The organism is Bosea sp. BIWAKO-01 (genome assembly GCF_001748145.1).
Lineage (GTDB): Bacteria > Pseudomonadota > Alphaproteobacteria > Rhizobiales > Beijerinckiaceae > Allobosea.
Genome location: NZ_BCQA01000001.1, coordinates 2,438,047 through 2,660,459, shown reverse-complemented (window position 1 = coordinate 2,660,459; position 222,413 = coordinate 2,438,047). Strand labels below are relative to the sequence as shown.

Genomic DNA, 222,413 nt, shown 5'->3' with positions numbered 1-222,413 from the left:
GCAGCTGCTGGTCGATCGCATCGGCCCGGGTGACCATATCGATCACCCTGTCGACCTTGAGTGTCGGAATCTGCGCCCGCGCTGCCGCGCTCGCGAGCTGGCTGCGCGAGGACGAGCCGTCGTCGACGACCATCAGCCCGCGACCGGCAATCTCGCGCAGAACCGGCGACAGGGCGTTCTCGTCCGCCGTCAGCCGGCCACCGAGGAAATTGACGATGCCGACATAGCCGGTGAAGCGACCGAGCACCCAATGCAGCCGATCGAGATTCTCAGCGGCCTTTGGGCCGGAGAGCAGGGTGTGCGGCCCAGGATCGTTATCGGGATAGTCGAACGGCTCCATCGGCACCTGCAGGAAGACTTCATGGCCGTCGCCACGAGCCCGCTGCACGACGCGCTCCAGCTCGACCCCATAAGGTGCAAAGGCCAGAGAAACCGCGCCAGGCAGCTGCGTGATGGCATCTGCCGTACCATTCTGGCTGATGCCCAGCCCGCCGACGAGGAGCGCGATGCGACCGGCGGGCTTGGTCTCAGGTGCCGGACCTAGCGGCCGGGCATAGACCTGCATCGGCGTCGCGCCGTCCGACGCCACCTTCGGCAGAAGGCCGAACCGGCTACGTTCGACCAGCCGGTTGTCGGGCGCCGGCGCGAGCTTGACCTCGCCGCTATCGGGAATCGTGATGACGATCGCACCGGGAGCATCTGCCCCCGGGCGCACGACGGTCACCCCTGATTCGGTTTCGAGCTGGCGCGCTGTGGACTGGGAGCGCGGATCTCTGACGTTCGGTTCGACGGCAGGTGCAGCCGCGATTTCCCTTGAAGGCTGCCTGATCTCGATCGCGGCAGTCGCCATCGGCTCGCCACCATCGGGATCGCGCCGGAACAACAGGATGGCAATCACCGCAAGCGCCGCGCACCCCACCGCTCCGCTCAGGGCAAGCGACAGCCAGCGCGTCCACGGCTTGCCGTGGCGCACCGCGCGATCCTGCCCCAAAGGCCGATCAAGCTCGGGAAGCGACGTTCCGGCCAAGGGCAGCCGTCCTCAGCTGTTCGAAACGGACCCGAATCAGCGGCCCGCACGCCTAGTCTTGGCGCGTGCGGGGCCAGCAGTCGAGAGCGCCGGAGAATGGCGCCCCCTCGCTCTCGGATGGAGATCAGTTCGGCTTGGCGGGCTCTGGGGTCGGAACCGGCCCGGCGACGTCCTTCTTGACGCCGCGCAACAGGTTCAACGCGGCCAGCAACTGCGTATCCTTGGTCGGGTCATTCGGCACATAGGAAGCCGAGCCCGACTGCTCGTCCTTGCCGTCTCCCGACTTGAGATGCCCCTTCAGCGATGCCTCGCCCTTATTGTCCGTCAGCTTGTCCTTGAGTTCCGGCGGAATCTCCTGGACGACCTCGATATCCGGCGTGATGCCCTTGGCCTGGATCGAGTTGCCCGATGGCGTGTAGTAGCGCGCCGTGGTCAGGCGCAGGCCGCCATTCGAGCCGAGCGGGATCACGGTCTGGACCGAGCCCTTGCCGAAGGAACGCGTGCCCATCACGGTCGCGCGCTTGTGATCCTGCAGGGCGCCGGCAACGATCTCAGCCGCCGAGGCCGAGGAGCCGTTGATCAGAACCACGACCGGCTTGCCCTTGGTCAGGTCTCCGGACTTGGCGTTGAAGACCTGGGTCTCCTCGGCATTGCGACCGCGCGTCGAGACGATCTTGCCGCGCTCAAGGAACGCATCCGACACCAACACCGACTGGTCGAGCCTGCCGCCGCGGTTGTTGCGTAGATCGATTACATAGCCCTTGACCTTGTCGACGCCGATCTCGGCATTGACCTTGTCGATTGCCTTGCGCAGCCCCTCATAGGTCTGCTCGCTGAAGGTGCCGATGCGGATATAGCCGACATCGTTCTCGACCCGCTCCTCGACCGCCGGGACGACGATGGTGGAACGCGTCAGGGTGAACTCCAGTGGATCGGGCTTGCCCGGGCGTTCGATCTTGAGCTTGACCTGGGTGTTGATGATGCCGCGCATTTTCTCCACGGCCTGGGTCAAGCTCAGACCCTTGACCTGATCACCATCGATTTCCCTGATGATGTCGTTGGCGAGGATGCCGGCCTTGGAGGCGGGCGTGTCGCGAATCGGCTTGGCGACCTTGAGGACTCCGTCCTCCATGGTGACCTCGATGCCGAGTCCGCCGAACTGGCCGCGCATGTCCGTGTCCATGTCCCGGAAGCTCTTCGCATCGAGATAGGCCGAATGCGGATCGAGCGAGGAGACCATGCCGTTGATCGCGGCCTCGATCAGCTTCTGCTCGTCGGGCTTCTCGACATAGTCGGTGCGGATCTTCTCGAAGATGTCACCAAACAGGTTGAGGCTACGATAGACCTCCGCCGAAGCCGCGACCGCGCTGGTCGAGGACAGCAGGTGGGTCTGCGTCGCCAGACTGGTAAGGCCCGCGCCAACGATCGCGCCGGCGAGAACGAGGGAGACCTTGCGCATCATCCGCGAACCTTTTCGCTTTGCGATTTCGTCCACCACGGTGCCGGGTCGATCGAAACGCCGTCTTTTCTGAACTCAATATAGAGAACCGGTTCCCCAGTCCCCGAACCTACGATCGTCGCGGCAGCTTCCGACGTTTGACCCATCATCGCAACCGGTTCCCCGGCAAGGACGAATTGGTTCAGCGACACGTCGATCCGCTGCATGCCGGCCAAGAGCAAATAGTACCCCCCACCCGCGTTCAGGATCAAGAGTTGCCCGAAGGAGCGGAACGGCCCAGCATAAACAACCCAAGCGTCGGAAGGCGCCGAAACTAGGGCATTAGGGCGGGTTGTTAGCGAAATTCCGCGCGTCGTGCCGCCAACCCCGTCATTGTCACCAAAACCACGCAATTGTGATCCGGCAGCGGGCAGCGGCAGCATGCCGCGAGCTTCCGCGAAAGCGATCTTCGGCGCAAGCCGGGCCGGGTCCTTGAAGGCGAGCGCCGCCATGCGCTGCCGCTGCTCGCGGGTCTCGGCCTCCAGAGCCTGGCGCGCCGCTTCCGCGGCGCGATTCGCGACAGAGATTTCCTTTTCGATGCGCTCGACGAAATCGCGCAGGCCCTTCGCCTGCGCCGCAAGCTCTCCGCTCAGCCCGCGCTGCGCCTCGATATCCTTGGCGGCGCTGGCCTCGCGCTCGCGTCTGGCATCGATCAGCGAAGCAAGGCGCTGGCGCTCGCCCGCGAGCGTTTCCAGCTCGCCAGTCATCGCCTTGCGCTCTTCCGCGATCCCGCCGCGCAACCGCACCAGCTCGCCGAGATCGGTACTGAGGATCTCGATCTCCTGGCGCAGATCGGGCACCACCGCGCCCAGCAGCATCGAGGCGCGCACCGCCTCCAGGATATCCTCCGGCCGCACCAGAACGGCCGGCGGCGGCCGGCGGCCGATCCGCTGGAGCGCGGCCAGGACTTCGCCGATCAGGCCGCGGCGGCCGTCGAGGGAACGCCGGATCGCGGTTTCACTGGTCTGCAGAAGCGCCAGCCGCTCCTCGATCGCGCCAATACGACGTTCGACCCCCTGGGTACGGGTCGTCGTCTCGAGAAGCGCCTTGTTGAGACCGGCCCGATCGGCCCGGATCGTGGCGATCTCAGCCTCCAGCTTGGTTCGCCCCTCGGCATTGCCGGCCAGCCGTTCCTCGATCGCCTTCAACTCGGCTTCGCGGGCCTGCTTCTCCGCCAGTTTCTGCGCGATTTCGGGCGCCACGCGATCCGGATCGGGCGCCGGCTCCTGGGCGTTGGCTGACGGAAGGCCGAGACCGAGCGCGAGCCATAGCAAAGCAGCGCTGCCGAGGCGGCGCGAACTGGCTCGAATCACTGATGCGACGGACGTCATGCGCGATGATAGGGATGTCCGGCAATAATCGTCATGGCCCTGTAGAGCTGCTCCAACGCAAGCACGCGCACGAGCTGATGCGGCAATGTCAGGGCCCCGAAGGCCAGCGTCAGATCGGCACGATCCCGAATGGTCTCGTCCAACCCGTCCGCACCACCGATCACGAGGCTCGCGGTACCCGTACCTGCGTCCCGCGCGGCGGCGATCCTGCCGGCGAAGGCATCGCTTGTCAGGCTCCTCCCCCGCTCGTCGAGGGCGATCAGCAGCCCCGGCGAGAGCTTTGAAAGGATCGCGGCAGCCTCATCGCGCTTGCGCTCCTCAGCCCGCCGCGCCCGACTTTCAGGCAGCTCAGTGACATCCGGCCCAGTCAGGCCAAGGCTGCGTCCGAGAACATGGCTACGTTCGCGGTAGCGCTCGCAGAGGTCCCGTTCCGGCCCGTCCTTGAGCCGGCCGACGGTGATGATGGCGAGCCGCACCGGAAATCAGGATCAGCCGACAAGCCGCTCATTCGGGCGGTCGGCGCCCCACATCTTTTCCAGGTTGTAGAACTGACGCACTTCCGGGCGGAAGACATGGACGATGAGATCGCCCGTATCGATCAGCACCCAGTCGCAGGCAGGCATGCCCTCGACCTTCGGCGTCGGCAGTCCCGCCTTCTTGATGGCCTCGACGAGGCTGTCGGCGATCGAGGCGACATGACGGTTCACGCGCCCTGACGCAATGATCATCGCATCAGCCAGCGAGGTCTTGCCAACGAGGTCGATGACAGTGATGTCCTCGGCCTTCATATCTTCGAGAACATGGATTGCGAGGGCCACGCTGTCGGCGGACGGGTTTCCGGGGACAGCAGCCTGGGGAAGCGGCTTCGGCTCGGCTTCACCAAGGGTTTGACGGTTCAGTTCCGTATCCTCACATGACGACGCGCTCTCAGCGCGACGATCCCAAATTAAGCGATATGAGGTCGAAATTCAATCGCGACCAGCTAACCGGCGCAAATAGGTCGAGGACAGCTCCGAGCGCCGGCCATGCAGGAACACCCAGGCGGGGGGCTCCAGCAGCGGCAGGGCGGCAGCCGCATTCTCGGAAACCCGCCAGCGCGACAACCAGTTGGCGGCGGGCGAAGCCACCGCGCGATGCGTCGATCCCGGGCGGTCGATCACGGCGATTGGCATCATCCGGGCAATGGCTCGCCACTCGTTCCAGCGGTGGAAACCCGCAAGATTGTCGGCCCCCATGAGCCAGACGAAACGGACGCCAGGACAGCGCAATTTGAGGGCGCGCAGGGTATCGGCGGTGTAGCGGGTGCGCAGGCTCGCCTCGACCCCGGTGACATGGATGCGGGCGTGATCGGCAAGCTCTTGCGCCGTCGCAATGCGTTCGCCGAGCGATGGCAGGGCCGCATTGTCCTTGAGCGGATTGCCAGGAGTGACAAGCCACCAGATGCGGTCGAGCTGCAGCCGACGCAGCGCCGTCAGGCTCGCCATGCGGTGACCGTCATGGGCCGGGTTGAAGCTCCCACCGAACAAGCCGATCCGAAGGCCCGGCGCATGGGGCGGCAGGCGCAGATCCTCTGCCCTCACGGCCGGATCTGGCCGCTGCCATGAACCCGGTATTTGAAGGAGCAGAGCTGCTCGACACCGACCGGCCCGCGCGCATGCATACGCCCCGTCGCGATACCGATCTCGGCGCCAAAGCCGAACTCGCCGCCATCGGCAAACTGGGTCGAGGCATTATGGACGACGATGGCTGAATCGACTTCGGCCAGGAAGCGTTGCGCCGCCGCCTCGTCGGCGGTCACAATTGCATCTGTATGGTGCGAGCCGTAGCGCTCGATATGCGCAATTGCCGCGTCGAGCCCGTCGACCACCTTCACCGCAATGATCCGGTCCAGATATTCGGTTGCCCAGTCCGCCTCGGTTGCAGGCGTCACCTGCGGATTGGCGGCCTGTGCGGCGACATCGCCACGAACCGCGCAACCGGCCTCGACCAGCATCCTGAGGAGCGGCTGCAAATGGGTGGCAGCACAGGCGGCATCGACCAGAAGGCTCTCGGCCGCGCCGCAGACGCCGGTGCGGCGCAGCTTTGCGTTCAGCACGATCGCCTTGGCCATGTCGAGATCGGCGGCTCCATGGATATAGACATGGCAGTTGCCGTCGAGATGCGCGAAGACCGGCACACGCGCATCGCTCTGGACACGGGCGACCAGGCTCTTGCCGCCGCGCGGCACAACGACATCGACGGCGCCGCCGAGCCCCGCCAGAATCTCGCCGACGGCTGCGCGGTCACGTGTCGGCACCAGCTGGATCGCGTCGCCCGGCAACCCGGCAGCTTCCAGTCCCTGGCGCAGCGCTGCAGCAATCTCGGTCGAGGTACGGAAACTATCCGAGCCCGCGCGCAGGATCGCGGCATTGCCGCTCTTCAGGCAAAGTGCGCCGGCATCGGCGGTGACATTCGGGCGGCTTTCGAAGATCACCGCGATCACGCCAAGCGGTGTCGCCACGCGCTCGAAGGCAAGGCCATTGGGCTGGGTCCATTGGGCGAGCACGCGACCGACAGGATCGGGCAACAGGGCGATGCTCGCGACCGCCTCGGCAACCGCCGCCAACCGGGCCTCGTCCAGCATCAGACGGTCGATGAAGGCGGCGTTCTGGCCAGCACCGCGCGCCTCGTCCAGGTCTCGCGCATTGGCGGCGAGGATCGCCGGCGCCCGCTCGCGCAGGGCCTCGGCCATCGCTATCAGCGCCGCGTTGCGCTGCTCAGCCGACGCAAGCGCGACGAGCCGCGCAGCAGCGCGGGCCTGCCGGCCGAGCCCGTGCATGACCGTGCCGATATCCTCTTGACCATCGCTTGCAGAAACCACGCGCAGCGCGCCTTCGCCAGTCATCGTCAACTCACCCGTTTCCCTAGTCCGGCGACCTTAGCCGACACCGAGCGCCATGTCGTCACGGTGGATCATCTCGGCGCGCCCGGGATAGCCGAGGATCGCCTCGATATCGCGCGAGGCCTTGCCAAGCACGAGCCCCGCCTCCCCCGCATCATAAGCCACCAGCCCGCGGCCGAGCACCCGCCCATCCGGGTCACGAATGAGCACGGCATCGCCACGCGCGAATTCACCCTCGATCCGGCTGACGCCGACAGGCAGCAGGCTCGCTCCGCCGCGCAAGGCACGAGCGGCCCCTGCGTCGACATGCAGAGTGCCGCGCGGCTCGAGCGAGCCGGCAATCCAGGTCTTGCGCGCCGTCGCGGGGTTCGAAGCCGAAAGAAACCAGGTGCAGCGCCCGCCAGCCACGATCGCACTGAGCGGATTCTTCGTCCGCCCATCGGCGATCAGCATATGGGTGCCGCCCGCCGCCGCGATCTTGCCCGCCTCGATCTTGGTGCGCATGCCGCCGCGGGAGAGCTCGGACGCTGCTCCGCCCGCCATGGCCTCGATCTCCGGCGTGATCCGCTCGACCAGCGGGATATGGCGCGCAGCCGGGTCCCGCGCCGGAGGCGCCGTGTAGAGCCCATCGATATCCGAGAACAGCACCAGCAGGTCGGCGCCCGCCATGGTCGCGACACGTGCGGCGAGGCGGTCATTGTCGCCATAGCGGATTTCGGTCGTCGCGACCGTATCATTCTCGTTGATCACCGGAATCGCGCGCAGATCGAGCAGGCGGCCAAGCGTAGCGCGCGCGTTGAGATAGCGGCGGCGCTCCTCGGTATCGGCCAGCGTCAGCAGGATCTGGCCGGCGGTCAGCCCGTGATGCCCCAACGCCTCGGACCATGTCCGCGCCAGCGCGATCTGCCCGACGGCCGCGGCCGCCTGGCTTTCTTCCAGTCGCAGCGGGCCGCTTGGAAGCCTGAGCACGGTCCGGCCGAGCGCGATCGCCCCCGAAGAGACGACAAGCACATCGGCACCGCGCAGGTGCAGCTCGGCGAGGTCCTCGGCGAGCGCGGCGAGCCAGGCCTGGCGCAGCCGGCCACGCTCTCGGTCGACCAGCAGGGCCGAGCCGACCTTGACCACGATGCGGCGGAACTGACTCAGCGACGGCGTGTTCACGGAGAAGACCAGGATCGAGTAACGGAAGCGAGGATTGCCTGTTGGCGAAAACCCGCCACTTGTAAAGCGCGCGGCCGCTCGTGCGGCTATGCATGCCCCTGCAAAAGCATGCCTGAACCCCGGCAATTGCATTGACATTCATTGCTCGAGAGGCCATATGGCGGCCGTCGATATTCGGCCGAACGCCGTGGTCCCGCGCATGTCAATGTGCCCGCCGACGACCTTCCCCGCTCAGATCGAACAACCGGCGCGCGGCCTTCTGGTGCGCTTCAACATGACGCCGCGAAGATTTCGCTGGATCTCGGGCCCGGGTTCAGCGCGACGTTTTCGCATTTCGAATGAAGGAAACCAGGATGCAGGTTCTCGTCCGCGACAATAACGTCGATCAGGCGCTGCGAGTGCTTAAGAAGAAATTGCAGCGCGAAGGCGTTTTTCGCGAGATGAAGCGCCGCTCAGCTTATGAGAAGCCATCCGAGCAGCGCGCCCGCGAAAAGGCTGATGCCGTTCGCCGCGCCCGCAAGGCCGCTCGCAAGCAGGCTCAGCGCGAAGGCCTGATCGCCGCGCCGAAGCCCAAGGCGAAGCCGACCCGCGCCGCAGGCGCAGCGCCTGCTCGCTGATTACAATACACATCCGGCCAGTTCTGGATTATTGCCCCCGCGGGCTCGCGAGTAGAGCCCGCTCAACCCAAGAAGGTAGACCTTGAAGAACCCGAACGACCGCAGCTTCACTGATCGTCAGGCCAACTCCGCCAATGCCAAGAAGGCGCTGCTAGAGCGTTTCCAGGCGCGGCCGAAGGCCGATGACCCGATCATGCAGCAGCGCCGCGCGGAGCGCCAGGCCATCGCCGATGCGCGCACTGTCCGCGACGCCGAGAAGGCCGCTGCCCGTGCCGAGGCCGAGCGTCTCGCGGCGATCGAACGCGCCGCCCAGGAGGAAGCCGAGCGTCAGGCCGAACTGGTGCGTGAGGCCGCCCGCAAGGCCGAACAGGCCAAGCGCGATGCCGAACGCCCCCGCAAGGTTCTGCTCGAGGCCGTCCAGTACATGCAGATGCGCGCCGCCGGCAAAGGCCGCCGCTGAGCGACGCTCCGCCTCCCGGGGTCGAAAGACCTCGAGCTCAAGACGACGATACGGGAATGAGCCGCGCGTAACGCGCGCCTCATTCTTTCTGTTTTAGCAATGCTCCTCCTTCGCCGAGACGAGTAATTGCAAATCGCGCCACCGCGGCGCGGTACCCGCCTTGTCTCCAACGCCATTGATGACTCGGCGTTTCGACCTGGGCATCCCCCTGGAAAATTGGCGCTTATCGACGATTTTGTGCGCACGTCCACGGTGCCGCGCCCGGCTCCCCGGCAAAACCGCTCTTCGATCTACTGCTGAACAAAATGGCGACTTCAGCCCAAGACGTAAGACTTTAGTATTACGTCTTTCGCTTGCCATGGCAACTGAATACAGCAACTCTGGGTTATCGCGGCCAGCATACCGCAATAGCGACACGCCAGATACATGGCGGCGCACCCAGGGAGGGAATCCATGACTACGGAGACCGCTAAACCTCGCTCGAATCGTCGCAACTTCCTCAAGGTCGCCACGCTCGCGGGTGCCGGCGCCATTGCCATGCCCCAGGTCAGCCGCGCCCAAACGGTGACCTGGAAGTTCCAGTCCACCTGGCCGACCAAGGACATCTTCCATGAATTCGCTGGCGACTTCGCCAAGCGCGTCAACGACATGTCGGGGGGCCGGCTGAAGCTCGACGTACTCGCCGCGGGGGCAGTTGTCCCCGCCTTCCAGATGCAGGATGCGGTTGCGGCCGGCATTCTCGATGGCGGGCATGGTGTCTGCGCCTATTGGTACGGCAAGAACAAGGCCTTCTCGCTCTTCGGCACCCCCCCGTCACTCGGCTGGGACGCAACCAGCTTCCTGGGATGGATGAACCATGGCGGCGGCTATGAGCTCTATAACGAGCTGGTCGGCCAGACGCTGAAGCTCAATCTCGTCGGCTTCCTCAGCGGCCCGATGCCGTGCCAGCCGCTCGGCTGGTTCAAGAAGGAGCTCAAGACCCCTGACGACTTCAAGGGCCTGAAATACCGCACAGTCGGCCTCGCGGCCGATCTGATGAAGGAAATGGGGGCCGCAGTCACGATTCTGGCCGGCGGCGAGATCGTGCCGGCGCTCGAACGCGGCGTCATCGACGGCGCCGAGTTCAACAATCCCTCCTCCGACTCGATCCTTGGCTTCCAGGACGTCGCCAAGGTCTACATGCTGCAAAGTTACCATCAGGCAGCCGAGAGCTTCGAGCTCATCTTCAACAAGACGAAGTTCGATGCGCTCGCCCCCGAGCAGAAGGCGATCATCAAATATGCGGCGGAGGCAGCCTCCTCCGACATGATCTGGAAGGCGCTCGACCGGTATTCCAAGGATCTCGACATGTTGCGCTCCAAGGGCGTCAACGTCGTCCCGACCCCGGAGGTGATCCTCAAGGCTCAGCTCGTCGCCTGGGACAAGGTGCTCGACAAGCTTTCTGCCGAAAACGCCTTCTTCAAGAAGGTGGTCGAGTCGCAGAAGGCCTGGGTCAAGCGCACGGTCGCCTATGAACGCGTCAACACGCCTTCGCGCGAACTGGCCTTCACCCACTTCTTCAAGGCCTGAGTTCTGCCCGCATCCAGACGCCCGCCAGCCGCAGCCGGCCTGGCGGGCGTCTGCGCCGACGAGCTCTGCAACGTGCCGTGGAGACCCTGATGGGCATCGTGCTCGCGATCGACAAGTTCAATACCGCCATCGGGAAACTCGCCGGCTGGACGATTCTGATCCTGACTCTGGCGATCAGCTACGAGGTCTTCTCGCGCTACGTCCTGCGCGCGCCCACCGAATGGGCCTTCGACGTCAGCTACATTCTCTATGGCACTCTGTTCATGCTGGCCGGCCCTTACGCACTCGCACGCAATGCCCATGTGCGCGGCGATTTCCTCTATCGCCAATGGGCCCCGCGCACTCAGGCCCGGCTCGATCTGGCGCTGTACTTTCTGTTCTTCTTCCCCGGAGTCATCGCGCTGGCCTGGGCCGGATACAAGTTCGCCGCCTTCTCCTGGATGATCGGGGAGCATTCCTCGAACTCGCCCAACGGGCCGCCGCTTTATCACTTCAAGTCGCTGATCCCGATTGTCGGGGTCCTGATGTTCGTCCAGGGACTCGCCGAGGTCGCGCGCTGCGTCATCTGCCTGCGCACGGGCGAATGGCCCCCTCGCCTGCATGATGTCGAGGAGACCGAGAAGGTCATCCTCGAGGAAGCCGCAACCCGCGAGGGATCTATTTGATGTTCGGTCTGGGCAATCCCGAACTGGGCGTGGTCATGCTCGTCCTGTTCATCCTCTTCATCATGCTCGGCTTCCCCATCGCCTTCACGCTGATGGCTCTCGGCGTCGGCTTCGGTTACTGGGCGATGGGCGACAATGTCTTCGCGCTGGTCGTACAGCGAGCCTATTCGGTCATGGCCAGCGATGTGCTGGTCTCGATCCCACTCTTCATCTTCATGGGCTACATCATCGAGCGGGCGAACATCCTCGACAGGCTGTTCCACTCGATCCAGATCGCGCTCGGCAATGTTCCCGGCTCACTCGCCATCGCGACGCTCGCGACCTGCGCGATTTTCGCGACCGCAACCGGCATCGTCGGGGCGGTGGTGACGCTGATGGGGCTGCTCGCGTTTCCCGCCATGCTGCGTGCCGGCTACGATGTGAAGCTCTCGGCTGGCGTCGTCTGTGCCGGTGGCTGCCTCGGCATCCTGATTCCACCGAGCGTCATGCTGATCCTCTATGGGGCAACCGCGGGCGTCTCGGTTCCGAAACTCTATGCGGGCGCTCTCTTCCCCGGGCTGCTGCTGGCCGGACTCTACATGGTCTATGTCATCATCCGCTGCACCCTCAACCCGGCGCTGGCGCCAAGGCTGCCGAAGGAACAGACCGACGTTCCCTGGAGCAAGGTCATCTGGGCACTGATGACCAGCTTCTTCCCGCTGACCATCCTGATCATGTCCGTGCTCGGCGCGATCTTCTTCGGGCTCGCAACGCCGACCGAGGCCGCGGCCATCGGTTCGCTCGGCAGCCTGATCCTGGCCGCGGCCTATCGCTCGCTCTCATTCGGCAGGGTCAGAGAATCGGTCATCCTGACGGCTCGCACCTCGGCGATGGTCTGCTGGCTTTTCGTCGGCTCCTACATCTTCTCCTCGATCTTCGCGATTCTCGGCGGTCACGAACCGATCAAGGATCTGGTCACGGCGATGAACCTGTCGCCGACGATGTTCCTGATCGTCGCGCAGTTGATCATCTTCGTGCTCGGCTGGCCGCTGGAATGGACCGAGATCATCGTGATCTTCGTGCCGATCTTCCTGCCGTTGCTGCAGTTCTTCAATATCGACCCGCTGTTCTTCGGCATCCTGATCGCGCTCAATATCCAGACCTCGTTCCTCTCCCCGCCTGTGGCGATGGCGCCCTTCTATCTGAAGGGCATCGCGCCGCCGCATGTCACCATCAACCAGATATTCGCCGGCGTGATGCCCTATCTGCTGATCGTGCTGTTCGCGATGGTGCTGGTCTACATCTTCCCGGGGATTGCGCTCTGGCTGCCGAAATATCTCTACGGCTGAACACAGCTCGGGCGCCCTCGAGCAGTCGAGGAGCCTGCTAGCCATTGCGGCCCCGCTTGTTCGGGGCCGCAGCCTTGCCTACAGATCAGGGGCCCTGCGAGACGTGCTGGGACGGTGGGCGAGGTGCCGCCCGTGACCCGAGGCCTCATGACCACGACGCCGACGCCTGTTCCAGAGACCGGCAACCCTCAGCCCGGTCGCAAGGGGCGCCTGCATGGCGCGACGGTCGCGACGCTGCGCCGGATGATCATCACCGGCGAATTACCGGCGGGACAGAAGCTGCGGGAGCAGGAGATCTGCGAACAGCTCGGCGTCTCGCGTACCCCCTTGCGGGAGGCCCTGCGCACATTGGCAGCACAGGGATTGGTGAGGCTGACGCAAAATCGCGGCGCCGAAGTCGCCTCACTGACCCTGGACGATATCCTGGGGCTCTACGAAGTCGTCAGCACCTTGGAAGCGTTGGCGGCGCGGCTCGCCTGCAAGAGCATCTCGGACGAGACCGTCGCCGAGATCGGCATGCTGCATTACCGGATGATGCGGCACCAGGCGCGCGCCGAGCAGCTGGAGTATTTCGCGCTCAATCAGCAGATTCATCGCGCGCTTGTCGAGGCGGCGCGCAATGCGGCCCTGCTCGAAGCCTGGGAAGGATTGTCCGCACGCATCGAGCGCGCGAAATACCTCCCGAACCTTCAACCCACGCGCTGGAAAGCGGCGATGCAGGAGCACGATGCCATGCTCGCCGCCCTCGTCGCCCGCGATGGGGAGGGCCTGGCGCGGCTCATCGAGATCCATTTTGCCAACAGCCTCGCCGCGATCCTTGCCGCCGCGAACCCGGGGCTAGAGCATGCGGCCGAGACGCCAATGCCACAGGGCGACGACGAGCATGAGACGCCCTGACGGGGCAGCCCTATCGCCCTTGCCAGTTGGGCGCGCGCTTGGCCAGGAAGGCTTCCATGCCCTCACGGAAGTCGGCGCTCATATAGCACATCAGGACGAGGTCCTCGTCGTCGGCATGGCCGCGCGCAGCGGCGATCCGGCGCAAGCCTTCCTTTGTGGCGCGCATCGTCAGCGGCGCATGACCCGCAATGGTCTGCGCCAACTCTCCGACCCGCGTAAGCAGAGCCGCATGATCGGCCACCAGTTCGCCGTAGAGGCCGGCGCGGTGGCCTTCCTCTGCCTCGATCAACCGAGCCGTGAAGACCATGTCCTTGACCCGCGCGGGCCCAAGCAGCGAGGCGAGCCGGGCGAGGTTGTTCATCGACAGGCAGTTGCCGAGCGTGCGTGCGATCGGGAAGCCGAAGCGGGCCGAGCGCGTCGCGACCCTGAGATCGCAGGCGCAGGCGATGGCTGCTCCGCCGCCGGTCACCGCGCCCGAGATCGCGGCGATCGTCGGAATCGGGCAGCTTTCGATGGTGGTGATGATCTCCTCGATCCGCGTCTCGTAGTTGAGGGCGTCCTCTGGCTTGTCGAAGGCACGAAACTGCGAGATGTCGGTGCCTGCAGCGAAGGCTTTGTCGCCTGCCCCTGTCAGGATCAGCACCTTGGGCGAACCATGGCTCTCGATATCGCCGCAGATCGCGGCGATGCGGTCATACATCCCGAAGGTCAGCGCGTTGCGGGCCTGCGGACGGTTGAGGGTGATGGTGCCGACCCCGTCCTTCAGATCGTAGAGAATCTCGTCGTTCATCAACCCGCTGCTCCTTCAGATCGCCCCGGCCTCGCGCAACCGCGCGACCGCGCCTGGATCGTAGCCGAGCTCGGCCAGGATCTCGGCATTGTGCTCCCCTGCCTCCGGCGTCGGCGACACCACTCCGGCCGGCGTCCGCGATAGCCCGACCGGCTCGCCCACCACCCTGAAATCCCCAAGGATCGGATGACTCACCGGCTGCGCGATGCCGAGATGCTGCACCTGCGGGTCGTCGAACATCTCGTCGACGCCATAGATCGGTCCGGCCGGAACGGCATGTTCCTCGAAGGCGGCAAGCCAATGCGCCGAATCCCTCTGGGTCAGGATGCTCTCGATGATGACCCGCAGTTCCGGGCGCTTGTCGTAGCGCTTTTCCATGCTGTCATAGACCGGGTTGTCGCCGAGCTGGGGATGACCGATCGCCTTGCAGAAGGAGCGCCAATGGCCCTCGGCGCCGACACCGATATTGATATGGCCGTTCCTGGTCGCGTAGACGCCCATCGGCGTCGAATAGGGGTGATCGTTCCCCGCCTGCGGCGGCACCGTCCCCTCGACCAGGAAGCGCGCGGCCTGGAAATCCATCATCGCAATCTGGGCTTCGAGCAGGGAGGTCTGCACCCATTGGCCAAGCCCCGACGTCTCGCGCTCGGTGATCGCAACCAGCGCGCCAAGCGCGCCATAGAGGCCCGCGGCCGAATCTGCGACCGCAATTCCGGCGCGCACCGGCCCCTGCCCCGGCAGCCCGGTGACCGACATCATTCCACCCATCCCTTGGGCGATCTGGTCGAAGCCGGCGCGGGTCCGGTAGGGACCGCTCTGGCCGAACCCGGAAACAGAGACCAGGATCAGGCGCGGATTGAGCCTGTGCAGCGTGTCGAAATCGAGCCCGAGCCTGTCCTTCACGTCCGGGCGAAAATTCTCGATCAGCAGATCGGCACTCTCGATCAGCTTGAGCAGGATCGCTTTGCCCTCGGCAGTCTTCAGGTTCAGCGTCAGCGAGCGCTTGTTGCGGTGCAGGTTCTGCATGTCATAGCCATGCCGCGCGCCGCTCATGTTCTCGTTCGGGTCGAGCCCCGGCGGGCTTTCGACCTTGATCACATCGGCACCGAAATCCGCAAAGACGCGTGCGCAGGTCGGTCCGGCCCGCACCCGTGACAGATCGAGAACACGCAGTTTCGCAAGGGCGGTGGAAGGCGTCGGGCGGGGCATGGCTCGGCAGGCGTTGACGACAAGGGCGCCGACTATGGGTGCGCCCCGGCAGGGCGTCAACGCCTCCAGCATCTTGCATGCAAAACTATGCGAGCGTAGTCATTCTCGACCAGTGCACTCAGAGCGTTCGCGAATATTCTGGAAGAATGTATGCAAACGACCGCCGAAGCTTGAGCCGCGGAATCACGTCCGCTTCGCCGCTCCTGTACTCGTCGGGCTTTCCAATGCAACCGGATCGCTGGCCGGAAAGGTCGCCTGAAGAGCATCGTTCAAATCGGCGTCCTTGCCCTTCCCGCGTTGCGCCTTCCTTTGCTCCGCCTGCTCCTTGCGCAGGCTTTGCGTGGCCGGATTGGCCTTCTTGACCGCGCTCGCCATGACATCCCCCGCTTCGGATCACTGATTGCCGCGATGCACGCCGCGCCACGAAACGAAACGCGAATCCCGCCTCAGCGTTCCCTGAGCCGGGAGCTAGGCCCGCCTGTGGCCATAGGCATGGTGCACGATACGGCTGAATGAGCGGTAGAGTTGCTCGAGCCGATCGAAATTCCCGCCATCCTGCGTGATCGGCCCGGCGCTATTGGCGATGGCGACCAGTTGCAGCGCGATATCGCCGCGCGGGATGTCGTCGGAAAGCTCGCCGCGTGCCACGGCCTGATCAATTCCGGCGACCACGAGATTCTCGAGCGTCAGGCCGAACTGAGCCAGCGCCTCGCGCGCCTTTGGGCCGATCACATCCTGCTCCAGCCGCATCCGGCCGATCAGGCTCCAGGGATTGGCGGTCGTCGCCGTTGGATTGTAGCGGAGATAGCGCTGACGGTTCGACTCCATCATGCCATGAATCTTGTCTTCAAAGCTCTTGTCGCTGCGCCAGTTCGCCTCCCAGTTCGCCAGCGTCTGCTCGACGTAGTCGACAATCACCTCCTCGGCGAGGTTGAGCTTGTTGCCGTAGTAGTAGTGGATGTTCGCGCGCGTCGTGTTGAGGACGTCTGCGACATCCCGGAAGCGGAAGCCCTGGTAGCCATTGCGGATCAGGAGCTCTGCCGAGATTTGCTTGATCTCCTGCTTCATATCTCACTCCGCCGCATTGATTGCGCCCTTCTGGAGCCGTTTCGAGCCGCCGTCCAGTGCGCCGCGTCGCGGATGGATCCTCTCGCCAGAACGCCTCTGCATTAGCGTCATGCCAGATCGCGAGAGGGCTGGACGCAAGCCGGCTGCACTCCCATCTGCCACGGGCGCGGCATGATGAGCCGGGCGTCGATACGCAGGAGCGCTGCATGGTTGATTTCTCGGTCCTCGACCTCTCCCCGGTGATCGAGGGGCAGGAGCCCGGCGACGCTCTGCGCAATTCTCTCGAACTTGCCCGCCACGCCGAGGCGCTCGGCTATCGCCGCTACTGGGTCGCCGAGCATCACAACATGGTCGGCATCGCCAGCGCCGCAACGGCAGTGGTGATCGGCTATCTTGCCGCCGGAACCAAGACTATCCGCCTCGGCGCCGGCGGCATCATGCTGCCCAACCACGCGCCTCTCGTCATTGCCGAGCAGTTCGGAACGCTGGAATCGCTCTATCCGGGCCGGATCGATCTCGGCCTCGGCCGCGCTCCCGGCACCGACCAGCGCACGGTCCGCGCGCTGCGACGCGACCCGATGGCCTCGGACAGCTTTCCGCAGGATGTGCTCGAGGTGCAGGCTTTCCTCGCCCCCGTGCAGCCCGGGCAGGTGGTGCAGGCCGTGCCGGGGGGAGGCACCGAGGTGCCGCTCTGGATCCTGGGTTCCAGCCTGTTCGGCGCGCAGCTCGCTGCAGAACTTGGCCTGCCCTACGCCTTCGCCTCGCATTTCGCACCGGACGCACTGATTCAGGCGCTTGCGATCTACCGCGAGCGTTTCAAGCCGTCGGAGCAGCTGGATCGGCCCTATGCGATGCCGGGCATCAACGTCATTGCCGCCGATACTGATGAGGAGGCTCGCTATCTCTTCACCTCGGTCCAGCAGCGCTTCATCGACATGATTCGCGGCACGCGCGGCAAGCTGCAGCCACCGATCGACGATATCGAAAGCTACTGGTCCCCGGCCGAGAAGGCCCATGTCTCGCAGATGCTGCGCTACGCCTTCGTCGGCTCGCCGGAAAGCCTGAAGCGTCAGCTCGATGCGTTCCTCGACGCGACAGGGGCCGACGAGGTGATGGTCACGGCGCCGATCCACGATCGCAGCGCTCGCAAGCGCTCCTACGAGATCCTCTCCGGCCTCGTTCCGACCCTGGCGAGAAACCAGAGCAGGGCCGCGTAAGCATCATTGCACCGGTGAGACGCTGGCGCCGAGACTGGCGCGTCGCGATGCGCGCCAGAGATTGAGGGCAAGCGCCGCAAGGAAGAAGCCGGCCTGGACCACGACGATGCATGGGCCGGTCGCGGCATCGAGATGAAAGCTCAGGATCGTGCCGAGCACGCTCGAGACGGTCGCAACGCCGGCCGCCACCACGAGCATCCGGTCGAACTGGCGCGTCATCAGATAGCCGATGGCACCCGGCGCGATCAGCATGGCAACGACCAGGATGATACCGACTGCCTTGAGTGCAGCGACGATCGTCAGCGCCAGCAGTATCAGCAAGCCGAAGTTCAGCGCTGCGACCGGCAGGCCGATGGCCCGCGCATGAGCCGGATCGAAGGAGACCAGCAGAAAATCGCGCCGCTTCGCCAGCATGATCGCGATGGTCGGCACCGCGATCAGCGCCGTCTCCGCGATATCGGCCCAGCGCACGCCAAGCATATTGCCGAACAGGATGTGCATCAGGTGCTGGTCGCTATCGACCTTGACGAAGAGCACCAGCCCCAGCGCAAACATGCCGGAGAAGACGATGCCCATCACCGTGTCCTCCTTCACCCGGCTGTTCTGCTTGAGGTAGCCGATACCGACGGAGCAGCCGAGCCCGGCAGCGAAGGCGCCGATCGCCAGCGGCAAGCTCAGGATATGGGCGAGCACGATGCCGGGCAGCACCGCATGCGAGACCGCATCCCCCATCAGCGACCAGCCCTTGAGCACGAGGAAGCAGGAAAGCACCGCGCAGACGAGGCCGACCAGCACCGCGACGATCAGCCCCCGCTGCATGAACTCATGCGCGAACGGCGAAAGGAACCAGGTTTCGATCAGGCTCATGCGGCTTGCTCCGGAAGGGTCCGGGCCGCCCGACGCGCCGCAAGACGGCCGTGCTTCGGCGCGAAGATGAAGGCGAGCAGGAACAATACGGTCTGGAAGACGACGATCAGCCCGCCGGTCGAACCGTCGAGAAAGTAGCTGGCATAGGCGCCGATCGCGCTGGTCGTGACACCCATCGCAACCGCGATGATGATCAGGCGGCCGAAGCGGTCTGTCAGCAGGTAGGCGGTGGCACCGGGCGTCACCACCATGGCGATCACGAGGCAGGCTCCGACCGTCTGGAGGGCTGCAACCGTGCAGGCGCTGAGCAGCACGAAGAAGAGGATCTTCAGCCGCGTCGGCGAGAGCCCGACGCTGCGAGCCTGGTTCTCGTCGAAGAAGACCAGCATCAGGTCCTTCCAGCGCGCAATCAGGATCACCAGAGAGACGAAGGCGATGATCGCGACCTGGACGACATCCTCGTCCGAGATACCCAGGATGTTGCCGAGCACGATCGATTGGACGTTCACCGAAGTCGGGTTGATCGAGACGATCAGCAGCCCGACAGCAAAGAACGTGGTGAAGACGATGCCGATCACCGCATCCTCCCGCAATTGCGTGCGCACCCGGACCAGGGACATGGCGAGCGCCGCCAGCAGGCCGGAGAGGAAGGCACCTGCGGCATAGGGCAGCTTCAGCAGATAGGCGAGCGCGACGCCCGGCACGATCGCATGCGCCAGAGCATCGCCCATCAGCGACCAGCCCTTGAGCATCAGATAGCAGGACAGGAAGGCGCAGACGCCGCCGACCAGCGCCGAGACCCAGATGGCCTTGACCATGTACTGGTAGGCAAAGGGTTCGAGCAGGAGGTCGATCACCGGACCACATCCCTGCTGGCGTCGATAACCACCTCGTGATCGCGCTCGCCATAGAGCACGAGCGGGCGTTCGTCGTCGGTCAGGACGGTGACGCGCCGCTCGTCGGCATCGTCGTGGAGTTGCGCGCCCCCTAGCCGGAAATGCCGGAGCACGCCGCCGAAGGCCCGTTGCAGATTGGCCTCCGTGAAGGTGGACGCGGTCGGGCCGGCCGCCAGCACGGTCTTGTTGAAGATCACGACCTGGTCGCAGAAGTCCGGGATTGATCCGAGATTATGGGTCGAAACCAGCATCAGCCGGCCTTCGGAGCGCAATTCCCGCATCAGACCGACGATCGCATCCTCGCTCTTGACGTCGACACCGGTGAAAGGCTCGTCGAGCAGGATGACCTGCCCGCCCTGCGCCAACGCCCGCGCGAGAAAGACGCGCTTGCGCTGGCCACCGCTGAGCTCGCCGATCTGGCGGCGTCGGAAATCCAGCATATTGACGCGCGCGAGCGCCTCCTCGACCGCCTCCTTGTCGGCGCGTCGGGCCATGCGCATCAGGCCCATATGGCCGTAGCGTCCCATCATCACGACATCGTCGACGAGAACCGGAAAGCTCCAGTCGACCTCCTCGGACTGCGGCACATAGGCGACGAGCCCGCGCTTCAGCGCCTGCCGCACCTCCAGTCCCGCGATCGCGACGCGCCCCTGAGCCGGCTTAAGAAAACCCATGAGCGTCTTGAACAGGGTCGACTTGCCCGAGCCATTGATGCCGACCAGCGCGCAGATCGTTCCCGCGCCGAGGGCAAAGGAGGCATCGTTCACCGCTGTCACGCCATTGCTGTAGCGCACCGTCACACCCTCGACCGTGATCGAGGGTGCCAGAGCGAGCGCGCCCGGTCGGCCAGTCACATGAATGTTCACTGCCCGAACCCCTTCGCGATCGTGTCGACGGTGACTTCCAGCAGCTTCAGATAGGTCGGTACCGGCCCGTTCTCGGCAGAAAGCGAGTCGACATAGAGGACGCCGCCATAGGCCGCTCCGGTTTCGCGGGCGACCTGTCTGGCAGCCTTGTCGGAAATCGTGCTCTCGCTGAAGACAGCGGGAATCTTGTTCTTGCGCACGAGATCGATCAGGCGCCGCACCTGCTGCGGTGTGCCCTGTTCATCGGCATTGATCGGCCAGAGATAGGCCTCCCGCCAGCCGAAATCGCGCGTGAGATAGCTGAAGGCGCCTTCGCTGGAAACGAGCCAGCGGCGGCCTTCCGGCACCTTGTCGAGCCGGGCTCGCAACGGCGCGTCGATCGCCTTGATCTGCTCGGAATAGGATTTCGCGTTCCTGGAATAGGTCTCGGCATTCGCAGGGTCGGCGGCCGCCAGCGCCTTTCGAATGTTCTCGACATAGATCAGCGCGCTCGCCGTCGACATCCAGGCATGCGGGTTTGGCTTGCCCTCATAGGGCCCCTCCTTGATGCCCATCGGCACGATGCCTTCGGTCACGACCGCGCTCTTCACGTCCTTGACGTTCTCGAAGAAGCGCTCGAACCAGCGCTCGAGATTCAAGCCGTTCCAGAGCACGAGATCGGCCGATTGCGCCTTCACCACGTCGAGCGGCGTCGGCTGGTAGTCATGGATCTCGGCGCCGGGCTTGGTGATCGATTCCACGATCGCTGCAGTGCCAGCGACGTTCTGCGCGATGTCCTGGATCACCGTGAAGGTCGTGACGACGCGCAGCGGCTTGGCCTGCCCACCTTGAGCCAGCACCACCTGGCTCGTTGCTGCAAAACCGGCCGCGAAGGCGATGGCGGCGGCCAGAATCGTGAAGCGTCGACGCGAAGGCATGATCTCTCCTGCTACAGGCTCGATCCATTTACGCTAATGCAAATCACTTGCATCTGTCAACGCAATTGCGAACGATTTGCGATAAGCCTCGATTTTTGCGAATGCGTCTCAACATGCTATCCCGATGGCATGAAGGGAATCGACAAACGGGTAGCCCTCTTCGAGGAGGAGCTCAGGCGGGCAGGGCTGCGGATGACGCAGCAGCGCCGGCTGATTCTGCGCGTGCTGGCCGAGGCCGACGACCATCCCGACGCCAAGGGCATCTTCACGCGCGCCTTCGCGCACGACCCGACGCTGTCGCTGTCGACGGTCTATCGGACGATGAAGCTGCTCGAGACTCAAGGCGCGATCGAACGTCACGCGTTCGAGGACGGCGTCTCGCGTTACGAGCACGCAGACCAGCATCACCATGATCATCTGATCGATGTCGAGACCGGTCAGGTCGTCGAGTTCTCGTCGCCCGAGATCGAGGCACTACAGGCCAAGATCGCTGCCGAACTCGGCTATGAGATCGTCCGCCACAGGCTCGAATTGTACGGACGGAAGATGCCGGGCACCAGCAAGCGCAAGAGTGCAGGGAAGACTGACTGAGCCGCCATGGTCGGACAGAATCCCGACCATCACCGTCTCCCCGCAAAGGCATCCTCAGACATCATGCGCGCCACAAGGCCGGGCACGATGTCGGAGCGATCAGATCATCTGACCTTGTGTTTGCATCGGTGCGAAAACCGCTATCCGCATTTCGCACCGATGCTTTGGCCGGCCTCAGCCCGCCTTGCGCTTGTTCTGACGGTTAGAAATCAGATCGTCGACCACGGCGGGATCGGCCAGCGTCGACGTATCGCCTAGCGCGCCGAATTCGTCCTCGGCGATCTTGCGCAGGATGCGGCGCATGATCTTGCCGGACCGCGTCTTCGGCAGGCCGGGCGCGAACTGGATCAGATCGGGTGAGGCGATCGGGCCGATCTCCTTGCGCACATGGGCGACCAATTCCTTGCGCAGCGCCTCGCTCGACGCCTCTCCCTGCATCAGGGTGACATAGGCGTAGATGCCCTGCCCCTTGATGTCATGGGGATAGCCGACCACCGCGGCTTCCGAGACCTTCGGATGCGCCACCAATGCCGACTCGACCTCCGCCGTGCCCATGCGGTGGCCGGACACGTTGATCACGTCGTCGACGCGGCCGGTGATCCAGTAATAGCCGTCTGCGTCGCGCCGACAGCCGTCACCGGTAAAGTACTTGTTCGGATAGGTGGCGAAATAGGTTTCCTCGAAACGCTTGTGATCGCCGTAGACCGTGCGCATCTGGCCGGGCCAGCTCTCGGCAATCACCAGATTGCCTTCGGTCGCCCCCTCCAGAACCTTGCCTTCGGCATCGACGATCTCCGGCTTGACGCCAAAGAAGGGCCGCGTCGCCGAGCCGGGCTTGAGCTTGGTCGCACCAGGCAGCGGCGTGATCAGGATTCCGCCCGTCTCGGTCTGCCACCAGGTGTCGACGATCGGGCAGCGATCATCCCCGACGACGCGGTGATACCACTCCCAGGCCTCCGGATTGATCGGCTCGCCGACCGAGCCGAGCAGGCGCAGCGACTTGCGCTTGGTCTTCTTCACCGGCTCCTCGCCGGCGCCCATCAGCGAGCGGATGGCAGTCGGCGCGGTGTAGAAGATGTTGACCTTGTGCTTGTCGACGACCTCCCAGAAGCGCGAGATCGTCGGATAGGTCGGGATGCCCTCGAACATCAGCGTCGTCGCGCCATTCGCCAGCGGGCCGTACACGATATAGCTGTGCCCGGTGACCCAGCCGACATCGGCCGTGCACCAGTAGATGTCGCCGTCATGGTAATCGAAGACGTATTGATGCGTCATCGAGGCATAGACGAGATAGCCGGCGGTCGTGTGCAGGACGCCCTTGGGCTTACCCGTCGACCCCGAGGTGTAGAGGATGAAGAGCGGGTCTTCCGCCTTCATCTCGACCGGCGGGCAATGCCCGGAGACCTTCGCCGCCTCCTCGTGATACCAGACGTCGCGGCCCTCCTGCATCGCGACATCGCCGCCGGTCCGCTTGACCACGATCACGGTCTTGACCGGGGCCTTTTCGGCCGCCGCATCGACATTGACCTTGAGCGGCACCTTGCGCCCGCCGCGCAGGCCTTCATCGGCCGTGATCACCACGTCCGAGGTCGCATCGGCGATGCGCCCTGCCAGCGAATCCGGAGAGAAGCCGCCGAAGACGATCGAGTGCACCGCACCGAGCCGCGCGCAGGCGAGCATCGCATAGGTCGCCTCGGGGATCATCGGCATGTAGATCGTGACGCGGTCGCCCTTCTTGACGCCCTGCGCCTTCAGCACATTCGCGAACTTGCAGACCTCGGTATAGAGCTGGCCGTAGCTGATCTTCTTGGATTCCGACGGATCGTCGCCTTCCCAGATGATGGCCGTCTGCTTGGCGCGTGTCGCCAGATGCCGGTCGACGCAGTTGTACGAGACGTTGGTGGTGCCGTCTTCATACCATTTGATCGAGATCTTGCCCGGCTTGTAGCTGACGTTCCGCACCTTGCTGAACGGCTTGAACCAGTCGATCCGCTTGCCGTGCTCGGCCCAGAACTTGTCGGGGTCCTTGATCGAAGCCGCGTACATCTTCTTGTATTTGGCGTCGTTCAGGTAGGCCTTTTTGGCCCAGGCGGCCGGCACGTCATAGATCTTGTCGGACATAGAAGACTTCTCCCCGGACTTGGACCGCAATCAGCCCATCTTCGTCGCGGCTCCTGGCATGAGTGCCGGATTCGTCGGCAAATAACGACCGCTTCTTTCGAATTGCGCGCATCATAAAGCGCGAAAGAGCCGCGGCAAGCCACGCGCCCTCGCACTTTGGTTTCAAAGACTTTTGGCGAGGGTCGTATAGGTCCGCGATGCGCGGGATTGCCGGTTATCGGGCGATATTGGCCGTCATTGCCGCAAGCGACGCGGCCCTGCCATGCGCTCGACGAACCACTCGAACGGCCCCTTGCTGAATGTCCGCGACCATAGCGACGCCAGCGCCAGCAGAGACGCATAGATGACGGCCGCCGCAGCCATGCAGGCCGCGGGCCCGAGGCGCCCGTAAAGGCCAAGGCCGTAGCCGAGAAAGATCAGCACGCAGACGATCGACTCAGACATGTAGAGCGAAAGGGACAGCCGGCCATCCGCCTGAAAGATACGGCCAATGCGCATGCCGAGCGGCCGGTTGAAGAAGCTCAGGCCGGCGCCGATCATCACGAGGCTCATCAGCGGCGGGAAGACGCCGCGCAGGATGAGCTCGGCTGCGGCAAAGGCCGGTTTCGACGGGCCGGGAGGCGCCATCGCCACCGCGGCGTAGGCGAAATTGCCGACGAGGGCGGGCAGCCAGAGAAAGCGCGCCAACGCCGCGCCCGGTGTAGCGAGGCTGCTCAGCGAGGCGGTGCCGAGATGGCGGAATGCGGCCATCCCGAGGAAGAACATGCCTGCGACATGCGGCAAGGTGATCAAGGGCGCCAGCCCATAGAAGATCGCCCATTCGGTCAGCCGATAGCGCGCGATCGCCAGGAAATCGCCGGATCGATGCACCGCAACGACGGCTGCGTCCGCACCGGTGGCCGGACCGGGCTCGATGATGCCGATGATTGCAAGCAGGGCATGGGTCAGGATCGCCAGCAGCCACATCAGGGCAGCCGCCTTGAGCAGGCGCCGCAGCGACCAGCGGGCCGCGAGCGGCAGGATCATTCCGAGAAGCGCGTAGGCGAGCAGGATGTCTCCTGCGAAGAGCAGCAGCCCATGGGCGATGCCGAGCAAGCCGAGTGCGAGCAGGCGACGCCGATAGCGCCCCTCGCCGTTGGTTGCGATCTGCCGTGCCGCGCCGTAGCCGAACAGAAACGAGAAGATCAGAACGAACTTCGCCTCGAACAGGGCCTGGATCAGGAACACTGCGAGCCGATCCAGGGCGCCGGGAAAGGCAGTGCGCCACCAATCGCCACCGAAACCGAAGGGCATGGCGAAGAAGGGCAGGTTGACGACGAGGATGCCGAACAGGGCGATGCCCCTGATCGCATCGATGGCCGGGTCACGCCCCGGCACCGCGCCTGGCGCAGACGTCATGGCGCGGCCTCGGTCAGCTTCAGGAGCGCCGCGCGCGCAGCCGCCGCATCGGCGGGGTCGAGCTTGGTGACGAAGGCGCCGTCGACGGCAAGGCGGATGGCGATCGCCAGTCCGCGCGGCAGACCATCCGAACAGGCTGCTTCGAGCCAGCGACGATCGGCGCTGAGCAGGGGCGCCAGCGCCGGCGACTCCGGAGGCAATCCGGCCAGCAGGATCCCGAGCAGCCGGTCGACATCGCCACCGTCAGTGAAGGCAATGCGGATATAGGCGCGCAGCCAGCGGCCCGGTCCATCTGGTTCGGCAGCGCTCTCGAGCGCTTCGGCGATCGCAAGATCGACAAGGCTGACGATGCCCTCGACCAAAGCGATCAGAAGGCGCTCCTTGTCGGGGAAATGGTAGAGGATACCGCCCTTGCTCACGCCGGTTTCGGTCGCGAGCCGGTCGAAGGTCAGGGCGTCGATGCCCGCGCCGACGACGATCGCGCCCGCTGCCTCGAGCAATGCGGCCTTCTTGCTGCCACGCAAATCCAACCTCCATAACTATACCGTCTGGACGGTATAGTTATGGCATCAATCCCGCGACCGCAAGAGGCGCTCAGAGCCCGCCCATCTTGCAGACCAGTGCCCATTCATCATCGGTCACCGGTTGCACCGACAGGCGGAAGGACGTGACCAGCGCCATCTTGGCGAGTTCCGGCGTGGCCTTCACCTGAGCAAGGGTCACAGGCTTCGGCAGCGGCTTCACCGCCTTGAAGTCGACATAGACCCAGGGCTCGCCCGGATTGGCGATATAATGCTCCTTGATGACCTCGACGATGCCGACGACCTCGAGCCCCTCGTTCGAATGGTAGAAGAAGACCTGATCGCCCAGCTTCATCGCCATCAAATTGAGCTTGGCCGTATGATTCTTCACGCCATCCCAATGCGTGCCCTTGGCACCCGCCTTGACCTGGTCGTCCCAGGACCAGACGGATGGTTCGGATTTGACCAGCCAGTGAGCCATCAGACGTCATCCTCTTTCGTCGGAGCAGGCGGACGCAGCGCGGCCTCGCCCTGTTCGTTCCAGAAACGCACCATCTCGCGCGTCAGCGCAGCGTAGTCCTGCGGGCCGAGTTCGACCCTGACCTCGCCTTCCCCGAAGGGCAGAATCAGCACGAAGCGGTGGGTGTCGTCACCGCGCCGCCGTCGATGCTGGATCACTGGTCCGGCGGGCACACGCCCGGCCAGCGCCACCGGCATGCTCTCGGCAACCAGCTCCGAGCCGGTGGTCTTCCTCACTTCAGCGACGCCGCGCGCCACCCGCTTGCTCAGATCCGACCAGTCGCCTGCCATTTCTGCCTCTGCCACGTCACTGCGTTACGGCCGGATCTCGACCCGAGTCCCTTGCGCAACGCGCGCCCAGATCCCGCGAATCTCGGCATTGGTGACCGCAATGCAGCCATCCGTCCAGTCGCGGCTGAGGTGCAGCCGGCCCAGCCAGCCAAGTCCGTTGCGAATGCCGTGGATCATGATGTCGCCGCCGGGGGCGACACCAGCGCGCTTGGCGTCCTCGCGATCCAGACGATCAGGATAGGAGATGCGAAGCGCGAGGTGATAGCGGCTGCGCGGGTGCTTGAAATCGATGTCGTAGACGCCCTCCGGGGTCCGGCCGTCGCCCTCTTTCGCCTTATCGCCGACCGGATCCGAACCCAGCGCCACCGAATAGCGTGCCAGCACGCGACCGTCCCGTTCCAAGGTCAGCTGGCGTGCAGCCTTCTCGATGAGGACGCGGGTTGCCTGTTCATGGGGAGCCGCGAGCTCAGGAACCGTTCGGGTGACCTGCAGGAACTCCACCCCCAAGACAAACACGAGACCTGCGCTCAACAGCATGACCGCGCGTCGCAGGGGCCTTCGGGCCAACTCAGTTCTCCGCCCGGACCGGTCGCGCCAGCAATCCCGTGACCGCTTCGCGGACGCCGATGCGTTCGGCGATAATGGCCGCAACGGCCTCGGCGATGGGCGTCTCGATGCCGCGTGCCTGCGCCATCTCTGCCAGGACCGACGTCGTGAAGGCGCCCTCGGCCAGTTTGCCTCCAGCGGCTTCGGCCGGTGTCTTGCCCTGGCCGAGCGCCAACCCATAGGCGAAATTGCGTGACTGCGCCGAAGCGCAGGAGAGCACGACATCGCCCAGTCCCGAAAGCCCCATCAACGTTTCCGGCTGCGCACCAAAAGCCTCGCCGAAGCGCCTGAGTTCGGCAAAGCCGCGCGCCACCAGCGCGGCACGGGCGCTCTCGCCATAGCCAAGCCCGATTGTGATCCCCGCTGCGATAGCCAGGACGTTCTTCGCCGCTCCGCCGATCTCGACGCCACGGATGTCGACGCCGTGATAGATGCGAAAGGACGCGGAACTCAGCGCCTCAGCCAGATCCTGCGCCAGATCGGCCTCGCGCGCTGCCAGTGTCAGCGCCGTCGGCAACCCGCGCGCGATATCGGCGGCGAAGCTCGGACCGGACAGGATAGCCGGCACCGCACCGGGCCAAAGCTCGGCGATGATTTGCGTCGTGAACAAGCCGCTCTTCTGCTCGATGCCCTTGGCCGCCGAGATCGTCGGGACGCCATCCGGCAAGGCCTGCGCGAGCGCGGTGCAGACCTGTCGCAGCGCCTGGGTCGGAACAGCGAGGATCAGCGCCTGTGCATCGGCAAGCGCGGCAAGGTCGGTAACCGGCGATACGGCGGCGGGCAGTGTCGCGCCGGGCAGGCGCGGTACCTCACGGCGTTCGCGCATGGCCGCGATCGCGTCGGGATCGCGCGCCCAGAGCAGCACGTTTCGCCCGGCGCGTGCCGCGGCCAGAGCCAGTGCGGCACCGAAGGAGCCGCCGCCAACGACTCCGATCGTCTGGAAGGCCTTGCTCATCTTAGCGCGCTCACGTCGCTCACGGATCACGCTTTGGCCTTGAGTTCGTCCAGCGGCCAGCGTGGCCGGGCAACCGCGCTCATGTCGTCGACCAGCCCGAGCCTCAGCCTCTCAAGCCCGGCCCATGCGATCATCGCGCCATTATCGCCGCAAAGCGCGACCGGTGGCGCGACCATCGGCAGCCCGGCCTCGGTCGCAAACCGGGTCAGTCCGCGCCGGATCGGTTGGTTGGCGGCAACGCCACCGGCGACCACCAAGGCCGTGGGCATGATCCCGGCACCGCGGCAAGCGCGCAGACCAGCCCGCGTGCGGTCGACCAGCACGTCGACGACTGCGGCCTGGAAGGAGGCGCAGAGATCGGCGACATCGCGGTCCGAAAGCGGCGCAATCCGTTCGGCCACCAGCCTGACCGCAGTCTTGAGACCGGAAAGCGAAAAATCGGGATTGGGGCGCCCGGCCATGGGCCGCGGAAACTCGAAGCGTTCGGGATCGCCCTTCTCGGCTTCCCGCTCGACCGAGGGGCCGCCCGGATAGGCCAGGCCGAGCATCTTTGCGATCTTGTCGAAAGCCTCGCCGACAGCGTCGTCGATGGTGCCTCCGAGGCGCAGATAGTCGCCGACGCCGCGCACCGCCAGGAGCTGCGTATGGCCGCCCGAGACCAGCAGCAGCAGATAGGGAAAGGCAACGTCGTCGGTCAGCCGCGCCGTCAGCGCATGCGCTTCGAGATGATTCACCGCAATGAAGGGGCGGCCGGTCACCAGCGCGATCGCCTTTGCCGTGGTCAGCCCGACCATGACGCCGCCGACCAGCCCCGGCCCGGCCGCAGCGGCGACAGCGTCGATCTCCGAGGGCTTGAGTCCTGCATTCGCGAAGGCGCGAGCAACGATTCGATCGATGGCCTCGACATGCGCACGCGCCGCGATCTCCGGCACCACGCCACCATAAGCCGCATGTGCGGCGATCTGACTCAGGATCTCGTTGGACAGGATTTTGGCTTCGCCGGCGCGATCAACGCCAACGATTGCAGCCGCGGTCTCGTCACAAGTCGTCTCTATCCCCAGAACGCGCATGATCGATCGACAAATCTCGGACAGGTTTCGGCCGGAACAGGCCACAAGGAGAGGCGGGCGAAGCTCCGACGGTTTCGCGCCGGGGATTCCCTCGTATAGTGCGCCACGGAGCATAAGGCCAAGAGGCCGTGGAGTTCGCCGGCCAGCGGCCGGCATCAGGAAGACGCAAACAGAATGAACGAGATCCCAGCTTCGGTTCGCGGGCGCCAGGTCGGCCGCTTTGTCATCGGCACGCGCGGCAGCCCCCTGGCCTTGGCGCAGGCCAATGAGTTCGCGCGCCGCCTCGCCGAGGCTCACGGCTGGGCACAGGAAGAACTGCCGCTCGAAATCATCGTCACGACGGGGGACTCCATTCGCGATCGCCCGCTCTCGGGGGCCGGCGGAAAGGGTCTGTTCACCAAGGAGATCGACCAGGCTCAGATCGAGAGCCGGATCGACTACGCTGTCCACTCCGCCAAGGATCTTCCCACCAAATTGCCCGACGGCCTCACCATCGCTGGCTATCTCCCCCGCGAGGATGTGCGCGATGCGTTGATCGCACGTGGCATTTCCCGCGTTGCGGACCTGCCGCAGGGCGCGGTCGTCGGTTCGGCCTCGCTGCGCCGCCAGGCCATGCTAAGGCGCATCCGGCCCGATCTCGAGATCGTCCTGCTGCGCGGCAATGTCGCAAGGCGGCTGGAGAAGGTGGCGAGTGGCGAGATCGATGCCACCTTGCTCGCCATCGCCGGACTGAAACGGCTTGGGCTGGCCGACAAGGCGAGCGGCATCCTTTCCATCGAGGAATCGCTTCCGGCCGTCGGCCAGGGTGCAATCGCGGTTGCGGTTCGCGTCGGCGACACCGCAAGCGCGGAGGCCGTGCAGCCAATCCTTTGCCGCGACACCGGCATCGCACTCGCCGCCGAACGCGCCTTCCTGACCGAGCTCGATGGTTCCTGCCGGACACCGATCGCTGGTCATGCCACCGTCGAGGGCGACCGCTTCCATTTGCGCGGGCTGCTGCTCTCGCCCGACGGCACAGCGGTGGCCGAAGATAGCTGCAGCGGTCCCGTCGGCGAGGCCGCGGAACGTGGCGCCGAACTCGGACGCGCCTTGCGCGCCAGGGCTCCGGCGGGGATCTACTCATGAGGCCGGGCGTTCCATGAACGCCAACGACGCGACAGGAGGGCGCATGCGCGTATTCGTGTTCAGACCGCAGGCGGATGCCGAACGCAGCGCCCGCGCGCTCACCGCCCATGGCCATGAGCCGATCGTGGCGCCGCTCTTCGACGTGGTCCGCCTCTCCGAGCCGGTGCCCAAGGGCACGTTCGCGGCGTTGATCCTGACCAGTGGCAATGCCGTACCGGCACTCGCCGACGCGCCAGCCGCCTGGCGGGACCTGCCGGTTTTCACCGTCGGGGCGCGGACGGCCGCGAAGATGCGCGACGCCGGTTTCGAGGATGCCCGCAGTGCCGATGGCGACCGCAACGACCTGATCGCTCTGATCCAGCGCAACATCGCCACGCCAGCACGCCTGCTTCTGGTCGCTGGCCGGGACCGGCATGACGATATCGCGGAGCGCCTGGGCAAGGCCGGCTACGAGATTGCGAACTGGACGGCCTATGCGGCAGAAGCCAAGCCCAGCCTGCCTGAAGTGGCCGCAGCCAACCTGCGGGACGGGCGCGCCGAAGCCGCGCTTCACTATTCACCACGCGGCGCCCAGACCTTCCTCGCCCTGACACGCGCCTCCGCTCTCAGTCAACAGGCGCTGGAACTGACGCATGTCACGCTTTCGGCGGAGGTTGCGGCCCCCTTGATCGCAGCAGGCGCCAGCACGGTCCTGGTCGCCGAATACCCGGAAGAAGCGGCCCTGCTGGCCGCACTGGATCAAGTGACCGCTCGCAATCGTCGCGCTGGGGATGTTAGACAGGCCGTGACCGCGCCGGCCGGCGTCGAGACGGACAAGGATGCGATGAGCGAGCCGCAGACAGCCACGCCGCGCGGACGCCACCGGCGAACTCCCCCGACCATCGACGGCAAGGTCGAGGAGGCGGTGACCGCGGCATCGGAAACCGCTTCATCAGAGACTGACCAGGCTCCCCCCGCAGCCCCGCCAACCAGTGAATTCGCACCCGGGAGCACATCTCCGGCGCCCGAGCCCGTTGGCTTGGCTCCATCCGAGCCAGCGCCGCCCACTTCGGGTGAGCCATCTCCCCCTCCGCGGCTGCCATGGGCTGCTCTGGCCGCGACCGGCCTGATCGGCGGCATCCTTGGGGCGGGTCTCATGACACTGGTTGGTTCCCGCGCGACGCCCGATACCAGCGAACAGCAGATCGCCGAGCTGAAGGGGCGCATCGAGACCCTGCAGCGCACGACGACCAATCTGCAAAGTGCTGTCACAAGCCTGCCGCAGCGCGCAGCGCTGGAGGCGCTCGATCGCCGGGTGAGTGCGACATCGGAAGCCGCCGCCAATGCCGCCGCGGAGGCAAAGACCGTCGCGGCACGGCTGGCGGAACTCGCAAACGCTCCTGCCCCAGCCACGGCCGAGAACAGCTCGGCCATCGCCGGGCTGACGCAACGCCTCGGCACCGTCGAGACGCTGGCCAAGTCCGCGGCCTCGCCGAGCCCGCAGGCGTTTGCCGCCGCGCGCATCGTGCTCGCCGAACGCATCCAGGGCGCGCTTTCCGCGGGCCGGCCCTTCACGGCCGATATCGCGGCTCTCGGCAAGGGGGGCGGCTCGGCCGAACAACTGGCCGCCCTTTCCGCCGTCGCCACGACCGGCGCACCGACGCAGGATGCGCTGCTGGCGCAATTCCGGGTTCATCGCGCCATGTTCGATCGTGAAATGACGCCAGCCGCCAAGGATTGGCAGGATCGCCTGCTTGGGCTCGCCAGCAAGGTCGTCACCATTCGCCCGGTCGGAGATACCGGCGCAAACGACCCTGCAACGTTGGTGATCCGCCTGGAGAATGCGCTTGCGCATAGCGAATTCGGCAAGGCCGCCGGCCTCTGGGCTCAATTGCCCGAGCCGGCGCGGCGGGACACTGCCGAGTTCGGCACCAGTTTACAGAAGCGGGCTGCCGCTGACGCCGCGATCGGCAGGGTTGCACAGGATGCGGTTGCCGCGCTCGGCGCGGGTGGCTGACGGAGGATAGCGTTCAATGGTTCGCGTGCTGCTCTATCTCTTTGTCATTGCCTGCCTCGCGGTTGGTGCCGTCTGGCTGGCCGACCGCCCCGGCGAGGTCTCGGTCCTCTGGCAGGGCTACCGCATCGAGACGAGCGTCGCGATCGCGGCGATCGGCGTCATCATTCTGGCCTTCCTTGCCATGCTCGGATGGGCCGCGGTGCGCTTCATTCTCGGCCTGCCCTCGGCCTTCAGTTTCGCCTCGCGAGCACGGCGTCGGGCCCGCGGCTTCGAGGCCGTCTCCCGCGGCATGGTCGCGATCGGTGCGGGTGATCCGGTGGCAGCCGGCCGCTACGCCGTCGACGCCCGCAAGTTTTCCGGCAACGAGCCGCTGACCCTGCTGCTGGAAGCACAGACGGCCCAGCTCTCGGGCGACCGGGGCCGCGCGGAAGCCGCTTTCAAGGCCATGCTCGACAAGCCGGAAACACGCGTGCTCGGCCTGCGCGGTCTCTTCGTCGAGGCCCGCCGCCGTGGCGACATGACGGCTGCGCGCGCCTTCGCGGACGACGCCGTGCGGCGCTCCCCCTCGCTCGCCTGGGCCAATGACGCGCTGCTCGATTTCCACACCAGCGCCGGAGACTGGCAAGCAGCGCGCACAGCCGTCGAACGCCGCGCCGCCCTGCGCCTCGCCGAAAAGGCGGATGCCAAGCGCCAGCGCGCCGTGCTGCTGGCGGCGGAGGCCCTCGACGCGAAGGGCAGCGAACCGGAGAAGGCCTTGGCCGCCGCCCTGGAAGCGACAAAACTCGCCCCGGGCCTCACTCCGGCAGCTGCCCTTGCAGGGCGTATGCTCGCCGAGCGCGGCGATATCCGAAAGGCCGCCAAGCTGCTCGAAGCCGCCTGGCGCGAGGTGCCGCATCCCGACATCGCCGCCGCTTATCTCGACGTGCGCCCCGGCGACAGCGCGCAGGACCGGCTCGCACGGGCCGAAACGCTCGTAAGGTTCCGTCCGGCCGACCCGGAAGGCGTGCTGGCTCTGGCCGGCGCGGCGATCCATGCCCGTGATTTCGCCAAGGCCCGCCAGGCGCTGAAGCCGCTGCTGGCCGGCGGCGCGTCCGTCCGCGTCTGCCTGCTCATGGCCGAACTCGAAGAGGCCGAACATGGTTCGGCCGGCCGGGTTCGCGAATGGCTCTCGCGCGCCACACGCGCGCCGCGTGACGCGGCCTGGGTCGCGGACGGACTGGTGTCTGACCATTGGCTGCCCGTCTCGCCAATCTCCGGGCGCCTCGATGCCTTCGTCTGGACGGTTCCTCCGGCGACGCTCGGCAGCCAGGCACCGGCAATCGACGATGTGCTGGCCGATCTCGACGATTCCGCGCCGCTGCTGGAAGGGCGTGCCGAGACGATGGCAACCGTCGAGACCGCCGAACCAGTGATCGAGCAGGCAACGCTCGTCGCACCTGAGCCTGCGAAAACCGAGCCGGCGAAGCCTGCGGGGGACGAGAAGCCTGCGACCGAGCCTGTCGCCAAGGTTGAACCGGCCGTCGCGGCCAAGCTCCCAACTCCGGTCATCGAGGCGGCAGCGGCTCCTGCAACCTCAGCCTCGGTCCGCGATCATCGGCCGTCCCCGGTGATCTTCCCGGTATCGCACGCCCCGGACGATCCGGGCCCGGAGGACGTTCAACCCGCCGCGGCCGCCAAGGCAAAATTCCGCCTCTTCGGCTAATCGGCGAGCGCACCGGCCGGAGCGCACGCCGCGTCAGCACGGGCGAGCGCGCGAAAAGGGGTGCGGGTCTCCCTCCCGCCCCTTATAGCGGTCTGCATGAACACCGAACCAACTGCCCCACTATCGACCTCCCCGGACAACGCAGAGGGCGTCAGCCTGCATGTCGCTCCGGAGCAGGCAGGAATGCGCCTCGACAAGGCGCTCGCCATGCTTGCCGGCGAAATCTCACGCGCCCGCCTGCAGCAGGTCATCCGGGAGGGGGGTGTGAGCCTCAACGGCGCGGTCGCAGGCGATCCGAGCCGAAAGGTCGCCGCCGGCGACGTCCTGACCCTGGTCATGCCTGCGGCCAGGCCACCCGCGCCCGTGGGCCAATCGATTCCGCTCGAGGTCGTCTATGAGGACGATGCCCTGATCGTGATCAACAAGCCGGCCGGCCTCGTCGTCCATCCCGCGGGGGGACATGAGGACGGCACGTTGGTCAATGCGTTGATCGCTCATTGCGGAGACAGCCTCTCCGGCATTGGCGGCGTCAGACGGCCCGGCATCGTGCATCGGCTCGACAAGGATACCAGCGGGCTTCTTGTCGTGGCCAAGACCGACAAGGCCCATCAGGGACTTGCCAAGCAGTTTGCCGACCATGGCCGCACCGGGCCGCTGGAGCGCGCCTATCTCGCGCTGGTCTGGGGTACGCCGCGCCGGCCGCATGGCACGATCGAGGCCGCACTCGAACGTTCGCACCGCAACCGCGAGAAGATGGCGGTCGTTGCCGAAGGCCGCGGCCGCGAGGCAATCACCCACTTCACCGTCCTGGAGCGCTATCCGCCGCTGCTTCGTGGACAGGAGGAGACCGAAGCCCTGGCCAGCCTGATCGAGTGCAGGCTGGAAACCGGCCGCACGCATCAGATCCGCGTCCATATGAGCCATCTCGGCCATCCCTTGCTGGGCGACCAGCTCTACGGCTCAGGCTACATGACCAAGGCAAGCCGCCTTCCCGACCGCGCACGCGATGCGCTGGCCGCCCTCGGCCGGCAGGCACTCCATGCCACGGTACTCGGCTTTGCCCATCCTGTGACGGAAGAGGACATGTATTTCGAAGCGCCTCCGCCCGTCGATTTTGCAAATATGCAAGCGGAACTCGCGGCCCTGTGAGCTAATCTGGCCACTTCGCCCACTTTCCGCCAAGCTCCATTGGCATATAATGGGGCTTGGATGCGGATGGCTTAAGGGGCGCCGCATGGGGCCGGGTCCGACGAACCGTCACAGGGTTCGCGCGTTGGTTCAGGCACATCATCCAAAACCTGCGCGAGGGTCGTTCGCGCGGTTGGCTTGCCGCGAAGCGGGAGCCAGGAAAGGAGAACGAGCATGGCGATTGCATCGCTGCCCGTCATGTCCGCGGAGGGCGGACTTTCACGTTATCTCGAAGAAATTCGCAAGTTCCCGATGCTGGAGCCGAGCGAGGAATACATGCTCGCCAAGAGCTGGCGCGAGCATGGCGACCGCGATGCGGCGCATAAGCTCGTCACCTCGCATCTGCGGCTGGTGGCCAAGATCGCCATGGGCTATCGCGGCTACGGCCTGCCGATCGGCGAAGTCGTGTCCGAAGGCAATGTCGGCCTGATGCAGGCGGTCAAGCGCTTCGAGCCCGACAAGGGCTTCCGTCTTGCAACCTATGCCATGTGGTGGATCAAGGCCTCGATCCAGGAATACATCCTGCGCTCCTGGTCGCTGGTGAAGATGGGCACCACCGCCAACCAGAAGAAGCTGTTCTTCAACCTGCGCAAGGCGAAGAGCAAGATTTCGGCGCTTGGCGAGGGAGATCTCAAGCCGGATCAGGTCAAGACGATCGCGACCAAGCTCGGCGTCAACGAGCAGGACGTCATCGACATGAACCGCCGTCTCGGCGGCGATGCGTCGCTGAACACGCCGTTGCGCGAGGATGGCGAGGGCGAATGGCAGGACTGGCTCGTTGACGACAGCGAAAGCCAGGAACGTCGCCTGGCCGATTCCGAGGAAAGCGACAACCGCCACCAGGCGCTGCGCGAAGCACTGACCGTACTCAATCCGCGCGAACGCCGGATCTTCGAGGCTCGGCGCCTGGCCGATGACCCGATCACGCTCGAGCAACTCTCCGAGGAATTCGGGGTTTCGCGCGAACGCGTCCGGCAGATCGAAGTTCGCGCCTTTGAAAAGGTGCAGGAGGCGGTCAAGAAGGCCCTGACCAGGATCGAAGCACCGCGCGCCGCCCTGCCGGCGAACTGAGACCTGAATCCTTCGGCAGCACGATACAAAAAGGGGGGCGGTGACGCCCCCCTTTTCTGTTCAGTAGAGCGGCGCCAAGGGCTGCAGGGGCAGCCGGAACGGCCCGAGATAGACCCGGCCCTCGCGCAGGACGACCGGCGGCAGAGGCGTCAACCCGGGTGTGCCGCCGCTCGGCTTGCCTCCGAGCAGCCCGCCAAGACCGGCGGCAAGACCACCGACCTTCATGCCGCCAATCCGGTCGATGCCCGCGACACCGGCATCGATCTGACCGGACATGCGATGCGTCTGGTCGAGCAGCAGACGCCCGCTCGCCTCGAGCCGGGCAGCCCCCTTTATCATCAGCAGTCGCGTCAGTTCGATCTGCCCCCCGGTGGTGCGCCAGGTTTCGAGAGCATCGGGGTTGAACCCGGCCTTGAACGCCAGCGATTGCGTCAGGCTCGCCTGCATCTCGACATCACCAGGTTCAGTGGTTCCGAGCAGCGCATCGAGCGCGGGCAGCACCGAGCCTTTCGCTGTCAGCGCAAGATCCGCCACCTGCTCGGTCGCAAACCGCGCCGGGTTCCGGCGCAGATGCACGTCCAGCTGATTGGCGCGCCAGGTTTCATTGCTCGCGCCGGGCGTGGTCAAGGTCGCATTCGGCTCGACCAGCACCATGGAGAAACGCTCGGGCTCACGCTCCTTCAACGCCAGGCTGGCCTCGAACTGACTCCAGCCGAGATCAAGTTTGCGGCCTTCAGGCAGGGCAGCCTGCAGCGGCCCCTTCACCTCCAGGATGACGAGGCCGGGCGTATAGATCTGCCCGACCGCCACACTGGGGCCAGTCTCGACCTTGACCGTATCGCCCCAGCGCGACGAGGTCAGCGTCAACCCCGCGCAGCGGACCTCGATCCGAAAGGGAAAGCCTGCGACGGAACGATCGCTGCAGGTCCAGGTCCGCCCCATCTGGGCCTCGCGGGCAACAACGCGATCAAGCCCCTCGACCACCCGCCCTTTGACGACGAACCAGAAGCCGGACCAGGCCAAGGCCAGCAGCACGAGCAGGGCGAAGGGCGCATAAAGCCAGAAGCGGCCTCGGCGGCGCTCGGAAGGGATGTCGGTCATGCAGCAGCGATCCATTGCGCGAAAGCGGCCGGATTGTTAGCTCCCGGTCGCAGGAAGCGCCAGACCCGCCATTCTCTCGGCCGATTCGAACGCTTCCTTCGTCAAGCAGCTTCTGACGGCGAAACTGTGGGATAACGATGACAGCGAATGCAGCTTCTGACGATCTCTGGGTCTTCGGCTACGGTTCGTTGATCTGGCGCCCCGGCTTCACCTTCGAGGAAAGCGTAGCGGCCCGGCTCAACGGCTATCACCGCTCGCTCTGCGTCTTCTCGCATGTCCATCGCGGCACCCCCGAACGGCCGGGGCTCGTGCTTGGGCTCGATCGTGGCGGCATTTGCCGAGGGCTCGCCTTCAGGGTGGCGCCCGCCCATGCCGTCGAGACCATCGCCTATCTGCGCGAGCGCGAGCAGGCGACCTCCGTCTATCTCGAACGCCATCTGCCCGTCAGGCTCGAGGATGGCCGCCGTATCCGGGCGCTGGTCTATGTGGCCGACCGCAAACACCTGCAATATGCCGGCCGCCTGCCGGCCGAGGAATTGCTCAAACTGGTGCGCCAGGGCCGCGGAAGCTCCGGAGAGAACCCCGACTATGTCCTGCGGACGCATGATCACCTGCGCAAGATGGGCATCTTCGACCCGGTCCTGAGCCATCTCGCCCATGTGCTGGCGCCAGGTCTGCCCGAGCCGCGCCCGTCGCTCTGAGCCTCACACCTGCGGCATCAGGTCGAGCAATGCAGCCCGACGACTCAAGCCGTCCTCCGCGAGCAGATGGATATGGATCTCGCTCGCCCCGGCAAGCACGACCGACCGGCGCCAGCGCGTCAGCGCAGCCTCAATCCCGAAGGGACCGCTCTCGCGCGCCGCGATGATCTGCCGGTCCTCGGATACCGCGAGCAGCACGGCATCGCTGAAGCCGAGCGCGTGATCGTCGGTGACCGAAAAGACCGAGGCGACATAGCGCCGCCCTGATCGGCCACGCCAGGCCGTGAAGCGCCGTTCGCCCAATCCCGCGGCGCTGCGCAGCGGCATTTCGCGCGCGTCTGCACCGGGTTTGGCGCTCCATTCGTCCAGCTTAAGGGCGAGAACAGCCATTTGTTCCTCCTTTGTTCCGAACAAAAAGAGAACAGATTTGACCGCCTGTCAAGCATGACCCACCTTGCGGGCCGAATGCGTCGCCGGGGCTCGTCTAAGCGAGGGGGTCCTGCCCGATCCTGGCGAGTTCGCCGCGCCCCGTCGCAAGTAGCCTGTCGCTCGCAGTCTCGATGCGATCCTGCAGCTGTGCCTGGAAGGCTTCCTTCGACATGCCGGGCAGGATAGGCGGCAGGATCTCGACGCGAATCGTTCCGGGCCGGCGCAAGAATTTGCGGCGCGGCCAGTAGAGCCCCGAATTGAGCGCGACCGGCACACAGGGCACGCCGAGCTCGGCATAGAGATGCGCGACTCCGAACTTGTAAGCCGGCGGCGCCCCTGCCGGACGGCGCGTTCCTTCCGGGAAGATCAGGAGCTGGCGGCCGTTCTGGCCGAGCTCGACCTTGGCGCGGCGGGTCACATGCGAAAGCGCCCGTGCCCGCGCGCCACGATTGACCGGGATCATGCGCATCTTCCACAGGCACCAGCCGAAGAACGGGATCCAGGTCAATTCGCGTTTCAAGATGAAGACCGGGTCCTGGAAGATGGTGACGAGCGCGAACGTCTCCCAGAACGACTGGTGTTTCGCGGCCACCATCATGCCGCCCTGCGGAATATTCTCGAGACCGGTAATCTCGTAGCGGGTTCCAGCCGTGACCCGCATGAGCCACAACGCACTGCGCGCCCAGGACAGGGCGACCCACAGCATGTAGCGCCGCGGCAGGACAAGCGCGGGCAACGCCGCGAAGATCAGCCACAGGATCAGGTTCAGATAGAACAGGACGTTGAAAAGGAGCGAGCGCAGGACGAGCATGGCGCGCAAAGAGCGCGCCGGCTCGCCGACGTCAAGCGCCGCGCTCTTCCGCCCCCAGGCGCGTGCGCTTTTCGTTCTCGGGGCCGAGCACGCTGGCAGGCTTGGATGAGACCGGCTTTCGCCCGCCGATGATCACCGACAGGCGCGACGTTTCCGGATCGTCCTCCAGCATGCTGCGCAGCCGCGCCACCAGGTATTTCACATATTCCGGGACGAGCACCTTGGCGACGCGCCATTCGTTCCACCAGCTCGATGCATCGATATGCTCGGTCACCACCGGATGCGGCACGACGCGAACGCCTGGCATGGCATGGCTGAACTCGGCCAGCGCCCGCGGCATATGATAATTGGAGGTCACCAGCAGCAGCGACTTGAAGTCGTGACGGCGGACCCAGCGACGTGCCTCGATGGCATTGCCGATGGTGTTGCGGGCGCGATAGTCGAGATCGACGCAGCAGCCGAGCAGCTCGCGCGCGGAGGGGTTGAGCTTTGCAAGTTCCTCGCGGCCGGTGCGCTCGTTGACACCGCTGATCAGCAGGCGAGACCCACGCTCGGCCCCGAGCAGGCCGATGGCATCGCCGACGCGCTGGGCCCCTCCGGTCACGACGACGATCGCATCCGTACGCGGCGCGACCGTCGGCTCGCGCTGTTCGATCCTGGCAATGAAACCGGCATAACCGCAGGCGAGCGCGATCGCGAGCAGGGCAGCAACGGCCAGGGTCAGGCGCCATGCCCAGACTCCTGCGGAGCTCCTCCTGCTCGTCGCGGTCGGCGACATTGCGTTGCCCCCACCCCTCACCGGCAGCTGTCCGTGTCTGATTCCCATCATCACCATGTCTTGCCAGGCTAAACCGGCAATCGGGCATAAGGGCGACGTGAAAAGTCGTCCTCCGCCCCAGAGATTAAGACTTCACTACCCCAGCACCCGCAAATAATGGCGCACGGTAAACCGCGAAACGAGACCGGATATCGCCGCCACCACCATCGCCACCAGAAGCACAGCGGCATAACCCGACCAGCCGATCTCGAAAGCACCGAACATGGCCTGAATCTGCTCTGACCCCGGCGACGAGCTCCAGCTGGAAGCGAGCCAACCCAGAATGGCGATGGCCACGATTGCAGCAAGCCCTCCAGCCGCCCCCCCCTTGAGCCCGAGCCTGACGAACCGCGCCTGGAATTCCCGCGCGATGAAGTCATCATCAGCTCCGACAAGATGCAAGACCTCGACGCTGTCGCGGCTGCCGGCCATCGCTCCGCGAGTCGCAAAGGCCACGGCCAGCGCCGCGGCGGTCAGGACCAGCAGCACGACGACGACACCGGCAAGGATGATGGTGTTGGCCATGGTCGAGAGGCGGCGCAGCCAGAGGCGGTGATCGTCCAGGCTCGCTGTCGGGATGTCGCGCCGCAGCGTTTCCTTGAAAGCCGCGATTTCTGCCGAATTGCCGCTGCGCAGCTTCAACACGATCAGCCTCGGCACCGGCAGTTCGACGAGATCGAGCCCCGCGCCCAGCCAGGGCTCGAGCAGCTTGTCCGATTCCGCCTTCGGTACGGCGCGCACCTCGTCGACGCCGGCCACGGCACGTGCCATTTCGACCGCGCGCGCGACGTCGCTCTCGATGTTGCGACGCGTGTCCGGCCGGATCTGGATCGTCATCTCATTGGCGACGGCACCGCGCCACTGCTCCGAGGCGTGCGCGGCAAGTAGCGCCGCGCCGGCACTGAGGGCCGCGAGAAAGGTCAGGATCGCGATCACCGCGACCAGCGCCCGGCCGGCAGCCGAATCAACCGGGACCAGCGGCTGGTCCCGTCGGAGATTGAGCGGGAGCGCGCGTTCACGCGGTTCCCCATCCTGCTCGAAGTCAGCTGTCGACATGAAGATGCCCGTCGGCAATGACGAGGCGCGGAGCATCATAGAGCTCCATCAGCGCGAGATCGTGCGTTGCGATCACGACGGCGGTCCCGAGCGACTGCAATTCCATGAACAGACGCAGCAATCGTCGGCCGAGCGCCGGGTCGACATTCCCGGTGGGCTCGTCCGCCAGCAACAGCTCGGGCCGCCCGATCAAGGCGCGCGCGATCGCGGCGCGCTGCTTCTCGCCGCCCGAGAGAATGGTGGGTACGGCATGCATGCGCTCGCCGAGACCGACCCAGCGCAGCAGCTCGACGACCTCCGCGCGGTAGCTCGTCTCTTCCTTGCCGAGCACGCGCAGCGGCAGCGCGACGTTCTCGTAGACCGTGAGGTGATCGAGCAGGCGAAAATCCTGGAACACCACCCCCATGCGGCGGCGGAAGGCCGTGAGCGTCGTCGCATCCAGTCGCGACACATCCTGACCGAACAGGTTCACCAGCCCGCGCGTCGGCTTCAGAGCCATCAGCACGAGCCGGATCAGGGTCGTCTTGCCGGCGCCGGACGGGCCGGTCAGATACTGGAACGAGCGCGGCGCGATGCTGAAGTTGATGTCCTTCAACACCTCGGGGCCCATGCCGTAACGCAGACCGACATTCTCGAACCGAACCAAGCCCTCGTCCCTTCGGAGCAAGCCCGGCAGTCGCGGGCATCCCTTGCGAATCTCGACCGCGATCCTACACCGCAAGCCGGTGCCGGCGGAAAGCCGACCGATCTTCAAACCATGCAGTACAGGTTCTTCACGAGGCGTTAACCATAAATCCCTCCAATGGGGCGAGACCTCCACGAGCCGCACGCGAGAGCTTGAATCGCGCTGCGCCCGGGAAGAAATCTGCAGCGGCACCTGAGCCGCGCGTACCGGTGCCATTGCGAAAGAGTCATTCGCCCAGCCATGCTGATCGTCTGCCCGTCCTGCTCCAGCCAATATGAACTCGATGCGGCCAAACTTGGCCCGTCCGGGCGCAAGGTGCGTTGCGCCAAATGCGAGACGCGCTGGCATGTCGAGGCGGAGCCCCAGCCGGTCACATTTCCCGATGCGCCGAGCAGCGAGGAAACGACCGCGCTGCTCGACGAAGAGCTGCGCCGCGCAACCGAGATCGAGGAACAGGTGTCCGCACTCACAGCCGAGCGCGCAGCCCTGGCCGAAGGCGATGAGCCAAGCCGCCCTGGAGCAAGGCCGCGCGGTCGCCGTCCTGCGCGCACAGGTCGAAAGCCCGCCCCCGTACCGCTGGGCACCCGAATGCGAGCCATGGCTGCGCCGGCGCTCGCGATTGGCGGTCTCGCCGTGCTCGGGCTCCTTGTCTGGCAACGGGACGTGGCGGTCCGCGGCGCTCCCCAGCTCGCTGTCGTCTTCGAGAAGATCGGCCTGCCGGTGAACGTGCGTGGCCTCAGCCTGACGGGCATCGAGAGCGGGGTCGTGCAAGACGCACAAGGCCGCTTCCTGGTGGTCGAGGGCGATGTCACCAACATCACCAAGGCCGTCGCCAAAGTGCCGCAGATCGAGGTCGCCGTGCGCGATTCGGCCGGCCAGACCCTCTATACCTGGGCAACGGAGCCGCCGCGCCCGACCCTGGAACCCTCCGAGCTCATCCGCTTCCGAGCCCGGCTCGCGGCCCCCCCGGAGGCCGGGCAATCCGTGTTGGTGCGCTTTACCACCGCCAAATCGGCCGGGATCGCCAGCGCACACTGATCAGGCAACGGTCGAGGTTGCCCGCGCCTTCACCTCGCCGCACTATCCCGCTGCAAGCGATCGTATAAACCTGTGATTGGAACCAGACTGCGCAGCTTGCTGCGCCAAACGGGCGGCCGGCAGCCGGCGAGACCCGAAAGGACACTGACGACGATGACTCAGCCCCTACGCATCCGGGTGCTCTACGAAGAGGCCGCGATCGCCAAGCGGAACGAGGAAATGGCACGCGAGATCGCTGCCGCCTACCCGCCCGACCTGCTGGTCGTCGCAGTGCTCAAAGGCAGTTTCATGTTCGTCGCCGACCTCATCCGGGCGATGCATCGCGCCGGCATGACGCCGCAGGTCGAATTCGTCCATCTCTCGAGCTATCGCGCTGCGACCATTTCCTCCGGGCAGGTCGAAATCCTGCGCGACGTGCAGAGCGACGTTCGTGGCCGTCAGGTGCTGCTGGTCGACGACATCCTCGAATCCGGCCGAACGCTCGCCTTCGCCAAGGACCTGCTGGCCGCCCGTGGCGCATCGCGCGTCTCCACAGCAGTGCTTCTGGAAAAGCCGGCCAAGCGCGCCGTCAACATCCAGGCCGATTATGTCGGCTTCGACTGTCCCGACTACTTCGTTGTCGGGTACGGCATGGATGTCGCACATTCCTATCGGCAGCTGCCCTATGTCGGCGTCATCGAGACTGCCGATCAGGCCGGCCTTCCGGGTATCTGAACGATGTCACGTATTCTGGTCGTCGACGATGAGGAAAGCCTGCGCGCCCTGGTGGCGCGCGGTCTCACGCTTGACGGACATGTCTGCATGATGGCGGGCGACGGCGCCGAAGCGTTGGAGATTCTCATGGCCGAAAGGGGGCGTTTCGACCTCCTGCTCACCGATATCCGCATGCCGCTGATGGACGGGATCGCGCTCGCGCTCGCCGCCAAGCAGGAGTTTCCGGACCTGCCCATCATGCTGATGACCGGCTATGCCGAGCAGCGTGAGCGCGCCAAGAGCCTGGAAGCGATCGTCTCGGAAGTGATGACGAAACCGTTCACCATCGCTGAATTGCGCGCCACCGTCATGCGCGTGATCGAACGCTCGATCGGCTGAACATCGCGGTTATACCGGCATCACGCTCTCCGGACGATTCGTCAGGCCGGCGAATGCCGACCTTTGGCGACAGCTGCAGACTTTCGTCGCGGCATTTATTGCAACCGAGTTGCAGCTGCATTGACGGGTTTTGCTCGACCTGTCATCCTGCTCTTGCAAATGAATTGCAGGTCGAGGTCGAGCATGACGATCGATGTCGTGAGCACGTCGAAGAATGTCGCGGGCGCGTCGCGCCCCGCCGGATGGCAACGGCCGCGCGGAGATCCCTCGCTACTGGACGTCTTTCGATCGATCCCGGTTTCGGCGAAGGCCACTCCCTGGCGCAAGTTCCTGACATTCCTCGGGCCGGGTTATCTGGTGGCCGTCGGCTACATGGACCCTGGCAACTGGGCGACCTCGCTCGCGGGCGGCGCGCAATTCGGATACGCGCTGCTGGTTGTCGCACTTGTCTCCAACATCATGGCGATCATCCTGCAGTCGCTTTGCGCCCGGCTGGCGATCGCGACAGGCAGGGACCTTGCGCAGGCCTGCCGTGATGCCTATCCGCGCTGGGTCTCCTGGCCGCTCTGGATCTTTGCGGAACTGGCGATCTGCGCGACCGACCTCGCCGAGGTCATCGGCACGGCAATCGGCCTCAATCTGCTCTTCGGAATTCCCCTCGAAATCGGCGTACTGATCACCGCGCTCGATGTCTTCGTCATCCTCTGGCTGCAGACCAAGGGTTTTCGCTGGATCGAAGCCTTCATCATCACGCTGCTGGGCGTCATCGCCGTCTGTTTCGCAGTCCAGATCGCGCTCGCAGACCCGGATTGGGGGCAGGTCATTCGCGGCTTTGCGCCGACGACCGACATCGTCACCAATCCCAATATGCTCTACCTCGCGCTCGGCATCATCGGCGCGACGGTGATGCCGCATAACCTCTATCTGCATTCCGGCATCGTGCAGACCCGCGCCTATGGCGGCAGCCTGCCGGAGAAGCGCGATGCGCTGAAATACGCGACGCTGGATTCGACCGTCGCCTTGATGTTCGCACTGACCATCAACGCAGCGATCCTGATCCTCGCCGCCGCGACCTTCTACAAGACAGGTCAGAACACCGTCTCCGAACTCGGGCGCGCGCATGAACTGCTCGCCCCGCTGCTCGGCGCCTCGATCGCCCCATCGCTTTTCGCCATCGCGCTGCTCTGCTGCGGCCTGAACTCGACGGTGACCGCCACCATGGCGGGACAGATCGTCATGGAAGGCTTCATCGACATCAAGCTGCCGGCATGGCTGCGCCGCCTGGTCACGCGCCTGGTCGCCATCATCCCCGCCATCGTCGTGACGATCGTCTATGGCGAGGCGCAGACCGGCAAGCTGCTCATCCTCTCGCAGGTGATCCTGAGCTTTCAGCTGCCCTTCGCCATCGTGCCACTCGTCATGTTCACCGCGTCGCGCAAGAAGATGGGCGAACTGGTCTCGCCGCGCTGGCTGACGGCGAGCGCGTTCGTCATCGCAGCGATCATCATCGCCCTGAACATCAAGCTGATCTTCGACGTCGCCTTCGGCTGAACCGAGCGGAAACCTACCGATTCAGCCACCAGATCGAAACCGTCAGCACGGTCGCGAAGGACACCCAGGCGGCATAGGGCCAGAACAGGCTCGCCGCGAGACGATCGAGCGGCCGGAAGCGCTTGATCGTGACCAGGATCATCGCCAGCAGCGGCAGGATCACCAGGATCCCGGCGAGCGGGCTCTGCATTCCGAAGAATGCGAATGACCACAGCACGTTCAGCAGAAGCTGGACATGATAGACGATCAGCGCCCCGGTCTTGCCGGGCGTCTCTGCCGGCAGTCGGAGGATGCGGTAGGCACTCAACGCCATGATCGCAAACAGCGCCGTCCAGACCGGCGCGAACAGCCAGTTCGGCGGGTTGAATGGCGGCTTGGCAAGCGTCGCATACCAGCCTGGGATTTGCGGAACGGTTGCCGCGCTGCCCAGCAGCGAGGCGGCGACCACCGGGACGATCGCAATCAGAAAATCGACCCAGATCGGCCTCGGCGAATGTCCGGCCTTGCTCGACACAGTGCTCATGCCCCCAGCATGGGGTGCGTCTGCGGTATCGGCAAGCCGAGACCCTTGCGCCACCTCCCATGCCTGCGCCAGATGGACATTCCCGTTCCTCATGGAACCTTTCCGGAATCGCTCCATGACCAAGCGCCCGCTTCATCCCCGTTCGCTGGCCGCCCAGGCCATGGGCAAGATCGATCCGCTCACCAAGGGCGTCGTGACGCCGATCCATATCGCCACGACCTATATCCGCGACGAGGACAACGGCTACTCCTCCGGCTTCGTCTATGGGCGCCCGGATAACGAGACGGTGCGCGAGGCGGAAACCGTGCTCGCGATGCTGGAAGAGGCGAAGGCAGGGGCGCTGCTATTCAGCTCGGGCATGGCGGCGGCCACGGCTGTCTTCCAGGCGCTTTCACCCGGCGATCATGTCGTCGCTTCGAAGGTGATGTACTGGGCGCTTCGCTCCTGGCTGCTGACCGAGGCCACGCGTTGGGGCCTGAAGATCGAATTCGTCGAGACCGATGATCTCAACGCGCTGAAGGCCGCCGTGAAACCGGGCGTCACCAAGCTGGTCTGGGCCGAGACGCCCTCGAACCCGCTCTGGACCATCACCGACATCGCCGGCGCGGCCCAGATCGCCCATGCGGCCGGTGCGAAGCTCGCGGTCGATTCGACCTGCGCGTCCCCGGTCCATACCCGGCCGCTTGCGCTCGGTGCCGACATCGTCATGCACGCTGCCACCAAGGTGTTGAACGGCCATTCCGACGTCGTCGCCGGCGCCCTCTGCGCCCGCGAGGATGACGACTTCTGGAACCGCGTGAAAACCGTCCGCAAGATGCAGGGCGGCATTCTCGGCCCCTTCGAGGCCTATCTGCTGATGCGCGGCATGCGCACCCTTCACGTCCGCCAGGAACGCCAGACAGCCTCCGCCATGACGTTGGCCCAGAAGCTCTCCGCTCACCCGCTGGTGGCCCGTGTGCTCTATCCCGGCCTGCCACAGCATCCGGGCCATGACATCGCGGCGCGCCAGATGCAGAACGGCTTCGGCTATATGCTGTCGATCCAGGTCACAGGCGGCGAGAGGGCGGCGATCAAGGCAGCGGCCCATGTCGAACTCTACAAGCGCGCCACCTCGCTGGGTGGTGTCGAGAGCCTGATCGAGCATCGCGCCTCGATCGAGGGCGCAGGCTCGCCCTGCCCGGTCGATCTGCTGCGCCTCTCGACCGGCATCGAAGATGTTGAGGACCTCTACAACGATCTCGACCAGGCGCTGAAGACCGGACACGCCTAGCGCCGGGTCGCCTGGGCGATAGCCAGCAGTTTCAGGGCTGGAACAGGCCGCGGCCGTGGGAAGGCATGCCGTCGCCCTGAATGGTGTCGTGGCTGCGCTGGCTCATCGCGTGCGAACGGCACGGTCCGCCGCTTCCTCGGGCATCCTGAAGCCTTGGGAGCTCAATCTCCGGGCCGGCTCGGGCGCGACCGCAAAGCCTGTCGGCGCTGACCGCCAGACGCGGTCCTTCCGAGCGTGCCGGCGTACAAGTCTCACAATCGATCCGGTTGATCGTCACAGGCCTGCAACAGCCCGTCATTAGCTCTGCGCGGCATCAGCGAGGAGATGACGCTCATGACCGGTAAAGCCCTTGAAACGAACCGCCGCACGCTTCTGCTCGGCCTTGGCGCCGCAGCGTTGATACCGCAGGCGATGCCTGCCGCCGCGCGCAGCCTGCCGGCATTTCCGACCGTCAATCCCGGCACCGACACGAGCTACTGGAACACCGTGCGCGACCTCTACACGGTCACGCCCGACATGGTGAATCTCGAGAACGGCTATTGGGGCATCATGGCCGAGCCGGTGAAGGCCGAGTACAAGCGCCTGACCGACTTCGTGAACTTCGAGAACACGGTCTATGCCCGCAGCAGGATCGGCGCCGATCTCGATAATGTCCGCACCCCGCTTGCCGCATTCCTCGGCGTGGCGCGCGAGGAGATCGCGCTGACGCGCGGCGCAACCGAGGCGCTGCAGGCGCTGATCTCCGGCTACAACAAGCTCAAGCCCGGCGACACCGTGCTCTATGCGGATCTCGACTACGACTCGATGCAGTATGCGATGAACTGGCTGAAGGCTCGACGCGGTGTCGATGTCGTCAGGTTCGACATCCCGGAGCCCGCGACGCGCCAGGCCGTGCTCGACGCCTATGACGCGGCGCTGAAGGCCAATCCCAGGACGAAGCTTCTCCTGCTGACCCATATCAGCCATCGCACCGGGCTGATGATGCCGATCAAGGAACTGGCCGCGATGGCCAAGGCGCACGGCGCCGATGTCATCCTCGACGCGGCCCATAGCTGGGGCCAGGTCGCCTTTCAGGCCCGGGATCTCGGCGTCGATTTCATCGGCTTCAACCTGCACAAATGGATCGGCGCGCCGCTGGGTGTCGGCCTGCTCTACATTGCAAAGGACCGGCTCGGCGATATCGATCCCTATATGGCCGACGAGGATTTCAAGGCCGACGATGTCCGTTCGCGGATCCATACCGGCACGCCGAACTTCGCAGCGCAGCTCGCGGTCCCCGCCGCACTCGCCCTGCATCAGGAGATCGGCCCGGAGGCCAAGGAGGCGCGCTACCGTCACCTGCGCAATCACTGGGTCGCCAAGGCACGCGAACTCAAGGGCGTCGAAATCCAGACGCCGGACGATCCCGGCATGGTGGCCGGCATCACCTCGTTCGCCCTGACCGGCAAGCGCAGCCCTGCGGAGACCAATGCGATCGTTGCGGAGCTGCGCGACAAGCACAAGGTCATGACCGTTCGCCGCGGCGGCGTCGCCAAGGGCAACACGATCCGGATCTCGCCGGCCCCCTACATCATGGAGGCGGATCTCGATCGCTTCGTCGAGGCCTTGGCGATCGTCTCGGGCAATCGCGCGGGATAAGCCCGCTCATCGGCCCACGGGAGCGTAGAACTCGACCGCGCCGCATCCTCAAGGGGCGACAACGGGGATGAGGCGCGTCGCCGATCCCCGTTCTGGCTTCTCCCTCTCCGCGGAGAGGGAGAATCTCAGGCCTTCGCGACCTTCTGGTAGTCCTTGACGTCGGAGAAGGTGATGTCCGGGACGCGCTCCGCATCGTACTTCAGCGTGAACTGGGACGAGGCCATGAAGACCGGGTCGCCGTCGAGATCGTCCGCCATCGAGGATGGTTTCAGCGCGACGAATTTTGCGAGCGCCGCCTGATCGTCCGAGGAGACCCAGCGCGCGATCGCGAACTGGCATGGCTCGAAATCGACGGGCAGCGAATACTCGACATCCATGCGCTCCTTCAGCACGTCGAGCTGCAATGCGCCGACCACGCCGACGATCGCCGGCGCACCGTCATGCGGCAGGAAGAGCTGGACAACCCCCTCCTCCGCCATTTGCTGCAGGGCCTCGCGCAGCTTCTTCGCCTTCATCGCGTCCTTGAGCTTGACGCGGCGCAGGATTTCCGGCGCGAAGCTCGGCACGCCCTTGAAGACGATGTCCTCGCCCTCGGTGAGCGTATCGCCGATGCGCAAGGTACCGTGGTTCGGCAAGCCGACGATGTCGCCGGCAAAGGCCTCTTCGGCAATCGAGCGGTCTCGCGCAAAGAAGAACTGCGGCGCGTTCAGCGGCATCGGCTTGCCCGTGCGAACCAGCTTCGCCTTCATGCCGCGCGAAAGCTTGCCCGAGCAGACCCGCATGAAGGCGATGCGGTCGCGATGATTCGGATCCATGTTCGCCTGGATCTTGAAGACGAAGCCGGTCATTTTCGGCTCTTCCGCCTCGACTGCGCGTTTGTCCGCGACCTGGGCGCGTGGGCTCGGAGCGTGCCGGCCGAGCGCGTCGATCAGGTCGCGCACACCATAGTCACGCAGCGCCGCGCCGAAATAGACCGGCGTCAGATGGCCCTCGCGGAAGGACTCCAGATCGAACGGCTTCAGGCCCTCGCGCGCCAGGAAAACCTCCTCCCGCCAGGTCTCGGCAAGGCCGTTCGGCAGGAGCTCGTCGAAGAGCGGATCGTCCTCGCCCGCAACGGGGGTTCCCGCGTCGCTCTCGTCGCCCTTCTGGTTGCGACGGAAGGTATTCGAGGCGAAATCGAGTGTCCCGACGAAGTCGCGCCCGCGCCCGACCGGCCAGGTCATCGGCGCGACGTCGAGCGCCAGCGTCGTCTCGATCTCGTTGATCAGGTCGAAGGGATCGCGCGTCTCGCGATCGACCTTGTTGATGAAGGTCACGATCGGGATGTCGCGCAACCGGCAGACCTCGAACAGCTTCTTGGTCCGCGCCTCGATACCCTTGGCCGCGTCGATCACCATCACCGCGGAGTCCACCGCCGTCAGCGTGCGATAGGTGTCTTCCGAGAAGTCCTCGTGGCCCGGCGTGTCGAGCAGGTTGAAGACGTGCCCGCCATACTCGAAGGTCATCACCGAGGTGACGACCGAGATGCCGCGCTGACGCTCGATCTTCATCCAGTCGGATGATGTCTGGCGGCGGCCCGCCTTGGCGCGCACTTCGCCGGCGAGCTGAATCGCGCCGCCGAAATAGAGCAGCTTCTCGGTCAGCGTCGTCTTGCCGGCGTCCGGGTGCGAGATGATGGCGAAGGTACGCCGGCGCGCATGCGGCGCGACGGCGGTCGCCGGGGCATCAAGGGTGGAAATATCGGTCATGTCGGTGTGAAGACAGGAAGGGCGCCCGCTGTCAATCATCCGCAACGCGAGTCCGACGCCAGCCGCGCCGCCTGATGGGCCCGCAGATCACCATGGATTAACCATTCGCAGCCATCATCCGGCGCCGCGATCACATCTGCGCCATCTGCGGCCGGCGCTTCAACCCACGAGCGGATGGCGTCCCTGCGCAAGATTTCGAGCCAAATCTTCGGAGCCGTCCTGCTTCTCGCCGTCACTGCCGCCCTGGCAACCATCCTCGGGGTCCAGGCGCTTGGCCGCTACGCGGCGATGACGGACGAGATGCAGCTCGCATCGCGCCGCGTGTTGATGGCCGAACGGATCAACGGGCTGGTCAACGCCGTCGTGATGGAAACGCGCGGGCTCTATATGAGCCGCGATTCTGCCGATGCCGAGCGCTTCGCCGTGCCTCTGCTGGACGATCTTGCCGAGATTCAGGAGGTGATGGCCGATTGGCGCCCTCTCGTGCAGGCTGAGGACAGCGCGGCCTTCGCCGCAGTCTCCGACCAGATCGAGCAATTCATCCGGTTCCGGCGGGAGACGGTTCGTCTCGCGCGCATCGAGGGCCCCTCCGCAGCTGACAGGCACGGTAACAACGAGGTCAACCGGGCGAACCGCAAGGCACTGAACGAAGCGCTGAAACACATCGCGGTTCTCAACGACGTCAACAGCCGCATCATCGATTCGCGCCTCGACGCGCTGCAGGACAGCAGCGCGAGGCGGCAGACGCTGATCGGCGCTCTGATGATCGCGGCCGGTCTCGCTCTCGCGCTCTGGATCGTGCACCGGCGCGTTTCGCAGCCGCTCAGGCGGTTGGCGGCAACGATGCGCCGCTTGGCACAGTCGGAACCGGTCGCCGAAATTCCCCTGGCCGCACGCCCGGACGAGATCGGCGATATGGCCCGCTCGGTCGTCGTCTTTCGCGACAACGCCATGGCGCGCGCCGAACTCGAAGGCGCCGCCCGGGTGACCGAGACCGCCCGTACCGAACGCCAGATCAGGATTGACGAGCTCATCCGTGGCTTCGATGCCAGGATCGACGCCGTGCTGAAGACGGTGAGATCCGGTTCGAACCAGATGGAGAGCACGGCCCGGACGTTGAACGATGCGGCGACGGCCGCAACCTCGCAGGCCGAGGACGCTCGCGCTGCCTGCCTTGATGCCGCCGACAGTGTTCGCAATGTTGCCGCGGCCTCGGAACAGCTCTCCGGCTCGATCACCGAGATCACGGGGCGCGTCGCCAAGGCCAATGGCGTCGTCGGCAATGCTGCGCGCGATGCCACCAGCGCGAGCGCGAATGTCGCCAACCTAACCTCTGCCGCCGAAGAGATCGGCAAGATCGTCTCGATGATCCGCGACATCGCCGCCCAGACCAATCTTCTCGCCCTCAACGCCTCGATCGAGGCGGCACGTGCCGGCGAGGCCGGGCGCGGCTTCAGCATCGTCGCTGGCGAGGTGAAGACCCTGGCGAGCCGGACGTCCCAGGCGACGGACGAGATCGCCGCCCAGATCGCGGCCTTCGAAACCGAGACACGCGGCGCCGTCGCCGCAATCGAGGCCATTGCGTCGGTGATGGCCGAAGTGGCCCAGCACACCGTGGCGATTGCAGGGGCGACCGAGCAGCAGATGCAGGCAACGGCGCAGATCGCCCGCAATGCGCAGGCGACGTCGGATGGCACAATCCGCGTCTGGCGCAAGATGGAGGGGGTCACCGCCGCGTCCGAGGAGACCATGCTCTCGGCAAGTCAGGTTCTGAAGACGGCCGAAAGCCTGAGCCGTGAAGCGGAGACGCTGCGGGGTGCCGTCGAGACCTTCTTCTCAGACGTGAAGGCGGCCTGAGCCCGGCTCAGGTCTTCAGGCGATATCCGGTCCGGAAGATCCAGCCGACCGTCGCAATGCAGGCGGCGAGGAAGACCAGCGTCATTCCCAGGCTGACGACGATGCCGACCTCGGAAACGCCGAAGAAGCTCCAGCGGAAACCGCTGATCAGGTAGACGACGGGGTTGAACAGCGCCACCGTCCGCCAGAATCCCGGCAGCATGTCGATCGAGTAGAACGACCCGCCGAGGAAGGTCAGTGGCGTCACCACGAGCAGCGGGATCACCTGCAGCTTCTCGAAGCCATCGGCCCAGATGCCGATGATGAAACCGAACAGGCTGAAGGTCATCGCGGTCAGGAACAGGAAAAGCAGCATCCAGAGCGGATGCTCGACCCTGAGCGGCACGAAGGCCGTCGCCGTCAGCAGGATGATCAGGCCGAGAAAGATCGATTTCGTCGCTGCCGCGCCGACATAAGCGATGACCGCCTCCCACCACGCCACGGGCGCCGAGAGCAGTTCGTAGATCGTGCCGGTGAATTTCGGGAAATAGATCGCGAAGGAGGCGTTGGCGATGCTCTGCGTCAGCAGCGAGAGCATGATCAGGCCGGGCACGATGAAGGAGCCATACGCGACGCCGTCGATCGCCTGCATGCGCGAACCGATCGCGGCCCCGAAGACGATGAAATAGAGCGAGGTCGAGATCACCGGCGAGACGATGCTCTGCAGCGGTGTACGCCAGGTTCGCGCCATCTCGAAGCGATAGATCGCCCGCATCGCGTGGAGATTGATAGCCATGATCAGTGCCGCTCCCTCACCAGGCTCACGAAGATGTCTTCCAGCGAGCTCTGGCTGGTGCGCAGATCCCTGAAGCGGATGCCTGCGGTCGCGAGATCCTGCAGGAGCGCAGTGATGCCGGTCCGCTCCGCCTTGGTGTCATAGGTGTAGACCAGCTCCTCGCCCTCGGCCGCGAGCGCCAGATCATAGGCCGCAAGCCCTTCCGGCAAGGCAGCAAGCGGTTCCTGCAGGGAGAGCGAAAGCTGCTTCTTGCCGAGCTTGCGCATCAGCTCGGCCTTGTCCTCGACCAGGATGATCTCGCCCTTGCTGATCACGCCGATCCGGTCGGCCATCTCCTCGGCCTCCTCGATGTAATGCGTGGTCAGGATGATGGTGACCCCGTCGTCCCTGAGGCGCCGGACGAGTTTCCACATGTCCTGGCGAAGCTCGACATCGACGCCGGCCGTCGGCTCGTCGAGGAACAGGATCTGCGGTTCATGCGCCAGTGCCTTGGCGATCAGCACACGCCGCTTCATACCGCCCGAGAGCGTCATGATCCGGTTGTCGCGCTTGTCCCAGAGCGAGAGATCCTTGAGCACACGCTCGACATGGGCCGGGTTCCGCGGCAGGCCGAACAGCCCCCTGCTGAAGCTGACCGTCGCCCAGACGGTTTCGAAGGCGTCCGTGGTCAACTCCTGCGGCACCAGCCCGATGCGCGCGCGCGCGGCCCGATAGTCCTTGATGATGTCGTGACCATCGGCGAGCACGCTGCCGGAGGTCGGGTTCACCAACCCGCAGATGATGCTGATCAGCGTCGTCTTGCCGGCACCGTTGGGTCCGAGGAGGGCGAAAATCTCACCGCGGTGGATTTCCAGATCGACCGATTTCAGCGCGCTGAAGCCGGATGCGTAGGTCTTGGACAGGTTGGAAACGCGGATGATGGACATGGCCACGATATAGGGGAAGCGACGGGGAGATTCGACCGCGCCGCCATGCGCCGCGAGCACGTCAGCAGATCATATGATGACTGACTGATTTCGTCAGTAGTAAAATGCCAATGGCCGGGACAAGCCCGGCCATCCCCAATCCTCGCTGGCCCTTCGTCTCAGCGCATGAAGAACCAAAGCAGGATGATGACGGGAATCGGCACGCCAAGCAGCCAAAGTGCAATTGAACGCATTGGGACAGCCCCTTATGAATGATCGTGCTGGAGCAACGTCCTGAGGCTGCCCAAGGTTCCGGCCGCTCCTTCCTCGCCTCCTCGGGCGCAGTCTCACGAGAACAGCGTCGCGCTTCCATGCCAGAGCGGTCGATAGCCATTCGCGAGGGCCGCGATCGTCGCAGGCGGCGTCAGCACCAGGACGGCCCCGGGCGACCGCCGCCGTCGCTCGATATATCCGTTGGGAGACCAGAGCAGCGCAGCCTCACCGCGCAAGGCCAGCCACTCGCCGGCCCCGGCCTCGATCATGGTTCCGTCCGGCAGTCGATCGGCCTGAAGCCGATGCTTCTGCTTGGCTCGCCCGATCCGGCGCTCGCCATCCAGGATCCGGTCGATCTCGGGGAAAAGCGGCTCGGACATGAGGCCAAGGCCACGGACCAGCGCCGCGCGGTAGCCCAGCGCATCCGCCCGCCGGCACTCCATGCAGGGCCGGTGCCCGGCCGCAAGTGCCGTCACCTCGTCGCAAAAGAACAGCTCGGTGTAACCCTTGCCCCAGACCTGTCGCCGTCGCCCCTTGAAGGAGAGCACGCAACAGATCCACTGCCGCGTGGCATGCGACCGGAGCGGAACGGCCTGCGTCTGCGGATCGTGAAACCGGCCGCCGCGATTGCCGAATAGCAGGCCACGCGCAGGGTCGCGGGCGAGCGAGCCGTCGGGCCTGACACGGTTCGGCAGGGGCATGGCTGGCTCCGGATGGGTTCTCCAGTCAGAACCTGGCACATCATGCTGCCGGATCCTGTCGGCAGCATTCTCCCCTCCCTGCTTGCGGCACCATGCCCATCTGGCCGGTCACGCGACTTTGCGGCAGTCTTGCCTCTATCGGGAGCGGTCGGATGGGCGTCGGGGCGACATGATCGAGCACCAGAAGGGCGGCCTCGTACCGCACCCCGACCGCGAGGTCATTCTCGCCGAGGTCCACGCCCGCCCCTTCGCGCCGATCGAGACCCCGCGCCGCCTGCTGCATTTCGCCTTCCTGACCAATGCGGCTCAGGCGGCAGCTGACCGCGACGCCTTGGCTCGATTTTGTTCCGAGCGCGGTGTGACGCCCCCGGCGGAAGGAGCCAAGCATCACCGCGCCCGCCTCGCGGAGATTGGCCTGCGCTGGGAGCAGCATAGCGAGTTCACGACCTATAGCTGGGAATTGCCCTCGCCCGAACGCTCTGCCTTCGTTCCGACGGCGATCGATCTGCAGCATCCCATGCATGAGTTGCCGCAGCCCGGCCCGCATCTCGTCTCGATCGACCTCCATCTCCTGCCCGCGATCGGGGCCGGGGAGCTGGATGCGATCTTCGATCCTGCAAGCCTCGCCGCGTCGCTCGTCGATAATGCAAGCGCCATTGCGGCAACCGATTTCCGGGTCAACCCTGGCGGTTTCGTCCGCATCCTCCTGCTTGACCGCGAACTGACATCGTCACGTTCGGGGGCCTTGACCCAGAGGCTTCTGGAGATCGAAACCTATCGAACATTGGCTCTGCTCGGCCTGCCGGAGGCGCAGCGCATCGGCCCATCGGTGCGTGCCACGGAGGAAACTCTGGTGCGCATTGCCTCGACAATGACGGCGACGGAGGGCCTTGTCTCCGACAATGCGCTGCTCGACGAGATGACCGCGCTCGCCGCGCGTCTCGAATCCGAGGCGGCGTCCACGAACTATCGCTTCGGTGCGAGCCGCGCCTATGACAACATCGTCCAGCAGCGCCTGATCGCGATCGGCGAAACGCCGCATGCCGGCTGGCCGACGCTCGCAGCCTTCCTGTCCCGGCGGATGGCGCCGGCGATGCGCACCTGCCAGATGCTGCAGGAGCGCCAGACCGACCTGTCACGCAAGCTGGCGCGCGCCGCCAACCTGCTGCGCACCCGCGTCGATGTCGCGCTCGAGCAGCAGAATCGCGACCTGCTGGCGGCCATGAACGAGCGCACCCGCCTCCAGCTCCGGCTGCAGCAGACGGTCGAGGGCCTCTCGGTCGCGGCGATCGGCTATTACGTCGTCAGCCTCTTCGGTTATCTCGCCAAGGGCGCGAAGGATGCCGGTTTCCTGCCCATCGACGTCGGCGTGGCGACGGCGCTCTTCGTACCCGTCGCCCTCATCGGTGTCTGGTCGGCGGTCCGCCGCATCCGGCGCGGGCACAGCGAAGAGAGCTGACCACGTCCGGCACCGCTCCTGACATCTCCTGACATAGAGCGCCATCAAAACTCCGGCCGTCACTCTGACGACGTCCTCGCTCGGGAGCGCCGTCCTTACGATGGAGAGAGCCATGCTGACCTTCTACCACGCTCCGCAATCGCGTTCCTTCGGCGTTCTCTGGCTGCTGGAGGAACTCGGTCAGCCCTACCGGATGGAAACGATCGATATCCGCAGCAAGAGTGGTGTCGCCGAAGACTACCGCGCCATCCAGCCGCACAAGAAGGTACCCGCCGTCATCCATGACGGCATCATCGTCACCGAACGTGCCGCGATCTGCATCTACCTCGCCGACGCCTTCCCGCGGGCCGGTCTCGCGCCTGCGCTGAACGATCCCGCACGAGCCGCCTATCTGACGGCCCTCGTCTACACCGACGCCGTGCTCGACCCGATTATCGCAACCAAGGCGACCGGCATCGATTACGTCCCGCAGCATTTCTCCTTCGGTTCGCACAAGGACACCGTCGCCTATCTCGAGAAGCGGCTCGGCAATCATGACTTCGCGGCCGGCGACCGCTTCACCGCCGCCGATACCCAGCTCGGCAGCGGCATCCATTTCGGCATGAACATCATTGGCGCGCTGCCGCGCCTGCCTGTCTTCGAGGCCTATCTCGCTCGCGTGTTCTCGCGGCCGGCGTTGCAGCGCACCCTCGAGAAGGATGGTGTCCTTGACGAAGGGCAGGTCGCCTGAGCGCAGGTCTCGGGGACCGGCCGATCTTGCATGCCCCGGCTGCCGCCATCCCCGCCAGAACCGGCGGGGAACAGGCCATGCCCGATCCGCGAGAATTGTCCGCAAGGCCTCAGCATCTTCTTAAGGTTACGGTTAGGTAAGGTCGCTGACGTAAGGCATTTGAAGTATTTTTGGCCGCATTCAGGGCCCGCCAAGAACGCGGACAAATGCTGCCCCGATGAATTCCTACATACCCCTGATTCTGTTTACCGTGCTGACCAATGCAGCCGCGCAACTGATGCTGAAACGGGGCATGACCGGCATCGGGAATCTCGACATCGCGCACGACGGACTGATCTGGACCGTATTTCGGGTCGTCTTCAACCCCTTCGTCTTCGCTGGCCTCTGCACCTTCGTGGTCAGCATGGCCTCGCATCTGATCGTATTGTCCAAGGTACAGATCAGTTACGCCTACCCGTTCCTGAGCCTCGCTTACGTCGTGGTTGCGGTCTACGCCTACTTCGTCTTCCAGGAAGACCTGAGCCCTGCCCGCATCGTTGGCATTGGCTTCATCGTCCTTGGCACCATCTTCATCGCACAGAGCTGAGTCATGATGGACCTGATCGCACGTTTCATTCTCCGCCTCGGCATCCTGTTCGAAACGCCCGAGAACAGACCCGCCTTGCGTCCGGTGCCCGTGCCGGTCCGTGACCGGCGCCCTCGCCGTCCCGACACGTCGCGCTGACGCATCTCATCATCGAACCAGCGGCAAACTCAGCATGAAACACATCATTATCGGCGGAGACGGCTTCGTCGGCTCGCATCTCGCGGCGGATCTCGCCGCCATGGGCGAGGAGGTGCTGGTCGCGGATATCCAGAAGAGCGGTCACGCCCATTACGCGGCAGTCCCCTTCCAGACGATCGACGTAACCAGAGCCGAGAGCGTGGAGAGCATCCCGCTCGGCCAGGACGATCTCGTCTACAATCTCTCGGCCAAGATGCTCTCGCCGATCGTGACCCGTCGGGAACGCCACGATTTTTTCTGGCCGGTGAACTATCACGGCACCGCCAACATCCTGAACTGGATGGAGAAGCGCGGCGCCAACAAGCTCGTCCACTTCACCACGGACATGATCTACGGCCACTCCATCACCGTGCCGCAGGACGAGACCCATCCAGCAAAGCCCCTCGGCGAATATGGCGAGAGCAAGCTCGCCACCGAGACCCTGGCGCAGACCTATCGCGACAAGGGTTTTCGCATCCCGATTTTCCGGCCGCGCCTGATCATCGGCCCGGGCCGCCTCGGCATCCTCGTCAAGCTTTTTCGCCTGATCGACATGAACCTGCCGGTGCCGATGATCGGCGGCGGCGGCAACCCCTACCAGTTCATCTCGGTGTTCGATTGCGCCAGCGCCTGCACCGCAGCCTGGAAGGCCGACTTCCCCAACAGCGCCTATAATCTTGGCTCGGACGATCCGCCGCCGGTGAAGAAGCTGCTGGGCGACCTGATCAGGCATGCCGGTTCGAAATCGATCCTGCTGCCGACGCCTGCACCATTGGTCAAGTTCGCCTTGAACACGCTTGACGCGATCAACCTGCCGATCATGGACCCGGAGCAGTACATGATCGCCGACGAGATCTGCATTCTCGACACCAGCAAGGCCAAGCGCGAGCTCGGCTGGACCCCGAAGTATCGCGACGAGGACATGCTGCTCGCCGCCTATACCGAGTATCGCAAGAGCAAGAGCGAGCAGAGGAGCAAGGCCGCATGAGCATGCCCGCTTTCAGGAACGACGATTCCCCAGCCCGTCCGAAGCTGATCAGCGTCGAGGAGGCCAAACAGCTCGACGCCGCACAGGTGAAGGAGCTCTTTGCCAACCACATCAATCCCGGACAGCTGCATTTCCTCAAGCTGCTCGGCTTCGACAAGATCATCGTCGATCGTGCCGAGGGTATGCATTACATCACCCGGGACGGACGCAAGATCCTCGATTTCTTCGGCGGATTCTGCTCGGTCGCCTTCGGCCATAACCACCCACGCATCATCGCCGCCCGGCAGAAGTTCCAGGACGAGAACCGCCACGAGATCTGCATGGCGTTCATGTCGCAATATGCGGCCGCCCTGGCCAGGAATCTCGCCACGATCTCGCCCGGCGATCTCGACATGGTCTTCCTCGGCTCGACCGGCTCGGAGGCCATGGAAGCTGCGCTGAAGGTCGCCGAGCAGGTTCAGGGCCCCGGCAAGTCGAAGATCCTGCATGCCGCGAATTCGTTCCACGGCAAGACAAAGGGCGTGCTCTCGGTCACGGATTCGACGCTCTACCAGTCCCAGTTCCAGCTCGTCGAGAACCGGGTCAAGGTGCCGTTCGGCAATATCGAGGCCGTGCGCCTGGCGCTCGAATCCGACCCGGCAATCGGCATCGTCGTGATGGAGACGATCCAGGGCGGCGGCGGCATCGTCGAGGCCCCCGAAGGCTTCTGGCGTGACCTGCGCGCGCTCTGCGACAAGCACGGCGTGCTCTGGATCGCCGACGAGGTGCAGTGCGGGCTCGGCCGCACCGGCCAGTTCTTCGCCTTCGAGCGCGACGGCGTCGTACCTGACGTCACCGCACTCGCCAAGGCTCTCGGCGGCTCCAAGGCTGCGATGGGCGCGATGATCGCCCGGCGCGAACTCTACATGAAGGCCTATGGCAAGCCGAAAACCGCACTGATCCATGCCCAGGCCACCTTCGGCGGCATGGGCGAGGCCTGCGTCAGCGCGATCGAGGCCCTCAACGTGCTCTATGAGGAAGATCTCATGGGCAACGCCAAGCGCCAGGGCGACTACCTGATCGAGCGGCTGAACACCCTTCGCGCCAAGCACCCGACACTGCTCAAGGAGATTCGCGGCCGCGGCCTGATGATCGGCGTCGAGTTCCAGGATATCAGCGAGGCCATGCCCTTCGGCGTCAAGCACATGGTCGCTCTGCTCGACGACAAGCTGAAGGGTTCGCTCTGCGGCTTCGTCGGCGCGCTGCTGCTGAAGGATTACGACGTGCTCGTCGCCTTCACCGAATACAACCGCAACGTCATCCGCCTCGAACCGCCGCTGATCGTGACGCGCGAACAATGCGACCAGCTCATCGAGGCCCTCGACGACCTGCTCTCGCGCGGCATCACGCGGATCGTCACCGATTATCTGCGCAAGGTTGCGACCGCGAAGAACTGAGCTCCCTGCCCAGGCAGCTCCCAGGGCCGGCATGCGCCGGCCCTTTTTATGTCGCAGCACCTGCTGACAGAAATCCGTGGCCGCACGTGCAGACATTTCTCTCCCGCAACCTCAGTCCGGTGAGCCATGTTGAGCCATCTCTCCTTCGGTGTGTCTGATCTCCCCCGCGCGATCGCCTTCTATGATGCTGCTCTGGCGCCGCTCGGTCTCGTGCGGGTCTGGACGGTTTCCGATGGAGCAGGCTACGGGCCGCCGAACGGCGGCGACCTCCTGGCGCTGAAGCTGCAGGCTGGCCCGGTCACTCCGCCCGGGCCGGGTTTCCACCTCGCCTTCGCGGCAGCGTCGCGTCAGGCTGCCGACGAGTTCCGTCGGGCCGCGCTTGCCGCAGGCGGACGGGACAATGGCGCCCCCGGGTTGCGACCGCGCTATGCGCCTGACTACTACGCCGCCTTCGTGATCGATCCGGAAGGCTATCGGCTTGAAGCTGTCACCCGGGCAACCGCCTGACCGACGTTCAGCCCCCGGTCACGCGGCGCCAAAAGCCGGATGAGAAGCCTGGATCGACATGCCGGGCAAAGTCCCGCCACTGCGGGAAGGACGCCTCGAAGGTTGCAGGCGACATGCGGGCATCCTTGTAAGGGTTCACCCGGCCGCCCGCCGCGATGGCCACGCGATCGAGTTCGTCCAGCAGCGTGAGTGTCCGCTCGCCGCGATGCGGGAAATCGAGCGTCAGCGTCGCGCCGGCAACCGGAAACGACATCATGCCTGGCGACGGCACGTCCCCAAACAGCTTCAGCACCGTCAGAAAAGATGCCTCGCCAGCCGCGAGCGTCCGCCTCAGCATTTCCTCGACCGCCCTATGCGCCTGCGCCATCGGCACCGCGCATTGAAACTGGCGCAGGCCCCGCGGGCCATAGGCGCGGTTCCAGTTGCTCACCCGGTCGAGCGGGTAGAAGAACGGCCGATAGGGAATGCGCCTCGGCTCCGGGGAACGCGGCTGTGCGGCCCGGTAGAGCGTGTTGAAGGCGCGCAGCGTCAGGCGGTTGATCAGCGGAAAGGGAGGATTGATCGGGAACGGCAGCGGGCGTGCCGCGCGCAGCTGCGGCAGTTCCGACGCCGGTGCATGATTGGCGCGGAAAAAAACGCCGCGTCCGAAGCTGGTCCCGCCAGCAAGCGAGTCGATCCAGGCCACGGTGTAATCATGCGTTGCATCGGATTCCGCCGCGACCTCGAAGAAGCGCTCGAGGCTAGGGAAATGGATTGCCTCCTGACGCATCTCGGCGGATTGGATCGGCATCAGCTGCAATGTCACCTGGGTGATCAACCCGGTCAGCCCATAGCCGCCGATCGTGGCGGCGAAGAGCTTCCTGTTCATGTCGGGCGCGCAGGTGAGCCGGGCCCCATCCGAACGCGCCAGCTCGAAGGCACGCACATGCCGCCCGAACGTGCCGGCGCGATGGTGGTTCTTGCCGTGCACGTCGTTGGCGAGCGCCCCGCCAACCGTGACGAAGGCGGTGCCCGGTGTGACCGGCAGAAACCAGCCCAGCGGAACCACATGCTCCAGGATGGTGTCCAGCAACACTCCGGCTTCGCAGGTGATCAGTCCGCTTTCGCGATCGAAGGCGAGAATCTGATCGAGGCGGCGCGCCGCGATCAGCCCGCCGCCATCGTTGAGGCAGGAATCGCCGTAGGAACGGCCATTGCCGTAGGCGAGCACGGTCGAGGGATAGCGCCCAGGCTCGGCGCTCCAGGCGTCCGGCATAATGATCTGCGTATTCCGGGCGACAAGGCCGCCCCAGGACCGGTATTCGGGCGCTCGTCCGTTCACGGCAGGACCGTCGCGGCGACCATGATCAGCAGCACCAACCCACCCGTTACCTGGCTTCGCCAGTCGCGGATCATGAAGACCAGCGGGTCATCCGGCATCTGGCCACGACGGGCGAGAAACCAGATCCGCGCCATCTGATAGAGGATGACCGGGCAGACCAGCCAGATGATCTCGGGGTGACGATAGAGCTGCTTCACGGCGGCGCTGTCGACATAGAGCGCCATGATCAGCGCGCAGGTGCAGCCCGAGGCCATGCCGAGCTGCGACAGGGCCTCAAGATCCTCGGCCTGATAGCCGCGGCCGGCCTTCTTCAGCCCGGACTGGTCCTGCGTGATTCGCAGCTCCGCATAGCGCTTGACCAGCGCAAGGCTGAAGAACAGGAACATCGAGAAGGCGAGCAGCCAGGACGAGACCGGAATCGCCGCCGCAGCGTTGCCGGCCAGGATGCGCAGCGTATGCAGGGCTGCGAGCCCGAGCACGTCGACCAGCAGTTTGCGCTTGAGAACGAACAGATAGAGCAACGCCAGGACCAGATAGGCGGTCAGCGCCAGCAGGAACGTACCCGGCTCAGGCACGAACACCGACGAGGCGAAGGCCGCGATCATCAGCAGCGGCACCGCAGCATAAGCCTGCTTCGCGGTGATCTCGCCGGCAGCCAGAGGGCGCTTGCACTTGGTTGGGTGCCGCCGATCGGCCTCGACATCGACAATATCGTTGAGGAGATAGATCGCCGAGGCGAGCAGGCTGAACGCGACGAAGGCAACCGCCCCGTGGCCGAGCGCAGCGAGATCGAACACGTCGTGGTTCAGCAGAATGGGGACGAAAACGAGCCCGTTCTTGAGCCAATGATGCGGTCGCATCGCTCGGATCATCGCGCGAACAGACATGTCAAAGCCCTTGTCCACCGTTCAGGGCCGCCAGTCGATCGAACGGTGATCGTCACGGCGTCCCGTGCGAGGCGAACAGGAACGGCCTCTGCGCGTCCTGCTATGGCGGTCAAATCCCTAAACCGCGGTGGAAATCACCGCCGCCCCGCCGAGATTCAACCGCCATGCTTAATGACAGGCTGACGATAGGTCAGATTGCCGATGCGCCGCGCGGCCCCCGAATTCAGAGGACCTTCTTCGCGGCCACAGCGGTGATCTCGATCGCATATCCCGGCGAAGCGAGCTTCGCCTCCACGGTCGCGCGCGCCGGCGCGCTGCCGCGGGCGACCCATTTGTCCCAGACGGCGTTCATCTCGGCGATGCGCGCAATATCGGTCAGGAAGATCTGAACGCTCAGAATCCGGTCCTTCGCGCTGCCGGCAGCTTCGAGCGTTTCCTCGAGCAGGGCCAACACCTCCTCGGTCTGCCGCGTCAGCGTCTCCCCTTCGGTCTTCTCAGCGACATGGCCCGCAAGGAAGACAATGCCGTTGAAAATGGCCGCGTCGCACCACCGTTCCGTCAGGCCTATACGTTCGATCGACATGGCTCGGTATCTTCCTGTTTGGTTGAATCGTGACGGCATAGAGCGTCGCGCATGCCAAGCCCCGCCTCGGAGCGCAACTCCACGGCAGACGGGCCGGCATTCCGCATTGCGCTCCGCATCTTATGCGCGAACCGCCGCAAGACGGGTCATGGGCTGCAAAGGGTTAAGCAACGCCGGCGCATAATCGATGCGCCGGGCCAACCACGTGCAAGGCACTCTGGCGAGCTGCGATCAGGCCGAGAGGTCAGACCGGTCCAGTATCCGGCCTCAGGATGCGCGCAGCGCGCGACCGCCCGCTGCGGGATCGCGAGGTCTACTTCACTTCACCGAGATAGGCCGTCGCGTCGATCTCGACGAGACAGTCGGGCGAGCCGAGGCCATTGACGATGCAGGACACGCGATGCGGCGGGTCCTCGGCGAAATTGGCGAAATAGACCTCGTTCATCGGCTCCCAATAGGCACGGTCGGTAACATAGACTGTGCACTTGACGACATCCTTCAGGCTGCCGCCGGCCTCCTCGAGGAGCGCGCGAATGTTGTCGATGCATTGCTGCGTCTGACGCCGCGCGTCGCCGACGGCATATTTGCCCTCCCTGTCCATCCCGACGCAGCAGACGAACATGAAGTCCCCGGCGACCGTCGCCTGGGCGAAAGGCAGCCTTCCCTTGAAGACACGGTCGGAAGAGATCGTACGCTTGGGCATCGTGAACCTATGGGTGGGAGTTGCGCGGCAACCCGCCGATATCGGGCAACAGTCGCGAGACCTGCACAAGCCAGCAACTGCGCCGGAGCCAAACTTAACCTATGGTCATAAGCCCAGCCAGACGGGGCACCCCATCCAGTCTCAGATTGCTGTGGGAGAACTGGCGTCCCGGAAGGGATTCGAACCCCTGACCTACGGTTTAGGAAACCGTTGCTCTATCCTGCTGAGCTACCGGGACGCACGTGATTGCGTTTAGCATAAAGCGCATGCGGGTGAAGCCTCTTGTTGCAGTCATGCTGTGTCTCGTTGCGGCGTCGGGCAAGGCGCTGGCGAATGCCCCTTGTCCCGGCCCAGCCGCCGAGGCGCCGACGGTTCGTTTGGCTGGCGCCGATGCCGGGGGCGATCTACTGCTCGAGGATGGCCGGCGGATACGCCTCGTCGGACTGGCCCCTCGGCAGGACGACGCGGAGACCGCACGTTTCGTCGCGGCCCTGACAGCATGGCAAGGCCGCGATCTCCGGATCGTCATTCTGGCCGAGCCCGATCGCTGGGGCCGCATCCCGGCGCGCCTGCTCGCCGATCCGGCCCCCCAGGCCACTGCATCCGTGGACCTGTCGGTCGCCCTCATCCGAAGCGGCGCGGCCTGGCATCTGCCCGATTCCGTCAGCAGCCCCTGCGACGCGCTCTTGCGGGCATCTGCTCCGAATACCGCCCCATCTGCGCGACAAAATGGCCCAAAACCGGCCAATCTCGTCGATGGTCACGATATTGCCGCGTTGAAGGTGCACGCCGGTCGCGTCATCGTGCTGGAGGGGCGGATCGCATCGGTCGGCGAGCGACCCCAGCGTTCGTATCTGAATTTTTCGCGCCGGCGGGGAGCCGGTGCGTCGGTCGTCGTGTCGAGGAGGCTCTGGCGGGAGATGCGGGAGGTCGGCTGGACCGCCAGGACACTGACGGGTAAACGCGTGTGGGCGCGCGGCGTACTGAGCGGGCCGGATGGATTGTCGCTCGAACTCCCCTCCCGCGCAGCCCTGGAACTGATCGATTAGAACCATGCTGGCCTTTAGCCGACAGACTGTGTCACGCCCCATGGCGCGACTAGGCGCCCTGCTCTTGCCCGCCCTGCTGCTTTCCGGCTGCTTCGGCGACCAGAGCGTCCTGCCCCCACAGCCGGCCGATGGCGAGCTTGCCCCACGGCTGAGCACGTTCCAGCGCGCGTCGGACCGAGAGCATTTACGGCTGCTGGCCGCCTTCGGCGGCGAGTACCGAGCGCCGAACGCTCGGGCACAGCTCAATGACGTCGTCGCCCGGCTGGTCAAGGCTGGCGAGGGGCAGATCGGCAGCTACGAGATCACCATCCTGAACTCGCCGGCGGTGAATGCGTTTGCCCTGCCCAATGGCCGGCTCTACGTCACGCGCGGACTGCTGGCGCTCGCCAACGACACCAGCGAGATCGCTTCGGTGCTCGCACACGAGATCGCTCACGTAACCGCCCATCACGCTGTCGAACGGGCTGAGGCCGAAGCCGAATCCGCGCTTGTCACGCAAGTCGTGACCCAGGTCCTCAACGATCCGGCTGCCGGGGCCTCCGTTCAGGCCGGCTCCAAGATCTCGCTCGCCCGCTTTTCGCGGCAGCAGGAGCTGATTGCCGACCAGATCAGCGTCCGCAACATCGCGCGCGCCGGCTACGATCCCTATGGAGCGGGCCGCTTCCTGGCTGCGCTCGGCCGCAATACCAGCTTCCGCAACAGTGGCCAGGGCCAGAGCGGCAGCGAGAAGCGGCTGGACATTCTCTCCAGCCATCCCTCGACCCCGGAGCGCGTCGCCGCCGTCACGGCATCCGCCCGCCAGATCGGTGCACCGGGGCTTGGCGAGCGCGACGCGGCCCGCTGGCTCGCTGCGATCGACGGCATCGCCTATGGCGACGACCCGAGCGATGGCGTGGTGCGAGGCCGGCGCTATCTCAACAGCACGTTGCGCATCACCTTCGCTGCCCCCGACGGGTTCGACCTCGAGGCGGCGCGCGACATGGTCATCGGTGTCAGCGGCAACGGCGCTCAAGCGCTGCGTTTTGATTCGGTCACACTGAAGCCCGGCCAGACCCTCGAATCCTATGTTGCCTCCGGCTGGATCGACGGGGTCGAGACTGGCCCCGTCGAGAAGCTCGATGTTGACGGCCAGGCCGCTGTCCTGGCCAGCGGCAAGGGGACAGACTGGACCTTCAGGCTCGCCGCCATCCAGGCAGGCAATCGCGTCTATCGCTTCATCCTAGCGGCCCGCGGCAGCAGCGATCCGGAGCGCCCGATGCGCGCCGTGCTCAGCAGCTTCCGGGTCCTGGCTGCAGCGGAAGCACAGGCCACGAAGCCTCTGCAATTGCGGATCGTCAGCGCCTCCGAAGGCGACACGCCCGCGACGCTCGCCGCCCGCATGGCGACGCAGGATCGCGCGTTCGACCTCTTCCTGCTGCTGAACGGGCTCGATCGCAACAGCAAGCTGACGCCCGGCCAGCGCTACAAGATCGTCGCCGAATAGGGGCTGCCCCCGCGCGGGCAGCCCTGGCTTTCCTCGCCACGGCACCCGGGCGCCACCGGCAGAACCGGCGTGATCGACTTCTGCGGGGGCCGCCGCCCCGGCAACGACCTTGCCCGCGCCGCTTCCGAACTGCCGCCCGCGAAGTGCCCCACGGGCGCTCGCCCGATCTCGCCAGGTGCCGCAGATCGGGGTCACGCAGATCAAAGCCCTCCGGCTGATCCACCGGGCCGCGCACGATGGCGGGCTGGTCCAGCAGGCGCCGGATTACGAGAAAGACGCTCAGGGCCGCCAGAGCGATCCGTCGCCCTTCTCACGCGCAAATGCCGGAGCCATCTCGCCAAGAAAAAACCCGGCGGTTGCCCGCCGGGTCGATTGGCATCATGCCGGAAGAATCGCCTCAGGCGGCTTCTTCCTGCAGATCGTCATTATCGCTCTCGAGATCGGCATCAGCCGGGTCGACCTCGGTGCCCTTGGCCGCACGACGCGGCGACTTGGCGAGCTGGCCCTCGATCTTCTTCAGCGCTTCGGTCTCGGTCACGTCATCGACGACCGCGATCTCACGGGTCATGCGGTCAACCGCGGCCTCGTAGAGCTGACGCTCGGAATAGGACTGCTCGGGCTGCGCCTCGGAACGATAGAGATCGCGGACGACCTCGGCGATGGCGACGAGATCGCCGGAATTGATCTTCGCCTCATATTCCTGGGCGCGGCGCGACCACATGGTGCGCTTGATCCGGGCGCGGCCAGTCAACGTGGTCAGCGCCTTGCTGACGATATCGGTATCGGCAAGCTTGCGCAGGCCAACGCTGACAGCCTTGGCGGTGGGAACGCGCAGCGTCATCTTGTCCTTGGCAAAGCTGACGACGAAGAGTTCAAGCTTGAAGCCGGCAACCTCCTGCTCTTCGATCGCCGTGATCTGGCCGACGCCATGGGACGGGTAGACGACGAACTCGCCCGTCTTGAAACCCTGGCGCACAACAGCTTTCTTCGCAGTGGACATGCCGTTACGACTCCTGACGGGACCGCTTGAGACGGCCCACGATGACACGTCCCCGGCCGGAATGACCGGAGACACTCTGCCTGATGCGTTGCAATCCCGACCGAGCGGTCACGGACCCGCAGCCTCACGCTCCCTCAGCCGATTGCTACTTGACCACCGAACACGAAAATCACCACGCTCCGGCCCTCTGCCGGAAGCCCTGGTCATCCCGTATCTATGGGGGTGCCCCGTTTATGAATCCTCGCAGGGGCAGGCGGAACCAATTCGACTGCACGAAAAGGTGTATCACAAAAAACACGCCGAATCAAAGGTAAACGCCGATTAACACCGGAACTGCATGTCGCAGCGCCGGTGCGCTCATCGCTCAGCCTCTTCCCCTTGGGTGAAATTCAGTCGCCTTCGCCGGGGTTCGGCGAGAAATGTTCTTCGAGCTTTCCGGCCACGCCATCAAAGTCCTTGGCGTCGGCCGGCGGGTCTTTCTTCTGGGTCAGGTTCGGCCAGCTCGACGCATATTTCGAGTTGAGCTGCAACCAGCTCTCAAGGCCGGGCTCGGTATCGGGCTTGATCGCCTCGGCCGGACATTCGGGCTCGCAGACACCGCAATCGATGCACTCGTCGGGATGGATGACGAGCATGTTCTCGCCTTCATAGAAACAGTCGACGGGACAGACCTCGACGCAGTCCATGTACTTGCACTTGATGCAGTTTTCGGTGACCACATAGGTCATGTCGCCAGTCCTTCCCGGTCCATCCTGCCGGATCATAAAGACCCGGAAGGCGGGTGTTTCAAGGCCGATATCCGGGCTGCGGCAGAAAGAAAAATCTCTTCCGGCCAGATCCGGAAGGAAACTCCTCCCGAAGCACCCAAGCCTGCCCAGGCAGGCCTATCGAACCGCTCCCGCGCTCTATCCGCTCGGATCGTCCTCCGCAAGCGGCGCGTCGCCGCGCGTGCTCTCACCCAAGCGCTCATAGAGCAGTTGTGCCTCCTCATAGGGACCGCGCCTGCTGCCCAGGGCCAGCAGGCGCACCACTATGGTCTCATGCAACAGCGCCAGCGTCAGCACGTCGCCGAGCTTGAGCCCAAGCGCCGCATTCCCTGCACGCCGACCATTCACGCGGACATGGCCGTCATCCACCAGGCGCACAGCGACCGAGCGCGTCTTGGCGAAACGCGCGAACCAGAGCCACTTGTCGAGACGCTGGCGATCTTCCCGCAAGGACAGCCCTTCCGCTCAGCCCCAGATCAGTTGAGGCCCATGTCAGTTCTTGCGCCCGCCGCCCTCGAGCTGGGCCTTGAGAGCTGCAAGCTTGGCAAAGGGCGAATCCGGATCAGGCTCGCGCTCGGCCGGGCGCGGCTTTGACGTCTGCTGGAAACGCTCGTTGCCCCGCTCCTCGCGGCGTGGGCCACCTGGGCGCCCATCGCGCTTGAAGTCCGGCCGCGGGCCACGCCCCTGCTCGGGGCGGCCATTGCGCTGCGGCCGGGCGCCGCGCTTCTGATCACCCTCGCGCGGCTGCGCCTCCTGTCGGGGAGCATCACCTTGAGACGCATTGGCGGCAGCCGGACGGCCACGATCGCCCTGGCGGCGACGCTCGTCTGGCCGACCACCGTCACGGTTCGGACGTTCACCACGCCCTGCGCCAGGCTGACGCTCGCCCTGAGCGCCATCGCGGCGACCGCGACCGGCATGCTCCGGTCTGCGCCCACCCTGGTGACGATGCGGCCGCCAGACCTCGATTTCCTGCACCTCGGCCGCAGCAACGACATCAACCGCTGCCTCGGGGGCAGCAGGTTCCGCGGCAAGAGCTTCCGCAGCAAGAGCTTCCGCGGCAAGCGTCTCGGAGACAGGCGTCTCGTCGGCCGGTGCCGGCAGAGCAGACATGGCATCGGCTGGCACCGGATGCGCGGCTTGCTCGAGCTCGGTCTCAGTCGCGATCGGGGCGTCCGCGGTTTCGGGCGCAGCTGCCGCAGACGGGGCAACTTCGATGCTCTCGGCGTCAGCGCCAGCCGCCGGCTCGTCGACAGGACCGGCGCCCGCCTCATCGACCACGACCGCCGGATCAGCCTCGCGTCCAGCCGGAACGTCCGTTGCTTCCGCCGTCGGCGCGTCGGCAACCGGAGCGGCAGTAGCGACCGGTGGCTGCGCCAGCGGCACGGTGATCGCCGGTCCTGGACGCTTGGCCGAGACATAGCCGAGGGAGCGCAGGATCGAGGCGAAATCCTCGCCCGCACAACCGACCAGCGAGGTCATGGCACCGGTCACGACAAAACCGTCCTGATCGGCCGCGCCGGTGGGCGGCTGACCCTGGGTCAGGCCCGGGCGATAGGCGATGGCTGGCCGGATCAGGTCCGCAAGCCGCTCGAGGATATCGACACGCACGGCGCGCTCGCCGCAGACGCGATAGCCGGCAGCGCGGTAAAGGCCCTTCGGCACCGCCTTGTCGACGGCAAAGGATGTCCGGCCCGAAGCCGCGAGATGCGCAATATCGTCGAGGCCGGACGTATCGGGTCCGCCATGCTTCAGCGCCCAGAGCTGGGCAGCCAGCGCACGCGGCGCCGGCTTCAGCAGCGCGGGGACGTAAAGATGGAAGGCACCGAAGCGGATGCCGAGCTGACGGAGCGCCGCACGGCCCTCCTGATCCAGCGTCTTCATCTCCTCGCCGACCTTGGCGCGCTCCAGCACGCCCAGCGACTCCCCGGTCTGATAGGCGATGCCGCGCGCAATACCGGTGACATTCTCGGCATTCTCGAGCAGCTGCAGCGCACCAAGCAGGCGGGCGATGTGATTCTTGAGCCAGAGAGTGAGGCGCGCGTCGACCTGTTCGCGCGCCGGCCCGGTCAGGTGCTCCTCGACCAGCAGGCGCAGGCGCGGCTCCAGAACCTTGTCGCCAGCGACAAGCCGCGCGACTGGTTCACCGATCCAGCGCACCAACCCGTCATGCGAAAGCACGAAGGCATCATCAGCCGCGAGCACGACGCGCGCGGCGCGCGCCTCGATCTCGCTGGCAAGCGCCTTCATCGCGGCCATGTTCAAGGCCTTCGCCTCAGGCCCGCCGGCCTTGGGATCCGCCGTGAAGCGAAATCCCTGAAGCATCCCGACATGCTGTCCCTCGACGAGCACATCGCCCGTCGTGGTGACCTCAGCCTCCAACATTGCATTCTCCCGCAAACGACGCATCAGCACGCTCGTGCGCCGATCGACGAAACGGCTGGCTAGCCGCTCGTGCAAAGCGTCCGACAGTTTGTCCTCTACAAGACGCGCCACCCCCTGCCAATGCTCTGGATCAGGTAACCAGTCAGGACGGTTTGCGACATAGGTCCAAGTTCGGACCTGCGCAATGCGGGCAGACAGCGTGTCGATCTCGCCATCGGTCCGGTCAAGCGCATCGAGTTGGGCACGATACCAGTCCGGATCGAGCCGTCCGTGGCGCATCAGGCGCAGATACAGCGTGGTGGCGAGATCAGCATGCTGCATCGGCGCGATCTTGCGATAATCGGGCAGGCCACACACCTCCCAGAGCCGCTCGACTGCTGCACGGCCCTGCGCCAGCGGCCTGACATCGGCGTCGCGGGCCAGAACCTCCAGCGTCGTCATGTCCTCTGCGATCAGCGCACGGGTCAGCCCCTGCTCGGTTGGCTGGACGTTCAGGCTGGCGATCAGCCCGTCGACGGAGCGCAGATCGAGGTCGGAATTGCGCCATTGCAGCTGCCGCACCGATTCAAAACGATGATTCTCGATCGCCTCGACCAGTTCGGCGTCGAAGGGCGGGCAACGCCCGCTCGTGCCAAAGGTGCCGTCGCGTAGATGGCGGCCGGCGCGCCCGGCGACCTGGCCGAACTCCGCGGGATTCAGCTTGCGGAAATGATGGCCGTCGAATTTCCGGTCCGCCGCGAAGGCAATGTGATCGACATCGAGATTGAGCCCCATGCCGATGGCGTCCGTCGCGACGAGATAATCGACATCGCCCGACTGATAGATCTCGACCTGGGCATTGCGCGTGCGCGGCGAGAGCGCGCCGAGCACGACGGCGGCTCCCCCCTTCTGCCGACGGATCAGTTCGGCGATCGCATAAACCTCCTCGACGGAGAAGGCGACGATCGCGCTACGTCGTGGCAGGCGGGTAATCTTCTTGTCGCCGGCAAATGTGAGCTGCGACAGGCGGGGACGCGTCACGACGTTCACGCCGGGAATGAGCTGCTCGATCAGCGGCTTCATGGTGCCCGCGCCGATCAGCATCGTCTCGGCCCGACCGCGCCGGTTCAGCAGGCGGTCGGTGAAGACGTGACCGCGGTCGAGATCGGCGGCGAGTTGAATTTCGTCAATCGCGACGAAATCGACGGCGAGATCGCGCGGCATGGCCTCGACGGTGCAGACCCAGAAGCGGGGCCGCTGCGGCTTGATCTTTTCCTCGCCGGTGACCAGCGCCACCGCCTCGGGGCCGACCTTCTCGACCACGCGGCCATAGACCTCGCGCGCCAGCAGGCGCAGCGGCAGGCCGATCATTCCGGTCGGGTGCGCCACCATCCGCTCGATCGCCAGATGCGTCTTGCCGGTATTGGTGGGCCCGAGAACTGCTGTGACACCCTGCGCACGAACCGAGGGCGGAAGAGAGCGTGCTGAAATCAAGACGCGACCGATCGTTTCCTTTGGGCCCTTGCCGGCAGCAGACACTGAGGAAAGCGTCCTACCTTGGCACAAGCTGGAGCGCCGAAATTAAGCTGCGGAACGAGTCCTGAACGAAGCAAGCCCGAATCGCTGACTCCGGCAGAATCGGGATTCGTTCACGGCAAGATATCGCGGGGACAGCCGCACGCACCACCATATCTGGAATCGTGACACGAGCTTGATCCACTCATTTTCGCGATCAGCGTAAACGGCCGGGCGCCGACAGTCCTCCGCGCTATTTATGTCGTGCTCACGGCGAAACGAGGGGCGGCCGCATGATTTCTGCCGATGCAACAACGCGGGATCGGCGTAAACCACCGCCACGGCGGGGCGCCCAGGCAGGGCCGCCGGGCCAAGCCGGCGCGACCGAGCGGCTCAGTTCTGCCGCGCGGCCGTGGTGGTGGTCGGATCGACCCTGAAGCTCGAGGCCTCGATGACCGCAGTCCCGATCATGGTCTTCACCGAGATGCGGATCGGCACCATCACATTGGTGCCATTGACGGGGGCAAGCCAGGTGTTGATCTCGCGATTCTCGGTCATGAACTTGGTGCTCGGCCGGAGAGCCCGATGCCCTGCGATCGGCACATAACGCGCCTGGCAGATCGTGACCGGGCCGCTATAGCCCTCGAGCTTCACCTGGCGCGAACCGGAATAGCTCAGCTTGATGTCATAGCGCGCGGCGCCGTCGAAGATCGGCAGCGTCCGGTTGCAGGCGGCACCATTCCCGCCCTTGCCCTCCACGGGCATCAGGAAGGCGCTGATCGGATCAACCACATTGCGCTTGTGGCTCTCGTTGAGCGGCACGCGATCGGGCTTGTCGTCGATCGGCGGCGCAATATCCACGGCCTGCACCGTGCCGCCGTCGAGCGCCATGCGCACAGTGCGGCTCTCGCTTGAGTTCGCCGACGAAACCGCGAAGGTCGCAGGCGACAGGCGCCCACCATGAAGATTGCCGGTTGCCGCACCCGAGCCGCGTCCGCCCGTGAAGCTGCCGACCAGGCCGGTCATCTTGGCGACGATATCGAGCTTGTAGCTGCTACCGTCGATGCCGCCGCTGAGATGGGCGGTGCCGAGCGTCAGGCCGAGCAGAGAGACATCATATTTGGCCTCCAACGAGGCCGCCGCGACTGACGACGCTCCAAAGCCGGAGGCCAGGGCCAGCGCAGCGAGACCAAGTCCGGCCAGGGACGACGCGATGGCGGGCTTCATCCAACTCCTCCGGACGGGCATGCTTCAGACCGGCATGCACTGCGAATCGGTCCGAATCGTGACCCCTTTTACCGAATTTGGCGAGTGGCAATGCCGCCACGCTGCGGCCGCCCCGATCGTGCTATGGAATCAGTCCCGGTCCTTGACGCAGCAGCCGGGCTTGGCTATAGACCCGCGACTTCAATTTGACTTCCGGTGCTCGTGGGCCGGCACGTCGCGTGTCGGCATTTTTGTTTGAGACAACCGGTTCCAAGGGAACGATATCATGGCTCGCCGTTGCGAACTGACCGGGAAAGCCACCCTCACCGGGCACCTCGTCAGCCACTCGAACCGCAAGACGAAGACCGTCTTCCGGCCGAACCTCGTCAATGTCACGCTCCGTTCGGACGCGCTTGGCCGCTCCGTGCGCCTGCGGGTCTCGGCGAACGCCCTGCGTACGGTCGATCACCGTGGCGGACTTGACGCCTTCCTGGTCAAGGCGCCGGCTGGCGACCTCTCGACCAGCGCCCTCACGCTGAAGCGTGACATCGAGAAGAAGCTCGCGACCAACTGATCGCGCGTTTCCTTCGCGGAATGAACGAAGCGGCCGAAAGGCCGCTTTTTTCGTCTGCCTGGGACGCAGTGGCCAGCGCCGTATCATCCGTTCTCGGCGCTCGATCGCCGGCACATTCAGCGCTTGTGCTTGCCGCAAGGGCGAGCATGAGGTCACGCTCGTGGCCCTATCCCAACTCGAACTCCAGCAGCACGGTGCGCTGCAGGAAGGAGAAATTGTCGTCCGAGATCAGGGTCAGGATCGTCCTGCCTTGCTCCTGATGGACGCAAAGCCCTTCCATATTGTCGATTTCCTGGCCGAGATCGGCCTCGATAAGGGAGGGGCCATCGAGCATCGCGCCGGGCCGGAGGCTTGCGCCGGGAACACGGCGAATCCGCATGCCGACACCACGCAGAGGCTTGTACCAGCGCTCCAGCAGAAGCATGTCGCCGCCGGGCAGGAAGGCCAGATCGGTGATGTCGAAGCCGCCATGGCGCCGCACCTGAAAAAGGCCGGGCTGTCGCCCCCCGATGATCGCGCCGAGCGTCGGTTCGTCTTCCCCGCCTGAGCGCTCGGCAATGGCAACGAGCGCGCCAGCAAGCGGCTGCCCGGCCGGAACGACACCGATCGCCTCCAACCCGCGATTGCTCGGTAGGCGCTTCACCTCGCGCGGGACCGGGACGATGCGGGCACGCGCCTCGACACCGTCCCGCGCCCATTCGAAACGCAGGACGTCATGCGTCCGCTCGACGCCGATATAGGCGACGCCATCGGCGATCGTCAGGCTCTCCGTGTCGAAATAGCGCGAACGATGCAGCGGCCGGCCGGAGGCGCCGAGGATCGGTGCAAGTTCGGCCTGTTCGAAACGAACGATCCGCCCCTTTTCGGAGACAGTCTTCGCCGTCAACCAGAAGCCGTTATCGGTGATCGCCACCAGATCGACGCCGTTGCGCGAGCGCCAGAGGCCAGAAAACCCGCCAAAGCGCGGATGGTCGCCGCGCAACACCAGCCCACCCCGGAAGCTGAGCTGGCCGAAGCGAGTTTTGCCGGGAGTGCGCGGCTCGAAGGCATCGAAGCCGCGCACGCCGATGGTGAGCGGTATGCGGCCCGGCTCGATGCTCTGAGCCTGAGCGGCAGGCAAGCCCAAGCTGGCGGCGCCCAGCCCCAGGAGGACGCCGCGTCTGGTTGGCCTCATTGCATGCGACGAGAAACCGGGGCCTTGCCGGTGGGGCCATCCTCCTCGAAGAGCTCGGCCAGCTTCTCCGTCATCACCCCGCCGAGTTCCTCCGCATCGACGATGGTGACGGCGCGGCGATAGTAGCGCGTCACGTCATGGCCGATGCCGATGGCGATCAGTTCGACCGGCGAGCGTGTCTCGATCTCGGCGATGATATGGCGCAGGTGCCGCTCGAGGTAGTTGCCGGCATTCACCGACAGCGTCGAATCGTCGACCGGCGCTCCATCCGAGATCACCATGAGGATCTTGCGCTGCTCGGGCCGCGCGAGCAGCCGCTTATGCGCCCAGTCGAGCGCCTCGCCGTCGATATTCTCCTTGAGCAGGCCCTCGCGCATCATCAGCCCGAGATTCTTGCGAGCCCGGCGCCAGGGAGCGTCCGCCGCCTTGTAGATGATGTGCCTGAGATCGTTCAGCCGGCCCGGATTGGCCGGCTTGCCGGATTGCAGCCAGGCCTCGCGCGACAGCCCGCCCTTCCAGGCACGCGTGGTGAAACCGAGCAGCTCGACCTTGACGCCGCAGCGTTCCAGCGTCCGCGCCAGGATGTCCGCGCAGGTCGCGGCAACCGTGATCGGCCGACCGCGCATCGATCCGGAATTGTCGATCAGCAGCGTCACGACCGTATCGCGGAAATTCGTGTCCGATTCCTGCCGGAAAGAGAGCGGCTGGAACGGGTCGATGATGATCCGCGGCAGGCGCGAAGGATCGAGCGAGCCCTCTTCGAGATCGAACTGCCAGGACCGGTTCTGCTGCGCCATCAGGCGGCGCTGCAGCCGGTTGGCAAGCCGTGCCACCACGCCCTGGAGATGGGCGAGCTGCTTGTCGAGATAGGCCCGCAGCCGGGTCAACTCCTCGGCATCGCAGAGCTCCTCGGCCGTGACTGTCTCGTCGAACTTGACGGTGTAGGGCTTGTAGTCCGTTTGCGGCCGGTCGTTCTGGCGACCCTCGCGGGGGCGCGGCGCTTCGCCCGCCTCCTCGGATTCAGAGGAATCGTCCTCCTCGTCCCAGTCGCCGGCCGGAGCATCGGTCGCTTCCGATGCGCCCTCCTGCAACTCGTCGGTCGCATCCTCGCTGACCTCGACCTCCGAGCGCTCGCCGCCGCTTTCCTGCTCGGCCTCGCCATCCTGCTGCTGCTGATCCTCGGAGGACTGGTCCTGGTTGTCCTCGTCCTCTTCCTCGTCCTGGCCCTGCGAACTCTGCTCGGCCATGTCGAGTGAAGCCAGCATATCGCGGACCGTCCGCGAAAAGGCGCGCTGATCCTCGACCGACTGCGACAGCCGGTCCAGATCGGCACCGGCCTTCGTCTCGATCACGTCGCGCCAGAGATCGACGATCTTGGTCGCGGCCTGCGGCGGCTTCAGCCCCGTCAGGCGCTCACGCACCATCAATGCGAGTGCGTCTTCAAGCGGGGCATCGGCCCGATCGGAGATTTCCTCGTAGCGGCCGCCGCGGTGATAGCGATCTTCCAGCATGGCGGTGATGTTGCCGGCCATGCCGCTCATCCGGCGCGAGCCGACGCATTCGACCCGGGCCTGCTCGACAGCGTCGAAGACAGCACGCGCCGCATCGCCCTCCGGTGCGGCGCGACGGTGGATCGAGGCGTCATGGCAGGCGAGCCTGAGCGCCATCGAATCCGAGTGGCCGCGCAGGATCGCGACATCCTGGACCGTCAGCTTGCGCGGCGGTTCGGGCAGGCGGGCCCGTTCACCAACAAGCGACGGCTTGTCCGCCGCGAAGACGATTTCCATCTCGGGCTTGCGCGCGATCGCCTTCATCGCACCGGAAATGGCGCGTTTCAGCGGCTCGGCTGGTGCTTCCTTGGGCTGACCCGGCTTACGATTGGAGATGGACAAGGCGGAGCCGTCCTTTGACTTGATGCTAGCGCGAGCGCCCGTCGAACATCGTCGAATCGAGTTCGGCGGGCTCGACACCTTCGAGGCAGCGGACATTCACCGCGACCATCGGCGTGCCGTCCGGCATCGAGCCGCGAGCGAAAGATTCGATGCCGCAGGTCTCGCAGAACAGGTGCTGGATCTTCTGCGTGTGGAAACGGTATTCGGTCAGCGCATCCTCCCCCTTTTCAAGGGTGAAGGCCGTCGCCGGCGAAAAGGTCAGGATCGAGCCGCGACGCTGGCAATAGGAACAATTGCAGGTGATCGTCCGGTCGAGACTGGCCTCGACCGTGAACCCGACCCGCCCGCAATGGCAGCTCCCTTGATAGCGCGCGCTCGCCATGACCCGTTTCCCCTCAGCTCAGAACGACGTTGACCGCGCTCTCCGGCAATTCCTTGCCGAAGGAACGCTGGAAGAACTCCGCCACCAGCGTGCGCTCCATCTCGTCGCACTTGTTCAGGAACGTCACCCGGAAAGCGAAGCCGATATCGCCGAAGATCGCGGCATTCTCGGCCCAGGTGATGACCGTGCGCGGGCTCATGACGGTCGAGAGATCGCCGTTCATGAAGGCGTTGCGGGTCAGGTCGGCGACGCGGACCATCTTGTTGACGATGTCCTTGCCCTCGGGCGAGGCCTGATAATGCTTCGACTTGGCGAGCACGATCGCGACTTCGTTGTCGTGCGGCAGGTAGTTCAGCGTGGTCACGATCGACCAGCGGTCCATCTGGCCCTGGTTGATCTGTTGGGTGCCATGATAGAGGCCCGACGTGTCGCCGAGGCCGACCGTGTTCGCCGTGGCGAACATGCGGAAGGCAGGGTGAGGACGGATGACGCGCTTCTGATCGAGCAGCGTCAGCTTGCCGGACTGCTCGAGCACGCGCTGGATTACGAACATCACGTCCGGGCGACCGGCGTCGTACTCGTCGAAGACGAGCGCGATGTTGTTCTGCAGCGCCCAGGGCAGGATGCCGTCCTGGAACTCTGTGATCTGCTTGCCTTCCTTCAGCACGATCGCGTCCTTGCCGACGAGATCGAGGCGCGAGACGTGGCTGTCGAGGTTGACGCGCACGCAGGGCCAGTTCAGGCGGGCGGCGACCTGTTCGATATGGGTCGATTTGCCGGTGCCGTGATAGCCCGAGATCATGACGCGTCGATTATGCGCAAAGCCAGCGAGAATCGCGATCGTGGTGTCACGGTCGAATCGGTAGTCGACGTCGAGATCGGGCACATGGGCGTCGGCCTGCGAGTAGGCCGGCACTTCGAGATCGGAATCGATCCCAAAAGTCTGGCGCACCGACAGCTTCATATCGGGAAGGCCCTGGGCAATCGTCGTCGTCATTGTCTTGTCTCCGGGCGCAGAACAGTGCCGGGCGAACCACCGGTTGTCCCACTGCCGACCGAAAGGGGAGGCGTACGAAACCTAATTAGTGCGAAAGCGTCGGAGCGGCAATTCGCAAACCGCCGCAACGGCAATACGCAGGAGGCATGTCGCAAAAGACATGCCGAGCGTTCAGGCGCGCTCGGCCAGCAGCTTCGCAATGATCGCGACGGAGGTTTCGGCACCTGCCCTGTCGATCGTGAGCGGAGGGGTCGCGCCTGCCACCAGCATATCCGTCACTGCTTCCTCCAACCCGATCGACGTCAACGAATCAGGCCCGGACAGGCGCAGGCAGCGTGCGAGGCCTGCGCGCTCCATCGCCTCGGCGCGGACCGTCTGCTCGGTCTCGTTCCCGGCATCGAAGGGCACCACGATCGCCGGCCGCCCGGCGCGAACCAGATCGAGCACCGTGTTATAGCCGGCTTGGCTGATCGAAAGCGCACATCCGGCAAGCAGTCCGGGGAAATCCGGTCTCGCACGTTCGACGCGGACATGCGCTGGCGCCTTGCGCTCCAGCTCGGCGAATTCTGCTGCGCCGATGCCCTGACCGCCAAGGATACGCCAGCGCCTGCGATTGCCCATCCGGGTCGCGGTCGCGATGGCAAGCTCGAACAGCGGCAAGCCAGCAGCCGAACCGCCTCCGGACACCACGATCTCGCCCGGCTCCAAGGGTGTGGCGCATTCCTCGGGCCCGGTCAGGTAACCGGTATAGCGCAGCTTTCGCGCCAGCTCTGGCGCAACCGGCCAGGACCGTTCCAGCGGCAAGAAGGCTCTGTCGCCATGGACGAGGACCGCGTCGAAATGTGCCGCGATACGGTCTTCGGCCTCGCGGATGCGATCGGCGCGCGGCGTCACCAGGACATCGCGCACCGAGGACAGGACTAGTGCCCTTAGATTGGCCGCCGTCGCCACGCCGATCAGGCCGAGAAACTCATCGGCCAATTGCCGGCGTCCGAACGGAAAATGCTCGGTGACGACGACATCGGGCCGGTGCTGTGCCGTGAGATCGAAGAGCATCTTCCGGCGCAAGGCGCGATAATCCTGCGAAACCGGACGCCCCTCCGGGTCGAGCAGGTTCCGGAAGTCAACACCCTCGACCTTGATCGGCGGCAACTGGGCAAAGGTGAACGAACCGTCCGGGACGGATCGCGGCGCGGCCCCGCCACTGACCAGCATGGTTTCGAATCCGGCGGTCCCAAGGGCGCGCGCAAGATGAGTGGCCCTGACAAGATGGCCGCTGCCGAGCAGGTGCGTGACGACGATCAGGGCGCGGGGCGTCATGATCGCCGCCGGTTCGCCGCTTCCAACAGCATCGCCTGGACCCGATCGAGTCCCGCCGCTGCCGAAAACGCCTGCGCCAGTCTCTGGAAGGCGGCCTCTCCAAGGGCGCCGCGCCGTGTCGGGGATGACGCCAGATCGGCCAATTGCCGCGCCAGTGCCTCCCGATCGCCCGGCGCCACGAGCACACCTTCGACGCCTTCGCGTACGAATTCGGGAATGCCTGCGAAATCGGTCGCAACGATCGGCAGGGCTTGGCTGGCGGCCTCCATCACGACATTGGGCAGGCCATCGCGATCGCCATCGCCCGCCAGCTTCGAGGGCAATACGAAGAGATCCGCATCGCGGAGGGCCGCAATCACGTCCTGCTGCGCTTTCGGCCCTGCCCAGGTGACGCGCTCTGCCAGCCCGAGATCTGCGGACAGCGCCTTCAGCGCAGCGAGCTTTTCGCCACCGCCGATATGGGTCAGCCGCCAGTGAAGTGCGGCCGGCAGCGCCGCCAAAGCTGCGAGCAGATCGTCGAAGCCCTTCTTCTCCACCGCCCGTCCAATGGTGATGAAACGAACCGGATCGGCTGGGTCACGGCCATCGCGCATGCTCCGCGCGACCGGAGGCGCGGGAAACCGCGCCAGGTCAAGCCCATGATAGAGCAGAGCGACCTTGTCGGCGCGATCCGCCAGCCGCGTCAGCTCCGCATGTCCATCACGCGTGCAGGTGACGCCCCAGGCCGCATCGGCGATCTTTTCGCGCTTCTCCCAGTCCGGGGTCGTCCAGATATCCTTGGCATGGGCCGAAAAGGACCAGCTCAAGCCACGCAGCAGAGCTGTGTAACGGATCACCGAGGCCGGCGTGTGCAGATAATGAACGTGCAGATGATCGATACTCCCCGGGAGTTCCCGCGCCATGACGCAGGCCTGACCGAAGCGGCGCACCCTGTTGCGCGTCGGATCACGGGCAAGATCGCGCAGGAACACAGGCAGGAGCCGAAGGAATCCTGGCCGGAACAGGGCCCGCCCGATGCCGCGCAGCACGCGCCCCGGCTCGTCGTGCAGATATTCCGGCAGGTAGGTCACAGGCGCCGTGATCTGCTTGTGCATGAGATGGCGCGCGCCATCCGTCGGCTGACGCAGCGACCAGATCGAAAAGGGCAGTGCACGCTGCTGCAGGCCCAGCAACTCCTGCGCGATGAACGTCTCCGACAAACGCGGATACCCTTTCATCGCAATCGCGATCCGCGGCTCGTTCGCCTCGCTCATCGCCGGCCGATCAGCATGAAGCGCGTATAGTTCCTGCTGGGCAGCGCACCGGAGAAATTGACCTCCGACAGTCCCGCCTGCTCCTTGAAGGCCTCGAGACTGGCAACGCAGCTCTTGTGGTCCGGCTCGCGGTAATAATCGTTCGACTGCAACAGCACCGGCAGACCGGGCGGCAGCGATGCAACCCAGCCGGGCACATCGGCAAGATGCTCGCAGCTCGTGTTGATCACCAGGCCGGGCCGCTCCGGCTCCCTCGTGAAATCAAGCTGCATCATATCGGCAGTGACAGCGCCGAAGCGCTCTTCCGCGACATGGCGGCGGTTCAGACGTTCGGCGATCTCCGCACAGGCTGGATCGCGGTCGAGGCTGACCACCCTGCCGAGGTCGAGCCGCGGGTCATCCAGCAACAAAGCGCCGAGCACGCCATACCACGCCCCAAGCACCCAGACCGGCCCCTCGGGCCGTGGCAAAGTCTCGGCCAGCGCATCGACCAGCCAGCGCTTGGACGCGATCTGCTTGTGGTTGAAGGCGATCCAGAGTTCCGGCGGCATCCCCTGGCCGATCAGCCGCGCGAGATCGGCCACGACCCTGTTTCCAGTCAGGGCTGCGACACCGCGCAGAATGTCGTAGAAGGCGTCCGAAGGCGTGTCCGTGGTCATGCCATATCGCGAAGGGGTGGGATGAATTCGGCCGGACCATATGCAAGCCCGGATACAAAGGCCAGTCACGAGAATGACGGCGCAATGGCCCCTTCGGGGACCTTGTTGCCCCATCTCGCCGGCCCCGGCGCCTGCTTGAGACAGGTGCTCGCCGCGCACGCGGTGCGGCACTCCCCCCATATCGTGGAGATCGGGGGCGCCGGGTTGCCGATCACCGGCTTTCTCACCCATTCCCCGCAATCGGTCACGGTGATCGACCCGAAAATCCCGGCTTTCAAAGCAGGCATGCTGAACGGAAAGCCCTGTACGGTCCTGCATCAGGCCGCCAAGCTTCAGGCCATCACGCTTGCCCCGCCGAAGCCCTATGCATTGGTGCTGCTCGGCCTGTCACTCAAGCCCTTCGGGGGAGCCGCGGCAACACCGCCCGAATTGCTCGCCCTTGCGGAAGCAGCCGAGACCCTTGTGATCGACTACGCGCTCGATCTGGAACGCGCCTGCGGTCAGATCGGCGCGATCACGGCGACGCGACCGGCTCCGCCGCTTATCGATCTCGCCATGACGATCGACGATCCGGCATTGCGCAGCGCCGGATACGACCGCCGCCGCTTCCTGGTCTATGGCCCGCCCTGAGCTTCAGACGTCCTGATTTTCGGGCTTCTGGTCAGCCTGCGTCTTGCGGCGCCGTCCAGCCGGTTTCACGGGGGCAGACGTCTCCGTGGGAGCCCGCTCCTCCCCGTTGCCAGCATCCTGCGTGACGCCTTGCGCGGCCACTGCGCCGATATCCACCGCGTCAGTCTCATCCGCAACATCGATGCGTGGCGTCCTGGCGAAACCATAGGCCGCCATCGGCGCATCCCGGCCCTTGATCATCACCTTCAGCGGAACGGCTTCGGCAAAGCTCCGACCGGTCAACGCAACAGTCGTCTCCGAAACGACGATATCGGCGAGAACACGCCGTGTCGCTGCCTCGAACTGGCTCGCGATCGCCACCGTCTCGCCGACCGTGATCTCATGTCGGCCGAGGCTGTCATTCTCGACCGCGCCGACGACCGCCTGGCCGGTATGGATGCCGATGCCGATCCGCAGCGGCAGCGGCAGCGCCGCGCTGAACTCACGATTCAGGGCATCGACCGCCCGCACGATGTCGCCAGCAGCGGCGATCGAAGCGAGCGCCGCCTTGGCCGGGCTGGCTTCCAGGCCGAACACCGCCATGAAGCCATCGCCATAGAGAGCGTCGATGCGCCCGCCATGAGCGATGATCGCCTGGGCCATCTCGTCGAAGAAGCGATTGAGCAATCCGATCAGCTCATGCGGCAATTGCCGCTCCGACAGCGCAGAGAAGGCGCGCAAATCGGCCACCATCACGGTCAGGCCGCGACGGGCAATGGAACCATCCAGCTCGACGGCTCGAATAGCCGACCCCAGTTTGGATGCAAGCAGCAACTGCACCTGTAGGTCGTCGCGCGGTCGGATCTGGCAGGCGAGGCGGACACGCGGCGGCGCCGATATCCGCCGGAGCAGCTTTGCCTCGTTCGGCCCCGGCGCCGGAAGATCAGCCGCACCATCGAGGACCAGCACGCGGCAGGTGGCGCAGCGCGCCCGTCCACCGCAAAGCGCCGCATGCGGAATATTGAAGCGCCGGAACAGCTCCAGCACGGTCGGTCCGGGCACGACCTTGCGCACGCCATGGCCGACGAAGCGCACCGTGATCGCACGGGTCGTCCGCACTCGGAACTCACGGAACGCAACGAAGACCGCGAAGGCGCCGACAAGCCCGAAAAAACCGCTCTTCACCCACATTTCGTGCCAGTTGGACATGGCCGAACGGGCTTCGCTGCGAGCCTCCGGCGGCAGGGCCATTTGCACGGCCTCGCGCGCAGCGACCGAGAATCCGATCAGGGCAAGAACCGGAATCAGGACCGCAACCAGAAGAAAGGGATCGCGCCACCGCGCATAACTGTCCCGGCTGCGCAGGATGAAGTGCAGGCCGATCATGCCATGCGTCCAGACCAGGAGCAGGAGCAGCGACTGCGCCAAGGCGTGCGCCGGCCAAAGCCGCCGCAGCACCGCGTGATAGCTCTCGTCGATATGGAAATAATGCCCGATGATCCGGGTGCTGACGATATGGTCGACGAGCAGCAGGGGGATGGCGAGGCCCAGCGCAATCTGCAGGATTTCGCGCACCGGCATGCGGAAAGTCCGCCGCTGCGCGACCCGCACCAGCGCAAAGACCGGGGTGAACAATCAGGGCGCCATAGAGGACAACGGTTCCCGGCCAGGAATGCCAGACCGCATAACGCCATTCCTGCACCTGCTCCATCGCCGCAACACCGGCAATACCCACGGCGTGATTGAGGAAATGGGTCGTTGCGAAGGCGAGCAGGATGAACCCTGACACCAGTCGGATATCCCGGCTCCAGGATGAAACCTGGCTCATGCCGGCATCGAATCCAGGCGAACGCTTCGTGCCGATCTGCGGCAGGCTCATGAGCTTTCCCGTGTCCTCAATGGACCTTCTCGCTATGCAGGACGTAATTGGCCAGCCGGTACAGGCGCGAGGCCAGATCACGCGACAACGCGACGCTGAAATCGGGAACGGTGCCGAGCAGCTCGAAGAACAGATCCTTCGGCAGACGCAGCGCGCAAACCTCGGTCTTGGCCACAGCCTCACCGAGATAGGCCTGGTCGCTCAGCATCGGCACGTCGCCGAAGATGCTTCCAGTCTCGAACTGAAAGCGCTTGGCGGGGCGTTCGTCCTCAGTATGCAGGAGCTCCACCTCCCCCTCCAGGATGAAATAGACGCCTTGCGGCCTCTCTCCTTCCCGGATGATGACGGTGCCGGCCTCGAAATGCAGGCGTTCACCCATCAAGGCCACAAGCTTGAGCCGCGGCGCCGGCAGGCTGCGAAAGAGCGGGATGCTCCGCAGGCAGGCGATATCGCTCTCGAGCGTCATTGTCGCACCTCTACCCCCTCGGCGACCCGCAACGGAGGCGAAGCGGTTCGATGTCCCGTTTCGTCCTCGCCTTCACTGTCGCCGTCTTCAATCACGCCGAAGGATCCGTTGAACACGAGCCTCGGCGAAATGTCTCTGGCGAGACTAGCATCACCAAGAAGTAGAAACAGTGTCATGCCGGCACAATGCTTGCGCAAGCGGCCGATGATTTCGCCGCCCTTGTTCGACGTGGCAAGCAGCGCGCTCGGATCGAGGATCGCGATCTGCGGCGCCTTGATCAAGGCTTGGGCGAGCGGAATCGCGAGCCGGATTCGGGCCGGCAAATAGCGGCCACGCAGCCCGCAGTCCGTGTTCAGTCCGACGCGATAGAGCGAGCCGTCGAGACCTGCGCGAGACAGCGCCGTGCGCATGATATCGGCAACCTTGCGGCCGGCGTCGCTGATGCCGAACCCGATGCGTCCAAACAGGAGATTGTCGCGGATGCTGGCACCATCCATGACGCGCTCCGGGTCATAGAAATCGACCGAACTGGCAGCATCCGCCGGCAAATGGGCCTTGAAGCTTGCCCGCGCGCGCAGAATACGCCGCCGCAAGGCATCATCGAGCAAGTTGAGGCGGTGTTTTGGCTCGACATAGCCGAGCGCGAGCGCCATCAAATTCCGCTCCGTTTCCGGGTCGAGCGGGCTGCGCATATCGTGCTTGGCCAGAACGGAGGCCAAGCCCTTCAGCATCTCGAAATCGAAGTTCGTGCCAAAGGAATAGCGTTCGAACAAGGCATGGCCGGCCGGCAGCCCCTCGAAGATCTCGACCACGGTCGAGACGATGCGCGCACCCACTTCGACGAGCGGCTCGATCAGCGCTTCGGCCTGCATCAGCGCGCGCGCATAGGGCTCTGCCAGCAGGGTATCATTGGCGAAACGCCCCCCCTTGCGCGCCCCAAAGATCAGGTTCTCCGCAATGGTCGCGTTGGCATTGTAGCGTTTGGGATCGAATGTCTCGACAAGTCCGGCAAGCTTGCTCTTGGACAGCTCCGCCGCCACGACCCTGCGGGCCTCGGTGATCCTGTCGATGATCGACTGATCGAGAGGCAGGACCACCTTGCCGTCCAGTCCGAGTTCGTAGACGTCCTCGTCACAGCCAAGGACTTCCAGAATCCGCTGGATATGCGCTTCGAGCTCGGCGGCGCCGGCGAGGCCCAACCCTTCATAGTCGGTCCAGTCGGCAGCAAAGGAGAAGGGCGTATTGCCGGAGCGAACCGCTTCGATCAGCCGCCTGTGCTCTTCGGGCGTGACCGGCTCCTTTGGTTTCAGGCTAGGCCGCCGGCGCCTGAGGGGGAGCAGGATATTGTCGCGCAGCGTGCCGTTGATGATCTCGACCTCCTGGCCGGCATAACCGATCAGATGGCTTGCCTTTTCGACAGAAAATCGTGCGAGGCTGGTCCTGTCGATCAGAACCCGTCCCGAATAGGACATGATCTGGCGACCGAGGATGCGACCAAAGACGTCGCGTGCCCCTCCGGGCGGCCCAAGGACGGCAACGACGCTGGGACGGGGCACCTGAAAGGATAGCGGCGAGAGCAGCGGCTGGCCTCGATTGTCGAGCATCTGCACGCTGTCGAGCCTGATCTCACCCTTGTCGGGCAGGTTCGAACAATCCTCCTCCTCGTCGAGCACCATTGTCTCGTCAGGATTGAACTGGCCGACGACCTGTTCGTACTTGATGGTGACGTCGTTGCGCTGCTGATCCCAGTCGATCAGTTCCTTGATCGGTGGCGGCAGATCGCGATAGGCCGCGATGACGGCGACAAGCTGGCCGATATCGAGCCTACCCTGCAGGGCAAAATAGCCCCCGACTGCGTAGAAGAAGAATGGCGTGATCTGCGCCAGCAGATTGTTGAGGAACTTGACCGCGAATTTGCGCTTGTAGAGCGCGTACCGGATGTCGAAGAGGTTACCGAGACGCCCGGCGATATCCGACTGCATGTAATTCGTGACACCATGCCCCTGGATGGTCGGGCCGGCATCGACGATCTCGCCGATCCGTCCGGCAAGCAGGCGCGATGCGATCTGCCGTTCGCGGCCCAGCCGCAACTGCTCCCGGCGCAGGATCGGAATGATGATCGCCTGGGCGATCACGATCACCAGTGCGATCGAGCCCAGCCAGACGCTTTGAGCCATGATGAAAACCAGGGCCGTCAACGCCTGGCTGAGCAGGAACACCGGCTGGATGAAGGCATCACCGACGAAGCCGCCGATCGGCTCGACTTCATCCTTGATCATGCTCGCCACTTCGGCCGGCTTGACGGACCTGATGTCCTCCGGCTGGAAGCGCATGAGCTGGCTGAACAGGTCATAGCGCATGCGCCTCAGCATCCGCTCGCCGAGGATGCCTTTGCGCACGTTGATCACGTATTTGAAGATGCCGTTGATCAGCACCAGTATAAGGAAATAGAAGCTCAGGCCGAAGAGCAGCCCGAGTTGGCCAACCTGGAAGCCGTCGAAAAGGTGGACGCTGCCACCGCCGAGCATGTCCGGCCAATGCAGCGTGATGTCCATCAGCGTGGTGCTGGTATTGCCGTCCTTGAAGGCTCCGCCCTGGATCGCATCATTGACGATGCGCTTCGGCACCACGAACGAAACCCAGTTGAATGGAATCGAGGCAAGGATGATCAGCAGGACGACGATCTGTTCGCCACGGCTCTTCTGCCAGATGTAACGAAAGAGGTTCGTCTCCAAGGGACGTCCTGTCTGGCGAACCGGATGGTGCGCCGCTCATTGTGTTTCGCGTCATATGTGTGTCAGTCACGGCACTTGCGCAATGTCGCGATGCGGCGTGCCCACGGCTTGCTTGGCCTCCAGCCACATGTTTCGATCACAATGCGCGGAGGGACGGAGATGCGACTGAGACGTGTCAGACGGGCGTTGGGGCCGATCGCGGGAATTGTCCTGCTTGCGCTGGCGACCCCGTCCTATGCTGCGGAACAGGGTGGATCTTCGCTGCTCCTCAGGGATGGCTTCGATACGGGTCGCTTCGTGCCCGAAGGTGGGCTCTACTACAAGGACAATGCCGAACAGCGCGCGGGGCTCGCGACATTTCAACAAAAGGGTGCCCTGGATGGCAGGGGCGCGCTTACCCTGTCGGTCAAGCCGCTCTGTGCGAAAGGCGCTCGCAACTGCAGCGAAAGGGCCGAGGTTTGGGAGAGGCCCGAGGTCCTGGCAAGCTACGATCAGACGGTCTGGTACGGCTTCGCCATGCGCCTTGACGACCCTGTGCCGCAAGACGATGCGCGCTATGTCATGGCACAGTGGAAGCGCCAGATCACGCCTGGAGCCGAGGGGGATTATTCGCCCTTTCTCGCGCTCAGGCTGTTTCAGGGGCGGGTTGGCGTCACCGTGGAGACCGACATGACCGAGGTCTTTCCGATCGGCGGCGCAGAACGCCCAGACGGCTGCCTCCCAGGAGAGGCCCTGGCCGTGAACCGTCGTGTCGCGCGGCAGACCCGCGCCCTGGTTGCGCTCGAGACCGGCAGCACGCGGGCCGACTATCCCGCCTATTTCAATGCCTGCGCTCCCGCGATCCAGGTGACACACCACGCCGGGCTGCCGCCAGTTCGGGCGGGTTGGATCGACTTTGTCTTTCGCTCGAGTCCCGGCCCTCAGGGCAACGGCCATATCGAGATCGTAGCAAATGGCCGGCACGTCGCCACCATCAAGGGCCCCATCGGTCATCGCGGCTCCGGCCTCGGGAAGAAGCAATATTTCAAATTCGGACCTTACCGGGCCGCCAACAAGGGCTCGTGGAGCGTAAGTTACGACGATTTCCGGCGCGGACCGCGTTGCGCGGATGTCATCCGGAACGGGCAGTGTCCGCCGGAATGAGCGCGCGCAAGACAGAGATTGGCAAGACGCAACTTTCCACGTCTAGTGCCAGAGAACCCGGTGACCCGGGAGCGAATACGGGGTTCAGAAGTTAGCAGCTCATGGACATCTTGCGGATCAGCGATTTGCGGATCGGCTTCACGGTGCACGGGTTCGCCCGGGATGTCGTGAAGGGGGTCAGCCTGCGTGTCCCGGCAGGCAAGACGGTGGCCCTCGTCGGCGAGTCCGGATCCGGTAAATCGGTGATTTCGCAGGCGATCATGGGGCTCCTTCCCCGCGCCGGGGGCGTCACCGGCGGTGAGATCCTGTTTCGCGACCCGCTCGACCGGGACACCGTGATCGACATTGCGGGCCTGACCGCTGAAGGCGAGGAGATTCGCGCGCTGCGCGGCGGCCGCATCGGCATGATCTTCCAGGAACCGATGTCCTCGCTCTCACCGGTGCACACCATCGGCAACCAGATCGAGGAAGCCCTGCAATTGCATCGCCCGACCGATGATGCTTCGGCACGCCGGCAGATCGAGACGATGCTTCGGCGCGTCGGCTTCAAGGACCCAGCGCGCGCCTACGGCTATTACCCGTTCGAACTTTCCGGCGGCCTGCGTCAGCGCGCCATGCTCGCCATGGCCCTGATCTGTCAGCCCGCCCTGCTGATCGCGGACGAGCCGACCACTGCTCTCGACGTCACCATCCAGGCCCAGGTCCTCGACCTGATGCGAGATCTCCAGGCCGAGATGGGCATGGCGATCCTGCTCATCACCCATGATCTCGGTGTCGTTGCCAACATGGCCGACGAAGTCGTGGTGATCTATCACGGCGAGATCATGGAAAGCGGTCCTGTCGAGGATATCTTCCGACGTCCGCGGCACCCCTATCTCAAGGCACTGCTGAAAGCCTCGCCGCATTTCGACATGCAGGAGGGCGAGCGGCTGGTCGCATTGCGCGAGGCACGTGCCCAGCCTGCGGCAACGCCGCGTGCCGCCCCGGTCATCTCCCGGCCTGCCAATGCGCCGCCCTTGCTGAGCGTGCGCCACTTGCGCAAGACCTACACCACTGGCTCGCGGGGGTTCTTCGGCAAAGGCACCCAGGCGACCGTCCTGGCGGTCGACGATGTCGGATTCGACATCGCACGCGGCGAATGTCTTGGCCTTGTCGGCGAGAGCGGCTGCGGCAAGACCACCGTCAGCAAGATCATCATGCGCGCGGTCACGCCCGATGCCGGCGCGGTCACCTTCAATGACGGGTTCGGCCCGACAGACGTCCTCTCCCTGCAGGGCGAGGAGCTGCGGCGGTTCCGTCAGCGGGTCCAGATGATCTTCCAGGACCCGGTCTCGTCTCTGTCGCCACGCATGACCGTCATGAACATCCTGCGCGAGCCGCTGGTCATTCATGAGCGCGGTGACGGCGCTGAGCAGACAGCCCGCGTGCGCAGCCTGATGGAGAGTGTCGGGCTCGATCCGCGCTTCCTCAGCCGCTACCCGCACTCTTTCTCCGGCGGCCAGCGCCAGCGCATCGGCATCGCGCGCGCGCTCGCGCTCGATCCGGACCTGATCGTTTGCGACGAGCCGGTATCTGCCCTCGACGTTTCGGTTCAGGCCCAGATTCTCAACCTGCTCAAGGACCTGCAGGCCGAGCGCGGCCTCACCTTCCTGTTTATTTCGCACAATCTTGCCGTGGTGAACTACATGGCGGACCGGATCGCGGTCATGGCCAACGGTCACATCGTCGAGCTTGCGCCGCGCCACGCCCTCTTTGCCTCGCCGGCTCACCCCTACACGAAGGCCCTGCTGCGCTCGGTTCCCTTCGCCGATCTCGACCGGAAGCTCGATTTCAAACTCGTCGCGCCCGGCGGCGCCTCCGATTACAGCCATTGGGCCCCGGCCTTCAGACCGGAGGCAGGCGTCAGCCTCGAGCCGCTGTCCCTGGGCGAGGGCCACTACGTCCTGGCGCGCCCGGAAGCGAACCACAGGGAGTTGGTCTGATGACATCCCGCCGGCAGCACCCCACACGCCGCACCGCCCTCCTGCTCGGGGCCGGAGCCTTCGCCGCTCAGGGCCTGCCGCGCGGCGCGCTCGCCCGCGAACCCAACCCGATGGACTTCATCGACAGCCCCTACTGGGCCGGGAAGGTGGCCGCAGGCGCGCTACCGGTGATCACACTCCGCCTTCCGGAGGAACCTCGCGTGATCGATGTGTCCGGCCCCGACCGGATTCCCGGGCGGCATGGCGGCACGATGCGCATGCTGATGGGCGACCAGCGCGACATCCGGATGATGACGCTCTACGGCTATACTCGGCTCCTCGTCTATGACGACAATCTCGAACTGGCGCCGGACGTTCTGGAGACTGTCGACGTCAAGGACGGACGCATCTTCACCCTCAGGCTGCGGAAGGGGCATCGCTGGTCCGACGGCAGCCCCTTCACGACAGAGGATTTCCGCTATTGGTGGGAAGACTTCGCCAATAACCGGCGGCTCTCCCCTGGCGGGCCGCCCCAGGCCCTGCTGGCGGGCGGCGAGAAGCCGGTCTTCGAAGTGCTGAGCGAGACCGAGATTCGCTACAGCTGGACCAAGCCGAACCCGATCTTCCTGCCCTCGCTAGCTGGCGCCCAGCCGACCTATATCTATATGCCGTCGGGCTATCTGAAGCAGTTCCATGAGCGCTACGCCGACAAGGTCACGCTCTACGCCCGCGTCAAGGCAGCGCGCGTCAAGGACTGGGGCTCCCTGCACGAACGGTTCTCACGCATGTATAGGCCCGAGAACCCCGACCTGCCGACGCTCGACCCCTGGCGCAATCTGACGCCACTTCCGGCTGAACAGTTCACCTTCCAGCGCAACCCCTATTTCCACCGCATCGACCAGGCCGGGCGACAACTGCCCTATGTCGACGAAGTGACGATGACGATCGGGACGAATTCGCTGATCCCGGCGAAGACCGCAGCCGGCGAAAGCGACCTGCAGGCACGTTATCTCCGCTTCGACAACTACACCTTCCTGAAGGACGCCTCGAAGCGGATGAATTTCGACGTCAGGCTCTGGAAACGGGCCGAAGGCTCCTGGTTCGCGCTTATGCCGAATCTGAATGCCATCGATCCGGTCTGGCGCGATCTCAATCGCGATGTCCGTTATCGGCGCGCCCTCTCCGTCGCGATCAATCGCAAGGACATCAACCAGGTGATTTTCTTTGGCCTTGCCAAGGAAAGCGGCAATACGGCACTCCCCGAGAGCCCGCTCTATGATGCCGAAAACGCCAATATGTGGATGCAGGCTGACCGGGCGCTGGCCAACCGGCTGCTTGACGAGATCGGACTGACCAAACGTGCTCCGGACGGTGTGCGGCTCCTGCCCAATGGCCAGCGTCTTGAATTTACCGTGGAGACCGCCGGCGAGAGCACCGAAGAGACGGATATTCTCGATCTGATCAAACAGGATCTGCATGAGGTCGGGATCAAGATTTTTCCCCGCTCGGCCCAGCGTGACGTTTTCCGCCGCCGCATCCTTGCCGGCCAGACCGTGATGTCGGCCTGGGCGGGCATGGATAACGCGCTGGTCGCGGCCGAAATGGAGCCCGATGCGCTTGCCCCCACGTCGTCGATGCAGTTCAACTGGCCGCGCTGGGGACAGTTCCTGGAGAGCGGAGGCCGCGAAGGCGAAGAACCTGAACTCCCCGAGGTGCAGGAACTGGTGAAGCTCTACCAGGCCTGGCGCGGCAGCGTGACCCATGACGAGCGCCGGACGATCTGGCGTGCGATGCTAAGGATCAATGCCGAGCAGCTTTTCACCATCGGCGTGGTCAATGGCACGCTGCAGCCGGTCGTGGTCTCGCGCAATCTGCGCAATGTTCCCGAAAAGGGTCTGTACAGCTTCGAGCCGGGTGCCTTTTTCGGTCGCTACATGCCCGATACGTTCTGGTTCGACGATGCTCAGGTGAAGAGCTGACCGATGCTGCTGAAATACATCCTCAAGCGCATCCTGCTGATGGTGCCGACGCTGCTGGTGACCAGTGCGTTGATCTTCACCGTCATCAACCTGCCCGAGGGCGACTATTTCGAGACGCTTGCCGCCGAGATGCAGGCCCAGGGCGAAAAGGCCGACCTCAGCCGCATCGAGTTCCTGAAGACGGAGTATGGCTTCGACAAGCCGCCAATCGAGCGCTATTTCCACTGGGTCACCGGGCTCATGCGCGGCGACATGGGCTATTCCTTCGAATATCAGCGCCCTGTAAGCGAGATCGTCGGGGATCGATTGCTGCTGACGATGATCGTCTCCTTCGTCACCATCATCTTCACCTGGGTCGTCGCCTTCCCGATCGGCATCTATTCCGCCACCCATCAATACAGCTGGGGTGACTACGGCCTCACATTCCTCGGGCTGATCGGGCTTGCCGTGCCGCATTTCCTGCTGGCGCTGGTCTTCATGTATTTCGCCAATGTCTGGTTCGGCACCTCGATCGGGGGGCTCGTCGATCCACAATATCTCAACCAGCCGATGAGCTGGGCAAAGCTCCGCTCGGTGCTGGAGCATCTCTGGATCCCCGTGATCATCATCGGCGCCGGCGGCACCGCCGGCATGATCCGCGCCGTGCGCGCCAACCTGCTCGACGAACTCCAGAAGCAGTATTACGTCACCGCCCGCGCCAAGGGGCTGCCGCCCGGCAAGGCATTGCGCAAATATCCGCTGCGCATGTCGCTGAACTTCTTCATTTCCGATATTGGCGACATTCTGCCATCGATCGTCTCCGGCGCAGAGATCGTCGCGATCGTGCTCTCGCTTCAGACGACCGGTCCGCTGCTGATCCGCGCCCTGCAGGCGCAGGACATGTACCTCGCTGGTTCCTTCCTGATGTTCCTCTCGTTCCTCACCGTGATCGGGGTGTTGATCTCGGACATCGCGCTCGCGATCCTCGATCCGCGCATCCGCCTCCAGGGAGCGGCCACCAAGTGAAGCCCGCTCTCCCGCCAGACGGCGCGCCGCTGCTGCACACGGCCTCGACCGCGCCGTTCGAACCCTACGCCGTCGAACGCATGACGCCTGAGCAGGAGCGTGTCTACCTCGCGTCACAATGGCAGCTGATGTGGTGGAAATTCCGCAAGCATCGGCTCGCGGTGATCTCCGGCGTCTTCATCATCCTCATGTATCTGGCGGTGATATTCGCCGAGTTCCTGGCGCCCTACCATTACACCACCCGCAATACCGACTTCATCCGCGCCCCGCGGCAAGAAGTGCATCTCTTCCACGAAGGTCGCTTCCTCGGCCCCTTCGTCTATCCCTATACGCAGCGCCTCAACATGGAGAACCTGAAGCGCGAATACGATGTCGACCGCAGCCGGCCGCAGCCGATCCGCTTCTTCTGCCGGGGCGACGATTACGATTTCTGGCGCCTGGTACCCGGCAACCTTCACCTCGTCTGCCCACCCAAGGACGGCACCCTGTTTCTCCTCGGCACCGATCGGCTCGGGCGCGACATGCTCTCGCGCATCATCTATGGCGGCAGAATCTCGCTCAGCATCGGCCTGCTCGGGGTCGGTGTCAGCTTCATCCTCGGCGTCATCATCGGCGGGATCGCCGGATATTACGGCGGCAAGATCGATCTCTTCATCCAGCGCGTGATCGAAATCGTGCAGTCACTGCCGCATATCCCGCTCTGGCTCGCGCTGGCCTCGATCATGCCGCCATCCTGGAGTCCGCTGCTCGTCTATTTCGGCATCACGATGATTCTCGGCCTGATGGACTGGACCGGTCTTGCCCGCGCGGTCCGCTCGAAACTGCTCTCGCTGCGCGAGGAAGACTATGTCGTTGCCGCCCAACTGATGGGCGCCAAGCCTGCGCGGATCATCGGCCTGCACCTCGTGCCGGGCTTCATGAGCCATCTCATCGCCTCGGCCACCATCACCGTGCCGAAAACGATCCTGGGCGAGACGGCGCTCAGCTTCCTCGGACTTGGACTCAGGCCACCGATCACCAGCTGGGGCGTGATGCTGAACGAGGCGCAGAACGTCAATGTGGTGGCGCTCTATCCCTGGTTGCTCTATCCGGTCGTTCCGGTGATCCTGATCATCCTGGCCTTCAACTTCCTTGGCGACGGCTTGCGCGATGCGGCCGATCCCTACCGCTGAGCGCGCCGCCACCTCCTGCTCGCGGACCTGACATCCTGTGCGGATCGCATTTCACACGCCGCTCAATGCGTACGAGGACGGCAGGATTTCCGGTGACCGGCGCATGGCGCACCAGCTCGTCGAGGCAATGACGCGGCTCGGCCATGTCGTCGCCCCCATCGCGGATGCGCGCTCCTATATGCGCAGCTCGGAGCCGGCGCTGCTGGATCAGCGCCTCGCCGAGGCGGCCGGCCGGCGCGATGCCTTGCTGGCCGCCTGGGAGACCAATGGCAACCGACCGGGACTCTGGTTCACCTATCACAGCTATTACAAGGCACCCGACCTCCTGGGGCCCGAGATCACGAAACGGCTCGACATTCCCTATGTCGTCGCCGAAGCAAGCGATTCCGGCCGGCGTTCCGAGGGGGAATGGGCCCGGCATGTCGCACTCGCGAGGCGCGGCTTCCGTGCTGCCGATCTGCATTTCTGCTTCACCGAGCGTGACCGTGGCGGCGTCGAGGCCCGCTCCTCGGACCGCACGCATTTCCTCGATCTGCCCCCCTTCATCGCGTTGGAGCCCTCCACGCCCCACCGCCGATCCGGTGCCGCAGCCACGCGCCTGATCACTGTCGCGATGATGCGCCCAGGCGTTAAGCTCGAAAGCTATCAAGCGCTTGCCGCCAGCCTCTCCCGCCTGATCGATCGTCCCTGGACGCTCACCATCATTGGCGACGGACCCGTGCGCAATCAGGTCGAAGCGGCCTTCGCGACCCTGCCGCGCGAGCGCATCGAATGGCGCGGTGAGCTGGATCGCCCTGCCGTCGGCGCGGCGCTGGCGGAGCACGACATATTCGTGTGGCCCGGCGTCGGCGAAGCCTATGGCCTGGTCTATCTCGAAGCCCAGGCTGCGGGTCTCCCGGTTGTTGCCTACGACAGCGGCGGCGTCGCAGCCACCGTCCGGAATGGAGAGACCGCGCTCCTGGTGCAGGATGGTGACCTCGCGGCTTTGGCAAGAGCGTTGGCGCAGCTCGTCGCGAACACGAAACAGCGCGAAGATATGGGTCGCGCCGCGCGAAACTTCGTCCTGCAGGAACGGACGCTCGATCGGACGAGCGAGATCATCTCGCAGGGCCTCGCATTGGCACAGGCGGCTCGCGCCGCACATCGGGCCCCGCGCGCGGAATCGACGGGACCATGAGCAACCCGCTCTGGGCTCCGCTTCTCGCCGAACTCGATCGCTGGAGCGCCGAGGGCCGGCGCCTGCAGCTCTGGCTTCGCGATGACGACGCGATCGCGCCAAGCCCGCAGCTCGACAGGCTGGCAGCCCTTGCCGAACATTTCGATGCGCCCGTGCTGCTCGCAGTCATCCCCTTCCTGGCGCAATCCGCCCTCTGCGAGCGCTTGCGGAGCGCCCCGCTCCTGCTGCCCTGCCAGCATGGCGCCTGGCACCGCAATCACGCCCCTCAGGGCGAGAAGAAGTCCGAGTTCGGAAGCCACCGGCCTCGGGACATCATTGTTGCGGAGATCGCGGCTGGGCGACGCCGGCTTATGGATCTGTTTGGCCCGACCCTGCTGCCGGTCTTCGTCCCCCCGTGGAACCGGATCGACAGGGATATCGCGGCAGGCTTGCCGGAACTCGGCTTCAGCGGGCTCTCCTGCTTCCGCAATTTCGGCTTCGCGGCGCCCCACGGGTTTTCCATCGTCAACACCCAGATCGACATCATCGACTGGCATGGCGGGCGCATTGGTCGCCCGACCCCGGCCATTGCCGAGGAGATCGTCACGGAACTCACACGAAGACGTGAGGCTGGAACAGGGGACAGCCCACTTGGCCTGTTGCTGCATCACCGCGACCATGATGAGGGGGCCTGGGCCGTTCTCGATGCCTTGCTCGGCTCGATCGTCCATCACCCCGCGGTGGAGTTGGTCGGCCTTCGACAGTTGTTTTCGGGCTCGAACACTGCCTAGAGTAAAGCTGCGACGCTGGGTGAGCGTCCGCCGCCTGGCGAAGCCGGACTTGGATGGACGCGCTTGTGGCGCTATATCCGAATCCGAACAGTTCTAGGTGCGTTCGCCCTCGCTCGAGGTCGTTTGGCCGTTTCGCGGAGGGCGAGCCGTCTATGCCGTATAACGTCATCGACATCGGCGGCGCCGACCGCGCGCCGCGCAGCCCTCAGGCCCCGAGGGTGCTGATCTACAGCCACGACACCTTCGGACTCGGCCATATCCGCCGCTGCCGCGCGATCGCCAATTCCCTGGTCGCCAGCTATTCTCATATATCAGTGATCATCGTCTCGGGCTCGTCGATGATCTCGAGCTTTCAGTTCGGCGATGGTGTCGACTATGTCCGCGTTCCCGGTGTCGAGAAGCAGGATGACGGGGGCTATGCACCGCATCATCTCAATCTCGATCTCGGCGACACGCTACGCCTGCGCGCCGACCTGATCAGACAGACCGTGCTGTCCTTCGATCCGGACGTCGTGATCGTCGACAAGGAGCCCGTGGGCTTGCGCGGCGAGCTCTTGTCGTCACTCGAGATCCTGCGCCGGCGCGGTGCCCGCATCGTGCTCGGTCTGCGCGACGTGCTGGACGAGCCGAGCAAGGTCCTCGAGGAATGGCGACACAGCGGCGCGCTCGATGCGCTGGGTTCGGTCTATGACGATATCTTCGTCTATGGGCTGGAAAGTGTCTACCAGCCGCTTCAGGGCCTGCCCGACCAGCATCTCTTCGCCGACAAGATCCGCTATACCGGCTATCTCAAGCGCGCCGTGCCAAGCCCGATGCCGCCGACCCGTCACCCGAAGATCACCAAGGGCCCTTTCATCCTGGTCACCCCCGGCGGCGGCGGGGACGGCATGGGCCTGACCGACTGGGTGATTTCGGCCTACGAATCCGACCCGACGATCGAGCTGCCGGCGCTGATCGTGTTCGGCCCGTTCATGTCGCGCGAGAAGCGCAAGGATTTCGCCGAGCGGATTGCACGCATCCCGAAGCTCGAAAGCCTCGGGTTCGAGCCGCGCCTCGAACTCCTGATGAATCGCGCTCACTGCGTGGTTGCGATGGGCGGCTATAACACCTTTTGCGAGATCCTATCCTTCGACAAGCCGGCGCTGATCGTGCCGCGCGTCCGGCCGCGGCGGGAGCAGAGCATCCGCGCCGAACGCGCCGACAGCCTCAAGCTCGCCACCATGCTGCACGACCCGCTTCAGGATGGTCAGGGTACGCGCGATCCGGCGATCATGGCAGCCGCCCTTCATGCCCTTCCCAAGCGCATGCCGCCGTCTCAGGCCTTCGTTCCGAGCCTGCTCGACGGCCTGCCCGCCATCAACCGCGCGCTTGCCGACAATCTCTCGATGCCGATCCGCGGCCGGGCGCTGGCCCAGAACAGCGCGGCAGTCAGCTGAGCCTTGCGCGGCCCGTGCTCCAGGGCCGCGAAAGAGCCCGAATTCGCGTGAGAAAATGGGCTGACAAGGCTGCGGAAACTTCGCAATATATCAGCCAGGTAGAAGGACGGTGCCGCACCGGCGCCTCTTCATGGGAGTTCGTTCTCGATGGCGCAGCTGCTGTTCAAGAATTTCGCCATGCTCGAGCCCGACCATGGCGAATTGCGCCGCGGCTACGAATTGCTGGTCGAAGGCGATACGATCCGCGAGGTCTCCGACAAGCCGATCAAGACGGCCAAGGCTGATGTGATCGATTGTGGCGGGCGTACCTTGATGCCCGGCCTGATCGACAGCCATGTCCATGTCTTCCTCTCGGAAGTCTATATCCGAGCCATGGAAAGCATGCCGCTGACACTGATGACGGCCCGCTCCGTCAGGCTGATGAAGGGCATGATCGATCGCGGCTTCACCTCGGTGCGCGACACCGGCGGCGCCGATTGGGGCATCAAGGAAGCCGTCGAGAAGGGCGATATCTCGGCTCCGCGCCTGTTCATCGCCGGCCAGGCGATTGGCCCGACCGGAGGCCACAGCGACCCGCGCCGGCGTACCGATTTCGGCGCCCGCTGCCATTGCTGCAACGCCATGGCCTATACGATGAACGTCTCCGACGGCGTTTCCGCGGTGAAGAAGTCGGTGCGCGAGCAGATGCGGCTCGGCGCCGACCACATCAAGATCATGATGTCGGGCGGCGTCGCCTCGCCCTATGACCCGCTGGATTCGATGCAGTTCAGCGTCGACGAGGTGAAGGCGGCCGTCGAGGAGGCCAAGGCATTTGGCCGCTATGTCTGCGCTCATGCCTACACGCCCGAAGCGATCACCCGTGCCGCGCAATGTGGCGTTCGTGCCATCGAGCACGGCAATCTGATCGACGAGGCCTCCGCCAAACTGATGGCAGAGAACAATATGGTGCTCACCGCCAATCTCGTCGCCTACTACGCGATGAAGGAGCGTGCGGCCGAGTTCGGGATGACCGGGGATATGCTGGCCAAGAACGATCTGGTCATCGATGGTGGCCTGCGTTCGCTCGAGATCTGCAAGCGCGCCGGGGTTCCCGTCGCCTATGGCAGCGATCTGCTCGGCCAGCTCCAGGTCGATCAATCCCGCGAGTTCCTGCTGCGCAGCGAGGTTCTCTCGCCGATCGAGATCATTCGCTCCGCGACGACCGTCGGCGCCCATCTGCTGCGGATGGAGGGCAAGCTTGGCACGCTGCGTGCAGGCGCCTTTGCCGACATCATCCTGATCGATGGTGACCCGTTGAAGGATCTCGGCCTCTTCCAGAACCAGGGCGCGGCTCTGTCGGCGATCATGAAGGGCGGGAACTTCCACAAGAACCGCCTGCAGTGAGAACCGGGCGGCGACAATGGGAAGACAAAAACCGGCTTGATTGTTTGTAAGTTGAACCGCAGCCTGCTGTCGGAGCGGATCGAAGGGCGGAGGGCATGACAGTGATGAGCTGGCAGCAATCGCAGAGCGACCACAACGCAACACGCCCCGCGTGGTCGTCGCGGCTGGCCGATGGCCCGACTGGATTCGCCGCTTGAGCGCCGCCCAGCGCCCAAGCTTCGGCCGAATCGCGCTGAATGGCGCTGCCGGCCTGTCGTTAGGCTTCATCCTGCTGCCGCTGGTCTTCGTGATCTGGCTTGCCTTCTTCCGGCAGGAGATTCCGTCCTTCCCGCCCGAAGGCTACTCCCTGAAATGGTTTGCGGCCGTTCCCGGGCAGAAGGCCTTTGTCGACGGCTTCATTCTCAGCCTGCAGGTCGGCGTGCTGGCGACCTTGATCGGACTGGCACTCGGGGTTCCGGCAAGTCTGGCGCTCGTCCGCCACCGCATCCCTCTCGGCCCGCTGGTGAATACCCTGTTGTTGCTGCCGCTGGTGATGCCGGGCATCGTGCTCGGCACCGCACTCTATGTCTTCCAGATCGAAACCGAGATCGCGACCGGCTGGCCGGTCCTGGGCTCGGCAGGCGGCCTCATCGCGGCCCACACGCTCGTGGTCGTGCCCTGGGTCGTCAGGCTGGTCACGGCAAGCCTTGCCGGCTTCGACCGCACCATCGAGGAAGCTGCCCAGAATCTGGGCGCCGGTCCCTGGAAAACCTTCTGGCGCGTCACCTTGCCAAGCATCCGGCCGGGTATCGTGGCAGCCGGCCTGTTCGGCTTCGTCACCTCTTTCGGCAATCTCGAAATGAGCCTGTTCCTCGTCGGACCGGGCCGTACGACCCTGCCGATCGCGATCCTGCAATATCTCGAATGGAAGATCGATCCGACGGTTGCTGCCGCCTCCGTCATCCAGATCGTTCTGATCGGCACCGCGATGATCATCACCGACCGTTACGTCAAGCTGAGCCGGGTGGTCTGACCCATGGCACGGCTCTCGCTCACCCATCTCCAGAAAGTCTATGGCGACTTCAACGCCGTCGACGACGTCACCATCGACATCGCCGATGGCGAGTTCCTGGTCCTGCTCGGTCCGTCCGGCTGCGGCAAGACCACGACCTTGCGCATGGTCGCCGGTTTCGTGCCGCCGAGCGCCGGCAAGATCACCATCGGCGAGCGCGACGTCACCGTGCTGCCGCCCTGGAAGCGCAATTGCGGCCTGGTGTTCCAGAGCTACGCATTGTTCCCGCATCTGACCGTCGCCGAGAACGTCGCCTTCAGCCTCGAGATGCGCAAGGTCCCTCCCGCCGACCGCGCCCCGCGCGTCGCGGAGGCGCTCCGTCTCGTGCAGCTTTCAGGCTTCGACGAGCGTTACCCGCGCCAGCTCTCGGGGGGGCAGCAGCAGCGCGTGGCGCTCGCTCGCGCGCTTGCGATGCAACCCGACGTGCTGCTCCTCGACGAGCCTCTCTCCAATCTCGACGCGAAACTCCGGCAGGAGGTTCGGGTCGAGATCCGCGACCTGCAGCGCAAGCTCGGCCTCACCACGATCATGGTCACGCACGACCAGGAGGAAGCACTCACCATGGCTGACCGGCTGGTGGTGATGGAGAAGGGCAAGGTTCGGCAGATCGGCAATCAGCGCGAGCTCTACGAGAAGCCGGCCGACCGCTTCGTCGCGGGCTTCATTGGCCGCAGCGCCTTCCTCGACGGAGAAACCACCACGCCTGGCCGCTTCCGCAGCCGCGGCGGGCTCGATATCACTGTCGGCGCCGCGAGCGGCACCGGACCGGCGACACTCGCGCTTCGGCCAGAGCGCATTTCGGTGGCAGCCGAGGCCGGAGCGTGCGTCAATCGCTTCGAGGCCCGTGTCGAGCACGTCTCCTATCTCGGCGCGCTGCTCGATATCGATGTCCGTCTTTCCGAGCACGACCGGATGTTGCTGCAGCTCCCGAATCGCCAGGGCAGCATCGAGCCGAAGCCGGGCGATACCATCACGATAGGCTGGGCCGAAGACGCCGGGCTCGTCTATCCGCGCGAGCCGTAAGGCCATGATCGGGAAAGGCGCATTGCGGCTCTCCGTCCGAACATGGCTCGATCACGGTTTCTAGCTCGACAGGCGTCCAACAGGGGAGAACTCACATGAACTCGATCAACAGGCGCCATGTCCTGCAAGGTCTCGCGGCGGGAGCGAGCGCCGCGGCGCTGGGCGGCCCGGCCTTGGCCCAGTCAGGCGGCAAGGTCGTGGTCGGAACCTGGGGCGGCGACTATGCCCGCCTCCTCACCAAGAACATCGAGGACCCGATCCTGAAGCCCAAGGGCATCGAGGTCCTGCAGGACCAGGCCGGCGACGCCCCACGCCGCGCCAAGATGGTCGCCGAGCGTCGCCTGCCGCGCGGCACAGTCGACATCCACGGACTCTCGGCCGCCAATATGTACGAGATGAACGAGGCCGGCGTCGTGGAGCAGCTCGACTTCTCCAAGATCCCGAACGCCAAGAACCTGCTGCCGACGATGAAGTACCCCTATGGCATCGGGCACATCTATTCCGGCAACGTCGTCATCTACAATCCCAAGCTGATCAGCCCCGCGCCGACCGGTTTCAAGGATTGGCTCGACCCGAAATGGGGCAACAAGATCGGCTTCATCGACATTCAGTATCAGTCGATCATGGTCGCCGCCTCGATGGCCGCAACGAACGGCGCCAGCATGAACGACCTCGACAAGGCGAAGGAGGTTCTGCTCGCCGTCAAGAAGGCGGGCGCGCGCGTCTACCCGACGAACGAGGCCTTCGCCCAGGCGATGAAGAACGAGGAGGTCGGCATCAGCGCGATCTGGAAAGCGCGCGTCGTCCAGTGGCAGGATGCCGGCATTCCCTGCGAGGCGGTTTCCCCGATTGAAGGCATCCCCGCCTATGTCTCCGGTTTCGTCATTCCGAAGAATGCGCCGAACAAGGAGAACGCCTACGCCTACATGAACGCCATGCTCGAGACGGCTCCGCAGGAGGCTTTCGCGGTCGATATGGGCTATAACGGCACCGTCACCGGCCTCAACGTGGCGCCCGCGCTGCAGAAGCGGATCGGCTTCACGCCCGAGGAGGAAAAGCGCCTCAAGGATCTCGACTACGGCTTCCTCGCCAAGAATGATTCGGCGATGAAGGAGTGGTGGGACAAGGTCTTCAAGGCGTGATGCGGCCATGAGCACGACTGCCCCAGAAGCTGTTGCGGGCGGCCGCACCGGACTCGCCGGGGCGCTCGTCGTGCCCGCGACCATCTTCGTCGCGATCGGGCTGATCGGCCCGGTCGCGATCCTGTTCCGCTATTCGCTGAACCAGTTCATTCCGGGCCAGTTCATGGTCGACGGACTGACCATCGAGAACTACGTCAAGTTCTTCACCGACGCCTATTATCTCAACGTGCTCACGCGCACCGTGCGCGTCGCGGTGATCTGCACCATTGCCTGCCTGATCATGGGCTTCCCCCTGGCCTATGTGCTGGCGCGCACCGAAAGCCGGTTCAAGAATCTGCTGATCATGGCGGTCGTGCTCCCCCTGTTCGTCGGCAACGCTGTTCGTGCCGCCGGCTGGATGACCGCTTTCGGCAACAAGGGCGCGCTCAACGCCTCTCTGATGGGGCTCGGCCTGATCAATCAGCCGATCGAGATCATGTTCACCGAGACGGCCGTGATCATCGGCATCGTCGCGGTCAACCTGCCCTTCATGGTGCTGACTTTGCAGAGCGTGATCGAAGGTATCAACCGCAATGTCGAGGAGGCAGCGTTCAGCCTGGGCGCCGGCCCCGTCGCGATGTTCCGCCGCGTCCTCTGGCCCCTGGCGCTCCCGGGGATTCTCGCTGGCACGATCCTGACCTTCATCCTGGCGATGAATGCCTATGCGACCCCCGTTCTGCTCGGAGGCCCGAAATTCCAGACGATGGGGCCCCTCGTCTATGGCCAGTTCGCACAACAGAACAACTGGCCCTTCGGCGGTGCGATTTCCTTCATCCTGATGACGGCGACGCTCCTGCTGACCGTGGCGGCCCACCTGATCGTGCAGCGGCGTTATCGCTGAGTGCGCCGCTGGCCGCAGCGGCATGTTGCCGCCGGTCTCAGTGGCGCTTCCACTGGTCAAGCGCGCGGCAGCACTCTAAATCTCGCGCATGACCATTTCCGGATCGCTCGTCCCCATCGCAGTCGGCGCCGTCGCCCTGGTGCTGCTGCTGGGTCTCGCCAACATGCTGCGCGGCGGCAGCGCGAACACATCGCAGAACCTGATGCGACTCCGTGTGGTGCTGCAATTCGTCGCGATCCTGGTGATCATCGGCGTGCTCTGGTGGCGCGGAGGCTGAGCCCGCCTCGCTTCTCGGCGGGTGCGACAGTTCTGACTGACCATGCGTAAGCTGTTGATAAATCAGATGTTCTGGATAACCCGCCAGGGGTCTCAACCGCGCTTGCCGCATTCTGGACACGAGTCTATGCGTTTCACTAACGCCCGTTCAAACGATAAAAAGAACCTGTAGCCCATGCCGCGCGTCGCGTTGCTGATCCTTGCCGGCTTCCTGGCTGCCTCGCCTGCCCTGTCGCAGTCGCAGGCCTTGCCTCCCGGAGTTTCCAGCTACGCCCCCGCAACCGAAACGCCGCTTCCGTCCTGGGAAGCGCGCCTCGGCATTGCTCCCGCGAATCCCGGCGGACGCGAAAGCGGATTGCTGAACTTCAATGGCGAGGTGATGACGCCACGCATCATCCCGCTGAACGATCGCATCGCCTCGGCCTTCGTGCCGCGCTTCCATCTCGGCTCCAGCATCAATTTCAACGGCACGCGCTATGCCTATGCGGGCGCGACCTGGACCGTGGATCTCTCGAAGAATGTCTTCGTCGAGGCCAGCTTCGGCGCCGCCGTCAATGACGGCAAGACCGGTCCGGTCGTCCCGGAGAACCGGCTCGTCGTCGGCTGCGATACCGGCACGCGCGGTGCCGCGGCGCTCGGGGTTCGCCTCAGCGATCGCTGGAGCCTGATCGCGACGCTCGAGCAATTCGGCACCACCGGCTGCTCCGACAAGGACAAGCCGCGCGGCCCCGCCAATTTCGGCGCCAGGCTCGGCTACACCTTCTGACCCTTCGCCGGAGAGACGGCCCGCAAGGCGGATTGCGGCTTTCGGGAATGCCGACGCGGACACAGAAGGTTGGATCGCCTGACCGGATACGCGTTTCGATTCGATGATCGAAAGCATCTCGGCACGGCGCAGGCTGCGGCGCTCCAAGCCTTCCGTTGCGGACGCGACGCGCTATAACGCGTCATGGTCAAGCTGAATCGCATCTATACGCGCACCGGGGATAACGGCACCACCGGGCTCGCGACCGGCCCACGCCGGCCGAAATACGACCTGCGCATCGCAGCCTATGGCACCGTCGACGAGACCAATGCCTGTGTCGGACTGGCACGGCTGCATGCCGCAACCGAGGATGGCGAGGTCGATGCCATGCTCGGACGGATCGCCAACGATCTTTTCGATCTCGGAGCCGATCTTTCGACGCCCGACACCGGCGAGCCGCTCGCCTATGAGCCGCTGCGCATCGTCCAGGCTCAGGTCGACCGCCTTGAAGCGGAAATCGATCAGCTGAACGCAGCGCTCGCCCCGTTGCGCTCCTTCGTCCTGCCCGGCGGAACACCGTCGGCCGCCTATCTTCATCTCGCCCGCACGGTCAGCCGGAGGGCTGAACGCCTGATGGTCGAACTCGCCCAGACCGAGGGGGAGCGCGTCTCCGCGCCGGCGCTAAAATACATCAACCGGCTTTCGGACTTCCTGTTCGTCGCCTCACGTTTCCTCAATGCCAGGGCCGGGGGCGATGTGCTCTGGGTTCCCGGGCAGAACCGCTAGAGCCGGACATGTTCGTACCGCTGCATGACGGCGTTCCGCTGCGCTTCATGCGCGCGCCCTATGTGACCTATGCCCTGGTCAGTGCCTGCATCGGCATCCATCTCGCGATCTGGATCCTGCACGAACCGCCTGGCGAGATCGCCGTCATGGCCGGCTTCGGCCTGATCCCCTCCGTCTTCTTCGGCACCGCGCAACTACCCATCGAGATCATGCAGGCTCCGGCCTGGCTGACGCTGTTCAGCAATGTGCTGCTGCATGCGAGCTTCGCCCATCTCGTCGGCAACATGCTGTTCCTCTGGGTCTTCGGCGACAATGTCGAGGACGCGATGGGCCATTTCCGCTTTCTGGCCTTCTTCTTTCTTTGCGGCCTGGCCGGGTCGCTGGCGCATGCCGTCATGAATCCTGATTCGGAGCAGCCGCTGATCGGGGCATCGGGCGCAATTTCGGGCGTCATCGCCTCCTATCTGATGCTCTATCCGCAGGTCCGGATCTGGGGCCTCGCCTTCAAATGGATTCCGCTGCACATTCCGGCGATGTACGCGCTCGGCGCCTGGATCCTCTTCCAGTTCATGTCAGCCTTCGTCGACCCGCAGGGTAATGTCGGCTGGTGGGCGCATCTCGGCGGGCTTGCGACCGGGGCGGGGCTGACCCCGATCTTCATCCATCGCGGCGTCGGGCTGTTCGGGCGCGCTGCAAGAGGGTGACGCCCGCGACTTTCGCGGCGTTGACAAGCCTAAACAGCCATCGCTACGGTCCCCCGGCATTCCAGCCGAGAGCCACGATGCCGTCATCCTGCCGCGTCGCGCGGCGCGGCCTCGATCGTATCTCTCCCGAACGGTGAAGCGACGATGAAGATCCTTGTGCCCGTCAAGCGGGTTGTCGACTACAATGTGAAGATCCGCGTGAAGGCGGACGGCTCGGGCGTCGAGCTTGCCAATGTCAAGATGTCGATGAATCCGTTCGATGAGATCGCCGTCGAGGAAGCGTTGCGGCTCAAGGAAGCCGGCAAGGCGACCGAGGTCATCGTCGTCTCGATCGGCCCGGCGCAGGCTGCGGAAACCATCCGCACGGGTCTCGCCATGGGTGCCGATCGCGGCATCCTGGTGAAGGCCGAGGGCACGGTCGAGCCTCTCGCCGTCGCCAAGCTCCTGAAGAAGATCGTCGAGCAGGAGAGCCCGCAGCTCGTCATTCTCGGCAAGCAGGCGATCGACGACGACTGCAACCAGACCGGCCAGATGCTGGCCGCCCTGCTTGGCTGGCCGCAGGGGACCTTCGCCTCCAAGGTGGTGATCGGCGAGGGTTCGGTCGACGTCACCCGCGAGGTCGATGGCGGCCTGCAGACCGTGGGTCTCAAGCTGCCGGCGATCGTGACCACCGATCTGCGACTGAACGAGCCGCGCTACGCCTCGCTGCCCAACATCATGAAGGCCAAGAAGAAGCCGCTTGATGAGACCACCGCCGAAGCGCTCGGCGTCGACATCGCGCCGCGCCTCAAGGTCCTGAAGACCACCGAACCGCCAAGCCGATCCGCCGGCGTCAAGGTCGGCTCGGTCGCCGAGCTGGTTTCCAAGCTGAAGAATGAAGCAGGAGTTCTCTAAAATCATGACGACGCTGCTTCTCGCCAAGCACGACAACAAGAGCCTCAACGAGGCCACCCGCAAGGCCCTGACCGCCGCCAAGGCGCTCGGCGCGCCTGTGCATGTCCTGGTCGCCGGCACGGGCTGCAAGGCGGTTGCCGAGGCCGCAGCCAAGCTCGACGGCGTCGAGAAGGTGCTGCTGGCCGACGATGCTGCTTACGAGCACCGGCTGGCCGAACCGCTGTCTGCCCTTATCGTCTCGCTGGCCGGCCCCTATGACGCGATCGTCGCGCCGGGCACCACGACCGGCAAGAATGTGATGCCGCGCGTCGCTGCCCTGCTCGACGTCATGCAGATCTCGGAAATCACCAAGGTCGTCTCGCCCGATACCTTCGAGCGTCCGATCTATGCCGGCAACGCGATCCAGACCGTGCAGAGCGGCGAGGCCAAGAAGGTGCTCACCGTGCGCGGCGCATCCTTCGCCGCGACCGGCGACGGCAGCGCGACCGCGCCGATCGAAGCAGTTGCCGCTGCCGAGCATGCCGGCACCTCGAGCTTCAAGGGCGAGGAAGTCGCCAAGTCCGATCGTCCGGAGCTCGCTTCGGCCAAGATCATCATCTCGGGCGGCCGCGCGCTCGCTTCGGCCGAGAATTTCGGCAAGGTGATCGAACCCGTCGCCGACAAGCTCGGAGCCGCCATGGGCGCCTCGCGCGCCGCGGTGGATGCCGGCTATGCCCCGAACGACTGGCAGGTCGGCCAGACCGGCAAGGTCGTGGCGCCCGACCTCTATATCGCCGTCGGCATCTCGGGCGCGATCCAGCATCTCGCCGGCATGAAGGATTCGAAGGTCATCGTCGCCATCAACAAGGACGAGGAAGCCCCGATCTTCCAGATCGCCGATTACGGCCTCGTTGGTGACCTCTTCACCATCATGCCCGAGCTTGAGGCCGAACTCGCCAAGATCGGGCGCTGACAGGATCGGCCGCTGACGCCAGCGGCACGAATGTGATATCCGGGCCGCTTGCTCTGGGCGGCCCGCGTCGCTTTCACGATGAAGGCGATCAGACGAAAGATGGATCAGGACATGTCGGACCAGGCGATCAAGACGATCGGCATCATTGGCGCGGGGCAGATGGGCAACGGCATTGCCCATGTCGCAGCCGTCGCTGGCTTCGACATCCGGCTGCACGACCTCGCCGAAGACCGCATCAAGGCCGCACTGGCGACGATCGACGGCAATATGGCGCGTCAGGTCACCAAGGGCGCCATGGATGACTCGCTACGGCGCGAAGCCATGGCCAAGATCGTCGCAACGCCGACCCTCGAAGGGCTTGGCGACTGCGACCTGATCATCGAGGCCGCGACCGAAAGCGAGGAGGTCAAGCGCAAGATCTTCACCGCCGTCTGCCCGCATATCAAGCCGGAGACGATGCTTGCATCCAACACCTCGTCGATCTCGATCACCCGGCTTGCCGCGGCGACCGACCGGCCGGAGCGCTTCATCGGCATCCATTTCATGAACCCGGTGCCGCTGATGCAGCTCGTCGAGCTGATTCGCGGCATCGCCACCGACGACCATACTTTCGAGGCAGCCCGCAGCTTCATCAGCAAGCTGCACAAGACGGTGACGGTCTCGGAGGATTTCCCGGCCTTCATCGTCAACCGCATCCTGCTGCCGATGATCAACGAGGCGGTCTATACGCTGTATGAGGGCGTCGGCTCGGTCGAGGCGATCGACACCGCCATGAAGCTCGGCGCCAATCATCCGATGGGTCCGCTCCAGCTTGCCGACTTTATCGGCCTCGATACCTGCCTCTCCGTGATGCAGGTGCTCCATGATGGCCTGGCGGATTCGAAATATCGCCCCTGCCCGCTGCTGGTAAAATATGTCGAAGCCGGGTGGCTCGGCCGCAAGACCAAGCGCGGTTTCTACGATTATCGCGGAGAAAAGCCGGTCCCGACCCGCTGACCGGCATCCCGACCCGGCATTAAGCCGGGTATCACCCCAGAATTCGGAATGGATGGCGTCGGTCGGCTCAAGGCCGGCCACTATGACGCACATCAACTTCGCACTGCGGCATCTTCACATTCCTGTCGTCTCGCGCGTACATTGAGCTGTGAGCAGGATTCGTCCTGCTTCGATCAGCGGAGGTGCGACGGGTTTGACGGCGCATGTGATGCATCCGATGGCCTCTCCGGATGGCTGTCCGGCTCTGGTGCTCAATGCCGATTTTCGGCCGCTGAGCTACTACCCTCTCTCGCTCTGGAGCTGGCAGGACGCCATCAAGGCGGTCTTCATGGACCGGGTGAACATCGTCTCGGAATACGACACGATCGTGCACAGCCCGAGCTTCAACATGAAGCTCCCGTCGGTGGTCTCGCTGAAGACCTATATCAAGCCGTCCCGCACCCCCGCCTTCACCCGCTTCAACGTCTTCCTGCGCGACCGCTTCTCTTGCCAGTACTGCGGCACGCGCGACGAACTCACCTTCGACCATGTCGTGCCACGCTCGAAGGGCGGCCTGACGACCTGGGACAATGTGGTCGCGGCCTGCTCGCCCTGCAATCTGCGCAAGGGCGACAAGATGCCGACCGTCGTCGGCATGTTACCACTGCAAAGGCCCTTCGCGCCGACGGTCAACGACCTGCACCGCAACGGCAAGCTCTTCCCGCCGAACTATCTGCACGAGAGCTGGCTCGACTATCTCTACTGGGATTCCGAACTCGAACCCTGAGATGCTCGGTGCCGATTATCTGCCTTGCTTCGAGGCCTTGATCAGGCCCAGCAGAGCCAGGGCGGCAAGCCCCAGCGAAGCCAGAGCATTCCAGCCCGCCAGGGACAATCCAAGAAACCGCCACGCTGCTTCGCCGCAGGACACCACACGCGTGGTCTGAAGCTGCTTCATGAAATCCTGGACGCCTGCGGCAGCCGCCGGGGCACCGCCGCCGCAATCATTCGGGCCGAGGAACCAGCCCCATTCCACGCCGGAATGATAGGCACCAAGCCCCGTACTCCAGAGCATCAGCAGGGCGAAGCCGGCGAGCACCGTCATTTGCAAGGCACGCGAGCGAGCAACCACCAGCGCCGCGACGGCAAGCGCCATGGCAGCGTAGTGCGGAATGCGCTGCTCGAGGCAGAGCTTGCAGGGCACGAGATGCCAGACGAGTTGCGACCACCATGCTCCGGCGATCAGGGCCGTCGAACCGAGACCGAGAAGCAGGATCAACCGCATCGGGCGCATCAGCATATCGAGCCGGGAATCGCTGCCGGGCATTGCATCATACCGCCGGGAACAGGTGCTTGAAGGCGAAGAAGCCGCCCACGATCCCGACGACCAGGACGATCATCGCCGTGGTGAAATGCTCGTCGAGAACGCGCCGGATCGGACCGCCGAACCGATTGAGCAGCCCGGCCAGAAGATAGAATCGTGCCCCGCGCGTAATGATCGAGAGCACGACAAACCAGAGCAGATCGTATCCGGCAAAGCCCGAGGTGATCGTCACCAGCTTGTAGGGGATCGGCGTCAGCCCCTTCAGCAGGATGATCCAGGCACCGTACTGCGCATAGGCTGCGCGAAAGGCCTCGACCCCGTCGCCATGGCCGTAGAGCTTGATGATCCACTGGCCGAGCGAATCATAGAGCAACGCACCGATCGCGTAGCCGAGCAGCCCCCCGAGCACCGAGGTCACCGTGCAGATCCCGGCATAGAACCAGGCTTTCTGGGGCCTGGCCAGCGCCATCGGCACCAGCATCACGTCGGGCGGAATCGGGAAGAAGGAGCTTTCCGCGAAGGAGACGGCACCCAGCGCATAAGGTGCGCGCGGACTGGCTGCGAGCGCCATGGTCCATTCGTAGAGGCGTCGAAACATGTTCATCCACCGGTTCGCGCCGCCCGATGAGGGCCGACATGCGGCTGTTTTGTCCTCAGGAGCGGACAATAGCCCTCAAGCGTGCCTGCGCGCGCAAAGGCCATCTTCCGGCGGGCGTCGCCGGCCAACCGGGCTGGCTCCGCTAGCGAGGCTGTCTAGCCCCGATAGCGTCAGGCTGTCCATCATTCACAGCTCCGCACAATGCCTGCTCACGATCCGTTGACCGCGCGCGCGCCATCGCTATAGTCCGCCGGCCCGTTGAGGGCATGTACCGCGGTCGAAAGATCGGCGGTGTCGTGCTTGGGCCCCTGTGGCGGAATTGGTAGACGCGCTCGACTCAAAATCGAGTTCCGCAAGGAGTGCTGGTTCGATCCCGGCCAGGGGCACCATTCATCTTCGAAACGCGCGTGTTCACTTGCGTTCGCGGAAAGTGCGCGAGGCCGGTATCCAGTCTTATCGCGCGACTTGGCCGATGGCGGATGTCGCGGGCTTCTCGCGGTCCCCCTTAGATACAGCGCGGCACCGTCTTCAGGCACGGGGCGCAAGATGTCCCACCTCATGATTGCCGAGGCCTCAAGCCGCTTCAGGTCAGCGTTCCGGAGCCTTTCACTGCTGTCGATCGGGGGACGCGCACATGAACGCAGGAGTCGGCGTCATGAATCTCCGCCGGAGGCGGCGGCGCCAGATCGCCATCGATCTGCACATCTGACGTTCCACGAACGGAGACATGGTTGGCGCGTTTCATTTCGACGAACGAAAGCGACGAAAACCGATTCGTGACGAGACAGAATGCGGACTTCAACAGCGCGAACCGGCTTCCTTCACGCAGAAGCGCAACGATGAAACCTGAGGCCTTTGGCGTGGCGTTCTCGCTGATAATGAAGGGGCCTGCGTATAACCTGCCCTTCATCACGAGCAAGCCCGAAACGATTTCATCCGGGCCTCCATCAATTCGTACTGTGAACTTTGGATCTCGATGCAGCAGCAGGCACTGTATCGCCGCGATGACATAGGCGAGCTTACCAACGAGCTTCTTCGCATCCTTGTTTAAGCGTCGGACGACCGAACCATCAAATCCAACTCCCAGAGTTTGGACGAATACTCGCTCCGGAACGCCAGCAGCAGAGTATAATCCCGGATAAACCGGCGCTGAAAACCCTTCGTTGATGATGCGAGCAGCTTCCGCGATATCAAGCGGGATGCCGAGTTCCTGCGCGAACAAATTCGCCGTGCCGAGTGGCAACACACCGAGTTCCGCAGGCAATCCGATCATTCCCGACGCGGCTTCCGATATCGTGCCGTCGCCTCCGACAGCCACGATGCAGTCATGCCCATCCTCGGCAGCTTGCCGCGCCAGCTTTTCCGCGTCTCCCGCCATCCTGGTCTCGACGACGGTCGATTCGGGAAAGAGCCTGGCGAGCTCGCGAACCGAAAGCCCACGAGCCCTTCCCGCAACAGGGTTGAATAGAACGAACATCATTCGCGACCTAGTTGCTTCGCTTTTGATGAGCCAGCCATTTTTGGGCCTCGACATGCGGACATTGCAGCAGGCGCAACGAGGTTGGCCGAAGAATTCGACCATCCGGGACTATAACTGCAAGGTTTAGGACGCGCCCCTCAAGAACCTGCACGAAGCCCGATGCCGCACCTGTCCACAAGCCCACTGGATTGAACGCGCGGGGCTCGCAAATCTGGGAAGACGATGCGCGAGCCGGGCGGTTCGGGTTGATAGCCCCCGCTACCAACCCACGACCGCCCTTCATCGTCGCTTACAGGCCGTAGCTCCGGACTGCCGGGAAAGCCCGATCGCTCCATCTGCGAAACGCCCTCTATGCGTACGTGACTTGGACCTTGTCCGCGCTGGCGGCTTGGCCTGAGGCCGCGGGCTCGCTAAGCCTGGATCCTGCACCTTGCCCGAGGCTCTCTTGCGTATCCTGCTGATCAATCCCAACACGACCCAGGCGATGACGGATCTCGTCATGCAGGTGGTGGCGCCGCATGCTCCGTCCGATGTCGCCCTGCATCCGGTGACCGGCCGCTTCGGCGCGCAGTATATTTCGAGCCGCAGCGCGGGGGCGATCGCGGCCCATGCCGCCCTTGAGGCCTATGCCGAGCATGGCGCCGGCTGCGACGCGGTCTATCTCGCCTGCTTTGGCGACCCAGGGCTTCACGCCCTGAAGGAGATCTCTCCCGTTCCCGTCGTCGGCATGGCGGAGGCGAGCTGCCTGGCCGCCGCGGCGATGGCCCGGCAGTTCTCGATCGTCACCGGCGGCGAGCGCTGGGGACCGATCCTGCACGAGTTCGTCGCGATGATTGGCCTCGACGGCCGGCTTGCCTCGGTCGAGACCGTCACTCCAACGGGGGCCGATATCGCCCGTGACCCGGATGGCTCGATTGCACTGCTCGCCGCAGCCTGCCGCAAGACGGCGGAACGCGACGGCGCCGGAGCCGTCATTCTCGGCGGCGCCGGACTGGCCGGCCTCGCCGCACGCGTCCAGCCACATCTCGATATTCCGGTGATCTGCTCGGTCCAGACCGGCATGAAAGCGGTCCTGGCCGCTCTCAACGGCGGCGCGGCGAAACCGGCGAGCGGCGATCTCGCCTTCCCGGCGCCGGTCGGGAGTGTCGGCCTGTCGCCCGCGCTTGCGGCCCTTCTCGCCAGGTCCTGAACCGAGGAAGGTCCTGAACCGGGGAGCTGCCGCCGGCACGCTCAGCGCAGCAACAGCGCCGAACCGTAGAGCCCCACGCCGAAGACGATATGGCCCGCGATGTTCATGGCGCGGATCTGGCCGGCATTCGGCTTCTTCGACGCCGCGATCCCGGCGCCCATGCCCGGCTGCAGGATGAACCAGCCGCAGCCGACCGTGACGAGACCGACGATCAGCGCGGGTGCGAGACTCGGATTGCGGGCCCAGTCGAGCCCCCAGATCGCCAGCAGGACCGCCGCGAACAGAATGCCGATCAGATAATGCGCGATCCAGCCGAGGGCATGTTCGTTCACCACCGGCTCGGAGCGGCCAATATCCTCATGCGCCAGTCGACCTTGCGCCAGATGGCCGAACCAGCGCCCGGTCATGGCCCAGTTCGGGGCAGGCAAGCCGAAGGCACGTTTCAAGAACTGGCCCCAGAGATCGAACAGGAGGGTCGCACCGACGCCGATCAGCACCGCACGCACAAGAAACTCAAGCATCGCACATCCCCGGAATCCACCCATGGGCGCGTCGGCCGCCGCGCCTCGCCGGCAATGGAAGGGAAGAGACCGCGTGTGGTCAATCGCTGGGCGTGGTTTTCCCCGCGCCCTCTGTGCAGGGGCGTCATGCGCCGTTCATCGCATGACGCGACAGCCGGCTCCCGGTGGAACCCTGGGACCACCGACGCCGTTCCCTTCAGAAGACAGAACGGGGATAGCGGAACATGGCATTGGAAACGACGGTGAAAGCACGCGCGGGCGGTCCTCACGGAGTGGACGAACTGCCCTCGGTTGTCGTCACCAGCTATAATCTGGAGGTTCGCGACGAGGACGGCTTCGTCGGTGACAAGGCCAAGCGTGGCGCATTCCTGGACCATCTCGACGCCCTTCGCGAGCATCTGCGCCGGACCGGCGACGACCCGATCACGGTCGACTCCGACAAGATCGGCAAGAAAGAGTTCGACGCGCTGCTCGGCGAAGGTGAGCCGCGCGAGGCGGCTCTCATCCTCAGCGCCATCGAACGCTACGCCCAGTCTCTGGCCTTCGTCATTCGCCGCTTCGCCAGGCTGAAGCCCTGGAGCGCCGTCGAGCGTATCGTGGTCGGCGGCGGGTTCCGCCAGAGCCGCGTCGGCGAACTCGCGATCGCACGCGCCGGCATCATCCTGCAGACGGACGGACATAGTATCGACCTTGTGCCGATCCGCCATCATCCCGACGAGGCGGGACTGGTCGGCAGCGCCCATCTTGCGCCGAAATGGATCTTCGAGGCCTATGACAGCCTCGTCGCCGTCGATATCGGCGGCTCCAATATTCGCGCCGGCATCGTCGAGCTGCGCCAGGACAAGGCGCCGGACCTCGCCAAGGCCAAGGTCTGGCAATCCGAACTCTGGCGCCACGCCGACGAGGAGACCAACCGCGACGACGCAATCAAGCGGCTCGGCAAGATGCTCGATGGCCAAATCAAGCAGGCCGGCAAGGCGGGCCTTCGCGTTGCTCCCTTCATCGGCGTCGGCTGCCCCGGCCTGATCGAGCGGGACGGCTCGATCGACCGCGGGGCGCAGAATCTGCCTGGCAACTGGCAGAGCAGCCGGTTCAACCTGGTCGAGAGCGTCCGCGAGATGGTCCCCGAGATCGGCGGACACGAGACGACGGTCGTGATGCATAACGACGCCGTCATCCAGGGCTTAAGCGAGATGCCCTCGATGCAGGATGTCGAGCATTGGGCGGTGCTGACCATCGGCACCGGCCTGGGCAATGCGAGCTACCGGAACCGGACGAAGCCGAAGGGCCGCGGCGACCGGGCCAAGAATGGAAAGGCCGACGACAGGAAGGGCTGACCGCTCAGCTCCGCTTTGCCGGCAGCGCCCACATCAGCCCACGCGTGATGATCGCGGGGAAGACGGTGAGATGATCCTCGTCCTGGATGATCTCTGTGGTCAGCTTCAGGCCGGGATAGTTGTGCGAGCGCAGCGCCTTCTCGAATTCCTGCAGGTCGGCGATCATGTCGAGCTTGCTGCTATAGCGCGGCGAGGCCTTGCTGATCGTCTCGAAGGAGGCGATCGCCATCAGCACGTCGGCCTTCAGCTCCTTGTTCGCCTCTGCATAGGCACGCTCGCGCGCAAGCATCACCTTCTGGTCGTACCAGAGCGAAGGGCTGCCGATGATGTAATGCGAGAACATCTTCGGCTCGGTCAGCAGGATATGGACGCCAAGCAGCCCGCCATAGGAATGTCCGGCAAAGATGCTGCGATGGGTGTCGGTGCGATAGGTCGAAGCGACAAAGGGCATCACCTCGTCGGCAAGAAAGCGGCGATAGGGCTCCGCTTCGCCGAAGATTGGCGTGCGCCCGGACTCGTCCTTCGTCTTTTCGCCATTGGGCGTCGGCGTGTAGTCGCGGCGGCGGCTGAACTGCGGCGTGTCGCCGAGCGCGTAGGAGAGACCGACCAGGATGAACTCTTCCAGCCCCTGACCGCGATTGCCGACCCGGCGGGCAATACTGCGCACCAGCGGGAAGGCGTAATCGGCGTCGGTGACGAACAGCACGGGAAAGCGCCGGCGGGGCGAGGAGTGATAGGAGGCCGGCAGGCTGACATAGATTTCGTAGTCGCGCTGCAGCGCCTTGGCGTGGATCGTCCGGACCTCGGTGTCCTTCAGAACGAACGGCGCCGGATTCGATGAGGCGGCCGCAGCAGCCGGAGGTTCTGGAGCCGGCTGGGCAACGGCAACGCTGGCGAACCCGAAGGCGGCAAGCAGGGCAGGCAGGCGAAGCATCCGCCGGATCTCCGACATGAATGTGCCGGGATCGTGACGGTTCTCGGTCGGTCCGCCAAGAGCTAAAGCATCGGCCCGAAAAGTGGATTGCGGTTTTCGGGGCAAAGCCGATGCCATCACAGATGGCTAGATCATCGGACGGGATACGATATCCGATCCAATGATCTAACGCCGCATGGCCGGCGTCTCGATTGGCAGGCCGCGCGCACGCCCGGCAAGATAGAGCTCGAGCGCCAGATATTCCGGCGCGCCATAGTCGAACTGCGTCGCCCGGACGCCGAGCGAGCAGGCGCGCAGGCGCCGATGCAGCGAACCGACGCCGTTCCATTCCAGCCGATAGGCCGGATAGCCGGTCCCCGTGCCGTGGCTGATCGTGTCGCCACGCAACTTCTGGCCAACCAGCCCGTCATGGCATTGCTTGCAGGAGAGGTTGAGCTGCCCCTGGCGGCGCTCGAAAAAGGCCCTGCCCGCGTCATAGAAGGGTTGTGCCGGACCCCGGGTCTCGACGTCCATCGGCAAGCCCCGGGACAACGAAGCGACATAGGCCGTCAGTGCCAGAAGTTCACCGCTCTCATAGCCGAAGGCTGGCTGCTTCTGCCGCTCCACGCGGCACTGTTCGATGCGTCCCTCGAGATTCAGGAGCTGCCCGGTGCCGGCATCCACCTGCGGATAATGCGTCGCCGCGCCACGCAGACCCTTCTCCGGCTCGGCATGGCACTGGCTGCAGGCCTGGCTGGTCCCTGGCTTGCGGCTGAAGAGTTCCTGACCCTGCTCGACCCAGAACCAGGCCGGGTTGCGCGTCGGATCATCCTGCTGTCGGCGCAGATCGGGCGACAGGAAGGCGCTCCCCGAGGTGACCTCTTCGCCGCCCGCGGCCGTGCCAAGCGTCGCGATCAGGAGTCCCAAAGCCAGCTTCAACCACATCGCCCGGTGCTCACGTCACCGTCAGCCTGGCCGTCCGGGTGAAGACCGCTCCGCCATCCTCGCGCCATTCGAAGACGATGTCGCCGGTCTCGACCGCGCGCGTCGTGAAGGAGACGAAGGGATTGGCCGAGACCCCCGTATACATGTCGAGCCGGAAGATCGGTTCCCCGGAATAGGTCGCCGTCAGCCGGTTCAGGATTTTCCGTGGAACGGTGCCCCCCTTGCCGTCGGATTGGCCGCCGCGATCCATCGGATGCCGCGTCAGAACGCGGATCTCGATGATCTCGCCGGCGCGCGCTTCCGTCGGCATGCTGATGCGGGCGTTGAATGCCATCGGATCTCCCCTCATCCGCCGTCGATGCAGGCGCTCAACGTCACGACGACATCGGCATCGCTCATGAGATAGCTCCCCGTGCTGAGCGCAGCGACGGCGGTGACCTTCTGCGAGGTCGCCAGCCGCAAGGTGGTCGCGACCTCGGCGCGGCCGGAGCGGGGCCCAAGATGAAACCGCGCCATGTCCGGGAACGGGTTCTTCTCGGCGATAAGATGAATCCAGCGGACATGGTCCGCCTCCGTCATCGGGCACTCGACCACGATCCTCGTATCGACCGAATTGCCGTTCTCGACGAGCGCCGGAATCTCCAGCGTGATCCTGCCGCGCACCGGCACTGCGCCATCGGTCAGCCGCGCGATCAGCTCCGGCAGCGCCGGCTGCGTCGCAGCCATCGCCGCCTTCGGCAGGCTGGCCAGGCCGATCCCGGCCGCAGCACCGACGACGATGTCACGCCGACTCGGGGCGGACTCAGAATGTCTTGAGAGTGGCGAGATAGGCAACGACATCCTCGATCTCCTGCTCCGATAGAGCCGGCTTGCCACGATAGACCGGGGCGACATCGTGCAAGCCCTCGGTCCGGTAATAGGGCGGCATCACCGTCTCCGGATTGAGCCGCGATGAATCGACCAGCCTCAGCCTGATCTGCCCGGCGTCGAGCCGGGTCCCGATGCCGGCCAGTGGCGGCCCTATCGCGCCCTGGAACGGCTCTGCCGGATCCGCCCCCTGATGACAGATCAGGCAATTGCCGCGCTCCCGGTCGCGCAGGATGACCTGCCCTCGCGCCGCATCGCCGGCAAGCGCGCCGAGAGCCTTCGGAATCGCGTCCCCGACGACGGCGTAGGGCTCCAGCGCCGCGCCCGGCCCGGAGGAAGCCAGTCCGAGCAGAAGGGCTGTGGCGAGGCCGAGGCGCGTCATGCGCCGGGTCCTAAGCCTTCCGCAGATCCACGTTCTTCAGCGGGACTGAGCGCACACGCTTGCCCGTCGCCGCGAAGATCGCGTTGAACACCGCCGGGGCGGCAACCGCGATCGTCGGTTCGCCGACGCCACCCCAGAAGCCGCCGGACGGAACGATCACCGTCTCGACCACCGGCATCTCATCCAGGCGCAGCACGGTGTAGGTGTCGAAATTCTCCTCGACCATGCGCCCGTCCTTGACCGTGCACTCCCCATAGAGCGCCGCCGAAAGGCCATAGACGAAGGAGCCCTCGACCTGGCGCTCGATCTGGGCCGGGTTGACGGCATGGCCCGGGTCGGTCGCCGCGACGATGCGGTGAATCTTCAGCTTGCCCTCAGCGCTGACCGAAACCTCTGCGACCGCCGCGACATAGGAGCCAAAACCCATGGTCTGGCAGATGCCGCGATAGACCCCGGCCGGCAGCGCCTTGCCCCATTCCGCCTTCTCGGCGACCGCATTGAGAACAGCCAGATGCTTGGGATAGTTCTTCATCAGCGCCCGGCGGAATTCGAGCGGGTCCTTGCCCGCCGCATGGGCGAGCTCGTCCATGAAGCACTCGAGATAGATCGTGTTCTGGTTCAGGTTCACGCCGCGCCAGAAGCCAGGGGGCACATGCGGATTGCGCATCGCATGGTCGATCAGCAGATTCGGGATGCCATATCCGATCGAAGCCTCCGGCCCCGGTGGATTGAGGCCCTGGAAGACGGCAGGGTCGCGCCCGTTCTGGATGTTCTGCGGGAAGATGCCGGCAACGATCGACTGGCCGGAAATGCGCATGTGCAGCCCGGTCAGATTGCCATCCTTGTCGAGCCCGCCGGTCAGCTTGCACTGCGTCACCGGGTGGTAGCGGCCGTGCAGCATGTCCTCCTCGCGCGACCAGACCAGCTTGATTGGCGTGCCGGGGATCTGCTTGGCGATGGCAACCACTTGCCTGACCCAGTCATGCACCGCGCCGCGCCGGCCAAACCCGCCACCGAGATCGATCTTGTAGGCCTCGCATTTGGCGATCGGCAGTCCCGAGGCTTCGGACGCCGCAGCCAACGCCGCCTCCCCGTTCTGGGTCGGAGTCCAGACCTCGCAACGCTCCGGCGTGTAGCGCGCCGTCGCGTTCATCGGCTCCATCGTGGCGTGGTTCTGGAAGGGATAGGAATAGACCGCCTCGACGACACGCGCGGCCCTGGCGATCGCAGCCTTCGCGTCTCCGACCTGGTTGCCAATGACGGCTTCGGGCGCATCGAGACCTTCCTTGAGCCAGGCAGCGATGCTCTCGCTCGAGACCTTGGCATTCTCGCCATTGTCCCACTCGATTGGCAGCGCATCGAGCGCCGTCTTCGCCTGCCACCAGGTCTCGGCGACGACGGCGACGGCCGTCTCGCCCACCGGCACGACATGCGTCACACCCGGCATGGCCTTGACCTTGGCAGCGTCGAAACTCTTCACCTTGCCGCCGAAGACCGGGCAGTCCTTGATTGCGGCATTGAGCATGCCGGGCATATTCAGATCGATGCCGTAGATCTTGGCGCCATTGGTCTTGTCGACCGTGTCGAGCCGCTTCAGCGGCTTGCCGGCAATCGTCCAGTCCTTCGGATCCTTGAGCGGAACATCCTTGGGGGCCTCGAGCTTCGAAGCCGCCTCGGCGACCTGCCCATAGCGCAGCGAACGTCCGGAAGCCTTGTGCGTGATGATGCTCTTCTCGGCGGAGCAGTCCGCCGCCGGCACGCCCCACTGGTTCGCAGCAGCCTGGATCAGCATCATTCGCGCCGCCGCGCCGCCCTTGCGGACATACTCATGCGATTCCCGGATGCCACGGCTGCCACCCGTCGAAAAATTACCCCAGACGCGGTTGCGCGCGACGTTCTGGCCTGGCGTCGGATATTCGGTCGTCACCCTTGCCCAGTCGCAGTTCAGTTCCTCGGCGACGAGCTGGGCGAGACCCGTCAACGTCCCCTGCCCCATTTCGGACCGGGCGATGCGGATCACCACCTTGTCGTCGGGATGGACCACCACCCAGGCATTGATTTCCTTGACCGCCCCCTGCGCCATCGCCTCGTCAGCGAACGGTATGGCAAAGCCGAAAGTGAAGGCGCCGGCCGCCGCAGCGGAGCCGGCGAGCATGGTGCGGCGGGACAGGGTCGGAGATGTGTCAGCCGAGGCAGAAATCATGGCGTCCTCCAGATTTCGGTGGGGGAAGCAGGGGAGCAGGGGCACCTGGCCCGTCGCGCTCGACCCTACCCAGGCAAAACGTGAAAGATGCGGACCGACGCTCAGTCGGGCCGCTCGATGAAGCTCAGCCGCGGCCGAGCGTGCCGCTGGCCGCCACATCCAGGATCGCCGCCTTGACCCGCGTATAGGTACCGCAGCGACAGATATTGGTCATTTCATTGGCGATATCGGCCTCGCTCGGCTTGGGATTGGCCTGGAGGAGCGCAGCAGCGGCCATGATCATGCCGCTCTGGCAGTAGCCGCATTGCGGAACATCATGGGCGATCCAGGCCTTCTGCACCGGATGCGATCCATCCGGCGAAAGCCCTTCGATGGTCACGATCTTCTGTTCCGCCGAAACGGCGCTCACGGGGAGCGCGCAGGAGCGCGTCGCGACCCCGTCGATATGCACGGTACAGGCACCGCATTGCGCGACGCCGCAGCCATATTTCGTTCCGGTCAGGCCGATCTGTTCGCGTATCACCCAAAGCAGTGGCGTGTCGCCATCGACCGCCACATCCAGCACTTTGCCGTTTATGCTCAGCTTCGCCACCGCAACCTCCCGGTTCGATTTCAGAAGAGTGGCGAGAGAGCCAGCGCGCCTCGCCAAAAGTCCGTCATGCCAACGGGCACGCGGCCAGATTGTATTTAGATGAGATTGAAACCCTGAAAGCGAGGTTGCGCCAATGCCAAAAATGCGAGCGCCGCGCCCGTTTCTCCAGCCGCCACGCCCCGGGATGCCATGCGACCCGAGCGCTATCGACCCAAATATGCGCAATCGGCCCCCTGATTGCCATGATCACGTCCCGATTATCGACGATCACGACGATCCTCGCCTTACGCTGACAGCACCATTTCTCACATCAATGTGATGAATCGGGCGCGCGTTCAGCATTTCCAGCAACAAGGTGCCGTCCTTGCCCTATCCGACGCATTTTCCGATCTCGCCTTGCCTTACGCAGCTGGAGAGGGCGAGGTGCGCCATCGCGTCGAATCAGCCTGAACGAGCCAGGATCGCCATGACGGCCCGCGCCATTCGAGAGCTTTCCATCGCCACAGCGTGGCGCGCCGCACTGGCGGCGCTCGGGCTTCTGGCCATAGCCCTGATCTTTGCCGCACAGAGCTGGGCCCAGGCTCCCGATCCGGCTCCGGCCAGGACCCGTCTCGACGCAGCGCGTGCTGAACTCGCCCAGATCGAGACCCTCTTCGCCAACCCGAATGCGACCGACGCCGAGCTGCAGCGGCACAGGCTCAGGCTGCAGCCTCTGCTCGAACAGCTCCGCCATATTACCGAGGAACAGGCTCCGAAGACCGAGCAGGCCAAGCTGCGCATCGAGCAACTCGGCCCGAAGCCCGACGCAAAGGCGCCAGCCGAATCCGCCGAAGTCGTCCGCGAGCGCGAAACACGAGAGAAGGCGTTTGCCGACGCTGACGAGACCTTGAAGATCTCACGCTCGGCCCTTCTCCAGGCCGAACAGCTTCTGGCCAGCATCGGCGACCGGCGCCGCGACCTCTTCGCCAAGGCGTTGTTCGCGCCGGGTCCCGCCATCGTCAACCCGGAGCTCTGGGGCGCAGCGTTGTCGACTTCGCCGGAGGACATGCGCGCGTCTGGCCTGATCTTCGGGGATTGGCTCTCCGTCGTCCTCGAAGCATCCAGCACGGCCCGCGGAGCGCTCGTCGCCATCGCCTTCCTCGGGGCGATCCTGCTCTACGTCGCCCGCGCCCGCTACCTGCCACGCTTTGCGGAACGGCTCGATCCGACCAGCGAGACCAACAGCTTGCGCTGCCTTCATGTCGCGCTCGCCCATATCGTGGCCGGTGCGGCCCCGCCTGCACTCGCAAGCTGGCTGATCTACGCCGCGCTCAAGACTGCGGGCCTTCTGCCGCCACGCATCCAGCCGGTCATCTGGGCCATCGTCGTCGGGCTTGCGATCTTCGCTTTCGTCCAGGCATTGGCCGACGCCCTGTTTGCTCCGCACAAGCCGCAGCGGCGCCTTGTCAGCGTCATGGATTCGACAGCCCGGACAGTGGTCTGGATCGCGGCGTCGCTCGCGCTCGTCGTATCGACCGGCAAGGTGCTCGAGGCCTGGCTCCAAGCCATCGCCGCCAGCCTGGCATCGTCGATTGTCGTCCGCGGCGTGGTTGTGCTCGTTTTCGCGGCGGTCCTTATCGCCGGGCTTTACCAGCTTCGCGACGACAAGGAAGTCGAGGAGGAGGCCTGTCTCGGCCCCTATGTGGCGGTCGATGGCGCCTCGCTCGGGCCGATCCGCGTCTTCGGCTGGATCGTCGGCCTCGTCATCGCATTGGCTGCACTGACGGGCTATGTCGTCTTCGCCTCCTTCCTGACCGAGCAGGTGCTCTGGCTCGGCATCCTCGCCTGCCTGTTCGTCCTTGCCTACCAGTTGCTCGATCTCGGCATCAGCGAGCTTCTGACCGGCAACGGACATTTCGCACTGACCCTGAAGGCCGGCGTCGGCATCCGGGGCTCGGCGCTGCAGAAGATCGCCGTCATCGTCACCGGGCTGCTCAAGCTCGTGCTGATCGTGGTGACGCTGATGCTCGCGCTGGCCCCCTGGGGCCTGGAATCGGTCGATTTCCTGACATCGCTGCGCGCCGCCTTCTTCGGCTTCCAGGTCGGCGGCGTCACGATCTCGCTCTCCTCGATCATCGTCTCAGGGTTGCTCTTCGCGCTCGCCCTGACGGCGACACGCGGCGCCCAGGGCTGGCTCGAAGGCAAGTTCCTGCCGACGACGCAGCTCGATACCGGCCTGCGCAACTCGATCATCACCGCCGCCGGCTATCTCGGCTATGCCGCGGCCGTTGCGCTCTCGGTCTCTGCGCTGGGTCTCAGCCTCGAACGGCTGACCCTCGTCGCCAGCGCCCTCTCCGTCGGTATCGGTTTTGGCCTGCAGTCCGTGGTCTCGAATTTCGTCTCGGGGCTGATCCTGCTGTGGGAGCGCCCGATCCGGGTCGGCGATCAGGTCGTGGTCGGCGACGCGGAAGGCATCGTCAAGCGTATCAATGTCCGCTCGACCGAGATCGCGACCTTCGATCGCTCGACCGTGATCGTGCCGAACTCCAACCTTGTCTCTGGCGTGGTCAGGAACCGGGTGCGTGCCGATCGCACCGGGCGCTCGCTGATCTCGATCACCGTGCCGCGGAGTTTGGACGCGTCTGACGTGCGCACGATGCTGGCCGAGGCCGCCCACTCCCATGGCGACGTGTTGCAGAAGCCGCCGCCAACCGTGCAGTTCAAGAAGATCGGCACCTCGACGATGGATTTCGACCTGATCTGCGTCGTCGCAGATGTCGACATCGTCGGTCGCGTCACCAGCGATCTCAACTTCGCCATTCACAAGCGCCTGACCGAAATGGAAGGGCCGGCAGCCGGCGCGGAGCTGCTCGTCAAGGGCCTCGACGGCATCGAACAATCGCTCGGAGACATCGCTGCCGCCGTCGGGCGCGAAACAAAGCCTTCGCATCGCAAGAAAGCCGTAACCACCGCGCGCGCATCAAAGCCCCGCCTCCTCAACGGTGAGACGGGTGAGGAGGTGCCGGATGAGCAGGTGCGGCGCGAAGCCACGCCTGCGTCCGAGCCGGCCAAGGATGCGTCCAAGGACGACAGCAAGGAATGATGCGATGCCCAAGCCTTTCCGCGCAGCCGTCGTGGCGCACCGGAGCATGACCTGCCCCGCCCTTGTCGCCGGTGCGCTCGCCGTCTTCGGCATTGCCGGCTGCACCGAGCCTGCCCGGACGAGCCAGCCTGCCTTCTACCGCGATCTCGGCTCCCCCTCGGCCCGGGTCGATGCAAACGAGGCGCGCGCCATGATCTCGGCCTACCGGATGAACCACGGGCTCGGCACGCTGAAACTTGATCCGGCCCTGGTCGAGGCTGCCGAGCAGGAGGCCGCCGCCATGGCCTCGGCCGACAAGCCCGTTCAGGCCGAAGCCGTCAAGGCGCGGCTGGCGCGGGCCGGCCAGCCGGGAGCGGAAGCCAATCTGTCCGCCGGCTACCGCCGTCTGGCCGAGGCTTTCTCGGGCTGGCGCGACTCCCCGCAGCACGACCGCGTCATGAAGACACCTGGCGCCACCCGCATGGGCATTGCCACCGCCTATGCGCCGGGCTCGAAATATCAGGTCTACTGGGCACTGATCCTTGCGCCGTGAGGCAAGGCTGGTGCCCTGAGACGAGACTCAGTCAGGGTTTCGCGGCGAAGGGCAGCGGCGGTGCATCCGCCTTGAGAGCGATCCCCACGCGCCGGTTATAGGCGAGATAGGGATTGTCCTTGATCAGCGGCTCGGTGTCTGCCTTACCGGTGACGGAGGCGAAGCGGTCATCTGGGAAGCCCGCAGTGCTGAGGATCTCGCGGACCGCCGCGGCACGAGCCACAGAAAGCTCCCAGGGATTGCCTTCCGGTGTCGCTCCGGGACGTGGCGCGGCCGTATGGCCGGTGATCGCGATCTTGTTGGACATCCGCCGCAGCGTCGGGGCGACGGCCGCGAGCAACTTGCGCATGCGCTCGTTCGGCTGCGCCGAGCCCTCGGCAAACATCGCCCGCCCGTCCTGGTCGACGAGCTGAATGTCGATGCCCGCTTCTGAAACCTCCACCAGGATGTTGCGCGAAAGCTCGGCGATCTCCGGCATCTCGCGCAGGGCCTGCCTGAGCGAGGCGGCCGCGAGCGCAAAGCCACGGTCATGCGTCGCCGAGACCAGCCCGTCTTCCTTCTGCTGGTTGTGATTGGGCGCTGTCGTGTCGGACGCATCGCTGAGCGGCCGAATATAGGCGTTCTTGATATGGGTCTTGGTCGGGATGCCGTCGACCTCGACGATGCCGGCTAGCCGCATGTCGGTCTGCGTGCCGAAGGCCTCGCGCATCGAGCCCGCGACGATCTGGAGCTTGTTCTTGTCCTGGCTCGAATAGGCCGCGACCATGACGAAGAACGCCATCAGCAGCGCCATCAGATCCGCGAAGGTCACGAACCAGCCGTGACCGCCGTGGCCGCCGCGATTTTTCTTCGGCATCGCTCAGGTTTCCGTCAGGCAGCTGCCGCCATCTCGGCCCGATGATGGTCGGGGAGATAGGCGAGCAGCATTTCGCGCACCAGCGTCGCGCTCTTGGCATCGCGCATCTGCAGGACGCCGTCGATGATCAGCGTGCGCGAGATCTCTTCTTCCTCGAGCTTGATGTGCAGCTTGTCGGCGATGGGCAGCGTGAACATGTTCGCGACCATCGCTCCATAGAGCGTCGCAAGCAGCGCCGTCGCCATGGCGGGGCCGAGCTTTGACGGGTCGCTCATATTGGCGAACATCGTCACCATGCCGAGTATCGTGCCGATCATGCCCCAGGCCGGGGCGCAGTCGCCGATGGCACGATAGACCTTCGAACCTTCGTCGAGCCGCTGCAGGAAGTTGTCGCGGTCACGCTCCATCGTGTCGCGGATGAACTCCTTGTCATAGCCGTCGGCGATGTAGCGCAGGCCCTGGGCCAGGAACGGATCGGAGACCTCGACGCTTTCCAGCGCGACGGGGCCGCTCTTGCGGGCGATCGCGGCGACGCGCGTAATCTCGTCGATCAGCTCGCGCGGATGGATCGAGCGCATCGTGAAGGCGAAGCGGAAGCCCATCGGAATGCCATGGGCAATCACGGAGAACGGGAAGCGCAGCATGGTCGCAGCCGACGCGCCACCGAAGATAATGATGGCGGCGTGCTTGTCCCAATAGGCGGCGAAATTGCCGCCATCGATCATGATCAGCGAAACGATTGTCGCGATACCGCCCAGAATGCCAACGCCGGTTGCGATATCCATTTAAGCCACCCTGATCCACGCAGATCCAGCATCCGCGCAGCGCCCCGTCTTGGCAGTCTGGTAACCATAGCGGGAGCGGTTTGAACGAAGCGTTAAGCTTGAGCACTTGCTCAGGGCCGCGGGTCGGATAATGCTCCGCAGATGTCTTTGTTTGCGCTCTATGCCCGCGTCCTCGGCGAACTCGGCCCCGAAAAGCGGCTGGGGCTGATCCTTGCGCTCGCCAATATCCTGCTGGCGGCCGCAGCCTTCGCCGAGCCGATGCTGTTCGGCACGCTGATCGACCGATTGACCGGGATCCAAAGCTCCGGCCAACGACCGAGCTGGAGCGACATCAATGTCCTGATCGCGGCCTGGGTCGGCTTCGGGCTCTTCAATATCGGAGCCAGCGTCTTCGTTGCCCTCCATGCCGACCGGCTGGCCCATCGCCGCCGCCTCGCCGTGATGGCCGACTATTTCGAGCACGCCTTGACGCTGCCGCTGGCCTACCACACCCAGACCCATTCCGGCCGGGTGCTCAAGGTGATGCTGGAGGGCACCAGCGGCATGTGGGCGCTGTGGCTCTCCTTCTTCCGCGAACACTGCGCCAGCTTCGTCGCGCTCTTCATCCTGTTGCCCTTCACCCTCTGGAAGAACTGGCAGCTCGGGTTGCTGCTGATCAGCCTCGTCGTGCTCTTCGGCACGCTGACGGCGTTCGTGCTGCGCAAGACCGAGCAGCTCCAGAGCAATGTCGAAGGTTACCACTCCAACCTTGCCGAACGCGCCTCGGACGCGCTCGGCAATGTCCCGGTGATCCAGAGCTTCACCCGCATCGAAGCGGAGGTACGCGGACTGCGCAACACCATCGCCAGCCTGCTGGAGGCGCAGCTTCCGGTCTTGTCCTGGTGGGCGATAGCGACGGTGGCAACCCGCGCCTCGGCGACGCTGACCGTGCTGGCGATCTTCGTCGTCGGCACCTGGCTCCTGATGATGGGGCAGACAACCGTCGGTGAAATCGTCACCTTCATGGGCTTCGCCACCATGCTGGTCGGCCGGCTCGAGCAGATCGTCTCCTTCGTGAACTTCATCTTCATGCAGGCACCGAAGATGCGCGAATTCTTCGGGGTGCTCGACACCATGCCGGCCGTGCGCGATCTCCCGGGCGCGCCCGATGCCGGCCGCCTTGAGGGCCGCATCACCTTCGATGACGTTTCGTTTTCCTATGACGGCAAGCGCGCCGCGGTGGCCGACGTGTCCTTCACGGTCGAGCCGGGCGAGACCATCGCCATTGTCGGCTCGACCGGCTCCGGCAAGTCGACCACGCTCGGCCTGCTGCACCGCGCCTTCGATCCGCAATCCGGCCGTATCCTCGCCGACGGCAGGGATATTCGGGAGATCTCGCTGCTCAGCCTGCGCCGCAACATCGGCGTCGTCTTTCAGGAGCCGATGCTCTTCGCCCGCTCGATCCGCGAAAATCTCACCGTCGGCAAGCCCGACGCGACCGATGCCGAGATGTTGGAGGCGCTCGACCGGGCCCAGGCGACCGAAGTCATGGCGCGCCAGGCCGACGGGCTCGACACCCTGGTTGGCGAACGCGGCCGCACGCTCTCGGGCGGTGAGCGCCAGCGCCTCTCGATTGCCCGCGCGCTGCTCAAAAACCCACCGATCCTGATTCTCGACGAAGCCACCTCCGCGCTCGATGCTGCGACGGAGGTGAAGCTCCAGAAGGCGCTCGACGAGGTGATGAAGGGCCGCACGACTTTCGTCATTGCGCATCGCCTGGCCACCATCCGCAACGCCAATCGAATCCTCGTTTTCGAGCAGGGCCGCGTCATCGAGATGGGTTCCTTCGACGAACTCGTCGCCAAGGGCGGGCGCTTCGCCGCGTTGGCCCGGGCGCAGTATCTCGTCGCAGACAAGCCGGTCGCGATCCTGGCAGAAGACGCAGTCAGCCCACTCGCCCAGAAGCTCGCGGCCGATTGACCGCGCTGCACCGGACGGCCTTGGATCATCGGACCGGATCTCCTACCTGGCCCGATGATGTAACCTTGTGTGCATCGGCGGTGCCGAAAACCGCAATCCACTTTTCGGGCCTGGGCCTTAGCGCGGTCGCTCCTTGTCCGGTTCGTGATGCAGGCAGGGATCGAGCTTCACATGGTTGGGGCCGACCCGTTCGTAGCTGCCGCTGGCCACGACCCCGTCGCCGAGCTTGCTGCCATTCTCGGCGTAGGTGACGCACAGAACCTGCGGATCCGGCGCATGACAGAGCGCGAGATAGACCAGCACCCCGTCGGAGCGGACCATGGTCAACTCTCCCTCGACCTGGATGGTCGTGAGTTCGCCCTCCTTCCCTTCGAGCCCGCGCAGTGCCTGCCGCAGTTCGGAACAGGCCACACGCAAGCTCGGCTCGGGCTGCGCCCTGCCCTGATCCGCCGCGATCAGCTCAGTAACGAGGGTGGCGCCGCAGAGCAGCGAACGAAGGAGGCGCTTGGTCATGCCCCAGCTGTCGCGCCGGTTTGCGGCGGGATTGCGAACAGGCTGCCGCGATAACCCTTGAGGTAATCGACTTCATTCCACTTGCGGGCGAAGGTCGCGATATCGGCAGACCAGCCCGGCTGCCAACAAGGGGATCCCACGATGAAGACCTACGCCATGGCCCACCTCACCCACGTCGCCCTCGGCCCCGAGATCATTGGCTATCTCGAAGGCATCGACGCGACGCTGGCGCCATTCCAGGGGCGCTTCATCATCCATGGCGGTCCGCCGGAGCTGCTGGAGGGCAGCTGGTCGGGCGACGTGATCGTGATCGAGTTCCCGAACCGGGCAGCCGCGAAGGCCTGGTATGAATCAGAGGCCTATCAGGCGATCCTGCCCTTGCGCATTCGCAACTCCACCGGCGCGGTCTTCTTCATCGACGGTGTTTCGTCCGACCATCTGGCGACGGACGTGCTACGCCGGCAGTGAATACTTGCGAACGAGGCGCCGTGGAGCCAACAATTCTCGAACGCCGCGCGTATATCCCTCGGTCCATCGCCCGGCGTCCTCGCCGGGCGATGTCTCGTTTGTCGCCCACCTGCCACAAGAATGGGTTCTGTATTTGACCAGCATGATCATCCGCCTCACCTGCGCCTGGGCCTCGGTCCTTGCTTATCTGTTCTTCGGCAAGACGATTCTCGGGCAGCTTGGCTCCCCCTTGCTGTCCATGCTGATCTTTGCCTGGTTGCTCGGCATCATCGCCTGGTCGGCCATCGGCGTCGTGCATGAGGCGGAGGAACTGGCGCACAGGTTGGGCGAACCCTATGGCACGCTGATCCTGACGCTCTCGATCGTCATCATCGAGGTGGCGCTGATCGGAGCCGTGATGCTCGGGGCGACGGGGGCGCCGACACTCGGCCGCGACACGATGTTCGCCGTGCTGATGATCGTGCTCAACGGCGTCGTCGGCATCGGGCTGATCTTCGGCGGCCTGCGCCATTTCCAGCAGAGCTACAATCTGCAGGGCGCCACCGCCTATCTGGTCGTGATCATCCCGCTGACGGTCATCGCGCTGGTCCTTCCGAATTTCACCACCTCAACCAGCGACGGCACGCTGACCAATCTGCAGGCCATCTGCTTCTCGCTGTTCACGCTGGCGCTCTACGCGTCCTTCCTGATCCTGCAGACCGGCCGCCATAGCGATTTCTTCATCGAGCCTGACCTGCCGGCACGCAACGGCGAAGCGCAGCATCAGGTCGAAGAGGTCGGGCACGCCGCATCCGGGAGCCTCCTGCCCAATATCGCCCTGCTGCTGGCCAATATCCTGCCGATCGTCATCCTGGCGAAGAGCCTGGCGGCCGTGCTCGATTTCGGCATCGCCAAGCTCGACGCCCCCCCGGCGCTCGGCGGCATCCTGATCGCGATGGTCGTCTTCACGCCGGAATGCATCACGGCCCTGCGCGCGATCAATGCGAACCAGCTTCAGCGCGCGATCAATCTGTGCCTCGGTGCCGCAGCCTCGACGCTTGGCCTGACGGTGCCTGCCGTACTTGGCATCGGCCTTCTCACCGGCCAGCCGGTCACGCTCGGCCTGTCGGCCACCAATATGGTCATCCTGGCGATGACGCTGATGCTGAGCACGCTGACCTTCACCGGCTCACGCACGACGATGCTGGAAGGCGCCGTGCATCTCTGCGTCTTCTTCGTCTTCCTGGTGCTGGTGTTCAGCCCGTAGCGGCCAGGGCCAGCGCCAGCGGGGTGATCCGGAGCGAGGTCACGCGGTTGCGGCTCTTGCGCACCACTTCGAACTTGAAGCCGTGGAAGGTGAAGGCCTGCCCGGCCTCGGGGATGGTGCGGGCCTCGTGAATGACGAGGCCGGCGATCGTCGTCGCCTCCTCGTCGGGCAGGTCCCAGTCCATCGCGCGGTTCAGATCGCGGATCGGCACTCCACCGTCGACGACCACCGAACCGTCCACCTGCTGGCGCAGCCCCGGCACCGCGATGTCATGTTCGTCGCGGATATCGCCGACGATCTCCTCGAGGATATCCTCGAGCGTCACCAGCCCCATCACCTCGCCATACTCGTCGACGACAAGCGCGAAATGGGTCTTGCGCGCCAGGAAGGCCTTGAGCTGATCAGGCAGCGAGGTCGTGACCGGGGTGAACCAGGGCGCGAGCGCGATCTGCGCCACGTCGAGCTTGCTGGCATCGCCGCCGGCAGCGTCGAGCGCCCGCAGCAGGTCCTTGGCGTGCAGGATACCGACAATGTTCTCAGGCTTGTCGCGCCAAAGCGGCATCCGCGTATAGGGCGAGGCCAAGACCTCGCGCACGATCGCTTCCGGTCCGATATCAAGATTGATCGTCCGCATCTTGGTGCGGTGGATCATCACGTCCTCGACACCGAGCTCCTTCAGATCGAGCAGCCCGCCGAGCATGTCGCGATCGGCCTTCTTGACCGCCCCCTCCTGGTGCATCAGGTCGACCTGACCACGCAGCTCCTCGTTGGGCGTCAGGATCGACTGGTTCTCGTCGATGCGGATACCGAAGAGGCGCAGGAAGCGCCGGACGAACCATTCGATCGCCAGGGTCAGCGGACCCAGCACGGCAACGACCCAGGCCACCGGCCGCGCCAGCCGCAGCGCCGCCTGGTCGGGCTTCGCGATCGCCGCCGTCTTCGGCATGATCTCCGCGAAGATGATCACGAGGACCGACATCACGGCCGTCGCATAGATCACCCCGGCGTCGCCGAAGGCCGCGACCAGCACGCTGGTGGCGAAGGCCGAGGCGCCGATATTGACAACATTGTTGCCGATCAGCATGGCGCCGATCAGCCGCTCCCGCATCGCCAGCAGCCGCATCGCAATGCCAGCCCGTCGGCTTCCCGCCTTCTCCAACGCGGCGATACGGGCTTTCGAGGCAGCCGTCAGCGCCGTCTCGCTGCCCGAGAAGAAGGCTGATAGCAACAGGCAGATCAGGACGATCAGCGCGGCCAGCCAGGGGTTGATATTCTCGAGCATGGACCCAGCGTGCTCAGGCGGCCGCGAGCTCGGCCTCGATGAAGTCCCTGACCTCGTCCGCCGCGACGCCCGGCGCGATGAAGCTCTTGCCGATGCCGCGCGCCAGGATGAAGGTCAGCACGCCGCGCTTGACCTTCTTGTCCTGGGTCATCGCGGCAACGATCTCCTCCGTGCTGCCGGCCCCGCCCGGTACCTGCTGCAATCGGCTCGGCAGGCCGACGGCATCGAGATGTGCCGCGACCCGCCCTGCATCCTGTCCGGAACAAAGGCCGAGCCGCTGCGAGAAGCGGAAGGCGAGCGCAAGACCGATCGCCACCGCCTCACCATGCACCAGCCGGCTCGCATCATATCCAGTCAGGCGCTCCAGCGCGTGAGCGAAGGTATGGCCGAGATTGAGCAAGGCGCGGTCCCCCTCCTCGCGTTCGTCCCGTGCCACGATCGCCGCCTTGGCGCGGCAGGACACGGCGACAGCATGATCGCGCTCGGGTCCGCCTGCAATGATGCGGCTCCAGTTGACTTCGCACCAGTCGAAGAAATTCGGGTCACCGATCAACCCGTATTTCACAACCTCGGCATAGCCAGCCTTGAACTCTCGCTCGCTCAGCGTATCGAGCAGCGCCGTATCGGCAATGACCAGGGCTGGCTGGTGGAAGGCGCCGATCAGGTTCTTGCCATGCGAGGAGTTGATCCCTGTCTTGCCGCCGACGGATGAATCGACCTGCGACAGCAACGTCGTCGGGATCTGCACGAAGCGCACGCCGCGCCTGAGCACGGCCGCCGCGAAACCGGTCAGGTCGCCGACCACCCCGCCACCAAAGGCGATGACGAGATCGTTGCGCTCGATCTTCGCAGCGAGCAGCGCGTCGCAGAGTGCCGCGAACCGGGCATAGGATTTCGACGCCTCGCCGGGCGGAATCTCGATCCGCGTGGTCGCAACGCCCGCCTGTTGGAGGCAGGTTTCGAAGGCGGGCGCATGCAGGCCGGCGACATGCTCGTCGGTAACCAGCGCCGCCTTAGCGCCAGGCGCGAAGCTGGCGATCAGGCTCGCCGCCTCGCAAAGCTGGTGGCGGCCGATATGGATGTCGTAGCCGCGCCCTTCGAGCGCAACGGGAACCACGATCCGCGCGCCGGACTTCTCGTTCGCAGGTTTGGTCATGTCTTCGCTCTCAGCAGCTCAAAGGCTCTCAAGGGAACGCAAATGGCGATCGAGCGCGACTATCGCCTCCTCGACGACGACCTCATGGGGGTCATCGCGCGAAGTCACCGTGACATCAGCCAGAGCATAGACCGGTTCGCGCTCCGCCAGCATCCGCCGCATCGTCGCTTCAGGGTCGGCCGTCTGCAGCAATGGCCGGTTGGAGCGCTTGCGCACCCGGCGCATCAGCACATCGGCATCCGCCTTGAGCCAGATCGAGATGCCGAGTTCGATGATGCGCTCCCGCGTTTCCGCGTTCATGAAGGCGCCACCCCCGGTCGCGAGCACGAGCGGCGCGCGCGTCGCCAGAACCCGGCTGATGACGCGCCTCTCGCCGTCACGGAACTCGGTTTCGCCGCGCTGCGCGAAAATCTCGGGAATCGTCATGCCGGCCGCAGTCTCGATTTCGACGTCGGCGTCGACGAAAGGCAGGCCGAGCCGCGTTGCCAGCCGCCGCCCCACGGAACTCTTGCCCGAGCCCATCATGCCGACAAGCACGACTGCGCGCTTTCCGAGCAGACTGCGCAACTCGGAATTGTCCAGGTTCTCGATGGGGTCGGCTATTGTCATCGCGGCATTTCCTCGCAGCCGGTCTAGCATGAGCTGTCGGCCGACGTCATGCCCTCACGACGCTGATGAACCGGTCTGCACTTGCGCGAACCGCCAGGCATCGGGAATAACCGGATAGTCCTGAATCGGGGCAAGGTTCCAGGAGACATCCGGCCCGTGCCGACCCTCTTCAGATTCATCGCCTTTCTCGCCATCGTCGGCGGGTTGATCTTCGCCGGAATGGTCGCGCTGGTCACCTTCGTCCAGCCGGAGCAGCGCGAGATCGTCGAGATCGTGCCGCCATCCAAGCTGCAGCAGCGATGAGCCGGCTGGCGCGCAGCCGGATCACGGCCTTTCTCGACATGCTCGCGGCCGAGCGCGGCGCGGCGAAGAACACGCTCGAGGCCTATGAGCGCGACCTCGATGACTATACCGGCTTCATCGCCGGTCGCGGCGACCTCGGCTCCATCGGCGCCCAGGACATCCGGGACTGGCTCGCCGATCTTGCCGCGCGCGGGCTGAAGCCATCCTCGACAGCGCGCCGGCTTTCCGCGGTGCGCCAGTTCCATCGCTTCCTCTATACGGAAGGGCTGACGGGCGCCGACCCCTCCGCTGCGATCGACGGACCAAGGCAGGGCCGGCCGCTGCCCAAGGTCGTTTCCGTCGCCGATGTCGATCGCCTGATCGAGACGGCCCGGCTCCTCAGCGAACGGGATGGTCTTACCCCGGCGGCGCGGTTGAAGGCCCTGCGCATGCGCTGCCTGATCGAGATGCTCTACGCCACGGGCCTGCGCGTGTCCGAACTGATGGCACTTCCGCTCTCCGCGGCAACGACGCGCGAGCGGTTTCTCGTCGTGCGAGGCAAGGGCAACAAGGACCGTTTGGTGCCGCTGAACGACGCTGCCCGCGAGGCCGCACGCAGCTATCTGGAGGCACTGCGCCAGGCTGGAGGCGCGGACAGCCGCTGGCTCTTCCCGTCCGATGGCGAGAGTGGGCATCTGACGCGCCAGGCCTTTGGCCGCGACCTCAAGATGCTGGCCGGGGCAGCAGGATTGGCGGCGACGCTGAGCCCGCACGTGCTGCGCCACGCCTTCGCCAGCCACCTGCTGCAGAACGGTGCGGATCTTCGCGTCGTGCAGGAACTGCTCGGCCACGCCGATATCGCCACGACCCAGATTTACACCCATGTCCTCGACGAGCGCCTGAAGAGCATGGTGCGCGACCTGCACCCGCTGGCCGACGAGAGCTGACCGCCAGGCCCCGCGAAGACCGGAATTGCGAGGCCGCCCGATCAGCGCGGGCCTTCTGCCAGGGCGAGCGTGCCAAGGCGGGCAGCGACGGCCCTTGCCGCCATTTCGAGATCTCGGGGCCCTGAGCGGTGATCGAAAGTGCGCCAGGTCAGGGCGCTCTGAATCGGCGGCAGATCAATCTCGATGAACTCGACGCCAGGATGGGCGAAATAGTTCCGGGCTCGCGAGGTCAAGGTCATGACGCATTGGCCGGCTGCGACCGCGACCAGCCCTTCTCGCACCGTCGCGATCTCGGGTCCGTCGGCGATGGCCTGCCCCGACGGGGTCACGCGCGGAAAATGATAGTTGCACCACTCGTCGGACGCTGCGCCGGCGGGCAATCGGACCATTCGCTCGTATTGCAGCTCTTCTGGATCCACCAGCTTGTGGGCCGCCAGGCGGTGTCCGCTTGGCACAACGAGCGTGCGTGCATCCTGGAAGAGAATGGCGCCTCGCGTCAGGCTGTGTGTCGCAAGCGGCAGCCTCGCCAGCGCCACGTCGACCTTGCCGTCCAGGACCGCCGATCCCTGGTTGAGATAGTTGAGCTCGACGAAGCGGAGCGAGATGTCGGGACGAGAGCGAGCGAACTCCGCGACGACCGCCGATGTGAGCTCGTAGAATCCGCCGCCGAGGTAGCCGACGAGCAATTCGGTCTGCTGGCCCTGAGCGCGTCTTCGCGCATCGCCAAGCGCTGCCCTGAGCGCATTGACCGGTGGTTCGAGATCCTTCAGCAGGGCTTGCCCAAGAGCTGTGAGCGATACGCGCCGGCTCGTCCGCTCAAACAGCTGACCTCCAAGATGGCTCTCGAGCGACTTGATCGACTCCGACACGACGGATTGCTTCACGCCCAATGCTTCGGCGGCCTGACCGAAGTGCAGCCGGTGAGCCACGGCCAGGAAGCAATCGAGTTTGCGGAGATCCATGGCGCCTGATCAATCGGGAATGCCGATTGATAAAGTTGTTTGGCGGCGTTGATCAAGAGGCACCATTCGCCAAAACCTCTTGAAAATAGATCCGTTCCCGCAGCCAGCGCCAAGACGGATCAGGAGGACAGGCGAATGGACGTTTCAACCACCCCTGTGGAATTTCGCGCCGGTGAGGATGTCATTCGCGGCTCCTTCCATCTGCCGTCGACGAGCGGACCGCTTCCCGCCGTTGCCCTCGGACACGGCTGGGGAATGGTCGCGGGCGGTGATCTCGAGGACTATGCCCGCATCATTGCGGCACAGGGCATCGCCTGCCTGACCTTCGATTATCGGCGGCTCGGCAAGAGCTCCGGACTGCCCCGCCAGGAGATCGATCCCGCCTGGCAGCAGGAGGATTACAGGACTGCGATCACCTATCTCTGTTCGCGCCCCGAAATCGACGCGCAGCGCATCGGGATCTGGGGAACCAGCTACAGCGGAGGCCATGTCCTCGCAGTCGGTGCCACCGATCGCCGGGTGAAATGCGTGGTGAGCCAGGTTCCGACGATCAGCGGCTACCTGTCCGGCCTGCGGAAGATCCACCCGCGCCACGCCGATAAGCTCCAGCGCTTCTTCGCGGATGACCGGTTGGCGCGCCTGAACGGACAACCGCCAGGCACGATGCGCGAGGTCGGGCAGGATGAGGGACCGGACGTCGCCTATCCCGGCGCGGAATCATACGACTACATGATCGGACAGGCCGCGCGCTGCCCCGAATGGCGCAACGAAGTGACCATTCGCTCTCTCGAACTCGCGCGCAGCTACGAGCCAGGGCAATGGGTGTCGCGGATCGGGCCCGCAGCGCTCCTGATGATCGTTGCCGACAACGACCTTCAGACGCCGACCGATCTTCAGCTCGACGCATTCACCCAGGCGCGCGAGCCCAAGGAATTGCTGCTGCTCCAGGGCGGCCATTACTGCGCCTATCAGCAGCATTTCGAGACGACGAGCAGCGCGGCAGCGCGCTGGTTCTCGACTCATCTCTAAACAGAACGGCCGAAGAGCCATCAGGGAGGAATTCATGTCAGCCGATATTCTGGCGGGCGGCGAGGCCGCGCGTCCACACGATCGCGTCGCCAGGAGCAAATCGCTCCAGTCGCTCCGAGCAGCCGCGGTCGGTAATCTGCTCGAGTGGTTCGATTGGACACTCTACGGCACCTTCGCCGTCTATCTCGCAGCCAATTTCTTCGAGAAGACGGACTCCACATCCGCGCTGCTCTCGACGCTCGCCGTCTTTGCGGTTGGCTTCGTTGCGAGACCGATCGGAGGCATCATCTTCGGGCGCTTCGGCGATCGGATCGGCCGCAAGAACACCCTGATCGTGACGATGTCGACGATGGCTGCGGCCAGCCTGATGATCGCCCTCATCCCCTCTTACGCGAACATCGGGATTTGGGCGTCGGCACTGTTGCTGATCGCGCGCCTGCTGCAGGGCCTGGCACATGGCGGTGAGTCCGGCGTCTCCTATGCCTATGTTGCAGAGATCGCTCCCGCCGAACGGCGCGGCCTTTGGGCAAGCAGCGTCTTCATCAGCGTGACGCTCGGCGTCATGGCGGCGACCCTCCTGGGTATCGTGCTGACGTCGCTCTTCTCGCCGGCGGACATGATGGCTTATGGCTGGCGTCTCGGCTTCGCGTTCGGTGGCATCCTCGGTCTGTTCGCGCTCTACATGCGCCGCGCAGCGCATGAGTCCCCGGTCTATGACGCGGACGAAGCCGCACCTGCGGTTGTCGCGCCGATGAATGGCCGGGACAAACTGCAGATCCTGCTGAAGGTGGTCTTTTTCTCGGCCGGCTCCAATGTCGCCTACTACACCTGGGTGACCTTCGCTCCGAGCTTTGCGATCTCCGCACGCGGAATGGACGCTCGCGGAGCCTTCATCGCGAGCCTGCTCGCGCAGCTCGTCGTTCTCTGTCTGCTGCCCTTCTTCGGGCATCTCGCCGACAAGTTCGGCCGCAAGCCGATGGTGTTCGTCTATGGGTTGGGGCTCATCCTGGCACCGATTCCCGTCGCAGCGATCCTGACGAACGAACCCTGGACCCTCTTCGTCTCCCAAGGCATCGGCCTGGCGGTCTGGGCGATCATCGCCTCGATCTACCCGACCCTGATCGCAGAGCAGATCCCGACCCAGCAGCGGGCGCTCGGCGTCGGTTTCCTGTCGTCGCTTTCGGTCGCGATTTTCGGTGGCACGGCCCCCTATCTCAACGCCTGGCTGAGCTCGATCGGACTGTCCTGGGTGTTCTCGCTCTACATCATGGTCCTTGGCGCACTCGCCGTCATCGCCGCGATCATGATCCGCGAAACCCGCGGCGTGCCCCTCAGCCAGATCCGCAGCGGTCGCTGACCAGCCGGGCCGCACAACGTGCGGCCCATTTTCCAGGAACGGGACCATGCAAGATTGCCAGAAAGCCCATCGGGGCAAGATCGCCGTCGTGACCGGCGCGAGCGGCGGTATTGGAGCAGCCGTCTGCGCGAAGCTGAATGCCGAGGGCGCCAAGGTCATCGCGCTCGACCGCCACGACGGACCGGGCTCGGCCGGGATCGATCGCCGGATCGTCGACATCGCGAACACCGCCGCGCTGCAGAACACCGTCGCTCAGATCGCGTCCGATCACGGCCGCATCGACATCTGGGTGAACAATGCGGGCTTCCTGGAGCGCCAGGCCGCACTCGACATCACGGTCGATGACTGGAGCAAGTCGATCGACGTCAATCTGACGGCGGCGTTCTTTGGAGCGCAGGCCGCTGCGCGGGTCATGAAGGACGGCGGCGGTGGTTCGATCGTCAACCTGTCGAGCTATGCCGGCTTGAAGGCCCGGCCCAACTGCGCCCCTTATGCTGCAGCCAAGGCAGCAATCGCGCACCTGACATCATGTCTCGCCATCGAGTGGGGCCCCCTGAACATTCGCGTCAATGCCATCGCCCCCGGCTATATCGAAACCCCGATGAGTGCATGGATGCACGCCGATCCCGAGCAGAAGGCGATCTATCTCGGTCGCACGCCGCTCGGACGCATGGGGCAGCCGACGGAGATCGCGGATTCCGTGAGCTTCCTCGCGTCCGATGCCGCCGGCTACATCACCGGCCACGTCCTGGGTGTCGACGGAGGCATCGGCAGGTCGTGAGTTCATCCTTCTGGCAGGATCGCGTCTTCGTCGTCACCGGTGGGGCAAGAGGGCAAGGCGCAGCCGAGGTGTCGCGCCTTCTCGCAGTCGGCGCGAAGGTTGTGGTCGCCGACGTGCTCGGGTCGGATCACCCGCATTGGTCAGTCCGGGGTGGCACGACGGACAGGCTGAGTGTCGTCACGGCCGACATATCGCGGGAGGAATCCTGGGCGGAGATCCTCGCTGCTGCCGGCACGCTTGGAGGCTCGCTCTCGGGGCTGGTCAACAATGCCGGCATCACGCTTCGGAAGGCCGTCACGGAGACCACGCATGACGAGTGGCTGGCCGTGCTGAACGTCAACCTCAATGCCGCCTTCCTGGGTATCCGGCACCTGGCGCCGCACATGGCCGACGGTGGGTCGATCGTGAACGTGTCTTCCACGGCTGGCCTCACCGGCTATTACAGCGCCGCCTACACCGCCAGCAAATGGGGGCTGCGCGGTCTCGCAAAGGCTGCTGCCATCGAACTGGCGGCTCGCGGAATTCGGGTGAACACGATCTGCCCGGGGCTCGTCGATACGCCGATGATCAATCAGCCCAACGGAGGCTACGACGCTCAGCGCGCCACCGCCTTCTACGAAGGAAACCGGATGATGACGCCGCTGGCGCGCGGCGCCGACCCGGACGAGATTGCCGGCGCGGTGATGTTTCTGCTCGGCCCCGATAGCCGTTTCATCACCGGCGCGGATCTTGCCGTCGATGGCGGCATGATTGGTGCCGGCATCTACACAAGGATCGGGCGCGACGTCGGGACTGTACAGTCGCCCTAGTCGCGAACACCTCTCACCTCTGCCTGGTGCACGACAGTTGCATGAGGCGGCAGCGCCTGTTAAACGTTTTACTGTAAAACGTTTAACAGGTTGATGCGGTGAGCACGAAACGTGTCACGATCAAGGAGGTAGCTGCGCTCGCTGGCGTGTCGATCGCCACGGTGTCGAACGTCTTCAGCGGCAACAAGCCGGTCAATGCCGATCTCCAGGAGCGGGTCCAGAAGGCGGCGCGTGAGCTGTCCTACCAGGTCGACCGCGCGGCCTCGCAGCTCCGCTCGGGACAGGCGAAGGTCGTGGGCGTGCTCGTGCCGGACCTGGACGACGTGTTCTTCACCTCGCTTGTCTCCCAGCTCGAAGTGATGGCGCAGGCCGACGGCTATGACATCATCGTCGCCAGCTCGCGTGACGATACCGCCTTGGAACAGTCAAGGCTGCGTGCCCTTCTGGCCTGGCGGCCTTCCGGCCTGATCGCGATACCCTGCAGCGACGACGTGCCCGCAGGACTTGATCGCGAGATCGGTCGGCTGCCCCTTGTTTTCGCGGATCGCGTTCCGCCCGAAGGCTGCATCGTAGACACGGTCGCGATCGACAATCGCGAAGCCGGCGAGATCGCGGCAAGGCATCTGCTGGGCAGGGGCCATCGCGATATCGTCGTCGCTGCCTCGAGCCTCGGCATTTCGCCGATCCGCGAGCGCACGCGCGGCGCTTGCGACCTGATCCGGGCGGCGATCGGTCGCGAAGCCGTCGTCGTCGAGCTCGGTTCCAATGCCGAACGCGGGGCTGGTGCCTTCCTGCACTGGCTCGAGCGGCACCCGCAGCCGAGCGCAGTCCTCGCGCTGACCAACGTCACGACGCTGAGCGCGCTATCGGCGCTGGCCCGCCTGCGGGTCGATATCCCCGATCCGGTCTCCGTGGTCGGTTTCGACGACTATCCCTGGATGAGCGCGCGCAAGACCGGCCTCACCGCAATCCGGCAGCCGATCGCGGAGATCGCCGCAGCCGTCTGGCAGCGCCTGCGCGCGCGCATGGCGGGCGACGGCTCGGCGCCACAACGCATCGTGCTGCAGACAAGCCTGCAGGTCCGCGAATCCGTTCGCGATCTCGTGCCCGGCGCGGCTGATGCCACCCTTTCCGACTGGATCGCGAGGACATGACAGAGCACTTCATTGGCATTGACGTCGGCACCGCGAGCGCCCGCGCGGGTATCTTCGACCGGAGCGGGCGGACGCTCGCGACGGCGAAGCACGGCATCGCGCTGTATCGGGACGGGCCGGACATCGCCGAGCAGTCGAGTGGTGACATCTGGAAATCCGTCTGCGCCTGCGTCCGCGAGGCCATGGCGACGGCACGGCTTGCGCCGGAGGCCATCGCAGGTATCGGCTTCGATGCGACATGCTCCCTGGTCGTGCTCGGGCAGAGTGGGGTTCCCCTGCCCGTCGGTCCCCACGGCGATCCGGACCGCAACATCATTGTCTGGATGGACCACCGTGCGCTCGATCAGGCCGAACGCATCAACCGCACGAACCATCCGGTGCTCGCCTATGTCGGCGGCACGATTTCGCCCGAGATGGAGACGCCCAAGCTGCTCTGGCTCAAGGAAAACCTGCCGGCCACCTATGATGCGGCCTGGCAGTTCCTTGATCTCGCCGACTTCCTGACCTGGCGGGCAACCGGCTCGCTGGCGCGCTCGACCTGCACGGTGACCTGCAAATGGACCTACCTCGCACATGAAGCGCGCTGGGATTCTGGCTATTTCCACCGGATCGGACTCGGCGATCTCGGCGAGGATGGCTTTGCCCGCGTCGGCACGGAGATCGTTCCCGGAGGCACTGCGCTTGCGCGGGGGCTGACCGAAAAGGCCGCGGCCGAGCTCGGGCTGAAGCCGGGCACTGCCGTTGCGGCGGGATTGATCGACGCTCATGCCGGCGGTGTCGGCTCGGTTGGTGTGCGCTCGTCGCACGGCACGGCACTGACCCGCATGGCCTATGTCTTCGGGACCTCCGCCTGCACCATGGCAAGCAGCCGCGAGCCGATCTTCATTCCCGGCGTGTGGGGCCCCTACTTCTCGGCAATGGCGCCTGATCTCTGGCTCAGCGAGGGCGGTCAATCCGGCGCCGGCGCCGCGATCGAACAATTGATCGGATTTCATCCGGCAGCGCCGGAGGCGCAGCAGCGTGCGGCGGCAGAACATTGCTCATTGCCGGACTGGCTCGCCGCGCAAGCCGCGATGCGGGTGCATGTCCCTTCAGAGGCCGCATATCTTGCGAAAGGTCTCGTCGTCGTGCCGGATTTTCTCGGCAACCGGTCGCCACATGCCGATCCGCAGGCCCGGGCCCTGATCGCAGGCCTTGGCATGGAACGCGATCTCGACCATCTCGTCGCGCTCTATGTCGCCGGGCTGACGGGCATCGGCTACGGCCTCCGGCAGATCATCGAGGCCAGCCGCGCCAAGGGGGCGACGATCGAAGCGATCGTGCTCAGCGGCGGCGCCGGCCGTACGCCGCTGATCCGGCAATTGCTTGCGGACTGTGCCGGGCTGCCCATGCTCGTTCCGGAGGAGGTCGATCCCGTCCTTCTCGGTTCCGCGATGCTCGGCGCGGCGGCAGCCGGAATATTTGAGGGCCTCGCGCAAGCCATGGACGAGATGGCACCGGGCGCCAGCGTCTTCGCCCCGGTTGGCGGCGACATCTCCCGGCTGCACGACAGGCGCTTTGCTGCCTTTGAAACGCTGCAGGCAGCCGCGCGCGCGGCGCGCGCTCTGCTGCAGGAGACGAATGATCATGCCGTGTCGGAGGCGATGACGTGACCCAGGAACTGGCCGGAAAAGTCGCCGCGATTACCGGCGCCGCATCGGGGATCGGATTGGCCTGCGCGAAACGGCTGCTCGTGGCCGGCGCGCGCGTCGTTCTCGTCGATCGCGACCGCGAAGCACTGGCCCGTGTCACCGAGCCTCTCGGCCCGGAAGCGATACCGCTCGTCGTGGACTTGGCCGATGCGGCCTCCGTCACCGGCATGATGCCGCAGATCCTCGAGCGGGCCGGAGGACTCGACATCTTCCACGCCAATGCCGGGGCCTATGTCGGCGGACCCGTCAGCGACGGAGATCCCGACGCCTGGGATCGCATGCTGCATCTCAACATCAATGCCGTATTCCGCAGCATCCACGCGGTGCTGCCGCATATGACCGCGCGCAAGACGGGCGATATCCTCGTCACCAGCTCGATCGCCGGCATTGTGCCAGTGGTGTGGGAGCCGATCTACACTGCCTCCAAACATGCGGTGCAGGCCTTCGTTCATACCCTGCGGCGCCAGGTCATTCCGCATGGGCTCCGTGTCGGGGCAGTCCTGCCGGGTCCGGTCGTGACCGCCCTCATCGCCGACTGGCCACAGGAGAAGCTCGAGGCGGAGCGCGCCAGGAGCGGTCTGATCGAAGCCGAGGAGGTCGCCGAAGCCGTCCATTTCATGCTGACCCGGCCGCGGAACGTCACCATCCGGGATCTCGTGATCCTGCCCCAGAGCACCGACCTCTAATCCGCATCCATGGCAGCCAGATATGTCGGCGGTTCAGCTTGGCTTCGCTCTGGTCAGGATGCTCGCACATGGCTGAGAACAAACAGGGCGAGCGCCGCAAGGGCCCCGACCGCTGCAACTGCGGCCGACAAAAGCAGCGCACCCGCGTCGCCATAGCGCGTGATCGTGGCCGCGTAGGCGATCGGCGCCGTGGCCGATAGCAGGAAGCTCGGGGCCACGAGTGTTCCAACGAAGCGTCCGTAACTCGCCGGATCGAACAGGATGAGCGGCACGGTTCCCCGCGTGATCGTCAGCAAGCCGTTGCCGGCGCCGTACATGAAGGCGAAGACAAGCGCAGCCTGCCATGTCGACACCGCCAGGAAGCCGGCGACGAAACTGACGAGCAGGACGACGGTGGCAAAGAGGTTGAGAGCAATGGGATCGACCCGGGCTCCGAACAGCACCTCGCAGAGGCGCGCCGCCGACTGGCCGATACCACGGAAACTCGCGGCCATGATTGCAGTCGACGCGCTCAATCCGAGGCCAACCATCATCGCAATCATGTGCGCCGACATTCCCGAATTCAGGAAGTTCGCCAGCGTCACGATCAAGGCAAACAGGCCTGCCGCCCAAACCTTCCGACGCGGGGTTTCGATGCGGCCGGTGCTGGACCGGGAGGACGAGATGATCGGCCGCGAGGCGACGGGCAATGTGGTCAGAAGCGGGATCGCCAGCAGAGAAATCGCAGCATAGGCGAACACGGCTCCCCGCCAGCCCAGGGTTTCCGCAAGAGCACTGCCGATCGGCCAGAAGACCGTCGAGGCCAGGCCTCCCAGAAGCGTGATCTGGGATATCGGGCGGCGCGCGTCGCTGCCCAACAACCGCGCCAGGGTGGCGAAGGCAGCGTCATAGAGCGACATGCGCATGCCCAATCCAAGCATGAACCAGGCCGTGAAGTAGAGCGCGAGATTGCCTCCCAGCGCGAGCAGGAGGCAGCCGAGCGCATTGAGCCACGCTCCGCCGATCATGACGGAGCGCCCGCCCCTCCGATCGATCAATGCGCCGATCGGCGCAGAGCTCAGCCCCATGACCAGGAGGGCAAGCGAATACCCTCCGTAGACCGCCTCGCGCGACCAGCCGGTATCCGCGACGATCAGGTTGCCGAATGCCCCGATCAGGTAATACGTCACCCCCCACGAGATGAGCTGCGTGAGACCGAGATTGAAGACAGCCCAACGGCGCATCATGCCGAGGCCGATGGATACGAACCGTCATCTGGCGGCGTAAGGGCTCCCTGGCCCAACGCCCTTTGCATCAGCACCGTGTCCAACCACCCTCCCAGCTTGAAGCCGATTGCCCGAAACGTGCCGACCGGTTCGAAGCCCATGCGACCGTGCAAGGCGATCGAACCGCGATTGTCGCTATTGCCGATGACGGCCACCATTTGGCGCCAGGGGCCCCTCTCACAGTGGTCGATGAGGGCGGCCAGGAGCCGGCTCCCAATGCCGCGCCCTGCCATTCCCGGCGCGACATAGACGGAATCCTCCACCGTATATCGATAGGCGGGCCGGGGCCGGTAGCACGTCGCATAGCAGTAGCCGACGACCGCTGCGTCGATTTCCGCCACCAGGAAGGGCAGGCCGAGATCGAGGACGGCAGCGCGCCTGGCCGCCAACTCCTCGAGCGAAGGCGCAACGGTCTCGAAGCTGGCGAGCCCATGCAGAACATGGTGCGCATAAATCTCCTGGATGGTCTCGAGGTCGCGCTCTTGCGCCGCGCGGATCGCGACCCTGGACGATGAGATGGCCGATGGCTGCGATGGGCATTCCGCCAGGCTGGGCATTGTTTCGCTCTTCGAAGATGGGTCCTGGCACCTTCGCTAGGCCTCCCCCGGGCATTAAGGAAGATTTGCCTGATTATGCGGAGCATGAGATATTCTTTGGGTGTCCAATCTCAGTCTCGACCAGCTGCAGGCCTTCGTCGACGTCGTGGAGCTGGGCAGCTTCACCGCCGCGGCTGAACGCCGAGGGCTCTCGCAGCCGGCCGTCAGCTTGCAATTGCGCCAGCTGGAGCGACGTCTGGGAGTGACGCTGATCGAACGGATCGGCCGCAAATGCCAGACAACCCCGGCGGGCGATGAACTCCTGGGCTATGCACACCAGATCGGCCGCCTGGTCGGCGGCGCGACCGAAGCCATGGCACGGCATGGCAAGGGCGCGATGGGACGTGTCAGGCTCGGGACAGGCGCGACGGCCTGCATCTATCTGCTGCCACCGGTGCTGAAGGAACTCCGCCGGAAATTCCCGACGCTCGAGATCACGGTCACCACCGGCAACACGACCGATTTTCTCAAGGCCATCGAGGAGAACGCGATCGATGTCGCATTGGTGACGTTGCCTGCGGCAGGCCGCATGCTGGACGTGACCCCGGTGCTCGACGACGAGTTCGTCCTCATCGCGCCGCAGGACATGCCGCTCCCCGCCAAGGTCGACCCGGCCTGGCTCGAAGGCCGCCCCGTTATCCTCTTCGAGCCCGGCGGGAGGACGCGCAGCATCGCCGATGCGTGGCTCTCTCAGGCGGGGGTGACGCTCAGGCCGATCATGTCCTTGGGGAGCGTGGAAGCCATCAAGGAACTCGTCGGAGCGGGGTTGGGCTGTGCCGTCCTGCCAGGCATGGCAGTCGCGGGGCACCGGGCTCCAACAGGGGTCGCGGTCCGGAGCCTGACCCCACCCCTCAAGCGCACCCTGGCGATCGTCGTCCGCCGTGACAAGAAGCTGCATAGAGGGCTCTCGGAAACGATCCGCGCACTAGGCAAACTGTCCGTCTGAGTATTTTCGGGCAGGGTCCGATGCCCCCGGTGTGCCTGCTGCGAAGCAGCGGCAAGCGCGGCAGTACCGGCGGTCAGCGATGATACAGGGAAGGGCGAACCGTGCCGGGACGCGTGCCGATGGCTGGCGCGAAGATCGAGATGGCCTTGGGGTGAACCTTGAAATGAGCCGGCGTTGCGGTGACGATCTCGCCGTCGGTGTTGATCGGCATGGGCCTCTTCGTCTCGATGTCGAACTCGACGCATTTCGCCGTGCGAACCTCGCGCCACGCACCGTGAGTTCCCGAGCGGAATGAACGCAGCATCAATGCCAGCTTCCAGAGGTTCTTCATCTCCAGGCTGTAGAGGTCGAGATGCCCGTCATCGATCTCGGCATCCTCCTGCACCACATTGCCACCGCCATAGTGCCGCCCGTTGCCCACCGCGATCTGATAGGTCTCGACGTCGATCGCCCGCCCCTTCTCCGTGATGGTCGCGCTGAACCTCGACGCCCGGGTCATGACCTTCATGGCCGCCAGCGCATAGCCCAGCCTTCCAAAACGCCTCTTCAGCACCGGATCGAGACTTTGCGCGAGCTCGCTGCTCAACCCGATGCTCGCGACATTGAAGAAGGCGTGCCCATTGACCGTGCCGACATCGACCGGGCGCGTTTCGCCACGCGCGATCACATCGGCGGCTCCAAGCAAATCCATGGGGATGTCGAGCGTTCGAGCCAGATCATTGGCCGTGCCCATCGGGACGATGCCCAGCGGCAGGCCGCTTTCCATCGCCGCGAGCGCCGCAGAGGACACCGAACCATCGCCACCACAAACGATGACAAGGTCCGCCATATGGCGCAGGCGTACGATATCGCGGGCGATCTCGGGCAACGCCTCGAAGGTTTCAACACTTACAGTGAGCCCACCGCCCTCCAGTCGTTCGAGCAGCGGCGTAATCGACTCCTGGCCACGCCGCGCCTTGGGATTGCGCAGCAGCAGCGCGCGCTTCTGGGTCAATTGGCTCATCGGCTCTTGGGTTGGCAGAACATCGGGCAAGGCAGGTGGGGAAGCTGCCCGCCGATTTCAACCGCAGGGCCCGATATCCGGCGCTCCGACCGGGGCTTGCCCTGATCGCAGGCGTGAGGCCATTGGGACATTGGGACTCGATCCGAAATCCGTTTCCGCCGGGTGGCGCAAGGGCGCGTTCCGGCAATCGCGAACGTCGTCAGGTCCGGCGGAAACCTCAGGCTGCTTCTGCCGACGGCCGCGGCTCGGTTGGTGCCGAACCCGGTCTCGCGCACAGGGCCAGCATGGCGCGCGCAATCTCGGCCTCACCCATGATCGTCAGCGTCGCACCGCATTTGGTCAAGTGCTCGACCTCCGCATCCGAATGCGCGCGGGCCACGATCGGCAGCGTCGGGTTGTCGCGCCGGGCCTGCTCGCAAACCTGGCCAGCCTCGAAGCTCTGCGGAATCGCCACGAAAAGCCGTTTGGCCCGCGCCACACCCGCAGCCGAAAGGACTTCGGGATCGGCCGCATTCCCGACGATGATCTCGGCCCCATCGCGCCTGGCCGCCTCGATCGCATCGGACTGGTCCTCGATCACCAGCAGTTTCTCGCCATGCGCGAGCAGCCCGGCCCCCAGCAACGAACCGACACGGCCGTAACCGACGACGATCATGTGCTCGGAAAGCGAGGTCGGCACGATATCCCGTTCGGGCTCAGGCGCCGGCGCGGGAGCCGCCACGCTCGGCTTCGGCTTCGCCGGCTGCGTCTCCGCGCTGATCTTCTCGACGATCGCGAACAGGACGGGGTTGAGCAGGATCGACAGGATCGCGCCGGCCAGGATCAGATCGCGCCCCTGCTCCGGCAGGATCGCGAGCGAAACGCCGAGCCCGGCCAGGATGAAGGAGAACTCGCCGATCTGCGCCAGACTGGCCGATATCGTCAGCGCCACGGCATTCGACCGGCCGAAGGCTCGCACGATCAGCCAGGCCGCGACCGATTTGCCGATCAGGATGATTGCGAGCGTCGCGAGCAGAGGGCCCGGCGCGCGCAGCAGAATGCCCGGATCGAACAACATACCGACCGAGACGAAGAACAGCACCGCGAAGGCATCGCGCAGCGGCAGGGATTCTTCGGCGGCGCGCTGGCTGAGCGGCGACTCGCTCAAGATCATGCCCGCGAAGAAAGCACCAAGTGCGAACGAGACACCGAACAGGCTGGCTGCCAGGAAGGCGACACCGAGAGCGACCGCGAGCACCGCCAGCCGGAACAGCTCGCGCGAGCCGGTATGGGCGACCCAGTGCAGGCACCAGGGAATGACGCGGCGCCCGACGATGAGCATGAACGCGACGAAGGCGATGACCTTGGCCAGCGTCAGCCCGAGCACGCCCCACAGCCCCAGATCGAACTGGGCCGCAAGCGGGCTCGGAGCACCCGGTCGCGCGCCATTCAGAGCATCGGCGACCGCCGGAATCAGGACCAGCGCGAGGACCATGGCGAGATCCTCGACGATCAGCCAGCCGACCGCGATCTTGCCCTTCTCAGTCTGGACGAGGCGGCGTTCCTGGAGCGCCCGCAACAGCACGACCGTACTCGCCACCGACAAAGCGAGGCCGAAGACCACACCTGCGACCCATGTCCAGCCCAGCAGCAAGCCGAGGCCGAGGCCCAGCAAGGTCGCGACGCCGATCTGAACAATGGCGCCCGGCACCGCGACTGCTTTGACGGAAAGCAGGTCCTTCAGCGAGAAATGCAGGCCGACGCCGAACATCAACAGGATGACGCCGATTTCGGCGAGCTGATTGGCAAGCCCCTGATCCGCGACGAACCCCGGGGTAAACGGCCCGACCGCGACGCCCGCGAGCAAATAGCCGACGAGAGGAGGGAAGCGGAATTTCTGGGCAAGCGCCCCGAAGACGAAAGCAAGCCCGAGGCCCGCGACAAGAATGGCGATCAGCGGGCCGTGATGCATTGGTCTCCCGGAGCGGTGAGTGATGAAAAGGGGTTGTCAGACCATGGCGGGCGGAGGGTGGAATTTCAACCGCCGCGCGCCGACCCTCTCGCTTCAGGCAGCAATAATATTGCCGATCGTGCCCGGCGAATTGTCGCAATGGGTCATTGCGACGGCCTGATGGTGAACGGAAACTTTACGAACGCGAAGCGTTCCGGCAGCGCCCGCAACCTGTGATCAGGAGTGTGGCTTCTCGAGCAGGACCTGTCCCTGCTTCTCGACCCCGAGCTTGAGCTTCTCGGCGAAGACCGCGAGCACCCAGGGCAACATCACCTCGATGCGGACAAGCGTCTCCTCGACCTCGAGCTTGCCCCTGACGGTATAGCCGAGTGCGGCGACGCCGAACTGGACGGTATTCCCGTCCCAGTTCTCCTCGACCAGCTGCATCTTCACCATGCCGAGCTTGTCGCGGATGCGGTCGATGCCGCTGCGCAGCCGGTCCAGGGCGGCCTCCCGTCCGAGGTCGTGAGAAACGGTGATGCTGACAGGCTTGGCCATGGCGCTCTTCAATCAGGACGACTGACTGTCATGTGATGTATCGCCGCGCGATATCCAGAGGCACCCCCGGCCAATGATGGCCATGAGACCGGTTTTGGCCGATAGGGCCTCCGCTCACCCCGAGAAGGCGCTGGAGCACAGCGAGCGCGAGGCCTGGGTATGTGCGAGCCACCAATAGTTGCGCTCGCTCAGCGCCCGGTGGCCGCGCGTGGTAACACGCCACAGGCCATCGGCCGGCTCCACGAATCCCCGCTGCCGCAGCGACAGCAACACGGCATCGTCGAAGATGAAGTGCTTGGTTTCCTCGTCGAGGCTTTCAAGGGCAATCCATTCCGGGTCGGTCATGATGGGGTTGCACTGCATCTGAAGGTGCTGTGTTTCCATGATCATCTCCTTAGTCGATCCCGATCGGATGATGACGACCTCGCATCCAATCTGGGCACCCTCGTGACCGGAAGTCGGCCTCAACAAGCCTTAGCCGGCAGGCTCGGCACATTTCCGTGAACGCTGACGGAACTCTGTCGCTGCAGCATCGTTCAGTTTGCACACCCGAAACGAGAGACTGGAGTGTCCGCGATGGCGACCAACAATGCGTTTCCGCCCGACATGCCGAAGGATTGGGACGAGGTAGAGGATGAGGCCAAGCGTGCCGGCAATACGATCCGCGCCAAGGCGGCCGATCTCGCTGGGACCGTCAAGGATGGCTATGATCGCGCCAAGGACGCGATCCGCGATGTCGATCCCGGCGAGGCAGGGCAGTACGCCCAGGAAAAGGGCGAGGTTGCCCTGCGCGCCATCCAACGCCATCCGGTCGTCGCCTTCGGCCTCGGCGCCCTCAGCGTCGGCTTGATCGCCTGGGCGAGCATGCGACCCGCACGACCGCAATGGGAGCCCCACTACGGGCGCCTGCGCCGGCTCTTCTCCGATTACGGCGGAGACGACATGATCAAGGCGGGGAGAGATTCGATGAAAGCCGGGGAAAGCTGGCTGCAATCGTCAGGCAACATCGCCCAGGATTATGCCCGTGACGGCAGCCGCCTGCTGGCGAAACGGACGGAGAAGGAACCACTTGCAGCGTTGCTCGGCATTGGCATCGCCGTCTATGTGCTCGGCTCGCTGCTGACGTCGTCAAGCGAGCCTGCGCCGGCCCCGGTGCGACGCCGCAGCACGAAACGCTAGAGCATCGGCCCGAGAAGGGGATCGCGGCTTTCGGGCAAGCCGATGCAACAGAAGCTCAGATCATTGGACAGGATACGAGATCCGGTCTGATGATCTAAAAAATATGACCGGGCGCAATCTGCAGCCGGTCAGCCAATGCGCACTTCAAACAAAATCCGGGAGGCGGAAGCCTCCCGGATTTGGAATCTCACCACCAGTAGCCGGGACGGCCATAGTAATAGCCGCGGCCGTAATAGGGACGGGACGCTGCGGCACCGACAATCGCGCCGCCGACGACGCCCGCGGCAACGCCGGCAGTCACAGCACTGGCGGTCTCATTCGATGCACGGCGGTTCTCGACATAATTGGCAGAACGGCACTGCTGATAAGCGCGTGTGCCCGGACGGAAGCCCTGAGCTTCGCAGGTGATTTCTGCGTCGGCCATCGATTCCTGTGCGGTCTGGCAGCCGGCCAGCCCCGCGGCCAGAAGCCCCACGACAATAAGAGAACGCATCAATATATCCTTTTTCAGCCACCCAAGACCGCCAATTCGCATGAAAACTATCGCTACGGCAACCGTCAAGGCAGACGAGATATTAAGGTTTCCGCATGTGTGGCGTCGGAGTTACGCCTGCTAGCGGCGGGCTTTCTGCGCCGGCTTCTCCGGGGCAGCCTTTCCGGAACGGGTCAGCGAGGTGATCGCGAGCGCCGGCTTGCCGGACTTCTCCGCGATGATCTGGTCCTGTTCCATGATGGCCTCGCGCGCCGGTTCGTCACCATCGAGCCCACCGAGCAGGTCGGAGGGAACCCGCCGGTTCGACGAGCGCGAGCCATCAGAATAGACGATGTCGAACATGACGAACTCGGCATCGAGCGGTTTGGATTTCTTGCGGGCCATGGTCGATCCTTATGCGAAAGGCCGCCGGCTGCGGCGCGATGGGCCTGCGGCTCTTGAAGCGACCTGAGTGAAAGCGGCCCCGGGATAGAACACCTGCGTCCGCGGTTCAATGCGATCGTCCGCGGCGGCCTGTTTCCCGAAATTGCAGCCAGGCGGCTGATCGTGCGAAATGTGATATGGCCACACACAGGCCTTCAGGAAAGACCCCGATGCTACTGCGCCCGATACTGCTCCTGTCGATGCTCGCACTCACCGCCTGCGCCGTTCCGAACTCGCGCTCCAATGCAGTGGTCGTGACCGACAACAAGGCAATCGTTGAATCCTGCAAGCAGATTGCGGAGATCAACGGCGATTCGACCATCAATCAGACCCTGCTGATCGATAGCGCCCGCGACAGCGCCCTGGCCCGGCTGAAAATCCGCGCCGCCGAAGCCGGCGGGACCCATGTCGTCTCACCGGTGGCGACCCATACCTGGAAAGGTCCCAGCACGGCTGGCACCGTCTATAAGTGCTGACACCTCGCCCGGTGACTCGGTCCTGACGTCCCGGCCAGAACGGACCTAGCCGAGGCGCCGGACGACCTTCTCACCATGCGGCCAGGGACCGCGCGCCCGCCCGGAGCGCTTCACGTAAGGCACGTACCGATACCCGGACAAGACCGGGGCCGGAAACTCCGGCACCGGATCGAAGATCCAGCACTGCCGCCTGATCCGTTCCGCTTCGGTCTGCGCCTCGGCACAGGCCATGATCTGGGAGCGCTCCCAGAAAGCCTCGGCGCGCGACGACAGTGCAGCAAGGATTGTCGCTGCAGCAAGGCCGCTCAACAGAACTCTGCTCATGAGACAGTCATGGATTGGAGCCTCTTCGGTCTGCGCACCCGTCTCGCACCCCCAGCATAACATCGCCTGCGTCTTACCGGGTCGTAAACACCACACTCGAAAATCTTCGGCGGTCTTCGGCCACAGCAACGAAACTCTTCGCTTGACGATGAAACCGAGCCCGGCCCAGCTTCACCTCCATAACGTAATGGGGGCCGAATCGATGCGGCGGCACGTTTCGAAAATCGGTGCCGCATTTTGCGTCTTCGCCGGCCTGGCAGCGGGCCCGGCATTTGCGACAGAAGGCGGCGCTAGTCTTTATGTCCCGGGTTTGCGCGGACCTCTGTCGGGCCTGGTGCCGCCGCCGGGCTTCTATTTCCAGAATGATTTCTACAGCTATTCCGGCAGCTTGCCGGGTTCCCGCCGTCTCCAGCTCGGCGGAGCCGTCCTCAGCGATGTCAAGGTCGAGGCGCGGATCGACTTCGTGACACCGACCTGGGTGACCCCGCTCGAAATCCTGGGCGGCAATCTCGGCTTTGCAGTGACCTTGCCCTTCGGCGTCCCGAGGATCAGCGCCGGAGCCCTGGTTGCCGCGCCGCGGCTGGGGCGCGTCTTCGCCTTCAGCCAGCGCGATGCCACCTTCAACATCGGCGATCCCATCGTCACCAGCTTCATTGGCTGGCATTCCGGCAATTTCCACTGGACCACCGGCGTTGCCGTCAACATTCCCGCCGGCGCCTATCAGGAAGGCCAGTTGTCGAATGTCGCGCTCAACCGCTGGATTGGCGACCTCTACGGCGCTGTGACCTATCTCAACACGACCACGGGACTTGAAATCTCGGCCGCAGGCGGATTCGAGATCAACGGCACGAACAACGCCACCGACTACAACAGCGGCAACGCCATTCACGCCGATCTTTCGATCAGCCAGTACCTGAGCAAGGACTTCTCGATCGGCGTGCAGGTCGGCCATTACCAGCAGGTGAGCGGGGATAGCGGCAGCGGCGCTTCGCTGGGCCCGTTCAAGGGGCGTACCACCGCGATCGGCGGTACCATCGGCTATAATTTCGAGGTTGGTGGCGTCCCGATCTCCACGCGATTGAAGGTCCTTCGCGAGGTGGGGGTCGAGAACCGCCCGCGCGGTACGATCGGGCTCTTTACGGTCGCCTTCCCGCTCGGAGGACAGGCGGCTCCGGCAGCGCCCAGGCCGACCATCGTCAAGCACTGAGCCTACGCTCGGGCGAGAGCCCTGGTCCGTCAGGCGATCCCGAATTTTGCCGGCCACGGACGCGGACGCAGCGTCGGCGTCAAAACGCCGCTCTCGCTCCGCGAAGGCTGCGCCAAGGCCACGCGCTCACGCTGGTCGGTGTCGCCGGCATGCCAGGCTGCGGTGCCGGCTGCCTGCGGGGAATCTTGTCATTTCCGTCCACCGAGCCAAGATGCGACGCTGTCACTTGCTGCGGCCGGGCCGGCCTTGCATGACATCATTGCGACAGCAGCGGGCCTCATCATGCCGGCGCGATGCCGACGCCCAGGCAATGTGAAGGAACACCATGATGGACAAGGGCCCTGAAGCCAGTTCGCGGACCGCGATCGATGGCGAGATCGGAATTCTCGCACGCCGCAAGATCGAGGCCGGGATCATCGCGCCGATCTACGAGGTCATGCGTGAAAAGCTGGGCGAAGAGCTGGCACAATCCATTCTCGACACGGCGATCAGGCGGGCCGCCATTGAAACCGGCAAGGCCTTTGCCGCCAAGACACCGGGAGGTTCGACGCTGCGCACCTTCCAGGAGCTCCAGGATCTCTGGACGCAGGACGATGCGCTGACGATCGAGGTCATCAAGGCCACCGACGCGGAATTTCACTACAACGTCAAACGGTGCCGCTATGCCGAGACCTATCGGGAGATGGGCCTCGGCCATATCGGCCATCTGCTCTCGTGCAATCGCGACGGCGTCTTTTGCACGGGTTACGACCCACGGATCTCGCTGGAACGCAGCCAGACTGTGATGGAGGGCGCGTCGCACTGCGATTTCAAGTATCGTTTCTCGGATAAGCCCGACACCGCCCCGGAGTGAGCGGCACCGCCTTCCTGCGACCTCGCTTCACCGGCCGGCCCGCCGCAGGACAGGATGCGGCTCGAGCCTGGGCCCGGGGGTCGAGCCAGATTGTCGCAGCGGAGGAACGCTGGAGCGGGCTCGCGGTTTCACCCGGTTGTGACTGGCGAAAGGAGCGACAGATGCCCAGCAAGGACAGCGCCCAGCGGGAAATCCGCAAGATCGCCTATGCGCTCTGGATGGAACAGGGCCAGCCGGACGGTCGCGATCGCGAGCATTGGGAAGCGGCCAAGGTCATTTGGGCCTTCCGCAACCATGAAGCCGGCGGAAAACCAGACGGCGATACGACGCTAGAGACCCGCTCTCACGCGGCTCGCCCGTTGCCGGATCGCAGATAGTGCTCGGCTAGCTGATAGTAGCGCTCGGCCTCGACGCGATGCCCAGCCAAGGCCTCGGCATCACCGAGCTTCATGGCACGCTCATAGTGCTGACGCGTGCCCTGAAGCGGCGTTTGCTCAGCGCGCGCGGGCTGCGACATCCGATGCGGACGCGGACGCGACGGGCTGGAGTAGGTGCGAGGCATCGTTGCTTCTCCCTATCCTAGGATCTCAGCCACGATCTTGCGGAGCTCCTCACGGCTGAGGCCACAGGGTTCGGGCTTCCAGTTCGGATCTGCCCTGAGCGGGGCAATGGCATTTTTACTCAAGATTCCGGGGCGCGTACGCGCCTCAATAGGCTTCGTTTCAATGGTCTTGTGCATGTAGGTCCATGGGCCAGGCGGCGAGGCCGCAAGGCATTCGTGTTGGAGAATCGTCGAGCGAAATGCATGCGACGGGCACGCTGCATCGAGGCAGCGATCAAACGTCGAAGGGATACGGGGTGAGGCTCCGCGCTCTCTGAGGAGACATGGGCCAAGCCGAGCATTTCTAAGTCGACCCGATACTGCTAGCCGAACAATGTGGCGAATTCAGGTTGTCGGAACGCCGATCGAGCGACCGGCGTCCCTTTGCGGTAGCCAGGGCCATCATCCGCACCAACTGTCGGGCGGCACGCCTTGCGCGCCACGGCCAGGCGTCGCTCAAAAGCCAGGACCTTCGTCGCTTGCCGGGGAACAAGCGCCGCCAGCATCATGGCACTCCTCCCGGGGGAGACCCAACATGATCGGATGGCTCATCCTCGCCTTCATCAGTGGGCTTCTGCTCGGAGACATCATCGGCGCGCGTCGATGGCAGCGTCGGGCGGACGAAGCCCTGCAACTTGCAGCGCAGTCTCTCCTGCTTGTCCGCCGCTCGGGACCGACCGGCAACCCGAAATGATGCCGTCTGGCTCTCGCCCTTGACGGCGCACTCCATTCAAGCCCCCGGGCCGCTCCCGATCATGCAGATCCGGTGAATACTGGGTCAGGAGTTGCTGCGGCTGAAGCCGAAGGGGAAAGGCGATGTCCGCCCTGGGGAAAGAGGCTGCCGCCCTCCCGAACAGCAGCCTCCTCCCGCAGAACGGCGTTCCCCCGAGATTATTACTAGCCCTGTGCTCTCTCCCGGCTGGCCGTACGATTCCACACGCTTCAGCCGGCCGGCAACTAGACTTTATGCTGCATACAATCGATCTGCCGTGTTGAGCCTCGCAACTTCCACGCGCGCCGCGCCGGGCCGATCGCTCCCGTCAGTTCCCCCCGACCGCGATGGTGAGGCGATGGAGACGACGCCTAAACTGAACACTCCGGCGCGGCGATCAATCTGGCGGGCGGGTTTCCGCGATATGCCGGGCCCCAAAGCCTAAGGGCCCGGCGCCCCATTCGAAGAGCCGGGCCCTGTTCAAGGCTATGCGATTGAGCTTATTTCGCGAAGCGGCCTTCATATTTGAACTGCGGCGCCGCCTTCAGCTGGTCCTTGGTGGCGTTGATCCTGGCATTCCACTTCTTGTCCGTCGCATTCCAGGTGATGGCGAGCGCGTTGGGGCTGACCGCAACGTAGTGGGTGCCCATACCAAGGAAGCCGCCGACCGACAGAATGTAGGAGGCGAGGGAATTACCGGCGATGACAACATCCTCGATCTCACCCACATTCTCGTCACCGGCATTCTTGACGTTGAGCCCCTTGAGACTGCTGGTCAGGGCGGATGCTTCGTTCACCGAGACGAAGACCGGAGCCTGAGCCGGAGTGGGAGCGGTCTGCGCGAAAGCGGCGCTGGAAAGCACGGTCGCGGCGAGAGCAAGAGCGATGGGGCGCATTTTTGGGATAACCTTCTTGTTGGGCCACAGTCGGAGACCGCTGCGGCGTGACAGAGAGGTAATTCCCGGCCTGCCGATCGGTTCCGGGACTATCTGCAGTGCGACAAGAGGGCTCATGGCTCGGTCGGAGCTCTGACATCTGCATCGCGCGCCTGGATGTTCGCAGCAGCGCGCGGAGGAGCGCCGCTCCAGGAGATCACGATTTTCAGGAAGGACTGATCCGATCCTTGCCTCGGGCGTTTAGCCGGCAGGAGGAACGGCCATGAAACATGATCTCATGCTCGAGGCGTTCACCGCGGTGCTTGCGACGGCCGCGGTAAGTTCGGCTTCCGCCCAGTTGGCCACGATCGACGAAGCGTCCTTTCTGCAGGCCTTCGAAGGACGCTTCACCGGCACCGGGAAGCTCGAAAATGCGGGCGGATCGAGCCATCAACTGAGCTGCGAATTCGATGGCGATCAGCAGGGCTCCCGGGTCACTCTAAGCGGCCGGTGCTCGACCGCGCTGGTCCTCTCCACGACTGTGAAGATCGATCTGCGCTATGATCCCCGGACGCAGCGCTATGATGGTGAGTTCCGCGAGAGCAAGGGCACTGTCGCAAACCTCGCCGGCACGCGTCGCGGTGACAATCTCGCATTGTCCTTCCGCGAGACGGCGGAGAGCGTTCGGCCCAATCCGCCGGCCATGCTGACGATCAGCCGGCACGCCGAGGGGTTGGCCCTGGTGCTCAGAGCGAGCCAGCCGGGGCAAGGGCAGAACCTCGACCTGCGGCTCAGCGGAAAACGGCGCGGCCCTTGAGAACCCGGGGCTTGGCGAAGGGCCATTCGCGTATAATCTTGCCCCATGACCAGATCTCTTCATCTCCTCGGCTCGATCGCGGCATTGGCGCTCACGGCCTGCACGGCGACCGGTCAACCGTCCGGCGCCGCTCCGCCAAGTCCCTGCTCGCCCGAGGGAGCCAAGGGCCTTGCAGGGCAGATCGGCAAGAGCGACGCCGAGGTCCTGCGTGCGACCGGCGCAAGCGTCGTGCGACGCCTTTCACCCGGCTCGCCCATGACGATGGATTATCGGCGGGAGCGGGTGACGATCGAGGTGGATGGCAGTGGAAAGATCCTGCGGGCGCTCTGCGGCTGACCCTGAACAGCGCTCCCAAGCGGGGCTGCCACGGCTCGGAGCGATCAGGCCCCTGGCGGGATGATGGCGGACAGGGAGGGATTTGAACCCCCGATACCCTTGCGGGTATGCCGCATTTCGAGTGCGGTGCATTCAACCACTCTGCCACCTGTCCGCGGTCGCCTTCGGTCGAAGCGGGCTGGTTACTACACGCCACATCGGATGGTTACAAGCCTCCTCGCTGTCATAAATCCGACGAATCTGAAGCCTCGCGACTTGACCTGAAGAGCTGCCCCGACTATCGAGCCTCGTCCGGCGTGGGGAAACCCGCGCCTGATCTCTTTTGCGTGTCCGGCTCCGCGTTGCGGCATCCGGCATGATCTCAAGAGTGAACCCGACCACGTAACGACTGCCAAAAAGCCGTCCCGCATGCGCCTCGCGAGGCCATGACAGGGCGGGGCTGAACATGGAGAACAACGATGTTCGCAGTCATCAAGACCGGCGGTAAGCAGTTCCGCGTCGCCGCGAACGATGAAATCACCATTGCCAAGCTCGAAGGCGAGCCTGGCGATACCGTTGCCTTCGGCAACGTCCTGATGCTGACCGACGGCGAGAAGTCGACGCTCGGCGCGAAGGAACTGGCCGAAATCACCGTTGCCGGTGAGATCGTGCGCCAGGCCCGCGGCGAGAAGGTCATCGCCTTCAAGAAGCGCCGCCGCCAGAACTCGAAGCGCAAGCGTGGCTTCCGCGCCGAGCTGACGATCGTGCGCATCACCGACATCCTCACGGGCGGCAAGAAGCCCGAGATGAAGAAGGGTGACGCTTCGACCGTTGCCGTGAAGGCCGCCGCCAGTGCCGTCAAGGGCAAGGCGAAGGCTGAAGCCAAGGCCGAGGCGCTCGACGCCTCGAACCTCTCGCTGATCTCGGGCGTCGGCCCGACCATCGAGAAGAAGCTGCGCGCTGCCGGCATCACCTCCTGGAACGACATCGCCGCCTGGTCAGAGGCCGACGTCGCCAAGTGGGACGAAGAGCTCAAGCTGCGTGGCCGCGCCACCCGCGAGGAGTGGGTTGTTCAGGCCAAGGAACTCCTGGCCGGCAAGCCCCCGCGCGCCAAGGTCGACCAGGCCGAACAGGCTTCCGGCGAGGACTACTGACAGCTCCTGTCAGGCAGTCTTCGGCTTTCATCTCCGAACCCGGTGGCTTTTGCCGCCGATTCGGGTTAGAGAGACAACAGTAGTTTCGAGGTAGGGCGTTATGGCTCACAAAAAAGCAGGCGGCTCGTCGCGCAATGGTCGCGACTCCGAAAGCAAGCGTCTCGGCGTGAAGCGCTTCGGCGACCAGGCGGTCGTGGCCGGCAACATCATTATTCGTCAGCGCGGCACCAAGTGGCATGCCGGCGTGAACGTTGGCATGGGCAAAGACCATACGCTCTTTGCGACGACCAATGGACGAGTCCGATTCACGACGAAACTCGGCCGAGCTTTCGTGAACGTAGTCCCGGCCCAAGAGGCCGCAGAGTAAAAGGCGGATAGGGAAGTTCCTTGATCCGCCGGTTCCATCGAACCGATCGGATCAAGGGCAAGGCCCGACAAGGGTCTCCCAAAGGTCAAGCGAAAGGGGAGATGGGACCAAAGTCCCAGCTCCCTTTTTTCGTTTGCGCCGACGGAGAGACCGATGTTCCCCGAATTGACCCGCGACGATGTCTTCCGGCTCGAGACCCGCCGTCTCTGGCTGCGTTGGCCGCGTATGGCGGACGCTTCCGCCATCCTGCGCCAGGCTGGGGAGAAAGCCGTGGCCGAGATGACGGCCTCGATCCCGCATCCCTATCCGGCGGATGCGGTCGAGCCCTTCATCTTCGCCATGCGCAAGGGCAATGCGCTCGGCGAGCATCTGGCGCTGGCGATCACGCCACGCTCCAGGCCGAACGAGCTCATCGGCATGATCGGCGCCCATAAGCAGGCGACCGGCATCCCCTTCATCGGCTACTGGCTCGGCACCCCGCATTGGGGCAAGGGCTACACGACCGAGGCCGCCCAGGCTCTGATCGACACGCTCTTCACCTTGCTCGACATTCCGGCGATCGAGGCGGACACGCGCGTCATCAATCCGGCCTCACGCCGGGTACTGGAGAAGTCCGGCTTCCGGCAGGAGGGCTCCTTCCTGAAGTCGCTGCCGGCTCGCGGCGGGCTGTTCCCCTGCGAGCAGTACCGGCTCGACCGCTCGACCTGGGCTGCCCTGAAGAGCTGGGGAGCAACGGGCTGGACCCACGCGCCCGAGATCGAGACCCCTGGCGAGTTCTGCGTCGCCTGAAACGAAACAGCCCCGGCAGATGATGCCGGGGCTGATTGCTGTTGGCCGTGAGCCCCAGGCTTACTTGACGAAGTTGCCGCCAAGCTCGTCATCGATATGGGCGCGGATGATCTCCTCGAAGCTCGCTTCCGCCTTGAAGCCGAGCGCGGTCGAGCGCTGCGGGTTGAAGTTGCGCGGCCAGCCGGCAACGATGCCATCGATGACCGGGTCCGGAACCCGCTTGATCCGCTTCACCACATTCTCACCCGCGACCTTGCGCAACGCCTCGATCTGCTCCGCCACGGTGCAGGAATAGCCGGGCATGGTCAGGGTGCGGCGAGGCCCGATGGCGCCGGTATCCATCGTCGCGGCATGGACGAGGAAGCCGACGGCCGAACGCGGCGAGGCATGCCAGTGCCGGACCTGATCGGAAACCGGCAGCACCCCCTCTTCGCCGTTCAGCGGCTCGCGGATGATGTTGGAGAAGAAGCCGGACGCGGCCTTGTTCGGCTTGCCCGGACGCACGCAGATCGTCGGCAGACGAATTCCGACACCCTCGAAGAAGCCGCGGCGGGAGTAATCGGACAGCAGCAGCTCGCCGATCGCCTTCTGCGTCCCGTATGAGGTCAGCGGCGTGGTGAAGAACTCATCCTCGATCTTCTCATGGAAGGGCGCGCCGAAGACTGCGATCGAGGAGGTGAAGACGACGCGCGGCTTGTAGCCGCCGCCGACCTTGCGGATCGCTTCGAAGAGATGGCGCGTGCCGTCGAGATTGATCCGGTAGCCCTTGTCGAAATCGGCCTCGGCTTCGCCCGAGACGATCGCCGCGAGATGGACGATTAGGTCAGGGCGTGAAGCGATCAGCGACTCGGCCTCCCCCTCGTTCGACATGTCGGAGACCACGACGTCGAAGATGAAGGGTGCTGCGGCTGGCGCGCTTGCGGCGACGACATCCTGCGCCGTGATCTTGGTGACCGGCTTGCCGCCGAGCTGACCGTCATGGGCCAGTCTTTCGATGAACTTGCGGCCGACCATGCCGGCGCCACCGAGAACGAGAATATGCATGGGGATTTCCTGGTGTGTGTTGTTGATCAATGTGGCAGGCGCCCGCCGAGTTCATCCTCGATATGGACGCGGATGATCTCGTCGAAATCCTTCTCGGCCCGGAAGCCGAGCCCAAGCGCGCGCCTGGCTTCGAAGCCGGTCGGCCAGCCGGCGACGATCTCGGTGACTGCCTTGTCCGGAGCGCGGCGGATCAGATTGACCGCCTTCTCGCCGGCCACGCGTCGCAGCGCCGCGATCTGCTCGCCGACCGAGCAGAATACGCCAGGCATGGTCAGATTGATCCGCGGGCCGAGGGCTTCGCGGTCCAACCCGGCTGCATGGAGCAGGAAGCCGACGGCCGAACGCGGACTCGCATGCGTGAAGACGAGATCTTCGCCGACCGGCAATGACGCCTCCAGCCCGACCAGCGGCTCGCGGATGATGCTGGAGAAGAAGCCCCCGGCCGAGGCGTTCGGCTTGCCCGGACGTATGGCGATCGACGGGAAGCGGATACCGACACCGTCGACGAGACCCCGCCGCGTGTAATCCGCGAGCAGCAGCTCGCCGATCGCCTTCTGCGTCCCGTAGGAGGTCAGCGGTGTGGCATGGAACTCGTCCGGGATCACTTCTGGATAGGGCGCGCCGAACACGCCGCTCGACGAGGTAAAGACGAGACGGGGCACATAGGAGCCACGATCCTTCCGTCCTTCCCGCCGGATCGCCTCGAGCAGGGTCCGTGTCCCGTCGAGATTGATCCGATAGCCCTTGTCGAAATCGCGCTCGGCCTCGCCGGAGATGATCGCAGCAAGATGGAAGATCGCGAGCGGGCGGGCCCCGATCAGCTCCGTGGCGATGGCAGGATCGCCGAAATCCTCGGTGCGAATCTCGACTTCGCCAGCAAAGCCCCGCGGTGTCTCCGGCGTAACGACGTCGGTCAGCGTCAGCTTGCTGATGGCCCTGCCCGCGCAGGCACCGTCGACCGCCAGCTGCGCTGCGAGCTTGCGGCCGACCATGCCGGCCGCACCTGTCACCAGGACGTGCATCGACGCGTCCTTCCCTGCGTCAGAGCGCGAAGCCACCATCGGCGAGATGAATCTGCCCGGTGGTGTAGCTCGACTCGTCGGAACCCAGATACACGGCAAGCCAGGCGATTTCCTCGGCCGTGCCGAGCCGGCCCATCGGCTGGCGGTCAATGAAGGCCTGGCGCGCAGCCGCCTCGGTCGTCTTGGTCACGTTGGCGAGATCGGCGATGCGCTGGTCGAGCGAAGGTGACTGGATCGTGCCCGGGCAGATCGCGTTCGCGCGAACGCCCTTCTTGATATAGTCGGCTGCAACCGCCTTGGTCAGGCCGATCACGGCCGCCTTGGTCGCGCCGTAGACATAGCGGTTCGGAATGCCGCGCACCGAGCCGGCGCCCGAAGCGATATTCACGATGGAGCCCGCGCCCTTCGCCAACATTCCCGGCAGGAAGGCCTTGGTCGTGCGATGCATCGACTTGACGTTGAGGTCGAAGGAAAAATCCCAGGCCTTGTCGTCGCAGTCCAGGACGGTACCGTGGTGAACGAAGCCGGCGGCATTGACGAGGATGTCGATCGGTCCGATCTTCTCGGCGAAAGCGTCGACGGCCTTGCTCGAGAGAACGTCGAGCTTGCGCTTCTTCGCCTTGGGGATGCCCTCCAGCAGCGCAACATCCTTGTCTGTTGCCCAGACCGTCGCACCCTCCCTGACGAAGGCTTCCGCGATCGCCCGGCCGATGCCCTGCCCCGCGGCCGTGACGACTGCGACCTTGCCCTTCAAACGTCCTGCCATGTCCTTGGTCCCCTTGTTAAGCCGGCTTATTGTCAGAGCTGCTTGCGCATATGCGTCAGGCGCCGATCGGCCAGATCAGTGTGATGGGTAATCGCGAAACCCAGGCGCTCATACCAGGCGATGCGCTCGGTCAGCTTCGCGTGCGTGTAGAGATGCACCGAACCAAAGCCGAGTGCGGCGGCACGCTCGTCGGCAAAGCGCATCAATAACAGGCCGAGCTTGCGCCCTTGTGCCCGGGGCGAGACAGCCACGCTCCAGATCGTGAAATCGTCCGGAGAGATCTCGAAAACAAGCGCCGCATCCAGCCCGTTGCCGCCGTCGACCAGCCAGACCTCGTGCTCGGCCACGACCTGCGCATAATCCGCGATCCGCGGCAGCGAAGGCACACCGATAATGGCCTCGTTCGGCGTATAGGCCGCGTTCTTCAGCGCAAGGATAGCAGGAATGTCGGCGAGAGACGCCCTGCGCAAGGACATCCCGTCGATCCCGCCCAGCGTCTGGTTGAAGATCCCGAGCGCCAGCTTCTGCCGGCCCTCAGCGTCGAAATTCGCGGGATCCAGCCAGCGCTGGAAGTCTTGCGCCCGCACTGGCCATTCGCTGTCGAGGATCGAATACCAAGCGGTGTCCCGGTTCCTGCCCTTCACCACCATGTGCTGGCGGAACAGGCCTTCGTATTGGAAGCCGAAGCGAAGGGCGGCCCTCTTCGACGGTTCGTTCAGAGCGTTGCATTTCCACTCGAAGCGGCGGTAGCCGAGCGAAAAACCATAGGCACCGCACAGATAGATCGCCTCGGTCGCGACCCGGGTCTTCTGCAAGCTCGGCGAATAGGTGATGTAGCCGACTTCGAAGACGCCATGCTCGGGCCTGATCTCCATCAGCCAGAGATGGCCCTTGGCCTTGCCATCGGTCTTGTCGATCACCGCGAAGGGCACGATGCCGGCCTTCGCCGCCATCGTCGTCAGCAGCGCGCGATAGCTTTCGCGATCCTGTGGCGGACGGGCCGGCATCCAGGCCCAGATCTGATCATGCCCGCCATTGGCCTGCCAGATATCGTCAAGATGCCGGTCCGGATCGATCGGCTCGAGCCGGCAATAGCGCCCCTCCAGAACCTTGGCCGGCGGAAAGGGCGGCGCCTTCCAATCGGGGGAAAGGGTCATGGCTAGCCCCGAGCGTGCCAGGCGGAGAGATCGAGCGAGACCGTCCAGCCAGAACCGAGCTCGGCGGCGGCCGCATGCACGAGCGCTGTCCCCTCCGCCTCCCAGGCAAGCCGCTCGACCTCGTTTCCGAAAGCGGACGCCGCCTCGTCCTCCTCGTCGTAGATCGCGTCGAATGCGTCCATCCAGGCTTCAAGCCGATCGCCGAACGCCTCCGAGAGACCGGCATCCTCGGCATCGATGGGCTTGCGCCTGCCCTTGGCGTCGAGCATCCAGAGACCGCTTCGCCCGAGCCATTCGGGCGCGATGACGAGTTCAGTGCTCACGAGCGCGCCTTGAGGTCGTCCTCGAAAAACATATTGAGCGGCACAGAGGGCCCGTTACCGGCGAAGCCCGCAAAACTGCCCTGCTCGGTGATCAGGCGTGTGGCCTCGATGAAAGCGGCCCAGGCGGCGCGCGCCAGAGCCGCGCCGATCGAGATGCGTCGGACCCCGAGCGCAGCGACGTCAGACACCGTCAGGCCGAAATCGCCATAGATCAGCGCATTGACCGGCTTGCCGCCGGCAGCCGCGACAATGGCTGCGATCTGCTCGCGTGTCTTTGGTCCGGGGGCATAAAGCACATCGGCGCCCGCCTCGGCATAGGCGGCAATGCGCCTGACCGATTCGTTCAGCGGGTCGCCATGTCCAGTGAGAAAGCACTCGGCACGCGCCGTCAGCAGAACGCCGGAGCCGGTTTCATCAATTGCCCGACGCGCCGCGCGGATCCGCTGGACCGCGAGCTCGAAAGGATAGAGCGGGACGTCATCACGGCCGGTCGCATCCTCGATCGAGAGCCCGGCGACACCGGTCTCCACACAGGCTTTCACATTGAGCGCGACATCGGCCGGTTCGTCGGCATAGCCGTTCTCGAAATCGGCGTTGATCGGCAGGTCCGGTACGGCTTTCACCATGTCCGCGATATGAGCGAGCATCATGTCGCGCGGCACGTCCTGATCAGCCCGCCCCTGCGTGAAGGCGAAACCGGCGCTGGTCGTGGCCAGTGCCCTGAAACCCTGCCCGCGCAGCCAGCGCGCCGAACCGACATCCCATGGGTTCGGCATGACGAAGCAGCCAGAGTCGTGAAGTGCACGAAAGGCGGCGATCTGCGGACTGTCGGTCATTTTAAATCGTTTCAGATGCGAGTTGGCCGAGCGGTGCCCCATACTGTCCGGGCGCGTGCCGTTTGTCAGCCCTTCACGTCATGCGTCAAGGCTCGGCGCCGATGCGCAACCGGCATGGAGGCCGATCAATAGGCTGCAATCAGCTCGTAGATGAAAGCCGTGAGACCGGCCGGGCTCGGGATCCTGGAAGCAAGAGCACCGCGCAGGAGCGCAAGCAGCGCCTCCCGGTCTGTGCCGCTGAGCAGGGCAATGGCATGGGTTGCGTTCGCATCCTGCGTTGCAGGAAAAGCGGGATGGGGCCTGGCCGCCAGGGTAACGCCTGTTCGGACACAGAGGACGCCAAAACGCCCGATCAGGTCCACCAGAGCCGGTGGCGGCACCGCTTCTTCACCCCTGCCCTGCCATGTCACTCTGGCGAGATAGCGGCCGAGGCCACGCCCGGCCCCGCCCGTCTCACGATAGACAGAGCGGCTGAACGCCCCCATGGCCGGCCGCATTCTGCGCGTTTCCGGGGTCGGATTGGCCAGCAGATGGAGATATTCGGGCGTCTCCAGCGCCTCTGCCGAGTCGAGCTCGTAGAGCGTCAGATAGCGGGCGGCAGCGCCACGGCCCCGGACGTAACGTTTCGCAGCGAGGAAACCGGGCATCGTCAGCCGCTCCGGGACATGCTCGCCCCCGTGCCAGGCCTCGTAATCCGGGCGCATCGCCGGCTCGACGCTGTTGCCGATCGCCAGGAAGACGGGTCCGGGCCAATCGGCCGAACCTGACCGTATGCCCGTCATGGCCGCAGGACGATCTTGGATGCAGCGCGACGGCTTGCCTTTGCGAAGGCGTCGAGCCCCGCTGAGAGCGGCACCTCTTCACTGATCATCCGTCGGATGCGCTCCTGTTGCGCCGCCATGAGCGCGATCACCCGCGGCCACGTTGCCAAGGGCGAGCGATAGCTCCCGCGGATCTGCTGGTGCCGCCGCACCAGCGCAGTCAGGTCGATCGGCACCGGGCTGGGATGAATCCCGCAGATGACCAGGACACCGCGCAGGGCGAGGAGATCGATCGCCTCCGGTACCGCTGCTGGCGCACCCGCGGCTTCGATGATCACATCATAGCTAACCGGCAGACCGGAGCGAGCGAGCGCCGCTCGCAAGGTCGTCCCCGCCGTGTCGACCGTCTCGGGAAAGCCGAGTGCCTCGACAGCTGCAAGGCGGATCGCGTCATTGCGCCCCGCCACGACAACCCGCGCTGCACCAGCCATCTCGGCGGCCAGCGCCGCCCCTTGCCCAATCGTGCCAGGCCCGATGACCAGCACCGTATCACCCGGTTTCACGCCGCCCGTATCGACGGCCTCGGTCGAAACCGTCATGGGCTCGGCGAGCGCCGCAACCGCATCATCGAGCTCGTCGGGGAGTGCGACACAATTCTCTGCCGGAACGGCGGCAAGGGCTGCGAAGCCACCATTGCGACCAATGCCGATGCCGGTCCGCGTGGTGCAATCTTCTGCCCGCCCTGCGCGGCAACGCTCACAACGCCTGCAAACAACGGAGGGACGCACCACCACGCGCGTCCCGACCGCGATGCCGTCCGTGCCTTCGCCGAAATGCCGGACGCGGCCGACGAACTCGTGCCCAAGAGTGACCGGCATTGCGGCCGCCATCGCTTCGTACCCGCCCGACCAGTCCGCGATATGGAGATCCGTGCCGCAAATACCGGCAGCCATAACCTCAAGCAGCACGTCGCCGGGACCGGCACGCGGCTCGGATATCTCATCGAGCCAGAGCCCGGGCGCGGCGGCGATCTTGCGAAGCGCGAGCATGAACCGCTCTCACTCGACCTTGATCGCAGCCGACTTGACCACCCTTGCCCAGGTTTCGGCATCCTTGGCCATGAACGCCGCGAGATCGGCCGGCGTGCCCGGCGCAGGCTCAGCGCCGATCTCGACCAGGCGGGCGTTCACATCGGGCCGGGTCAATGCCGCATTGATTGCGGAATTGAGCACCTGCACCACTTCGGGAGCCGTTCCCTTGGGGGCGACGAGGGCCACCCAGGCCGAGAGGTCGTAGCCGGGATAGCCTTGCTCGGCGACAGTCGGCACATCCGGCAACAGCGAGGCGCGCTTGCCCGTGGTCACCGCGAGAGCCTTCATCGTGCCGCCCTTGACGTGGCTGGAGGCGCCGGCAAGGGTCGAGAACATGACGTCGATATTGCCGCTGATCGCATCGGTCAAAGCCGGCGCTTCGCCGCGATAGGGCACATGCTGGACCTTGGTATCCGAGACCAGGCCGAAGAACTCTCCAGCCAGATGCGCGACCGTGCCGGTGCCGCCCGAGCCGAAGGTGATCGGCCGCTTGCTGGCCTGCCCATGCGCAGCCAGTTCCTTCATCGTATTGGCCGGATAGGATTTCCCGGCCGCAACCACGAAGGGCAGCTTCGCGATCATCGCGACCGGCACGAAATCCTTCTCCCAGTCGAAGGGCACATTCGCCTTCAGCGCGGGATTGATCACCATCGTGGTCGGCGCAGCCAGCAGTGTGTAGCCGTCAGGTTCCGCCTTCGCGACGGTCTGGGAGCCGAGGATCGTGGCGGCACCGCCGCGGTTCTCGATGACGAAGCGCTGCTTGAGCGCGTCGCCGGCTGCTTCGGCCACGACGCGCGTCACGACATCGACGCCACCACCTGCAGCAAAGGGCACGACGAGCTGCATGGCCCGCACCGGATAGGCCTGGGCCCGCGCCGGCCCGGCAGCCGCTGCTGCAAGCAGCCCGAGCGCCGCGGCCATCGCCTCACGCCTGCTCAGGGGGCCCGGCCGGATGGGGGTCAGCGCCAATGGGTCCGTCATGATGTTTCCTCCTGCTCTTATTGCAAACGACAAGGCCACCGATGGGGAGGGGCGACAACAGCGAATCCTGCGCCCCGCGATAGCCTGAGGCTATAGATCAGCCCCGACTTTCGAGATCTCGGCCCGCAAGGCCGTCTCGAAATGCTGGATCAGGCGGCTGCGCGCACGTTCGACATTCCGATGCAGGAAAACCTCGTACTGGGCCGGGTGGTCGAGCGGCAGGAGCGCGACCGCATTGCGGTTGGCCGCCAGAGCGCTGAAACGGTCGACGATGGCAAGACCGAGCCCCGCCTCGGCAAGCGCGATCGCGGTTTCGGCGAAGCGGGCGACATGCGTCCGCTCCGGGACGACGCCACCGTCGCGCAGCACCGCGTCGACGACCTGACCATGCACGGATTGTGGCTCGAACACGATGATCGGAATGCCGGCCAGCGCCGAGGGCGACAGGCGCTTGGCACAAGCCAGCGGCCAGTCAAGCGGACACACGGCAACCGCCTTGCCGGTGCCGACCGATATGCTGTGAATTCCCGCATGAAGAATAGGGAACAAGGTGACGGCACCCTCGCCCTGAGCCGAGAGCAGATACTCCATCACCTGGCTGACCGACAGGATGTCGAGATGCAGGCTGAGCCCGGGATGCTCCTTCAGCAGGCTGGCAGCTGCGCGCGGGATCAGGACGCGGCCAATGCTCGGCGAAGCGCCGAGACGGAGCGAGCCGGTATCGGCCCGTGCCAGCCTGAGCGCCCGCGCCAAAGCCCCTTCAAGCTGGTCGAAGGCGATGTCGACCTCACCGAGAAGACGATGCGCCTCCGCCGTCGGCGTCAAGCGGCCGCCATGCCGGTCGAACAGGGCAAAAGCGCAGATATCCTCGATCCTCCGCACCGTCTTGGTCACGGTCGGCTGGGCGATACCGAGATCGCGCGCCGCACCAACGATGGTGCGGGCGCGCATCACGGCGCGGAAGACCTCGATCTGCCTCAGCGTGAGCAGCACCGCCGCACACTCTCCCGCCAGGAACGTCCTGCTAGAGCATGCTGCGAAAAAGTGGCAACGGTTTTTCGCATCAAAGCATGCTCTAAACTATGAGAGTCGATCACGTTTTCTGCGTTTGGACGATTCGTCCAAACGCAGCGCGATCTAGTGGTTGTCGCGCGGAACGCCGAACTTCTTGTGGATCTTCTGATACTTGACCGCCGGCTTCAGCACCATGCCCTCGGAGAGCTCGCCAACGATCTTGCGCTGGATCTCCTGCCAGGGCGTCTGGCTCTTCGGGTATTTGTAGCCGCCGGCCGCCTTCAATGCGACGCGGCGCTCGTCCAGCTCCTTGTCGGAAATCAGGATGTCGGCCGTGCGCTTCTTCAGGTCGATGCGGACCTTGTCGCCAGTCTTCAGCAGCGCAAGTCCGCCGCCGGTCGCCGCTTCCGGCGAGGCATTCAGGATCGAGGGCGAGCCCGACGTGCCGGACTGGCGGCCGTCACCGATACAGGCCAGCGCCGTGATGCCCTTCTTGATCAGGTAATCCGGCGGCCGCATGTTCACGACCTCGGCCGCGCCGGGATAGCCGATCGGCCCGACGCCGCGAATGAAGAGCACGCTGTGCTCGTCGATCTCGAGCGACGGATCGTCGATGCGGTGGTGGTAATCCTCGGGCCCGTCGAAGACGATCGCCTTGCCCTCGAAGGCCATCGGGTCCTTCGGGTTCTCGAGATAGCGCTTGCGGAATTCCGGCGTGATCACGCTGGTCTTCATGATCGCGGAATCGAACAGATTGCCGCGCAGGTTGAGGAAGCCGGACTGCGCCTTCATCGGCTCGTCATAGGCCTTGATGACGCGACGATCGCCGGAGAAGAAGCCTTCGCAGTTCTCGGCCAGCGTCTTGCCGTTGGCGGTGATGGCGGGCTTGATCTTGCCCTTGGCCACGAGCTCGGCAACGACGGCAGGCACGCCGCCGGCGCGGTAGAAATCCTCGCCGAGATATTCGCCGGCGGGCTGCAGGTTGACCAGCAGCGGGATGTCGTAGCCGATCGCAGTCCAATCCTCGTTGTCGAGCTTCACGCCAATATGCTTGGCGATGGCGTTGACATGGATCGGCGCATTGGTGGAGCCGCCGATCGCCGAGTTGACGACGATGGTGTTCTCCAGGGCTTCGCGCGTCAGGATCTTCGACGGGATCAGGTTCTCCCAGACCATCTCAACGATGCGCTTGCCGGTGTGATAGGCCATCTCGTAACGGTCGCGATAGGGCGCCGGGATGGCGGCGCCGCCGGGCAGCGTCATGCCCATCGCCTCGGCCAGCGAGTTCATGGTCGAGGCCGTGCCCATGGTGTTGCAGTGGCCGGCCGACGGAGCCGACGACGCCACCAGATCGACGAAGCCGCGATAGTCGATTTCGCCGGCGGCCATCATCTGGCGCGCCTTCCAGACGATCGTGCCCGAACCGGTGCGCTCGCCGCGGAAATTGCCGTTCAGCATCGGCCCGCCCGGCAGCGCGATGGCCGGGATGTCGACCGTGGCGGCCGCCATGATCTGGGCCGGGGTGGTCTTGTCGCAGCCGGTCGTCAGCACGACACCGTCAAGCGGATAGCCATAGAGGATCTCGACGAGCGAGAGATATTGCAGGTTGCGGTCGAGGCTCGCGGTCGGGCGCTTGCAGGTTTCCTGGATCGGATGGATCGGGAACTCGAAAGGCACGCCGCCCATCTCTCGGATGCCGTCGCGGACGCGGGCGGCGAGTTCGATATGATGGCGGTTGCAGGGCGCAATATCGGAGCCCGTCTGGGCGATGCCGATGATCGGGCGGCCCGACTGCAGCTCTTCGCGCGACAGGCCGAAATTCATGGTGCGCTCGATATAGAGCGCGGTCATGTCGGCATTGGCGGGATTGTCGAACCAGGCCTTGGAGCGCAGCTGCTCCGGCTTGATCTTGCGGACCGACTTCCTTGCTGGCGTCTTGGCCATCCCCGTCATTCCCTCTCGCACCGGCCCGCAGCCTTCGCGCTGCGTCCACCATGGTCTTTAAATCGATTTGACCGGCCAATCATGCCGATCGCCATGCGCGCGACAAGAGCCAAATTCGACCAAATCGCGCCACCTGCATTCTGCATACAGCACACAAATTGCTTCGCCAATCCGTGCAGATGCCGGCTGAGCAGGAAAGGTCGCCGCCCCGCAGTTTGCAAGTGTTCCAAATGCGCGACCGCCCGGCGGCCGGTGCAGACGGCGGGCTTGCATCGCCGCCGCATTTCCGGCCAAGACAGCCCACCACGACACCGCAAGGCCCGCGACAGGGCCACATCGTCGAGAGCTTGCAGAGGACAACGCACCATGACGCTGCAGACCGTCTCCTCCTTCTCCCGGATCGGCGAGGAAAACGCTTTCGCCGTGCTGGCACGAGCGACCGAGCTGCAGCGCAAGGGCAAGGACATCATCAATCTCGGCATCGGCCAGCCCGATTTCCCGACGCCCGACCACATCGTCGAGGCCGCGGTGAAGGCGCTGCGCGACGGCCATCACGGCTATACGCCGGCCAATGGCATCCTGCCGCTGCGCGAGGCGGTCGCCGCCGACCTGCACAAGCGCTTCTCGGTCGACGTCTCGCCGGAAGAGGTGATGATCGTGCCGGGCGGCAAGGTCACCATGTTCATGGCGATCCTGATGTTCGGCGAGCCCGGCGCCGAGATCCTCTATCCCGATCCCGGTTTCCCGATCTATCGCTCGATGATCGAGTTCACCGGCGCGACCCCGATCCCGGTTCCGATCCGCGAGGAGAATGGCTTTGCCTTCTCGGCCGAGGAGACGCTCTCGCTGATCACGCCCAAAACCCGGCTGCTGATCGTCAATTCGCCGGCGAACCCGACCGGCGGCGTCACGCCGAAGGCCGAGGTCGACAAGCTCGTCGCCGGGCTCAGCCGCTTCCCCGATGTCGCGGTGATGTCGGACGAGATCTATGACCAGATGCTCTATGACGGCGAGAAGCACGTCTGCCTGCTGAGCTATCCCGAAATTCGCGACCGGCTGATCCTGCTCAATGGCTGGTCCAAGACCTATGCCATGACAGGCTGGCGCATGGGGTTCTCGGTCTGGCCGAAGCCACTCTACGACAATGCCCGCAAGCTCGCGGTCAATTCGCATTCCTGCGTCAACGCCCCGGCGCAATGGGCGGGGCTCGCCGCGCTCACCGGCCCGCAGGACGCGGTGCACGCCATGGTCGCCGAGTTCGATCGGCGGCGGAAAGCGGTGGTCGCCGGGTTGAACGCCTTGCCCGATGTGTCCTGCGCTGTGCCGAAGGGCGCCTTCTACGCCTTCCCGAATATCTCGAAGACCGGGTGGAAGGCGAAGAAACTGGCCTCGGCCCTGCTCGAAGATGCGGGTGTCGCGACGATCGGCGGGCCCGATTTCGGCGTCCATGGCGAAGGCTATATCCGCCTGTCCTATGCCAACTCGCTGGAGAACATCGAACGCGCGCTCGAGCGGATGAAGAGCTTCCTCGCCAACGCGAAGGCAGCATGACGATGATCACCTGCCATTTGAGCTATATCGTCGATCCCTACCAGCTGCCGGCCTTCGAGGCCTATGGCAAGCTCTGGATCCGGCTGGTCGAGAAATTCGGCGGCAAGCATCACGGCTATTTCATGCCCTCGGAAGGCACGTCGAACGTCGCATTGGCGATGTTCAGCTTTCCGTCGCTCGCGGCCTATGAGGAGTATCGCATCGCCTCGTTCAAGGACGAGGAATGCCTGGCGGCCGTGGCGATGAACGAGAAGCACCGCTTCATCATCAGCTATGAACGCTCGTTCTTCCGACCGGTCTTCGAAGACGATCAGGGCGCGCGACGCGCACCCTGATCGCGCCGATTGGTACGGCGTCAGGCTTTCGCCGCGCTCGCGGCCGCGTCGATATTGGCGACCAGTTCGGCATCGAGCCCGACCGAGCCTGCAAGCCCGGCGAGGAAGTCCTTCTCCGCGGACGTATCGGGATTGATGGCGATGCGAGCCGCCGTGTAGATCTGCGCCGCGAGTTCCGGCGTTTCCGCCGCTTCGGCGAGGACATCGACCGAAGCCGGATTGGCCATTTCATGGGCGAGCCAGGCATTGGCTTCCGGATCGAAACCGGCTTCGCGCAGGCCGCCGAGAATGGCATTGCGCTCCTCGGTGTCGATATGACCGTCGGCGGCAGCGGCTGCGATCATCGCCCGGATGAAGATCAGGGCCGTCGCCTCGCTAGCGGCCTCCGGCTCGAAACCGGTTCCGGCCGGTGCCGGCAGAACCTCCTGACGCTTCAGATCGAGCAGGGGTTTGCCGGCCTGATGGTTCTGGTAGGCCTTGTAGGCGAGGCCGCCGATCAGCGCGAGGCCGCCGAGTTTCGCCGCAGAGCCGGCAACCGAACGCCCTGTCGAGGAACCGAAGAGCAAGGCGCCGAGGCCACTGAGCACCGCAGTCGCCACGGCCGGATTGCTGCTGAACATCCCCTTGGCCTGTTCCAGCAACTGGTCGGGCGTCTTGCCACCGGAGACCTGGCCGAGAACGTCGCTCGCCTTCTGTTCCAGACCTGTCTGGCGCGCGGCGTCCTGCATGCCCTGCGTCGCCTGGCCGAGCACGCTGCCGACGAGGCCGCCAATGCCACCTGAACCACCGGCCTGCTGGACCTGTTGCGCCAGATTGCCCAGCATTCCGCCGAGCCCCCCGGACTGGCCGGCCTGCTGCCCGGCTTGATTGCCGGCGCTGACCAGCGCGTCCAGGAGTGATTTTGCGTTGAACATCGAGAGGCTCCCTCGTTTAGGCCATTCACCGCAATGCGGCGGCGTAACCTGCACCCGGGCCACGGGCTTCACAAGCCGCCCCGCATGGAAGGGAACCTTGACGCGATCATGACGAACGCAACGGCAGGAGCCCCGGCTCCTTCAATGTCTCGAGCGCGATTTCCGAGCGGACCCGGGCGACGCTTTCATGCGGCATCAGGATCTCGTTGACGAAGCGCGAGAGCTCCTTGAGATCGCCGACCGCAACCTTGAGCAGATAATCCGCCTCACCCGTAAGGGCGTGCGCCTCCAGGATCGCGGGCGTCAGCCTGACGAGATCGCGAAAGCGACGGGCATTGTCGCGCGAATGCGTGTTCAGCGCGACATGGATGAAGACGGTCACCCCGAGCCCGATCGCCGCCGGATCGATCAGCGCGCGATAGCCGCGGATCGTCCCCTCCTCCTCGAGCCGTTGGCGCCGGCGGGAAATCTGGCTCGCCGACAGCCCGACCTTCTCGGCCAACGCGCCATTCGTCAGAGAGGCATCCTGCTGGAGTGCATCGATCAGGCGCCAGTCGAAGGAATCAAGTCCGCTCACATCACGCACCATTGGTGGCCTCTCTGCACAAGATGTGCGGATTTCGCGCCATGACGCGGCATTTTGCAAGCTCCTTGCCTTCTCCATGCGCGACCATGTCGGCAATCATATCGAGAGGAGAACGCCATGGGTCCATTTCCGCACGACACCGCCCCTCCCGCCATTTCCGAGGCCAATCCGATGGGGACGGACGGCTTCGAGTTCGTCGAATACGCCCATCCCGAGCCGGAGAAGCTAGGCCCGCTCTTCCAGCAGATGGGCTTCACCGCCGTTGCCCGGCATCGCTCCAAGAAGGTCACGCTGTACCGTCAGGGTGACGTCAATTTCGTCGTCAATGCCGAGCCGGATTCCTTTGCCCAGCGCTTTGCGGCCGAGCACGGCCCCTGCGCCTGCGCCATGGCCTTCCGCGTCGTCGATGCCAGGCATGCCTTCGAGCGCGCCGTGTCGCTTGGCGCCGAGCCCTATGAAAGCAAGGTCGGCCCCGGCGAGATGCAAATTCCCGCCGTGAAGGGCATTGGCGGCTCGATCCTGTATTTCGTCGAGCGTTATGGCGCGAAGGGCTCGATCTGGGATGTCGATTTCGAGTGGATCGACAAGCCGGATCCGCATCCGGAGCAGGCTGGTCTCTATTACCTCGACCACCTCACCCACAACGTCCATCGCGGCCGCATGGACCATTGGGCGGGCTGGTATGGCAAACTCTTCAATTTCCGCGAGATCCGCTTCTTCAATATCGAAGGCAAGCTCACAGGCCTGATCTCGCGCGCTCTGACCTCGCCCTGCGGCAAGATCCGCATCCCGATCAACGAGTCGCTCGACGACAAGAGTCAGATCGAGGAGTACCTGCGCCAGTACAAGGGCGAGGGTATCCAGCATGTCGCGCTCGGAGCTCGCGACATTTACGCCACCGTCGAGCAGTTGCGCCGCAACGCCCTGCCCTTCATGCCGGCGCCGCCGGCGACCTATTATGAGCGCATCGATGCGCGCGTCCCCGGCCATGGCGAACCGGTCGAGCGGCTGAAGGCCAACGGCATCCTGATCGACGGCGAGGGCGCAGTCGCAGTCGGCTCCAGAGAGGGCCGGATGAGCAAGGTCCTGCTCCAGATCTTCTCCGGCACGGTGCTCGGGCCGATCTTCTTCGAATTCATCCAGCGCAAGGGGATGACGGCTTCGGCGAGGGCAATTTCCGCGCCCTGTTCGAGTCGATCGAGGAGGACCAGATCCGTCGCGGCGTGCTGAAGGTCGAGGCGGCCGAGTAACGTCTGCGGCCAGGCCACAGGACGCGGCGCAGCTCCGACCGCAGCGCCGCGTTTCGCTTGTCGGGGGGCCAGTACGAGCGTAGCATTTTCCCGCACACGCACGGAGACAAGTGCGCGTCTTGAGGGACTGCCCATGTCGACAGCTGCGATTACGCGCGGTCATCAGGGTCCCTGGTGGACGCATCTCTATGTCCAGGTGCTGACCGCCATCGCGATCGGGGTGCTCGTCGGGCATTTCTATCCGCACACCGGCGAAGCGATGAAGCCGCTCGGCGATGCCTTCATCAAGGCCATCAAGATGGTCATCGCGCCGATCATCTTCCTCACCGTCGTCCACGGCGTCGCCTCGATGGACGACATGAAGAAGGTCGGCCGCGTCGGCGTGAAGGCGCTGCTCTATTTCGAAGTCGTGACGACACTTGCCCTCATCGTCGGGCTCATCGTCATCAATCTCTGGAAGCCCGGCGTCGGCATGAGTGTCAATGTCGGCGGGCTCGACACCAGCGCCATCTCTGCATTCACGACCAAGGCGAAGGAACAGAGCACGATCGGCTTCCTGATGGACATCATCCCGACGACAGTGGTCGGCGCCTTCGCAACCGGCGAAATCCTGCAGGTACTGTTCTTCGCGTTGCTCTTTGCCTTCGGTCTGCAGATGCTCGGCGAGCGCGGCAAACCGGTCCTCCACTTCGTCGACGATATCGCGCAGGTCTTCTTCAAGATCGTCGGCATCATCATGAAGGCGGCACCGATCGGTGCTTTCGGCGCGATGGCCTTCACGATCGGAAAATTCGGCATCGGCACGCTGCTGTCGCTGGGCAGCTTCATGGCCGCCTTCTATACGACCTGCCTGCTCTTCATATTCCTGGTGCTCGGCACGATCGCCCGGCTGCACGGTTTCAGCATCGTGAGGTTCATCGCCTACATAAAGGAAGAGCTGCTGATCGTGCTTGGCACCTCCTCGTCCGAGAGCGTCCTGCCACGGATGATCGCCAAGATGAGCTATCTCGGCTGCAAGGAGAACGTCGTCGGTTTGGTGATCCCGACCGGCTATTCCTTCAACCTCGACGGCACCTGCATCTATCTGACGATGGCTGCGATCTTCCTAGCCCAGGCAACCAATACCGAGCTGAGCCTGTCGCAAGAGATCGGCATCATCGCGGTGCTGCTGCTGACCTCGAAAGGCGCGGCCGGCGTCACGGGCTCCGGCTTCATCGTGCTCGCTGCAACGCTGGCCTCTGTCGGCACCATCCCTGTGGCGTCGATCGCCCTGATCCTCGGCATCGACCGCTTCATGTCGGAGGCGCGCGCCCTGACCAACCTGATCGGCAACGGGGTCGCGACGATCGTCGTGGCGAAATGGGAGAACTCGCTCGACGAACGTCGCATGCAGCGCATCCTCGCCAAGGAAGCCGATTACGATGCCGACGAGCCCGAGCGGATCGCGGTCTGACACCTGCTACGGCGCGAGCTTGCGCAGCAGCAGCGGTGCGCCGACCGCGGGTCCTTGCGCCACTGGCCGTTCTCAAAGACGAGATCGACGCTGTGCCCCTTGCGCGCAACCAGCGAAAGACGCCCGGCAGTGTAGCGCCAGCCGACGGGATCGAAGATCGTCAAGCCGGTATCGTCGCATCGTCCGTCGAAACGGGCCGGAGCGCCACCGGGTGAGTTTGCGGGGCCCGCCGCAAGTATGAGGCGACATCCCTCGCGGTTCTGCTGGCGCATCGTGACATAGCGTCCAGGCAAGCTGTCGGGCGCCGGCGCACCCGCCGGGTCCACGACGGTCGGCCGAGCCGCAGCGGTCGCGGCGCGTTCTGCCGCGCTCGGAGGCACTGGACGCGCGCTGCGCGGATGATCCTTCGGATCCAGAAGATAGTCCTGTCCGTCCGCGCCCTTGCCGTTCAGGCCAGCGCCGGACTTGCTGAGCGTGATGACCGCCTTGCCGGCCTCGTCATTCAGGCGCAGGCCGCCCCCTTCGGCCACACTCCAGGACACGATTTGCCCGATAATGGGCAAAGCGCGCCGGCAGGTGGCAGGGAAACGCAATTGCCGCCCCTGCCCGAACTGTTCCGCTCCAAGGGTAATCGTGCATTGGCGCGCCGCCCCGACCTGTTCGAGGTTCCAGGCACCGATCAAGGGGCGAACGGTGTCAGGCGCGGTCTCCGCTCCCTTCGGGAGCGGCGGCTTCTGCGCCTGTACGGGCCCCGCGAAAAGGACGCCCGCCATAAGTGGCAGCCATACCCGCTTCATCTGGACCAAAATGCGGTGTCTCAGGCTTTCTTCCATGGCGTCTCGGCAACCGGCGTCAGGGGACCCTTGCCATCGAACCATGAAACCAGGTTGTCGACCAGAAGCTGGCCCATCTGTTCACGCGTATGCACCGATGCCGATCCGACATGCGGCAACAGCACCACATGATCCATCGCGATCAGTTCGGCCGGCACGCGCGGCTCGTCCTCGAAGACGTCGAGGCCGGCCGAAAGGATGACCTTGTTCTTGAGCGCCTCGATCAACGCCTGTTCGTCGATCACCGAACCGCGGCCGACATTGATGACGATGCCATTGGGACCGAGCGCCTTCAGGACTTCGGCATTGATCATGTGATGGGTCGAAGCCCCGCCAGGCGCGACCGAGATCAGGGTATCGACATCCGCCGCCATCTCGACCAGCGAAGGATAGTAGCGATAGGGCACGTCCGCCTGACGGGAGCGGCCGTGATAGCTGACCGCCAGACCGAAGGCCTCGATACGCTGCGCCACTGCCTTGCCGATTCGGCCGAGCCCGACGATGCCGACCTTGCGGGTCCGCAGCGAGCTCGTCAGCGGATAGGCCTTCTCCAGCCACTTGCCGGCACGCAGGTAGCGATCGACCTGCGGCAGCTGGCGCACCGTCGCCAGCAGCAGGCCGAGCGCCAGATCCGCCACCTCATCGGTCAGCACGTCCGGAGTATTGGTGACGATCAGCCCGCGCTTGCCGGCTTCCTTGGCATCGACGGTGTCGTAACCGACGCCGAAATTGGCAACGATCTCCAGTTTCGGCAGGGCGTCGAACAGCGCGCCGTCGATCCTGACATGCGCGCCGCCGCCGGCGACGCCACGAACCTTGCCGCCGATCTCCTTCAGCACGGCGGCCCGGTCCTCTGCCTTCCAGAGTTCATGCACCGTGAAACGGGCCTTCAACTGGTCGGCAGCATAGGCCATCAGCGGGCCGGTCATGATGATGTCGGTCATATCGTGAACTTTCGTCGGGCGTGAGTGTCGGAGCGGCTGGCTTGATTTCAATTCTTTAAAACGATTAGATCGCGAAACCTCAAGGCCTCGGCCACGCGGCGTCGGCAGAGCAGTACTACACGGGCTGCAGAGCGAGAAAAGCGCGTCGTTGTCATATGTAGTATGACTTATTCAGGCGATTTTCGAGGTGTTCTGCTGTCCGGCCCATGCCAGGAAGGTGAGTGTGGTGTTCAGGCTGTCCGTCACCAGCGCACTCATCCGGGCCGCGGCGAGATCACCGTCCCGCTGGGTGATCGCATCCAGCACCCGCTCGTGATCGAACAGCGACGTGACATAGAAGCCCTGATCGTCTCCCGACTTCAGCAGCAGCGACCATTGGATCGTCGCCGAGACGACACTTGCCAGGCATTGCAGCGTCGAATTCTGCGCGGCAGCGAGGATCGCCTCGTGGAAAGCCAGGTCGGCACGAATGGTTGCCTCGGCATAGGGCGGGTTGTCGATCATGCCGTGATAGCCCGCCTGGATTCGCACGAGATCGGCGGGTGTACGCCGCAGGGCCGCAAGGCGCGCAGCGCTCGGCTCGACAAAACTGCGCAACTCGAACAGGTCACGAATGAATTTCTCGTTCGGGTCGGCCTCGAAATGCCAGGACAGCACGTCGGGATCGAGCAGGTTCCAGCCGTCGCGCGGCGCCACCCGCGTGCCGCTCTTGGGGCGCGCCTCGACCAGCCCTTTCGCCGTCAGGTACTTCACAGCTTCGCGATAGGCGGTGCGCGAGACCGAGATTTCGGACTTCAGATCGGCCTCGTTCGGCAACAGTTCGCCGGCCTTGAACGTCCCTGAAATGATCGCGACCGCGAGCTTCTGAGCCACCTGCCCGAACAGGCGGTCGGGATTCAGGGTCGTCGGCCGCGAAAAGTCGCGCACCCGCATCTGCTGGCGTCCTCACCCGTTTTCAATCGTTCCCAAGCTGCCGGAAGGCGGTTTCATTGGAACGATTCCGGCGCTTGACACGCCTGTCCGTATCGTATGACTTTATCGTAGATGGAACCCGGCGCAACAGGCACTGCCTGGTCTGCGGCGTTTTTCGTCGGTCGGTCACGAGAAGCCGACAGCAGCGGCGGTGCGGAGTGCCCGGACACGGGACGATACCGGACCCCAGAGGAAACATAAGTCCGGGAGAGGGTTCAGATGGCCTCAGTCCAGATCGCTGATGTGCGCAAGGCTTACGGCTCGACGCAGGTCATCCACGGCGTCGATATCGACATCAACGACGGCGAGTTCGTCATTCTGGTCGGTCCCTCGGGCTGCGGAAAATCGACGCTTCTGCGCATGATCGCGGGGCTGGAGAATATTTCCGGAGGCGAGATCCGCATCGGCCCGCGCGTCGTCAACGACGTGCCGCCGAAAGAGCGCGACATCGCCATGGTGTTCCAGAACTACGCGCTCTATCCGCACATGACAGTGGCCGACAACATGGCCTTCTCGATGAAGCTGCGGAATGCCCCCAAGGCCGAGATCGACGAGCGCGTCAACAAGGCCGCCGGCATTCTCGGCCTCAACAAGCTGCTCGACCGCTATCCGCGCCAGCTTTCTGGCGGTCAGCGCCAGCGTGTCGCCATGGGCCGCGCGATCGTGCGCGATCCGCAGGTCTTCCTCTTCGACGAGCCGCTTTCGAACCTCGACGCCAAGCTGCGCGTGCAGATGCGCACCGAGATCAAGGAACTGCATCAGCGCCTTAAGACCACGACGGTCTACGTCACCCACGACCAGATCGAGGCCATGACCATGGCCGACAAGATCGTCGTGATGCATGACGGCATCGTCGAGCAGATGGGCGCTCCGCTCGACCTCTACGACCGGCCGAACAACCTTTTCGTCGCGGGCTTCATCGGCTCGCCGTCGATGAACTTCCTCAAGGGCAAGATCACCGCGGCCGGGTTCGAGACCGAGGGTGGGGTGATCTGGCCCATCGGGCAGCATCCGGCCGATTCGAACGGCAAGGCTGCGGTTTTCGGCATCCGTCCGGAGCATCTCCAGCTCAACCCCAACGGCCTCAAGGCCGAGGTCGTGGTCATCGAACCGACCGGCTCCGAGACGCAGGTCGTCGTACGCTGCGGCGGGCAGGAGCTGACCTGCGTCTTCCGTGAGCGCATCACGGCCAAGCCTGGCGAGACCATTGGCATCACGCCGGACACCAGCGTCACGCATCTGTTCGACGCCGCCACCGGCAAGCGTATCTGAGCTTCAGACCGCTGCGTAGGCCCGCGCCTGATTGCGCCTTGGCCCGCATGACATGACGTTACGACAGGCCGGCTCACATGCTGGGTGGCCTGGCGCAGCCAAAAGAGCCGGCGACGACTTCCAGGGACGGGTCGCAGGCGACACAAAAAAGGTCCCGCCTTTCCGGGAAGGAAACAACCAATGACGATTTCGAGACGCGATATGCTGCTGGGCAGCGCGGGCGTAGCCGCGGGCGCCGGCCTGATGGGTCAGTTGGGAACCGCCCCCGCCTTCGCCCAGGCGGCCGCGCCAAAATTCACCCCCGAGCCAGGCGCTCAATTGCGCGTCCTGCGCTGGGCCCCCTTCGTCAAGGGTGAGGAAGACGCCTGGCTCGCCAATACCAAGAAGTTCACGGATGCGACCGGTGTTCAGGTCCGTATCGACAAGGAAGGCTGGGAGGACATCCGTCCGAAGGCAGCGGTCGCGGCCAATGTCGGCGCCGGCCCCGACATCGTCTTCGTCTGGTTCGACGACGCCTTCCAGTATCCCGACAAGCTGCTCGACGTCTCCGACCTCGCCAATTATCTCGGCGGCAAATATGGCGGCTGGTATCCCGGCCTCGAAGGCTACACCAAGAAGGACGGCAAGTTCATCGGCCTGCCGCTGGCGGCCATCGCGAACGCGATCCTGTATCGCGAGAGCTGGGTCAAGGAAGCCGGCCACTCGACCTTCCCGACCAAGACCGACGCGTTCCTCGATCTCTGCAAGGCGCTGAAGGGCAAGGGCCACCCGGCCGGTTTCGCGCTTGGCAAGGCCGTCGGCGATGGCAACAACTTCGCTCATTGGCTGCTCTGGAGCCATGGCGGCCGTACCGTCGACGACAACGGCAAGGTCGCGATCAACAGCCCCGAGACGGTGGCCGCGATCAAATATGCCGCCGAGCTCTACAAGACCTTCATCCCGGGCACGGAAAGCTGGCTCGACATCAACAACAACCGTGCCTTCCTGGCCGGCGAAGTTTCGGTCACGGCCAACGGCGTCTCGCTGTATTATTCGGCCAAGAATGATCCGAAGCTTGCTGACATGGCCAAGGACATCAAATCGGCCAATCTGCCGGTCGGCCCGATTGGCCAGTCTGTCGAGCTGCACCAGACGACCTCCTGCGTCGTGTTCAAGTACACGAAGTTCCCGCAGGCGGCGCAGGCCTATCTCCAGTTCATGTATGAGCAGGAGCAGATGCCGACCTGGATCACCCAGGCGAGCGCCTATTGCTGCCAGCCGCTGAAGGCCTATGCCAATAATCCGGTCTGGACCTCGGACCCGGTCCACACCCCCTATCAGCGGGCCTCCGAAACGCTGCGGCCGAACGGCTATTCCGGCCCGCTCGGCTATGCCTCGGCGGCGGTCATGGCCGACTATGTCCTGCTCGACATGTTCGCCGAGGGCGCGACCGGACAGCGTACGCCTGAGGAAGCGATCAAGCGGGCCGAGGCGCGCATCAACCGCTACTACCGCGTCTGATCGCTGCGATGAGACGGCGCGGCCATGGCCGCGCCTGCCGGCGGCGGATTGCCGCCGGCCCTGCATTCCAGGGAGGCCCTTATGGCTGACACCGCACTTGCGCGGCCAACCGAGCGCGCCAAGCCTTCGTTGCTGTCGCGACTGAGCCAGAGCCGCAACGGCCTCGGCCTGCTCTTCATGGTCCCTGCGGCCATCTTCTTGCTTGTCTTCCTCGCCTGGCCGCTGGTGCTTGGCGTCTGGCTCGGCTTCACCGATACCCGCATCGGCCGGGCAGGCGTGTTCATCGGCCTCGAGAACTACGAGTCACTGCTCACGGACTCGGTGTTCCGGCTCGCGGTCTTCAACACCATCCTCTACACGGTCGTCGCCTCGGCCCTGAAATTCGCGCTCGGGCTCTGGCTGGCGCTGCTCTTGAATGAGCACCTGCCCTTCAAGGCCTTCATCCGCGCCATCGTACTGCTGCCCTGGGTCGTGCCGACCGTGCTCTCGGCGATCGCCTTCTGGTGGATCTTCGACACCCAGTTCTCGGTGATCTCCTGGGCTCTGAAGGAGCTTGGCCTGATCTCGACCAATATCAACTTCCTCGGCGACACCACGAATGCGCGCGCCTCGGTCATCGCGGCCAATGTCTGGCGTGGCATTCCCTTCGTCGCGATCTCGCTGCTGGCCGGCCTGCAGACCATTTCGCCCTCGCTCTACGAGGCCGCGATGCTCGACGGCGCGACCAACTGGCAGCGCTTCCGTTTCATCACCCTGCCGCTGCTCTCGCCGATCATCGCAGTCGTGATGACCTTCTCGGTGCTGTTCACCTTCACCGATTTCCAGCTCATCTACGTGCTGACCCGCGGCGGCCCGCTCAACGCCACTCACCTGATGGCGACCCTCTCCTTCCAGCGCGCCATTCCGGGTGGCCAGCTCGGCGAAGGCGCGGCGATCGCGGTCGCCATGATCCCCTTCCTGCTCGGAGCGATCCTGTTCAGCTATTTCGGTCTGCAAAGGCGGAAATGGCAGCAGGGCGGCGCGGACTGAGGACGCCAGCGATGACCGACATCAGTCAACAGACAACCCCGCGCGTTCAGCTCACCGACGAAAGCGTCGGCACCAGCTACATGGCCAACCTGCCGCGTCGGCTGGTGACCACCTGGCTGCCGCTCCTCGTCTTCATCTTCGTGCTGCTGTTTCCGTTCTACTGGATGGGCGTGACGGCGCTGAAGCCCAACCACGAGCTCACGGATTTCAAGAGCCATAACCCGCTCTGGCCGGGCGAGCCTACGCTGCGCCACATCAAATATCTGCTGTTCGAGACCACCTATCCGCACTGGCTGCTCAACACGATCGTGGTCTCGATCGGTTCGACGATCCTGTCGCTCACCGCCGCCGTGTTCGCCGCCTATGCGATCGAGCGCCTGCGCTTCACCGGCTCGCGGTTCACCGGCCTGGCGATCTTCCTCGCCTATCTCGTCCCGCCCTCGATCCTGTTCATCCCGCTCGCCGTGCTGATCTTCAACTTCGGCATCTACGACACCAAGCTCGCGCTGATCTTCACCTATCCGACCTTCCTGGTACCGTTCTGCACCTGGCTGTTGATGGGCTATTTCCGCTCGATCCCCTACGAGCTGGAGGAATGCGCGCTCGTCGACGGCGCCAGCCGCTGGCAGATCCTGGTCAAGATCATCCTGCCGCTGGCGGTGCCAGGGCTGATCTCGGCTGGCATCTTCGCCTTTACCCTCTCCTGGAACGAGTTCATCTACGCGCTCACCTTCATCCAGTCCTCGGAGAACAAGACCGTCGCGGTCGGCGTCCTCACCGAGCTGGTGCGCGGGGACGTCTATGAATGGGGGGCGCTGATGGCCGGTGCGCTGCTCGGCTCGCTCCCGGTCGTCATTCTCTACTCCTTCTTCGTCGAGCATTACGTCTCGTCGATGACCGGAGCGGTGAAGGAATAATCCAGCGGGGCCCGCCGGGCCCCGTTTGCGTTTGAGGGACTGCGTTCGTGAACGAGATCAAATCCATCGCCTTCGTCGGGCTCGGCGCCATGGGCGCGCCGATGGCCGAGAACCTCGTGAAGCGTCAGTTCCGGGTCACCGGCTTCGATATGCGCGAGAGCGCTCGCGAGGCGCTGGTTTCAGCCGGGGGCCACGCTGCCGAGAGCGCAGCCACGGCCGCAAGGGATGCCGATGCGCTCGTCATGATGGTCGTCAATGCCGCGCAGGCGCGCTCGGTCCTGTTCGAGGCCGACGCCCTGGCGGCACTCGCTCCCGGCGCAAGCGTGCTGCTGATGGCGACCTGCCCTCCCGGCGAGGTCGAGGCGATTGCGACGGAAGTCACGAAAACCGGCCGTCACTTCGTCGATGCCCCCGTCTCCGGCGGCATCAGCGGCGCACGCGGCGCAACCCTGACCATCATGGTCGGTGCGCCGCAGGAGAGTTTCGCACTGGCGAAGCCCGTGCTCGATGCGATGGGCGACAAGGTCTTCCATGTCGGCCAGAAGCCCGGGCAGGGTGCGACCGTGAAGACGGTCAACCAACTGCTCTGCGGCGTCCATATCGCGGTAGCGGCCGAAGCGCTCTCGCTCGCCGAGAAGGCGGGGATCGACGGCAGGATCCTCTTCGAGATCATGGGCGGCTCGGCCGCCTCGTCTTGGATGCTGCGGGATCGCGGTCCGCGCATGCTGCTGGACGATGCCCCCGTCGCCAGTGCGGTCGACATTTTCGTCAAGGATCTCGGGATCGTGCTCGATGCCGGGCGGGCCGCCAGGGCGGCACTGCCGCTCGCCGCCGCTGCACATCAGATGTTTCTGGCGAGCTCGGGACTCGGCCATGGCGCGCGCGACGATTCGCAGGTCGTGCGCGCCTATCGCGCGCTCAACGCCAAACCCGCGAATGATCCGTGAGCGGGCTCTAGATCACGCTGCGTTTGGACGAAACCGTCCAAACGCAGAAAACGTGATCGACTCTAATAGCTTAGAGCATGCTCAGTGCGAAAAACCGTTGCCACTTTTCCGCAGCATGCTCTAGCGTTTGGGGGGTGTCGTGGTGCCCCGCACGACGAGCTCCGGCGTCAGCACGACCCGCTGCGTCGGCGCGGTCGGATTCTCGATGCGCCGGATCAGCAGTTCCGCCGATTTACGGCCCATTTCGTCCTGGAAGTTCTTCAGCGTGGTCAGCGCGGGATACCACTGCGCCGCTTCCTGCACGTCGTCGCAGCCCACGAGCGAAAAATCGACCCCGGCCTCCAGCCCACGATGACGCAGGCCGAGCATCGCGCCGAAGGCGATGAGGTCATTGAAGCAGACGGCCGCGGTTGGCGGGCTCTCCGCATCGAGCACCTTCTGAATGCCCTTGAGGCCGTTCTCGCGGGTGCCGATCGACGCATAGACCAACGCAGGATCAAGCGGAATCCCGTGCCGGGCGAGCGTCTCGCGGTAACCGCGATACCGGTTGCGGCCCGTCGAAATCAGGTTGTTTTCGCCGAGGAAGGCGATGCGCCGGTGGCCAAGCCCGATCAGATGCTCGAGCGCCAGCACGGTGCCATGATGATCATCCGACCCCACGAAATCGAGGTCGAGACCCGGAATCTCCCGGGAAAGCTGGACCAGCGGAACACCGGCCGCAATCAGATGGCCGAAGGTTTCAGCCGTGCTGCCGCCTGCGGCACAGATCACCATGCCGTCAGGTCGATACTCCTTCAAGGTGTTCAGGACGCGGTCCTGCCGCTCCAGGTTCTCCGCATAGGTGCCGAGCAGGATAGAGCGGCCATGCGCCGTCGCCGTTTCCTCGATCGCGGCCAGGAGTTCGGCGAAATAGGGATTGGTGATGTCGTGGAAGCCGACGCCAAGGATGTTGGTGCGGTCGGTCCTCAGCGAGGCGGCGCTGCGGTTGTAGCTGTAGCCCATGTCGCGCGCGATCTGCTGAACCCGCAGCCGTGTCGCGTTCGCGACGAGAGGCGAGCCGCGCAGGGCCAGCGACACCGTCGCAGTCGACACCGAGAGATGGTCGGCGATGATCTGCAATGTCACGCGCCCACGGCCCGGCGCAGCCAGTCCCGCCTTCCCGGCTGGCTCGGCCTCCGGGATGTGGCCGTTGCTGGTCATGACACGCCCTCTTCAGACGGAAGCAAAAGAGTCCCGCGAGTTTCAACCGGCCTGCAAAAGGCCGCCTGATCGAGTCCTTCTCATATAAGTCGGAGAAATTGAAGATGAGCACCGCGAAAGAGTCGATCGGCTTCATCGGCGTCGGCCTGATGGGGCAAGGCATGGCCCGCAATCTGCTCGACAAGGGCTTCCCGCTGACGGTGATGGGCCACCGCAACCGCAAGCCGGTCGAGGAACTGGTGGCGGCTGGTGCGACCGAGGCCAGGACGCCGAAGGAACTGGCTTCGCAGGCGACGATCATCTTCCTGTGCGTGACCGGCTCTCCGCAGGTCGAGGCCGTGCTGGATGGCCCGGACGGCATCGTCGCCGGCGCCAGGCCCGGCACGATCGTGGTCGATTGCTCGACCTCCGATCCCGGTTCGACCGTCCGCCTTGCTGCCGAACTCGAGGCGAAGGGCCTGCATCTCTGCGACGCACCGCTCGGCGGCACACCGGCACAAGCCGCCCAGGGACAGCTCTCGACCATGATCGGCGCCAGCGATGCGGTCTTCGCCCGCATCAAGCCGGCCTGCGAGGCCTGGGCACAGAAGGTCGTCCATCTCGGCCCCGTCGGCGACGGCCACAAGATGAAGCTGCTCAACAACTTCCTGTCGATGGGCTACGGCGCGATCTATTCCGAGGCGCTCGCACTGGCCCAGAAGATCGGCATCACGCCGCAGACCTTCAACAGTGTGCTCTCCGGCAGCCGGATGGATTGCGGCTTCTATCAGACCTTCATGAAATACGTGCTGGAACGCGACCGTGACGCGCACAAGTTCACACTGGTCAACGCGTTGAAGGATGTGCGCTATCTCGAAGGCGTCGCCAATGCGGCAGGCGTCCCGAACCCGATCGGCAACGCCGTCAAGAACGCCTATGCCTCCGCCGTCGCCAATGGCCGTGGCGATGATTACGTGCCGATGCTCTCCGACTGGATCGCCCAGCAGAGCGGCGTGTCGCTGGCGCCGAAGGGCTGAGCCCAGCCAGCACTCAGTCCAGCCGGGCCGAGCCCTCGGGCACGGCCCGGACCCGCTCGCGATAGAGCAGATAGAGTCCCGACGAGATCACGATGGCTGCGCCGATGAAGGTCCAGCGATCTGGAAGCTGCCCGAAGACGAGATAGCCCAGCGTGACCATCCAGACGATCTGCGAATAGATGAACGGCGCCAGCACCGTCGCGGGCGCCAGCCGGTGCGCCAGGATCAGCAGCCAATGCCCGAAGCCGCCCATGGCGCCGGTCACCAGCATCAGCGCCCAGGGCAACGGTCCGTCCGGCCAGGTCCAGAACAGGGGAATGATCGGCAGCAGCGCGACCGTTCCCGCGACGCCGGAATAGACCATTGTCGTCTCCGGCGGGTCGAAGGCCGCCAGAAGCCGGGTCGAGATCGAATAGAAGGCGTAGCAAACGACCCCGATCATGCAGAGCAGCGCCGCCGGATGCATGCCGCCGAGGCCGGGCCGCGTGATGACGAGCACGCCGATGAACCCGACACCGATCGCGACGAGCCGGCGCGGCCCCGGCCATTCGCCGAGCAGCGGCCCGGAAACCAGCGCCACCAGAAGCGGCGTCGCGAACATGATCGACACGGTCTCGGCGAGCTGCAGATATTTCAGCGCGAAGAAGTTCAGCGCCGTCGAACCGAGCAGCAGCAGCGAACGGACCGCCTGCAGCCAGGGCTTCTTGGTGCGCAGGATACCGGGATGGCTCCAGGGATTCAGCAGCAGCGAGACCAGGATCATGCTGCCGGCATAGCGCGCGAACACCACCTGAAGCGGGTCCATATGACCGGCCAGCCATTTCGCGCTGGTATCGAGCAGTGAGAAACACAGCACGGCACCGCACATCAGCCCGATGGCCATCAGGCGGGAGCGGCCCGTTTCCGGTCGATGCGAATAGGAGGGCAAAGGACCGTCCCGTCATGCGTGAGGAGAATGACGGAGAGAGATTTAACCGATTTAGGGAGCGAAGCCAGCGCCCGGGGGCATGCGTTCCATGCGTTGATCAGGCCTCAGCCTCGGCCTCGTCCCCATCGGCGTCAGGCTCGTCGATTTCTGCCCCGGCCTTGGACAGCCCCTTCGAGGCCTTGCGCAGCAGCTTGCGGAGCTGCTTGCGCTCCTTGGCGTCGAGCTTTTCCAGGAGTTCATCCTCGACCTGATTCCAGACCGCATCGAGCGCCGCCGCGGTCGTCTGACCGTGCTCGGTCAACGCGACCTGAACCAGCCGGCCATCGCGGCTACCACCCTCGCGCGTCACGAGCCCCTGCAAGGAGAGCCGGCCAATGGTCTTGGACACGGTCGGCGGCTTGACTCGAAGCAGGGTCGCCAGTTCGCCCATCGTCATCGGGGCTGGCTGGAGGGCCTTCAGCGCCTGCTCCTGCCCGGGAAAGAGCCCAAGGCCGTTGAGCCTCTCGCCCATGCGCGCCCGATGCAGGCGCGCGGCCACAAGGAGAGCTCGACCGACGCTTTTCTCGAGGGACTTGGTCATGAGCCGGTCCTTGGAAACTGCTCGGAAATCTATTCGCCGGCTCTGAGATCGCTTGCGATCATGACAGTGTGATGACGCAAGTGCAGCGCACAATCACAGAGTACGCAACTTTTTCGAGACGCGCGCAAGAAAGGCATCGCGGCTGCCCGCTGTTGCGCGATTCATGTCGTAGTGAGCCAGGTAAAGCGGGCGTGCACTCGGATGACAAACGGCGCGCAGGGCCCGGCACACCACCTTGCGCGGCGGATCGCCCATCAGAAAGGCGCGCCAGCGCGAGCCGCCATAGGTCGTGACGGCCACGAGACGGCGAATATTCCAGAGATTGGGCCTGACCTTGCCATCGTTCAGCTTGAACGAAACTCCGGGCAGGAACACGCGATCGAAATAGCCCTTGAGGATCGCGGGATAGCCGAAATTCCAGACCGGAAAGCACAGGACCAGCGCCTCGGCCGCCCGCAACCGCTCGACATAGCCGGCAACCGGAAACGTGTTGCTGGCAACATCGTGATAGCCGACCCGTCCCTCCCGGCTCAGCACCGGATCGAAGCCCTCGGCATTGAGATCGCAATCGTCGACGTCATGGCCCGCCTCTTCGAGCCCCTTCACCACGGCCCTATGCAACGCCGCCCCAAAACTGTCCGGATCGGGATGAGCGTAGAGCACGAGCACGCGCATGATCAGCCACCCACGCCTGCATCGGCCAGGCTGCGGAACAGGAAGGTCTTGCCCGACTTGTAATCGTAGGACGGATCCTCCCAGGCGATCATCTTGCCGGGATTGAGCAGCCCCTGCGGATCGGCCTCGCGCTTGAAGGCGAGCTGCAGCTCGTCGGTCTGCTTCATGCCGCCTTCTTCGAGGGTGTAGCGGTGCGGGTTGAAGATCGGCGCTCCCATCTCCTCATGGATCGCCATGATCTCCTCGAGCCGCTCCTCGCTGGTGAAGCGGACGAGAGGCAGGCCGAAGCAGGTGACCTTGCCGTCGAAACGGACGAATTCGAGATGGCAGCGCACCTCGTCGCCAAAGCGCTCATGAATGCGCTGGATCAGCTCGACCTGGTTCGGGAAGGGGTAGAGCACCTGGAGATAGGTGATGGACGGGTCAACCCGCAGCGCCCGCAGCGTCGTGTGGTTCCAGCCCAGCTCATAGCCTGGCGGCAGACCCTTGGCCTCTTCCGGCGAGAGTTTGTCGGAGCGCATCAGCAGTTCGGCGCCGCGGAAATGTCGGGCATAGGCGAGCAGCGCATCGACTGCGAAATCCGCGGCCATGACAATCACGACATGGCTGTCGCGCGGCAGGAATTTCTTGTGCCGCAGGAAATAGTCATGCGGCGCCGGAGCCGCGACGACCGCGAGGTTCTTCAGCGCCAGCCCGTCCTGCTCGCCGAGCGCATTGGCGAATTCGGTTGCCGCGCGCAGCGTGTCGAAGCCGAGGATGACGTCGACCCAGTCATAAGCGGGCCCGAGCGGCATCTCGACCTCGGTGATGATGCCGTTGGTGCCATAGGCATGGGCAACCTTGTGCAGGTCGTCGCCGGTGAATTCGAGGATCCGGGGCGAGGCCTCCATCGTCGCGACCTTGAGCCGGATGATGTTGCCCCAATCGCGCAGGCCACCCCATTTGATTGAGCCGACACCGCCCGAGCCACCGGCGATGAAGCCGCCGATCGAGGCGGTCTGATAGGTCGAGGGATGCAGGCGCAGCTCCTGCCTGGAATGAGCCCGCGTCTGCTCGTCGATGCGGGCCATGACCGCGCCCGGCTCGGCGACATAGCGTCCGGGCCCGATCGACTTGACCTTGTTGAAGCCCGAGAGATCGAGCAGCACCCCGCCTGAGAGCGGCATCGCCTGGCCGTAATTGCCGGTTCCGGTGCCGCGCGGCGTCACCGGAATGCCGAGTGCATGAGCGGCCGCAAGGACGTCCAGAACCTCCGCCTCGCTGGTCGGCGAGACGATGATGTCGGCCGTGACATGGTCGAGCTGACGCTTGAGGGTCGGCGAGTACCAGAAGAAGTCACGGCTCTTCTGCTTCACCAGCGCCGGATTGTCCTCGGTCCTGATTCCGCCGAGACGGTTCTTCAGCGCGGCGATGTCGTAACGGGGGCTCATGCGCTCTTGCTCATCAGATGGTCGAGTTCGCGGTAATCCGGCAGCGTCCGGTCGATCGCCTTGCCGGCGACCAGCACCGTGCGATCAGCCTGGGGGCGCGCGAAGAATTCGGTCCAGTCGCGAGCGCGCGTCAGGATCAGGTCGGCGGACAGCCCTGGCGCCACAACGCCCTTGTCGGCGACGCCCATGACCGCAGCCGGTGCGCGCGCGATCATCGCCGCGAAATCGGTCGGGCCATGGTCGAGCTGGAGGATGCGGGTGCCTTCGCGCAGCACCTCGACAAGATCGAGATCGCCATAGGCATAGAACGGATCGCGCGTGTTGTCGGAGGCGATCATCACCGCCACGCCGGCAGCCTTCAATTCGTGCAGCGCAGTGACGCCGCGCCAGCGTGGTGTGCGGCCGCCGTCACGGTCCTGCAGATACATGTTGCACATCGGCAGGGACACAACCGCAATGCCGGCCTCCCTGACCTTGGCGATGATCCGCGCCTCATCCTGCGGAGCCTGCACCGCGAGCGAACAGCAATGGCCGGCGAGGATCTTTCCGGTGAAGCGGTGCCGGAGTGCAGCCTCGGCAATGTATTCAAGCGACCGCGCCGCCGGGTCATTGGTCTCATCGACATGGAAGTCGAGGTCGAAGCCGTTCTCGATCGCCGCGCGGAAGACGATGTCGAGCGCCTCCGCGAGCTCCGGGATCATATAGGTGACGCAGCCGAAGATGCCGTCGCCATGCGCCTTCACGGCCCGCGTCACAGCCTTCATGTGCTCTGCATCGAGCGCGAACTGGATGCCGAAAAGCGGCGAGGCCTGCAGCGCGACACGCCCGGCCCATTCCGCCCGCATCTCGGCCAGCACCGGCCAGGAGATGCCGATCTGCTTGCCGAGCGAGTCGATATGGGTGCGGACCGCGCTCGTGCCGTGGGCGAAGGCGCAACGCAGGCCGAAATCCATGCGGGCACGCACGTCTTCCGACGTCCAATTGGCCTCGCGATCGGCCATGACATTCTCGAGCGCGCCCATGAAGGTGCCGTCCGGATTGCGGCGGCGCGGCCAGATATGGCCCTTGTCGAGATGGACATGCGCATCGACCAGCCGCGGCAGCACGATCCCGCCATCGAGATCGAGCCCGGGACCGCCCTCTGGCGCTTCCGTGCCGGCCGGCAGGATCGACGCGATGCGCCCATCCTCGACGCGAAGGTCGACCAGCGCCAGCCCGTCACGATCGGCCGCAAGGTCCGCGCGCTCGATCAGGCAGAGCGGGGAGCGGGCATTGGTCAGGCGGTAGCTGGTCGAGGCGGGAATGGCGGCAAATCCGGTCGTCACGTCGTCAGCACTCCATCCCGTCAATCGCTGCCTTGCCCTCGCTCGATACAGGCCAGCATGAGTGGCGGCAAGGCGGCGATCACACTGCCGTCGCCGCAGGCAAGAACAGCGCCTGTGGCGCAAATGGCCAAGGCGACGGCGCATCGACAATGGTTGCGTCGATACTGGCGCATCGATACTTGCCGCCCGCACGATGATCGCGCATGAGGAGCGCTCAGCGAAACACAGGCGGTGGGTCATGGCGGATCAGGCGCGCATCATCGACGGCAAGGCGGCAGCTGCGGCACTCCGTGCCGAGATCGGCCAGGAGATCACCGCGATCAAGGCCGGACGGGGCCTGGTTCCCGGCCTGCATGTCGTGCTCGTCGGCGACGACCCCGCGAGCCGCGTCTATGTGAACTCCAAGGAAAAGCTTGCCGGCGAGATCGGCATGAACTCTGCGGTTCACCGCCTTCCGACCGAGACCAGCGAAGCGGAGTTGCTGGCCAAGGTCGCCGCGCTGAATGCCGACGACAGCGTCGACGGCATTCTGGTGCAATTGCCCTTGCCGAAGCATATCAATCCCGACCGTGTGATCGAGGCGATAGACCCAGCCAAGGACGTCGATTGCTTCCATCCGATCAATGTTGGCCGCCTCGCCAACGGACAGGCCAGCCTGATCCCCTGCACGCCGCTCGGCTCGATGATCCTGCTGAAGCAGACCCTGCCAACGCTCGCCGGACTGGAAGCCGTGGTGATCGGCCGCTCGGGCATCGTCGGCCGGCCGATGGCGCAGTTGCTGGTCCAGGCCGACTGCACGGTCACCATCGCCCATTCCCGCACCCGCGATCTTCCCGCAATCTGCCGGCGCGCCGACATCCTGGTCGCGGCGGTCGGGCGGCCCTACTTCGTCAAAGGTGACTGGATCAAGCCCGGCGCCACCATCATCGATGTCGGCATCAACCGCCTGCCCGACGGCAAGCTCGCCGGCGACGTCGACTTTGCCGAGGCCGTGAAGGTTGCAGGCGCGATCACGCCGGTACCGGGCGGCGTCGGCCCGATGACCATCGCCTGCCTGCTGCGCAACACGCTGACCGCCTTTCACGCAAGGCGGGGCCGATAAAGTCGAGCTCACGCGGAAGCCGGTTCTGCCTTCGCATCACCCGAAACGTGAAACGCCCGGCGAAGCGCCGGGCGTTTGTCATATGGGCTGAGATTCCCGGGCCTCCGCCTGCGCTTCGCCCGGGAATCGAAATGCCGCTCACATATGGATCGCGCGCTTGTCGACGGCGAGCGCAGCTTCCTTGACCGCCTCGGCCAGCGTCGGATGAGCATGGCAGGTGCGGGCGAGATCCTCCGACGAGCCGCCGAACTCCATCAGCACCGTGACTTCTGCGATCAGGTCGCCGGCATGCGGGCCGATGATATGGCAGCCGAGCACGCGGTCGGTCGCCGCATCGGCGAGGAACTTCACGAAGCCCTCGGTGTGGCGCATGGCGCGGGCGCGGCCATTGGCGGTGAAGGGGAACTTGCCGATCTTGTAGGCGATGCCCGCAGCCTTCAGTTCCTCCTCGGTCTTGCCGATCGCGGCCACTTCGGGAGCCGTGTAGATGATGCTCGGGATGGCGTCATAGTTCACATGCCCAACCTTGCCGGCGATCAGCTCGGCCACCGCCATGCCCTCGTCCTCGGCCTTGTGAGCCAGCATCGGACCGCGCACCACGTCGCCGATGGCATAGATGCCCGCGACGTTGGTCTTGAAATGGTCGTCGATCACGACGCGGCCGCGCTCGGTCGCGACACCAGCGGCGTCCAGGCCGAGGCCATCGGTGTTCGGACGGCGGCCGATCGCGACCAGCACGATATCAGCAGACAGCGTCTTGGCCTCACCGCCGGCGGCGGGCTCGACCGTGACGGTCGCGCCCTTCTTGCCCGTATCGACCTTGGTGACCTTGGAACCCAGGTGGAATTCGAAGCCCTGCTTCTGCAGGATGCGCTGGAACTGCTTGGCGATCTCGTCATCCATGCCGGGCAGGATGCGGTCGAGATATTCGACCACGGTGACCTTGGCGCCGAGACGGCTCCAGACCGAACCGATTTCGAGACCGATCACGCCGGCGCCCACCACCAGCAGCTCCTTCGGCACGGACGCAAGCTCGAGTGCGCCGGTCGAGGTCACCACCGTCTTCTCGTCGATCTCGACGCCCGGCAGACCGGCCGCTTCAGAACCCGTGGCAATGACGATGTTCTTGGTCTCGAGGACCTGACTCTTGCCGTCCGCGCCCGTGACCTCGACCTTCCCCGCGCCGGGGATGCTCGCGGTGCCCTGGAAGGCCTCGATCTTGTTCTTCTTCAGCAGGAACGCAACGCCGTTGACGTTCGCGTCGATCGTCTCCTGCTTGTGGACCATCATCTGCTTGAGATCGAGCTTGGGCGTGCCGACGCTGATGCCGAGGCTCGGGAAGGTGTGGCCGGCTTCTTCGAACATCTCCGACGCGTGCAGCAAGGCCTTGGACGGAATGCAGCCGACATTCAGGCAGGTGCCGCCATGAGTCTTGCGCTTCTCCACCACAGCGACCTTGAGGCCGAGCTGAGCGGCGCGGATGGCACAGACATAGCCCCCGGGGCCAGTACCGATGACGACGAGATCGTAGGACATGACTTCCTTCCGTTGAGCAGGCAATGCGCGTGGACGCTCGCTATGCGGCGTCTTACCGGCCGCAATACATCGCTTTGGCGCTGTCCGCCATGCCCGCAGTAGATGTCATCCCTGCTGGCTCGACTGCTATCATTTCCATTGATTGAGCGTATAATTGGCAACAATACCGAGAAGCACATTTCGCGTTCCCGCCCCCGGATGGCTTAAGGGAAGATAGCGCCATGTGGAATCAGGTCTATGATCCATTCGGGAACAGCACCCTGTCGACGCTCGCCGCCGCGCTTCCGATCATCGTACTCCTCGGTCTGATCGCGTCGAATACAGTCAAGGCACATATCGCAGCGATCATCGCGCTGATCGTCGCCAATCTGGTAGCAATATTCATATTCACGATGCCCGCAGGAATGTCGATCCGAGCAACGGCGCTAGGCGCTGTAACGGGCTTCTTTCCAATCGGCTGGATCGTTCTGAATGTGATCTTTCTCTATCGGCTGACCGTCGAGAGAGGCGCCTTCGAAACCTTGCAGACCACGATTGGCGGAGTGACCAGCGACCGGCGCATTCAGTTGCTGCTGATTGCCTTCGCCTTCGGGGCCTTCTTCGAGGGCGCTTCCGGCTTCGGCACCCCGGTCGCGGTGACAGGCGCGATCCTGATCGGCCTCGGCTTTTCTCCCCTGGCGGCATCCGGCCTTTCCCTCATCGCCAACACGGCGCCGGTCGCCTTTGGCGCTCTGGGAACACCGATCCAGGGGCTCAGCCAGGTCACCGGGATCGACCCCTTCCTGCTTGGAGCCATGGTCGGCCGGCAATTGCCGTTCTTCTCGGTGCTCGTGCCGTTCTGGCTGATCTGGGTTTTCGCCGGCCGGCGCGGCATGTTGCAGATCTGGCCGGCGATATTGGTCACCGGCGTCTCCTTTGCGGTGCCGCAGTTCCTCATCTCGAATTTCATCAATCCCTGGATTGTCGATATTGGTGCCTCGCTGATTTCGATGGCGTGCCTGATCGGCTTCCTGCAGATCTGGGAGCCCCGCGAAATCTGGGCCTCGCCGGCTCTGCGCAGCCATGACGTCTCCGCCGAAGGGCGAATCGTACCGGCTGTATCGACAAAGCGGCCGGCACCCGCACAGGTCTGGATGGCACTGATCCCCTGGATCATCGTGTGCGCAATCCTGCTGATCTGGGGCACGGGGTGGTTCAAGGCGAGCGTGAATTCCTGGGCCGTGTGGAACTATGCGGTTCCCGATCTCCATAATCAGATCGCCAAGGTGGCACCGGTTGCGCCAAGACCGACCCCGGAGGCTGCCGTGTTCTCATTCACCTGGCTCTCCTATACCGGCACCGGCATGCTGATAGCCGCGATCCTTTCCGGCTTCGTCATGGGATTCAGCCCTGGTCGGATGGTCATGACCTATGCCCGGACGATCAGGCTCTGCGCCTATTCGCTGATCACCATTTGCGCCATGCTGGCGATTGGCACGCTGACCAGGCTCTCGGGCATCGACGCCACGCTCGGGCTCGCTTTTGCCGGAACGGGCGTGCTCTATCCCTTCTTCGGTACCCTGCTCGGCTGGCTCGGCGTGGCGCTGACGGGTTCGGACACCGCCTCCAACGTGTTGTTCGGCAATCTGCAGAAAGTCACCTCCGAACAGCTCGGCCTTTCGCCGATCCTGATGGGCGCGGCCAACTCGTCCGGCGGGGTCATGGGCAAGATGATCGATGCCCAGTCCATCGTCGTCGCCTCCACGGCGACAAACTGGTTCGGGCACGAGGGCACGATCCTGCGCTTCGTCTTCTGGCATTCGATCGCGCTGGCCTGCCTCGTCGGCTGTCTCGTGATGCTGCAGGCCTATGTCCACCCCTTCTCGGCGATGGTCGTGCACTGAAGCAACGGCGCGGTCGGGCTCAGGCTTCAGCCCGGCGCCAGCGGCGCGTTGAAGGCCCAGACATGGCCGAAGGGATCGGTCAGGCGGCCGTAGCGCGCGCCCCAGAACACATCGCCCGCCGGCATGAAGGTGATCGCACCCGCGGCCTCCGCCCGGGTCATTGCCGCGTCGACATCGCTCGGGTTCGGCAGATTGACGTTCAGCGCGATACTGGCGCCGCCATGGGCATGCGGCGACGCGACCGGCCCCCCGAATTCCGGGAACTCGTCATGCAGGAGGATCTCGCTGCCGAACAGCGCGAGATTGGCGTGCAATACGCGCACGCCGTCCTCCGCCATCTGCTTGTAGGTACACTCCGCGCCGAACGCCTTCTCGTAGAAGGCGATCGCCTCGAGGCCGCCCTTGACGCAGAGATGCGCCTGGAGCGAGGGAGCATTGAGTCGAAATGCCATGCGCCGTCTCCTGTCAGGATCGAACGATCACATCGGATCGTAGGACATAACTCGGTCAGCCCAATGTTCGACCCGGCCCCAGCCGTGCCAATGCCGCCGGCGCGAGCGCCAGAAGCCCGACGATGTCAGCAATCACAACCTTCCTGATGGAAGGGCCATAGCCGCCAACGACAAGTGCAATCGCGATGAAACTCGCCATGCTCGCGCCCGCCACAAGCGCAGCCGTGTCGCGCAGCCCCGGACGGATCGCAGCCGCGAACAGCAGCGTGCCCAAGATGCCGAACAGGACGGCGCGATGCCGCAACAGGATTTCCAGATCGGGGTTGTCGATCTCGAAACCGTAAAGCGAGCGCAGCCAACTGACCCCGGCGACGCCGACTGTCGGCAGAAAACTGATGACCCCCGCAAGGACGAGGCCGCCAGCCACGAGCTTTGCAGGGATCATCACTGGAGACCTCTCAGAGGTCCAGAACGAGACGCGCCGGATCCTCCAGCGCTTCCTTGATGCGAACGAGGAAGGTCACAGCCTCCTTGCCGTCGATGATACGGTGGTCGTAGCTGACCGCCAGATACATCATCGGGCGCACGACGATCTGGCCGCCGACGACCATCGGACGTTCCTGGATCTTGTGCATGCCGAGGATGGCCGACTGCGGCGCGTTCAGGATCGGCGTCGACATCAGCGAGCCATAGACGCCGCCATTCGAGATCGTGAAGGTGCCGCCCTGCATGTCCTCGATCTTGAGCGCGCCATCGCGCGCCTTCTTGCCGAGCGCCCCGATTTCCTTCTCGACACCGGCAATCGAGAGCTGGTCGGCGTCGCGAACCACCGGCACGACGAGGCCCTTGTCGGTGCCGACCGCGACCGCGATGTGGTAATAGTTCTTGTAGACGATATCGGTGCCGTCGATCTCGGCATTGACCGAGGGGATTTCCTTCAGGGCCTGCACGCAGGCCTTCACGAAGAAGCCCATGAAGCCGAGCTTCACGCCGTGTTTCTTCTCGAACACGTCCTTGTACTGGTTGCGCAGCGCCATCACGGCCGACATGTCCACCTCGTTGAAGGTGGTAAGCATGGCGGCGGTGTTCTGCGCCTCCTTGAGGCGGCGCGCGATGGTCTGGCGCAGCTTCGTCATCTTGACGCGCTCTTCGCGCGAAGCGTCATCGGGAGCCGACGGGGCGCGGACCTGGACCGGAGCTGCGGGCGCAGCCGCAGCCGCTGAACCCGTCGCGATCGCGGCCAGCATGTCGCCCTTGGTGACGCGACCGTCCTTGCCGGACGCAGCGACATTCGCCGGATTGACGCCGCTTTCGGCGGCGAGGCGCGCGACGGCCGGGCCGGAATCGGCAGCCTTGGTCGCTGGCGCAGCGGCGGCGGCCGGAGCAGCGGCAGGCTTCGCAGCCGCGGCAGCCGCGACAGGCTTTGCCGGAGCTGCAGCCACGCCGTCACCGGCCGAGATCGAGCCGAGCAGGGCGTTGACGCCGACCGTTTCGCCTTCCTTGGCGACGATCTCGCCGAGGACGCCGGCAGCCGGGGCGTTCACCTCGAGCGTGACCTTGTCGGTCTCGAGCTCGACCAGGGGCTCGTCGGCCTTCACAGCCTCGCCCGGCTTCTTGAACCATTTGCCGATCGTCGCCTCCGAGACGGATTCGCCGAGTGTGGGTACGCGGATTTCGGTCGCCATATCAGGCCTCTTGTTCGTGTCTTTGTCTGGCGTCTTCGGACAGGGTCAGGCCGCGAAGGCCTCGTCCATGAAGGCTGCGAGCTGGGCGGTATGCTTCGACATCAAACCGGTCGCTGTCGCGGCCGAGGCCGGGCGTCCGACATAACGCGGGCGCTTCGACTTCGAGCCGGCATGGCCCAGCACCCATTCGAGATAGGGCTCGACGAAAGTCCAGGAGCCCATGTTCTTCGGCTCTTCCTGGCACCAGACCACGTCGGCGGCCTTGAAGCGCGCCAACTCCTGCGCCAGCGTCTTCAGCGGGAACGGATAGAGCTGCTCGACGCGCATCAGGTAGACGTCGTCGATGCCGCGCTTCTCGCGCTCGTCGAGCAGGTCGAAATAGACCTTGCCGGAGCACAGCACGACCCGGCGGATCTTCGCATCCTTGACCAGCTTCGTCTCGGACCGGCCGCGCTCGGCGTCATCATGCAGCACGCGGTGGAAGGTCGAGCCCTCGGCCAGCTCCGACAGGTCGGAGATGCAGCGCTTGTGGCGCAGCAGCGACTTCGGCGTCATCAGGATCAGCGGCTTGCGGAAATCGCGCTTCAGCTGGCGGCGCAAGATGTGGAAATAGCTCGCAGGCGTCGAGCAATTCGCGACCTGCATGTTGTCCTCGGCGCACATCTGCAGGAAGCGCTCGAGGCGGGCCGAGGAATGCTCCGGTCCCTGGCCCTCATAGCCATGCGGCAGCAGGCAGACGAGACCCGACATGCGCAGCCACTTGCGCTCGCCCGACGAGATGAACTGGTCGAACACGACCTGCGCGCCATTGGCGAAATCGCCGAACTGCGCTTCCCAGGCGGTCAGCGCATTGGGCTCCGACAGAGAGTAACCGTATTCGAAGCCGAGCACCGCCTCTTCCGAGAGCATCGAGTTGATGACCTCGTAGCGCGACTGGCCCTCGCGGATATTGTTCAGCGACGTATGGCGGGCCTCGGTCTCCTGGTCGATCAGCACCGAGTGGCGCTGCGAGAAGGTGCCGCGTTCGCAATCCTGACCGGAGAGACGCACGGGGTGGCCGTCGAGCAGCAGCGAGCCGAAGGCGAGAGCCTCGGCCGTCGCCCAATCGATGCCCTGCCCGGCCTCGACCGCCTTGCGGCGATTGTCGAGGAATCGCTGGATCGTACGGTGGACGTTGAAGCCGGGCGGCGTCGAGGTGATCTTCTCGGTGATCTCCTTCAGCACCGCTGCCGGAACGCCGGTTGCGCCACGGCGCGGGTCGTCCTCGTCGGCGCGGATCGCCTTCATCCCGGCCCAGCGCCCGTCCAGCCAGTCGGCCTTGTTGGGCTTGAAGGTCTGGCCGGCATCGAACTCGATCTCGAGCTTGCCCTTCCAGGCCGCCCGCATCTCGTCGAACTCGCCCGGCTGGACCACGCCTTCGGCTTCCAGCTTGGTGGCGTAGAGCTCGAGCGTGGTCTTGTGGCCGCGAATCTTGCGATACATCAGCGGCTGGGTGAAGCCCGGCTCGTCGCCCTCGTTATGGCCGAAGCGACGATAGCAGAACATGTCGATGACGACCGGCTTGTGGAATTTCTGCCGGAACTCGATCGCGATCTTGGCGGCGAATACGACCGCTTCCGGATCGTCGCCGTTCACATGGAAGACCGGCGCCTCGACCATCTTCGCCACATCAGACGGATAGGGCGAGGAACGCGAATAGCGCGGATAGGTGGTGAAGCCGATCTGGTTGTTGATGATGAAATGCACCGAGCCGCCGGTGCGATGGCCCTTCAGCCCGGACAGCCCGAGGCACTCGGCCACGACGCCCTGGCCGGCGAAGGCGGCATCACCATGCAGGAGCAGCGGCAGCACCTTGGAGCGCTCGACGATATCGCCGAACTGGTCCTGCTTGGCGCGGACCTTGCCGAGCACCACGGGATCGACGATCTCGAGATGCGACGGGTTGGCGGTCAGCGAGAGATGGACGTTGTTGCCGTCGAACTCACGGTCGGACGAGGCACCGAGATGGTACTTCACGTCGCCCGAGCCCTCGACATCGTCGGGAGCGAAGGAGCCGCCCTTGAACTCGTGGAACAGCGCACGGTGCGGCTTGCCGAGCACCTGGGTCAGCACGTTGAGGCGGCCGCGATGGGCCATGCCGAAAACGATGTCGCGCACACCGAGTGCGCCGCCGCGCTTGATGATCTGCTCCAGCGCCGGGATCAGCGCCTCGGCGCCATCAAGGCCGAAGCGCTTGGTGCCGGTATATTTCAGATCGATGAACTTCTCGAAGCCCTCGGCCTCGACCAGCTTGTTGAGGATCGCCTTCTTGCCCTCGCGGGTGAAGGCGATCTCCTTGTCCGGCCCCTCGATCCGCTCCTGCAGCCATGCCTTCTGCTCCGGATCGGAGATGTGCATGAACTCGATGCCGATCGTGTTGCAATAGGTCCGCTGCAGGATCGCGACCATCTCGCGAAGCGTGGCGAACTCCATGCCGAGCACGTTGTCGATGAAGATCTTGCGGTCGAGATCGGCGTCGGTGAAGCCGAAGGTTGCCGGCGACAGCTCCTCGGGATCCCTGGCCTGCTCGATATCGAGCGGATCAAGCTTGGCGTGGAGGTGACCACGCATCCGGTAGGCGCGGATCAGCATGATGGCGCGCACGGAATCGCGCGTCGCCTGCTGCACGTCCGACGCGCTGAGCGTCGCGCCGGCAGCCTTTGCCTTGGCGCTGAGCTTGTCGCCGATGACCTTCTCGACCACGCCCCAATGGCCATCGAGCGCCGAGATGAGCTCGCCATTGGCATGGATCGGCCAGTTCGGCTTCGTCCAGGATGCACCCTTGGCGTTCTGGATAATGGCCGGGCCATCATCCTTCAGCCCGGCGAAGAACCCGCGCCACTGCTCGTCGACCGAATTCGGATCGGCCTGATAGCGCGCATAGAGGTCCTCGATATAGGCCGCGTTGCCGCCATAGAGGAAACCCGTCTGCGCGAGAGCCTCGTTGATGTCCTGGCGAGCCATTGTCGTCCTGCCTTCTACCGTCGTCCTGCCCCGTTCCCGGAGCGTCTCATGCCGTCATTGCGTCTTAAGTAAGATGGCCGGGCTGGCCCGGCCATCTCATCGCGTGGGCGTTCAGCCCTTCAACACGTCGACCAAGGTCTTTCCGAGGCGAGCCGGCGAAGGCGAGACCCGGATACCGGCCGCTTCCATCGCGGCGATCTTGTCTTCCGCGCCGCCCTTGCCGCCGGAGATAATCGCGCCGGCATGGCCCATGCGGCGGCCGGGAGGAGCCGTGCGGCCGGCGATGAAGCCGACCATCGGCTTCTTGCGGCCGCGCTTGGCCTCGTCCTTGATGAACTGCGCGGCGTCCTCTTCCGCCGAACCGCCGATCTCGCCGATCATGACGATCGACTCGGTCTTGGGGTCGGCCAGGAACATCTCGAGCATGTCGATGAACTCGGTGCCCTTGACCGGGTCGCCGCCGATGCCGACGGCAGTGGTCTGACCGAGCCCCTCGCGGGTGGTCTGGAACACGGCCTCATAGGTCAGCGTGCCGGAGCGCGAGACGATGCCGACCGAGCCGGGCTTGAAGATATTGGCCGGCATGATGCCGATCTTGCTCTGGCCGGCGGTGACGACGCCCGGGCAATTCGGCCCGATCAGGCGCGACTTCGAGCCGGAGAGCGAACGCTTGACCCTCACCATGTCGAGCACCGGGATGCCTTCTGTGATGCAGATGATCAGCGGGATCTCGGCGTCGATCGCCTCGCAGATCGCATCGGCCGCGCCCGGAGGCGGCACATAGACGACGGAGGCATCGGCCCCGGTCGCGTCACGCGCCTCGGCGACGGTGTCGAAGACCGGCAGGCCGAGATGCAGCGCACCGCCCTTACCGGGCGAGGTGCCGCCGACCATCTGCGTGCCATAGGCGATCGCCTGCTCGGAGTGGAAGGTGCCGTTCTTGCCGGTGAAGCCCTGGCAGATGACCTTGGTGTTCTTGTCGATCAGGATGGACATTGTTTTTCCTCAAGCCTTCTTGACCGCCGCGACGATCTTCTGCGCGGCATCGTCGAGGTCGTCCGCAGGGATGACATTGAGGCCGGAGCTCCGGATGATCTCCTTGCCTTCCTCGACATTCGTGCCCTCGAGGCGCACCACCAGCGGAACCTGGAGGCCGACAGCCTTCACCGCGGCGATGACGCCGCGCGCGATGACGTCGCACTTCATGATCCCGCCGAAGATGTTGACCAGGATGCCCTTCACCTGCGGATCGGCGGTGATGATCTTGAAGGCCGCGGTGACCTTCTCTTCCGAGGCGCCGCCGCCGACATCGAGGAAGTTCGCCGGCTCCTCGCCGTAGAGCTTGATGATGTCGAGCGTCGCCATGGCGAGGCCTGCGCCGTTGACCATGCAGCCGATCGTGCCGTCGAGCGCGATATAGGCGAGGTCATACTTGGACGCCTCGATCTCCTTGGCGTCCTCTTCCGTCTCGTCGCGCAGCGTCATCACCTCGGGGTGACGGTAGAGCGAGTTGGAATCGAAAGAGACCTTGGCGTCGAGGCACTTGAGCTGGCCCTGCGTCGTCACGATCAGCGGGTTGATCTCGAGCATCGCCATGTCCTTGCCGACGAAGGCGGCATAGATCTGGGCGATGACCTTCTCGGCCTGCTTGGCGAGGTCGCCAGTGAGACCCAGCGTCTTGGCAACGGTGCGGCCGTGATGCGGCATGATGCCGGTCGCGGGATCGACCGAGAAGGTCAGGATCTTCTCGGGCGTGTCATGGGCGACGGCCTCGATGTCCATGCCGCCTTCGGTCGAAACCACGAAGGCAACGCGCGAGGTCTCGCGGTCGACCAGGGCCGAAAGGTAGAATTCCTTCTCGATGTCCGAGCCGTCCTCGATATAGAGGCGGTTGACCTGCTTGCCGGCGGGGCCGGTCTGGGCCGTCACCAGCGTGTTGCCCAGCATTTCCTTGGCATGGGACTCGACCTCTTCGATCGACTTGGCGAGACGCACGCCACCCTTCGCGTCGGCCGGCAGTTCCTTGAACTTGCCCTTGCCGCGGCCACCCGCATGGATCTGGCTCTTCACGACATAGAGCGGGCCCGGAAGCTTCTTGGCGGCCTCGACGGCTTCCGCCACCGTAAGGGCCGGGAAGCCGGCGGAGACGGGCGCGCCGTACTCCTTGAGGACCGCCTTGCCTTGATATTCGTGGATGTTCATGTGCTCGAATTCCTTGCGTGCGCTGGCGAGGGCGTATGGAAGGGCGCGCAGCAGAAAGACTGCCGCACGCCCCTCGCTCTATCTCACGCCAATGACGAATCGATGGACTTGCAGGCGTCGATCAGGCCCTGCACCGAAGCCACCGACTTCGAGAGCATTTCCTGCTCCGCCTTGTTGAGACGGATCTTCACGACCTTCTCGACGCCCTTGGCGCCGATGACCACGGGAACGCCGACGAACATGTCGCGCACGCCGTACTGGCCCTTCAGCGCGGCAGCCGCCGGCAGGACGCGCTTCTGGTCCTTGAGGTAGCTCTCGGCCATCGCGATGGCCGAGGCCGCCGGAGCGTAGAAGGCCGAACCGGTCTTGAGCAGGTTGACGATCTCGCCGCCGCCCTTGCGGGTGCGCTCGACGATGGCGTCCAGACGCTCCTGCGTCGTCCACTTCATCTTGACGAGATCGGGCAGCGGAATGCCGGCGACGCCGGAGTAGCGCACCAGCGGGACCATGTCGTCGCCATGGCCGCCGAGCACGAAGGCCGAGACGTCCTTGACCGAAACCTGGAACTCTTCAGCCAGGAAATGGCGGAAACGGGCCGAGTCGAGCACGCCCGCCATGCCGCAGATCATGTTGGGCTTCAGGCCCGAGAACTTCTGCAGGGCCCAGACCATCGCGTCGAGCGGGTTGGTGATGCAGATCACGAAGGCCTTCGGCGCATATTGCTTGATGCCCTCGCCGACCGACTTCATCACCTTGAGGTTGATGCCGATCAGGTCGTCGCGGCTCATGCCGGGCTTGCGCGGCACGCCGGCGGTGACGATGACGACATCGGCGCCCTTGATGTCCTCATAGGACTGGGTGCCCTTGTAGCCGGCGTCGAAGCCGTCGACCGGGGATGACTCGGCAATGTCGAGGCCTTTGCCCTGCGGGATGCCTTCGGCGATGTCGAACAGCACGACGTCGCCGAGTTCCTTGAGCCCGGCGAGATGGGCGAGCGTGCCGCCGATCTGGCCGGCGCCGATGAGGGCGATCTTCTTGCGGGCCATAGCCTAGTCCTTGTGCTTGCGCTGCGAGATGCCGGAGCCCCGGCGAAACCGTGGGTTTCTTTGGCCCAAACAGGCCTTTTGCTGCAAGTCGTCTTGTGGCGATCACGGTCGGGCTGGAGCGCACGCGCCCTAGAAAACAGCCTTCACCTTTCTCGCCGTCAAATCAATGTCTTGCGCAATGCACGCCTCGCGCGCGGCAGGAATAAGGCGGCTAAACCACCGATTACAAATTACAAAAAATGTAATTTGTCGCCAGATTCTTCAGACGATGCCCGTCGCCAGCACGCGCAGGATGACCCTGATCAGCGTCGCCAGCCGAAGGTCTACCGAAGCCTGCGGCACATCCGCATCGAGCGCCAGCGCAGCAGGGTGAATGAAGCGATGCGTGGCATCGATGACGAAGGCGATCGCCCTGTCGCGATCGCGCGGCTCGAAGGCGCCCGAGCCGATGCCCTCGTCGATGACCCGCTCGAACAGCGCCCTCACCCGGGTGCGGTTGCGACGGCTGATCGCATGACGCCCGGCGACAGCCTGCGACAACGCGGTGAACAGATGCCGGTCCTCCAGCAGCAGATCGCGATTGGCCTTGGCCAGAGCCAGGATCAGCCGCTCCAGCTTGTCATGGGCGGGGTCCGGTCCGTCGGCGATGTCGGCGAGGCTGCGCTCCGTCGCCTTGAGCCAGACATCGACCACGGCGTCGACGAGAGCGGCCCGCGACGGGAAGTAGCGATAGACATTGGCATGCGTCATGCCGGCTTCTTCGGCGACCGCCACGACGGTGAAGCGCTTCAGCCCGTGCAGGCGCAGATGCTCGCTGGCGACGGTGAGGATGCGGGTTTCGCTCGGCTCGCGCGTCGGCATGCGGCGACGCTTCTCAAGTCTCGACCAGGCCGGTCGTGTCGCCGCTGGCGGCGGAATCGGCACGACCATGCGGCAAGGCCAGGTAGTCGCCGGAGCGCATCTCGATCAGCCGCGAAACCGTGCGGTCGAACTCGAACGCCTCGCGACCGCTCGTGGCGATGTAGAGTTCGTGCGGCTCGGCCTGCGCCGACGCGATCAGCTTCACATGGAGCTCATAGAGCGTGTCGATCAGGATGATGAAGCGCTTCGCCTCGTTGCGCTGCGTCTCGTCCATCACCGGAATGTCTTCGATCATCAGCGTATGGAAGCGCTCTGCCAGCTCGAGATAATCCGAGGCACCATAGGCCTTGGCGCAGAGATCCCTGAAACCGGCGCGCGCGACGCCACCGGCGGCTTCCGGCACGCGCAGCTCATGCCCCTTGACCGATAGGACGAGCGGCTGCCCATGAGCGACCCCGCTCAGCGTCAGAAACGCCTTGTCGAGCGCGGCCCTGGCCGTTGCATCGGCAGGCACATGATAGGTCGGTGCGCCGCCAAGCTTCTCCAGCCGGAAATCGGTGCGGGCATCGAGCCGCAGCACATCGACCTTCTCGGTCAGCAATGCGATGAAGGGCAGGAACAGCGCTCGGTTGAGCCCGCCCTCGTAGAGACGCGACGGCTCGACATTCGAGGTTGCGACCACCACCACGCCTGCCGCGAAGAGCGCCGTGAACAAGCGCCCCAGGATCATCGCATCGGCGATATCGGTGACGGTGAATTCGTCGAAGCAGAGCAGCGTCGCCTCTTCGGCGAGCTCGGCTGCGATGGGACCGATCGGGTCGGGCTCCTTGACCTCGCCCGCCTTCAGGCGCTGGCGGTAGGCGTGGATGCGGGCATGGACATCGGCGAGGAAGGAATGGAAATGCACGCGCCTGCGGGCCGTAACCGGCGCCGAGTCGTAGAACATGTCCATCAGCATGGTCTTGCCGCGGCCGACCGAACCCCAGATGTAGAGGCCCTTGATGCCATTGGCCGATGCCTGCCGCTTGCCGAACAGCCAGCCGAGCGCACTGCTCTTTCTGGCCAGTTGGCGTGAGGCGAGCGTCTCCGACAGCGCCTCGAGCCGCTTCACCACGGCAAATTGCGCCGCATCGCGCTCGATGACGCCGGCTTCGACCATGGCGACATAGCGTTCGGAGATGGTGGCGGGCATGGCCTGCGGGCGGGACAGCATCGGCTGCCCGGGTTAAGCCAGGCTCGGCGCGACCGCAAGCCTGCTGGCTGATGCACACTTAGGCATGGGCCGCAGATCGGGGCAGATTGAGCGAAATATCCGCCCTCTCGCCCAAATTTGCCACAGCTTCGCCTCTTGCATTCCCAGATTGGGGGAGCATCTTCCGACCCGAGCTCTAGGGACGAACGCCTCCTGGACGGTAGCGCGACATGGCGCTGTGACAGGAGAAGACAATTGGCTCGTTCGACAAAGGCCGGCGCAACGTCCGGCCAGGGTGAAATTCGCCGGCTCTGGCCTGCGGAACGCACCCTCTTCATCGATCATCTGCTGCGCTTGGACGTGCTTACGCGTCGCGAGCGCTTTGGCACGGCCGTCAACGACGATTTTCTCGTCAATTACGCTGAGACCACCTTCGGCGTCGGCGGGCTGGTCTATGCCTATATCGAGGACGGAAAGGTCCGCGGCGCGGCCGAACTGCGCGGACTGGAAGACATCATCACCCAGACGGGCGAAGCCGCGTTCAGCGTCGAGAAGGCCTGGCGCCGGCAAGGCATCGGCGAAGCGCTGTTCACGCGGCTGATCACGGCCTCGCGCAATCGCGGCATTCGTACGCTCTACATGACCTGCCTGCCCGAGAACGGCGCCATGCGCCGGCTTGCCCGCAAGTTCGAGGCGGAGTTGATTGGCGGCTACAACGATGTCGAGGGGACGATCGCCACCGGCGGGCCGACGCCCTTCACCGTCCTCGACGAAGCCTTCGACAACGCGAAGGGCTTTGCCACTCTGGCGCTGTCCCTGCAGCGCCGGTTCTGGCGCCCGGCCTTCTTCGCGAGATCGTCGTCGCGCCCGTGAGGCGCGACGAGCAGGCCCGCCTCAGCGGTTGAGCGAGAGGGCGGCGCCCGATTTGGTGACGGCGCCGTTCATGCTGCCGCTGTCGCCGGCACGCAACCGCGCGACCACCGTGCCGCCGGGCTGGTAGAGATAGACCTCGCCGTCGCGATAGTCCCAGGCATTGACCTTCTGCAGGTCGCGATTGGCGCAGCCCGCTGCATTGGCGCGGTAGAGATCGAGGGCCGGCGTGCTCGACAGCTGGATCCGGCAAGAGCTACCCGTCGCCTCGCGCGCGGTCCAGCTCCCGATGACGCTGTCACGCGAAGATCCCGCGCTGCGGGCTGGGGCCGAGCTCTGGCCGAGCGTCGCGACCTGGCTGTTGCCGCCTCTGAGTTGCGGAATCTCGGTTGCCCCGGCGACAGGCGGCGCGCTCTGCGGCTGCGGCCGTCCTGCATTGGGATCGAAGAACGGATCCTGCGGCGGCGGCAGGGTTCCGGGCGACGAAGGCGCGGAGGCGACCGGATATCCGCCCGGCGGCGGTAAGGGCTGCGACGTCACGGGAGCAGAGCTGATCGGCGGAGCCGATTGCAGCTGAGGCTGGCCATAGCCCGGCCCACCGGAGAAACCTGGTCCCGCCCCGGTGAAGCGCTGCGATCCCGCACAAGCCGTGAGCGCAAGGAAGGGCAGCAGGCAGGCGGCCTTGAAGAAGCGATGTCGTGTCGCGGTCACGGTCGTCATGCGGTGCCTATTCCCGTCTCGTTGGCTCAGCTGATTCGCAAGCCTAGGCCTGCGCAATGAACGTGGCATGAGCACCTCAATCCCCCAAATACCGGAACTGATCAACTCCGCCACGGGTCATTTGGTTCTTGGGCGCCCGGCGCGGCATAGTCCGGCAGCTTTGGAGAACCAGCATGAAGCCGCTCAACCCGCCCTCGATCCGCCCGCCCTTCGCCCGTTACAGCCATGGAGCCGAACTGCCCGCCGGGCAGCGCCTCGTCTTCTGCTCCGGGCAGCTCGGCATCACGGCCGATGGCAGCATTCCCGAAGATGCGCGGGCTCAGGCTGATCTCTGCTTCGCCAACATCGCGAAGATCCTCGGCGAAGCCGGCATGACACTCGCCGACATCGTGAGGATCAATGCCTATGTCACCGACCGGGCGTATATGAAGCCCTATATGGAATCGCGTGACGCTCATGTCGTTACGCCGCCTCCGGCCTCCACCCTGATGATCGTCTCCGGCTTCACGCTGCCCGAGTTCAAGGTCGAGATCGAGGTCGTGGCCGCAGCAGCCTGATCCGAGCGATCAGGCCTCGGCACGCCACGGATAGCTCCAGGTCTCCGTCAGCGTTTTGTCGCCGCTCTTCAGGAAGGCACGCATCTCTGCGAGTTGCCCGGGCTCGACGATGATGTCGATGAAGGCGCGGAAACCTTCGGTCTTCGGGTTGGGCACGATAAAGGCACGGTTGATCCGCCCGTAGGCGATCGAAGGCACGATCTCGACCTTCTCCGGCTGCTTCAGGTGATAGGCGAGATCGCCGCCGGCGAAATCGACGATGAAGCGGCGCGCGCCATCGGTGACGGGCTCGCCCGAGCCGAGCGCCTTCGGCTTCGCCTGGTAGGTGTTGATCACGCGGCCGCCGGGGTGGAGGTCGCTGGAGTCGAGCAGCGCGGTCAGCTTGTAGCCGAAGCGGAACTCGCGGCCGGCCTCAAGCGCGGCCTTGGGCGCCCAGAGCGCGACGATATTGTCATTGGTCTCGTCCCCGGTCGGCAGCTCGATCAGCTCGACCACGCCCTCGCCCCAGTCGCCCTGGGGTTCGATCCAATAGGACGGCCTGAGCTCGTAGCTGAGATCGAGATCCTGATAGTGCTCGAAGACCCGGTCGCGCTGCATCAGCCCGAAGCCGCGCACATTGCTTTCGACGAAGGAGGAAACCGCCTGCTGCCGCGGATTGCGCAGGGGCCGCCAGATCCATTCGCCCGTGCGCGAGTGCACCATCAGGCCGTCGGAATCATGCAGCTCGGTCCGGAAATCGTCATGGAAGCGCCGGTCGTTCTCGCCGGTGAAGAACATCGAGGTCAGCGGCGCGAGGCCGAGCTTCTCGATCGTCTTGCGCGGGAACAGTGCGACGCTGATATCGACCACGCTGTCGACATCCGGATAGATATGGAACTGGTAGGCGCCCGATACCGAGGCTGAATCGAGAAGCGCATAAACCGTGACGCGCTCGGCGCCCGCAGTTGGCGCCTCCACCCAGAACTCGCGGAAGACGGGGAACTCTTCGCCGCCAGGCACGCCGGCACCGATGGCAAGGCCGCGCGCCGAAAGCCCGTAACGCTGCTCGCGGCCGAGCACCCGGAAATAGCTGGCGCCGATGAAGGAGATCAACTCGTCGAAGACGCGCGGATCGTTGAGCGGGTAGTGCAGGCGGAAGCCGGCGAAGCCGAGATTGACCGGCAGCGGCTTCTCGAACTTGATCCGGCCATAGTCGAACAGGTTCGACGAATAAGGCACCGGTGTCGGTACGCCGTCGCGCACGATGTTTACGGTCACCGGGCGCGTGAACAGGAAGCCGGGGTGGAACATCTGCATCCGGAAACCCGACCCGGTCTGCGCCAGCAGCGCCCGCTCGGGGCGGAAGCGGATATCACGCCACGCGTCGAAATCGAGACGCGACAGCGGTTCCGGCAGGTTCGGACCTGGCTCATAGGGCGCAGCCGCGATCTCGCGCGCTCGGCGCACCACGTCCTCGAAGCCGAAGCGCGGCTGCGGTGGGGTCGGGGCCGGAGCGGGCTGCGTCTCTGGCTGCTGCGCGAGCAGCGCGGCGGGCGCCACGGAAAAGCTCAAGGCGGCGGAAAGGCCGGCCAGGATCTGGCGGCGATTGGATACGGTCATGATTCGAGGAGGCCCCGTCGCGTTTGCGCCCGAAGGCGCATCTCGCCAACGACTTAGGCGATGAAATGGGGCCGGTCTAGGGCGCAGCGGCGGCGCATCTCCGGCACGCGCGATGTTGACAGCCGATCGCCCTGTTTTCTACGTTTGGCCCCGGGCCGGATGCAGCCCGCCGCTCGCGCCCTCCCAGGCACGGTGAATGCATCCCGCTTACGTCCCGATCCCGATCGATCCGGTGGACGCTTCCAGCAATGCGAGCCCTGGCCGCTTCGTCCGCCATCGAGAAGGATTGTGACCATGCGCACCTATCGCGATGCGAAACTGATGGCCAAGGCCCTGCGCGAGGCCGTGGCTCCGCAGACACCGCTTTCACACGCCCAGGCCCTCGAAATCGTCGCCCGGCAGTTCGGCTATGACGACTGGAACATCCTTGCCGCGAAAATCGGCGAGGCAGAAGCCAGCCCGGCCGCCGGCGCCGACCAGACAGGCGTGATCCTGAATATGGGCATCCCGATCCTGCGGATCTTCGACCTGGAGAAGGCCAAGGAGTTCTATCTCGGCTTCCTCGGCTTCAGCATGGATTGGGACCACCGCTACGGACCTGAATTCCCGATTTATATGCAGATTTCACGCTCGGGCCTGCAGCTTCACCTCTCCGAGCATCATGGCGACGCCAGCCCAGGGTCGACCGTCTTCGTCTGGATGCAGGGCGTCGACGCCTACCGCGCCGAACTGATCGGCAAGCGCTATCCCTTCTCGAAACCGGGTATCCAGGAAAATGGCCCGGGCGGTCGCACGCTCGAGGTGCCGGACCCATTTGGGAACCGCATCCGCTTTTGCCAGAAACGGGCCTAGAATTGAGCTCGATCGGCCTCGATACCGGCGGTTGCGCGCCCGTCGACCAACCCGGCGCGCTTCTGCCTCGTCCGTTCGGCGAAAAATCCGAACCCCGAGGTCAAAAAGAACTTGTAGAGGGGGGCCGCAGTTCGTATATGCGGCTTACCCAATTCGCACGTGCCTGTGGCCGCGTGCTGGTCGGTGGGCATTCGGACAAGAGGCCGGACAGCCGCCAGGGATGGGAAACGGATGGAGGGGGATGGATATCCCCTCAAATCACGCTCCCGGCTCTCGCAAGAGAGCCGCTCCCGAACAGCGACCAGCAGCCGGAGGCGAAACCGGCAAACCCCGAATCTCCACGGGGGACGCAGCTTAAAGCAACGACGGAGCGGGCTTTTTTGGTCTCGTTGGCTTTCCACAGGTCAACACCGAAGAGGCTTGTCCTTCATTGCCGGCCGTGCGGGGGTTCCCCAATCGACGGTGTTTCGGGTCCGGACGTTTCGTCCGCTGATCTCGGCGTCTCCATCGCGCCGTGACCTGCGAACGACTCACCCGGCGATACGTCGTATCGGCGCCGCTTGCGCCGTAGGGGAGTCGCGCCGATGACCGAGCGCATCCGTGAATTTCTGCGTAACCGCCGTGAAGACGGTCCCTGCGTCGTCATCGATCTCGATGTCGTGCGCGAGAATTATCGTGCCTTCTCGCGGGCCCTTCCCGACACGCGCGTCTTCTACGCTGTGAAGGCGAACCCGGCGCCGGAAGTGCTTGCCCTGCTGGCCAAGCTTGGCTCCTGCTTCGATTGCGCCTCGGTCGTCGAGATCGAGCTCGCTCTCGCGGCCGGCGCTACCGCTGACCGCATTTCCTATGGCAACACGATCAAGAAGGAGCGCGACGTCGCGCGCGCCATGGAGCTCGGCGTGCGCCTGTTCGCCGTCGACTGCGTGGCCGAGGTCGACAAGATCGCTCGTTCCGCCGCCCTCACTGCGGTCAAGGACGCGCGCATTTTCTGCCGCATCCTCTGCGACGGCGCCGGCGCCGACTGGCCGCTCTCGCGCAAGTTCGGCTGCGTGCCCGAAATGGCCGCGGACGTGCTTGAGCATGGCCATCGTCTTGGCCTGGGCGCCTATGGCATCTCGTTCCATGTCGGCTCGCAGCAGGCGAATGTGAACGCCTGGGATTCCGCCCTGGCCTCGGCTTCGGCAGTGTTCAAGGAATGCGCCACCCGTGGCATGTCGCTGTCGATGGTCAATCTCGGCGGTGGCTTCCCGGCGCGTTACCTGCGTCCGATCCCGGGCGTTCCGGCCTATGGCGATGCGATCTTCCGGGCGCTGTCGAAGCATTTCGGCAACCAGCTTCCGGAGACGATCATCGAGCCGGGCCGCGGCATGGTCGGCGAAGCCGGCATGATCGAGGCCGAGGTCGTGCTTGTCTCGAAGAAGAGCGAGGACGATCAGGTTCGCTGGGTCTATCTCGACATCGGCAAGTTCAGCGGTCTCGCCGAGACCATGGACGAGGCGATCCGCTATCCGATCCGCACCCCGCGCGACGGTGACGCGACCGTGCCGAGCGTTCTGGCCGGCCCGACCTGCGACTCGGTCGACGTCATGTACGAGAAGACCCCGTACATGCTGCCGTTCAGCTTGGAGATCGGCGATCGCGTGCTGATCGAAGGCACCGGTGCTTATACGACGACCTATTCGGCCGTCGCCTTCAACGGCTTCCCGCCGCTGAAGCAATACGTCATCTGACGTTCTGGCTCCGGCTCCAGCCGGAGCCGCCCCCCAAATCATTCTGTTTGGCCGCGTTCGCGCGCGGCGCCGGGAAGGTCTGCGCTCTTGCGCAGGCGCTCCGGCCGGAGGTGCGTCATGATCACGATCCGCGAGGAAACCGCGTTCGACATCCAGGCCCGTGAGGCCCTGCTCGACCGTTGCTTCGGCGAGCGCCGTTTCGCCAAGACCAGCGAACGCCTGCGCGAAGGCCGGATGCCGGCCGCCGGGCTGGCGCTGGTCGCGGAACGCGACGGCGCAGTCGTGGCGACCGTCAGGCTCTGGAACATCGATGCCGGCGGCCATGATGCGCTGCTGCTCGGGCCGCTCGCCGTCTCGCCTGACCTGCACGGCGAAGGGCTCGGCAAGACGATGATGCGCGAGGCGATCTGGCGCGCCGCCTGCCATGGCCACGGCGCTGTGCTGCTGGTCGGCGATGCGCCCTATTACGCTCGGTTTGGCTTCTCGGCCGAGCCGATGCGCGATCTTGCCATGCCCGGCCCGGTCGAGCGCGAGCGCTTCCTCGGCCTCGAACTGCGCCCCGGCGCGCTCACGGGCGCCGCCGGCGTCCTGTCCGCAACGGGGCGCCTGATCGAGCCCCTGCCTGCCGCGGCGCTCGCAGCCTGATCGCGAGCGTCACCGCGGCGTCATCCGCACCGGATTGTCTTCAGCGTCGTCGGGGTCGAAATCGACCCTGGCGGCGCAAAAATGGCGTTCCGGATTGACGAGCGCGGCCGCTCTCCATACGAGCCCGCGAAAGATCTACCCCCGTTCCACCCCAACCAAGGAAACATCATGACTCATTGGCCCGTCCACGGCACCATCACCGGACCGATCGTAATGATCGGGTTCGGCTCCATCGGACGCGGAACACTGCCGTTGATCGAGCGGCATTTCGAATACGACCGCAGCCGCTTCGTCGTCATCGACCCGCATGACACCAACCGTGCCCTCCTCGACGAGCGCGGCATCCGCTTCATCCAGGAAGCGGTGACCCCCGAGAACTACAAGAGCCTGCTGCAGCCCCTTCTCACCGAAGGCGGTGGCCAGGGCTTCTGCGTCAATCTGTCAGTCGACACCGGCTCGCTCGACATCATGCAATTCTGCTCCGAGCTTGGCGCACTCTATATCGACACCGTCAACGAGCCTTGGCTCGGCTTCTATTTCGACCACAGCAAGGGTCCCGAAGCCCGCTCGAACTATGCGCTGCGCGAAGCCACCATGGCTGCCAAGCGCGCGCGTCCGGCCGGCACCACCACGGCGGTCTCCTGCTGCGGCGCCAATCCCGGCATGGTCTCATGGTTCGTTAAGCAGGGCCTGCTCAACGTCGCGGCCGATCTCGGCCTCCAGACCCCCGAGCCCAAGAACCGCGCCGAATGGGGCGCCCTGATGCAGCAGGTTGGCGTCAAGGGTATCCATATCGCCGAGCGCGACACCCAGCGGGCCAAGCATCCCAAGCCGCGCGATGTCTTCGTCAACACCTGGTCGGTCGAGGGCTTCGTCTCGGAAGGCCAGCAGCCGTCGGAACTCGGCTGGGGCACGCATGAGCGCTGGATGCCGGAGAACGGTCGCACGCATGAGGCAGGGTGCCAGTCGGCGATCTACCTGCTCCAGGCCGGCGCCGAGACGCGCGTGCGGAGCTGGTGCCCGACGCCCGGCCCGCAATACGGCTTCCTGGTGACGCATAACGAGGCGATCTCGATCTCCGATTACTTCACGGTGCGCGACGAGGCCGGCAACCCGGCCTATCGGCCGACCTGCCACTATGCCTATCACCCGGCCAATGACGCCGTGCTGTCCCTGCACGAAATGTTCGGTCGCGCCGGCAAGGTGCAGGAGAAGCAGCACATCCTCGAGGAGAACGAGATCGTCGACGGCATCGACGAACTCGGCGTGCTGCTCTACGGCCATGGCAAGAACGCCTACTGGTTCGGCTCGCAGCTCTCCGTGGAAGAGACCCGCCGGATCGCGCCTTATCAGAACGCGACCGGCCTGCAGGTGACCTCCGCCGTGCTCGCCGGCATGGTCTGGGCGCTGGAGAACCCGAAGGCCGGCATCGTCGAGTCCGACGAACTCGATTTCCGTCGCTGCCTCGAAGTGCAGTTGCCCTATCTCGGCCCGGTTGTCGGGACCTATACCGACTGGACGCCGCTGCAGGATCGCCCGGGCTTCTTCCCGGAGGATATCGACACCAGCGATCCCTGGCAGTTCCGGAACATCCTCGTCCGCTGACGAGCGCGCCCCTCGGGCGAAGCATCGCGGGCCCGGGAAACCGGGTCACGTGCTGCTCCGCTCGAAGCCGGGCAGCACGTTCGCAAACAAAAAGGCCCGCCGATCAGGCGGGCCTTTCTCATATCTGCCTGGTCGGTTCAGAAACCCGGCGTCGAAAACGTGTTCCGGAACGGATTCACGCCGGCGCCGATGCGCGGCGGCAAGGTGCTTTCGCCGTAGAGCTCAGCGACATTCGAATAGACCGGGGGTGAGATGAGCTGCTGGGTGGCGTACCGGTTTAGCGAGCCGACCGGCACGACATTGCCGGGGTCGAGATAGCTGCGCTTCTGCACGATCACGCGCAACGGCTTACGCTGCTGCTGCTGCTGCTGCGCCTCGGCCACCGAAGCGACCGCGGTCAACGCCACGAGCGAAATGCCGAGACCGGCGGCGAGACGCTTGAAGGAATTCATGGCGGAGGTCTCCTGAGGCGATGACCAAGGGGAAGTAAGACGGCGATTGATAGCGCCAAATCTATCCGGCCGCGGTTAACGCTTTTACTGCCCCATGCCTCTGAGATAACGCTCCGGCAGCCGATTTCAACGGCGGCCCCCTCACCTTTTCGCGGCCGTCCTGAGGCCCGTCGCCGTGCCGTCGGCGTCGCTCGATGAGGTCTTGCGACCGGTCGCGGATGGACGCGGCAGGGAGCAGGCGCCGTCGCGGTTGCGTTCAGCTGCGACAAAGGCGCCGCGCAGCGCATGGTCCTCGCCGGAACCGAGCAGGGCGAGCCCGTCGACCAGGCAGGCCAGTTGCTGACGATCGGCCGGGCGCGCCGCCCCACCGCACCACCAGCCGCTCAGCCGCAGAGGTGTGTCGCCGCCACGGTGCCGGAAGCCGATGCAGGCGCGTTCAGTCGCACCATCGCTCAGGGTCACATCCGTGGCTTCGACGGAGCCGAATTTGGTGGAGAGCCCTGTCGGCGCACCGCTGCGCTGCACGGACATGCCACGGGCAGCAGCCTCGCGCACCAGCGCGATGATGAAGGGCTGCGTCAGATGATCGTCGCCATGGTCGACGACGAGACGCAGCAGCAGATGCGGCTTTGCCTCGGCGAACGCCCCGAAGCTCAGCACATCCTCGCGCTTCGTGCCGTCCTGGCTCCGGCTCGCCTCATAGACCGGGGACTGGCGCTCCAATTCCGGTGAATCGAGGCCAAACATGGCGGTCGGCCGCGCGATCCTGGTCCAGTCTTCATGTCGGGCGCCGAGCAGGCGCGGCTCCTGGCGAACGTCCCGAACGGGCCGGATCTCCGCAGCCGGTTGTTCGGCAAGGCTGGCGATCTGCATCTCGCCGCCATCGCCCGAAAGGCCCGTGACGAGCGCAGCCGCCATCCCGATACCGGTTACGGCAGCCAGGCCGCGCCAGGCCAGACCGCCGGTCAGGCCGAGGCCACGATGGCGGACGGCCGCGCGCAGCCAGCGGAGGATTGTCCGCATCGCGGTTTCGACATGGTCCATCACGCTGATCAAGGCGCCAATCGGATCGGGACCGCCGAACTTGCCCTTCACACTGCCCGCCACAGGCAAGGCACGATGTGCGGCCGCCGAGCCCAAATCGCGGCAGCTCGAGCCGAGCCGGCGAAAGCCATTGACCAGTAACGCTGCGAACTCATGCGACACGACAAGACCCCGCTCGTTGCCTGCGCCTCCGCGCCAGCAGCCCGTCCTCACCCGCGGGTGAGGCTGAAGGCATCGGGGTCAGTATCGGGTTACCAGCGGCCGGCGAACCGCGATTGTCGTGAATCGCAGGTTAGGAGGCAGGGTTAATCTCGTCCTGACGCGCTGGGCTGCCGAGACCAATTGACTTTTTATCGCCGCGGGTGTTCTGGATTGGCATCGCGAGGCGAGTATCCACTCGAGCGCGACCGCGAATGCTTTCAGCCCTATGGGATTTGGCTCTGTGATTGTCGCCCTGACGACGAAACGCACGACCAAAACGACGACCGGCACACTCCGGACGTCGCGCTGACGCTTCGCCTCGGTTCCGGGCCCTCCCCCCCGGCGGGGGCTAAGGCCGAACCCGCCATCCAGACCAGGCGGGTCGGCATCTCCCGGGGGAGACAGAACCGGTTACTTCCAAAAGGAACAACAGCATGAGCTTCAAGGTCGCGGTTGTCGGCGCCACAGGCAATGTGGGTCGCGAAATGTTCGACATCCTTGCCGAGCGGGCCTTCCCGGTGAGCGAGGTCGTGGCGCTTGCCTCCTCGCGCTCGATCGGCACCGAGGTCTCCTTCGGCGACAAGACGCTGAAGGTGAAGGCGCTCGATCACTATGATTTCTCCGACACCGATATCTGCCTGATGTCGGCCGGAGGCGAGGTCTCGAAGCAATGGTCGCCGAAGATCGGCAGCCAGGGCTGCGTCGTCATCGACAATTCCTCGGCCTGGCGCATGCATCCCGACGTGCCGCTGATCGTGCCGGAGGTGAATGCCGCAGCGGCCGCCGGCTTCTCCAAGATGAACATCATCGCCAACCCGAACTGCTCGACCGCGCAGCTCGTCGTGGCCCTGAAGCCGCTGCACGAACGCTTCGGCGTCAAGCGCGTCGTCGTCTCGACCTATCAGTCGGTCTCCGGCGCCGGCAAGGAAGGCATGGACGAGCTCTTCAACCAGACGCGCGCCGTGTTCTCGGCTGGCGACGTCGTCACCAAGAAGTTCCCCAAGCGCATCTCCTTCAACCTCATCCCGCAGATCGACGTCTTCATGGAGGACGGCTTCACCAAGGAAGAGTGGAAGATGATGGCGGAGACCAAGAAGATCCTCGATCCGAAGATCAAGCTGACTGCGACCTGCGTTCGCGTCCCGGTCTTCATCGGCCATTCCGAAAGCGTCAACATCGAATGCGAGAAGCCGATCACCGCCGACGAGGCGCGCGAGGTGCTCCGCACCGCGCCCGGCATCCTCGTCATCGATAAGCACGAGCCCGGCGGCTACATCACCCCGCACGAGGCGGCCGGTGAGGACGCGACCTATATTTCGCGCATCCGTGAGGACAATACCGTCGAGAACGGTCTCGCCTTCTGGTGCGTCTCGGACAATCTGCGCAAGGGCGCAGCCCTGAACGCCGTGCAGATCGCCGAGGTGCTGATCAACCGCAAGCTGATCCAGCCGCGCAAGAAGGCGGCCTGATCCCGACAGCTCGGAAAGCTCTACGAAGGCGGGCGCAAGCCCGCCTTTTTCATGAACGGGCCCAGGCGCATGGGCGCTGTTCCGAGTTTGCGCGCCCGCCGCAGGCAAATCCTGCTAGCGTCGTTCCACTCTCCAGTTCCGGCGTCGCCTTGTCCTCTCCCCACCCTTCAAAAGCTCCGGTACCGGCTTTGCCCGCGCATGCCGAGGCCGTCCCTCACGTGCCGCAACGTCGCGACGCCGCGCTGCGCGGCATCGGATTGATGCTGCTTGCCAGCATCTTCCTGTCCAGCGCCGACGTCGCTTCGAAATATCTCGCGGCGACGATGCCTGCGCTCCAGATCACCTGGCTGCGCTATGCCGCCTTTGCGGCGATCATGTTGGCGGTGGCACTGCGCGGCGGCGCAGCACGCCTGCGACCGAAGCGTCTGCACATGCAGTTGCTGAGAGGCGTCGCGGTCACCCTCTCCTCCATCATCTTCGTCTCGTCGCTGCGATACCTGCCGATCGCTGATGCCACCGCGACGAGCTTCATTGCGCCGCTCTTCGTCACGGCCTTGTCGATCCCGATGCTTGGGGAGAAGGTTGGCTGGCGGCGCTGGACCGCGACCTTGGTCGGCTTGGCCGGTGTCCTGATCATCGTCCGGCCGGGAGGCGCCAACTTCCACGCCGCGTCGCTTTTGCCAGCGCTTTCAGCCGCGACCTGGGCCTTTGCTCTGATCGTCACCCGCATGATGAGCACCACGGAGGACCCGGTGACGACGCTGACCTGGTCGGCCGTGGTCGGCTTCCTGCTGCTGACCCTGCTGCAGCCTCTCGGCTGGCAGCCACTGACGGCGGAGGCGATCGCCATCGGCATCTTCATCGGCGTCGCTTCGACCATCGGGCACTGGTTCGTGATCATCGCCTTCCGCCATGCCGACGCCTCGCTGCTCGCGCCCTTCTCCTATGTGCAACTGCTCTGGGCCTCGGTCTTCGGCTTCTTCCTGTTCTCGGTCCTGCCGGATCTCTTCACCTTGCTGGGCTCGGTGATCATCGCCGCCTCGGGCCTCTACACTGCCCATCGCGAGCGGATGCGGGCGCGAGCCCTGTAAGCGGACTATCGCTTGCCGTATCGCGCCAGGAACATCGCGACCGCCGAGGCAACCACGCGGGAGATTTCGGCATCGGACGGTCGCTCGCGCACCGCATTGAACAGGCGCGGTCGCAGCACGGTCGACTGGCACAGGTCAACGAACTGCACGGCTGCCAGCGCGGTATCGTCGATCTCCAGCTGTCCCTCCGCGACCTTGCGGTCGAGATAGCCGGCAATGCGCCGTGCGCCCTGCAGCGGACCGTTCTCGTAGAACTCCCGGCCGAGATCGGGCATGCGCTCCGCCACGCCAACGACGATACGCTGGGCGCTGAGCGCAAAATCGCAGACCAGGAGCTGAACGATCCGCTCGCCGAAATGCGTCAGCGCATGACCGAGATCAGGATCATCGTCGAGCGCTTCGAAAATCCCGCGCTTCTGTTCTTCACGCTCGCGCTCGATCAGGGCGACGAAGAGATGTTCCTTATCCTCGAAATAGACATAGAGCGTGCCCTTCGAGACGTTCGCGGCCGCGGCAATGTCGCTCATGCTGGCATTGTCGAACCCGCGCGTCAGGAAGACCTCATGGGCTCCGTCCAGGATCTGGCGACGTTTGTCGGGATCTGCGCCCGCCGCACGCCGTTTCCGGCGCGGCGGCACCCCTGCGATATTCACAACCTCGTCCATAACCCCATCTCGTCCCGGCATTTTGCGCCGCACAAAAATAATCGAACCGGACAGTTCGATTTCACTTGATATGCGCCATCACCAGCGCTATTTCAACTGAAATCGAACCGATCGGTTCGAACAGAGATTATCAGGATCGCCTATGTCCGCCGAGACAAAGACTGAGTCGCGTCGGGACCGGCTGAAGCTGGTCGACCACACGCTCGAAACCACGCCGCTCCCCGCCCAGGCCCGCAAGGCCGACGAGGCGGCTCCACGCGAAGCGCAGAGCCCTGCCGCCGCCAAGCCGCGCGGCAAGACGGTGCGCCATGCGGGGATGATGCTGCTGGCGACAGCCGCGCTCGGCACCGGACTCTGGTTCGGTGTCGACTGGTGGCGCAATGGCCGCTTC

221 protein-coding genes, 3 tRNA genes and 1 pseudogene (2 of these 225 only partly in view) are annotated in these 222,413 nt (G+C 64.9%); 103 read left to right on the top strand and 122 right to left on the bottom strand.

What is annotated here, in order from left to right:
* The 8 genes from BIWAKO_RS12350 to proB form a co-directional block, all read right to left on the bottom strand.
* On the bottom strand, positions 1-1,027 hold the 5' portion of the coding sequence (locus tag BIWAKO_RS12350) for a divergent polysaccharide deacetylase family protein (protein ID WP_069878927.1). Its footprint begins 182 nt before the window's first position; only the first 1,027 of its 1,209 coding nucleotides appear in the window; the start codon lies at positions 1,025-1,027; its stop codon lies off the left edge, out of view.
* A 124-nt stretch (positions 1,028-1,151) separates the two neighbouring features.
* Positions 1,152-2,486, bottom strand: coding sequence for a S41 family peptidase (locus BIWAKO_RS12345; protein WP_069882408.1), 1,335 nt, complete (start codon positions 2,484-2,486; stop codon positions 1,152-1,154).
* On the bottom strand, positions 2,486-3,856 hold the full coding sequence (locus BIWAKO_RS12340; protein WP_084651281.1) for a murein hydrolase activator EnvC family protein: 1,371 nt from the start codon (positions 3,854-3,856) through the stop codon (positions 2,486-2,488). The genes BIWAKO_RS12345 and BIWAKO_RS12340 overlap by 1 nt, the downstream gene beginning before the upstream one ends.
* Positions 3,853-4,332 (bottom strand): 23S rRNA (pseudouridine(1915)-N(3))-methyltransferase RlmH, encoded by a 480-nt coding sequence (rlmH, locus tag BIWAKO_RS12335; protein WP_069878926.1) that lies wholly within the window; start codon positions 4,330-4,332, stop codon positions 3,853-3,855. The genes BIWAKO_RS12340 and rlmH overlap by 4 nt, the downstream gene beginning before the upstream one ends.
* 12 nt (positions 4,333-4,344) lie before the next feature.
* Complete coding sequence (gene rsfS / locus BIWAKO_RS12330; protein WP_074471540.1) at positions 4,345-4,674, bottom strand: ribosome silencing factor; 330 nt, start codon at positions 4,672-4,674, stop codon at positions 4,345-4,347.
* Between the two features lie 150 nt (positions 4,675-4,824).
* A complete protein-coding gene (locus BIWAKO_RS12325) occupies positions 4,825-5,436 on the bottom strand; it encodes a nicotinate-nucleotide adenylyltransferase (protein ID WP_069878925.1) in 612 nt (203 codons plus the stop codon).
* Positions 5,433-6,674, bottom strand: coding sequence for a glutamate-5-semialdehyde dehydrogenase (locus BIWAKO_RS12320; RefSeq protein WP_069882407.1), 1,242 nt, complete (start codon positions 6,672-6,674; stop codon positions 5,433-5,435). Before BIWAKO_RS12320 ends, BIWAKO_RS12325 begins: the two co-directional genes overlap by 4 nt.
* A gap of 99 nt (positions 6,675-6,773) precedes the next feature.
* Positions 6,774-7,898, bottom strand: coding sequence for a glutamate 5-kinase (gene proB, locus BIWAKO_RS12315; RefSeq protein WP_244523425.1), 1,125 nt, complete (start codon positions 7,896-7,898; stop codon positions 6,774-6,776).
* Positions 7,899-8,251: 353 nt separating this feature from the next.
* On the opposite strand from proB, the gene rpsU reads away from it, so the two are divergent.
* The 6 genes from rpsU to BIWAKO_RS12285 all read left to right on the top strand — a co-directional run bounded on the left by rpsU (position 8,252) and on the right by BIWAKO_RS12285 (position 13,434).
* A complete protein-coding gene (rpsU, locus tag BIWAKO_RS12310) occupies positions 8,252-8,515 on the top strand; it encodes a 30S ribosomal protein S21 (protein WP_069882405.1) in 264 nt (87 codons plus the stop codon).
* Positions 8,516-8,597: 82 nt separating this feature from the next.
* Positions 8,598-8,975: a DUF6481 family protein gene (locus tag BIWAKO_RS12305; RefSeq protein WP_069878924.1), complete on the top strand. Its 378-nt coding sequence runs from the start codon at positions 8,598-8,600 to the stop codon at positions 8,973-8,975.
* Positions 8,976-9,428: 453 nt separating this feature from the next.
* Complete coding sequence (locus BIWAKO_RS12300) at positions 9,429-10,544, top strand: TRAP transporter substrate-binding protein (protein WP_069878923.1); 1,116 nt, start codon at positions 9,429-9,431, stop codon at positions 10,542-10,544.
* A gap of 89 nt (positions 10,545-10,633) precedes the next feature.
* Entirely contained in the window at positions 10,634-11,209 is a 576-nt protein-coding gene (locus tag BIWAKO_RS12295; RefSeq protein WP_069878922.1) for a TRAP transporter small permease subunit, read from the top strand.
* Positions 11,209-12,537 carry a TRAP transporter large permease gene (locus BIWAKO_RS12290; RefSeq protein WP_069878921.1) on the top strand — a complete coding sequence of 443 codons (1,329 nt, stop codon included), beginning with the start codon at positions 11,209-11,211 and terminating at the stop codon, positions 12,535-12,537. Before BIWAKO_RS12295 ends, BIWAKO_RS12290 begins: the two co-directional genes overlap by 1 nt.
* A 147-nt stretch (positions 12,538-12,684) precedes the next feature.
* On the top strand, positions 12,685-13,434 hold the full coding sequence (locus BIWAKO_RS12285) for a GntR family transcriptional regulator (protein WP_141740052.1): 750 nt from the start codon (positions 12,685-12,687) through the stop codon (positions 13,432-13,434).
* 10 nt (positions 13,435-13,444) lie between these two features.
* Here the strand turns inward: BIWAKO_RS12285 and BIWAKO_RS12280 are convergent, their stop codons facing one another.
* From BIWAKO_RS12280 to BIWAKO_RS12265, 4 genes are all read right to left on the bottom strand, one after another.
* A complete protein-coding gene (locus BIWAKO_RS12280) occupies positions 13,445-14,224 on the bottom strand; it encodes an enoyl-CoA hydratase/isomerase family protein (RefSeq protein WP_069878919.1) in 780 nt (259 codons plus the stop codon).
* 15 nt (positions 14,225-14,239) lie between these two features.
* On the bottom strand, positions 14,240-15,433 hold the full coding sequence (locus BIWAKO_RS12275; RefSeq protein WP_069878918.1) for a CaiB/BaiF CoA transferase family protein: 1,194 nt from the start codon (positions 15,431-15,433) through the stop codon (positions 14,240-14,242).
* Positions 15,434-15,616: 183 nt separating this feature from the next.
* Positions 15,617-15,808: a hypothetical protein gene (locus BIWAKO_RS12270; protein ID WP_069878917.1), complete on the bottom strand. Its 192-nt coding sequence runs from the start codon at positions 15,806-15,808 to the stop codon at positions 15,617-15,619.
* 93 nt (positions 15,809-15,901) lie between these two features.
* On the bottom strand, positions 15,902-16,501 hold the full coding sequence (locus BIWAKO_RS12265) for a TetR/AcrR family transcriptional regulator (RefSeq protein WP_069878916.1): 600 nt from the start codon (positions 16,499-16,501) through the stop codon (positions 15,902-15,904).
* A 206-nt stretch (positions 16,502-16,707) separates the two neighbouring features.
* On the opposite strand from BIWAKO_RS12265, the gene BIWAKO_RS12260 reads away from it, so the two are divergent.
* Positions 16,708-17,718: an LLM class flavin-dependent oxidoreductase gene (locus BIWAKO_RS12260; RefSeq protein WP_069878915.1), complete on the top strand. Its 1,011-nt coding sequence runs from the start codon at positions 16,708-16,710 to the stop codon at positions 17,716-17,718.
* 3 nt (positions 17,719-17,721) lie between these two features.
* Here BIWAKO_RS12260 and BIWAKO_RS12255 read toward each other — a convergent pair whose 3' ends face one another.
* Genes BIWAKO_RS12255 through BIWAKO_RS12240 form a run of 4 tightly spaced genes read right to left on the bottom strand, consistent with a single transcriptional unit; the run spans position 17,722 to position 21,264 of the window.
* Complete coding sequence (locus BIWAKO_RS12255) at positions 17,722-18,585, bottom strand: metal ABC transporter permease (protein ID WP_069878914.1); 864 nt, start codon at positions 18,583-18,585, stop codon at positions 17,722-17,724.
* Complete coding sequence (locus BIWAKO_RS12250; RefSeq protein ID WP_069878913.1) at positions 18,582-19,442, bottom strand: metal ABC transporter permease; 861 nt, start codon at positions 19,440-19,442, stop codon at positions 18,582-18,584. Before BIWAKO_RS12250 ends, BIWAKO_RS12255 begins: the two co-directional genes overlap by 4 nt.
* On the bottom strand, positions 19,439-20,347 hold the full coding sequence (locus BIWAKO_RS12245; RefSeq protein ID WP_069878912.1) for a manganese/iron ABC transporter ATP-binding protein: 909 nt from the start codon (positions 20,345-20,347) through the stop codon (positions 19,439-19,441). Before BIWAKO_RS12245 ends, BIWAKO_RS12250 begins: the two co-directional genes overlap by 4 nt.
* Complete coding sequence (locus BIWAKO_RS12240) at positions 20,344-21,264, bottom strand: metal ABC transporter substrate-binding protein (RefSeq protein ID WP_069878911.1); 921 nt, start codon at positions 21,262-21,264, stop codon at positions 20,344-20,346. Before BIWAKO_RS12240 ends, BIWAKO_RS12245 begins: the two co-directional genes overlap by 4 nt.
* Before the next feature lie 129 nt (positions 21,265-21,393).
* Here BIWAKO_RS12240 and BIWAKO_RS12235 point away from each other — a divergent pair, with 129 nt between their 5' ends.
* Positions 21,394-21,855, top strand: a complete 462-nt coding sequence (locus BIWAKO_RS12235; protein WP_176733307.1) for a Fur family transcriptional regulator — start codon at positions 21,394-21,396, stop codon at positions 21,853-21,855.
* Between the two features lie 174 nt (positions 21,856-22,029).
* On the opposite strand, the gene acs is transcribed toward BIWAKO_RS12235, so the two are convergent.
* The 8 genes from acs to tsaD all read right to left on the bottom strand — a co-directional run bounded on the left by acs (position 22,030) and on the right by tsaD (position 29,336).
* Entirely contained in the window at positions 22,030-23,976 is a 1,947-nt protein-coding gene (gene acs, locus BIWAKO_RS12230; RefSeq protein WP_069878910.1) for an acetate--CoA ligase, read from the bottom strand.
* Between the two features lie 234 nt (positions 23,977-24,210).
* Entirely contained in the window at positions 24,211-25,374 is a 1,164-nt protein-coding gene (locus BIWAKO_RS12225) for a DUF418 domain-containing protein (RefSeq protein WP_069878909.1), read from the bottom strand.
* Positions 25,371-25,898: a TetR/AcrR family transcriptional regulator gene (locus tag BIWAKO_RS12220; protein WP_176733306.1), complete on the bottom strand. Its 528-nt coding sequence runs from the start codon at positions 25,896-25,898 to the stop codon at positions 25,371-25,373. Before BIWAKO_RS12220 ends, BIWAKO_RS12225 begins: the two co-directional genes overlap by 4 nt.
* A 70-nt stretch (positions 25,899-25,968) precedes the next feature.
* Positions 25,969-26,376, bottom strand: a complete 408-nt coding sequence (locus tag BIWAKO_RS12215; protein WP_069878907.1) for an EVE domain-containing protein — start codon at positions 26,374-26,376, stop codon at positions 25,969-25,971.
* On the bottom strand, positions 26,376-26,705 hold the full coding sequence (locus BIWAKO_RS12210; protein ID WP_069878906.1) for a hypothetical protein: 330 nt from the start codon (positions 26,703-26,705) through the stop codon (positions 26,376-26,378). The genes BIWAKO_RS12215 and BIWAKO_RS12210 overlap by 1 nt, the downstream gene beginning before the upstream one ends.
* 24 nt (positions 26,706-26,729) lie before the next feature.
* Entirely contained in the window at positions 26,730-27,272 is a 543-nt protein-coding gene (locus tag BIWAKO_RS12205) for a L,D-transpeptidase family protein (RefSeq protein WP_069878905.1), read from the bottom strand.
* A 1-nt stretch (position 27,273) separates the two neighbouring features.
* The gene (locus BIWAKO_RS12200) at positions 27,274-28,266 is read right to left on the bottom strand and encodes an NAD(P)H-dependent glycerol-3-phosphate dehydrogenase (RefSeq protein WP_069878904.1); all 993 of its coding nucleotides are present in this window, start codon (positions 28,264-28,266) and stop codon (positions 27,274-27,276) included.
* A 26-nt stretch (positions 28,267-28,292) separates the two neighbouring features.
* Positions 28,293-29,336: a tRNA (adenosine(37)-N6)-threonylcarbamoyltransferase complex transferase subunit TsaD gene (tsaD, locus tag BIWAKO_RS12195; protein WP_069878903.1), complete on the bottom strand. Its 1,044-nt coding sequence runs from the start codon at positions 29,334-29,336 to the stop codon at positions 28,293-28,295.
* A gap of 174 nt (positions 29,337-29,510) precedes the next feature.
* Between tsaD and hemC the strand changes: the two genes are divergently transcribed.
* From hemC to rpoH, 5 genes are all read left to right on the top strand, one after another.
* Complete coding sequence (gene hemC / locus BIWAKO_RS12190) at positions 29,511-30,461, top strand: hydroxymethylbilane synthase (protein WP_069878902.1); 951 nt, start codon at positions 29,511-29,513, stop codon at positions 30,459-30,461.
* Positions 30,462-30,504: 43 nt separating this feature from the next.
* Positions 30,505-32,457 (top strand): uroporphyrinogen-III synthase, encoded by a 1,953-nt coding sequence (locus BIWAKO_RS36365; protein ID WP_201788616.1) that lies wholly within the window; start codon positions 30,505-30,507, stop codon positions 32,455-32,457.
* 16 nt (positions 32,458-32,473) lie between these two features.
* Positions 32,474-34,159: a heme biosynthesis protein HemY gene (locus tag BIWAKO_RS12180; RefSeq protein ID WP_069878900.1), complete on the top strand. Its 1,686-nt coding sequence runs from the start codon at positions 32,474-32,476 to the stop codon at positions 34,157-34,159.
* Positions 34,160-34,342: 183 nt separating this feature from the next.
* The gene (locus BIWAKO_RS12175; protein ID WP_069878899.1) at positions 34,343-35,308 is read left to right on the top strand and encodes an RluA family pseudouridine synthase; all 966 of its coding nucleotides are present in this window, start codon (positions 34,343-34,345) and stop codon (positions 35,306-35,308) included.
* Between the two features lie 213 nt (positions 35,309-35,521).
* Positions 35,522-36,418, top strand: coding sequence for an RNA polymerase sigma factor RpoH (gene rpoH, locus BIWAKO_RS12170; protein ID WP_043233872.1), 897 nt, complete (start codon positions 35,522-35,524; stop codon positions 36,416-36,418).
* A 60-nt stretch (positions 36,419-36,478) separates the two neighbouring features.
* On the opposite strand, the gene BIWAKO_RS12165 is transcribed toward rpoH, so the two are convergent.
* Positions 36,479-37,519, bottom strand: coding sequence for a DUF2125 domain-containing protein (locus BIWAKO_RS12165; protein ID WP_176733305.1), 1,041 nt, complete (start codon positions 37,517-37,519; stop codon positions 36,479-36,481).
* A gap of 137 nt (positions 37,520-37,656) precedes the next feature.
* Here BIWAKO_RS12165 and BIWAKO_RS12160 point away from each other — a divergent pair, with 137 nt between their 5' ends.
* Positions 37,657-38,220 carry a gamma-glutamylcyclotransferase gene (locus BIWAKO_RS12160; protein WP_069878897.1) on the top strand — a complete coding sequence of 188 codons (564 nt, stop codon included), beginning with the start codon at positions 37,657-37,659 and terminating at the stop codon, positions 38,218-38,220.
* A gap of 3 nt (positions 38,221-38,223) precedes the next feature.
* Here the strand turns inward: BIWAKO_RS12160 and BIWAKO_RS12155 are convergent, their stop codons facing one another.
* From BIWAKO_RS12155 to ftsE, 5 genes are all read right to left on the bottom strand, one after another.
* Positions 38,224-38,610: a hypothetical protein gene (locus BIWAKO_RS12155; RefSeq protein ID WP_069878896.1), complete on the bottom strand. Its 387-nt coding sequence runs from the start codon at positions 38,608-38,610 to the stop codon at positions 38,224-38,226.
* A gap of 94 nt (positions 38,611-38,704) precedes the next feature.
* Entirely contained in the window at positions 38,705-39,460 is a 756-nt protein-coding gene (locus BIWAKO_RS12150) for a lysophospholipid acyltransferase family protein (protein WP_069878895.1), read from the bottom strand.
* 31 nt (positions 39,461-39,491) lie between these two features.
* Positions 39,492-40,238: a YdcF family protein gene (locus BIWAKO_RS12145; RefSeq protein ID WP_069878894.1), complete on the bottom strand. Its 747-nt coding sequence runs from the start codon at positions 40,236-40,238 to the stop codon at positions 39,492-39,494.
* 135 nt (positions 40,239-40,373) lie between these two features.
* Positions 40,374-41,333 (bottom strand): cell division protein FtsX, encoded by a 960-nt coding sequence (locus tag BIWAKO_RS12140; RefSeq protein WP_069882403.1) that lies wholly within the window; start codon positions 41,331-41,333, stop codon positions 40,374-40,376.
* Complete coding sequence (gene ftsE, locus BIWAKO_RS12135) at positions 41,320-42,009, bottom strand: cell division ATP-binding protein FtsE (protein ID WP_043234053.1); 690 nt, start codon at positions 42,007-42,009, stop codon at positions 41,320-41,322. Before ftsE ends, BIWAKO_RS12140 begins: the two co-directional genes overlap by 14 nt.
* 249 nt (positions 42,010-42,258) lie before the next feature.
* Between ftsE and BIWAKO_RS12130 the strand changes: the two genes are divergently transcribed.
* From BIWAKO_RS12130 to BIWAKO_RS12115, 4 genes are all read left to right on the top strand, one after another.
* Positions 42,259-43,056 carry a zinc-ribbon domain-containing protein gene (locus tag BIWAKO_RS12130; protein WP_069878893.1) on the top strand — a complete coding sequence of 266 codons (798 nt, stop codon included), beginning with the start codon at positions 42,259-42,261 and terminating at the stop codon, positions 43,054-43,056.
* Positions 43,057-43,209: 153 nt separating this feature from the next.
* A complete protein-coding gene (hpt, locus tag BIWAKO_RS12125; RefSeq protein WP_069882402.1) occupies positions 43,210-43,770 on the top strand; it encodes a hypoxanthine phosphoribosyltransferase in 561 nt (186 codons plus the stop codon).
* A gap of 3 nt (positions 43,771-43,773) precedes the next feature.
* Positions 43,774-44,148 carry a response regulator gene (locus tag BIWAKO_RS12120; RefSeq protein ID WP_069878892.1) on the top strand — a complete coding sequence of 125 codons (375 nt, stop codon included), beginning with the start codon at positions 43,774-43,776 and terminating at the stop codon, positions 44,146-44,148.
* Positions 44,149-44,331: 183 nt separating this feature from the next.
* Positions 44,332-45,699, top strand: a complete 1,368-nt coding sequence (locus BIWAKO_RS12115) for an Nramp family divalent metal transporter (RefSeq protein WP_069878891.1) — start codon at positions 44,332-44,334, stop codon at positions 45,697-45,699.
* A 13-nt stretch (positions 45,700-45,712) separates the two neighbouring features.
* Here the strand turns inward: BIWAKO_RS12115 and BIWAKO_RS12110 are convergent, their stop codons facing one another.
* Complete coding sequence (locus BIWAKO_RS12110; RefSeq protein ID WP_069878890.1) at positions 45,713-46,222, bottom strand: TspO/MBR family protein; 510 nt, start codon at positions 46,220-46,222, stop codon at positions 45,713-45,715.
* 115 nt (positions 46,223-46,337) lie between these two features.
* Between BIWAKO_RS12110 and BIWAKO_RS12105 the strand changes: the two genes are divergently transcribed.
* Both BIWAKO_RS12105 and BIWAKO_RS12100 read left to right on the top strand, forming a co-directional pair.
* On the top strand, positions 46,338-47,492 hold the full coding sequence (locus tag BIWAKO_RS12105) for a trans-sulfuration enzyme family protein (RefSeq protein WP_074471536.1): 1,155 nt from the start codon (positions 46,338-46,340) through the stop codon (positions 47,490-47,492).
* Between the two features lie 333 nt (positions 47,493-47,825).
* Positions 47,826-49,130 (top strand): aminotransferase class V-fold PLP-dependent enzyme, encoded by a 1,305-nt coding sequence (locus BIWAKO_RS12100; protein ID WP_244523424.1) that lies wholly within the window; start codon positions 47,826-47,828, stop codon positions 49,128-49,130.
* A 125-nt stretch (positions 49,131-49,255) separates the two neighbouring features.
* Here BIWAKO_RS12100 and BIWAKO_RS12095 read toward each other — a convergent pair whose 3' ends face one another.
* On the bottom strand, positions 49,256-50,878 hold the full coding sequence (locus BIWAKO_RS12095) for a peptide chain release factor 3 (protein ID WP_069878887.1): 1,623 nt from the start codon (positions 50,876-50,878) through the stop codon (positions 49,256-49,258).
* A gap of 174 nt (positions 50,879-51,052) precedes the next feature.
* Between BIWAKO_RS12095 and BIWAKO_RS12090 the strand changes: the two genes are divergently transcribed.
* A complete protein-coding gene (locus BIWAKO_RS12090) occupies positions 51,053-52,735 on the top strand; it encodes a methyl-accepting chemotaxis protein (protein WP_069878886.1) in 1,683 nt (560 codons plus the stop codon).
* A 7-nt stretch (positions 52,736-52,742) separates the two neighbouring features.
* Here BIWAKO_RS12090 and BIWAKO_RS12085 read toward each other — a convergent pair whose 3' ends face one another.
* From BIWAKO_RS12085 to BIWAKO_RS12075, 3 genes are all read right to left on the bottom strand, one after another.
* Positions 52,743-53,504, bottom strand: a complete 762-nt coding sequence (locus BIWAKO_RS12085) for an ABC transporter permease (RefSeq protein WP_069882401.1) — start codon at positions 53,502-53,504, stop codon at positions 52,743-52,745.
* An 8-nt stretch (positions 53,505-53,512) separates the two neighbouring features.
* A complete protein-coding gene (locus BIWAKO_RS12080) occupies positions 53,513-54,436 on the bottom strand; it encodes an ABC transporter ATP-binding protein (protein ID WP_069882400.1) in 924 nt (307 codons plus the stop codon).
* Positions 54,437-54,762: 326 nt separating this feature from the next.
* Positions 54,763-55,389, bottom strand: a complete 627-nt coding sequence (locus tag BIWAKO_RS12075; RefSeq protein WP_069878885.1) for a hypothetical protein — start codon at positions 55,387-55,389, stop codon at positions 54,763-54,765.
* Between the two features lie 169 nt (positions 55,390-55,558).
* Between BIWAKO_RS12075 and BIWAKO_RS12070 the strand changes: the two genes are divergently transcribed.
* From BIWAKO_RS12070 to BIWAKO_RS12045, 7 genes are all read left to right on the top strand, one after another.
* Positions 55,559-56,848 carry a DUF3422 family protein gene (locus BIWAKO_RS12070; protein WP_069878884.1) on the top strand — a complete coding sequence of 430 codons (1,290 nt, stop codon included), beginning with the start codon at positions 55,559-55,561 and terminating at the stop codon, positions 56,846-56,848.
* A gap of 112 nt (positions 56,849-56,960) precedes the next feature.
* Positions 56,961-57,578, top strand: coding sequence for a glutathione S-transferase family protein (locus BIWAKO_RS12065; protein ID WP_069878883.1), 618 nt, complete (start codon positions 56,961-56,963; stop codon positions 57,576-57,578).
* Between the two features lie 217 nt (positions 57,579-57,795).
* Positions 57,796-58,164 carry a DMT family transporter gene (locus BIWAKO_RS12060; RefSeq protein ID WP_069878882.1) on the top strand — a complete coding sequence of 123 codons (369 nt, stop codon included), beginning with the start codon at positions 57,796-57,798 and terminating at the stop codon, positions 58,162-58,164.
* Between the two features lie 3 nt (positions 58,165-58,167).
* A complete protein-coding gene (locus BIWAKO_RS37100) occupies positions 58,168-58,302 on the top strand; it encodes a hypothetical protein (RefSeq protein WP_274533582.1) in 135 nt (44 codons plus the stop codon).
* A 34-nt stretch (positions 58,303-58,336) separates the two neighbouring features.
* Entirely contained in the window at positions 58,337-59,329 is a 993-nt protein-coding gene (locus BIWAKO_RS12055; RefSeq protein WP_069878881.1) for an NAD-dependent epimerase/dehydratase family protein, read from the top strand.
* Positions 59,326-60,765, top strand: coding sequence for an aspartate aminotransferase family protein (locus BIWAKO_RS12050; RefSeq protein ID WP_069878880.1), 1,440 nt, complete (start codon positions 59,326-59,328; stop codon positions 60,763-60,765). Before BIWAKO_RS12055 ends, BIWAKO_RS12050 begins: the two co-directional genes overlap by 4 nt.
* Before the next feature lie 126 nt (positions 60,766-60,891).
* Positions 60,892-61,272, top strand: coding sequence for a VOC family protein (locus BIWAKO_RS12045; protein WP_069878879.1), 381 nt, complete (start codon positions 60,892-60,894; stop codon positions 61,270-61,272).
* Positions 61,273-61,279: 7 nt separating this feature from the next.
* Here the strand turns inward: BIWAKO_RS12045 and BIWAKO_RS12040 are convergent, their stop codons facing one another.
* The 5 genes from BIWAKO_RS12040 to BIWAKO_RS12020 form a co-directional block, all read right to left on the bottom strand.
* Entirely contained in the window at positions 61,280-62,593 is a 1,314-nt protein-coding gene (locus BIWAKO_RS12040; protein ID WP_244523423.1) for an FAD-binding oxidoreductase, read from the bottom strand.
* The gene (locus tag BIWAKO_RS12035; RefSeq protein ID WP_274533613.1) at positions 62,590-63,465 is read right to left on the bottom strand and encodes a UbiA family prenyltransferase; all 876 of its coding nucleotides are present in this window, start codon (positions 63,463-63,465) and stop codon (positions 62,590-62,592) included. Before BIWAKO_RS12035 ends, BIWAKO_RS12040 begins: the two co-directional genes overlap by 4 nt.
* 238 nt (positions 63,466-63,703) lie before the next feature.
* Positions 63,704-64,063, bottom strand: coding sequence for a RidA family protein (locus BIWAKO_RS12030; protein WP_069878877.1), 360 nt, complete (start codon positions 64,061-64,063; stop codon positions 63,704-63,706).
* 313 nt (positions 64,064-64,376) lie between these two features.
* Complete coding sequence (locus BIWAKO_RS12025) at positions 64,377-64,766, bottom strand: RidA family protein (protein ID WP_069878876.1); 390 nt, start codon at positions 64,764-64,766, stop codon at positions 64,377-64,379.
* A 161-nt stretch (positions 64,767-64,927) separates the two neighbouring features.
* Positions 64,928-65,004: transfer RNA gene (locus tag BIWAKO_RS12020), tRNA-Arg, on the bottom strand.
* Positions 65,005-65,143: 139 nt separating this feature from the next.
* On the opposite strand from BIWAKO_RS12020, the gene BIWAKO_RS12015 reads away from it, so the two are divergent.
* Complete coding sequence (locus tag BIWAKO_RS12015; RefSeq protein ID WP_141740049.1) at positions 65,144-65,815, top strand: hypothetical protein; 672 nt, start codon at positions 65,144-65,146, stop codon at positions 65,813-65,815.
* A 40-nt stretch (positions 65,816-65,855) separates the two neighbouring features.
* Positions 65,856-67,298: a M48 family metalloprotease gene (locus BIWAKO_RS12010; RefSeq protein WP_244523422.1), complete on the top strand. Its 1,443-nt coding sequence runs from the start codon at positions 65,856-65,858 to the stop codon at positions 67,296-67,298.
* Between the two features lie 397 nt (positions 67,299-67,695).
* Here the strand turns inward: BIWAKO_RS12010 and BIWAKO_RS12005 are convergent, their stop codons facing one another.
* The 5 genes from BIWAKO_RS12005 to BIWAKO_RS11985 all read right to left on the bottom strand — a co-directional run bounded on the left by BIWAKO_RS12005 (position 67,696) and on the right by BIWAKO_RS11985 (position 74,171).
* Positions 67,696-68,298 (bottom strand): CarD family transcriptional regulator, encoded by a 603-nt coding sequence (locus BIWAKO_RS12005; protein ID WP_069878873.1) that lies wholly within the window; start codon positions 68,296-68,298, stop codon positions 67,696-67,698.
* Between the two features lie 389 nt (positions 68,299-68,687).
* Complete coding sequence (fdxA, locus tag BIWAKO_RS12000; RefSeq protein ID WP_069878872.1) at positions 68,688-69,026, bottom strand: ferredoxin FdxA; 339 nt, start codon at positions 69,024-69,026, stop codon at positions 68,688-68,690.
* A 177-nt stretch (positions 69,027-69,203) separates the two neighbouring features.
* A complete protein-coding gene (locus BIWAKO_RS11995) occupies positions 69,204-69,515 on the bottom strand; it encodes an RNA-binding S4 domain-containing protein (protein WP_069878871.1) in 312 nt (103 codons plus the stop codon).
* 42 nt (positions 69,516-69,557) lie between these two features.
* Positions 69,558-72,920 carry a helicase-related protein gene (locus tag BIWAKO_RS11990; RefSeq protein WP_069882398.1) on the bottom strand — a complete coding sequence of 1,121 codons (3,363 nt, stop codon included), beginning with the start codon at positions 72,918-72,920 and terminating at the stop codon, positions 69,558-69,560.
* Positions 72,921-73,337: 417 nt separating this feature from the next.
* On the bottom strand, positions 73,338-74,171 hold the full coding sequence (locus BIWAKO_RS11985; protein WP_244523421.1) for a DUF3108 domain-containing protein: 834 nt from the start codon (positions 74,169-74,171) through the stop codon (positions 73,338-73,340).
* A 265-nt stretch (positions 74,172-74,436) separates the two neighbouring features.
* Between BIWAKO_RS11985 and rpmB the strand changes: the two genes are divergently transcribed.
* The gene (gene rpmB / locus BIWAKO_RS11975) at positions 74,437-74,724 is read left to right on the top strand and encodes a 50S ribosomal protein L28 (RefSeq protein WP_069878868.1); all 288 of its coding nucleotides are present in this window, start codon (positions 74,437-74,439) and stop codon (positions 74,722-74,724) included.
* 166 nt (positions 74,725-74,890) lie between these two features.
* Here the strand turns inward: rpmB and BIWAKO_RS11970 are convergent, their stop codons facing one another.
* From BIWAKO_RS11970 to BIWAKO_RS11940, 7 genes are all read right to left on the bottom strand, one after another.
* Entirely contained in the window at positions 74,891-75,850 is a 960-nt protein-coding gene (locus tag BIWAKO_RS11970; protein ID WP_244523420.1) for an esterase-like activity of phytase family protein, read from the bottom strand.
* 44 nt (positions 75,851-75,894) lie between these two features.
* On the bottom strand, positions 75,895-77,790 hold the full coding sequence (gene cobT / locus BIWAKO_RS11965; RefSeq protein WP_069878866.1) for a cobaltochelatase subunit CobT: 1,896 nt from the start codon (positions 77,788-77,790) through the stop codon (positions 75,895-75,897).
* Between the two features lie 25 nt (positions 77,791-77,815).
* Positions 77,816-78,172 (bottom strand): GFA family protein, encoded by a 357-nt coding sequence (locus tag BIWAKO_RS11960; protein WP_069878865.1) that lies wholly within the window; start codon positions 78,170-78,172, stop codon positions 77,816-77,818.
* A gap of 13 nt (positions 78,173-78,185) precedes the next feature.
* Complete coding sequence (gene cobS / locus BIWAKO_RS11955; protein ID WP_069878864.1) at positions 78,186-79,169, bottom strand: cobaltochelatase subunit CobS; 984 nt, start codon at positions 79,167-79,169, stop codon at positions 78,186-78,188.
* A gap of 171 nt (positions 79,170-79,340) precedes the next feature.
* Positions 79,341-80,489, bottom strand: coding sequence for a glycosyltransferase family protein (locus BIWAKO_RS11950; protein ID WP_069878863.1), 1,149 nt, complete (start codon positions 80,487-80,489; stop codon positions 79,341-79,343).
* Entirely contained in the window at positions 80,486-81,742 is a 1,257-nt protein-coding gene (locus BIWAKO_RS11945; RefSeq protein WP_069878862.1) for a glycosyltransferase, read from the bottom strand. Before BIWAKO_RS11945 ends, BIWAKO_RS11950 begins: the two co-directional genes overlap by 4 nt.
* Positions 81,739-82,401 (bottom strand): hypothetical protein, encoded by a 663-nt coding sequence (locus BIWAKO_RS11940; RefSeq protein WP_069878861.1) that lies wholly within the window; start codon positions 82,399-82,401, stop codon positions 81,739-81,741. Before BIWAKO_RS11940 ends, BIWAKO_RS11945 begins: the two co-directional genes overlap by 4 nt.
* 84 nt (positions 82,402-82,485) lie before the next feature.
* On the opposite strand from BIWAKO_RS11940, the gene BIWAKO_RS11935 reads away from it, so the two are divergent.
* Positions 82,486-83,031: a hypothetical protein gene (locus BIWAKO_RS11935; protein WP_141740048.1), complete on the top strand. Its 546-nt coding sequence runs from the start codon at positions 82,486-82,488 to the stop codon at positions 83,029-83,031.
* Positions 83,032-83,034: 3 nt separating this feature from the next.
* On the opposite strand, the gene BIWAKO_RS11930 is transcribed toward BIWAKO_RS11935, so the two are convergent.
* The 3 genes from BIWAKO_RS11930 to BIWAKO_RS11920 all read right to left on the bottom strand — a co-directional run bounded on the left by BIWAKO_RS11930 (position 83,035) and on the right by BIWAKO_RS11920 (position 88,090).
* Positions 83,035-84,645: an adenylate/guanylate cyclase domain-containing protein gene (locus BIWAKO_RS11930; protein WP_069878859.1), complete on the bottom strand. Its 1,611-nt coding sequence runs from the start codon at positions 84,643-84,645 to the stop codon at positions 83,035-83,037.
* A gap of 260 nt (positions 84,646-84,905) precedes the next feature.
* Positions 84,906-85,355, bottom strand: coding sequence for a cyclic nucleotide-binding domain-containing protein (locus BIWAKO_RS11925; RefSeq protein WP_069878858.1), 450 nt, complete (start codon positions 85,353-85,355; stop codon positions 84,906-84,908).
* The gene (locus BIWAKO_RS11920) at positions 85,352-88,090 is read right to left on the bottom strand and encodes an ABC transporter ATP-binding protein (RefSeq protein WP_069878857.1); all 2,739 of its coding nucleotides are present in this window, start codon (positions 88,088-88,090) and stop codon (positions 85,352-85,354) included. Before BIWAKO_RS11920 ends, BIWAKO_RS11925 begins: the two co-directional genes overlap by 4 nt.
* Positions 88,091-88,249: 159 nt before the next feature.
* Here BIWAKO_RS11920 and BIWAKO_RS11915 point away from each other — a divergent pair, with 159 nt between their 5' ends.
* From BIWAKO_RS11915 to BIWAKO_RS11815, 21 genes are all read left to right on the top strand, one after another.
* On the top strand, positions 88,250-89,233 hold the full coding sequence (locus tag BIWAKO_RS11915; RefSeq protein WP_084652219.1) for a polysaccharide lyase family 20 protein: 984 nt from the start codon (positions 88,250-88,252) through the stop codon (positions 89,231-89,233).
* Positions 89,234-89,334: 101 nt separating this feature from the next.
* On the top strand, positions 89,335-91,215 hold the full coding sequence (locus tag BIWAKO_RS11910) for an ABC transporter ATP-binding protein (protein WP_069878855.1): 1,881 nt from the start codon (positions 89,335-89,337) through the stop codon (positions 91,213-91,215).
* A complete protein-coding gene (locus BIWAKO_RS11905; RefSeq protein WP_069878854.1) occupies positions 91,215-93,173 on the top strand; it encodes an ABC transporter substrate-binding protein in 1,959 nt (652 codons plus the stop codon). Before BIWAKO_RS11910 ends, BIWAKO_RS11905 begins: the two co-directional genes overlap by 1 nt.
* A gap of 6 nt (positions 93,174-93,179) precedes the next feature.
* Complete coding sequence (locus BIWAKO_RS11900) at positions 93,180-94,178, top strand: ABC transporter permease (RefSeq protein WP_069882397.1); 999 nt, start codon at positions 93,180-93,182, stop codon at positions 94,176-94,178.
* On the top strand, positions 94,175-95,350 hold the full coding sequence (locus BIWAKO_RS11895; protein WP_069878853.1) for an ABC transporter permease: 1,176 nt from the start codon (positions 94,175-94,177) through the stop codon (positions 95,348-95,350). Before BIWAKO_RS11900 ends, BIWAKO_RS11895 begins: the two co-directional genes overlap by 4 nt.
* Positions 95,351-95,453: 103 nt before the next feature.
* Positions 95,454-96,527 (top strand): glycosyltransferase family 4 protein, encoded by a 1,074-nt coding sequence (locus tag BIWAKO_RS11890; RefSeq protein WP_084651271.1) that lies wholly within the window; start codon positions 95,454-95,456, stop codon positions 96,525-96,527.
* Entirely contained in the window at positions 96,524-97,297 is a 774-nt protein-coding gene (locus BIWAKO_RS11885) for a polysaccharide deacetylase family protein (protein ID WP_069878851.1), read from the top strand. The genes BIWAKO_RS11890 and BIWAKO_RS11885 overlap by 4 nt, the downstream gene beginning before the upstream one ends.
* A gap of 53 nt (positions 97,298-97,350) precedes the next feature.
* Positions 97,351-98,733 (top strand): glycosyltransferase family protein, encoded by a 1,383-nt coding sequence (locus BIWAKO_RS11880; RefSeq protein WP_244523419.1) that lies wholly within the window; start codon positions 97,351-97,353, stop codon positions 98,731-98,733.
* A 147-nt stretch (positions 98,734-98,880) separates the two neighbouring features.
* Positions 98,881-100,116, top strand: a complete 1,236-nt coding sequence (locus BIWAKO_RS11875; protein ID WP_069878849.1) for a metal-dependent hydrolase family protein — start codon at positions 98,881-98,883, stop codon at positions 100,114-100,116.
* A gap of 193 nt (positions 100,117-100,309) precedes the next feature.
* Positions 100,310-101,128, top strand: coding sequence for an ABC transporter permease (locus BIWAKO_RS11870; protein WP_244523418.1), 819 nt, complete (start codon positions 100,310-100,312; stop codon positions 101,126-101,128).
* 3 nt (positions 101,129-101,131) lie between these two features.
* A complete protein-coding gene (locus BIWAKO_RS11865; RefSeq protein ID WP_069878848.1) occupies positions 101,132-102,190 on the top strand; it encodes an ABC transporter ATP-binding protein in 1,059 nt (352 codons plus the stop codon).
* A gap of 95 nt (positions 102,191-102,285) precedes the next feature.
* On the top strand, positions 102,286-103,332 hold the full coding sequence (locus BIWAKO_RS11860; RefSeq protein WP_069878847.1) for an ABC transporter substrate-binding protein: 1,047 nt from the start codon (positions 102,286-102,288) through the stop codon (positions 103,330-103,332).
* 7 nt (positions 103,333-103,339) lie between these two features.
* Positions 103,340-104,212, top strand: coding sequence for an ABC transporter permease (locus tag BIWAKO_RS11855; RefSeq protein WP_069878846.1), 873 nt, complete (start codon positions 103,340-103,342; stop codon positions 104,210-104,212).
* Between the two features lie 88 nt (positions 104,213-104,300).
* Positions 104,301-104,489, top strand: coding sequence for a twin transmembrane helix small protein (locus BIWAKO_RS11850; protein WP_043233987.1), 189 nt, complete (start codon positions 104,301-104,303; stop codon positions 104,487-104,489).
* Positions 104,490-104,663: 174 nt separating this feature from the next.
* Positions 104,664-105,254: a hypothetical protein gene (locus BIWAKO_RS11845; RefSeq protein ID WP_069878845.1), complete on the top strand. Its 591-nt coding sequence runs from the start codon at positions 104,664-104,666 to the stop codon at positions 105,252-105,254.
* 183 nt (positions 105,255-105,437) lie between these two features.
* Positions 105,438-106,019, top strand: a complete 582-nt coding sequence (locus tag BIWAKO_RS11840; RefSeq protein ID WP_069878844.1) for a cob(I)yrinic acid a,c-diamide adenosyltransferase — start codon at positions 105,438-105,440, stop codon at positions 106,017-106,019.
* Between the two features lie 8 nt (positions 106,020-106,027).
* A complete protein-coding gene (locus BIWAKO_RS11835; protein WP_069878843.1) occupies positions 106,028-106,723 on the top strand; it encodes a rhomboid family intramembrane serine protease in 696 nt (231 codons plus the stop codon).
* A 144-nt stretch (positions 106,724-106,867) separates the two neighbouring features.
* Positions 106,868-107,617 carry an electron transfer flavoprotein subunit beta/FixA family protein gene (locus BIWAKO_RS11830; RefSeq protein WP_069878842.1) on the top strand — a complete coding sequence of 250 codons (750 nt, stop codon included), beginning with the start codon at positions 106,868-106,870 and terminating at the stop codon, positions 107,615-107,617.
* Positions 107,618-107,621: 4 nt separating this feature from the next.
* The gene (locus BIWAKO_RS11825; RefSeq protein ID WP_069878841.1) at positions 107,622-108,569 is read left to right on the top strand and encodes an electron transfer flavoprotein subunit alpha/FixB family protein; all 948 of its coding nucleotides are present in this window, start codon (positions 107,622-107,624) and stop codon (positions 108,567-108,569) included.
* A 111-nt stretch (positions 108,570-108,680) separates the two neighbouring features.
* Positions 108,681-109,565, top strand: a complete 885-nt coding sequence (locus BIWAKO_RS11820) for a 3-hydroxybutyryl-CoA dehydrogenase (protein ID WP_069882395.1) — start codon at positions 108,681-108,683, stop codon at positions 109,563-109,565.
* Positions 109,566-109,773: 208 nt separating this feature from the next.
* Positions 109,774-110,331, top strand: a complete 558-nt coding sequence (locus BIWAKO_RS11815; protein ID WP_069882394.1) for an HNH endonuclease — start codon at positions 109,774-109,776, stop codon at positions 110,329-110,331.
* 15 nt (positions 110,332-110,346) lie between these two features.
* On the opposite strand, the gene BIWAKO_RS11810 is transcribed toward BIWAKO_RS11815, so the two are convergent.
* Together BIWAKO_RS11810 and BIWAKO_RS11805 are read right to left on the bottom strand one after the other, a co-directional pair.
* Positions 110,347-110,871, bottom strand: coding sequence for a disulfide bond formation protein B (locus BIWAKO_RS11810; protein ID WP_069878840.1), 525 nt, complete (start codon positions 110,869-110,871; stop codon positions 110,347-110,349).
* A gap of 4 nt (positions 110,872-110,875) precedes the next feature.
* Positions 110,876-111,466, bottom strand: coding sequence for a YqaA family protein (locus tag BIWAKO_RS11805; protein WP_069882393.1), 591 nt, complete (start codon positions 111,464-111,466; stop codon positions 110,876-110,878).
* Between the two features lie 304 nt (positions 111,467-111,770).
* Between BIWAKO_RS11805 and BIWAKO_RS11800 the strand changes: the two genes are divergently transcribed.
* Positions 111,771-111,855: transfer RNA gene (locus BIWAKO_RS11800), tRNA-Leu, on the top strand.
* A gap of 194 nt (positions 111,856-112,049) precedes the next feature.
* Here BIWAKO_RS11800 and BIWAKO_RS11795 read toward each other — a convergent pair.
* Positions 112,050-112,946 (bottom strand): diacylglycerol/lipid kinase family protein, encoded by an 897-nt coding sequence (locus BIWAKO_RS11795; protein WP_069878839.1) that lies wholly within the window; start codon positions 112,944-112,946, stop codon positions 112,050-112,052.
* A 445-nt stretch (positions 112,947-113,391) separates the two neighbouring features.
* Between BIWAKO_RS11795 and BIWAKO_RS11790 the strand changes: the two genes are divergently transcribed.
* The gene (locus BIWAKO_RS11790; RefSeq protein ID WP_069882392.1) at positions 113,392-114,135 is read left to right on the top strand and encodes an aspartate/glutamate racemase family protein; all 744 of its coding nucleotides are present in this window, start codon (positions 113,392-113,394) and stop codon (positions 114,133-114,135) included.
* A gap of 41 nt (positions 114,136-114,176) precedes the next feature.
* On the opposite strand, the gene BIWAKO_RS11785 is transcribed toward BIWAKO_RS11790, so the two are convergent.
* Positions 114,177-114,656, bottom strand: a complete 480-nt coding sequence (locus tag BIWAKO_RS11785) for a DUF2938 domain-containing protein (RefSeq protein WP_069878838.1) — start codon at positions 114,654-114,656, stop codon at positions 114,177-114,179.
* A 224-nt stretch (positions 114,657-114,880) separates the two neighbouring features.
* Between BIWAKO_RS11785 and BIWAKO_RS11780 the strand changes: the two genes are divergently transcribed.
* Positions 114,881-115,993 (top strand): ROK family protein, encoded by a 1,113-nt coding sequence (locus BIWAKO_RS11780; protein WP_069878837.1) that lies wholly within the window; start codon positions 114,881-114,883, stop codon positions 115,991-115,993.
* Between the two features lie 4 nt (positions 115,994-115,997).
* Here BIWAKO_RS11780 and BIWAKO_RS11775 read toward each other — a convergent pair whose 3' ends face one another.
* The 7 genes from BIWAKO_RS11775 to BIWAKO_RS11745 all read right to left on the bottom strand — a co-directional run bounded on the left by BIWAKO_RS11775 (position 115,998) and on the right by BIWAKO_RS11745 (position 121,895).
* Positions 115,998-116,927 carry an alpha/beta hydrolase gene (locus BIWAKO_RS11775; RefSeq protein WP_069882391.1) on the bottom strand — a complete coding sequence of 310 codons (930 nt, stop codon included), beginning with the start codon at positions 116,925-116,927 and terminating at the stop codon, positions 115,998-116,000.
* 165 nt (positions 116,928-117,092) lie between these two features.
* Positions 117,093-117,845 carry a sulfur oxidation c-type cytochrome SoxA gene (gene soxA, locus BIWAKO_RS11770; RefSeq protein WP_210185089.1) on the bottom strand — a complete coding sequence of 251 codons (753 nt, stop codon included), beginning with the start codon at positions 117,843-117,845 and terminating at the stop codon, positions 117,093-117,095.
* Between the two features lie 16 nt (positions 117,846-117,861).
* Complete coding sequence (locus BIWAKO_RS11765; protein ID WP_069878835.1) at positions 117,862-118,185, bottom strand: thiosulfate oxidation carrier complex protein SoxZ; 324 nt, start codon at positions 118,183-118,185, stop codon at positions 117,862-117,864.
* An 11-nt stretch (positions 118,186-118,196) separates the two neighbouring features.
* Complete coding sequence (locus BIWAKO_RS11760; protein ID WP_244523417.1) at positions 118,197-118,577, bottom strand: thiosulfate oxidation carrier protein SoxY; 381 nt, start codon at positions 118,575-118,577, stop codon at positions 118,197-118,199.
* A gap of 76 nt (positions 118,578-118,653) precedes the next feature.
* The gene (gene soxX, locus BIWAKO_RS11755) at positions 118,654-119,100 is read right to left on the bottom strand and encodes a sulfur oxidation c-type cytochrome SoxX (RefSeq protein ID WP_069878833.1); all 447 of its coding nucleotides are present in this window, start codon (positions 119,098-119,100) and stop codon (positions 118,654-118,656) included.
* A 10-nt stretch (positions 119,101-119,110) separates the two neighbouring features.
* The gene (locus tag BIWAKO_RS11750; RefSeq protein WP_069878832.1) at positions 119,111-121,303 is read right to left on the bottom strand and encodes a xanthine dehydrogenase family protein molybdopterin-binding subunit; all 2,193 of its coding nucleotides are present in this window, start codon (positions 121,301-121,303) and stop codon (positions 119,111-119,113) included.
* Positions 121,304-121,427: 124 nt separating this feature from the next.
* Positions 121,428-121,895, bottom strand: a complete 468-nt coding sequence (locus BIWAKO_RS11745) for a (2Fe-2S)-binding protein (RefSeq protein ID WP_069882390.1) — start codon at positions 121,893-121,895, stop codon at positions 121,428-121,430.
* Between the two features lie 466 nt (positions 121,896-122,361).
* Between BIWAKO_RS11745 and BIWAKO_RS11740 the strand changes: the two genes are divergently transcribed.
* Together BIWAKO_RS11740 and BIWAKO_RS11735 are read left to right on the top strand one after the other, a co-directional pair.
* On the top strand, positions 122,362-124,977 hold the full coding sequence (locus BIWAKO_RS11740; RefSeq protein WP_084651269.1) for a DUF3772 domain-containing protein: 2,616 nt from the start codon (positions 122,362-122,364) through the stop codon (positions 124,975-124,977).
* 4 nt (positions 124,978-124,981) lie between these two features.
* Positions 124,982-125,509, top strand: coding sequence for a CAP domain-containing protein (locus BIWAKO_RS11735; RefSeq protein ID WP_244523416.1), 528 nt, complete (start codon positions 124,982-124,984; stop codon positions 125,507-125,509).
* Between the two features lie 31 nt (positions 125,510-125,540).
* On the opposite strand, the gene BIWAKO_RS11730 is transcribed toward BIWAKO_RS11735, so the two are convergent.
* Both BIWAKO_RS11730 and BIWAKO_RS11725 read right to left on the bottom strand, forming a co-directional pair.
* Positions 125,541-126,365: an OmpA/MotB family protein gene (locus BIWAKO_RS11730; RefSeq protein WP_069878831.1), complete on the bottom strand. Its 825-nt coding sequence runs from the start codon at positions 126,363-126,365 to the stop codon at positions 125,541-125,543.
* 14 nt (positions 126,366-126,379) lie between these two features.
* Positions 126,380-127,150 (bottom strand): motility protein A, encoded by a 771-nt coding sequence (locus BIWAKO_RS11725; protein WP_069878830.1) that lies wholly within the window; start codon positions 127,148-127,150, stop codon positions 126,380-126,382.
* Positions 127,151-127,291: 141 nt separating this feature from the next.
* Between BIWAKO_RS11725 and BIWAKO_RS11720 the strand changes: the two genes are divergently transcribed.
* Entirely contained in the window at positions 127,292-129,109 is a 1,818-nt protein-coding gene (locus BIWAKO_RS11720; RefSeq protein ID WP_069878829.1) for a glucan ABC transporter ATP-binding protein/ permease, read from the top strand.
* 117 nt (positions 129,110-129,226) lie between these two features.
* On the opposite strand, the gene BIWAKO_RS11715 is transcribed toward BIWAKO_RS11720, so the two are convergent.
* Positions 129,227-129,622 carry a hypothetical protein gene (locus BIWAKO_RS11715; protein WP_069878828.1) on the bottom strand — a complete coding sequence of 132 codons (396 nt, stop codon included), beginning with the start codon at positions 129,620-129,622 and terminating at the stop codon, positions 129,227-129,229.
* 141 nt (positions 129,623-129,763) lie between these two features.
* Here BIWAKO_RS11715 and BIWAKO_RS11710 point away from each other — a divergent pair, with 141 nt between their 5' ends.
* Positions 129,764-130,090: a DUF1330 domain-containing protein gene (locus BIWAKO_RS11710; RefSeq protein ID WP_069878827.1), complete on the top strand. Its 327-nt coding sequence runs from the start codon at positions 129,764-129,766 to the stop codon at positions 130,088-130,090.
* Positions 130,091-130,232: 142 nt separating this feature from the next.
* A complete protein-coding gene (locus BIWAKO_RS11705; protein WP_069878826.1) occupies positions 130,233-131,336 on the top strand; it encodes a calcium:cation antiporter in 1,104 nt (367 codons plus the stop codon).
* Here BIWAKO_RS11705 and BIWAKO_RS11700 read toward each other — a convergent pair.
* The 3 genes from BIWAKO_RS11700 to BIWAKO_RS11690 are packed head-to-tail and all read right to left on the bottom strand — an operon-like array spanning position 131,326 to position 134,383.
* Positions 131,326-132,618: an HlyC/CorC family transporter gene (locus BIWAKO_RS11700; RefSeq protein WP_069878825.1), complete on the bottom strand. Its 1,293-nt coding sequence runs from the start codon at positions 132,616-132,618 to the stop codon at positions 131,326-131,328. The genes BIWAKO_RS11705 and BIWAKO_RS11700 overlap by 11 nt on opposite strands.
* Before the next feature lie 13 nt (positions 132,619-132,631).
* Positions 132,632-133,774: a 3-dehydroquinate synthase gene (aroB, locus tag BIWAKO_RS11695; protein WP_069878824.1), complete on the bottom strand. Its 1,143-nt coding sequence runs from the start codon at positions 133,772-133,774 to the stop codon at positions 132,632-132,634.
* Positions 133,775-133,792: 18 nt separating this feature from the next.
* Positions 133,793-134,383, bottom strand: a complete 591-nt coding sequence (locus tag BIWAKO_RS11690) for a shikimate kinase (protein ID WP_069878823.1) — start codon at positions 134,381-134,383, stop codon at positions 133,793-133,795.
* Positions 134,384-134,539: 156 nt separating this feature from the next.
* On the opposite strand from BIWAKO_RS11690, the gene BIWAKO_RS11685 reads away from it, so the two are divergent.
* The gene (locus BIWAKO_RS11685; protein WP_069878822.1) at positions 134,540-134,686 is read left to right on the top strand and encodes a histidine kinase; all 147 of its coding nucleotides are present in this window, start codon (positions 134,540-134,542) and stop codon (positions 134,684-134,686) included.
* Positions 134,683-135,612 (top strand): site-specific tyrosine recombinase XerD, encoded by a 930-nt coding sequence (gene xerD, locus BIWAKO_RS11680; protein WP_069878821.1) that lies wholly within the window; start codon positions 134,683-134,685, stop codon positions 135,610-135,612. The genes BIWAKO_RS11685 and xerD overlap by 4 nt, the downstream gene beginning before the upstream one ends.
* Positions 135,613-135,653: 41 nt before the next feature.
* On the opposite strand, the gene BIWAKO_RS11675 is transcribed toward xerD, so the two are convergent.
* Complete coding sequence (locus BIWAKO_RS11675) at positions 135,654-136,574, bottom strand: LysR family transcriptional regulator (RefSeq protein ID WP_069878820.1); 921 nt, start codon at positions 136,572-136,574, stop codon at positions 135,654-135,656.
* A gap of 135 nt (positions 136,575-136,709) precedes the next feature.
* On the opposite strand from BIWAKO_RS11675, the gene BIWAKO_RS11670 reads away from it, so the two are divergent.
* From BIWAKO_RS11670 to BIWAKO_RS11640, 7 genes are all read left to right on the top strand, one after another.
* Positions 136,710-137,603 (top strand): alpha/beta hydrolase, encoded by an 894-nt coding sequence (locus BIWAKO_RS11670; RefSeq protein ID WP_069878819.1) that lies wholly within the window; start codon positions 136,710-136,712, stop codon positions 137,601-137,603.
* A gap of 34 nt (positions 137,604-137,637) precedes the next feature.
* Positions 137,638-138,960, top strand: coding sequence for an MFS transporter (locus tag BIWAKO_RS11665; protein WP_084651268.1), 1,323 nt, complete (start codon positions 137,638-137,640; stop codon positions 138,958-138,960).
* A 46-nt stretch (positions 138,961-139,006) separates the two neighbouring features.
* Positions 139,007-139,741, top strand: coding sequence for an SDR family NAD(P)-dependent oxidoreductase (locus tag BIWAKO_RS11660; protein WP_069878818.1), 735 nt, complete (start codon positions 139,007-139,009; stop codon positions 139,739-139,741).
* Positions 139,738-140,550, top strand: coding sequence for an SDR family NAD(P)-dependent oxidoreductase (locus tag BIWAKO_RS11655; protein WP_069878817.1), 813 nt, complete (start codon positions 139,738-139,740; stop codon positions 140,548-140,550). The genes BIWAKO_RS11660 and BIWAKO_RS11655 overlap by 4 nt, the downstream gene beginning before the upstream one ends.
* A gap of 98 nt (positions 140,551-140,648) precedes the next feature.
* Positions 140,649-141,704, top strand: a complete 1,056-nt coding sequence (locus tag BIWAKO_RS11650; RefSeq protein WP_069878816.1) for a LacI family DNA-binding transcriptional regulator — start codon at positions 140,649-140,651, stop codon at positions 141,702-141,704.
* Positions 141,701-143,356: an FGGY-family carbohydrate kinase gene (locus tag BIWAKO_RS11645; RefSeq protein WP_069878815.1), complete on the top strand. Its 1,656-nt coding sequence runs from the start codon at positions 141,701-141,703 to the stop codon at positions 143,354-143,356. The genes BIWAKO_RS11650 and BIWAKO_RS11645 overlap by 4 nt, the downstream gene beginning before the upstream one ends.
* Positions 143,353-144,081 carry an SDR family oxidoreductase gene (locus tag BIWAKO_RS11640; protein WP_069878814.1) on the top strand — a complete coding sequence of 243 codons (729 nt, stop codon included), beginning with the start codon at positions 143,353-143,355 and terminating at the stop codon, positions 144,079-144,081. Before BIWAKO_RS11645 ends, BIWAKO_RS11640 begins: the two co-directional genes overlap by 4 nt.
* A 53-nt stretch (positions 144,082-144,134) precedes the next feature.
* On the opposite strand, the gene BIWAKO_RS11635 is transcribed toward BIWAKO_RS11640, so the two are convergent.
* Positions 144,135-145,307 carry an MFS transporter gene (locus BIWAKO_RS11635; RefSeq protein ID WP_069878813.1) on the bottom strand — a complete coding sequence of 391 codons (1,173 nt, stop codon included), beginning with the start codon at positions 145,305-145,307 and terminating at the stop codon, positions 144,135-144,137.
* Positions 145,304-145,903, bottom strand: a complete 600-nt coding sequence (locus BIWAKO_RS11630; RefSeq protein ID WP_069878812.1) for a GNAT family N-acetyltransferase — start codon at positions 145,901-145,903, stop codon at positions 145,304-145,306. The genes BIWAKO_RS11635 and BIWAKO_RS11630 overlap by 4 nt, the downstream gene beginning before the upstream one ends.
* A 100-nt stretch (positions 145,904-146,003) precedes the next feature.
* On the opposite strand from BIWAKO_RS11630, the gene BIWAKO_RS11625 reads away from it, so the two are divergent.
* Positions 146,004-146,888 (top strand): LysR family transcriptional regulator, encoded by an 885-nt coding sequence (locus BIWAKO_RS11625; RefSeq protein WP_069878811.1) that lies wholly within the window; start codon positions 146,004-146,006, stop codon positions 146,886-146,888.
* A gap of 73 nt (positions 146,889-146,961) precedes the next feature.
* Here the strand turns inward: BIWAKO_RS11625 and BIWAKO_RS11620 are convergent, their stop codons facing one another.
* The 4 genes from BIWAKO_RS11620 to BIWAKO_RS11605 all read right to left on the bottom strand — a co-directional run bounded on the left by BIWAKO_RS11620 (position 146,962) and on the right by BIWAKO_RS11605 (position 150,763).
* Positions 146,962-147,891 carry a lipid kinase gene (locus tag BIWAKO_RS11620; protein WP_069878810.1) on the bottom strand — a complete coding sequence of 310 codons (930 nt, stop codon included), beginning with the start codon at positions 147,889-147,891 and terminating at the stop codon, positions 146,962-146,964.
* 217 nt (positions 147,892-148,108) lie between these two features.
* Complete coding sequence (ybaL, locus tag BIWAKO_RS11615) at positions 148,109-149,842, bottom strand: YbaL family putative K(+) efflux transporter (protein WP_069878809.1); 1,734 nt, start codon at positions 149,840-149,842, stop codon at positions 148,109-148,111.
* Positions 149,843-150,058: 216 nt separating this feature from the next.
* Positions 150,059-150,379 carry a polyhydroxyalkanoic acid system family protein gene (locus BIWAKO_RS11610; RefSeq protein ID WP_069878808.1) on the bottom strand — a complete coding sequence of 107 codons (321 nt, stop codon included), beginning with the start codon at positions 150,377-150,379 and terminating at the stop codon, positions 150,059-150,061.
* Between the two features lie 114 nt (positions 150,380-150,493).
* Positions 150,494-150,763: a hypothetical protein gene (locus BIWAKO_RS11605; RefSeq protein ID WP_141740046.1), complete on the bottom strand. Its 270-nt coding sequence runs from the start codon at positions 150,761-150,763 to the stop codon at positions 150,494-150,496.
* 192 nt (positions 150,764-150,955) lie between these two features.
* Here BIWAKO_RS11605 and BIWAKO_RS11600 point away from each other — a divergent pair, with 192 nt between their 5' ends.
* Positions 150,956-151,558, top strand: coding sequence for a hypothetical protein (locus BIWAKO_RS11600; protein ID WP_069878806.1), 603 nt, complete (start codon positions 150,956-150,958; stop codon positions 151,556-151,558).
* Between the two features lie 187 nt (positions 151,559-151,745).
* On the opposite strand, the gene BIWAKO_RS11595 is transcribed toward BIWAKO_RS11600, so the two are convergent.
* Together BIWAKO_RS11595 and BIWAKO_RS11590 are read right to left on the bottom strand one after the other, a co-directional pair.
* Positions 151,746-152,051: a hypothetical protein gene (locus tag BIWAKO_RS11595; RefSeq protein WP_084651267.1), complete on the bottom strand. Its 306-nt coding sequence runs from the start codon at positions 152,049-152,051 to the stop codon at positions 151,746-151,748.
* Positions 152,052-152,171: 120 nt separating this feature from the next.
* Entirely contained in the window at positions 152,172-152,435 is a 264-nt protein-coding gene (locus tag BIWAKO_RS11590) for a hypothetical protein (RefSeq protein ID WP_069878805.1), read from the bottom strand.
* 209 nt (positions 152,436-152,644) lie between these two features.
* Between BIWAKO_RS11590 and BIWAKO_RS11585 the strand changes: the two genes are divergently transcribed.
* The gene (locus BIWAKO_RS11585) at positions 152,645-152,950 is read left to right on the top strand and encodes a hypothetical protein (protein ID WP_069878804.1); all 306 of its coding nucleotides are present in this window, start codon (positions 152,645-152,647) and stop codon (positions 152,948-152,950) included.
* A gap of 45 nt (positions 152,951-152,995) precedes the next feature.
* On the opposite strand, the gene BIWAKO_RS11580 is transcribed toward BIWAKO_RS11585, so the two are convergent.
* The gene (locus tag BIWAKO_RS11580; protein WP_141740045.1) at positions 152,996-153,274 is read right to left on the bottom strand and encodes a hypothetical protein; all 279 of its coding nucleotides are present in this window, start codon (positions 153,272-153,274) and stop codon (positions 152,996-152,998) included.
* Between the two features lie 202 nt (positions 153,275-153,476).
* On the opposite strand from BIWAKO_RS11580, the gene BIWAKO_RS11575 reads away from it, so the two are divergent.
* The 3 genes from BIWAKO_RS11575 to BIWAKO_RS34190 all read left to right on the top strand — a co-directional run bounded on the left by BIWAKO_RS11575 (position 153,477) and on the right by BIWAKO_RS34190 (position 155,711).
* A complete protein-coding gene (locus BIWAKO_RS11575; protein WP_069882385.1) occupies positions 153,477-154,481 on the top strand; it encodes a SphA family protein in 1,005 nt (334 codons plus the stop codon).
* 328 nt (positions 154,482-154,809) lie between these two features.
* On the top strand, positions 154,810-155,334 hold the full coding sequence (locus BIWAKO_RS11570; protein WP_069878802.1) for an L-2-amino-thiazoline-4-carboxylic acid hydrolase: 525 nt from the start codon (positions 154,810-154,812) through the stop codon (positions 155,332-155,334).
* Positions 155,335-155,495: 161 nt separating this feature from the next.
* Positions 155,496-155,711: a DUF2934 domain-containing protein gene (locus tag BIWAKO_RS34190; protein ID WP_074471533.1), complete on the top strand. Its 216-nt coding sequence runs from the start codon at positions 155,496-155,498 to the stop codon at positions 155,709-155,711.
* Here BIWAKO_RS34190 and BIWAKO_RS35305 read toward each other — a convergent pair.
* On the bottom strand, positions 155,678-155,896 hold the full coding sequence (locus BIWAKO_RS35305) for a DUF4167 domain-containing protein (protein WP_141740044.1): 219 nt from the start codon (positions 155,894-155,896) through the stop codon (positions 155,678-155,680). The genes BIWAKO_RS34190 and BIWAKO_RS35305 overlap by 34 nt on opposite strands.
* A gap of 574 nt (positions 155,897-156,470) precedes the next feature.
* On the opposite strand from BIWAKO_RS35305, the gene BIWAKO_RS35930 reads away from it, so the two are divergent.
* Positions 156,471-156,629 carry a hypothetical protein gene (locus BIWAKO_RS35930; protein ID WP_176733303.1) on the top strand — a complete coding sequence of 53 codons (159 nt, stop codon included), beginning with the start codon at positions 156,471-156,473 and terminating at the stop codon, positions 156,627-156,629.
* Between the two features lie 518 nt (positions 156,630-157,147).
* Here the strand turns inward: BIWAKO_RS35930 and BIWAKO_RS11565 are convergent.
* Entirely contained in the window at positions 157,148-157,543 is a 396-nt protein-coding gene (locus BIWAKO_RS11565) for a PRC-barrel domain-containing protein (protein ID WP_069878801.1), read from the bottom strand.
* 262 nt (positions 157,544-157,805) lie between these two features.
* Here BIWAKO_RS11565 and BIWAKO_RS11560 point away from each other — a divergent pair, with 262 nt between their 5' ends.
* Together BIWAKO_RS11560 and BIWAKO_RS11555 are read left to right on the top strand one after the other, a co-directional pair.
* Complete coding sequence (locus BIWAKO_RS11560) at positions 157,806-158,339, top strand: hypothetical protein (protein WP_069878800.1); 534 nt, start codon at positions 157,806-157,808, stop codon at positions 158,337-158,339.
* 45 nt (positions 158,340-158,384) lie between these two features.
* Positions 158,385-158,675 (top strand): I78 family peptidase inhibitor, encoded by a 291-nt coding sequence (locus BIWAKO_RS11555; protein WP_069878799.1) that lies wholly within the window; start codon positions 158,385-158,387, stop codon positions 158,673-158,675.
* A 64-nt stretch (positions 158,676-158,739) separates the two neighbouring features.
* Here the strand turns inward: BIWAKO_RS11555 and BIWAKO_RS11550 are convergent.
* Positions 158,740-158,829: transfer RNA gene (locus tag BIWAKO_RS11550), tRNA-Ser, on the bottom strand.
* 304 nt (positions 158,830-159,133) lie between these two features.
* Between BIWAKO_RS11550 and rplU the strand changes: the two genes are divergently transcribed.
* The 3 genes from rplU to BIWAKO_RS11535 all read left to right on the top strand — a co-directional run bounded on the left by rplU (position 159,134) and on the right by BIWAKO_RS11535 (position 160,964).
* Positions 159,134-159,808, top strand: a complete 675-nt coding sequence (gene rplU / locus BIWAKO_RS11545; protein ID WP_069878798.1) for a 50S ribosomal protein L21 — start codon at positions 159,134-159,136, stop codon at positions 159,806-159,808.
* A gap of 100 nt (positions 159,809-159,908) precedes the next feature.
* Positions 159,909-160,175: a 50S ribosomal protein L27 gene (gene rpmA / locus BIWAKO_RS11540; RefSeq protein ID WP_043241804.1), complete on the top strand. Its 267-nt coding sequence runs from the start codon at positions 159,909-159,911 to the stop codon at positions 160,173-160,175.
* A gap of 153 nt (positions 160,176-160,328) precedes the next feature.
* Positions 160,329-160,964: a GNAT family N-acetyltransferase gene (locus BIWAKO_RS11535; protein WP_069878797.1), complete on the top strand. Its 636-nt coding sequence runs from the start codon at positions 160,329-160,331 to the stop codon at positions 160,962-160,964.
* A 60-nt stretch (positions 160,965-161,024) separates the two neighbouring features.
* Here the strand turns inward: BIWAKO_RS11535 and denD (BIWAKO_RS11530) are convergent, their stop codons facing one another.
* The 11 genes from denD (BIWAKO_RS11530) to BIWAKO_RS11480 all read right to left on the bottom strand — a co-directional run bounded on the left by denD (BIWAKO_RS11530) (position 161,025) and on the right by BIWAKO_RS11480 (position 171,903).
* Complete coding sequence (denD, locus tag BIWAKO_RS11530) at positions 161,025-162,008, bottom strand: D-erythronate dehydrogenase (RefSeq protein WP_069878796.1); 984 nt, start codon at positions 162,006-162,008, stop codon at positions 161,025-161,027.
* Positions 162,009-162,034: 26 nt separating this feature from the next.
* Positions 162,035-163,030 (bottom strand): D-erythronate dehydrogenase, encoded by a 996-nt coding sequence (gene denD, locus BIWAKO_RS11525; protein ID WP_069882384.1) that lies wholly within the window; start codon positions 163,028-163,030, stop codon positions 162,035-162,037.
* 19 nt (positions 163,031-163,049) lie between these two features.
* Entirely contained in the window at positions 163,050-163,796 is a 747-nt protein-coding gene (locus BIWAKO_RS11520; protein WP_069878795.1) for an SDR family oxidoreductase, read from the bottom strand.
* A gap of 32 nt (positions 163,797-163,828) precedes the next feature.
* Complete coding sequence (locus BIWAKO_RS11515; RefSeq protein ID WP_069878794.1) at positions 163,829-164,953, bottom strand: GNAT family N-acetyltransferase; 1,125 nt, start codon at positions 164,951-164,953, stop codon at positions 163,829-163,831.
* Positions 164,954-164,955: 2 nt separating this feature from the next.
* The gene (locus BIWAKO_RS11510; protein ID WP_069878793.1) at positions 164,956-165,276 is read right to left on the bottom strand and encodes a hypothetical protein; all 321 of its coding nucleotides are present in this window, start codon (positions 165,274-165,276) and stop codon (positions 164,956-164,958) included.
* Positions 165,273-166,112, bottom strand: coding sequence for an isocitrate lyase/PEP mutase family protein (locus BIWAKO_RS11505; RefSeq protein ID WP_069878792.1), 840 nt, complete (start codon positions 166,110-166,112; stop codon positions 165,273-165,275). Before BIWAKO_RS11505 ends, BIWAKO_RS11510 begins: the two co-directional genes overlap by 4 nt.
* Positions 166,113-166,237: 125 nt before the next feature.
* Positions 166,238-166,894 carry a DUF4286 family protein gene (locus BIWAKO_RS11500; protein WP_069878791.1) on the bottom strand — a complete coding sequence of 219 codons (657 nt, stop codon included), beginning with the start codon at positions 166,892-166,894 and terminating at the stop codon, positions 166,238-166,240.
* A complete protein-coding gene (locus BIWAKO_RS11495) occupies positions 166,891-167,922 on the bottom strand; it encodes a zinc-dependent alcohol dehydrogenase (RefSeq protein ID WP_069878790.1) in 1,032 nt (343 codons plus the stop codon). The genes BIWAKO_RS11500 and BIWAKO_RS11495 overlap by 4 nt, the downstream gene beginning before the upstream one ends.
* Positions 167,923-167,931: 9 nt before the next feature.
* On the bottom strand, positions 167,932-168,945 hold the full coding sequence (locus tag BIWAKO_RS11490; protein WP_084651264.1) for a tripartite tricarboxylate transporter substrate binding protein: 1,014 nt from the start codon (positions 168,943-168,945) through the stop codon (positions 167,932-167,934).
* A gap of 90 nt (positions 168,946-169,035) precedes the next feature.
* Positions 169,036-169,938 carry a LysR family transcriptional regulator gene (locus BIWAKO_RS11485; protein ID WP_069878788.1) on the bottom strand — a complete coding sequence of 301 codons (903 nt, stop codon included), beginning with the start codon at positions 169,936-169,938 and terminating at the stop codon, positions 169,036-169,038.
* A 144-nt stretch (positions 169,939-170,082) separates the two neighbouring features.
* Positions 170,083-171,903 carry an IlvD/Edd family dehydratase gene (locus BIWAKO_RS11480; RefSeq protein ID WP_069878787.1) on the bottom strand — a complete coding sequence of 607 codons (1,821 nt, stop codon included), beginning with the start codon at positions 171,901-171,903 and terminating at the stop codon, positions 170,083-170,085.
* 366 nt (positions 171,904-172,269) lie between these two features.
* Between BIWAKO_RS11480 and BIWAKO_RS11475 the strand changes: the two genes are divergently transcribed.
* Together BIWAKO_RS11475 and BIWAKO_RS11470 are read left to right on the top strand one after the other, a co-directional pair.
* Positions 172,270-173,454 (top strand): pyridoxal phosphate-dependent aminotransferase, encoded by a 1,185-nt coding sequence (locus BIWAKO_RS11475; protein ID WP_069878786.1) that lies wholly within the window; start codon positions 172,270-172,272, stop codon positions 173,452-173,454.
* A gap of 2 nt (positions 173,455-173,456) precedes the next feature.
* Positions 173,457-173,789 carry an NIPSNAP family protein gene (locus BIWAKO_RS11470; protein ID WP_069882382.1) on the top strand — a complete coding sequence of 111 codons (333 nt, stop codon included), beginning with the start codon at positions 173,457-173,459 and terminating at the stop codon, positions 173,787-173,789.
* Between the two features lie 20 nt (positions 173,790-173,809).
* Here the strand turns inward: BIWAKO_RS11470 and BIWAKO_RS11465 are convergent, their stop codons facing one another.
* Together BIWAKO_RS11465 and BIWAKO_RS11460 are read right to left on the bottom strand one after the other, a co-directional pair.
* The gene (locus BIWAKO_RS11465; protein WP_084651263.1) at positions 173,810-174,703 is read right to left on the bottom strand and encodes a tellurite resistance TerB family protein; all 894 of its coding nucleotides are present in this window, start codon (positions 174,701-174,703) and stop codon (positions 173,810-173,812) included.
* A 106-nt stretch (positions 174,704-174,809) separates the two neighbouring features.
* Entirely contained in the window at positions 174,810-175,292 is a 483-nt protein-coding gene (locus BIWAKO_RS11460) for an Lrp/AsnC family transcriptional regulator (protein ID WP_069878785.1), read from the bottom strand.
* Positions 175,293-175,406: 114 nt separating this feature from the next.
* Here BIWAKO_RS11460 and hppD point away from each other — a divergent pair.
* Positions 175,407-176,539, top strand: a pseudogene (gene hppD, locus BIWAKO_RS11455) (4-hydroxyphenylpyruvate dioxygenase).
* A 133-nt stretch (positions 176,540-176,672) separates the two neighbouring features.
* Complete coding sequence (locus BIWAKO_RS11450) at positions 176,673-177,992, top strand: dicarboxylate/amino acid:cation symporter (protein WP_069878784.1); 1,320 nt, start codon at positions 176,673-176,675, stop codon at positions 177,990-177,992.
* Here the strand turns inward: BIWAKO_RS11450 and BIWAKO_RS11445 are convergent.
* From BIWAKO_RS11445 to BIWAKO_RS11435, 3 genes are all read right to left on the bottom strand, one after another.
* Positions 177,956-178,765: an AprI/Inh family metalloprotease inhibitor gene (locus BIWAKO_RS11445; RefSeq protein ID WP_069878783.1), complete on the bottom strand. Its 810-nt coding sequence runs from the start codon at positions 178,763-178,765 to the stop codon at positions 177,956-177,958. The two genes, BIWAKO_RS11450 and BIWAKO_RS11445, sit on opposite strands and share 37 nt — an antisense overlap.
* Positions 178,766-178,809: 44 nt before the next feature.
* Complete coding sequence (locus tag BIWAKO_RS11440; RefSeq protein ID WP_069878782.1) at positions 178,810-179,769, bottom strand: 2-hydroxyacid dehydrogenase; 960 nt, start codon at positions 179,767-179,769, stop codon at positions 178,810-178,812.
* A gap of 171 nt (positions 179,770-179,940) precedes the next feature.
* Positions 179,941-180,696: a FadR/GntR family transcriptional regulator gene (locus BIWAKO_RS11435; protein WP_176733302.1), complete on the bottom strand. Its 756-nt coding sequence runs from the start codon at positions 180,694-180,696 to the stop codon at positions 179,941-179,943.
* A 264-nt stretch (positions 180,697-180,960) separates the two neighbouring features.
* Here BIWAKO_RS11435 and BIWAKO_RS11430 point away from each other — a divergent pair, with 264 nt between their 5' ends.
* The 5 genes from BIWAKO_RS11430 (at position 180,961) to BIWAKO_RS11410 (ending at position 186,406) form a co-directional block, all read left to right on the top strand.
* Positions 180,961-182,013: an ABC transporter ATP-binding protein gene (locus BIWAKO_RS11430; RefSeq protein ID WP_069878780.1), complete on the top strand. Its 1,053-nt coding sequence runs from the start codon at positions 180,961-180,963 to the stop codon at positions 182,011-182,013.
* 180 nt (positions 182,014-182,193) lie between these two features.
* On the top strand, positions 182,194-183,513 hold the full coding sequence (locus tag BIWAKO_RS11425) for an ABC transporter substrate-binding protein (protein ID WP_069878779.1): 1,320 nt from the start codon (positions 182,194-182,196) through the stop codon (positions 183,511-183,513).
* An 81-nt stretch (positions 183,514-183,594) separates the two neighbouring features.
* Positions 183,595-184,542, top strand: coding sequence for a carbohydrate ABC transporter permease (locus BIWAKO_RS11420; RefSeq protein ID WP_069882381.1), 948 nt, complete (start codon positions 183,595-183,597; stop codon positions 184,540-184,542).
* Positions 184,543-184,553: 11 nt separating this feature from the next.
* Positions 184,554-185,459, top strand: coding sequence for a carbohydrate ABC transporter permease (locus tag BIWAKO_RS11415; RefSeq protein WP_069882380.1), 906 nt, complete (start codon positions 184,554-184,556; stop codon positions 185,457-185,459).
* A gap of 47 nt (positions 185,460-185,506) precedes the next feature.
* Positions 185,507-186,406 carry an NAD(P)-dependent oxidoreductase gene (locus BIWAKO_RS11410; RefSeq protein ID WP_074471532.1) on the top strand — a complete coding sequence of 300 codons (900 nt, stop codon included), beginning with the start codon at positions 185,507-185,509 and terminating at the stop codon, positions 186,404-186,406.
* A 120-nt stretch (positions 186,407-186,526) separates the two neighbouring features.
* Here the strand turns inward: BIWAKO_RS11410 and BIWAKO_RS11405 are convergent, their stop codons facing one another.
* Positions 186,527-187,606, bottom strand: coding sequence for a LacI family DNA-binding transcriptional regulator (locus BIWAKO_RS11405; RefSeq protein WP_069878778.1), 1,080 nt, complete (start codon positions 187,604-187,606; stop codon positions 186,527-186,529).
* A gap of 104 nt (positions 187,607-187,710) precedes the next feature.
* Here BIWAKO_RS11405 and BIWAKO_RS11400 point away from each other — a divergent pair, with 104 nt between their 5' ends.
* Positions 187,711-188,622, top strand: a complete 912-nt coding sequence (locus BIWAKO_RS11400; protein ID WP_069878777.1) for an NAD(P)-dependent oxidoreductase — start codon at positions 187,711-187,713, stop codon at positions 188,620-188,622.
* Between the two features lie 13 nt (positions 188,623-188,635).
* Here the strand turns inward: BIWAKO_RS11400 and BIWAKO_RS11395 are convergent, their stop codons facing one another.
* From BIWAKO_RS11395 to BIWAKO_RS11375, 5 genes are all read right to left on the bottom strand, one after another.
* On the bottom strand, positions 188,636-189,550 hold the full coding sequence (locus BIWAKO_RS11395) for a DMT family transporter (RefSeq protein WP_244523415.1): 915 nt from the start codon (positions 189,548-189,550) through the stop codon (positions 188,636-188,638).
* Between the two features lie 97 nt (positions 189,551-189,647).
* Positions 189,648-190,130: a MarR family winged helix-turn-helix transcriptional regulator gene (locus tag BIWAKO_RS11390; protein ID WP_069878775.1), complete on the bottom strand. Its 483-nt coding sequence runs from the start codon at positions 190,128-190,130 to the stop codon at positions 189,648-189,650.
* 93 nt (positions 190,131-190,223) lie between these two features.
* Positions 190,224-190,805 (bottom strand): NAD(P)H-dependent oxidoreductase, encoded by a 582-nt coding sequence (locus BIWAKO_RS11385; protein ID WP_069878774.1) that lies wholly within the window; start codon positions 190,803-190,805, stop codon positions 190,224-190,226.
* Positions 190,806-190,807: 2 nt separating this feature from the next.
* Positions 190,808-192,235, bottom strand: a complete 1,428-nt coding sequence (locus tag BIWAKO_RS11380; protein ID WP_069878773.1) for an FAD-binding oxidoreductase — start codon at positions 192,233-192,235, stop codon at positions 190,808-190,810.
* Positions 192,232-193,560 carry a cytosine deaminase gene (locus BIWAKO_RS11375; protein ID WP_069878772.1) on the bottom strand — a complete coding sequence of 443 codons (1,329 nt, stop codon included), beginning with the start codon at positions 193,558-193,560 and terminating at the stop codon, positions 192,232-192,234. Before BIWAKO_RS11375 ends, BIWAKO_RS11380 begins: the two co-directional genes overlap by 4 nt.
* Positions 193,561-193,798: 238 nt before the next feature.
* Between BIWAKO_RS11375 and folD the strand changes: the two genes are divergently transcribed.
* Entirely contained in the window at positions 193,799-194,662 is an 864-nt protein-coding gene (gene folD, locus BIWAKO_RS11370) for a bifunctional methylenetetrahydrofolate dehydrogenase/methenyltetrahydrofolate cyclohydrolase FolD (protein ID WP_069882378.1), read from the top strand.
* 138 nt (positions 194,663-194,800) lie between these two features.
* Here folD and lpdA read toward each other — a convergent pair whose 3' ends face one another.
* Positions 194,801-196,198, bottom strand: coding sequence for a dihydrolipoyl dehydrogenase (lpdA, locus tag BIWAKO_RS11365; RefSeq protein WP_069878771.1), 1,398 nt, complete (start codon positions 196,196-196,198; stop codon positions 194,801-194,803).
* 221 nt (positions 196,199-196,419) lie between these two features.
* On the opposite strand from lpdA, the gene BIWAKO_RS11360 reads away from it, so the two are divergent.
* Positions 196,420-198,081 (top strand): L-lactate permease, encoded by a 1,662-nt coding sequence (locus BIWAKO_RS11360; protein WP_069878770.1) that lies wholly within the window; start codon positions 196,420-196,422, stop codon positions 198,079-198,081.
* A gap of 26 nt (positions 198,082-198,107) precedes the next feature.
* On the opposite strand, the gene BIWAKO_RS11355 is transcribed toward BIWAKO_RS11360, so the two are convergent.
* The 9 genes from BIWAKO_RS11355 to zapE form a co-directional block, all read right to left on the bottom strand.
* Positions 198,108-198,533, bottom strand: a complete 426-nt coding sequence (locus tag BIWAKO_RS11355; protein ID WP_069878769.1) for a VOC family protein — start codon at positions 198,531-198,533, stop codon at positions 198,108-198,110.
* A 55-nt stretch (positions 198,534-198,588) separates the two neighbouring features.
* Complete coding sequence (locus tag BIWAKO_RS11350; protein WP_210185088.1) at positions 198,589-198,981, bottom strand: hypothetical protein; 393 nt, start codon at positions 198,979-198,981, stop codon at positions 198,589-198,591.
* Between the two features lie 10 nt (positions 198,982-198,991).
* Complete coding sequence (odhB, locus tag BIWAKO_RS11345; protein WP_069878767.1) at positions 198,992-200,218, bottom strand: 2-oxoglutarate dehydrogenase complex dihydrolipoyllysine-residue succinyltransferase; 1,227 nt, start codon at positions 200,216-200,218, stop codon at positions 198,992-198,994.
* A gap of 45 nt (positions 200,219-200,263) precedes the next feature.
* The gene (locus BIWAKO_RS11340; protein ID WP_069878766.1) at positions 200,264-203,221 is read right to left on the bottom strand and encodes a 2-oxoglutarate dehydrogenase E1 component; all 2,958 of its coding nucleotides are present in this window, start codon (positions 203,219-203,221) and stop codon (positions 200,264-200,266) included.
* 111 nt (positions 203,222-203,332) lie between these two features.
* A complete protein-coding gene (gene sucD / locus BIWAKO_RS11335) occupies positions 203,333-204,217 on the bottom strand; it encodes a succinate--CoA ligase subunit alpha (RefSeq protein WP_069878765.1) in 885 nt (294 codons plus the stop codon).
* A 9-nt stretch (positions 204,218-204,226) separates the two neighbouring features.
* Positions 204,227-205,423, bottom strand: coding sequence for an ADP-forming succinate--CoA ligase subunit beta (sucC, locus tag BIWAKO_RS11330; protein WP_069878764.1), 1,197 nt, complete (start codon positions 205,421-205,423; stop codon positions 204,227-204,229).
* 83 nt (positions 205,424-205,506) lie between these two features.
* Positions 205,507-206,469 carry a malate dehydrogenase gene (gene mdh / locus BIWAKO_RS11325; RefSeq protein ID WP_043241858.1) on the bottom strand — a complete coding sequence of 321 codons (963 nt, stop codon included), beginning with the start codon at positions 206,467-206,469 and terminating at the stop codon, positions 205,507-205,509.
* 261 nt (positions 206,470-206,730) lie between these two features.
* Complete coding sequence (locus BIWAKO_RS11320; protein ID WP_043242010.1) at positions 206,731-207,330, bottom strand: TetR/AcrR family transcriptional regulator; 600 nt, start codon at positions 207,328-207,330, stop codon at positions 206,731-206,733.
* Between the two features lie 13 nt (positions 207,331-207,343).
* Complete coding sequence (zapE, locus tag BIWAKO_RS11315) at positions 207,344-208,543, bottom strand: cell division protein ZapE (RefSeq protein ID WP_069878763.1); 1,200 nt, start codon at positions 208,541-208,543, stop codon at positions 207,344-207,346.
* Between the two features lie 234 nt (positions 208,544-208,777).
* On the opposite strand from zapE, the gene BIWAKO_RS11310 reads away from it, so the two are divergent.
* Entirely contained in the window at positions 208,778-209,395 is a 618-nt protein-coding gene (locus tag BIWAKO_RS11310) for a GNAT family N-acetyltransferase (protein ID WP_176733301.1), read from the top strand.
* 21 nt (positions 209,396-209,416) lie between these two features.
* On the opposite strand, the gene BIWAKO_RS11305 is transcribed toward BIWAKO_RS11310, so the two are convergent.
* Complete coding sequence (locus BIWAKO_RS11305; RefSeq protein ID WP_069878762.1) at positions 209,417-210,112, bottom strand: AprI/Inh family metalloprotease inhibitor; 696 nt, start codon at positions 210,110-210,112, stop codon at positions 209,417-209,419.
* Positions 210,113-210,285: 173 nt separating this feature from the next.
* Between BIWAKO_RS11305 and BIWAKO_RS11300 the strand changes: the two genes are divergently transcribed.
* Positions 210,286-210,669, top strand: a complete 384-nt coding sequence (locus BIWAKO_RS11300) for a RidA family protein (RefSeq protein WP_069878761.1) — start codon at positions 210,286-210,288, stop codon at positions 210,667-210,669.
* Positions 210,670-210,678: 9 nt separating this feature from the next.
* On the opposite strand, the gene BIWAKO_RS11295 is transcribed toward BIWAKO_RS11300, so the two are convergent.
* Positions 210,679-212,268, bottom strand: a complete 1,590-nt coding sequence (locus tag BIWAKO_RS11295; RefSeq protein ID WP_069878760.1) for an OpgD/OpgG family glucan biosynthesis protein — start codon at positions 212,266-212,268, stop codon at positions 210,679-210,681.
* A gap of 294 nt (positions 212,269-212,562) precedes the next feature.
* Between BIWAKO_RS11295 and BIWAKO_RS11290 the strand changes: the two genes are divergently transcribed.
* From BIWAKO_RS11290 to BIWAKO_RS11270, 4 genes are all read left to right on the top strand, one after another.
* Positions 212,563-213,120 (top strand): glyoxalase superfamily protein, encoded by a 558-nt coding sequence (locus BIWAKO_RS11290; RefSeq protein WP_069878759.1) that lies wholly within the window; start codon positions 212,563-212,565, stop codon positions 213,118-213,120.
* A gap of 584 nt (positions 213,121-213,704) precedes the next feature.
* The gene (locus BIWAKO_RS11280) at positions 213,705-214,850 is read left to right on the top strand and encodes a type III PLP-dependent enzyme (RefSeq protein WP_069878757.1); all 1,146 of its coding nucleotides are present in this window, start codon (positions 213,705-213,707) and stop codon (positions 214,848-214,850) included.
* A gap of 117 nt (positions 214,851-214,967) precedes the next feature.
* Positions 214,968-215,495, top strand: coding sequence for a GNAT family N-acetyltransferase (locus BIWAKO_RS11275; protein WP_069878756.1), 528 nt, complete (start codon positions 214,968-214,970; stop codon positions 215,493-215,495).
* 168 nt (positions 215,496-215,663) lie between these two features.
* Complete coding sequence (locus BIWAKO_RS11270) at positions 215,664-217,100, top strand: homospermidine synthase (RefSeq protein WP_069878755.1); 1,437 nt, start codon at positions 215,664-215,666, stop codon at positions 217,098-217,100.
* Between the two features lie 137 nt (positions 217,101-217,237).
* Here the strand turns inward: BIWAKO_RS11270 and BIWAKO_RS11265 are convergent, their stop codons facing one another.
* Complete coding sequence (locus BIWAKO_RS11265) at positions 217,238-217,552, bottom strand: hypothetical protein (RefSeq protein WP_069878754.1); 315 nt, start codon at positions 217,550-217,552, stop codon at positions 217,238-217,240.
* Positions 217,553-217,693: 141 nt separating this feature from the next.
* Complete coding sequence (locus BIWAKO_RS11260) at positions 217,694-218,758, bottom strand: hypothetical protein (protein ID WP_141740042.1); 1,065 nt, start codon at positions 218,756-218,758, stop codon at positions 217,694-217,696.
* A 473-nt stretch (positions 218,759-219,231) separates the two neighbouring features.
* Between BIWAKO_RS11260 and BIWAKO_RS11255 the strand changes: the two genes are divergently transcribed.
* Together BIWAKO_RS11255 and BIWAKO_RS11250 are read left to right on the top strand one after the other, a co-directional pair.
* Positions 219,232-220,266: an aspartate-semialdehyde dehydrogenase gene (locus BIWAKO_RS11255; protein WP_069878752.1), complete on the top strand. Its 1,035-nt coding sequence runs from the start codon at positions 219,232-219,234 to the stop codon at positions 220,264-220,266.
* Positions 220,267-220,484: 218 nt separating this feature from the next.
* Entirely contained in the window at positions 220,485-221,357 is an 873-nt protein-coding gene (locus BIWAKO_RS11250; protein WP_244523414.1) for a DMT family transporter, read from the top strand.
* A gap of 5 nt (positions 221,358-221,362) precedes the next feature.
* Here BIWAKO_RS11250 and BIWAKO_RS11245 read toward each other — a convergent pair whose 3' ends face one another.
* Entirely contained in the window at positions 221,363-222,022 is a 660-nt protein-coding gene (locus tag BIWAKO_RS11245) for a TetR/AcrR family transcriptional regulator (protein ID WP_084651261.1), read from the bottom strand.
* A 142-nt stretch (positions 222,023-222,164) separates the two neighbouring features.
* Between BIWAKO_RS11245 and BIWAKO_RS11240 the strand changes: the two genes are divergently transcribed.
* Positions 222,165-222,413: the beginning of an HlyD family secretion protein gene (locus tag BIWAKO_RS11240; protein WP_069878749.1), read on the top strand. It continues 939 nt past the right edge of the window; only the first 249 of its 1,188 coding nucleotides appear in the window; its start codon is at positions 222,165-222,167; its stop codon lies off the right edge, out of view.

What these genes read in the sequence shown, in the direction of transcription:
- BIWAKO_RS12345 (WP_069882408.1), bottom strand. Translation starts at nt 2,486, where the DNA reads ATGCGCAAGGTCTCCCTCGTTCTCGCCGGCGCGATCGTTGGCGCGGGC.
- BIWAKO_RS12340 (WP_084651281.1), bottom strand. Translation starts at nt 3,856, where the DNA reads ATGACGTCCGTCGCATCAGTGATTCGAGCCAGTTCGCGCCGCCTCGGC.
- BIWAKO_RS12320 (WP_069882407.1), bottom strand. Translation starts at nt 6,674, where the DNA reads ATGCACGGGCTCGGCCGGCAGGCCCGCGCTGCTGCGCGGCTCGTCGCG.
- rpsU (WP_069882405.1), top strand. Translation starts at nt 8,252, where the DNA reads ATGCAGGTTCTCGTCCGCGACAATAACGTCGATCAGGCGCTGCGAGTG.
- BIWAKO_RS12300 (WP_069878923.1), top strand. Translation starts at nt 9,429, where the DNA reads ATGACTACGGAGACCGCTAAACCTCGCTCGAATCGTCGCAACTTCCTC.
- BIWAKO_RS12295 (WP_069878922.1), top strand. Translation starts at nt 10,634, where the DNA reads ATGGGCATCGTGCTCGCGATCGACAAGTTCAATACCGCCATCGGGAAA.
- BIWAKO_RS12290 (WP_069878921.1), top strand. Translation starts at nt 11,209, where the DNA reads ATGTTCGGTCTGGGCAATCCCGAACTGGGCGTGGTCATGCTCGTCCTG.
- BIWAKO_RS12285 (WP_141740052.1), top strand. Translation starts at nt 12,685, where the DNA reads ATGACCACGACGCCGACGCCTGTTCCAGAGACCGGCAACCCTCAGCCC.
- BIWAKO_RS12280 (WP_069878919.1), bottom strand. Translation starts at nt 14,224, where the DNA reads ATGAACGACGAGATTCTCTACGATCTGAAGGACGGGGTCGGCACCATC.
- BIWAKO_RS12275 (WP_069878918.1), bottom strand. Translation starts at nt 15,433, where the DNA reads ATGCCCCGCCCGACGCCTTCCACCGCCCTTGCGAAACTGCGTGTTCTC.
- BIWAKO_RS12270 (WP_069878917.1), bottom strand. Translation starts at nt 15,808, where the DNA reads ATGGCGAGCGCGGTCAAGAAGGCCAATCCGGCCACGCAAAGCCTGCGC.
- BIWAKO_RS12265 (WP_069878916.1), bottom strand. Translation starts at nt 16,501, where the DNA reads ATGAAGCAGGAGATCAAGCAAATCTCGGCAGAGCTCCTGATCCGCAAT.
- BIWAKO_RS12260 (WP_069878915.1), top strand. Translation starts at nt 16,708, where the DNA reads ATGGTTGATTTCTCGGTCCTCGACCTCTCCCCGGTGATCGAGGGGCAG.
- BIWAKO_RS12255 (WP_069878914.1), bottom strand. Translation starts at nt 18,585, where the DNA reads ATGAGCCTGATCGAAACCTGGTTCCTTTCGCCGTTCGCGCATGAGTTC.
- BIWAKO_RS12240 (WP_069878911.1), bottom strand. Translation starts at nt 21,264, where the DNA reads ATGCCTTCGCGTCGACGCTTCACGATTCTGGCCGCCGCCATCGCCTTC.
- BIWAKO_RS12235 (WP_176733307.1), top strand. Translation starts at nt 21,394, where the DNA reads ATGAAGGGAATCGACAAACGGGTAGCCCTCTTCGAGGAGGAGCTCAGG.
- acs (WP_069878910.1), bottom strand. Translation starts at nt 23,976, where the DNA reads ATGTCCGACAAGATCTATGACGTGCCGGCCGCCTGGGCCAAAAAGGCC.
- BIWAKO_RS12225 (WP_069878909.1), bottom strand. Translation starts at nt 25,374, where the DNA reads ATGACGTCTGCGCCAGGCGCGGTGCCGGGGCGTGACCCGGCCATCGAT.
- BIWAKO_RS12215 (WP_069878907.1), bottom strand. Translation starts at nt 26,376, where the DNA reads ATGGCTCACTGGCTGGTCAAATCCGAACCATCCGTCTGGTCCTGGGAC.
- BIWAKO_RS12210 (WP_069878906.1), bottom strand. Translation starts at nt 26,705, where the DNA reads ATGGCAGGCGACTGGTCGGATCTGAGCAAGCGGGTGGCGCGCGGCGTC.
- BIWAKO_RS12200 (WP_069878904.1), bottom strand. Translation starts at nt 28,266, where the DNA reads ATGAGCAAGGCCTTCCAGACGATCGGAGTCGTTGGCGGCGGCTCCTTC.
- tsaD (WP_069878903.1), bottom strand. Translation starts at nt 29,336, where the DNA reads ATGCGCGTTCTGGGGATAGAGACGACTTGTGACGAGACCGCGGCTGCA.
- hemC (WP_069878902.1), top strand. Translation starts at nt 29,511, where the DNA reads ATGAACGAGATCCCAGCTTCGGTTCGCGGGCGCCAGGTCGGCCGCTTT.
- BIWAKO_RS36365 (WP_201788616.1), top strand. Translation starts at nt 30,505, where the DNA reads ATGCGCGTATTCGTGTTCAGACCGCAGGCGGATGCCGAACGCAGCGCC.
- BIWAKO_RS12180 (WP_069878900.1), top strand. Translation starts at nt 32,474, where the DNA reads ATGGTTCGCGTGCTGCTCTATCTCTTTGTCATTGCCTGCCTCGCGGTT.
- BIWAKO_RS12175 (WP_069878899.1), top strand. Translation starts at nt 34,343, where the DNA reads ATGCGCCTCGACAAGGCGCTCGCCATGCTTGCCGGCGAAATCTCACGC.
- rpoH (WP_043233872.1), top strand. Translation starts at nt 35,522, where the DNA reads ATGGCGATTGCATCGCTGCCCGTCATGTCCGCGGAGGGCGGACTTTCA.
- BIWAKO_RS12165 (WP_176733305.1), bottom strand. Translation starts at nt 37,519, where the DNA reads ATGACCGACATCCCTTCCGAGCGCCGCCGAGGCCGCTTCTGGCTTTAT.
- BIWAKO_RS12160 (WP_069878897.1), top strand. Translation starts at nt 37,657, where the DNA reads ATGACAGCGAATGCAGCTTCTGACGATCTCTGGGTCTTCGGCTACGGT.
- BIWAKO_RS12155 (WP_069878896.1), bottom strand. Translation starts at nt 38,610, where the DNA reads ATGGCTGTTCTCGCCCTTAAGCTGGACGAATGGAGCGCCAAACCCGGT.
- BIWAKO_RS12150 (WP_069878895.1), bottom strand. Translation starts at nt 39,460, where the DNA reads ATGCTCGTCCTGCGCTCGCTCCTTTTCAACGTCCTGTTCTATCTGAAC.
- BIWAKO_RS12145 (WP_069878894.1), bottom strand. Translation starts at nt 40,238, where the DNA reads ATGTCGCCGACCGCGACGAGCAGGAGGAGCTCCGCAGGAGTCTGGGCA.
- BIWAKO_RS12140 (WP_069882403.1), bottom strand. Translation starts at nt 41,333, where the DNA reads ATGTCGACAGCTGACTTCGAGCAGGATGGGGAACCGCGTGAACGCGCG.
- BIWAKO_RS12130 (WP_069878893.1), top strand. Translation starts at nt 42,259, where the DNA reads ATGCTGATCGTCTGCCCGTCCTGCTCCAGCCAATATGAACTCGATGCG.
- hpt (WP_069882402.1), top strand. Translation starts at nt 43,210, where the DNA reads ATGACTCAGCCCCTACGCATCCGGGTGCTCTACGAAGAGGCCGCGATC.
- BIWAKO_RS12120 (WP_069878892.1), top strand. Translation starts at nt 43,774, where the DNA reads ATGTCACGTATTCTGGTCGTCGACGATGAGGAAAGCCTGCGCGCCCTG.
- BIWAKO_RS12115 (WP_069878891.1), top strand. Translation starts at nt 44,332, where the DNA reads ATGACGATCGATGTCGTGAGCACGTCGAAGAATGTCGCGGGCGCGTCG.
- BIWAKO_RS12110 (WP_069878890.1), bottom strand. Translation starts at nt 46,222, where the DNA reads ATGAGCACTGTGTCGAGCAAGGCCGGACATTCGCCGAGGCCGATCTGG.
- BIWAKO_RS12105 (WP_074471536.1), top strand. Translation starts at nt 46,338, where the DNA reads ATGACCAAGCGCCCGCTTCATCCCCGTTCGCTGGCCGCCCAGGCCATG.
- BIWAKO_RS12100 (WP_244523424.1), top strand. Translation starts at nt 47,826, where the DNA reads ATGACCGGTAAAGCCCTTGAAACGAACCGCCGCACGCTTCTGCTCGGC.
- BIWAKO_RS12095 (WP_069878887.1), bottom strand. Translation starts at nt 50,878, where the DNA reads ATGACCGATATTTCCACCCTTGATGCCCCGGCGACCGCCGTCGCGCCG.
- BIWAKO_RS12090 (WP_069878886.1), top strand. Translation starts at nt 51,053, where the DNA reads ATGGCGTCCCTGCGCAAGATTTCGAGCCAAATCTTCGGAGCCGTCCTG.
- BIWAKO_RS12080 (WP_069882400.1), bottom strand. Translation starts at nt 54,436, where the DNA reads ATGTCCATCATCCGCGTTTCCAACCTGTCCAAGACCTACGCATCCGGC.
- BIWAKO_RS12075 (WP_069878885.1), bottom strand. Translation starts at nt 55,389, where the DNA reads ATGCCCCTGCCGAACCGTGTCAGGCCCGACGGCTCGCTCGCCCGCGAC.
- BIWAKO_RS12070 (WP_069878884.1), top strand. Translation starts at nt 55,559, where the DNA reads ATGATCGAGCACCAGAAGGGCGGCCTCGTACCGCACCCCGACCGCGAG.
- BIWAKO_RS12065 (WP_069878883.1), top strand. Translation starts at nt 56,961, where the DNA reads ATGCTGACCTTCTACCACGCTCCGCAATCGCGTTCCTTCGGCGTTCTC.
- BIWAKO_RS12060 (WP_069878882.1), top strand. Translation starts at nt 57,796, where the DNA reads ATGAATTCCTACATACCCCTGATTCTGTTTACCGTGCTGACCAATGCA.
- BIWAKO_RS37100 (WP_274533582.1), top strand. Translation starts at nt 58,168, where the DNA reads ATGATGGACCTGATCGCACGTTTCATTCTCCGCCTCGGCATCCTGTTC.
- BIWAKO_RS12055 (WP_069878881.1), top strand. Translation starts at nt 58,337, where the DNA reads ATGAAACACATCATTATCGGCGGAGACGGCTTCGTCGGCTCGCATCTC.
- BIWAKO_RS12050 (WP_069878880.1), top strand. Translation starts at nt 59,326, where the DNA reads ATGAGCATGCCCGCTTTCAGGAACGACGATTCCCCAGCCCGTCCGAAG.
- BIWAKO_RS12045 (WP_069878879.1), top strand. Translation starts at nt 60,892, where the DNA reads ATGTTGAGCCATCTCTCCTTCGGTGTGTCTGATCTCCCCCGCGCGATC.
- BIWAKO_RS12035 (WP_274533613.1), bottom strand. Translation starts at nt 63,465, where the DNA reads ATGATCCGAGCGATGCGACCGCATCATTGGCTCAAGAACGGGCTCGTT.
- BIWAKO_RS12030 (WP_069878877.1), bottom strand. Translation starts at nt 64,063, where the DNA reads ATGTCGATCGAACGTATAGGCCTGACGGAACGGTGGTGCGACGCGGCC.
- BIWAKO_RS12025 (WP_069878876.1), bottom strand. Translation starts at nt 64,766, where the DNA reads ATGCCCAAGCGTACGATCTCTTCCGACCGTGTCTTCAAGGGAAGGCTG.
- BIWAKO_RS12010 (WP_244523422.1), top strand. Translation starts at nt 65,856, where the DNA reads ATGGCGCGACTAGGCGCCCTGCTCTTGCCCGCCCTGCTGCTTTCCGGC.
- BIWAKO_RS12005 (WP_069878873.1), bottom strand. Translation starts at nt 68,298, where the DNA reads ATGTCCACTGCGAAGAAAGCTGTTGTGCGCCAGGGTTTCAAGACGGGC.
- fdxA (WP_069878872.1), bottom strand. Translation starts at nt 69,026, where the DNA reads ATGACCTATGTGGTCACCGAAAACTGCATCAAGTGCAAGTACATGGAC.
- BIWAKO_RS11985 (WP_244523421.1), bottom strand. Translation starts at nt 74,171, where the DNA reads ATGAAGCCCGCCATCGCGTCGTCCCTGGCCGGACTTGGTCTCGCTGCG.
- rpmB (WP_069878868.1), top strand. Translation starts at nt 74,437, where the DNA reads ATGGCTCGCCGTTGCGAACTGACCGGGAAAGCCACCCTCACCGGGCAC.
- BIWAKO_RS11960 (WP_069878865.1), bottom strand. Translation starts at nt 78,172, where the DNA reads ATGGCGAGCGCGCGCTATCAAGGGAGCTGCCATTGCGGGCGGGTCGGG.
- cobS (WP_069878864.1), bottom strand. Translation starts at nt 79,169, where the DNA reads ATGACGACGACGATTGCCCAGGGCCTTCCCGATATGAAGCTGTCGGTG.
- BIWAKO_RS11950 (WP_069878863.1), bottom strand. Translation starts at nt 80,489, where the DNA reads ATGACGCCCCGCGCCCTGATCGTCGTCACGCACCTGCTCGGCAGCGGC.
- BIWAKO_RS11945 (WP_069878862.1), bottom strand. Translation starts at nt 81,742, where the DNA reads ATGAGCGAGGCGAACGAGCCGCGGATCGCGATTGCGATGAAAGGGTAT.
- BIWAKO_RS11940 (WP_069878861.1), bottom strand. Translation starts at nt 82,401, where the DNA reads ATGACCACGGACACGCCTTCGGACGCCTTCTACGACATTCTGCGCGGT.
- BIWAKO_RS11935 (WP_141740048.1), top strand. Translation starts at nt 82,486, where the DNA reads ATGGCCCCTTCGGGGACCTTGTTGCCCCATCTCGCCGGCCCCGGCGCC.
- BIWAKO_RS11925 (WP_069878858.1), bottom strand. Translation starts at nt 85,355, where the DNA reads ATGACGCTCGAGAGCGATATCGCCTGCCTGCGGAGCATCCCGCTCTTT.
- BIWAKO_RS11915 (WP_084652219.1), top strand. Translation starts at nt 88,250, where the DNA reads ATGCGACTGAGACGTGTCAGACGGGCGTTGGGGCCGATCGCGGGAATT.
- BIWAKO_RS11910 (WP_069878855.1), top strand. Translation starts at nt 89,335, where the DNA reads ATGGACATCTTGCGGATCAGCGATTTGCGGATCGGCTTCACGGTGCAC.
- BIWAKO_RS11905 (WP_069878854.1), top strand. Translation starts at nt 91,215, where the DNA reads ATGACATCCCGCCGGCAGCACCCCACACGCCGCACCGCCCTCCTGCTC.
- BIWAKO_RS11890 (WP_084651271.1), top strand. Translation starts at nt 95,454, where the DNA reads ATGGCGCACCAGCTCGTCGAGGCAATGACGCGGCTCGGCCATGTCGTC.
- BIWAKO_RS11885 (WP_069878851.1), top strand. Translation starts at nt 96,524, where the DNA reads ATGAGCAACCCGCTCTGGGCTCCGCTTCTCGCCGAACTCGATCGCTGG.
- BIWAKO_RS11880 (WP_244523419.1), top strand. Translation starts at nt 97,351, where the DNA reads ATGGACGCGCTTGTGGCGCTATATCCGAATCCGAACAGTTCTAGGTGC.
- BIWAKO_RS11875 (WP_069878849.1), top strand. Translation starts at nt 98,881, where the DNA reads ATGGCGCAGCTGCTGTTCAAGAATTTCGCCATGCTCGAGCCCGACCAT.
- BIWAKO_RS11865 (WP_069878848.1), top strand. Translation starts at nt 101,132, where the DNA reads ATGGCACGGCTCTCGCTCACCCATCTCCAGAAAGTCTATGGCGACTTC.
- BIWAKO_RS11860 (WP_069878847.1), top strand. Translation starts at nt 102,286, where the DNA reads ATGAACTCGATCAACAGGCGCCATGTCCTGCAAGGTCTCGCGGCGGGA.
- BIWAKO_RS11855 (WP_069878846.1), top strand. Translation starts at nt 103,340, where the DNA reads ATGAGCACGACTGCCCCAGAAGCTGTTGCGGGCGGCCGCACCGGACTC.
- BIWAKO_RS11850 (WP_043233987.1), top strand. Translation starts at nt 104,301, where the DNA reads ATGACCATTTCCGGATCGCTCGTCCCCATCGCAGTCGGCGCCGTCGCC.
- BIWAKO_RS11845 (WP_069878845.1), top strand. Translation starts at nt 104,664, where the DNA reads ATGCCGCGCGTCGCGTTGCTGATCCTTGCCGGCTTCCTGGCTGCCTCG.
- BIWAKO_RS11840 (WP_069878844.1), top strand. Translation starts at nt 105,438, where the DNA reads ATGGTCAAGCTGAATCGCATCTATACGCGCACCGGGGATAACGGCACC.
- BIWAKO_RS11835 (WP_069878843.1), top strand. Translation starts at nt 106,028, where the DNA reads ATGTTCGTACCGCTGCATGACGGCGTTCCGCTGCGCTTCATGCGCGCG.
- BIWAKO_RS11830 (WP_069878842.1), top strand. Translation starts at nt 106,868, where the DNA reads ATGAAGATCCTTGTGCCCGTCAAGCGGGTTGTCGACTACAATGTGAAG.
- BIWAKO_RS11825 (WP_069878841.1), top strand. Translation starts at nt 107,622, where the DNA reads ATGACGACGCTGCTTCTCGCCAAGCACGACAACAAGAGCCTCAACGAG.
- BIWAKO_RS11820 (WP_069882395.1), top strand. Translation starts at nt 108,681, where the DNA reads ATGTCGGACCAGGCGATCAAGACGATCGGCATCATTGGCGCGGGGCAG.
- BIWAKO_RS11815 (WP_069882394.1), top strand. Translation starts at nt 109,774, where the DNA reads ATGCATCCGATGGCCTCTCCGGATGGCTGTCCGGCTCTGGTGCTCAAT.
- BIWAKO_RS11810 (WP_069878840.1), bottom strand. Translation starts at nt 110,871, where the DNA reads ATGCCCGGCAGCGATTCCCGGCTCGATATGCTGATGCGCCCGATGCGG.
- BIWAKO_RS11805 (WP_069882393.1), bottom strand. Translation starts at nt 111,466, where the DNA reads ATGTTTCGACGCCTCTACGAATGGACCATGGCGCTCGCAGCCAGTCCG.
- BIWAKO_RS11795 (WP_069878839.1), bottom strand. Translation starts at nt 112,946, where the DNA reads ATGATGTTCGTTCTATTCAACCCTGTTGCGGGAAGGGCTCGTGGGCTT.
- BIWAKO_RS11785 (WP_069878838.1), bottom strand. Translation starts at nt 114,656, where the DNA reads ATGCTTGAGTTTCTTGTGCGTGCGGTGCTGATCGGCGTCGGTGCGACC.
- BIWAKO_RS11780 (WP_069878837.1), top strand. Translation starts at nt 114,881, where the DNA reads ATGGCATTGGAAACGACGGTGAAAGCACGCGCGGGCGGTCCTCACGGA.
- BIWAKO_RS11775 (WP_069882391.1), bottom strand. Translation starts at nt 116,927, where the DNA reads ATGCTTCGCCTGCCTGCCCTGCTTGCCGCCTTCGGGTTCGCCAGCGTT.
- BIWAKO_RS11765 (WP_069878835.1), bottom strand. Translation starts at nt 118,185, where the DNA reads ATGGCATTCAACGCCCGCATCAGCATGCCGACGGAAGCGCGCGCCGGC.
- BIWAKO_RS11760 (WP_244523417.1), bottom strand. Translation starts at nt 118,577, where the DNA reads ATGGCTGCGACGCAGCCGGCGCTGCCGGAGCTGATCGCGCGGCTGACC.
- soxX (WP_069878833.1), bottom strand. Translation starts at nt 119,100, where the DNA reads ATGACGCGCCTCGGCCTCGCCACAGCCCTTCTGCTCGGACTGGCTTCC.
- BIWAKO_RS11750 (WP_069878832.1), bottom strand. Translation starts at nt 121,303, where the DNA reads ATGATTTCTGCCTCGGCTGACACATCTCCGACCCTGTCCCGCCGCACC.
- BIWAKO_RS11740 (WP_084651269.1), top strand. Translation starts at nt 122,362, where the DNA reads ATGACGGCCCGCGCCATTCGAGAGCTTTCCATCGCCACAGCGTGGCGC.
- BIWAKO_RS11735 (WP_244523416.1), top strand. Translation starts at nt 124,982, where the DNA reads ATGCCCAAGCCTTTCCGCGCAGCCGTCGTGGCGCACCGGAGCATGACC.
- BIWAKO_RS11730 (WP_069878831.1), bottom strand. Translation starts at nt 126,365, where the DNA reads ATGCCGAAGAAAAATCGCGGCGGCCACGGCGGTCACGGCTGGTTCGTG.
- BIWAKO_RS11725 (WP_069878830.1), bottom strand. Translation starts at nt 127,150, where the DNA reads ATGGATATCGCAACCGGCGTTGGCATTCTGGGCGGTATCGCGACAATC.
- BIWAKO_RS11720 (WP_069878829.1), top strand. Translation starts at nt 127,292, where the DNA reads ATGTCTTTGTTTGCGCTCTATGCCCGCGTCCTCGGCGAACTCGGCCCC.
- BIWAKO_RS11715 (WP_069878828.1), bottom strand. Translation starts at nt 129,622, where the DNA reads ATGACCAAGCGCCTCCTTCGTTCGCTGCTCTGCGGCGCCACCCTCGTT.
- BIWAKO_RS11710 (WP_069878827.1), top strand. Translation starts at nt 129,764, where the DNA reads ATGAAGACCTACGCCATGGCCCACCTCACCCACGTCGCCCTCGGCCCC.
- BIWAKO_RS11705 (WP_069878826.1), top strand. Translation starts at nt 130,233, where the DNA reads ATGATCATCCGCCTCACCTGCGCCTGGGCCTCGGTCCTTGCTTATCTG.
- BIWAKO_RS11700 (WP_069878825.1), bottom strand. Translation starts at nt 132,618, where the DNA reads ATGCTCGAGAATATCAACCCCTGGCTGGCCGCGCTGATCGTCCTGATC.
- aroB (WP_069878824.1), bottom strand. Translation starts at nt 133,774, where the DNA reads ATGACCAAACCTGCGAACGAGAAGTCCGGCGCGCGGATCGTGGTTCCC.
- BIWAKO_RS11690 (WP_069878823.1), bottom strand. Translation starts at nt 134,383, where the DNA reads ATGACAATAGCCGACCCCATCGAGAACCTGGACAATTCCGAGTTGCGC.
- xerD (WP_069878821.1), top strand. Translation starts at nt 134,683, where the DNA reads ATGAGCCGGCTGGCGCGCAGCCGGATCACGGCCTTTCTCGACATGCTC.
- BIWAKO_RS11675 (WP_069878820.1), bottom strand. Translation starts at nt 136,574, where the DNA reads ATGGATCTCCGCAAACTCGATTGCTTCCTGGCCGTGGCTCACCGGCTG.
- BIWAKO_RS11670 (WP_069878819.1), top strand. Translation starts at nt 136,710, where the DNA reads ATGGACGTTTCAACCACCCCTGTGGAATTTCGCGCCGGTGAGGATGTC.
- BIWAKO_RS11665 (WP_084651268.1), top strand. Translation starts at nt 137,638, where the DNA reads ATGTCAGCCGATATTCTGGCGGGCGGCGAGGCCGCGCGTCCACACGAT.
- BIWAKO_RS11660 (WP_069878818.1), top strand. Translation starts at nt 139,007, where the DNA reads ATGCAAGATTGCCAGAAAGCCCATCGGGGCAAGATCGCCGTCGTGACC.
- BIWAKO_RS11645 (WP_069878815.1), top strand. Translation starts at nt 141,701, where the DNA reads ATGACAGAGCACTTCATTGGCATTGACGTCGGCACCGCGAGCGCCCGC.
- BIWAKO_RS11635 (WP_069878813.1), bottom strand. Translation starts at nt 145,307, where the DNA reads ATGATGCGCCGTTGGGCTGTCTTCAATCTCGGTCTCACGCAGCTCATC.
- BIWAKO_RS11630 (WP_069878812.1), bottom strand. Translation starts at nt 145,903, where the DNA reads ATGCCCAGCCTGGCGGAATGCCCATCGCAGCCATCGGCCATCTCATCG.
- BIWAKO_RS11620 (WP_069878810.1), bottom strand. Translation starts at nt 147,891, where the DNA reads ATGAGCCAATTGACCCAGAAGCGCGCGCTGCTGCTGCGCAATCCCAAG.
- ybaL (WP_069878809.1), bottom strand. Translation starts at nt 149,842, where the DNA reads ATGCATCACGGCCCGCTGATCGCCATTCTTGTCGCGGGCCTCGGGCTT.
- BIWAKO_RS11610 (WP_069878808.1), bottom strand. Translation starts at nt 150,379, where the DNA reads ATGGCCAAGCCTGTCAGCATCACCGTTTCTCACGACCTCGGACGGGAG.
- BIWAKO_RS11605 (WP_141740046.1), bottom strand. Translation starts at nt 150,763, where the DNA reads ATGGAAACACAGCACCTTCAGATGCAGTGCAACCCCATCATGACCGAC.
- BIWAKO_RS11600 (WP_069878806.1), top strand. Translation starts at nt 150,956, where the DNA reads ATGGCGACCAACAATGCGTTTCCGCCCGACATGCCGAAGGATTGGGAC.
- BIWAKO_RS11595 (WP_084651267.1), bottom strand. Translation starts at nt 152,051, where the DNA reads ATGCGTTCTCTTATTGTCGTGGGGCTTCTGGCCGCGGGGCTGGCCGGC.
- BIWAKO_RS11590 (WP_069878805.1), bottom strand. Translation starts at nt 152,435, where the DNA reads ATGGCCCGCAAGAAATCCAAACCGCTCGATGCCGAGTTCGTCATGTTC.
- BIWAKO_RS11585 (WP_069878804.1), top strand. Translation starts at nt 152,645, where the DNA reads ATGCTACTGCGCCCGATACTGCTCCTGTCGATGCTCGCACTCACCGCC.
- BIWAKO_RS11580 (WP_141740045.1), bottom strand. Translation starts at nt 153,274, where the DNA reads ATGAGCAGAGTTCTGTTGAGCGGCCTTGCTGCAGCGACAATCCTTGCT.
- BIWAKO_RS11575 (WP_069882385.1), top strand. Translation starts at nt 153,477, where the DNA reads ATGCGGCGGCACGTTTCGAAAATCGGTGCCGCATTTTGCGTCTTCGCC.
- BIWAKO_RS11570 (WP_069878802.1), top strand. Translation starts at nt 154,810, where the DNA reads ATGGACAAGGGCCCTGAAGCCAGTTCGCGGACCGCGATCGATGGCGAG.
- BIWAKO_RS34190 (WP_074471533.1), top strand. Translation starts at nt 155,496, where the DNA reads ATGCCCAGCAAGGACAGCGCCCAGCGGGAAATCCGCAAGATCGCCTAT.
- BIWAKO_RS35305 (WP_141740044.1), bottom strand. Translation starts at nt 155,896, where the DNA reads ATGCCTCGCACCTACTCCAGCCCGTCGCGTCCGCGTCCGCATCGGATG.
- BIWAKO_RS35930 (WP_176733303.1), top strand. Translation starts at nt 156,471, where the DNA reads ATGATCGGATGGCTCATCCTCGCCTTCATCAGTGGGCTTCTGCTCGGA.
- BIWAKO_RS11565 (WP_069878801.1), bottom strand. Translation starts at nt 157,543, where the DNA reads ATGCGCCCCATCGCTCTTGCTCTCGCCGCGACCGTGCTTTCCAGCGCC.
- BIWAKO_RS11560 (WP_069878800.1), top strand. Translation starts at nt 157,806, where the DNA reads ATGAAACATGATCTCATGCTCGAGGCGTTCACCGCGGTGCTTGCGACG.
- BIWAKO_RS11555 (WP_069878799.1), top strand. Translation starts at nt 158,385, where the DNA reads ATGACCAGATCTCTTCATCTCCTCGGCTCGATCGCGGCATTGGCGCTC.
- rplU (WP_069878798.1), top strand. Translation starts at nt 159,134, where the DNA reads ATGTTCGCAGTCATCAAGACCGGCGGTAAGCAGTTCCGCGTCGCCGCG.
- rpmA (WP_043241804.1), top strand. Translation starts at nt 159,909, where the DNA reads ATGGCTCACAAAAAAGCAGGCGGCTCGTCGCGCAATGGTCGCGACTCC.
- BIWAKO_RS11535 (WP_069878797.1), top strand. Translation starts at nt 160,329, where the DNA reads ATGTTCCCCGAATTGACCCGCGACGATGTCTTCCGGCTCGAGACCCGC.
- denD (WP_069878796.1), bottom strand. Translation starts at nt 162,008, where the DNA reads ATGCATATTCTCGTTCTCGGTGGCGCCGGCATGGTCGGCCGCAAGTTC.
- denD (WP_069882384.1), bottom strand. Translation starts at nt 163,030, where the DNA reads ATGCACGTCCTGGTGACAGGTGCGGCCGGCATGGTCGGCCGCAAGCTC.
- BIWAKO_RS11520 (WP_069878795.1), bottom strand. Translation starts at nt 163,796, where the DNA reads ATGGCAGGACGTTTGAAGGGCAAGGTCGCAGTCGTCACGGCCGCGGGG.
- BIWAKO_RS11515 (WP_069878794.1), bottom strand. Translation starts at nt 164,953, where the DNA reads ATGACCCTTTCCCCCGATTGGAAGGCGCCGCCCTTTCCGCCGGCCAAG.
- BIWAKO_RS11505 (WP_069878792.1), bottom strand. Translation starts at nt 166,112, where the DNA reads ATGACCGACAGTCCGCAGATCGCCGCCTTTCGTGCACTTCACGACTCT.
- BIWAKO_RS11500 (WP_069878791.1), bottom strand. Translation starts at nt 166,894, where the DNA reads ATGACGGGCATACGGTCAGGTTCGGCCGATTGGCCCGGACCCGTCTTC.
- BIWAKO_RS11495 (WP_069878790.1), bottom strand. Translation starts at nt 167,922, where the DNA reads ATGCTCGCGCTTCGCAAGATCGCCGCCGCGCCCGGGCTCTGGCTCGAT.
- BIWAKO_RS11490 (WP_084651264.1), bottom strand. Translation starts at nt 168,945, where the DNA reads ATGACGGACCCATTGGCGCTGACCCCCATCCGGCCGGGCCCCCTGAGC.
- BIWAKO_RS11480 (WP_069878787.1), bottom strand. Translation starts at nt 171,903, where the DNA reads ATGGCCAAGACGCCAGCAAGGAAGTCGGTCCGCAAGATCAAGCCGGAG.
- BIWAKO_RS11475 (WP_069878786.1), top strand. Translation starts at nt 172,270, where the DNA reads ATGACGCTGCAGACCGTCTCCTCCTTCTCCCGGATCGGCGAGGAAAAC.
- BIWAKO_RS11470 (WP_069882382.1), top strand. Translation starts at nt 173,457, where the DNA reads ATGATCACCTGCCATTTGAGCTATATCGTCGATCCCTACCAGCTGCCG.
- BIWAKO_RS11465 (WP_084651263.1), bottom strand. Translation starts at nt 174,703, where the DNA reads ATGTTCAACGCAAAATCACTCCTGGACGCGCTGGTCAGCGCCGGCAAT.
- BIWAKO_RS11460 (WP_069878785.1), bottom strand. Translation starts at nt 175,292, where the DNA reads ATGGTGCGTGATGTGAGCGGACTTGATTCCTTCGACTGGCGCCTGATC.
- BIWAKO_RS11450 (WP_069878784.1), top strand. Translation starts at nt 176,673, where the DNA reads ATGTCGACAGCTGCGATTACGCGCGGTCATCAGGGTCCCTGGTGGACG.
- BIWAKO_RS11445 (WP_069878783.1), bottom strand. Translation starts at nt 178,765, where the DNA reads ATGGCGGGCGTCCTTTTCGCGGGGCCCGTACAGGCGCAGAAGCCGCCG.
- BIWAKO_RS11440 (WP_069878782.1), bottom strand. Translation starts at nt 179,769, where the DNA reads ATGACCGACATCATCATGACCGGCCCGCTGATGGCCTATGCTGCCGAC.
- BIWAKO_RS11430 (WP_069878780.1), top strand. Translation starts at nt 180,961, where the DNA reads ATGGCCTCAGTCCAGATCGCTGATGTGCGCAAGGCTTACGGCTCGACG.
- BIWAKO_RS11425 (WP_069878779.1), top strand. Translation starts at nt 182,194, where the DNA reads ATGACGATTTCGAGACGCGATATGCTGCTGGGCAGCGCGGGCGTAGCC.
- BIWAKO_RS11420 (WP_069882381.1), top strand. Translation starts at nt 183,595, where the DNA reads ATGGCTGACACCGCACTTGCGCGGCCAACCGAGCGCGCCAAGCCTTCG.
- BIWAKO_RS11415 (WP_069882380.1), top strand. Translation starts at nt 184,554, where the DNA reads ATGACCGACATCAGTCAACAGACAACCCCGCGCGTTCAGCTCACCGAC.
- BIWAKO_RS11405 (WP_069878778.1), bottom strand. Translation starts at nt 187,606, where the DNA reads ATGACCAGCAACGGCCACATCCCGGAGGCCGAGCCAGCCGGGAAGGCG.
- BIWAKO_RS11400 (WP_069878777.1), top strand. Translation starts at nt 187,711, where the DNA reads ATGAGCACCGCGAAAGAGTCGATCGGCTTCATCGGCGTCGGCCTGATG.
- BIWAKO_RS11390 (WP_069878775.1), bottom strand. Translation starts at nt 190,130, where the DNA reads ATGACCAAGTCCCTCGAGAAAAGCGTCGGTCGAGCTCTCCTTGTGGCC.
- BIWAKO_RS11385 (WP_069878774.1), bottom strand. Translation starts at nt 190,805, where the DNA reads ATGCGCGTGCTCGTGCTCTACGCTCATCCCGATCCGGACAGTTTTGGG.
- BIWAKO_RS11380 (WP_069878773.1), bottom strand. Translation starts at nt 192,235, where the DNA reads ATGAGCCCCCGTTACGACATCGCCGCGCTGAAGAACCGTCTCGGCGGA.
- folD (WP_069882378.1), top strand. Translation starts at nt 193,799, where the DNA reads ATGGCGGATCAGGCGCGCATCATCGACGGCAAGGCGGCAGCTGCGGCA.
- lpdA (WP_069878771.1), bottom strand. Translation starts at nt 196,198, where the DNA reads ATGTCCTACGATCTCGTCGTCATCGGTACTGGCCCCGGGGGCTATGTC.
- BIWAKO_RS11360 (WP_069878770.1), top strand. Translation starts at nt 196,420, where the DNA reads ATGTGGAATCAGGTCTATGATCCATTCGGGAACAGCACCCTGTCGACG.
- BIWAKO_RS11355 (WP_069878769.1), bottom strand. Translation starts at nt 198,533, where the DNA reads ATGGCATTTCGACTCAATGCTCCCTCGCTCCAGGCGCATCTCTGCGTC.
- odhB (WP_069878767.1), bottom strand. Translation starts at nt 200,218, where the DNA reads ATGGCGACCGAAATCCGCGTACCCACACTCGGCGAATCCGTCTCGGAG.
- BIWAKO_RS11340 (WP_069878766.1), bottom strand. Translation starts at nt 203,221, where the DNA reads ATGGCTCGCCAGGACATCAACGAGGCTCTCGCGCAGACGGGTTTCCTC.
- sucD (WP_069878765.1), bottom strand. Translation starts at nt 204,217, where the DNA reads ATGTCCATCCTGATCGACAAGAACACCAAGGTCATCTGCCAGGGCTTC.
- sucC (WP_069878764.1), bottom strand. Translation starts at nt 205,423, where the DNA reads ATGAACATCCACGAATATCAAGGCAAGGCGGTCCTCAAGGAGTACGGC.
- mdh (WP_043241858.1), bottom strand. Translation starts at nt 206,469, where the DNA reads ATGGCCCGCAAGAAGATCGCCCTCATCGGCGCCGGCCAGATCGGCGGC.
- BIWAKO_RS11320 (WP_043242010.1), bottom strand. Translation starts at nt 207,330, where the DNA reads ATGCCGACGCGCGAGCCGAGCGAAACCCGCATCCTCACCGTCGCCAGC.
- zapE (WP_069878763.1), bottom strand. Translation starts at nt 208,543, where the DNA reads ATGCTGTCCCGCCCGCAGGCCATGCCCGCCACCATCTCCGAACGCTAT.
- BIWAKO_RS11305 (WP_069878762.1), bottom strand. Translation starts at nt 210,112, where the DNA reads ATGACGACCGTGACCGCGACACGACATCGCTTCTTCAAGGCCGCCTGC.
- BIWAKO_RS11300 (WP_069878761.1), top strand. Translation starts at nt 210,286, where the DNA reads ATGAAGCCGCTCAACCCGCCCTCGATCCGCCCGCCCTTCGCCCGTTAC.
- BIWAKO_RS11295 (WP_069878760.1), bottom strand. Translation starts at nt 212,268, where the DNA reads ATGACCGTATCCAATCGCCGCCAGATCCTGGCCGGCCTTTCCGCCGCC.
- BIWAKO_RS11290 (WP_069878759.1), top strand. Translation starts at nt 212,563, where the DNA reads ATGCGCACCTATCGCGATGCGAAACTGATGGCCAAGGCCCTGCGCGAG.
- BIWAKO_RS11280 (WP_069878757.1), top strand. Translation starts at nt 213,705, where the DNA reads ATGACCGAGCGCATCCGTGAATTTCTGCGTAACCGCCGTGAAGACGGT.
- BIWAKO_RS11275 (WP_069878756.1), top strand. Translation starts at nt 214,968, where the DNA reads ATGATCACGATCCGCGAGGAAACCGCGTTCGACATCCAGGCCCGTGAG.
- BIWAKO_RS11270 (WP_069878755.1), top strand. Translation starts at nt 215,664, where the DNA reads ATGACTCATTGGCCCGTCCACGGCACCATCACCGGACCGATCGTAATG.
- BIWAKO_RS11265 (WP_069878754.1), bottom strand. Translation starts at nt 217,552, where the DNA reads ATGAATTCCTTCAAGCGTCTCGCCGCCGGTCTCGGCATTTCGCTCGTG.
- BIWAKO_RS11255 (WP_069878752.1), top strand. Translation starts at nt 219,232, where the DNA reads ATGAGCTTCAAGGTCGCGGTTGTCGGCGCCACAGGCAATGTGGGTCGC.
- BIWAKO_RS11245 (WP_084651261.1), bottom strand. Translation starts at nt 222,022, where the DNA reads ATGGACGAGGTTGTGAATATCGCAGGGGTGCCGCCGCGCCGGAAACGG.